246 protein-coding genes, 1 tRNA gene and 3 pseudogenes (2 of these 250 only partly in view) are annotated in these 230686 nt (G+C 40.9%); 72 read left to right on the top strand and 178 right to left on the bottom strand.

The genetic code is table 11. The annotated features are described in order from the left end of the window. Positions 1–440: the 5' end (the start) of a dTDP-4-dehydrorhamnose reductase gene (gene rfbD, locus QMN06_RS01540; RefSeq protein ID WP_281970743.1), read on the bottom strand. Its footprint begins 469 nt before the window's first position; 440 of the gene's 909 nt are visible here — the first part of the coding sequence; it begins with the start codon at positions 438–440; its stop codon lies off the left edge, out of view. Between the two features lie 30 nt (positions 441–470). After that, complete coding sequence (gene rfbB, locus QMN06_RS01535; RefSeq protein ID WP_281970742.1) at positions 471–1532, bottom strand: dTDP-glucose 4,6-dehydratase; 1062 nt, start codon at positions 1530–1532, stop codon at positions 471–473. A 212-nt stretch (positions 1533–1744) separates the two neighbouring features. On the opposite strand from rfbB, the gene QMN06_RS01530 reads away from it, so the two are divergent. After that, positions 1745–2734, top strand: coding sequence for a glycosyltransferase (locus QMN06_RS01530; protein ID WP_281970741.1), 990 nt, complete (start codon positions 1745–1747; stop codon positions 2732–2734). Here QMN06_RS01530 and QMN06_RS01525 read toward each other — a convergent pair whose 3' ends face one another. The 26 genes from QMN06_RS01525 to QMN06_RS01400 all read right to left on the bottom strand — a co-directional run bounded on the left by QMN06_RS01525 (position 2735) and on the right by QMN06_RS01400 (position 27350). Beyond that, positions 2735–3838 carry a glycosyltransferase family 4 protein gene (locus QMN06_RS01525; protein ID WP_281970740.1) on the bottom strand — a complete coding sequence of 368 codons (1104 nt, stop codon included), beginning with the start codon at positions 3836–3838 and terminating at the stop codon, positions 2735–2737. A 2-nt stretch (positions 3839–3840) separates the two neighbouring features. Then, complete coding sequence (locus QMN06_RS01520) at positions 3841–5007, bottom strand: glycosyltransferase family 1 protein (RefSeq protein ID WP_281970739.1); 1167 nt, start codon at positions 5005–5007, stop codon at positions 3841–3843. Continuing rightward, complete coding sequence (locus QMN06_RS01515) at positions 4980–5831, bottom strand: GDP-mannose 4,6-dehydratase (protein WP_281970738.1); 852 nt, start codon at positions 5829–5831, stop codon at positions 4980–4982. The genes QMN06_RS01520 and QMN06_RS01515 overlap by 28 nt, the downstream gene beginning before the upstream one ends. Beyond that, on the bottom strand, positions 5831–6865 hold the full coding sequence (gene gmd / locus QMN06_RS01510) for a GDP-mannose 4,6-dehydratase (protein ID WP_281970737.1): 1035 nt from the start codon (positions 6863–6865) through the stop codon (positions 5831–5833). Before gmd ends, QMN06_RS01515 begins: the two co-directional genes overlap by 1 nt. Positions 6866–7096: 231 nt before the next feature. Further along, entirely contained in the window at positions 7097–7753 is a 657-nt protein-coding gene (locus QMN06_RS01505) for an FkbM family methyltransferase (protein ID WP_281970735.1), read from the bottom strand. A gap of 27 nt (positions 7754–7780) precedes the next feature. Then, positions 7781–8899 (bottom strand): DegT/DnrJ/EryC1/StrS aminotransferase family protein, encoded by a 1119-nt coding sequence (locus QMN06_RS01500; protein ID WP_281970734.1) that lies wholly within the window; start codon positions 8897–8899, stop codon positions 7781–7783. Further along, positions 8886–10535 (bottom strand): glycosyltransferase, encoded by a 1650-nt coding sequence (locus QMN06_RS01495; protein ID WP_281970733.1) that lies wholly within the window; start codon positions 10533–10535, stop codon positions 8886–8888. The genes QMN06_RS01500 and QMN06_RS01495 overlap by 14 nt, the downstream gene beginning before the upstream one ends. Then, complete coding sequence (locus QMN06_RS01490; protein WP_281970732.1) at positions 10525–11814, bottom strand: hypothetical protein; 1290 nt, start codon at positions 11812–11814, stop codon at positions 10525–10527. The genes QMN06_RS01495 and QMN06_RS01490 overlap by 11 nt, the downstream gene beginning before the upstream one ends. 16 nt (positions 11815–11830) lie before the next feature. Further along, a complete protein-coding gene (locus QMN06_RS01485) occupies positions 11831–13036 on the bottom strand; it encodes an acyl-CoA reductase (RefSeq protein ID WP_281970731.1) in 1206 nt (401 codons plus the stop codon). A 21-nt stretch (positions 13037–13057) separates the two neighbouring features. Beyond that, positions 13058–14140 carry an acyl-protein synthetase gene (locus QMN06_RS01480; RefSeq protein WP_281970730.1) on the bottom strand — a complete coding sequence of 361 codons (1083 nt, stop codon included), beginning with the start codon at positions 14138–14140 and terminating at the stop codon, positions 13058–13060. Next, positions 14130–15530 carry an AMP-binding protein gene (locus QMN06_RS01475; RefSeq protein ID WP_281970729.1) on the bottom strand — a complete coding sequence of 467 codons (1401 nt, stop codon included), beginning with the start codon at positions 15528–15530 and terminating at the stop codon, positions 14130–14132. Before QMN06_RS01475 ends, QMN06_RS01480 begins: the two co-directional genes overlap by 11 nt. A 2-nt stretch (positions 15531–15532) precedes the next feature. Beyond that, positions 15533–16288, bottom strand: a complete 756-nt coding sequence (locus QMN06_RS01470) for an SDR family NAD(P)-dependent oxidoreductase (protein WP_281970728.1) — start codon at positions 16286–16288, stop codon at positions 15533–15535. Beyond that, complete coding sequence (locus tag QMN06_RS01465) at positions 16285–16527, bottom strand: acyl carrier protein (protein WP_281970727.1); 243 nt, start codon at positions 16525–16527, stop codon at positions 16285–16287. Before QMN06_RS01465 ends, QMN06_RS01470 begins: the two co-directional genes overlap by 4 nt. 3 nt (positions 16528–16530) lie before the next feature. Next, complete coding sequence (locus tag QMN06_RS01460; RefSeq protein WP_281970726.1) at positions 16531–17181, bottom strand: acetyltransferase; 651 nt, start codon at positions 17179–17181, stop codon at positions 16531–16533. Further along, positions 17178–17921 carry an ABC transporter ATP-binding protein gene (locus QMN06_RS01455; RefSeq protein WP_281970725.1) on the bottom strand — a complete coding sequence of 248 codons (744 nt, stop codon included), beginning with the start codon at positions 17919–17921 and terminating at the stop codon, positions 17178–17180. The genes QMN06_RS01460 and QMN06_RS01455 overlap by 4 nt, the downstream gene beginning before the upstream one ends. A 3-nt stretch (positions 17922–17924) precedes the next feature. Beyond that, a complete protein-coding gene (locus QMN06_RS01450; RefSeq protein WP_281970724.1) occupies positions 17925–18719 on the bottom strand; it encodes an ABC transporter permease in 795 nt (264 codons plus the stop codon). 5 nt (positions 18720–18724) lie between these two features. Continuing rightward, entirely contained in the window at positions 18725–20167 is a 1443-nt protein-coding gene (locus QMN06_RS01445) for a mannose-1-phosphate guanylyltransferase/mannose-6-phosphate isomerase (protein ID WP_281971703.1), read from the bottom strand. Positions 20168–20216: 49 nt separating this feature from the next. Continuing rightward, complete coding sequence (locus QMN06_RS01440; RefSeq protein ID WP_281970723.1) at positions 20217–21227, bottom strand: ionic transporter y4hA; 1011 nt, start codon at positions 21225–21227, stop codon at positions 20217–20219. A 60-nt stretch (positions 21228–21287) separates the two neighbouring features. Further along, the gene (locus tag QMN06_RS01435; protein ID WP_281970722.1) at positions 21288–22253 is read right to left on the bottom strand and encodes an aspartate carbamoyltransferase catalytic subunit; all 966 of its coding nucleotides are present in this window, start codon (positions 22251–22253) and stop codon (positions 21288–21290) included. Positions 22254–22345: 92 nt separating this feature from the next. After that, a complete protein-coding gene (locus QMN06_RS01430) occupies positions 22346–23482 on the bottom strand; it encodes a Fic family protein (protein ID WP_281970721.1) in 1137 nt (378 codons plus the stop codon). 160 nt (positions 23483–23642) lie between these two features. After that, positions 23643–24203: a bifunctional pyr operon transcriptional regulator/uracil phosphoribosyltransferase PyrR gene (pyrR, locus tag QMN06_RS01425; protein WP_281970720.1), complete on the bottom strand. Its 561-nt coding sequence runs from the start codon at positions 24201–24203 to the stop codon at positions 23643–23645. Positions 24204–24330: 127 nt separating this feature from the next. Continuing rightward, positions 24331–24549, bottom strand: coding sequence for a hypothetical protein (locus QMN06_RS01420; RefSeq protein WP_281970719.1), 219 nt, complete (start codon positions 24547–24549; stop codon positions 24331–24333). A gap of 13 nt (positions 24550–24562) precedes the next feature. Then, entirely contained in the window at positions 24563–25810 is a 1248-nt protein-coding gene (locus QMN06_RS01415) for a type II toxin-antitoxin system HipA family toxin (protein ID WP_281970718.1), read from the bottom strand. Further along, complete coding sequence (locus QMN06_RS01410) at positions 25807–26115, bottom strand: hypothetical protein (RefSeq protein WP_281970717.1); 309 nt, start codon at positions 26113–26115, stop codon at positions 25807–25809. The genes QMN06_RS01415 and QMN06_RS01410 overlap by 4 nt, the downstream gene beginning before the upstream one ends. A 219-nt stretch (positions 26116–26334) precedes the next feature. Next, positions 26335–26718 (bottom strand): Holliday junction resolvase RuvX, encoded by a 384-nt coding sequence (ruvX, locus tag QMN06_RS01405; RefSeq protein ID WP_281970716.1) that lies wholly within the window; start codon positions 26716–26718, stop codon positions 26335–26337. Between the two features lie 38 nt (positions 26719–26756). After that, positions 26757–27350, bottom strand: coding sequence for a YqgE/AlgH family protein (locus QMN06_RS01400; protein WP_281970715.1), 594 nt, complete (start codon positions 27348–27350; stop codon positions 26757–26759). A 121-nt stretch (positions 27351–27471) separates the two neighbouring features. Between QMN06_RS01400 and QMN06_RS01395 the strand changes: the two genes are divergently transcribed. The 5 genes and pseudogenes from QMN06_RS01395 (at position 27472) to QMN06_RS01375 (ending at position 31904) form a co-directional block, all read left to right on the top strand. After that, on the top strand, positions 27472–28953 hold the full coding sequence (locus QMN06_RS01395; RefSeq protein ID WP_281970714.1) for a deoxyribodipyrimidine photo-lyase: 1482 nt from the start codon (positions 27472–27474) through the stop codon (positions 28951–28953). A 314-nt stretch (positions 28954–29267) separates the two neighbouring features. After that, on the top strand, positions 29268–30329 hold the full coding sequence (locus tag QMN06_RS01390) for a transposase (protein WP_281970712.1): 1062 nt from the start codon (positions 29268–29270) through the stop codon (positions 30327–30329). A 15-nt stretch (positions 30330–30344) separates the two neighbouring features. After that, positions 30345–30467, top strand: a pseudogene (locus QMN06_RS01385) (type II toxin-antitoxin system HigB family toxin); the annotation flags it as partial. Positions 30468–30472: 5 nt separating this feature from the next. After that, positions 30473–30835: a transcriptional regulator gene (locus QMN06_RS01380; protein WP_281971702.1), complete on the top strand. Its 363-nt coding sequence runs from the start codon at positions 30473–30475 to the stop codon at positions 30833–30835. 247 nt (positions 30836–31082) lie between these two features. Beyond that, the gene (locus QMN06_RS01375) at positions 31083–31904 is read left to right on the top strand and encodes a symmetrical bis(5'-nucleosyl)-tetraphosphatase (RefSeq protein WP_281970711.1); all 822 of its coding nucleotides are present in this window, start codon (positions 31083–31085) and stop codon (positions 31902–31904) included. Here QMN06_RS01375 and hemL read toward each other — a convergent pair. The 6 genes from hemL to QMN06_RS01345 form a co-directional block, all read right to left on the bottom strand. Further along, positions 31901–33205, bottom strand: coding sequence for a glutamate-1-semialdehyde 2,1-aminomutase (gene hemL, locus QMN06_RS01370; protein ID WP_281970710.1), 1305 nt, complete (start codon positions 33203–33205; stop codon positions 31901–31903). The two genes, QMN06_RS01375 and hemL, sit on opposite strands and share 4 nt — an antisense overlap. 29 nt (positions 33206–33234) lie before the next feature. After that, positions 33235–33405, bottom strand: a complete 171-nt coding sequence (locus QMN06_RS01365) for a rubredoxin (RefSeq protein WP_281970709.1) — start codon at positions 33403–33405, stop codon at positions 33235–33237. Positions 33406–33452: 47 nt separating this feature from the next. Beyond that, entirely contained in the window at positions 33453–35081 is a 1629-nt protein-coding gene (locus QMN06_RS01360; RefSeq protein WP_281970708.1) for a THUMP domain-containing protein, read from the bottom strand. After that, positions 35078–35515, bottom strand: coding sequence for a CopD family protein (locus QMN06_RS01355; protein ID WP_281970706.1), 438 nt, complete (start codon positions 35513–35515; stop codon positions 35078–35080). The genes QMN06_RS01360 and QMN06_RS01355 overlap by 4 nt, the downstream gene beginning before the upstream one ends. A 50-nt stretch (positions 35516–35565) precedes the next feature. Beyond that, the gene (locus QMN06_RS01350) at positions 35566–36882 is read right to left on the bottom strand and encodes a glutamate-5-semialdehyde dehydrogenase (RefSeq protein ID WP_281970705.1); all 1317 of its coding nucleotides are present in this window, start codon (positions 36880–36882) and stop codon (positions 35566–35568) included. Positions 36883–36961: 79 nt separating this feature from the next. Next, positions 36962–37222 carry a prevent-host-death protein gene (locus tag QMN06_RS01345; RefSeq protein WP_281970704.1) on the bottom strand — a complete coding sequence of 87 codons (261 nt, stop codon included), beginning with the start codon at positions 37220–37222 and terminating at the stop codon, positions 36962–36964. Positions 37223–37335: 113 nt separating this feature from the next. Between QMN06_RS01345 and QMN06_RS01340 the strand changes: the two genes are divergently transcribed. Both QMN06_RS01340 and QMN06_RS01335 read left to right on the top strand, forming a co-directional pair. Continuing rightward, positions 37336–37638 (top strand): helix-turn-helix domain-containing protein, encoded by a 303-nt coding sequence (locus QMN06_RS01340; RefSeq protein ID WP_281970703.1) that lies wholly within the window; start codon positions 37336–37338, stop codon positions 37636–37638. Further along, a complete protein-coding gene (locus QMN06_RS01335; protein ID WP_281970702.1) occupies positions 37635–38873 on the top strand; it encodes a HipA domain-containing protein in 1239 nt (412 codons plus the stop codon). The genes QMN06_RS01340 and QMN06_RS01335 overlap by 4 nt, the downstream gene beginning before the upstream one ends. On the opposite strand, the gene holA is transcribed toward QMN06_RS01335, so the two are convergent. From holA to QMN06_RS01310, 5 genes are read right to left on the bottom strand one after another with little or no spacing between them, the layout of a single operon-like run. Next, positions 38860–39924, bottom strand: coding sequence for a DNA polymerase III subunit delta (gene holA, locus QMN06_RS01330; RefSeq protein ID WP_281970701.1), 1065 nt, complete (start codon positions 39922–39924; stop codon positions 38860–38862). The two genes, QMN06_RS01335 and holA, sit on opposite strands and share 14 nt — an antisense overlap. 11 nt (positions 39925–39935) lie before the next feature. Further along, positions 39936–40439, bottom strand: a complete 504-nt coding sequence (gene lptE, locus QMN06_RS01325) for an LPS assembly lipoprotein LptE (protein WP_281970700.1) — start codon at positions 40437–40439, stop codon at positions 39936–39938. Positions 40440–40449: 10 nt separating this feature from the next. Further along, positions 40450–43074 carry a leucine--tRNA ligase gene (gene leuS / locus QMN06_RS01320; RefSeq protein WP_281970699.1) on the bottom strand — a complete coding sequence of 875 codons (2625 nt, stop codon included), beginning with the start codon at positions 43072–43074 and terminating at the stop codon, positions 40450–40452. A gap of 30 nt (positions 43075–43104) precedes the next feature. Then, a complete protein-coding gene (dapB, locus tag QMN06_RS01315) occupies positions 43105–43920 on the bottom strand; it encodes a 4-hydroxy-tetrahydrodipicolinate reductase (protein WP_281970698.1) in 816 nt (271 codons plus the stop codon). 16 nt (positions 43921–43936) lie between these two features. Further along, a complete protein-coding gene (locus tag QMN06_RS01310) occupies positions 43937–44521 on the bottom strand; it encodes an outer membrane protein assembly factor BamE (protein WP_281970697.1) in 585 nt (194 codons plus the stop codon). 108 nt (positions 44522–44629) lie between these two features. Here QMN06_RS01310 and fur point away from each other — a divergent pair, with 108 nt between their 5' ends. Further along, positions 44630–45076, top strand: a complete 447-nt coding sequence (gene fur / locus QMN06_RS01305) for a ferric iron uptake transcriptional regulator (RefSeq protein ID WP_281970696.1) — start codon at positions 44630–44632, stop codon at positions 45074–45076. A gap of 64 nt (positions 45077–45140) precedes the next feature. Here the strand turns inward: fur and QMN06_RS01300 are convergent, their stop codons facing one another. The 4 genes from QMN06_RS01300 to QMN06_RS01285 form a co-directional block, all read right to left on the bottom strand. Beyond that, positions 45141–45467, bottom strand: a complete 327-nt coding sequence (locus QMN06_RS01300) for a type II toxin-antitoxin system PemK/MazF family toxin (RefSeq protein ID WP_281970695.1) — start codon at positions 45465–45467, stop codon at positions 45141–45143. After that, positions 45467–45721, bottom strand: coding sequence for an antitoxin (locus tag QMN06_RS01295; protein WP_281970694.1), 255 nt, complete (start codon positions 45719–45721; stop codon positions 45467–45469). The genes QMN06_RS01300 and QMN06_RS01295 overlap by 1 nt, the downstream gene beginning before the upstream one ends. Before the next feature lie 279 nt (positions 45722–46000). Continuing rightward, a complete protein-coding gene (locus QMN06_RS01290; protein WP_281970693.1) occupies positions 46001–46387 on the bottom strand; it encodes a hypothetical protein in 387 nt (128 codons plus the stop codon). A gap of 378 nt (positions 46388–46765) precedes the next feature. Next, positions 46766–46966 (bottom strand): CopG family transcriptional regulator, encoded by a 201-nt coding sequence (locus tag QMN06_RS01285; RefSeq protein ID WP_281970692.1) that lies wholly within the window; start codon positions 46964–46966, stop codon positions 46766–46768. A 203-nt stretch (positions 46967–47169) separates the two neighbouring features. On the opposite strand from QMN06_RS01285, the gene QMN06_RS01280 reads away from it, so the two are divergent. Continuing rightward, positions 47170–47367 (top strand): type II toxin-antitoxin system VapB family antitoxin, encoded by a 198-nt coding sequence (locus tag QMN06_RS01280; RefSeq protein ID WP_281970691.1) that lies wholly within the window; start codon positions 47170–47172, stop codon positions 47365–47367. A 143-nt stretch (positions 47368–47510) separates the two neighbouring features. On the opposite strand, the gene gap is transcribed toward QMN06_RS01280, so the two are convergent. After that, positions 47511–48521 (bottom strand): type I glyceraldehyde-3-phosphate dehydrogenase, encoded by a 1011-nt coding sequence (gene gap, locus QMN06_RS01275; protein WP_281970690.1) that lies wholly within the window; start codon positions 48519–48521, stop codon positions 47511–47513. A 57-nt stretch (positions 48522–48578) separates the two neighbouring features. Then, positions 48579–50582, bottom strand: a complete 2004-nt coding sequence (gene tkt / locus QMN06_RS01270; protein ID WP_281970689.1) for a transketolase — start codon at positions 50580–50582, stop codon at positions 48579–48581. Between the two features lie 59 nt (positions 50583–50641). On the opposite strand from tkt, the gene QMN06_RS01265 reads away from it, so the two are divergent. Further along, positions 50642–51379 (top strand): 16S rRNA (uracil(1498)-N(3))-methyltransferase, encoded by a 738-nt coding sequence (locus QMN06_RS01265; protein WP_281970688.1) that lies wholly within the window; start codon positions 50642–50644, stop codon positions 51377–51379. Here QMN06_RS01265 and QMN06_RS01260 read toward each other — a convergent pair whose 3' ends face one another. Together QMN06_RS01260 and QMN06_RS01255 are read right to left on the bottom strand one after the other, a co-directional pair. Further along, a complete protein-coding gene (locus tag QMN06_RS01260) occupies positions 51380–52036 on the bottom strand; it encodes a barstar family protein (RefSeq protein ID WP_281970687.1) in 657 nt (218 codons plus the stop codon). A 227-nt stretch (positions 52037–52263) separates the two neighbouring features. Beyond that, positions 52264–54579, bottom strand: coding sequence for an NADP-dependent malic enzyme (locus tag QMN06_RS01255; RefSeq protein WP_281970686.1), 2316 nt, complete (start codon positions 54577–54579; stop codon positions 52264–52266). A 65-nt stretch (positions 54580–54644) separates the two neighbouring features. Between QMN06_RS01255 and thiL the strand changes: the two genes are divergently transcribed. From thiL to QMN06_RS01240, 3 genes are read left to right on the top strand one after another with little or no spacing between them, the layout of a single operon-like run. After that, positions 54645–55676, top strand: coding sequence for a thiamine-phosphate kinase (gene thiL, locus QMN06_RS01250; protein ID WP_281970685.1), 1032 nt, complete (start codon positions 54645–54647; stop codon positions 55674–55676). Positions 55677–55679: 3 nt separating this feature from the next. Continuing rightward, positions 55680–56240, top strand: a complete 561-nt coding sequence (locus QMN06_RS01245; RefSeq protein ID WP_281970684.1) for a phosphatidylglycerophosphatase A — start codon at positions 55680–55682, stop codon at positions 56238–56240. After that, positions 56240–56773, top strand: a complete 534-nt coding sequence (locus tag QMN06_RS01240) for a CinA family protein (RefSeq protein WP_281970683.1) — start codon at positions 56240–56242, stop codon at positions 56771–56773. Before QMN06_RS01245 ends, QMN06_RS01240 begins: the two co-directional genes overlap by 1 nt. 4 nt (positions 56774–56777) lie before the next feature. Here QMN06_RS01240 and pyrF read toward each other — a convergent pair whose 3' ends face one another. Continuing rightward, positions 56778–57632 (bottom strand): orotidine-5'-phosphate decarboxylase, encoded by an 855-nt coding sequence (gene pyrF / locus QMN06_RS01235; protein WP_281970682.1) that lies wholly within the window; start codon positions 57630–57632, stop codon positions 56778–56780. A 77-nt stretch (positions 57633–57709) separates the two neighbouring features. On the opposite strand from pyrF, the gene corA reads away from it, so the two are divergent. Beyond that, positions 57710–58675 carry a magnesium/cobalt transporter CorA gene (gene corA / locus QMN06_RS01230; protein ID WP_281970680.1) on the top strand — a complete coding sequence of 322 codons (966 nt, stop codon included), beginning with the start codon at positions 57710–57712 and terminating at the stop codon, positions 58673–58675. Between the two features lie 59 nt (positions 58676–58734). Here the strand turns inward: corA and aroE are convergent, their stop codons facing one another. From aroE to mpl, 5 genes are all read right to left on the bottom strand, one after another. Then, positions 58735–59646, bottom strand: coding sequence for a shikimate dehydrogenase (aroE, locus tag QMN06_RS01225; protein WP_281970679.1), 912 nt, complete (start codon positions 59644–59646; stop codon positions 58735–58737). Continuing rightward, a complete protein-coding gene (gene iscB / locus QMN06_RS01220) occupies positions 59643–61022 on the bottom strand; it encodes an RNA-guided endonuclease IscB (RefSeq protein ID WP_281970678.1) in 1380 nt (459 codons plus the stop codon). The genes aroE and iscB overlap by 4 nt, the downstream gene beginning before the upstream one ends. Positions 61023–61344: 322 nt before the next feature. Next, complete coding sequence (locus QMN06_RS01215; protein WP_281970677.1) at positions 61345–62223, bottom strand: energy transducer TonB; 879 nt, start codon at positions 62221–62223, stop codon at positions 61345–61347. After that, positions 62204–64318, bottom strand: a complete 2115-nt coding sequence (locus QMN06_RS01210; RefSeq protein ID WP_281970675.1) for an RNB domain-containing ribonuclease — start codon at positions 64316–64318, stop codon at positions 62204–62206. Before QMN06_RS01210 ends, QMN06_RS01215 begins: the two co-directional genes overlap by 20 nt. Before the next feature lie 2 nt (positions 64319–64320). Continuing rightward, entirely contained in the window at positions 64321–65709 is a 1389-nt protein-coding gene (gene mpl, locus QMN06_RS01205) for a UDP-N-acetylmuramate:L-alanyl-gamma-D-glutamyl-meso-diaminopimelate ligase (RefSeq protein WP_281970673.1), read from the bottom strand. A 26-nt stretch (positions 65710–65735) separates the two neighbouring features. Here mpl and QMN06_RS01200 point away from each other — a divergent pair, with 26 nt between their 5' ends. From QMN06_RS01200 to QMN06_RS01170, 7 genes are all read left to right on the top strand, one after another. Beyond that, positions 65736–66308, top strand: coding sequence for a TlpA disulfide reductase family protein (locus QMN06_RS01200; protein ID WP_281970672.1), 573 nt, complete (start codon positions 65736–65738; stop codon positions 66306–66308). A 139-nt stretch (positions 66309–66447) separates the two neighbouring features. Then, a complete protein-coding gene (gene aroQ / locus QMN06_RS01195) occupies positions 66448–66909 on the top strand; it encodes a type II 3-dehydroquinate dehydratase (protein ID WP_281970671.1) in 462 nt (153 codons plus the stop codon). 38 nt (positions 66910–66947) lie between these two features. After that, positions 66948–67424, top strand: coding sequence for an acetyl-CoA carboxylase biotin carboxyl carrier protein (gene accB, locus QMN06_RS01190; protein ID WP_281970670.1), 477 nt, complete (start codon positions 66948–66950; stop codon positions 67422–67424). Positions 67425–67434: 10 nt separating this feature from the next. After that, positions 67435–68799, top strand: a complete 1365-nt coding sequence (accC, locus tag QMN06_RS01185) for an acetyl-CoA carboxylase biotin carboxylase subunit (RefSeq protein ID WP_281970669.1) — start codon at positions 67435–67437, stop codon at positions 68797–68799. Positions 68800–68808: 9 nt separating this feature from the next. After that, positions 68809–69735: a 50S ribosomal protein L11 methyltransferase gene (gene prmA / locus QMN06_RS01180; RefSeq protein WP_281970668.1), complete on the top strand. Its 927-nt coding sequence runs from the start codon at positions 68809–68811 to the stop codon at positions 69733–69735. 35 nt (positions 69736–69770) lie between these two features. After that, positions 69771–70172, top strand: coding sequence for a DUF3426 domain-containing protein (locus QMN06_RS01175; RefSeq protein ID WP_281970667.1), 402 nt, complete (start codon positions 69771–69773; stop codon positions 70170–70172). 36 nt (positions 70173–70208) lie between these two features. Then, positions 70209–71168, top strand: a complete 960-nt coding sequence (locus QMN06_RS01170; protein ID WP_281970666.1) for a carbohydrate kinase family protein — start codon at positions 70209–70211, stop codon at positions 71166–71168. 83 nt (positions 71169–71251) lie between these two features. Here the strand turns inward: QMN06_RS01170 and QMN06_RS01165 are convergent. The 6 genes and pseudogenes from QMN06_RS01165 to ccsA all read right to left on the bottom strand — a co-directional run. Continuing rightward, positions 71252–71644: pseudogene (locus QMN06_RS01165) on the bottom strand (histone H1-like repetitive region-containing protein); the annotation flags it as partial. Positions 71645–71648: 4 nt separating this feature from the next. After that, positions 71649–71975 (bottom strand): hypothetical protein, encoded by a 327-nt coding sequence (locus QMN06_RS01160; RefSeq protein WP_281970665.1) that lies wholly within the window; start codon positions 71973–71975, stop codon positions 71649–71651. 39 nt (positions 71976–72014) lie between these two features. Further along, entirely contained in the window at positions 72015–73199 is a 1185-nt protein-coding gene (locus QMN06_RS01155) for a ribonucleotide-diphosphate reductase subunit beta (protein ID WP_281970664.1), read from the bottom strand. Positions 73200–73238: 39 nt separating this feature from the next. Further along, positions 73239–76217: a ribonucleoside-diphosphate reductase subunit alpha gene (locus QMN06_RS01150; protein ID WP_281970662.1), complete on the bottom strand. Its 2979-nt coding sequence runs from the start codon at positions 76215–76217 to the stop codon at positions 73239–73241. Positions 76218–76591: 374 nt separating this feature from the next. Then, positions 76592–77395 carry a 1,6-anhydro-N-acetylmuramyl-L-alanine amidase AmpD gene (ampD, locus tag QMN06_RS01145; RefSeq protein ID WP_281970661.1) on the bottom strand — a complete coding sequence of 268 codons (804 nt, stop codon included), beginning with the start codon at positions 77393–77395 and terminating at the stop codon, positions 76592–76594. Between the two features lie 9 nt (positions 77396–77404). Beyond that, positions 77405–78298, bottom strand: coding sequence for a cytochrome c biogenesis protein CcsA (gene ccsA / locus QMN06_RS01140; protein ID WP_281970660.1), 894 nt, complete (start codon positions 78296–78298; stop codon positions 77405–77407). Positions 78299–78318: 20 nt separating this feature from the next. Here ccsA and ffh point away from each other — a divergent pair, with 20 nt between their 5' ends. Beyond that, a complete protein-coding gene (gene ffh, locus QMN06_RS01135) occupies positions 78319–79713 on the top strand; it encodes a signal recognition particle protein (protein ID WP_281970659.1) in 1395 nt (464 codons plus the stop codon). Between the two features lie 12 nt (positions 79714–79725). Here the strand turns inward: ffh and QMN06_RS01130 are convergent, their stop codons facing one another. Beyond that, the gene (locus QMN06_RS01130; protein WP_281970658.1) at positions 79726–81474 is read right to left on the bottom strand and encodes a proline--tRNA ligase; all 1749 of its coding nucleotides are present in this window, start codon (positions 81472–81474) and stop codon (positions 79726–79728) included. 54 nt (positions 81475–81528) lie between these two features. On the opposite strand from QMN06_RS01130, the gene QMN06_RS01125 reads away from it, so the two are divergent. Together QMN06_RS01125 and QMN06_RS01120 are read left to right on the top strand one after the other, a co-directional pair. After that, positions 81529–82113: an RNA pyrophosphohydrolase gene (locus tag QMN06_RS01125; protein ID WP_281970657.1), complete on the top strand. Its 585-nt coding sequence runs from the start codon at positions 81529–81531 to the stop codon at positions 82111–82113. Positions 82114–82125: 12 nt separating this feature from the next. Then, positions 82126–82659, top strand: coding sequence for a CNP1-like family protein (locus tag QMN06_RS01120; protein WP_281970656.1), 534 nt, complete (start codon positions 82126–82128; stop codon positions 82657–82659). Positions 82660–82670: 11 nt separating this feature from the next. Here the strand turns inward: QMN06_RS01120 and proB are convergent. From proB to rplU, 4 genes and pseudogenes are all read right to left on the bottom strand, one after another. Next, positions 82671–83456: pseudogene (gene proB, locus QMN06_RS01115) on the bottom strand (glutamate 5-kinase); the annotation flags it as partial. Beyond that, positions 83453–84544, bottom strand: coding sequence for a GTPase ObgE (gene obgE / locus QMN06_RS01110; protein ID WP_281970655.1), 1092 nt, complete (start codon positions 84542–84544; stop codon positions 83453–83455). The gene obgE and the pseudogene proB, both read right to left, overlap by 4 nt. Positions 84545–84618: 74 nt before the next feature. After that, on the bottom strand, positions 84619–84879 hold the full coding sequence (gene rpmA / locus QMN06_RS01105) for a 50S ribosomal protein L27 (RefSeq protein ID WP_281970654.1): 261 nt from the start codon (positions 84877–84879) through the stop codon (positions 84619–84621). Between the two features lie 24 nt (positions 84880–84903). After that, entirely contained in the window at positions 84904–85215 is a 312-nt protein-coding gene (rplU, locus tag QMN06_RS01100; protein WP_281970653.1) for a 50S ribosomal protein L21, read from the bottom strand. A 197-nt stretch (positions 85216–85412) separates the two neighbouring features. On the opposite strand from rplU, the gene QMN06_RS01095 reads away from it, so the two are divergent. Continuing rightward, positions 85413–86429 carry a polyprenyl synthetase family protein gene (locus tag QMN06_RS01095; protein WP_281970652.1) on the top strand — a complete coding sequence of 339 codons (1017 nt, stop codon included), beginning with the start codon at positions 85413–85415 and terminating at the stop codon, positions 86427–86429. Here the strand turns inward: QMN06_RS01095 and QMN06_RS01090 are convergent. Both QMN06_RS01090 and QMN06_RS01085 read right to left on the bottom strand, forming a co-directional pair. Next, the gene (locus QMN06_RS01090) at positions 86426–86842 is read right to left on the bottom strand and encodes a YbaY family lipoprotein (protein WP_281970651.1); all 417 of its coding nucleotides are present in this window, start codon (positions 86840–86842) and stop codon (positions 86426–86428) included. The two genes, QMN06_RS01095 and QMN06_RS01090, sit on opposite strands and share 4 nt — an antisense overlap. Further along, positions 86839–88428: a mechanosensitive ion channel domain-containing protein gene (locus QMN06_RS01085; RefSeq protein ID WP_281970650.1), complete on the bottom strand. Its 1590-nt coding sequence runs from the start codon at positions 88426–88428 to the stop codon at positions 86839–86841. The genes QMN06_RS01090 and QMN06_RS01085 overlap by 4 nt, the downstream gene beginning before the upstream one ends. Positions 88429–88489: 61 nt before the next feature. Here QMN06_RS01085 and QMN06_RS01080 point away from each other — a divergent pair, with 61 nt between their 5' ends. Next, the gene (locus QMN06_RS01080; RefSeq protein WP_281970649.1) at positions 88490–90439 is read left to right on the top strand and encodes an acyltransferase family protein; all 1950 of its coding nucleotides are present in this window, start codon (positions 88490–88492) and stop codon (positions 90437–90439) included. Positions 90440–90497: 58 nt separating this feature from the next. Continuing rightward, positions 90498–91469, top strand: coding sequence for a biotin synthase BioB (bioB, locus tag QMN06_RS01075; protein WP_281970648.1), 972 nt, complete (start codon positions 90498–90500; stop codon positions 91467–91469). A 3-nt stretch (positions 91470–91472) separates the two neighbouring features. On the opposite strand, the gene QMN06_RS01070 is transcribed toward bioB, so the two are convergent. Together QMN06_RS01070 and QMN06_RS01065 are read right to left on the bottom strand one after the other, a co-directional pair. After that, complete coding sequence (locus tag QMN06_RS01070; protein ID WP_281970647.1) at positions 91473–92465, bottom strand: NAD(P)H-quinone oxidoreductase; 993 nt, start codon at positions 92463–92465, stop codon at positions 91473–91475. A 19-nt stretch (positions 92466–92484) separates the two neighbouring features. Beyond that, a complete protein-coding gene (locus QMN06_RS01065; protein ID WP_281970646.1) occupies positions 92485–93672 on the bottom strand; it encodes a methionine aminotransferase in 1188 nt (395 codons plus the stop codon). A 139-nt stretch (positions 93673–93811) separates the two neighbouring features. Here QMN06_RS01065 and QMN06_RS01060 point away from each other — a divergent pair, with 139 nt between their 5' ends. Continuing rightward, positions 93812–95101, top strand: coding sequence for an MFS transporter (locus tag QMN06_RS01060; protein ID WP_281970645.1), 1290 nt, complete (start codon positions 93812–93814; stop codon positions 95099–95101). 38 nt (positions 95102–95139) lie between these two features. On the opposite strand, the gene QMN06_RS01055 is transcribed toward QMN06_RS01060, so the two are convergent. Next, positions 95140–95667, bottom strand: coding sequence for a methylated-DNA--[protein]-cysteine S-methyltransferase (locus tag QMN06_RS01055; RefSeq protein WP_281970644.1), 528 nt, complete (start codon positions 95665–95667; stop codon positions 95140–95142). A 47-nt stretch (positions 95668–95714) separates the two neighbouring features. On the opposite strand from QMN06_RS01055, the gene QMN06_RS01050 reads away from it, so the two are divergent. The 5 genes from QMN06_RS01050 (at position 95715) to zapD (ending at position 99744) form a co-directional block, all read left to right on the top strand. Continuing rightward, complete coding sequence (locus QMN06_RS01050; RefSeq protein ID WP_281970643.1) at positions 95715–96395, top strand: dienelactone hydrolase family protein; 681 nt, start codon at positions 95715–95717, stop codon at positions 96393–96395. Between the two features lie 109 nt (positions 96396–96504). Further along, positions 96505–97791 carry an HlyC/CorC family transporter gene (locus tag QMN06_RS01045; RefSeq protein ID WP_281971701.1) on the top strand — a complete coding sequence of 429 codons (1287 nt, stop codon included), beginning with the start codon at positions 96505–96507 and terminating at the stop codon, positions 97789–97791. Further along, positions 97788–98270 carry an A24 family peptidase gene (locus tag QMN06_RS01040; RefSeq protein ID WP_281970642.1) on the top strand — a complete coding sequence of 161 codons (483 nt, stop codon included), beginning with the start codon at positions 97788–97790 and terminating at the stop codon, positions 98268–98270. The genes QMN06_RS01045 and QMN06_RS01040 overlap by 4 nt, the downstream gene beginning before the upstream one ends. Beyond that, positions 98267–98899: a dephospho-CoA kinase gene (coaE, locus tag QMN06_RS01035; RefSeq protein WP_281970641.1), complete on the top strand. Its 633-nt coding sequence runs from the start codon at positions 98267–98269 to the stop codon at positions 98897–98899. Before QMN06_RS01040 ends, coaE begins: the two co-directional genes overlap by 4 nt. A 92-nt stretch (positions 98900–98991) precedes the next feature. After that, a complete protein-coding gene (gene zapD / locus QMN06_RS01030) occupies positions 98992–99744 on the top strand; it encodes a cell division protein ZapD (RefSeq protein WP_281970640.1) in 753 nt (250 codons plus the stop codon). On the opposite strand, the gene mutT is transcribed toward zapD, so the two are convergent. From mutT to secA, 4 genes are all read right to left on the bottom strand, one after another. Further along, positions 99745–100170 carry an 8-oxo-dGTP diphosphatase MutT gene (mutT, locus tag QMN06_RS01025; RefSeq protein ID WP_281970639.1) on the bottom strand — a complete coding sequence of 142 codons (426 nt, stop codon included), beginning with the start codon at positions 100168–100170 and terminating at the stop codon, positions 99745–99747. Continuing rightward, the gene (locus tag QMN06_RS01020) at positions 100171–101025 is read right to left on the bottom strand and encodes an ATP-binding protein (protein ID WP_281970638.1); all 855 of its coding nucleotides are present in this window, start codon (positions 101023–101025) and stop codon (positions 100171–100173) included. It abuts the gene before it with no gap. A gap of 30 nt (positions 101026–101055) precedes the next feature. Beyond that, entirely contained in the window at positions 101056–102282 is a 1227-nt protein-coding gene (argJ, locus tag QMN06_RS01015; RefSeq protein WP_281970637.1) for a bifunctional glutamate N-acetyltransferase/amino-acid acetyltransferase ArgJ, read from the bottom strand. Positions 102283–102358: 76 nt separating this feature from the next. Then, the gene (gene secA / locus QMN06_RS01010; protein WP_281970636.1) at positions 102359–105121 is read right to left on the bottom strand and encodes a preprotein translocase subunit SecA; all 2763 of its coding nucleotides are present in this window, start codon (positions 105119–105121) and stop codon (positions 102359–102361) included. Positions 105122–105227: 106 nt separating this feature from the next. Here secA and QMN06_RS01005 point away from each other — a divergent pair, with 106 nt between their 5' ends. Then, positions 105228–105722, top strand: a complete 495-nt coding sequence (locus QMN06_RS01005; RefSeq protein WP_281970635.1) for a hypothetical protein — start codon at positions 105228–105230, stop codon at positions 105720–105722. Here the strand turns inward: QMN06_RS01005 and lpxC are convergent. The 19 genes from lpxC to QMN06_RS00910 all read right to left on the bottom strand — a co-directional run bounded on the left by lpxC (position 105715) and on the right by QMN06_RS00910 (position 126752). After that, on the bottom strand, positions 105715–106629 hold the full coding sequence (gene lpxC, locus QMN06_RS01000) for a UDP-3-O-acyl-N-acetylglucosamine deacetylase (RefSeq protein WP_281970634.1): 915 nt from the start codon (positions 106627–106629) through the stop codon (positions 105715–105717). The two genes, QMN06_RS01005 and lpxC, sit on opposite strands and share 8 nt — an antisense overlap. Positions 106630–106655: 26 nt before the next feature. After that, positions 106656–107156 carry a peroxiredoxin gene (locus tag QMN06_RS00995; RefSeq protein WP_281970633.1) on the bottom strand — a complete coding sequence of 167 codons (501 nt, stop codon included), beginning with the start codon at positions 107154–107156 and terminating at the stop codon, positions 106656–106658. A gap of 117 nt (positions 107157–107273) precedes the next feature. Continuing rightward, entirely contained in the window at positions 107274–108587 is a 1314-nt protein-coding gene (gene ftsZ, locus QMN06_RS00990) for a cell division protein FtsZ (protein ID WP_281970632.1), read from the bottom strand. Positions 108588–108639: 52 nt separating this feature from the next. After that, positions 108640–109869 (bottom strand): cell division protein FtsA, encoded by a 1230-nt coding sequence (gene ftsA / locus QMN06_RS00985; protein ID WP_281970631.1) that lies wholly within the window; start codon positions 109867–109869, stop codon positions 108640–108642. Next, entirely contained in the window at positions 109866–110933 is a 1068-nt protein-coding gene (locus QMN06_RS00980) for a cell division protein FtsQ/DivIB (RefSeq protein ID WP_281970630.1), read from the bottom strand. The genes ftsA and QMN06_RS00980 overlap by 4 nt, the downstream gene beginning before the upstream one ends. Beyond that, on the bottom strand, positions 110930–111940 hold the full coding sequence (locus tag QMN06_RS00975; RefSeq protein WP_281970629.1) for a D-alanine--D-alanine ligase: 1011 nt from the start codon (positions 111938–111940) through the stop codon (positions 110930–110932). The genes QMN06_RS00980 and QMN06_RS00975 overlap by 4 nt, the downstream gene beginning before the upstream one ends. Further along, on the bottom strand, positions 111933–113372 hold the full coding sequence (gene murC, locus QMN06_RS00970) for a UDP-N-acetylmuramate--L-alanine ligase (protein WP_281970628.1): 1440 nt from the start codon (positions 113370–113372) through the stop codon (positions 111933–111935). The genes QMN06_RS00975 and murC overlap by 8 nt, the downstream gene beginning before the upstream one ends. Then, positions 113369–114451, bottom strand: coding sequence for an undecaprenyldiphospho-muramoylpentapeptide beta-N-acetylglucosaminyltransferase (murG, locus tag QMN06_RS00965; protein ID WP_281970627.1), 1083 nt, complete (start codon positions 114449–114451; stop codon positions 113369–113371). Before murG ends, murC begins: the two co-directional genes overlap by 4 nt. Continuing rightward, entirely contained in the window at positions 114448–115737 is a 1290-nt protein-coding gene (ftsW, locus tag QMN06_RS00960; protein WP_281970626.1) for a putative lipid II flippase FtsW, read from the bottom strand. Before ftsW ends, murG begins: the two co-directional genes overlap by 4 nt. After that, positions 115734–117251 carry a UDP-N-acetylmuramoyl-L-alanine--D-glutamate ligase gene (murD, locus tag QMN06_RS00955; RefSeq protein WP_281971700.1) on the bottom strand — a complete coding sequence of 506 codons (1518 nt, stop codon included), beginning with the start codon at positions 117249–117251 and terminating at the stop codon, positions 115734–115736. Before murD ends, ftsW begins: the two co-directional genes overlap by 4 nt. 77 nt (positions 117252–117328) lie before the next feature. Then, positions 117329–118498, bottom strand: a complete 1170-nt coding sequence (mraY, locus tag QMN06_RS00950; protein WP_281970625.1) for a phospho-N-acetylmuramoyl-pentapeptide-transferase — start codon at positions 118496–118498, stop codon at positions 117329–117331. Then, a complete protein-coding gene (gene murF, locus QMN06_RS00945; RefSeq protein ID WP_281970624.1) occupies positions 118489–119970 on the bottom strand; it encodes a UDP-N-acetylmuramoyl-tripeptide--D-alanyl-D-alanine ligase in 1482 nt (493 codons plus the stop codon). The genes mraY and murF overlap by 10 nt, the downstream gene beginning before the upstream one ends. Continuing rightward, on the bottom strand, positions 119970–121532 hold the full coding sequence (locus QMN06_RS00940; RefSeq protein WP_281970623.1) for a UDP-N-acetylmuramoyl-L-alanyl-D-glutamate--2,6-diaminopimelate ligase: 1563 nt from the start codon (positions 121530–121532) through the stop codon (positions 119970–119972). Before QMN06_RS00940 ends, murF begins: the two co-directional genes overlap by 1 nt. Continuing rightward, a complete protein-coding gene (locus QMN06_RS00935) occupies positions 121529–123274 on the bottom strand; it encodes a penicillin-binding protein 2 (RefSeq protein WP_281970622.1) in 1746 nt (581 codons plus the stop codon). Before QMN06_RS00935 ends, QMN06_RS00940 begins: the two co-directional genes overlap by 4 nt. Then, entirely contained in the window at positions 123271–123540 is a 270-nt protein-coding gene (gene ftsL, locus QMN06_RS00930) for a cell division protein FtsL (protein WP_281970621.1), read from the bottom strand. Before ftsL ends, QMN06_RS00935 begins: the two co-directional genes overlap by 4 nt. Then, on the bottom strand, positions 123540–124463 hold the full coding sequence (gene rsmH, locus QMN06_RS00925; protein ID WP_281970620.1) for a 16S rRNA (cytosine(1402)-N(4))-methyltransferase RsmH: 924 nt from the start codon (positions 124461–124463) through the stop codon (positions 123540–123542). Before rsmH ends, ftsL begins: the two co-directional genes overlap by 1 nt. A 12-nt stretch (positions 124464–124475) precedes the next feature. Then, complete coding sequence (mraZ, locus tag QMN06_RS00920) at positions 124476–124904, bottom strand: division/cell wall cluster transcriptional repressor MraZ (protein WP_281970619.1); 429 nt, start codon at positions 124902–124904, stop codon at positions 124476–124478. Positions 124905–125140: 236 nt separating this feature from the next. Then, positions 125141–125767 carry a 2-polyprenyl-3-methyl-6-methoxy-1,4-benzoquinone monooxygenase gene (gene coq7, locus QMN06_RS00915; protein ID WP_281970618.1) on the bottom strand — a complete coding sequence of 209 codons (627 nt, stop codon included), beginning with the start codon at positions 125765–125767 and terminating at the stop codon, positions 125141–125143. A 61-nt stretch (positions 125768–125828) separates the two neighbouring features. After that, entirely contained in the window at positions 125829–126752 is a 924-nt protein-coding gene (locus QMN06_RS00910; RefSeq protein WP_281970617.1) for an NAD(P)-dependent oxidoreductase, read from the bottom strand. Positions 126753–126974: 222 nt separating this feature from the next. Between QMN06_RS00910 and QMN06_RS00905 the strand changes: the two genes are divergently transcribed. Together QMN06_RS00905 and QMN06_RS00900 are read left to right on the top strand one after the other, a co-directional pair. Then, the gene (locus tag QMN06_RS00905) at positions 126975–128000 is read left to right on the top strand and encodes a porin (RefSeq protein WP_281970616.1); all 1026 of its coding nucleotides are present in this window, start codon (positions 126975–126977) and stop codon (positions 127998–128000) included. Positions 128001–128137: 137 nt separating this feature from the next. Beyond that, a complete protein-coding gene (locus tag QMN06_RS00900; protein ID WP_281970615.1) occupies positions 128138–129328 on the top strand; it encodes a M20 aminoacylase family protein in 1191 nt (396 codons plus the stop codon). Here the strand turns inward: QMN06_RS00900 and QMN06_RS00895 are convergent. From QMN06_RS00895 to apaG, 3 genes are all read right to left on the bottom strand, one after another. Beyond that, positions 129288–130133, bottom strand: coding sequence for a DUF3047 domain-containing protein (locus QMN06_RS00895; protein ID WP_281970614.1), 846 nt, complete (start codon positions 130131–130133; stop codon positions 129288–129290). The genes QMN06_RS00900 and QMN06_RS00895 overlap by 41 nt on opposite strands. Next, on the bottom strand, positions 130100–131218 hold the full coding sequence (locus QMN06_RS00890) for an MltA domain-containing protein (RefSeq protein WP_281970613.1): 1119 nt from the start codon (positions 131216–131218) through the stop codon (positions 130100–130102). The genes QMN06_RS00895 and QMN06_RS00890 overlap by 34 nt, the downstream gene beginning before the upstream one ends. Before the next feature lie 199 nt (positions 131219–131417). After that, positions 131418–131792 (bottom strand): Co2+/Mg2+ efflux protein ApaG, encoded by a 375-nt coding sequence (apaG, locus tag QMN06_RS00885; protein ID WP_281970612.1) that lies wholly within the window; start codon positions 131790–131792, stop codon positions 131418–131420. A gap of 70 nt (positions 131793–131862) precedes the next feature. Here apaG and rpe point away from each other — a divergent pair, with 70 nt between their 5' ends. The 5 genes from rpe to trpC are packed head-to-tail and all read left to right on the top strand — an operon-like array spanning position 131863 to position 136491. Next, positions 131863–132567, top strand: a complete 705-nt coding sequence (gene rpe / locus QMN06_RS00880; RefSeq protein ID WP_281970611.1) for a ribulose-phosphate 3-epimerase — start codon at positions 131863–131865, stop codon at positions 132565–132567. Further along, complete coding sequence (gene trpE, locus QMN06_RS00875; RefSeq protein ID WP_281970610.1) at positions 132564–134087, top strand: anthranilate synthase component I; 1524 nt, start codon at positions 132564–132566, stop codon at positions 134085–134087. The genes rpe and trpE overlap by 4 nt, the downstream gene beginning before the upstream one ends. Continuing rightward, the gene (locus QMN06_RS00870) at positions 134071–134640 is read left to right on the top strand and encodes an aminodeoxychorismate/anthranilate synthase component II (protein ID WP_281970609.1); all 570 of its coding nucleotides are present in this window, start codon (positions 134071–134073) and stop codon (positions 134638–134640) included. Before trpE ends, QMN06_RS00870 begins: the two co-directional genes overlap by 17 nt. Positions 134641–134652: 12 nt before the next feature. Continuing rightward, positions 134653–135684: an anthranilate phosphoribosyltransferase gene (gene trpD / locus QMN06_RS00865; protein ID WP_281970608.1), complete on the top strand. Its 1032-nt coding sequence runs from the start codon at positions 134653–134655 to the stop codon at positions 135682–135684. Between the two features lie 3 nt (positions 135685–135687). After that, positions 135688–136491, top strand: coding sequence for an indole-3-glycerol phosphate synthase TrpC (gene trpC, locus QMN06_RS00860; RefSeq protein ID WP_281970607.1), 804 nt, complete (start codon positions 135688–135690; stop codon positions 136489–136491). Here trpC and QMN06_RS00855 read toward each other — a convergent pair. Both QMN06_RS00855 and ychF read right to left on the bottom strand, forming a co-directional pair. Next, on the bottom strand, positions 136480–137616 hold the full coding sequence (locus QMN06_RS00855) for an NAD(P)/FAD-dependent oxidoreductase (RefSeq protein WP_281970606.1): 1137 nt from the start codon (positions 137614–137616) through the stop codon (positions 136480–136482). The genes trpC and QMN06_RS00855 overlap by 12 nt on opposite strands. 11 nt (positions 137617–137627) lie before the next feature. Further along, positions 137628–138722: a redox-regulated ATPase YchF gene (ychF, locus tag QMN06_RS00850; RefSeq protein ID WP_281970605.1), complete on the bottom strand. Its 1095-nt coding sequence runs from the start codon at positions 138720–138722 to the stop codon at positions 137628–137630. Positions 138723–138745: 23 nt separating this feature from the next. Between ychF and QMN06_RS00845 the strand changes: the two genes are divergently transcribed. The 11 genes from QMN06_RS00845 to rmuC all read left to right on the top strand — a co-directional run bounded on the left by QMN06_RS00845 (position 138746) and on the right by rmuC (position 149999). Further along, positions 138746–139972, top strand: a complete 1227-nt coding sequence (locus QMN06_RS00845) for an FAD-dependent monooxygenase (protein WP_281970604.1) — start codon at positions 138746–138748, stop codon at positions 139970–139972. Positions 139973–140002: 30 nt separating this feature from the next. Further along, the gene (locus QMN06_RS00840; RefSeq protein ID WP_281970603.1) at positions 140003–140728 is read left to right on the top strand and encodes a DsbC family protein; all 726 of its coding nucleotides are present in this window, start codon (positions 140003–140005) and stop codon (positions 140726–140728) included. 5 nt (positions 140729–140733) lie between these two features. Then, positions 140734–142506 carry a M61 family peptidase gene (locus QMN06_RS00835; RefSeq protein WP_281970602.1) on the top strand — a complete coding sequence of 591 codons (1773 nt, stop codon included), beginning with the start codon at positions 140734–140736 and terminating at the stop codon, positions 142504–142506. Positions 142507–142509: 3 nt separating this feature from the next. Beyond that, the gene (locus tag QMN06_RS00830; protein WP_281970601.1) at positions 142510–143268 is read left to right on the top strand and encodes a uracil-DNA glycosylase; all 759 of its coding nucleotides are present in this window, start codon (positions 142510–142512) and stop codon (positions 143266–143268) included. Between the two features lie 22 nt (positions 143269–143290). Then, a complete protein-coding gene (gene hemA / locus QMN06_RS00825) occupies positions 143291–144601 on the top strand; it encodes a glutamyl-tRNA reductase (protein WP_281970600.1) in 1311 nt (436 codons plus the stop codon). Then, positions 144602–145681: a peptide chain release factor 1 gene (gene prfA, locus QMN06_RS00820; protein ID WP_281970599.1), complete on the top strand. Its 1080-nt coding sequence runs from the start codon at positions 144602–144604 to the stop codon at positions 145679–145681. Between the two features lie 11 nt (positions 145682–145692). Then, complete coding sequence (prmC, locus tag QMN06_RS00815; protein WP_281970598.1) at positions 145693–146568, top strand: peptide chain release factor N(5)-glutamine methyltransferase; 876 nt, start codon at positions 145693–145695, stop codon at positions 146566–146568. A gap of 56 nt (positions 146569–146624) precedes the next feature. After that, a complete protein-coding gene (grxD, locus tag QMN06_RS00810) occupies positions 146625–146933 on the top strand; it encodes a Grx4 family monothiol glutaredoxin (RefSeq protein ID WP_281970597.1) in 309 nt (102 codons plus the stop codon). A 266-nt stretch (positions 146934–147199) separates the two neighbouring features. Beyond that, positions 147200–147745: a hypothetical protein gene (locus tag QMN06_RS00805; protein ID WP_281970596.1), complete on the top strand. Its 546-nt coding sequence runs from the start codon at positions 147200–147202 to the stop codon at positions 147743–147745. Further along, a complete protein-coding gene (locus QMN06_RS00800; RefSeq protein WP_281970595.1) occupies positions 147742–148653 on the top strand; it encodes a nucleotidyl transferase AbiEii/AbiGii toxin family protein in 912 nt (303 codons plus the stop codon). Before QMN06_RS00805 ends, QMN06_RS00800 begins: the two co-directional genes overlap by 4 nt. Positions 148654–148745: 92 nt before the next feature. After that, positions 148746–149999: a DNA recombination protein RmuC gene (gene rmuC, locus QMN06_RS00795; protein WP_281970594.1), complete on the top strand. Its 1254-nt coding sequence runs from the start codon at positions 148746–148748 to the stop codon at positions 149997–149999. 46 nt (positions 150000–150045) lie between these two features. Here rmuC and QMN06_RS00790 read toward each other — a convergent pair whose 3' ends face one another. Further along, positions 150046–150633, bottom strand: a complete 588-nt coding sequence (locus QMN06_RS00790) for a phasin family protein (RefSeq protein ID WP_281970593.1) — start codon at positions 150631–150633, stop codon at positions 150046–150048. 211 nt (positions 150634–150844) lie between these two features. Then, complete coding sequence (locus QMN06_RS00785; RefSeq protein ID WP_281970592.1) at positions 150845–151714, bottom strand: 3-keto-5-aminohexanoate cleavage protein; 870 nt, start codon at positions 151712–151714, stop codon at positions 150845–150847. 48 nt (positions 151715–151762) lie between these two features. On the opposite strand from QMN06_RS00785, the gene QMN06_RS00780 reads away from it, so the two are divergent. Further along, a complete protein-coding gene (locus tag QMN06_RS00780; protein ID WP_281971699.1) occupies positions 151763–152437 on the top strand; it encodes a TetR/AcrR family transcriptional regulator in 675 nt (224 codons plus the stop codon). Positions 152438–152442: 5 nt separating this feature from the next. Here the strand turns inward: QMN06_RS00780 and QMN06_RS00775 are convergent, their stop codons facing one another. The 9 genes from QMN06_RS00775 to petA all read right to left on the bottom strand — a co-directional run bounded on the left by QMN06_RS00775 (position 152443) and on the right by petA (position 161004). Further along, positions 152443–153426 (bottom strand): tripartite tricarboxylate transporter substrate binding protein, encoded by a 984-nt coding sequence (locus QMN06_RS00775; protein ID WP_281970591.1) that lies wholly within the window; start codon positions 153424–153426, stop codon positions 152443–152445. 56 nt (positions 153427–153482) lie between these two features. After that, positions 153483–154451 (bottom strand): cyclase family protein, encoded by a 969-nt coding sequence (locus QMN06_RS00770; protein ID WP_281970590.1) that lies wholly within the window; start codon positions 154449–154451, stop codon positions 153483–153485. 116 nt (positions 154452–154567) lie between these two features. After that, positions 154568–156415 carry a tetratricopeptide repeat protein gene (locus QMN06_RS00765; RefSeq protein ID WP_281970589.1) on the bottom strand — a complete coding sequence of 616 codons (1848 nt, stop codon included), beginning with the start codon at positions 156413–156415 and terminating at the stop codon, positions 154568–154570. Between the two features lie 544 nt (positions 156416–156959). Continuing rightward, positions 156960–157035: transfer RNA gene (locus tag QMN06_RS00760), tRNA-Thr, on the bottom strand. Between the two features lie 28 nt (positions 157036–157063). Next, complete coding sequence (locus QMN06_RS00755) at positions 157064–157495, bottom strand: ClpXP protease specificity-enhancing factor (protein ID WP_281970588.1); 432 nt, start codon at positions 157493–157495, stop codon at positions 157064–157066. Then, complete coding sequence (locus tag QMN06_RS00750) at positions 157495–158106, bottom strand: glutathione S-transferase N-terminal domain-containing protein (RefSeq protein WP_281970587.1); 612 nt, start codon at positions 158104–158106, stop codon at positions 157495–157497. Before QMN06_RS00750 ends, QMN06_RS00755 begins: the two co-directional genes overlap by 1 nt. A 76-nt stretch (positions 158107–158182) precedes the next feature. Then, positions 158183–158953, bottom strand: coding sequence for a cytochrome c1 (locus QMN06_RS00745; RefSeq protein WP_281970586.1), 771 nt, complete (start codon positions 158951–158953; stop codon positions 158183–158185). Between the two features lie 10 nt (positions 158954–158963). Further along, positions 158964–160361, bottom strand: a complete 1398-nt coding sequence (locus tag QMN06_RS00740) for a cytochrome bc complex cytochrome b subunit (RefSeq protein WP_281970585.1) — start codon at positions 160359–160361, stop codon at positions 158964–158966. A gap of 13 nt (positions 160362–160374) precedes the next feature. Next, complete coding sequence (gene petA / locus QMN06_RS00735) at positions 160375–161004, bottom strand: ubiquinol-cytochrome c reductase iron-sulfur subunit (RefSeq protein WP_281970584.1); 630 nt, start codon at positions 161002–161004, stop codon at positions 160375–160377. Positions 161005–161141: 137 nt separating this feature from the next. Here petA and mscL point away from each other — a divergent pair, with 137 nt between their 5' ends. After that, entirely contained in the window at positions 161142–161567 is a 426-nt protein-coding gene (gene mscL, locus QMN06_RS00730; protein ID WP_281970583.1) for a large conductance mechanosensitive channel protein MscL, read from the top strand. Positions 161568–161569: 2 nt separating this feature from the next. Here mscL and QMN06_RS00725 read toward each other — a convergent pair whose 3' ends face one another. Next, positions 161570–162340, bottom strand: a complete 771-nt coding sequence (locus QMN06_RS00725; RefSeq protein WP_281970582.1) for a Nif3-like dinuclear metal center hexameric protein — start codon at positions 162338–162340, stop codon at positions 161570–161572. Between the two features lie 37 nt (positions 162341–162377). On the opposite strand from QMN06_RS00725, the gene QMN06_RS00720 reads away from it, so the two are divergent. The 5 genes from QMN06_RS00720 to QMN06_RS00700 all read left to right on the top strand — a co-directional run bounded on the left by QMN06_RS00720 (position 162378) and on the right by QMN06_RS00700 (position 168319). Continuing rightward, entirely contained in the window at positions 162378–163595 is a 1218-nt protein-coding gene (locus QMN06_RS00720) for a trypsin-like peptidase domain-containing protein (RefSeq protein ID WP_281971698.1), read from the top strand. Positions 163596–163634: 39 nt separating this feature from the next. Beyond that, the gene (gene bioA / locus QMN06_RS00715) at positions 163635–164960 is read left to right on the top strand and encodes an adenosylmethionine--8-amino-7-oxononanoate transaminase (protein WP_281970581.1); all 1326 of its coding nucleotides are present in this window, start codon (positions 163635–163637) and stop codon (positions 164958–164960) included. Continuing rightward, positions 164957–166156 (top strand): 8-amino-7-oxononanoate synthase, encoded by a 1200-nt coding sequence (locus QMN06_RS00710; protein WP_281970580.1) that lies wholly within the window; start codon positions 164957–164959, stop codon positions 166154–166156. The genes bioA and QMN06_RS00710 overlap by 4 nt, the downstream gene beginning before the upstream one ends. 2 nt (positions 166157–166158) lie before the next feature. Further along, entirely contained in the window at positions 166159–166878 is a 720-nt protein-coding gene (bioD, locus tag QMN06_RS00705; RefSeq protein ID WP_281970579.1) for a dethiobiotin synthase, read from the top strand. Positions 166879–167071: 193 nt separating this feature from the next. After that, positions 167072–168319: a porin gene (locus QMN06_RS00700; protein WP_281970578.1), complete on the top strand. Its 1248-nt coding sequence runs from the start codon at positions 167072–167074 to the stop codon at positions 168317–168319. A 201-nt stretch (positions 168320–168520) separates the two neighbouring features. On the opposite strand, the gene QMN06_RS00695 is transcribed toward QMN06_RS00700, so the two are convergent. The 13 genes from QMN06_RS00695 to hisB form a co-directional block, all read right to left on the bottom strand. After that, positions 168521–169438, bottom strand: coding sequence for a phage integrase SAM-like domain-containing protein (locus QMN06_RS00695; protein ID WP_281971697.1), 918 nt, complete (start codon positions 169436–169438; stop codon positions 168521–168523). Between the two features lie 12 nt (positions 169439–169450). Next, the gene (locus QMN06_RS00690; protein ID WP_281970577.1) at positions 169451–169636 is read right to left on the bottom strand and encodes a hypothetical protein; all 186 of its coding nucleotides are present in this window, start codon (positions 169634–169636) and stop codon (positions 169451–169453) included. Positions 169637–169819: 183 nt separating this feature from the next. Continuing rightward, positions 169820–171175, bottom strand: coding sequence for a porin (locus tag QMN06_RS00685; protein WP_281970576.1), 1356 nt, complete (start codon positions 171173–171175; stop codon positions 169820–169822). A gap of 258 nt (positions 171176–171433) precedes the next feature. Then, positions 171434–172213, bottom strand: coding sequence for a twin-arginine translocase subunit TatC (gene tatC / locus QMN06_RS00680; protein WP_281970575.1), 780 nt, complete (start codon positions 172211–172213; stop codon positions 171434–171436). Between the two features lie 9 nt (positions 172214–172222). Next, positions 172223–172771 (bottom strand): Sec-independent protein translocase protein TatB, encoded by a 549-nt coding sequence (gene tatB / locus QMN06_RS00675; protein ID WP_281970574.1) that lies wholly within the window; start codon positions 172769–172771, stop codon positions 172223–172225. A 42-nt stretch (positions 172772–172813) separates the two neighbouring features. After that, entirely contained in the window at positions 172814–173065 is a 252-nt protein-coding gene (gene tatA, locus QMN06_RS00670) for a Sec-independent protein translocase subunit TatA (protein ID WP_281970573.1), read from the bottom strand. Between the two features lie 30 nt (positions 173066–173095). Beyond that, a complete protein-coding gene (locus tag QMN06_RS00665) occupies positions 173096–173464 on the bottom strand; it encodes a histidine triad nucleotide-binding protein (protein WP_281970572.1) in 369 nt (122 codons plus the stop codon). 24 nt (positions 173465–173488) lie between these two features. Then, entirely contained in the window at positions 173489–173851 is a 363-nt protein-coding gene (locus QMN06_RS00660) for a phosphoribosyl-ATP diphosphatase (RefSeq protein WP_281971696.1), read from the bottom strand. A gap of 13 nt (positions 173852–173864) precedes the next feature. Continuing rightward, positions 173865–174257 (bottom strand): phosphoribosyl-AMP cyclohydrolase, encoded by a 393-nt coding sequence (gene hisI, locus QMN06_RS00655; protein WP_281970571.1) that lies wholly within the window; start codon positions 174255–174257, stop codon positions 173865–173867. 32 nt (positions 174258–174289) lie between these two features. Continuing rightward, on the bottom strand, positions 174290–175045 hold the full coding sequence (gene hisF / locus QMN06_RS00650; protein WP_281970570.1) for an imidazole glycerol phosphate synthase subunit HisF: 756 nt from the start codon (positions 175043–175045) through the stop codon (positions 174290–174292). Between the two features lie 5 nt (positions 175046–175050). Next, entirely contained in the window at positions 175051–175803 is a 753-nt protein-coding gene (hisA, locus tag QMN06_RS00645; RefSeq protein WP_281970569.1) for a 1-(5-phosphoribosyl)-5-[(5-phosphoribosylamino)methylideneamino]imidazole-4-carboxamide isomerase, read from the bottom strand. Next, positions 175804–176454 carry an imidazole glycerol phosphate synthase subunit HisH gene (gene hisH, locus QMN06_RS00640; RefSeq protein ID WP_281970568.1) on the bottom strand — a complete coding sequence of 217 codons (651 nt, stop codon included), beginning with the start codon at positions 176452–176454 and terminating at the stop codon, positions 175804–175806. It abuts the gene before it with no gap. Positions 176455–176479: 25 nt separating this feature from the next. Beyond that, positions 176480–177067: an imidazoleglycerol-phosphate dehydratase HisB gene (hisB, locus tag QMN06_RS00635; protein ID WP_281970567.1), complete on the bottom strand. Its 588-nt coding sequence runs from the start codon at positions 177065–177067 to the stop codon at positions 176480–176482. Between the two features lie 52 nt (positions 177068–177119). Here hisB and hisC point away from each other — a divergent pair, with 52 nt between their 5' ends. Continuing rightward, on the top strand, positions 177120–178187 hold the full coding sequence (gene hisC / locus QMN06_RS00630; protein ID WP_281970565.1) for a histidinol-phosphate transaminase: 1068 nt from the start codon (positions 177120–177122) through the stop codon (positions 178185–178187). A 30-nt stretch (positions 178188–178217) separates the two neighbouring features. Here the strand turns inward: hisC and QMN06_RS00625 are convergent, their stop codons facing one another. The 14 genes from QMN06_RS00625 to QMN06_RS00560 form a co-directional block, all read right to left on the bottom strand. Further along, positions 178218–178502: a hypothetical protein gene (locus tag QMN06_RS00625; protein ID WP_281970563.1), complete on the bottom strand. Its 285-nt coding sequence runs from the start codon at positions 178500–178502 to the stop codon at positions 178218–178220. Between the two features lie 28 nt (positions 178503–178530). Further along, complete coding sequence (gene hisD, locus QMN06_RS00620; RefSeq protein WP_281970561.1) at positions 178531–179838, bottom strand: histidinol dehydrogenase; 1308 nt, start codon at positions 179836–179838, stop codon at positions 178531–178533. A gap of 5 nt (positions 179839–179843) precedes the next feature. Further along, positions 179844–180482 carry an ATP phosphoribosyltransferase gene (hisG, locus tag QMN06_RS00615; RefSeq protein WP_281970560.1) on the bottom strand — a complete coding sequence of 213 codons (639 nt, stop codon included), beginning with the start codon at positions 180480–180482 and terminating at the stop codon, positions 179844–179846. 41 nt (positions 180483–180523) lie between these two features. Then, positions 180524–181798 (bottom strand): UDP-N-acetylglucosamine 1-carboxyvinyltransferase, encoded by a 1275-nt coding sequence (gene murA, locus QMN06_RS00610; protein ID WP_281970559.1) that lies wholly within the window; start codon positions 181796–181798, stop codon positions 180524–180526. Between the two features lie 78 nt (positions 181799–181876). After that, on the bottom strand, positions 181877–182119 hold the full coding sequence (locus QMN06_RS00605; protein WP_281971695.1) for a BolA family protein: 243 nt from the start codon (positions 182117–182119) through the stop codon (positions 181877–181879). Positions 182120–182137: 18 nt separating this feature from the next. Next, positions 182138–182944 (bottom strand): ABC transporter permease, encoded by an 807-nt coding sequence (locus QMN06_RS00600; protein WP_281970557.1) that lies wholly within the window; start codon positions 182942–182944, stop codon positions 182138–182140. Further along, the gene (locus tag QMN06_RS00595; protein ID WP_281970556.1) at positions 182945–183706 is read right to left on the bottom strand and encodes an ABC transporter ATP-binding protein; all 762 of its coding nucleotides are present in this window, start codon (positions 183704–183706) and stop codon (positions 182945–182947) included. Next, positions 183706–183969 (bottom strand): STAS domain-containing protein, encoded by a 264-nt coding sequence (locus tag QMN06_RS00590; RefSeq protein ID WP_281970555.1) that lies wholly within the window; start codon positions 183967–183969, stop codon positions 183706–183708. The genes QMN06_RS00595 and QMN06_RS00590 overlap by 1 nt, the downstream gene beginning before the upstream one ends. Continuing rightward, positions 183969–184568, bottom strand: a complete 600-nt coding sequence (locus QMN06_RS00585) for an ABC transporter substrate-binding protein (protein ID WP_281971694.1) — start codon at positions 184566–184568, stop codon at positions 183969–183971. The genes QMN06_RS00590 and QMN06_RS00585 overlap by 1 nt, the downstream gene beginning before the upstream one ends. 124 nt (positions 184569–184692) lie before the next feature. Beyond that, entirely contained in the window at positions 184693–185478 is a 786-nt protein-coding gene (locus QMN06_RS00580) for a VacJ family lipoprotein (RefSeq protein WP_281970554.1), read from the bottom strand. 2 nt (positions 185479–185480) lie between these two features. Then, positions 185481–185954 (bottom strand): outer membrane lipid asymmetry maintenance protein MlaD, encoded by a 474-nt coding sequence (gene mlaD, locus QMN06_RS00575; RefSeq protein ID WP_281970552.1) that lies wholly within the window; start codon positions 185952–185954, stop codon positions 185481–185483. 27 nt (positions 185955–185981) lie between these two features. Beyond that, complete coding sequence (mlaE, locus tag QMN06_RS00570) at positions 185982–186770, bottom strand: lipid asymmetry maintenance ABC transporter permease subunit MlaE (protein ID WP_281971693.1); 789 nt, start codon at positions 186768–186770, stop codon at positions 185982–185984. Further along, positions 186770–187597: an ABC transporter ATP-binding protein gene (locus tag QMN06_RS00565; protein WP_281970550.1), complete on the bottom strand. Its 828-nt coding sequence runs from the start codon at positions 187595–187597 to the stop codon at positions 186770–186772. The genes mlaE and QMN06_RS00565 overlap by 1 nt, the downstream gene beginning before the upstream one ends. Positions 187598–187646: 49 nt before the next feature. Then, entirely contained in the window at positions 187647–188456 is an 810-nt protein-coding gene (locus QMN06_RS00560) for a cyclase family protein (protein WP_281970549.1), read from the bottom strand. Between the two features lie 182 nt (positions 188457–188638). Between QMN06_RS00560 and QMN06_RS00555 the strand changes: the two genes are divergently transcribed. Continuing rightward, positions 188639–188878 (top strand): helix-turn-helix transcriptional regulator, encoded by a 240-nt coding sequence (locus tag QMN06_RS00555; RefSeq protein ID WP_281970548.1) that lies wholly within the window; start codon positions 188639–188641, stop codon positions 188876–188878. Then, positions 188868–190154, top strand: coding sequence for a type II toxin-antitoxin system HipA family toxin (locus QMN06_RS00550; RefSeq protein WP_281970547.1), 1287 nt, complete (start codon positions 188868–188870; stop codon positions 190152–190154). The genes QMN06_RS00555 and QMN06_RS00550 overlap by 11 nt, the downstream gene beginning before the upstream one ends. A gap of 23 nt (positions 190155–190177) precedes the next feature. Here the strand turns inward: QMN06_RS00550 and QMN06_RS00545 are convergent, their stop codons facing one another. The 4 genes from QMN06_RS00545 to QMN06_RS00530 form a co-directional block, all read right to left on the bottom strand. Beyond that, entirely contained in the window at positions 190178–191641 is a 1464-nt protein-coding gene (locus QMN06_RS00545) for a glutamate synthase subunit beta (protein ID WP_281970546.1), read from the bottom strand. 35 nt (positions 191642–191676) lie between these two features. Further along, positions 191677–196428 (bottom strand): glutamate synthase-related protein, encoded by a 4752-nt coding sequence (locus tag QMN06_RS00540; RefSeq protein WP_281970545.1) that lies wholly within the window; start codon positions 196426–196428, stop codon positions 191677–191679. Positions 196429–196619: 191 nt separating this feature from the next. Then, positions 196620–197177: a transposase gene (locus QMN06_RS00535; RefSeq protein WP_281970544.1), complete on the bottom strand. Its 558-nt coding sequence runs from the start codon at positions 197175–197177 to the stop codon at positions 196620–196622. Positions 197178–197179: 2 nt separating this feature from the next. Continuing rightward, on the bottom strand, positions 197180–199423 hold the full coding sequence (locus QMN06_RS00530; protein WP_281970543.1) for a penicillin-binding protein 1A: 2244 nt from the start codon (positions 199421–199423) through the stop codon (positions 197180–197182). A 192-nt stretch (positions 199424–199615) separates the two neighbouring features. Here QMN06_RS00530 and QMN06_RS00525 point away from each other — a divergent pair, with 192 nt between their 5' ends. Genes QMN06_RS00525 through QMN06_RS00505 form a run of 5 tightly spaced genes read left to right on the top strand, consistent with a single transcriptional unit; the run spans position 199616 to position 204048 of the window. Next, the gene (locus QMN06_RS00525; RefSeq protein ID WP_281970542.1) at positions 199616–200200 is read left to right on the top strand and encodes a hypothetical protein; all 585 of its coding nucleotides are present in this window, start codon (positions 199616–199618) and stop codon (positions 200198–200200) included. Continuing rightward, positions 200200–201264: a type II and III secretion system protein gene (locus tag QMN06_RS00520; protein ID WP_281970541.1), complete on the top strand. Its 1065-nt coding sequence runs from the start codon at positions 200200–200202 to the stop codon at positions 201262–201264. The genes QMN06_RS00525 and QMN06_RS00520 overlap by 1 nt, the downstream gene beginning before the upstream one ends. Before the next feature lie 50 nt (positions 201265–201314). Continuing rightward, a complete protein-coding gene (locus QMN06_RS00515) occupies positions 201315–201839 on the top strand; it encodes a shikimate kinase (protein WP_281970540.1) in 525 nt (174 codons plus the stop codon). After that, positions 201836–202918 carry a 3-dehydroquinate synthase gene (gene aroB, locus QMN06_RS00510; protein WP_281970539.1) on the top strand — a complete coding sequence of 361 codons (1083 nt, stop codon included), beginning with the start codon at positions 201836–201838 and terminating at the stop codon, positions 202916–202918. The genes QMN06_RS00515 and aroB overlap by 4 nt, the downstream gene beginning before the upstream one ends. Then, on the top strand, positions 202915–204048 hold the full coding sequence (locus QMN06_RS00505) for a deoxyguanosinetriphosphate triphosphohydrolase (protein ID WP_281970538.1): 1134 nt from the start codon (positions 202915–202917) through the stop codon (positions 204046–204048). Before aroB ends, QMN06_RS00505 begins: the two co-directional genes overlap by 4 nt. Here QMN06_RS00505 and cyaY read toward each other — a convergent pair. Beyond that, positions 204045–204410, bottom strand: coding sequence for an iron donor protein CyaY (gene cyaY, locus QMN06_RS00500; protein ID WP_281970537.1), 366 nt, complete (start codon positions 204408–204410; stop codon positions 204045–204047). The genes QMN06_RS00505 and cyaY overlap by 4 nt on opposite strands. Positions 204411–204461: 51 nt before the next feature. Between cyaY and QMN06_RS00495 the strand changes: the two genes are divergently transcribed. Further along, complete coding sequence (locus QMN06_RS00495) at positions 204462–204668, top strand: lipoprotein (protein WP_281970536.1); 207 nt, start codon at positions 204462–204464, stop codon at positions 204666–204668. 5 nt (positions 204669–204673) lie between these two features. Continuing rightward, on the top strand, positions 204674–205972 hold the full coding sequence (gene lysA, locus QMN06_RS00490) for a diaminopimelate decarboxylase (RefSeq protein WP_281970535.1): 1299 nt from the start codon (positions 204674–204676) through the stop codon (positions 205970–205972). Positions 205973–205999: 27 nt separating this feature from the next. Here the strand turns inward: lysA and QMN06_RS00485 are convergent, their stop codons facing one another. Continuing rightward, positions 206000–206677 carry a c-type cytochrome gene (locus QMN06_RS00485; protein WP_281970534.1) on the bottom strand — a complete coding sequence of 226 codons (678 nt, stop codon included), beginning with the start codon at positions 206675–206677 and terminating at the stop codon, positions 206000–206002. 68 nt (positions 206678–206745) lie between these two features. Here QMN06_RS00485 and yihA point away from each other — a divergent pair, with 68 nt between their 5' ends. Together yihA and hemB are read left to right on the top strand one after the other, a co-directional pair. Then, positions 206746–207369, top strand: coding sequence for a ribosome biogenesis GTP-binding protein YihA/YsxC (yihA, locus tag QMN06_RS00480; protein ID WP_281970533.1), 624 nt, complete (start codon positions 206746–206748; stop codon positions 207367–207369). Positions 207370–207379: 10 nt separating this feature from the next. Then, positions 207380–208399 carry a porphobilinogen synthase gene (gene hemB, locus QMN06_RS00475; RefSeq protein WP_281970532.1) on the top strand — a complete coding sequence of 340 codons (1020 nt, stop codon included), beginning with the start codon at positions 207380–207382 and terminating at the stop codon, positions 208397–208399. On the opposite strand, the gene dsbD is transcribed toward hemB, so the two are convergent. From dsbD to rpoC, 36 genes are all read right to left on the bottom strand, one after another. Then, complete coding sequence (gene dsbD, locus QMN06_RS00470) at positions 208382–210019, bottom strand: protein-disulfide reductase DsbD (RefSeq protein ID WP_281970531.1); 1638 nt, start codon at positions 210017–210019, stop codon at positions 208382–208384. The two genes, hemB and dsbD, sit on opposite strands and share 18 nt — an antisense overlap. After that, entirely contained in the window at positions 210012–210356 is a 345-nt protein-coding gene (cutA, locus tag QMN06_RS00465; protein ID WP_281970530.1) for a divalent-cation tolerance protein CutA, read from the bottom strand. Before cutA ends, dsbD begins: the two co-directional genes overlap by 8 nt. 102 nt (positions 210357–210458) lie before the next feature. Then, positions 210459–210851: a 50S ribosomal protein L17 gene (gene rplQ, locus QMN06_RS00460; RefSeq protein ID WP_281970529.1), complete on the bottom strand. Its 393-nt coding sequence runs from the start codon at positions 210849–210851 to the stop codon at positions 210459–210461. Positions 210852–210866: 15 nt separating this feature from the next. Next, positions 210867–211847, bottom strand: coding sequence for a DNA-directed RNA polymerase subunit alpha (gene rpoA, locus QMN06_RS00455; RefSeq protein WP_281970528.1), 981 nt, complete (start codon positions 211845–211847; stop codon positions 210867–210869). A 24-nt stretch (positions 211848–211871) separates the two neighbouring features. Continuing rightward, a complete protein-coding gene (gene rpsD / locus QMN06_RS00450; protein WP_281970527.1) occupies positions 211872–212495 on the bottom strand; it encodes a 30S ribosomal protein S4 in 624 nt (207 codons plus the stop codon). Positions 212496–212591: 96 nt separating this feature from the next. Beyond that, positions 212592–212993 (bottom strand): 30S ribosomal protein S11, encoded by a 402-nt coding sequence (rpsK, locus tag QMN06_RS00445; RefSeq protein ID WP_281970526.1) that lies wholly within the window; start codon positions 212991–212993, stop codon positions 212592–212594. 18 nt (positions 212994–213011) lie between these two features. Continuing rightward, complete coding sequence (rpsM, locus tag QMN06_RS00440; RefSeq protein ID WP_281970525.1) at positions 213012–213377, bottom strand: 30S ribosomal protein S13; 366 nt, start codon at positions 213375–213377, stop codon at positions 213012–213014. Between the two features lie 24 nt (positions 213378–213401). After that, positions 213402–213518: a 50S ribosomal protein L36 gene (gene rpmJ, locus QMN06_RS00435; protein ID WP_281970524.1), complete on the bottom strand. Its 117-nt coding sequence runs from the start codon at positions 213516–213518 to the stop codon at positions 213402–213404. 23 nt (positions 213519–213541) lie between these two features. Further along, positions 213542–213760, bottom strand: a complete 219-nt coding sequence (gene infA / locus QMN06_RS00430; RefSeq protein ID WP_084285861.1) for a translation initiation factor IF-1 — start codon at positions 213758–213760, stop codon at positions 213542–213544. 2 nt (positions 213761–213762) lie between these two features. Continuing rightward, complete coding sequence (gene secY, locus QMN06_RS00425; RefSeq protein ID WP_281970523.1) at positions 213763–215106, bottom strand: preprotein translocase subunit SecY; 1344 nt, start codon at positions 215104–215106, stop codon at positions 213763–213765. Between the two features lie 3 nt (positions 215107–215109). Continuing rightward, positions 215110–215550 carry a 50S ribosomal protein L15 gene (gene rplO, locus QMN06_RS00420; RefSeq protein ID WP_281971692.1) on the bottom strand — a complete coding sequence of 147 codons (441 nt, stop codon included), beginning with the start codon at positions 215548–215550 and terminating at the stop codon, positions 215110–215112. 23 nt (positions 215551–215573) lie between these two features. Next, complete coding sequence (gene rpmD, locus QMN06_RS00415) at positions 215574–215759, bottom strand: 50S ribosomal protein L30 (protein ID WP_281970522.1); 186 nt, start codon at positions 215757–215759, stop codon at positions 215574–215576. 17 nt (positions 215760–215776) lie between these two features. After that, entirely contained in the window at positions 215777–216295 is a 519-nt protein-coding gene (gene rpsE, locus QMN06_RS00410) for a 30S ribosomal protein S5 (RefSeq protein ID WP_281970521.1), read from the bottom strand. A gap of 32 nt (positions 216296–216327) precedes the next feature. Beyond that, on the bottom strand, positions 216328–216681 hold the full coding sequence (gene rplR / locus QMN06_RS00405) for a 50S ribosomal protein L18 (protein ID WP_281971691.1): 354 nt from the start codon (positions 216679–216681) through the stop codon (positions 216328–216330). Positions 216682–216696: 15 nt separating this feature from the next. After that, on the bottom strand, positions 216697–217230 hold the full coding sequence (rplF, locus tag QMN06_RS00400; RefSeq protein ID WP_281970520.1) for a 50S ribosomal protein L6: 534 nt from the start codon (positions 217228–217230) through the stop codon (positions 216697–216699). Between the two features lie 11 nt (positions 217231–217241). After that, positions 217242–217637 carry a 30S ribosomal protein S8 gene (rpsH, locus tag QMN06_RS00395; protein WP_281970519.1) on the bottom strand — a complete coding sequence of 132 codons (396 nt, stop codon included), beginning with the start codon at positions 217635–217637 and terminating at the stop codon, positions 217242–217244. A gap of 21 nt (positions 217638–217658) precedes the next feature. After that, on the bottom strand, positions 217659–217964 hold the full coding sequence (rpsN, locus tag QMN06_RS00390; RefSeq protein ID WP_281970518.1) for a 30S ribosomal protein S14: 306 nt from the start codon (positions 217962–217964) through the stop codon (positions 217659–217661). Between the two features lie 9 nt (positions 217965–217973). Next, complete coding sequence (gene rplE, locus QMN06_RS00385; RefSeq protein ID WP_281970517.1) at positions 217974–218516, bottom strand: 50S ribosomal protein L5; 543 nt, start codon at positions 218514–218516, stop codon at positions 217974–217976. Between the two features lie 11 nt (positions 218517–218527). After that, complete coding sequence (rplX, locus tag QMN06_RS00380) at positions 218528–218836, bottom strand: 50S ribosomal protein L24 (RefSeq protein ID WP_281970516.1); 309 nt, start codon at positions 218834–218836, stop codon at positions 218528–218530. Positions 218837–218845: 9 nt separating this feature from the next. Next, complete coding sequence (gene rplN, locus QMN06_RS00375) at positions 218846–219214, bottom strand: 50S ribosomal protein L14 (protein WP_281970515.1); 369 nt, start codon at positions 219212–219214, stop codon at positions 218846–218848. A gap of 199 nt (positions 219215–219413) precedes the next feature. Then, a complete protein-coding gene (gene rpsQ, locus QMN06_RS00370) occupies positions 219414–219683 on the bottom strand; it encodes a 30S ribosomal protein S17 (RefSeq protein ID WP_281970514.1) in 270 nt (89 codons plus the stop codon). Continuing rightward, positions 219680–219874 (bottom strand): 50S ribosomal protein L29, encoded by a 195-nt coding sequence (gene rpmC / locus QMN06_RS00365; protein WP_281970513.1) that lies wholly within the window; start codon positions 219872–219874, stop codon positions 219680–219682. The genes rpsQ and rpmC overlap by 4 nt, the downstream gene beginning before the upstream one ends. A 14-nt stretch (positions 219875–219888) precedes the next feature. After that, positions 219889–220305: a 50S ribosomal protein L16 gene (gene rplP / locus QMN06_RS00360; protein WP_281970512.1), complete on the bottom strand. Its 417-nt coding sequence runs from the start codon at positions 220303–220305 to the stop codon at positions 219889–219891. A 2-nt stretch (positions 220306–220307) separates the two neighbouring features. Further along, complete coding sequence (gene rpsC, locus QMN06_RS00355; protein WP_281970511.1) at positions 220308–221120, bottom strand: 30S ribosomal protein S3; 813 nt, start codon at positions 221118–221120, stop codon at positions 220308–220310. 9 nt (positions 221121–221129) lie between these two features. Further along, the gene (rplV, locus tag QMN06_RS00350) at positions 221130–221459 is read right to left on the bottom strand and encodes a 50S ribosomal protein L22 (protein ID WP_281971690.1); all 330 of its coding nucleotides are present in this window, start codon (positions 221457–221459) and stop codon (positions 221130–221132) included. A gap of 9 nt (positions 221460–221468) precedes the next feature. Further along, the gene (rpsS, locus tag QMN06_RS00345) at positions 221469–221744 is read right to left on the bottom strand and encodes a 30S ribosomal protein S19 (RefSeq protein ID WP_281970510.1); all 276 of its coding nucleotides are present in this window, start codon (positions 221742–221744) and stop codon (positions 221469–221471) included. Positions 221745–221762: 18 nt separating this feature from the next. After that, entirely contained in the window at positions 221763–222593 is an 831-nt protein-coding gene (gene rplB / locus QMN06_RS00340) for a 50S ribosomal protein L2 (RefSeq protein WP_281970509.1), read from the bottom strand. Beyond that, complete coding sequence (rplW, locus tag QMN06_RS00335) at positions 222593–222907, bottom strand: 50S ribosomal protein L23 (RefSeq protein WP_281970508.1); 315 nt, start codon at positions 222905–222907, stop codon at positions 222593–222595. Before rplW ends, rplB begins: the two co-directional genes overlap by 1 nt. Continuing rightward, positions 222904–223524 carry a 50S ribosomal protein L4 gene (rplD, locus tag QMN06_RS00330; RefSeq protein ID WP_281970507.1) on the bottom strand — a complete coding sequence of 207 codons (621 nt, stop codon included), beginning with the start codon at positions 223522–223524 and terminating at the stop codon, positions 222904–222906. The genes rplW and rplD overlap by 4 nt, the downstream gene beginning before the upstream one ends. Before the next feature lie 11 nt (positions 223525–223535). Continuing rightward, complete coding sequence (gene rplC, locus QMN06_RS00325; protein WP_281970506.1) at positions 223536–224189, bottom strand: 50S ribosomal protein L3; 654 nt, start codon at positions 224187–224189, stop codon at positions 223536–223538. Between the two features lie 173 nt (positions 224190–224362). Next, positions 224363–224674: a 30S ribosomal protein S10 gene (gene rpsJ, locus QMN06_RS00320; protein WP_084285796.1), complete on the bottom strand. Its 312-nt coding sequence runs from the start codon at positions 224672–224674 to the stop codon at positions 224363–224365. A gap of 93 nt (positions 224675–224767) precedes the next feature. Then, positions 224768–225958 carry an elongation factor Tu gene (tuf, locus tag QMN06_RS00315; RefSeq protein WP_281970495.1) on the bottom strand — a complete coding sequence of 397 codons (1191 nt, stop codon included), beginning with the start codon at positions 225956–225958 and terminating at the stop codon, positions 224768–224770. A 38-nt stretch (positions 225959–225996) separates the two neighbouring features. Then, positions 225997–228102: an elongation factor G gene (gene fusA / locus QMN06_RS00310; protein WP_281970505.1), complete on the bottom strand. Its 2106-nt coding sequence runs from the start codon at positions 228100–228102 to the stop codon at positions 225997–225999. Positions 228103–228126: 24 nt separating this feature from the next. After that, entirely contained in the window at positions 228127–228597 is a 471-nt protein-coding gene (rpsG, locus tag QMN06_RS00305) for a 30S ribosomal protein S7 (protein WP_281970504.1), read from the bottom strand. Positions 228598–228712: 115 nt separating this feature from the next. Next, positions 228713–229090 carry a 30S ribosomal protein S12 gene (gene rpsL, locus QMN06_RS00300; RefSeq protein ID WP_281970503.1) on the bottom strand — a complete coding sequence of 126 codons (378 nt, stop codon included), beginning with the start codon at positions 229088–229090 and terminating at the stop codon, positions 228713–228715. A 156-nt stretch (positions 229091–229246) separates the two neighbouring features. Continuing rightward, a protein-coding gene (rpoC, locus tag QMN06_RS00295; RefSeq protein ID WP_281970502.1) for a DNA-directed RNA polymerase subunit beta' crosses the window boundary here: on the bottom strand, positions 229247–230686 show its end. The gene runs 2796 nt beyond the window's last position; only the last 1440 of its 4236 coding nucleotides appear in the window; the start codon falls outside the window, past its right edge; its stop codon occupies positions 229247–229249.

Here is a 230686-nt window from a genome sequence, read left to right as displayed (position 1 = left end):
GTTGAATTTGGATTTGATTTAAAAATTTCTTGTATTTTATTTTCACCTGCAAGTTTACTTTTGCCATATTGACTTAAAGGGTTTGGGGTATCCGTTTCTTGATAAAGAGATTGCTTTAATCCGTCAAACACATAATCGGTTGAATAATGAATGAAGACTCCACCGTGAACATTAGAAATATACTCAGCCATGATACTAGGTGCGATTCCATTGATAGCATGTGCTAGATCCGGCTCTTTCTCAGCTTGATCTACTGCTGTATATGCTGAAGCATTAATAATAATTTGTGGTTGATATTGATTTAAAGTTGCTTGGATTTGCTCACTTTTTGAAAGATCGCATTCTGATCGACCAACATAAGATGTGTGAGGTGTATTAATCAATTGGTTTTGTAAAGCTTTGCCAACTTGTCCATCTTTACCAAATACCAATATATTCATATCTTGTATTAATTTATCGATTAGAAATTATTAATTAGTGTATTGTTTATCAATCCACTGACGGTATGACCCGCTGACAACACCTTCAACCCATTTTGGATTATCCAAATACCATTGGACAGTTTTTCGGATACCTGTCTCAAATGTTTCGGCGGGTTTCCATCCGAGCTCTCGTTCAATTTTTGATGCATCAATGGCATACCGGCGATCATGACCTGGGCGATCTTTCACAAACGTGATTTGCTCTGCATACGACTTACCATCTGATCTTGGTTGTAGCTCATCCAAAATGATACAAATTTGCTTGACTACGTCAATATTAGCTTTTTCGTTCCAGCCCCCAATGTTATAGGTCTCACCTAAAGTTCCCTTTTCTAACACTGTTCGAATAGCAGCACAATGATCTTTTACATAGAGCCAATCCCTAATTTGTTGCCCATCGCCATAAATTGGAAGGGGTTTGCCATTTAAGGCATTCAGAATGCATAGAGGAATGAGCTTTTCCGGGAAATGGTAAGGGCCATAATTATTTGAGCAGTTAGTGGTTAAAACAGGGAATCCATAAGTATGGAACCAAGCTCGTACTAAATGATCTGATGCGGCTTTAGATGCTGAATACGGACTATTAGGTTCATATGGATGTTTTTCAGTGAATGGTGGATCATTAGGGCCTAAAGAACCATAAACTTCATCTGTTGATACATGTAAGAATCTAAATGAGGATTTCTCAGATTGAGGCAAATCACTCCAATACGCTCTTGCGCACTCTAAAAGGTTGAAAGTTCCTACAATGTTAGTTTGAATGAACTTCCCTGGACCATGGATGGATCGATCCACGTGGCTTTCAGCTGCAAAATTAACAATTGCTTGCGGCTGATGTTCTTTAAATAAATTGGAAACTAATGCTTTATCACCGATATTTCCATGAAAAAAACGATAATTTTTATTTTGCCTAACCGAATTTAGGGTAGTTAGATTTCCAGCGTAAGTTAAACAATCAAGGTTGCTCACTGAATCAGCGTTTGGTTGATCTAACCAGTCTATTATGAAGTTGCCACCAATAAATCCAGCACCACCGGTAATTAAAATCATTTTTTAAATATTAGGTATATATTATTGATTACAATAGATTTATTAATAATTTTTTTATTTTACTTATCATTAAACTATTATAAGTTTATTATTTTTATTAAGCCAACTCTAAATACAATTTGAATACCTTAGCAATATCTTTTTTAATTAGCTTTTTAATAACCACTCTATTAGTGCGTTACACCCATTTGCATAACCGCTTCACTGGAGATATGGACTTTAATTCTCCTCAAAAGTTTCATAACACTAACATTTCTCGAGTTGGGGGCTTGGCTCTTTTCCTATCCATCTTAACTGCTGGCGTTGCTAGATTTTTTTTAGAAGACCTTGGCGGAACAGAATTATTACTTTTAACCATAGCTAGTATTCCAGCTTTTTTTGTTGGAATAGCTGAAGACGTTACTAAGCGCGCTGGAATATTGATACGACTCATTGGGACTGCATGTTCCGCTCTAATAGCGGGCTACTTATTTGATGGTTGGATTACACATACTGGCTTTAGTTTCTTGGATCACATTTTCCAAATTACACTCATATCTATTCTGTTTACAGCATTCGCCATTTGTGGAATATCAAATGCCTATAACATCATTGATGGTTTTAATGGACTTGCGAGCGTTGTGGCTTTGTTAAGTTTCATTACTATATCTTATGTTGGCTTTAAGGCGAATGATCCAATCATCTTTGTCTTGGGTTTAGCAATGATTGGAGCGGTTTTAGGCTTCTTTTTTTGGAACTATCCAAAAGGGCAGATATTTTTAGGCGATGGGGGAGCATACCTTTTAGGTTTTTGGGTAGCTTTTTTATCTGTCTTACTAGTTGCAAGAAATGATTCTGTATCACCAATATTTGCTTTATTAGTTAATGCTTATCCCACTGTAGAAACATTATTTACAATTTGGCGTCGTGTTTTTCATCAACAAAAAAGTCCAAGTATTGCCGATAATATGCACCTGCACTCACTTATTTACCGCAGAGTTGTCCGCTGGGAAGATCAAGAAAAAGGGGATATTGTTTCTACGTCCGCAAATGCAAGAACCTCCCCCTACCTTTGGTGTTTGCATGCTTTTGCAGTTATACCCGCCTGTCTTTTTTGGAACTCTACTTTATTAATGACTAGTATGCTGCTAGTTTTTATTTTCTTTTATATTTATATTTTTAAAACAATCATTTGTTTTAAAGTGCCTACTTGGCTTAAATAACTAGTCAATGAGTTTTTTATACAAGTCTAAGTATCTTTGACACATCGTCTCTTTTGTAAATATATTTAAATATCTCTGTCGTGCAGCTGTACCCATGCGCTCAGCATCAACTGGGTTACTCCACATACAAGACATTGCTTCCTGTAAAGCAGGGGCACTTTCTGGTGGAACAACGATACCCGTTTCATTGTTGAGATTGATAAAGCTTGTCCCAGTACCAATGTCGCAGGAAATCATCGGCTTGCCGTACATCGCTGCCTCAAGAAGAGATAAGCCAAATGACTCAGAACGCAAATGAGAGGGAAAAACAAATGCATAACTTAACTGAAAAATAGCATCCTTATCTTCATCTGATATTTCACCAATAAATTGAATCTTTTTAAGATTATTTTTTTGGGCAAGTTCGATTAACTCCTTTGTTTGAGGCCCGTCTCCAGCAATCACAATCGGAAACTCCTCGATTGCCAAGGCATCCATCAAATAATGAAGTCCTTTGTAGTATCGATGCACACCCAAGAATAAAAAAAAGCGATCTCCAAGAAGATTTTTCCAGTAGGCGTGCTTATCATTTTGTGAGTTGATTTTTTTATCAGATATTCCAAAAGGAATAACTTCAACTTTACTTTTATATTTTTGAAGTATTGCACTTGAATTTAAGTAATTTGGAGAAGATACGGTAATGGCATCCACATCATTTAAAAAAAAATTCATTAACGGTCGATAAAGCAACAGTAAGTTTTTCTGACGAATAATATCCGAATGATAGGTCACAACACTAGGTTTTTTGACTTGGCTTGCAAAATGAACCAAGTCCATAAATGGCCAAGGAAAATGATAATGAATTATATCTGCCTGATTTGATAAACGTTTAAATTCTTTAAATGCAGATATAGAAAAATCCGTTGAGGCAATTTTAAAGTTTGTTTTAACTCTGTATTTTTCATTTCCGGAGTCTTCAACATTGGTTTGTATATTCGAACTTAAGGAAAGAACATTGGAGGCTACATCATTTGCTGAAAGTCCATTTGATAATTCAAAAATAAATTGTTCTACCCCACCAAAAGTATCCGGAAAATATGTCTTGTAAAAATGAAGGACCTTCATAGTTAAATTGAATTGATTTTACTTTTACGAATTTCTAGCGCTTCTTCAAATATTTCGATAGCACTATTTGCTGCTTTTTTCCAAGAGAACTTGGTGGATTCTATTTTTGCATTATTTCCCAACTGAGTTCTTAGATCGTTATTAAGAATAAGTGTTTCAATTGCTCCAGTCATTTCATTCACTGATAAAGGATTAACAACTATGCCACCACTTCCTAAAACCTCAGGCATTGATGAAACGTTAGATGTTAGAACCGGCGTGCCAAAAGACATAGCTTCTAAAATTGGCAAACCAAAGCCCTCATACAAAGAAGGCATTGCCAAAAATAATGCTTCAGAATATAAAGTTGATAATTGATTATCTTCTACAAATCCGAGAACTTTAACTGATTGACCTAGATTACATCTCTTAATTTCTTCATCAAGATTGATATTCCCCCATCCCTTACCACCAACTATCACTAGACTTACACTTTTTTTTATCTCATCAGAAGTGTTTGAAAAAGACTCTAGAAGTCTAGCTAAATTTTTTCTAGGCTCTAATGTTCCAACAAATAAAATATAGGGCTTAGTAATTCCTAACTTCAACATACTATCTAATCCATTTGATTTTGGCATTTCAGAAACTCCCAAATGAACAACCCGAACTTTGTCCTTAAAGTTTGGAAAAGTCTCTCTAATTCCTTCGGCGGTACTTTCAGAATCCGCAATAATTAGATCGGCTTGAGAAATTGCACTTGGCATTAAATGCTTCTCTACACTTAAACTTAATTTACGCATCGTTTCCGGAGTATATTTCCATACTAAGTCATGGACTGTTACTACTCTGGCAATTTTAGAAGATAAGAAATTCGGCAATCGATGAGTAGGCCCCCAAAAAAGATCTACTTGATCATTATTTGCCCAATATGGAAGTTTTGTTTGAGACCAAATCATTCTCTCAACTCGCGAGTTTGCACTAGATGTTTTAAAACGAAAATCGCTCAGTCGATTTGAAATAGTGATTGGAACTTTTTTTGATGCATAAAAAATAAATTGGTGGTCTTTTTCGAACTCGTCGACAAACTGTTTTGACATCTCAAAGGTGTACCTGCCAATACCTGTTAAAGATTCTCCAAGAAGCCTAGCGTCAACACCTATTTTCATTGAGATTGGTTTTCCAACATCCATGATAGGGTCTCATCAAGTTCAAATTCTTGATACTGACCTAAAGTACTTTTAATTTTAACTGGTGCACCAGATAGTATCTTTACTTCATTAGCTCTCACAAATTTGGGATTAACTATCACTTCTATTTTATGATTTGCAAGCTTTTCTAATCGATCGATGACATACCTGAGTGAATACGTTTTACCTGTGCATAGATTGTACGTTTGACCACTCACTCCTTTCTCAAGCAAATGAATATACATATTACTCATCATCCTGACGTCGTTATATTCTCGATCAACGTCTAAATTACCAAGTTCAATAAAGGGTTCTTTTTTTTGAAAATGATCTACTAATTTAGGAATGACAAATCTCAAGTCATGCCCTACCCCGGTATAGTTGAAAGGGCGAGTTATAACTATGGGTAATTTATCCAAATAATTCTTTGCCATCAACTCCATGGACAACTTACTCATTGCATAATGGTTCACTGGTTGAGGTAGTTGGTTCTCTTCTATAGATTCATTTGATATATTACCGTAAACATTTGCGCTACTAGCAAGAATGATTTTTTTGGGAGCGTTTTCTAAAAGAGTGTCTAATAAATTAAGTGCCCCAAAGAGATTTACTTTGTAAAAATCATCTTGATTAGAGTGTGTCACTGAACTAATTCCAGCAAGATGAATCAGATATTGAGGGGAGACTTCTTTCACCTCACTAAGAATAGATTTTGAATCTGTAAGGTCGGCTCGTAAATGGTGAACAAGGAACCCCATTTTTTTGGCCTGAGCAGATACATATTTACCCGTAAAACCATCAGCTCCTGTTAGTAACAGGGTTTCCATTAAAAAGAAAAGCCTATTTCATTTCTGCGAATATCCTCATTGACCATCATCTGACAAAGTTCTTCTAAGCTTGTTTTAGGCTCCCAACCTAATTTATCTTTGGCATGGGTTGGATCTCCAATTAAAAGATCTACCTCTGCTGGACGGTAAAATTTAGGATTAACTCGCATAACTGTCTTACCATTTGAAGCATCAATTGCAACTTCGTTTTCAGCTGTTCCTTTAAACTCTAATGAAATTCCAGCCCCCTTAAAGGCCATTGAAACAAAATCACGGACTGTTTCTGTTCGATTCGTTGCTAAAACATAAGTATCTGGAGTATCAACCTGCAACATTCTCCACATACCTTCAACATATTCCTTGGCAAATCCCCAATCCCTTTTTGCGTCAATATTTCCTAGCTCTAAAATATCTAACTTACCAAGCTTGATTTTCGCAACTGAATCTGAGATTTTTCGGGTTACAAACTCCTGTCCACGTAATGGGCTTTCATGGTTGAAGAGTATTCCACTACATCCAAATATATCATAACTCTCACGATAGTTGATAGTCATCCAATGGGCATATAACTTAGCAACTCCATATGGACTTCTTGGATAGAAAGGAGTAGATTCTTTTTGAGGGATTTCTTGGACTTTACCAAACATTTCTGAGGTGGATGCTTGATAAAAACGTATTTTGGGATTAATTAAGCGAATTGCTTCTAATAAATTCAATGGGCCAATACCTGTTATCTGCGCTGTTGTTGTTGGTTGCTCAAAAGATACCCCTACAAAACTTTGAGCTGCAAGATTATAAATTTCATCTGGCTGAATTTTTTGAACCAATGAAATAGTTGATCCCAAATCGGTTAAATCATACTCAACCAAATGCAGTCTAGGATTATCATTTACCTTTAATTCTTCTAAGCGCCAAAAGTTTACCGAACTTGTCCTTCTAAATGTTCCATACACTTCATAACCTTTATTTAACAAGAGTTCTGTAAGGTATGCTCCATCTTGTCCGGTTATTCCGGTAATGATAACTTTTTTCATATATTCCTTTTTGTAACTAATCAAAATAGTTTTTTAAATAATTTTTTATTTTCCAAGGCATAGTAAACATTTTCAAGCCTTCTTTCTAAAACCTCTATTTGTTGATTCAATTTATGGATATTAGCGTCAATTAAAAGTAAATTTTCATTTATGGGTGAAAGGTTGTCCTGTAGTTTATTAACCATATATTCAACGTACATTTTGTTATCGAAATTAAAAAACTCCATTTTTCTAAGAAGAAAAATCTGAAACTTCTTTTTTTACAAAAAAGGCGTTTGTATGAGAAATAAAATCAAAAACATATCCATAATCATCTAGTTTTTTTCTGATAACACTGAAGTTTTGGTGTCCGACCTCAATACAAATTATGTCAGGAAATACTTTAGAGTTTTCCATTCCATCTAAAACGGCTAACTCATGTCCTTCTACATCTAAAACAAAAATATCCACATACTCAATTTCTAATCGTGATATTAATGTTTTCCATGTTATGACTTCAATTTCATACTCTTTGAAGGTGCACCCCATATCAGACAGCTGTTGAAAATGTTGGGAATTATGTTGAATTGATCCATTACCAAATTCTTGCTCAGGGTTTGGATGGATGGCATGTAAAAATTTAGATTTACCATCGAAATTAGACAGCCCAACTTGTAAATTTATACTTTCAGGTCTATTTTGTATTAAGTTTGCAAAGTTTGGGGGGGATGGCTCAATGTTAACTCCCTGCCAGCCAAGTGTTTCCTCAAAGAATAAACAACTACTCTCTGACTTTCCTCCACAAGCTCCACATTCCATAAAAACTCCTTTTGTTACATTTTGTGGAAAATATCTTTTATGCAATAGCTCATCAACTGGTGGTTGGAATTGACCATAATATTTATTCACGATTATTCTTTTTTAAATAGAGACAAATTAATCATATTTAAAATAATTTTTAATATGATTAGTAAGGTATTCAACGTCATCATCAGTAAGTGCTGGGGAGCTGGGCAAATTAATCCCCCTCAATGACAATGAGCTGGCAATAGGAAACTGTTCCGCATTTTTATCTAAATACATTGGCATTGTATGGGCTGGATAAAAAGAAGGTCTAGTTTCAATGCCTCTTTCTTTCAAAAAAGTTCTGAGGGGATCCCTATCTTTTGGATCCTTAGTTGCAATCGTAATCATCCAAAATGAATTAATCATTTCATGTTTTTCCCACAACATTTCCAATGGCAGATCGTGAATTTCGCTTTTAACTTGAGTAGCAATCTCTCTTTTTCTTCTCAGAAATTCATCAGCCAATTCCAGTTGACCTAATCCAATTGCTGCGCAAATATTTGTCATTCTATAGTTATAACCCACAATATCATGCCAATATTCCCTTGTATCAGCCAAACCTTGACCCTTGAGCTTCTTTACCTTCCGGCAGAGTATAGGATCATTAGTTGTTACCATACCCCCCTCGCCCGTAGTAATTGTTTTATTTCCAAAAAAGCTATAAGTTGAAATATGCCCTTTATTTCCTACATGCTCATTAAAAATATAGGATCCGAATGCTTCTGCACAATCCTCTATAACTTTGAGATTATTTTTATTTGCAATATCAACTATAGTGTGAGTATCTGAGGGGTGGCCATATAAATGAACTACTATAATTGCTTTTGTTTTATTCGTGATTTTAGATTTAACATCTTCTGGGCTTACTTGCCAGGTATCTGATAACGAATCTACAAAAACGGGGGTTGCACCAACATATTTAATTACATTTACTGAAGCAATATATGTTAAGGTTGGAACAATTACCTCGTCCCCAGGTCCAATGTCTAGCGCCAATAAAGCTAAATGGAGGGCAACAGTGCCATTAGAGACAGTTAAAGCGTATTTACTACCCACTTTTTTAGAAAATGCATCTTCAAATTTTTCAATAAATTCGCCTCTTGAAGATATCCAATTAGTGTCTAAGCATTTAATAACATTTTCCTTCGAAGAAGATCCCAATACGGGTTCATAAACAGGTAATTTTTTAATCATCTCATATACTTTCATAAAGTTTCAAATATCTTCTAGCCATATCATCAAAACTATATCTTGATAACTTCTTAGAATAAAAATATTGTTTTTCAATAACTTCCTCAGGATTTAGAAGAATTTTTTTAATTTTTTGGAAAAGTGAATCCATATCTACCGGATCGAAAACCCAATCATCGTAATCACATTTTGATAGTCCCTCTCTTTCAAACATTTCTCTAACTACCTGAACATCCGCCAATAGTGCTGGGGTTTTAGTTGAGGCTGCTCGAGAAAAGTTGAAGACATCTCCTCCCTCAGCAAGACTTGGATGAACGACCAAAGATGATTTCTCACAAAGCAAATCTAATGTCTCTAAATCTACCGATGGCATAAAGATAACATCATATTGAAGTCGTTGTTCAAGTATAAATTGTTCTACATCTTTTGAGGGGTGGGGGGTTGTTAAAATTAATTTGATATTGAAATTACATTCTCTTAGTAGTTTACTAAAAGCTTTTACTAAAATTAAGGTGTTTTTATGAGGTCTATCAATCGTTGGGTACAAAAGAAAGTTAAATTGAGTGAAGTCCACTACTGGTGGAGCTAATAGAAGAGACTTAAAAGGATTGATTATGAAAGATCTTTTTTCATTTAACTTTTTTCCGGCTTCTTCTTTTTTCTGATGACTTGTTTCCAAGGTCGGAAAATATCCCTGAGGTATTACTTCGACTCTTTGATTCTCAACTTCTTTCGGAAAAAATTTATGTAGTTGCTCTGTTTTTACAAACTCTGAATAACAAATCACTGCCTTAGCACTTTTTATAGAAAGTCTCATTCCCTCAAGAGTATCTTTATTATGAGCAGCAATAAAACGAAGTGGATAAACTAGCGTAATAAAGTCTGGTAATGTAACTAATGAAGAGCCCTTGAAATGAGATACAACGAATCCATCAAAAGCCGTAAAGAAAAATAATTTCTTAATATCTTTATTTGTATTAATTTTTTTTGCAAATCTTATTTGCTCCTTAGTATATACTTGCCACTGTAAATATTGTATAAGTCTATTTTTCGCATTGTATATTTTTTTCAATAGCCCCAAAAGATCTTTTGGCATACTTTTTCTATTTACAAATTTAAAACCTTGTATTTTATTTATTAAACGTAATCCAAGTTTAATAAATAAAAGTAGTAATAAAAAAATTAAACCCACAAAAAAAACAATACAAATTAAAATTATTATTACACCCAAATTCAAGGGCACTTTAAACCAAATATTAAACGGACTTAAGTCAAGACTCCAAGTAAAAATACTCGGTATTACAATCTTGAAAGCACCTGTTAATTTATTTTTTATATGTTTTAGAATTCCACTTTGTTGGTCATAGACTTTTGAACGTCCTCTATGCATCAGGAAGTGGATAAGGATTAAGGTAATTGCTTCAACTTTATAAACCGCAAACTTTACTTTCTGAATATCTACATTGTTTCCACTTAAGACTCTTTTTATAGATTTAATATGTCGGCCAGTTGTATGTATTCGCACCAAAATACCCTGTTTCTGAAGTGCATTTATATTGTCCGACAATAAAACAATCAAACCTTCACTTTTATGCTCCACGGGATTGAGACCTAAAAAAACAATTTCAAAAAATGCAGGCAAATTATTTTTCATTATTTTTATCTCGTGTTACTTGATAAGCTGTCATAAAAGAATCCCAATATTTATCAGCCATTTTTGAAAAAGTTCTTTCAATGAGTATCTCTTGATGCGGCAATGAAGCACGTATTTGAGAATAGTTTTTTTCAAACTCCTGAAGAGATTTAGCTAAATCTTTAGGATTTCTTGGATTAAATAAAACTGGTTTTAATGAAAAATTTTCGCATGACTCCCTTATTGCAGGATAGTCACTTGAAATAGAAGGAACACCAAACCATGCTCCTTCTACTATTGAGTATGTGCCATTATCATAAAGAGCCCCATGAAGTATTCCATATGCATTTGTTAATTTTTCTAAATATATTTCGTCGCTTAAATTACCCCAGATTTTTAATCTTTTTTTAACCTGTGGACAACTTGCAATTGTCTGCCGAACTCTTCTAGGATATTCATCAAAATAATGTTTATCTAAGTCTTCTTTAGTTGTAAATAAATTAGTATAAATTCCTGTCATATATATATTAAGTTTTGATTCAGGATAATTTTTAAAATAGTACTCTAATCCAAGTATGACGTTAATATGGTTTTTATGTTGAGTTGAATTTGTTGTCCATAAGAGATAAGGTGGCAACTCAATGTCTTTAACTAATGGTTTAGATTGAACATTTAATGAATCGAACTCCATTGGAAATTTAAAAACTCTTTCATGATTAACGCCCGCATAATTAATACAATCCAAACGAGTTTGATTAGTTGTGCAAATTACAAATTGAGCCCCTCGAGTGGCTTTTGCATAGGCATCATATTGCATCCAATTTCCATCAGTATTAGGGGTTAATCCAAATATTTCAGGTACATACCGTTGAATATAATCATAAACAATTACTGCAAAAGGCCTATGAGGGGGAATAGAATGTTGTAATCTATCAGACACAATAATCCAAAAATCACAATCCTCGAAATTACTTATGCCATCGTTAAAACTCCAGTAGGTGTCTGCCTTTTTTCCTTGTGATGTTTTTTTTAAGTAATCAAATACTATATCTATATGGGTACTCGAAATGACTTCCCTCTTGAACGGTCTGATTTTTATACCTAATTCTTTTAAATCCTCAAAGTCTGCATCTTGGTAAAGGGAGGAATCATCTAGGTGGCCAAAACTTAATTCTAATTTAACTCCTGCAGTTATAGATCCTAGCATCAACATTCTGGCAATATTTTTTGCTCCACGTAAGGTCCCCCCACTATATAATTCAGGAAGAATCAAGGCAAGTTTTATGCTCCCATGAACCATATGTCAGTTTCTTTCATTATTTAAAGTCAATTTGTCTTAAAAAAGATCTGAACAAATCTAAGCCATCCCAGATGCTGCCAAAATCTAATGCATGCCCGACCTCACAAAACCTGTCAATACCAACTGGTAAATGTTCTTTGACATAATGAAAGACTTCTTCACGACTTAATCCAAAATAACTAACAGTTTGGATTGATCTACTTAATAGTGAAGATAAATCACTTAAATGAGTAATTTTACTTTCATGAAATAGTCCTAGCCCACAATGATCGTTGATATAGACCTCAGGTTTATCAAGCCAAATTTTTGTTAGTCGATTATCTTTTGAACTGATTTTTACTTTTTGCTTGAATGCTAAGGAATCGACTGATATTTCTTTATTAACGAAGTCAGCAGTATCAAAGAAATTTCTCTTTTTATTAAGCACCTCTTCAAAAACTCTCCAAAATTTTTCGCGCGCAATATCTAAATTTTCGCCACGCCCTCTCCACAATATTAATCTTGGAGATGAGCATGCCATTTGCCCAAACCAATATGAATCGTTGTAGAATCCTTTTGATAACTTCAACAACTGCTCCTGTGATAACTGATTTAATTTATCCGAGTCAATGATACATAGGGAGAATTTATTCGAAAAGCATAACTCTGTCCCATGAGGTGGTATTTGAAAGCTTCTAAAATGGTTAATAGTGCTATCTCCCCCCCAAACAACTCTGACATCAGTTTTTAAAGACAAATCCTTGCTTATGTCATCATCATGACCATAGCTTATTATCTGAATGGAGTTGGCAATTTCTTTAAACTCTGGTTTTAAAAGAGTCTTGACAATGATATCTAATAATAAATTGTTTTGAGGATTAACCTTCTCCGAAATCCTTATTAAATTTCTATTGCCACAAAGTAGAGATATGAACCATGAATATACAAATATAGTATCGACATTAGATGGTGCAATATGAAATACTAATCCTCGAGGTACAAAGAGATTTACATCTAAATTTAAATTATGCTTTCCAATAATTTTTTTTAAATTAGCTGGTCTAAGCCAAAAACCTAATGCAGCAAGTTCAGGAAATTTTCTCGCAACTAAAGGTGAAGTCAATTCTCGAGATAAAAATTGAGCAAATAAAAACTGTACGTCTCCGAAAGGTCTTAAATTCTTTTGGTCAAGAATCACTTCTTCAGTAGATGTTATAAATATACTTAATGAATTGTTGCTCATGACTAAATTAACTTTATCCTCTTATTTTGTCGGGCTGACTTGAGTGTCACTACATCCTCTAAGCTCTGCTCGAGGAATTCTTCCATGAATTTCAAAATATTTACCTAATCGCCCACATTCACAATTATCTTCTCCATGAATTGTTCCTAAATCTTCAGTTAAAAGACTGTGCCCCGGATAACTTTTAGGTATGCAAGATAAAACTTGAACAACTCCCATCTCTCCGTTAGGTTTAATGGACCAATCTAAAGGATCTCTAATTAAAATATCAGCAAAGGCAGGTGTGTGCAAATAGCCCTGATTACACTCAACAAAAATAGATCCAACTTGCTCTACCATTCCATAAAAATTATGAATCTTTTTAACTCCACAAACCTTATTTAACCTTTCCTTAAAAGTCAAATTATCAACAGCTATATCTTGGAGTTTTTTCCATCCACCACTGTGAAGAAAAATAGAGTTTTGGAGGTTTAATCTTAAGTTGAGTCGCTCTAGTTCCAAAAGAAAGTTTTGCCATATTATGAAAGTAAAGCCAAACACAAAAGTATTTGTATTTTTATGTCTTTCACAAAAATCATTAACTTCATCAATATTTAAAGACATATCCTCTTTTAATGCATATACATGCTCTCTGCCAAAATTGGATAGCCCAAGAATTCCAGCACCTCTTGCAGAAAAATTATTTCTGTCCTTAATGACATTTGGGTGGTCAATAATAAGCATTGGGAGTCGATTTTTACCCAAAAACTCTTGAACAATTTTTACTAGAGCATGCGTCTGAAAATTGGAAGTTTCTTTATCTAAAAAAATCTTGGAGGGGACTTGGCCCGTTGTGCCGGAAGAAGTTAAAACCTTAAAAACATCTTTAGAGTTAATACTTTGGATATGAAATAGCTTAAATAATCTTACTGGAAAGAAAGGAACGTTTTCTAGTGAAAATTTATTTTCAATTTTTATATCACGAGCTATTAACAAGTTTTTGTATAAATCACAGGACATATTGTGATGAATTGTTAAAGAATGTAATAGCTCCTCCAGCCTTGTCCTTTTCTCTTCCTTTAAAAAGGAATAAATTGGCCAATTTAGGAACTCATCAGTCAGCATTGCCAGATTCTTTCATAATTATTTTTTTAATTTTATTCTTTAAATCTAAATATAAAATCTTACCGGACTCATTTCTAGGGATCTCACTTACTACTACCTTGATAGCACTTTTATGAACTTTATATCTTGTAGATAGTTGCAACTCTAAATCATTAGCATCTTTTTGAGATCCAGCAATTGCAACCATTAAACAATCATCATCCCCCGTGACAGCTGACTCAATACCTAACGTATTAATATATCTTTCTACATCATCGAGTGCAAATCGATTGCCAAACAATTTAATAAACCTACTAAGCCTACCCGTAATCCAGAAAAATCCATCTTCGTCACATTTAGCTAAATCACCAGTTTTTAGCATAAATACATTCTTACCTAGCATAAGATCATTTTTATCAAATGCATATCCAAGCATGACATTTGGTCCCTCATATACCAACTCCCCCTCAACTCCAGGAAGAAGCACTGATCCCTTATCATCTTGTATAGAAAGGGAGCCTCCAGGTATTGCCCTACCAATACTTCCTAATTTTTTTTCTATGTATTCGATAGGAAGGTACGAGATTCTAGCAGTTGCTTCTGTTTGACCATACATCACAAACACATTTCTGGAAATCGGCTTACTTATCTCATTGAGCCAACTTATTTCTTCAGCTTCCAATCTCCCCCCAGCCTGAGTAATTGTTTTTAAAGAAGGTAATAACATTTTTTCGAATCGCATCTTACGCAAAATTCTCCAAGTTGCTGGTACTCCAGATAGGCTAGTGACGCCAAATTTCTTAAATAACTCCCAAAATAGGGGTGATGTAACACCATTTTCAGTTAGAACAATTTTGCCACCAACTAATAAATGACTATTAAGTATTGATAATCCATAGGAATAGCTTAAAGGCAAAGAGGTTATACATACTTCTTTATTATCAAGATACAGATACGAAGCAATACTTATCGCATTTGAACTCAAATTTTCAAGGCTTAGTCTTACTAACTTTGGGGACCCAGTACTTCCTGAAGTAGTTAACAATAATCCTAGACTTAAGTGAGGTTTAAATATTACATTTATTTTAGGTTTTTTTTCAATCCAAATGTCATTTAAAGAGTCATAAATATCCTCTATCTCAAAATGTTCATATAACTCATTTAATATATTTTTATCTGTTGATGAATTCACCATCAATGGAATTGCGCCCTTTCGCAAAGCCCCTAGATATACAAGTACCGTATTTAAGTTATTCGAACACTCTAGAACAAATAGTTTTCCTTTGCTGAGATTTACAGTTCGACTATCCGCCATAATAGCTAAATTCGAATAATTAATAGGCGAATAATCATGGCTAAATATTGCTATTTGCTCTCCATGCTTTTCAAGATCCCAAAAATTATTATTCATTATTAAATTAGCATTCCACCATCAACACCGATAGTTTGACCAGTAATATAGTTGGATAGATTGCTGGCTAAAAATAATACTACGCCAGCAACATCCTCCGGAGTACCTACTCTTCCCATAGATATGCTAGATAAACGCTCTTCATATTTCTCCAATGGAATTGAACGAGTCATATCTGTGTCTATAAAACCTGGGGCTATAGCATTTACTCGAATATTTTGGTTAGCCAACTCTTTTGCTAAAGATTTTGTGATACCCAGAACAGCAGCCTTACTTCCTCCATAAACTGTTTGTCCAGCATTTCCGTTTGTCGCAATAATGGAAGAAATGTTAATAATACTTCCAAACTTATTGCGACTCATAAGCCTACAGGCATATTGGGCGCAATATATAAGCCCAAAAGTATTAACTGCAAATACTCTCTCTATTTGCTCCTTAGTTGTCATGCCAATTAAGGAATCTTCAAGAATGCCAGCATTGGCAACCAAAACATCTAACCTCTTAAAGGTTTTAAATACCCATTGAAAGAGAACTTTAACCTCGTGTTCACTTGTAATGTCGCAAGGGTATGACATTGCAATACAAGAGTTAATTTCATTGTTAATCGCATTTACATTTGATTCAAGTAAATCTTTGTTTCTGCCAACTAAAATAACGCTTGCCCCATGAAGTGCTAGAATTTTAGCCGAGGAAAAACCAATTCCTTTTGACGCACCAGTAATTAAGCACACTTTTCCTTGCAGTTGAAGAATACTCATTCAAATTCAACACCATATTTTTGGATTATTTTTTTTGCTTCAGCAAAAGAACTCATTCCTAGAATATCATCCGTGTCTAACATAATGTCGTACACTTTTTCTAACTCACTAACTAAGGACATGTGAGCAATCGAATCCCATTCAGGTAGGGCATTATATGCCAAGTCTTCTGTAATTTTGGACTCCGGAAGTCCTAGTGCGGCACTAAATGCCTCAATTAATTTTTTTTTATTTTTCATTTTTTATTCCAATCTATTTTTAACAATACAATACCGGCCACGAACCGAAATAAACATTCTATCTTCAACATCTAACTTAACAAATGAGTGACTGTCAACGGTGCATTGATTTCCAATTTTTACCTTAGGAAATATGGTTGCTCTCGTTCCAAGAAAACACTTGGCCCCAATCTTTGACCAACCATTTAGTGCTGAATAAGGGGAAATTACTGAGAAATCTCCCACAAAAGCACCGTGTCCAATAGTTGTGTGAACATTAAGCGAAACACCTCGCCCAACAATAGCACCACTGTTTACAATAGAAAAAGGACAAACTATTGATCCTTCTTTAATAACAGCATCCGTTGCAATTACTGCCGTATGATGAATATAAGAAGTTAGTCTTCCACCATATTTTTCTATCATTTGTATGGATTCTTCTCTAAACCTAGGAGTCCCACTTGTTACAATGAATCCCAATTCTGGATCAGGCGCAATATCTTTTAATTTTCCTAAATAAGGAAGGTTATTTAGCTCAGGATTTTGGGTAAAATCCTCAGTAAATCCTAAAATTTCAGGTCCACCTCTTAATTTATAATCTTTAAACAGGTAATCTGCTACTTCAGTAGCATATCCACCACCGCCCACCAACACTATTTTTTTAACCTTTATCATGTCGTAGTCTTTAAATATTTACTGATAACCTCATCAGAAGGGCCTAATTCTCTGACCTTACCTTCTTGCAACCACATCACCTGATTACAATAACGCCTAACTAAATCAAGGTCATGTGAAGAAATAATCATAATCTTTGTTTTATCTAAAAATTCATCAGTTCTATTTTTTGCTTTTTCTATAAAATGTGCATCACCTGCACCAATCATTTCATCTAAGATCAAAATATCAGGGATTATTGATGTAGCGATTGCAAATGCTAATCTCAAATACATGCCTGTTGAATAAGTTCTCATTGGCAAAGAAAGATAGTCGCCTAACTCAGAAAAATCCTCAATTTCTTGGATTTTAGCTCTTGCTTCTTCGAATCCAAGCCCCATTAAAACCAACTTATTTACAATATTGCTGTAGCCTGTTAACTCAGCATCTAATCCCATATTAATATCAGTGAGTGCAGACCTAAATCCATTGACCTCAATCTTGCCAGAAGTTGGAAAATATCCTCCAGAAAACACTCTCAGTAATGTCGTTTTACCTGCGCCATTGTGCCCAATAAGACCAAACCTATCTCCTTCATTTAATTCTATTGAAATATTATCTAAGGCCTTAACAATAACTATTTTGTTATGGGCTGCAACAGTGCCTCCTACTGTTTTAAATAGAGTATGCCTAAGTGATCTTGCCACGCTGTTATAAACAGGAAATTCGACACTAACATTTTGAAGTTTGAGATATGCCATTTTTTACAACCAATATGATAAACGACGACTTGAATGCTTAAAAAGATAAACTGCAAATATGTAACCCATGATTGTCCAGATTGCGACAACAAAATATTGCAGTGTGGAAGGTTGTATCCCAATAAACGGGTCTCTAACAATTGCCAAAAGACTAGCGAACGGGTTTAATTCCGTAAGAAGCATTTTTAAATGTGGGTTGCGAATTCTTTCCCCTTCCCACATAACAGGAGTGACAAAATATAGAATTTGCATTATGGAGGAAATCACATTTGGTAAATCCCTAAACCGCGCGCATAAAAATCCAACCGCCAAAGCCATCCAATAACAATTTATAACTACTAGAAAAAACCCAGGAATAGCTAGAAGAATCCACCAAGTAACTCTATCCGGAAATAGAATAAGTAATGGAATCAAAACTACAAAATTATGCAAAAAGTATGTAAGTTGTCTTGCCAAAAGACTAAATACAAACATACTCCTTGGATAATATTCAGTTTTTACTAAAGACTGTGAATCTATGAACACACTACAACCTTCCAATACAGATCCAGAGATTACCGTCCAAAATACATGGCTGATGGATAAATATGGTAAAAATTTTCTGATTGGTTCATTCCATAGGTAAGCATACACAAGTCCCAAACTTAATACTGTTACGAAGTAAGAAAGCGAAGGCCAGAATTGCCCTAGCTTAGATCTTGCATACCTCGATCTGATCGATTGGGTACCTAAAATATACCATTTCTTCCAAGCACTAAACCCATCAAAAAGATCGTTAAAAAAAATGTTATTAAGCATCTTTCTTAAACTCTTCCATATGTATCTTCAAACCTTACGATATCGTCTTCGCCAAGATAGGAGCCAAACTGAACTTCAATCATTACCAGGTCTTCTTCTACTCGATTTTCTAAACGATGTTTATGGCCGGCTGGAATATATGTGGATTGATTAGCTAATAAAGTTATATTAGTTTCTCCATTAACAATATGAGCCTCACCCTTAACAACTATCCAATGCTCGCTACGATGATAGTGCATTTGTAAACTCAACTTTCCCCCAGGTCTTACCTCAATGCGTTTAATTTTAAATCCAGGATGATCCTCTAATACTGTATAAGTGCCCCACGGTCTAGAAACTGTGCTATGCAGCTTGTAAGAATCATGGTTTCTTTGTTTTAAAATGTTAACTACCGTCTTAACCTCTTGGGTATGCTCTGTATTTGCAACTAAAAGTGCATCCTTAGTGTCAATAATCATTAGATTTTGAACGCCAACCGTTGCTACTATTCGATCTTCAGACTGCACAAAAGTATTAGCTGATTTAACAAATATTGCATCTCCTGAAGCTCGGTTATTATCTTCGTTGGGATGAAAAAGATCCCGAATAGCACCCCAAGAACCAATATCACTCCAGCCAAAATCACCGGGAACAACCGCAACTTCAGAAGACTTTTCCATTACAGCGTAATCCACAGAAATATCTGGAACTTCCTTAAATAAGACCTCTGGTATTTCAATCATAGTCATTTCTTTGATGCCGTCAATGGACATGGCATCCCAACAAACCTGGGTAGGTTTAGCAACTTCAGGAGCGCATAACACTAATTGTTTTAAGAACTGTCCTGCACTAAAGCAAAACATTCCTGAGTTCCAGAAATAATTGCCCGCATCAAGATAAGTCCCCGCTGTTTTTGAATCTGGCTTTTCAATAAATGCCTTAACCCTAAGTCCATTTGCTATTTTTTCAGCCGATTCAACATATCCAAACCGTGTTTCAGGACCAGTGGGTAATATGCCGAATGTTACTAATAAATGATGTGGCGCACTAGCCAATTCTGTGGCTTGATGAACGGCCTTCCCAAATGCAACATCATCCAAAATCAAATGATCAGCAGCTAAAACCAACATTAATGCCTCAGGTCCAAACTTAGCTTGAATTTTATGAGCAGCTAAAGCAATAGCAGGTGCTGTGTTTCTTCCAAAAGGCTCCAATAAAAAAGTACCCGTTGCATTAGCTTTTTCTAGCTCATCACGACTCATAAAATAGTAATCTCGATTCGTCACAGTTAACAGCTTAGCTTTGCCATTCTCGGTATATACATTTGGAATGGAAGCTGCACGACGATAGGTTTTCTCTAACAAAGTTTGACCATCGGCTAGTTTCATAAAGGGCTTAGGATGACCCTCGCGTGAAACAGGCCATAACCGACTGCCAGCACCACCAGAAAGTATTACAGGTATTAATATAGACATAAATTTTAGATTATATATTTTTTTAAATAATTAGAATAACGTACTATGGAACTAGGGTTAGGAACAAATAACTAAAGAATATAACCAATTGGACGATGCCGGCTAACAAACTAGCTCTGCCGGTAGCTAAGTTCATGATACCAACAATCATTGTCAGAAGAAGTAAAACCTGACTGACTGAACTGATGCCTAAGCTCAATGGCAAGTTAAACCAAATAGAAATAACCGCTACAGCTGGAATAGTAAGTCCAATACTAGCAATCGCTGATCCCAAAGTTAAATTCAGGCTGATTTGAAGTTTATTTTGTAGGGCTAATTTAATTGCAGTAATGCCTTCTGGCAAAAGTACTAATGCCGCAATCACAATCCCTAATAAAGTTTTAGGAGCACCAATTGCTTCGATTCCAGCTTCAAGACTTGGGCTGAGGAGCTTGGCTAAACCAACTACAGCAATCAGAGAAATCACCAAAAACAATACAGTCAACCAAATATTGATGGACTTTTGAGATTCATGATGATGAACTTCTTCAATTGCTTCTTGTTTAAGGGGCTCAATGGGTAAAAAGTAATCAGTATGTCGAACTGTTTGTACAAATACAAAGATGCCATACAGCACTAATGAAGCAATTCCGACAAAAATTAACTGGCTTTGAGAGTAATCTATTCCTGGTGTAGTAGTCGTATATACAGGCAATACCATCGTTAAGGTTGCTAATGCACAAATGACAGTTAATGCTGGATTAGCACCCTCAACTCTAAAAGAGAGTTCATGATGTTTTAAACACCCTAAAAAGATGGATACACCTACTAAGCCGTTCATCACAATCATGACCGCAGAAAACACCGTATCTCTTGCCACCAAATCACTTCCTGGTTTACCTGTCAACATCATGGAAATAATTAAGGCAACTTCGATAATCGTCACACTCACAGCCAAAACTAGAGCGCCAAAAGGCTCTCCTAAATGGTGAGCAATTTTTTCTGCTTGATGGACACTCGTCAAAACAGAAAAAATGAGTAATGCCGTCAAGGCAATTGGTATCAAATACTCCACAATTAAATCTTTTTTAGATTTACATGTTTTGAGTATAACTTATTTTTTTTACAATCGAATTTAGTTGCCGGCAACGATCGACATCACTGCCATACGCACGGCAATACCGAAGGTCACTTGTTTAAGAATCACTGATTGTGGTCCGTCTGCCACCTCACTTGCAATCTCAATTCCTCGATTCATGGGGCCTGGATGCATCACAATCGCTTTTTTATCGGCTAAAGCTAATCTCTCAGGGGTAAGTCCCCATTCTTTAAAGAATGCTTCACCTTCTGGTACTTGTCCTTGCTCCATGCGCTCTTTTTGGATTCGAAGCGTCATTACTACGTCCGCCCCTTCAATTCCTTTAGCAATGTTATGAAACACTCTCACACCCTGCATATCTAAATTGCTGGGGAGAAGACTTTCTGGTCCGATGACACGGATATCTTTACAACCGAGGGTTGCTAGACCATAGATGTTGGATTTTGCGACTCGACTATGGATGACATCACCAATAATCGCGACTTTGAGGTTTACAAAGTCTTTCTTAAAGTGGCGCATCGTAAAGAGATCTAAAAGCCCTTGGGTGGGGTGTTGGTTGGTGCCATCTCCAGCATTGATCACGTGAACATATTCGGGTAAATGTGCGGCAATCTCTGCTGGGGCTCCTGTCGTCTTATGTCTGACCACAAAGATATCAGCCTGCATCGCGACCAGATTATCAATGGTGTCTAAAAGGCTTTCGCCTTTCGAGGTGGAAGATGTTTGGATATCTAAGTTAATGACGTCTGCTGAGAGTCGATTCGCAGCAATTTCAAAAGTGGTTCTTGTTCTAGTGGAGTTTTCAAAAAAGAGGTTAAAAACGCTTTTACCTCTAAGTAATGGTACTTTTTTTACTTCTCGGTCTGGATTAGTGACACTCACAAACTGCTTTGCAGTGTCTAAAATCTGGAGGAGGGTATCTTTGGGTAAACCTTCTAATGAGAGTAAATGCCGTAATTGTTGGTCTGAGTTGAGTTGCAGCTCACAGGAGAATATGGGCATTGAAGCGTTTGACCTTTAGTGGATGTTAATCTCAATTATTGTTATATTTTACGACTTATTTGAATCAATCTCGTTTTTTTAAACAACACTTGTTAGTTCATCATCTTGTTCAAGTTCAACTGCAGTTCATAACTTGTACTTCGTCCTCCAGAGTCTGATTTGACCAGTACTCCATGCTCCAGAAGTTCACTGATATCTCGTAAAGCGGTATCAGGTGAGCACTTGGCAATAATGGCCCATTTACTACTGGTAAGTTTTCCTTCAAATCCATCGAGCATTTTATTTAGCAATTTGATTTGCCGCTCGTTCATTGGTGTACCAGACCAGCGTTGCCAGAAATTCGCCTTGACTAGTGTACAAGCGAGTGCTGCTTCTGCGGCCTGGATAGCAGATAACATGCTACTTAAAAACCAACTGAGCCACTTTGTCACCTCGAGTGTTCCCTTTTGTGTTTGCTCAAGTAGCTCGTAATAATTTTTACGATCACGTCCAATTTGTGCGGATAAGCTATAAAAACGCTGCGATGATCCGTCAGATCTTGCTAATGCCATATCGCCAATCGCTCGAGCAATACGTCCATTACCATCATCAAATGGATGTAGTGTCACAAACCAGAGGTGGGCTAAGCCTGCTTTAATGATCGGATCATCCTGCTGATCCACATTGAACCAAAGGAGAAATTGCTCCATTTCTGGTGGTAACTGTTGCGCTGGCGGCGCTTCAAAATGAACTTTTTGTCGATTGATAGGACCCGAAACAACTTGCATAGGTCCTAAAGCATCATCGCGCCAAGTTCCAACTAATATTTTGGATAAGCCGCTATAGCCTGTTGGAAAAAGAGCTGCATGCCATGCAAAGAGTCGCTCCTGAGTCAAATTTACCTGATGGTGTTGGGTGGCTTCTAGCACCATATCCACTACGCCATCAATGTGTCGGTCAGATGGTGCTAAGGCTCCAATATCGATGCCCAATCTTCTGGCAACAGATGAGCGAACAGAGTCTGGATCCAATTTTTCACCCTCAATCTCACTCGTTTTGAGTACATCCTCAGTGAATACTCGTAAGGACTCTTGATCGCGTAAATGAACTCCCACATGATGTAAGCTCCCGATTAGTCGACCCTGGGCTTGGTAAACCTGGGTCAATAAACTGGTGAGTTGTTTGAGGTCGTATTCCCAATGGGGCCATTGGGGATTTTGCCAAATATAATTTTTATCTCCGCTATTCATGCGGAGATTATATTAGGAATACGCCGTAAAGTCCACTATTCTCCGCACTTTTTGCGGATTAAATAGAATTAATCTCCGCAATGCCGTCATGTTTACTCGTCAATTTTCTCAAAATGACTGAGTTGTCTTTAGTTAACTCTCTTCTACCATGAGGTTCTTTTTAAACCACACTACTGGGGTGATGTTTGTTCTCTGTGTTGAAATCAAATCTTCCGTCAGGAAGTTGCTCGAGCACTAAGATTTGATTTTGGGCTAAATCTACCCTTGCCCCCCTAAAAGAGGCTTCTACCGGGAGCTCTCTTCTATAACGATCTGCAAGTACGGCAAGCTCAACTTTGGCAGGTCTGCCGTAATCAAAGATCTCGTTCAGGGCTGCTCGGACTGTTCTTCCTGTATCTAGAACATCATCAATTAGGATGATATGGGCCCCATCAACGTCAAATGGAAGGCTTGTAGATAATCCTTCTTCTGTGTTTAAGGCCTTGGTGCCTTTTTCCGCATAATCATCTCGGTGAAAGCTTACATTAATAACGCCAAAAGTTTCTAGATTCAGGTCTTTGGCGATACGTTTGGCAATCCAGGCTCCGCCACTGGCAAGTCCAACAACTTGTAGACTAGGTTTTCTGACTTTGGCTGAGCGCACCTGCTCTAAGAGGTTCGCGTAGAGTTTTTCAGCATCGGGCAGCGATGAGGGGATTTCGTCAGGAATATTTGCAGTCATTTGTCGACAAATCTTTGTTGGTGATGTAATTACAATAACATAGCATTTTTTCTGATGCTGGCTTTGCATTGCTTTTTGATATTTAGCGGGTGAGGACTTTAACCCAGCTTAGATTTGTTGCTCGATATCATTTCTCTTGGAGACTCCATCCATGAGCAATCATCTCGTTTAGTTCTTCAATACTTACAGACTGTGTGGTTTTCGTTGACAAAATACTGATAAAGTCATCAATACTTTCTTTTTGCTTGGTATCTTTGTTTGGACTCGTGCTACTAGCCAATTGTTTTAGAGTGATTTTTTCTTCAGTCATTTCAACTAAGTGACAGCTTTTTTTATCTCTTGTCATTCAATGACAGTCCTTATATTAAGTCTTTTGCAATTTTTTTTAATTGTGTCGACCATTTCTTTACACTTCTTTTGCTAGCTCCAAAGTTGATCGCAGTTACCTCAAATTCATGAGACGCCGCAAGTGCTTTATCAATTGCATCTTTGGCAATTACTTCTGATAATTGTATTTCCTTTGCAAAGTGCAACAAATGCTCTTTAGTGATACGTTGGCCTTCGCCAGCCACAGTCATTGTGTGCCAACCATTCGGTCCTTGATTCGGTGATATGTCAAATGCTGGCGATAGTTGCCACACTCCAGAGGAATCCATACAAAATGCAAAATTTTTAGCATGATCATCTCGGTTACACAGTGCGACATTCATGCATGCTAGTCTAAAAATAAGTTCCTTTTGAGGCGCACCAGATAACTTGGCCGAAAGCTTGACGAGGTCTAAGTAATCCAGTGATGGCACACGAAAATTGATCTGTAATAACGCCGCGACACTTTGCATATGTATTCTTCTTCCGTTGGGTAAACGGTCGAATCGATGAACAGCTAATGCCACACAATCACTTTGTGTTATTAATTGTGCCGTTGCAGCTGGCACGCCATACTTAGAGACTAATGATAAACAAGCTGCTTCATAAAATGGTTCGTTTTGATCGCCTTGGCGGGGAGCAAACTTTAATAAGACAGGACTAAACCCCTGTGGAGTTGCACCACGATCCCCGAGAATCATTTGTTTACCATCACTCGATACCTGAGCCCAAAATTTCGGCCGCGCTCCTAAAGCTGAACCGCCTGACTGAATCATGGACCTAGGGATGTCCTCAAGAATCTCTGTTTGTGCCAATTTTGCATAATGAGAAATTTCAGAAAGTTGCGCAAGTTCCCTATAGTCATGGTTATCGATGACCGGTGAATAGCAAAATGCTCCAATTCCATGTTGTCCGACCCAGGCAAGTCGGTGAAGGGGATTGACTTCGCTTGGTGATAGACCATATCGTACTAGACCTTGATTCATTAGACGTAACCCAAAACCATCAGGTATGGAATCTGAAAATAGCCCATGTAAACCATCAAAAGGCTCAAATGGAGCTTTTGATGCTAAAGCTTTTTTGGGTAAAACAATAGGAGAAAGCTCATACCTAGAATTAAGGAATGCGGGATCCCATTCAAAAGCAACTCGTTTCTCACTCGGTATCCAAAGACACTCACCAATCAATATAGGCGCAGTAGACTCACTAAATCTTAAGCTTACTTGAAGTTTTGAGCTCATTTTGAGGATCTGATCCTAGAGGAATTAGTGCGAGCAATTTCGATTCGTTCAATTTCTGCAAGTGTTTGTGGTTTAGGTTGACAAGCTTCCCAAATACCTAGATCAAGTCCTAATGCTTTAGATACCCGGATAAATGTCATGAGTTCGACATTACCCCCACCCTCCAAATTTTTAATCGCTTGTAGACTTGCTCCACTCATTGTGACAAGGTCTTCTTGTCGAATGTTTTGAGCAATACGGGTAAGACGTAAGTTCTTGCCAATTTGGGAGACTATTTCAGTGGGGGATAGTAGATCGTAAACCATAGATTTTATAAGATCTCTTATGTGATAATTTTATTATAACAGATTTTATAAAATCTTTTATGCACTTATATGCATTGTCAATTGATGTGCTTTAAGTTCGCAGGCAACTATGATTTATCGGTACTTTGTCTCTCAAAACTCATTAAGCCCAGCGTAACCTTAACAAATGATTTACCTTGTAAATTAGTATTATCAATACTAATTTACAAGGATAATTGACTAATCAGGAGTTTCTTGAAAATACTGCTCAAGTATCAATACCGCCGCCTGACTATCAATATCACCCAGGTGATTCTCCGCTACCGCCGATGTATATCTCTCATCAACCCATTGCACAGGTAGGTTTAGTCTACCGTTTAACTGATTGCCAAAACGCTTTGCGCGATGGGTCATCTCATGTTCTGCACCATCTGGATGGGTTGGCAAACCAACGACAAAATGTGTGACTTCCCACTCTTTCACCAACTTTTGAATGACCTGAAATACGACATCTACATTTTTATGTTGAATGGTTTTTAAAGGCTGTGCTTGACGCATGATGGAGTTGCCCACGGCAACTCCAATATTTTTTGTACCAAAATCAAAAGCTAGAAATGTGTGCATCTAAAATAATCAGTAATTATGGCGCTAAATTGGTAGGCTTAAGCGTGCCCGACATCACCGCTGAGGTGACTTGGATCAATACCCATCAAGCTCATGACACGTTGATATCGATCTGCATAGGGTGTATCAAAAACAATACTCTTAATCTCCTCAATGTGGGTCGATACGTTTAACCAGCCGTTTTTCGAGATCTCATCCTCAAGCTGACCAGCTGACCAACCTGCATACCCAAGGGTCATTAAAAATTTATCTGGTCCATTGCCGGTTGAAACTGCCTCTAGAACATCTTTAGAGGTTGTCATTGCCAAACCACCTGGCACGGTTAATGAAGAGCTATAACGAATATCATCTGCTTGGGGATGCAAAACAAAACCACGCTCAGTTTGAACTGGACCACCTAAATACACAGGTTGATTTTCTAAAGGAGCAGTCTCAAGCTTGAGCTCGATTCTGTCGAATAAGTCTTTTAAATCAATATTGGTGGGACGATTGACGACCAGACCCATTGCGCCTTGACTATTGTGCTCACAGATATAGACAACCGTTCCAGCAAATTGGTCATCCAACATGCCGGGCATGGCGATCAATAACTGATTCGCTAAATGAGAAACATCTTCTGTAAAAAAATCCATAGAGTAATTCTATCTCTAATTTCACTATTTCTGAAGGAACATCATTAGAAAATAAATCTTTAGGTCCCATAGGGTTATTTTTCGTAGCACAATATATAACTCAACTTTTTCGGAAATATCTATGAAACTTGGTTTAGTTTGGCTACGTCGTGATTTACGTCTGTTCGACTCACAAGCAATCTTTCAGGCACTTAAAGCTTGTGATCAGGTATTTCTATGTTTTGTTTACGATACGACTATTTTGACGCCCCTTCTCGATAAGGGATTTACACATGATCGTCGAGTCGACTTTATCTGGCAGTCTGTGCAAGAGCTTCACTCAGAGCTATTGAAAATGAATCCCAGTGCTGGGATGATTCAGCTTCATGGCGACCCTCAAGTCCTTATTCCAGAGCTTGCCAAAACATTACAAGTGAGTGAGGTTTATACCAACCATGACTATGAACCCGTCGCTCAGGTTCGAGATCATACTGTCGCAGCTTCTCTGCAAAAATTGGGTATTGAATTTTCCTCTTATAAAGATCAAGTCATCTTTGAAAAACATGAGGTACTTTCTAAAGAGGGTAATGTCTATTCAGTTTTTACCCCCTACAAGAATGCTTGGCTCAAAAAACTCAGTGACGCTGATCTTGCGCCTTTTTCCTGTTTTTTAGATCAAAAATCTTTTGGGCAATTAGCCCCTATTCCCGCAAAGCTCTTAGCGCAAGTGACTCTCTCGCAAATGGGCTTTAGTCCTTCTGGTATTGAATCCTTTATTCAACCGGGTATGACTGGAGCATCTATCGCTTTTGAAAACTTCGTCGAACGGATGCATCAATATCACATCAGCCGCGACTTCCCATCTATCAAAGGCCCCAGTTATCTCTCAACCCATCTTCGCTTTGGCACGATCTCGATTCGGGCATTAGTCAGAGACGCTCATCTGCAAATGCTAGCGGGAAGTATGGGGGCAACGATTTGGTTATCTGAACTCATTTGGCGGGATTTTTATTTTATGATTTTGGCTAACCACCCAAGACTTGCGAGTGGCGCTTCATTTAAACCGGATTATGACAAGATTGTCTGGGATAAAGATGCTACGGCTGAAAAACACTTTCAGGCATGGTGCTCCGGTAAGACGGGTTACCCAATTGTCGATGCAGCTATGCGCCAACTGAACTCTACGGGTTATATGCATAATCGCTTACGGATGGTTGCTGCTTGTTTTTTGATTAAAGATTTGGGTATTGACTGGCGCAGGGGTGAGGCCTATTTTGCCGATACGCTCAATGACTTTGATTTTTCTGCGAATAATGGTGGCTGGCAATGGGCAGCTTCGAGTGGTTGTGATGCTCAGCCATATTTCCGGATTTTTAATCCGATTACTCAATCGCAAAAATTTGATACTGAAGGTAAATTTATTAGACGCTATTGCCCTGAGTTATCCGCCTTATCAAATAAGTCGATTCATGCACCATGGCAAGCCGGAGCAATTGAACTGGAAGCTGCGAATATTCGCTTAGGAAGTGATTATCCACTTCCTATTGTTGATCATGGAGAAGCAAGACTTGCGACATTGCTACGTTACGGTGTCGTTAAATCGTCCCCTGTTAAAGAAACTTAATCCAATTGCAATAGTCCCAAAATGGGACTATATTTTAATTAGAGTAATTTCCAAGAAAACCTTAATTGCCTTTTGGCATAAGCATAGGGATTGTGAACAAGCTTTAAAAGCTTGATAGGACGAAGCATTAAAAGCAAATTGGCAAACGCCAAATGAAATTAAACTGCAATATAAGAATGCAAGTGTAATTGGAAATAATCGAGTAATTTTTAACAAAAATCCGAAAGAAATCTCCTTCCTTCAGGTGGAGGATGAATTTCGTAAAGCTTATATATCTATTGCTTCAACGGTACAGTACTGTTAAAATATACAGTATGGCATCTATCAAAACAATCCGAGTTCGCATCAAAGATAAGCACGCAAAAGCACTGCGTAAGCTGGCGAACGAGGTGAATTTTGTTTGGAACTACTGCAACGAGTTGTCATTAAAGCATGCCCAAAGGACAGGTAAATTCATGTCTGGTTATGATTTGCAAAAATATACTGCTGGGGCTGGTAAAGAAGGATTACATCTCAACTCTGCAAGTGTGCAAATGGTTGGTCACGAATTTGCAACTAGACGTAAGCAGTTCAAGAAACTCAAACTACGTTGGAGAAAATCAAAAGGTTCACATCGTTCACTTGGCTGGATACCCTTTCGTAGTGATTGCATTTCCTGCAAAGGTGGTCAATTACGATTTTCTGGTCTCAAGCTCAATGTTTGGGATAGTTATGGGTTATCAGATTACGAGTTTGGCACAGGCACATTTTCTGAGGACTCTCGTGGCCGTTGGTATTTCAACGCCACGGTGAAAGTCGAAACAAAATCAAATACAGCAACAAAATCAGTCGGTATCGACCTTGGGCTCAAAGAATGTGCTGTAACGAGCGATAACCAACGCTTGGTTGGCAGAGAATATCGTAAGCTGGAACAACGATTAGGCATTGCGCAACGAGCGAATAAGAAATTAGAAGTAAAAAATATGCATGCGAAGATTAAAAATCGACGCAAGGATGCGATGCACAAGTTCTCAACCATGCTCACACAAGAATATGGTGCGATCTTTGTTGGGAACGTCAGTAGCAAGGGCCTCATTCAAACCAAGATGGCTAAATCTACGCTGGATGCTGGATGGTCATCACTCAAAACGATGTTGGAATATAAAAGCGCTTACGCTGGCGTGGTTTTTGAGGAAGTGAATGAAGCTTATACAACCCAGACTTGTTCGTGTTGCGGAAGTATCAACAGCAACAGTCCGAAAGGTAGAGCAGGTTTGCGAATAAGAGAGTGGATTTGTTCAGATTGTGGTTCGGTCAATGACCGCGACCTCAATGCTGCCAGAAACATTCTCGCGCTCGGACATGAGCGTCTAGCAGTAGGAATCCCCGTCCTTTAGGGCGGGGAGGATGTCAATATCTGTGGAAATAAATATAGATTAGTTGTCGCTATTGCATATCAGTTTGGGGCTATTTACATCAAGTTTATAGGTACACATAAAGAATATGATGGCATAGATGTCTTAAACATTAAATAGAGAAAATAATGCGTGATTTAAAACCTATACGAAACGAAGAAGAATATGAGTTAGCCCTTCAAGAGGCCTCGTTTTATTTTGATTTGGAGCCAACACCAGGCACAAAAAAAGGGGATCGTTTCGAAATCCTCTTAATGCTCATTGAATCTTATGAATCTAAATTTCATAAGATTCAAGCGCCGGATCCCATTGAGGCCATTAAATTTCGTATGGAACAAGCCAATCTGAAACCGAAAGATCTCACGCCAATGATTGGTGAACTCAACCGAGTATATGAAGTCCTCAATAAAAAAAGGCGTCTAACATTACCAATGATTCGTCGTTTACATATTGCATTAGGAATACCTGCTGAAAGTTTAATTATGTAATGAATTAAATAATTCGTTTTTTAAAGATCGTTTTATAGTGGTAATTAACTTCTAATGCGATTTTTCAAAGACACTCATGGATATCAAAGTGAAATTGTCATCCTGTCTCCCGTATCACACCCTTTTCAATACTTAGTTTTTCTCTTTGAAACTTGACTCAGCTAAAATTATCCTTATAAAACTTATACAGATTAATAGACTTGGGGTTTTTGTTAAGCCTTGAGTGCGCATTACTTTAAAATAACGCATGGATCATATTTACGCAATTGGTGATATTCAAGGGTGCTCGGCGCAGCTCGATGCTTTGGTGCGAGAACTGCCTAAAGGATCAAGAATTATTTGTGTCGGCGATCTCGTTAATCGTGGTCCAGATTCACTGGGAACCTTGCGTCGTCTGAAGGCATGGCAAGAGCGTGGTGATTGCGAGTGTATTCTGGGTAACCATGATTTGCATCTACTCGCGCGTGATGCAAACATTCGGGGTTCCAAATCTTTAGATACACTCGATGATATTTTGCGCGCACCAGATCGTCGTGAACTCATTGACTGGTTACGTAACCGTCCCTTAGCTTTATTTGATGGGGATAATCTCTTTGTACATGCTGGTGTTTTGCCGCAATGGAGCATCAATCAAACCATGGAACTGGCGGATGAGGTTCAAAAAGCACTGCGTAAAAAAAACTATGTCAGCTTCTTAGAAAACATGTACGGCAATACGCCAACGAAGTGGGCGAATAATCTAAAAGGGGCTGATCGTCTCAGAATCATTATTAATGCTTTTACGCGGATGCGTTTTTGCTCCGCTAAAGGAGAAATGGATTTTTTAATTAAGGAAGGGATGGGCTCTGCCCCTAAAAGCCTCTTTCCTTGGTTTGATGTTCCATCACGAAAAACGGAAGATTACAAAGTATTCTTTGGTCACTGGTCAACAATGGGTCTCATCCAACGCGACAATGTGATTGGTCTAGATACAGGATGTGTGTGGGGTGGTAATCTCACCGCCATGTCCATCGGCCCTGAAGGCAAAATGATTCAGGTGCCAGGACTTGTGAGACACGTTGCGTTTTAAATCTTCGCGAAGGCTTTCTTGGTGGCGGCAAGCATGGTTTCAATAATGCTGGCGTCATGCTGAATCGATAAAAATCCCGCCTCATAAGCTGATGGTGCAAGGTACACACCTTCATCTAACATCGCATGAAAAAATCGTTTAAATTTCTCCACATCCGATTTAGTAATGTCATCTAATGACTTCGGCTTATTTTTAGCAAAGTAAATACCAAACATGCCACCGACATGATCTGTTGCAAAGTCATGACCCGCCTCTTTTGCTAACTGTTCCATACCTGTGAGTAGTGAGCCAATTTGTGCGGAAAGGGTGTCATAAAAACCTGGGACACTGACTAAATTGAGGGTTGTGAGTCCTGCAGCGACTGCTAACGGATTACCTGATAAAGTTCCTGCTTGATATACATTACCAATTGGGGCTAACTTTTGCATGATATCTTTGCGACCACCAAAGGCTGCCATCGGCATACCACCGCCCATGACTTTACCTAAACAAGTGAGGTCAGGTGTGATTCCATGCAGACTTTGTGCGCCGCCGAGTGCCACCCGAAAGCCAGTCATCACTTCATCATAAATCAGTACTGAGCCATATTGTTGAGTGAGCTCTCTCATCGCTTGAATGAACTCAGGGGTCATTTGTACCAAGTTCATATTGCCGGCAATCGGCTCCACAATGAGAGCGGCTACTTGTGGTCCAAACTGTTTGAAGGCATTTTGTAGTGCTTCAAGATCATTGAATGGGAGTACGAGTGTGTGTTTAACTAAGTCTTGGGGAACACCTCCGGATGAAGGCGCATTGGTTGCTAAATCCAAGGTTTGGTCCGCAAAGGTCAGTAAGCCTGAACCCGCTTTAACCAATAGACTATCTGCATGACCATGATAACAACCTTCAAATTTAATGATGAGATCTCGCCCTGTAAATCCTCTGGCTAACCGAAGTGCACTCATGGTCGCCTCAGTACCACTCGATACCAATCGCACTTGTTCAATGCTCGGCACTAACTGCGTAATCTTTTCTGCCATGAGTATTTCTGCTTCGGTAGGCGCGCCATAACTAAAACTATGCTCAGCAGCAACTTTCACAGCTTTGACAACTTCAGGATGGGCATGCCCTAAAATCATCGGTCCCCAAGATCCGATGCAGTCAATGTATTGTTTGCCCTCTACATCCCATATATGAGGCCCCTTCGCCTTGGCGATAAATCTTGGAGTTCCACCTACGGATCGAAATGCTCGAACAGGAGAATTAACGCCACCTGGGGTCGTTATTTGGGCACGTTCAAATAGGGATTGATTTGTCTTCATTGTTCTATTTTTAATGGATTAGTTTTGTTTTAAATCGCCATCATCTCAAAATCCTCTTTACGCGCTCCACATTCTGGACATGCCCAGTTTGGCGGCACGTCAGCCCACAAAGTTCCGGGAGCAATCCCTTCTTCTGGTAAGCCCGCTTCTTCGTCATAAACCCAGCCACAGATGAGGCACATATAAGTCTTAAATTCCATAATTTCTCGCTTTGATTAGTTCAATAATAATTGCTATGAATATTGTATTAGTCTTCTGAAGCAGATGCTTCATTTGTGGTTTTGATGAACGATTTTCTGATATCAAACCGAAACAATCGACACTCAATCGCACCGTTAAATAATGGCGTGCGTTTGATTTCTTTCATGCGTAATTGTCCCGGAAGTCCCATATCGGCAGTAAGTACATCCATCTGCCAACCATCAAAATGATCTTTGATGTGGCGTCCGAAGTTAGCTAAAAACTCTACAAACTGAGGATCAGAAATGTTTTTCGGCAAAGGATCTCTTGCCCCTCGTGATTTTTTTTCATCTTCACGGTCGCCTCGACCACCTTTGAGCTCTAATCGCTCGCCATAAGGAGGGTTAAAAACTACAATACCTGTTTTTTTCATTTCACCAAAGGGTGATTTGGCGGCTAATGCATCAATCTGTCGCACAATAGGTAATCCTGGTAAACCAGCCTTTTGCCAATTACGCTGTGTCATCGCAACCATTTGCTCATTAATATCAGATCCAGCAATCCGTAATGTTTGATTGTCTGCTGCTTGCATTTGTAACTTGGCAAGATGTTTAATCAGTTCCCAAAATTCTGTTACTTGCTTATCCGCAAATGGCTTGAGTCGTAAAAACCCAAATCCTTGCGTGACGCCAACTAAATCGACGCGACTCACCTGATAAGGTAATGGGCTCGACCGAGTAGGTTTTTTTTCAGGCAGGGTAGGCTGAGTGATGGCTAACGGCTTATTTTTTGGAGACGCAATCACCTTACCAGTATCTACTGCGACTGGCGCTACCCAACCGGTATTGACTTGAGGAGCCTTGGGTACTTCTTCAACCATTTTTGGCTCAGTAGTCTTTGGAGGAATTGGCTCTGGTATCGCTTGGGTCGGTGCAATTAAACCTGCACGAATCGCACCTGGTGGGATCTGCTTGGCTATTTGCGCTGCTTCAATTAAAAAGGTGCCACTACCGCACATGGGATCAAATAATGGGGTATCGGCTTGCCAACCTGTCAAGGCTAGGATACCGGCAGCGAGATTTTCTTTAAGTGGTGCCGCGCCTTTTTCATCACGCCACCCTCTTTTAAATAAGGCTTCTCCAGAGGTGTCCAAATAAATCGTCATATGCGTGGGATCTAAAAAAGCCATTACACGCACATCCGGAACAGCGGTTTCAATACTGGGTCGCTTGCCTTTAATTTCTCGAAAACGATCACAAATAGCATCTTTAATGCGCAGGGTAATAAAGTTAATACTATTAAGATTCGACTTTTGCGCAGTAACATCCACTCTGAGTGTTTGATCGGTAGTGAACCAATCTTCCCAGCTGATTTTGTTGGCTGCGGTGTAAATATCTTCTTCTTTTTTATAGGGGCCATGCATCAGTTGCAATAACACGCGACTTGCAATCCGTGAATGCAAATTAATTGCCATGGCCAGTTCAAGTCCGCCAATGACTTCTAATCCGCCTGTCGGTTTGACGGGCATTTCTCCAACTTGGGCACTTTTAAAGATGCGTTCGAGATGTTTACTTTGTGCAGGAACAATTCCTAATTGCGTGTGCAATTGGGAATCTTGATGAGTGGCTATGATGCGCCGCAACTCATCATGCAAGGGGGCTTCTAAGCCCCGTGGGCATACGACAAAGAATTTCAAAAGGGTTTCAGAATCACGAGAAGGGTTATCAAGGTTAAGAGTAATACTGGGATCTCATTAAACCAACGAAACCAAATATGGGACTTGGTATTTGTACCTTTTACAAACTTTTTAATCATTGCTCCACACATATGGTGATAACCAATCAGAATGATGACAAGCAATAACTTGGCATGCATCCAGCCGGTTCCTGGACTTCTTCCTACACCAAAATATAGCCACAGAATCAAGCCGAAAATGAGTGCGCCAATCATCAGAATGTTCATGAATCGATAGAGCTTTTGACTCATCTGAATCAATCTCGTCTGAACGGCTGGATTGTTATCCATGGCAAGGTTGACCAAAATACGGGGTAAGTAAAATAGCCCTGCAAACCATGAGGTGATCAAAATGATGTGAATCACTTTGACATATTGATAACTGAGCATTTCCATTTAAAGCCTTTTCAATTGTTTGTTTTAAAAATAAAACTCTTATTCTTTGATTACGTTCTGATAGAACCGTTACCTTTAACTAGATATTTCAGGGAGGTTAAACCTTCAAGTCCAACAGGTCCGCGTGCATGAAGCTTGTCATTCGAGATCCCAATCTCTGCTCCTAACCCGTATTCAAATCCATCAGCAAATCGGGTACTGGCATTGTGCATCACGCTTGCACTATCCACTTCTCGCATAAAACGTGCAGCTTTTTCTGCATTTTCAGTCATGATGGCATCGGTATGATGACTGCCATAGGTGTTGATATGGTCAATGGCTTCATCCATCGATTCGACGGTCTTAATCGATAAAATCGGTGCTAAATATTCGGTTGTCCAGTCCTCTTCAGTCGCATCTTTCAGAGCACTCATGCCATCAAAGCCATGTTGCGCAAGAATACCTTTGGTTTTTCGGCAAACGCGTAACTCCACACCTTTGTCTTGGTAAATCTTACCTAATGGTAGTAACAATTGTGCGGCGACTTTGGAATGAACCAACAGGGTTTCCATCGCATTACATGGTGAGTAACGCTGGGTTTTGGCATTATCACAGACGGTGATGGATTTGGTGATATCTGCTTCATCATCTACATAGGTATGACAAATACCATCTAGATGTTTAATCATCGGGACTCGTCCATCTGCCATTAATCTTGCAATTAAACTCTTACCACCTCTTGGCACAATCACATCAACAAATTCTGTCATGGTGATCAGTACGCCAACTGCCGCACGGTCGGTCGTTTCAATCACCTGAACTCCATCTTTCGGTAAGCCTGATTTTTCTAGAGCAGACTGAATAATCTTTGCAAGTGCGGTATTGGATTCAATCGCTTCTGAACCACCACGTAAAATCGTGGCATTACCTGATTTAATACATAAAGCTGCCGCATCAATGGTTACATTGGGACGAGATTCGTAAATGATGCCAATCACTCCCAAAGGCACACGCATTTGGTGAATCTCAATTCCGGTAGGCCTTTGAATAGATGGTGTCGTCTGACCAATTGGATCGGTTAAGGTGACAATCTGCTCTAATCCCTGCGCTATGGATTCAATGACTTTGTCAGTCAGTGCTAAGCGGTCAATGAATGCCGCGTCATGGCCGGCTTCTTTGGCACGGTGTAAATCTTTGGCATTGGCTTGTTTGAGTGACTCCGTTTGACCACGGATTATTTTTGCCATTTCTAGCAGGGCTTGGTTTTTTTGCTCAGAACTGGCTTTTGCCATTGCCCGCGATGCAATACGAGCTCTACGACCAATACCCTCGACTAACTCCTTGATATCGGCAGTTGCATTTTGAGTGAGAACATTGGTTAGTGACATAAAACAAATACCCTAATTAGTTAATCTTCCAATTTTCCACTATTTATAGTGCTTTGACTAATTTTTAAAATAGTTAGGCTTAAATGAAATGGATATTTCGTCGAGTACGACATCTGCCACGCTTGGGTATCACTAATTCACCTCGATTATCGTCAGAGAGTAAAAGCTCTTTAAGTGATGGTTGCTGAGTATTCAATAACTTCTGCCAATGCTCAAAAGGAACCAATGTTGCTTTTGGTAAGCTACTTCTAATGATCATTTGTGGTCCTTTGGCGATGCAATGATCTATCCACTCATGCAGATGAGTACTTGCCTTTTTTTTAAATCTTTTATGTTTCATATTTAAACCCCTTATTAGCAATAATTTAGTATAGATTTTATAATTAAACTATATCAATCTAAAAAGTGTTAACCATTGTATACAATTAATTGATTTTTAGGCTATAATGGGATATGCCAAGTAAAAGCCAACCTATTTTTCCCCATGAAAAACGCATCCTTCTAGACCTTGGAGAAAGGATCCGTTTAGCGCGCCTTAGACGTGAGATGTCTGCAAGTACGCTTGCAGAAAGATCATCTATTTCCCGGGTCACTTTGCATAGGGCTGAAAAAGGAGCACCTAATATAACGATTGGTGTTTATCTTAGAATTCTTGCGGCACTGCAACTGGTTGATGACTTTAATTTACTTGCCAAGGATGATATTTTAGGTAGGAAATTGCAAGACCTTGAACTCAGGCAAAGACGAGTGCCATGATTGAAGACCGTCTTGAAGTGTGGATTGATTCTGCATTGATGGGATCAGAGCCCAAGCTTGTAGGGACCTTGCACAATAGCAGAGGTAACATTCGTTTTCAATATGCAGATCAGTGGTTAGAACATCCATTGAAATTTACGATTGACCCATCGCTTTCTTTAAGTGATTTACCATTTCATCCGAACCCAACTCAGGGTAATTTTGGTATTTTCTTAGATTCATCTCCTGACCGTTGGGGGCAAACTCTTATGAAAAGAAGAGAATCATTAGAGGCTCAAGAAAATAATCGCCCCCCTAAGACACTATATGCTTGGGATTTTTTAATTGGTGTTCAAGATCAGACGAGGCAAGGTGCTTTAAGATTTAAATATCCCAACACGGAAATCTTTCTTTCTGACCATCCTCTCTCGGCTCCACCTATCGCTCAATTAAGAGAGCTGGAGTCTGTTGCCAAAGAACTTTCTGGCAAAAACATTCAAAATCTTGACCGCTTAAAATCATGGTTAAGCGTCTTAGTTGCTCCAGGAGCATCTTTAGGTGGTGCTCGTCCAAAAGCAAACTTTACTGATCAAGATGGTTCATTATGGATTGCAAAATTTCCGGCAAAAGATGATGAGATTGATATTGCAGCCTGGGAAATGTTGGCTTATCAACTTGCTCACGCTAGTGGCATTAGCTTGCCTGCGGGAAGACTATTTTTATTAAATGCCCATCATCATACTTTTGCCGTCAAGCGCTTTGATCGTAAAGACGGGCAACGTATCCATTACGCGTCAGCGATGACTCTCTTAAATAAAATGGATAGCGAAAATGCCTATTACATTGATATTGCCTACTTTATCAATACGAAGGGTGCTACAAATAAAATTAAGGAAGATTTAACACAACTCTATCACCGCGTTATTTTTAATTGGCTCATTAGTAACCATGACGACCATTTTAGAAACCATGGCTTTTTATTAACTAAAAATGGCTGGGAACTATCACCAGCCTTTGATGTAAACCCCAATATTGATAAACAGGATCATGTTTTAAAGCTTCTTGAGGATGAAGCTCCTCCAAACCTCGATGGGGTTTTAGCGACTTCTATTTATTACGACTTATCAAAAGATGAAGCCTATCAAATCTATTTAAAGATTCAAGCGGTTGTTAACTCATGGGAACAATATGCAAGGAAATTAAAAATTTCAAGGGCCGATATTGAAATCATGCGTCCTGCTTTTATTTCCAACTAAATAAACCGCCGATGCGCCTCAATCCATCCCATGGATCTTGTGGCATCTCTTTGGCCATCATGCCTTTGGATTGTTTATCAATGTTGGCAATCATCTCTAACGCGCGATCAATCATGGGCATACCCATGCGTTGAACTACTCCGGGCAAGAGTTGCTCTCTTTTGCCCCAGATTCTTCGTGCTTTGAGTATCGACGGAACATGCTCACCTTGCATTGCCCCTTCTTTTAAGCTTTTAATCAGTCTGATCTCTTCAGACAGGGTCCAAACGACTAAGACTAGAGCTTCACCTTCACCTTTTAAGCCATCCAACATCCGATTAATGCGAGCCATATCTCCCGTTAAAAAGGCTTCGCTTAAATGAAACACGTCATACCGGGCAACATGTAAAACTGCATCTCTAATCTGCTCTTCGGTTAAAACTCCCTCTGGATACAATAATCCCAGTTTCTGAATCTCTTGATAAGCGGCAATCAAATTACCTTCAAATTGATCCACCATAAAAGCAATGGCTCGTTGTCCGGCTTCACCAGATTCAATCTGTTGATTTTGTGACTTTAGTCGCTCTTTAATCCAGTGCGGCAGTGCTGTGCGGTCAAGCTCATCAATTCGGACAGCCATTCCAGCATTTTCTAAGGCACTAAACCACGCTGATTTTTGGGTTTGAGTATCTAATTTAGGTAAATAAATACTGGTAATACTTTCTGGTTCTTGAGAAGCTTGATCTAGTATGTGCTTAGCAAATTGCTTCAAGACTTCTGCGCCTTCTCGGCCTGGCTTGCCAGTGGGCATCGTGAGTTCAATGAGTTTTTTCTCACCGAAGAGGGACATATTCTGATTGCTACTTTGCAAACTGCTCCAGTCAAACTGCCCATCTTGCATGAGGGTTTCACGTTCAGTAAAACCTTTTTCTTTCACCATTTTACGCAAGCGATCTTTGGCTTGCATCAGGAGCAAGGGCTCATCTGTTGAAAACAAATACAGGTGCTCTAAGGGCTTTTGGTTTTTTTCAACTTGCCCGATATGGGTTAAAAAAGCATCTATTTTGATCATGTGATCAAGGCTTATGGGGTTACGGGCTTTTTATTGGCGAGTGATCCAAGACGTCGTAATATTTGCGAGCTAACGTCCTGGCGCATATCCTGAAAGAGCAAGATTTCTAATTGCTCTGCTGCTGTCGGAGCACTAATCGAGAAATCCATATCTCTGGTGAGATAAATATCCGATTGCGGAATAAGCTCGTCACCATCTTTATGGTTCACAGAAAACTTCACCTGCTCAACTAAACGATAGGCTGTAATTTGCCCAGCTTGGTTATAAGTCAAAATTTGTTTGGCGGGCATTTCTGTGAGATTTAAAAATATCTCTGCTTCATCCGGCTTGGTAACGACGACAGTATTAAGGCCTGTCTTGAGTAATCTCGTTAGATAAAGCTTCAAGTCTTGGGTCATCCCACCGCTAATATAAATCGTTTTATATGGGAGAGTAACTGGTCCACGCATTTTAAATCCACAGCCTGTCATCAGCAGCGCCGTGCTGATGAGCATACTTCTGCGGAGTGGATTCATATTCATTTGCTTAAATTACCACATTGACAAGACGTCCAGGGACAACAATCACTTTTTTCGGTGATTGACCCGCGAGAAGACGTTGTGCAACTTCACTTTGCAGAGCAATGGTTTCTACTTCTTCTTTAGTGGCATTTACTGGCACTACAAACTCACCTTTGAGTTTGCCATTGACTTGCAACATCAAGGTTAACTCATCTTGCAGAAGTGCAGATTCATCAACTTCTGGCCATGGCGCATCGAGCAATGGGGCTATTTCTTGTTCATATTGCAAATGCTGCCAAAGATACTGGGTGATGTGTGGCACGATGGGATACAGCACGCGAAGGAGAATACCTAAACACTCGCGCATGATAGCTGGTTGGATCTCTTTGGCTTGCTCGAGCGTGTTCAGCATTTTCATACAAGCTGACACAACGGTGTTGTACTGTATCCGCGCATAATCAAAATTAGCTTGTTTGAGAACGGTGTGGATTTCACGTCGACAGTTTTGGTCTTCTTTTGATAAAGCGGTTAAAGGACTTGCCTTTGACTCTTGTGTGATCGACAAGTTCCATAAACGACGTAAATATCTTGCGGCTCCCTCTACTCCAGAATCCGACCACTCCAATTGCTGTTCTGGTGGAGCTGCAAACATGGTAGATAGGCGAGAAGTGTCCGCCCCATATTGATCAATTAAGCTTTGTGGATCAATGCCATTATTTTTACTTTTGGACATTTTTTCAATGCCGCCAATGACCACTGCTTCACCATTGGATTTGAGGCTAGCGCCAACAGGTCGTCCTTTATCGTCAAACTGGACATCGACATCTGCTGGGTTGATCCAGATTTTTTTACCATCAGGTGCATCTTGGTAGTACGTCTCGTTGAGTACCATGCCCTGTGTGAGTAAATTCTTAAATGGCTCTGAATACTGAACCAAACCTAAATCACGCATCACTTTGGTCCAAAAACGGGCGTATAAGAGGTGCAAAATCGCATGTTCAATACCACCAATGTATTGATCCATCGGCATCCAATAATCATTGCGTGCATCGACCATGGTGCTTGCATCTGGTCCTGTATACCTCATGAAATACCAAGATGAATCAACAAAGGTATCCATCGTGTCGGTTTCTCGACGAGCAGGCTTGCCACAACTCGGACAATCGACGTTTAAAAATGCTGCATGTTTATTGAGAGGATTGCCTGTTCCATCGGGCACACACTCCTCTGGCAATATCACGGGCAAATCTTTTTCTGGAACGGCTACTTCGCCACACGTCCCGCAATGAATGATCGGGATCGGTGTGCCCCATGATCTCTGTCGAGAGATTCCCCAATCACGTAGTCGATAGGTGGTTTTCTTCTCACCAACACCTAAGGCTTGTAAATCTTGTGCGACTGCATCAACCGCGTCTTTAACCGATAAGCCATCATACTTACCGCTATTGATCACAAGGGTTTTTTCTTTATCGGCATACCACTCTTGCCAACGGGTTGTGTCAAAGGGCTCACCAATTGATGGATCTTTTCTGGCAATCACATCTTTGATGGGTAATTGATATTGCAGGGCAAAGGCAAAGTCGCGCTCATCATGCGCTGGCACGCCCATCACGGCTCCATCACCATAACTCATCAAAACATAATTACCAACCCATAACGGAATATCTTCATTGGTCAAAGGATGTTTGATGGTCATGCCCAGTGGCATACCTTCTTTTTCTTGTGTGGCTAAGTCCGCCTCGATGACACTACCTTGCTTACATTTTTCAATAAACGCGGCTAACTTAGGATTTGACTTGGCTGCCTGCGTTGCTAATGGATGCTCTGCTGCAACGGCGGCAAAGGTGACGCCCATAATGGTGTCGGCTCGAGTCGTAAAAACATATAACTTCCCATCCTGAATCAACTCTCCTGCCTCATCTTTGATGTCGTGAGCAAAAGCAAATCTCACACCAAAACTTTTTCCTATCCAGTTCTGTTGCATGATCTTCACGCGCTCTGGCCAACCTAAACCTTCTAAATCGGTGAGTAATTCTTCTGCATAGTCTGTAATCTTGAAGTAATAACCGGGAATCTCACGCTTCTCAACTAATGCACCTGAGCGCCAGCCTCTGCCATCAATCACTTGTTCATTAGCGAGTACGGTTTGATCCACAGGATCCCAATTAACTAATTGGGTTTTACGATACGCAATCCCTTGTTCACGCATCTTTAAAAACAACCATTGATTCCAACGGTAATATGCGGGATCACAGGTGGCAACTTCTCTTGACCAATCAATGGCAAGGCCCATCGATTGCATCTGTTTTTTCATATACGCAATATTGGAATAGGTCCACTGTGCTGGGGGAACTTGATTGGTAATCGCTGCATTTTCAGCAGGCATGCCATAAGCATCCCACCCCATTGGCATGAGGACGTTATAGCCCTTCATCCGCAAATGTCTGGTCATGACATCGTTAATGGTGTAATTACGAACATGACCCATATGTAACTTACCAGATGGGTAAGGCAACATCGAACAGGCGTAAAACTTGGGCTTTATTTGCCCTTGTGCATTTTTGGCATATTCAACTACGCGGTAAACATCTTGGGTATTCCACTGCTCTTGTACTTGAGATTCAATCAAGCGATGATCATAAACTTGCATCAGACTTCCATCATTCAAAAAATAGTTGGTTTATAACTGATGTAAGCCAAGTACATCATACATATCAAAAAATCCGCTCTGTTTGTCTTTCAGAAAACGTGCGGCTCGCACTGCTCCTTGAGCATAAGACATACGTGTGGCTGATTTATGGGTGATTTCAATACGCTCACCATCACCAGCAAACAGCACGGTGTGATCACCAACAATATCTCCACCACGTATCGTTGCAAATCCAATGGTTCCTTCTTTACGCTCTCCAGTATGGCCTTCACGTGATAAAACGGACCAATCTTTGAGGTTCTTATTTTGCGCTTTGGCAATGACTTGCCCCATTTTGAGAGCAGTTCCGGATGGAGCGTCTACTTTATGTTTATGGTGGGCTTCAATGATTTCTATGTCATAGCCTTCATTCAGAATCTTTGCGGCAAGCTCGAGTAACTTTAAAGTGGCATTGACACCCACACTCATATTGGGGGCAAAGACAATCGCAATTTTTTCGCTGTAACTCGCGAGTTCCTGTTGCTGCTCTTCCGTCAACCCTGTGGTTCCAATAATCATGTGTATGCCATGATTGGCACAATAACGCGCATGATTGAGTGTTCCCTCTGGCCTTGTGAAGTCAATTAAGTATTTGGCGCTAACAAGGCCTTTTTCAAACTGGTCTGTAATTTGTATGCCAGTGTTGATTCCCCATGAAGTTCCTGGATCAGTTCCAATGGATGGGCTTCCTGTGACATCTAAGGCGCCAACAAGTTCAGCATCATCTGCCGCTAGAACGGTTTCGATCAACATCTTTCCCATCCGTCCGGAAGCTCCTGCGACTGCAATACGTAAAGATTCGCTCATAAAAACTCCTTAGGATTTAAGGTGTAACGCGGGTTCCACCAGGAGGTATGCCTGCGCCACCGGTAGGGTTCGGAAAAGCAGGTACTGGATTAGCTGGTGGTGTGCCGTCAAGGGCACGTAAGTTCACTTTGTTATCTACTTTACGACGGTTTTTTCTTAAATCATCTACTTCATCAATAAAGCCTTGTTCAGTCAGTAAGATGTCAGCATCTATTTTGGCAAGTTGAACGCCATTAAAGGTTAGCGTAACCTTACGAATCTCGGTTTCTTGTGTCTGACCACTCAAATAAGAAAATACGTAATCCCAACGATTAGGGTGATACATATCGATGACTAAAGGAGTTCCTAAAATTTGCTTCACCTGCTCTTTATTCATTCCAGGACGAATCGACTCTAACTGCTCTTTTGAAACAAAATTACCCTGCACAATATCTGGACGGTAAGGATTAAATAATTTACTAATAATAGGACGATCAATCTTGTCAGTGATTGGTTTATTATCCAAACTCGTACAAGCTGAAAGTAAAGTAAGCATACACAGACTTAGCGCAAGCAGGCCTTGAAAATGTGTACCTAAAATGGATGATGAAGGTTTTTGCATATGAAATCGTATTATGATGTAACTTGATTTTAACGCTTAACTGCTTCACTACCTATTTATTTGTAAATACACCTATTTTTAATGTTTTTTTGAATTGAATTCCTTCTAATGAATAAATCTTCTTCTAATAATTTACGTGATATTGGACTCAAAGTTACTGGTCCTAGAATCAAAATTTTAGAGTTTTTTCATCAAAATCCTGGTGCTCACTACAGCGCGGATGATCTCTATATGGCACTATCTAAGGAGGGTCTAGATATTGGCTTAGCTACTGTATACCGTGTTTTGACGCAATTTGAGCAGGCAGGAATCTTACTCAGAAATCATTTTGAATCCGGCAAGGCTGAAGGTAAGGCGATTTTTGAACTTAATGAGGGTGTTCATCACGATCACTTAGTTTGCTTAGATTGTGGGCACGTAGAAGAATTTGTGGACCCAGCAATTGAAACGCGTCAACGAGAAATTGCGGAAAAACTAGGCTTTGAACTTCAAGAACATGCCTTAGCCATGTATGGCAGTTGCCTGAAGAAAAACTGCAAATATAGAGTGAAATAATTATTAGAAGATTTAGTTAAATATTATTAACAATCATATTTGCTTCTTAACAGTACAAGAATCATTATGAAATCAATGTAGCCAATTTAGCCAATACCTCATCTATTACATCCGCCTGAACACTCTCTAACTTCTTTGCTTTGCGCGCAGCCAAGTCTAACACTCTAGGCTGATCACATCGGACAACACCTACTGTTTTTGAACCAACTAAATCGACTGTAAATCCAGCAACTCGGGCAAAGTTTCCACCTGTTGTGATTGGTACCACAATCGGTGCCTTAGTTAGTTTATTAAATGGCCCTGAAGAAACCACTAGCACTGGTCGAACCCCTCTTTGCTCATGTCCAGAGGTCGGATCCAATGATACCAAATAAATATCGCCACGATTCATTACAAGATCTCATTGCCAACTGGAGTAAGCTCAAGCCACTCCTTATCCTCTTTGGGCATTTTTGCTTTCGGATCACACTTTGCTAATAAATCCTCTAATTTATATTTTGGTTTGGTTATAGGCTTTACCACTAAGCGTCCCTCAAGTAAGGCAACCTCAACCGTCGATCCTGAATTAATTTTCAACTCTTCTAAAAATACTGGCGATACTGCCAGCATGACGGAACCGCCGACTTTCCTTAAATTTGTTTGCATTACACACCTCAATAAGTTATATTTAAGTATAACATTTTCTTGACCGATGTACGCAATATTTAACACATATATAACTAATAAAAATATCAGAAAGCTCATCCTAATAACTTCAGGTTCCTGTTCAATATTTTCTGATAATTTTTTGTAACAAATTGTCGGTATATAAATTTAAATACCGACAATTTGTATTGCTTAATATTCGAAAGATAAATCGCCAAAAAATAAGGCACTGAAACTCAAGAAAACTAGATACTCAAGATGAAATAAGCTTTAGAAGATCTAATTAGTGATGGACACAACACGCTTGAGATCTAAATGATGTTTAATAACTAAAGCCACCATATCATTTGGAGACAATTTACCTGAGCGTGTCAAAGCAACTAATAAGTCATCGGTTGAGTCACTTTTAACTTCATCACCAGCTAATTTCGCTACTGATAAGGCCCATTGATCTGCGAAAATAGGATTAAAGCTAATACCTTCCGTTTTTGCCAAATCTCTGACATATCTTGCCGTTGGTGTTAATAGCATCTGCTCTCCACGAAAAACATATTGATTGCATAACTTTTTTATTTTTAAAGAAGCTTTTTCCAATAAAGCTTCCCTACCCAATTGCGCCACTTTGGATGGCTTAGCATAAATACCGCGATCAAGTAAGGCCACCATCCATTAGAGAACGAGGAGCTGCAGAAACTTGGCTAGTCCTACCGGGTATTTGTGATTGTTTTTGGTTCTGGATATTAGTCACTTTTTCCAGCAAAATAAAACCCAACCACCGTGCCAAAAATCACAAACATTGGTGACAAAAGAAATGAGGATAGCTCTTTTGCATCCACAAGAGATAACCCAAAGAACAATACTCCCAATAATAGGCCAATTGAGATCAGCGCTATATACAAAAAAATAATCCAACCATAAATGTTTTATGCGGATTAAAAGAATTTGTGTTGAATTTAGAAGTTTTACCTTCTACCACTTCAACTTCGGCTTGGATGTTATCAATCACCTTAACTGTTTCAATTAAATCAACCTCGTGATGCTCCATTATCTTAAAACTACCTCGCGCATCTTATCCGAATTCTTGTTTTTCAGTATGACGGTATTGCCCTCAGAAAGCTCTTCTTCAAAAAAGTTATCCAAGGAAATTGCACGTCTTACAACATCTGAGACGCTTGTATTGCGTTTTTTTGCCAAACTTCTTACGGTTTCGGCGAGCTCGTCGGATAGTTCAATATTCATTCTCATCTTACACTCCTTTTATACGCATTTAAGGTGTATAATATACACATTCTTAACGCTTCTACTAAATACTTTTTACAGGTTTTACTTGTTTTTTAGACCCGCGTAATTTATCGCTGAGAGCAAGCTCTTTTTATGATTTAAGAGAAAAAAGTACCGTCCTAATGATGTCATAATTGATCCCTAAATTGATGCAAAAGGGGGTTCAAATGAGAACAACTGTAACTATTGAAGACTCTTTATATGAGAGGGCTTTGGAGCTTGCCGACCCAACCATGGATAAGGCAGACTTACTCAGAGAGGCTATTAAGACTTATATTAGAGTGCGAGCATCAAAGCGCTTAATTGCTTTAGGAGCAACAAGGCCAGAAATGAATAACATTACTCGCAAAGGTAACGATATCTGATGTCTTTAGTTCTCGTTGTTACCTTGGGGTGATTGAATCGTTTTTCATTAAGATGACAAGAATCGAGAGATTAGGATACTAATTAAAAATAAGATCCAACGATTATTGGATCGAATAATTAACTTTATTAATTATTTTTACTTTTATTTAGCACCCATCAAAGCTTCAGTAGCATTGAGCATTTGAACGCTATAGCCCCACTCATTGTCATACCAAGACAACACTTTGACTAATTTGCCATCTTTAGAAACACGAGTTTGCGTACTGTCAAAAATACTCGGTGTAGGGTTATGATTAAAGTCGATAGAAACAAGTGGCAATGTATTAAAAGCCAATATACCTTTTAGTTCACCTTCGCTAGCTGTTTTCAGAATTTGATTTACTTCTTCCACAGTCGTTGATCGTGAGGCTGTAAATGTTAAATCGACTACCGAGACATTGATGGTCGGAACGCGCATCGCAAAGCCATCAAATTTTCCAACTAGAGCAGGTAATACAAGGCCAACGGCTTTAGCCGCACCAGTCTTGGTTGGAATTAGACTCATGGTTGCTGAGCGGGCACGACGCATATCTTTGTGATACACATCCGTTAATACTTGATCATTGGTATATGCATGAATCGTTGTCATGAGTCCAGCATCGATACCAATCTTCTCAAGAAGTGGTTTTACTAATGGGGCTAAACAGTTGGTTGTACAACTCGCATTCGATACGACTTGATCAGTGGCTTTGAGTACTTCATGATTCACCCCATACACAATCGTTGCGTCAACATCATCTCCACCTGGTGCAGAGATCAATACTTTCTTAGCGCCTTGCTGAATATGCACCATGGCTTTTTCTTTGGTAGTAAAAGCTCCCGAACATTCTAGTACGACATCAACCTGATGCTCTCCCCAAGGGGTTTCTAGAGGGTTACGCGTGGAATACATTTTGATGCGATCACCATTAATGATGAGGTAATCACCATCAACGCTCACTTCGGCATTAAAACGACCATGTGCAGAATCATATTGCGTTAAATGAGCGTTGATATCAATACCACCTAAACCATTAATAGCGACCACTTTAATGTCACGTTTTTCTTCGTAGATGGCACGTAGTACCATACGCCCAATTCGGCCATATCCATTAATTGCTACACGAATCGTCATCTTTGTTCCTTCATCCATTCACACACAACAAGTACATATTCTTAAAGCGCTATTTTATTACTCCAGCACATTGAGAGCCGTTTTTTCAATATTCTCTGCGGTTAAACCAAAGTGTTGATATAAAACACCTGCGGGAGCAGACTCACCAAAGGTATCGATACCATGCACCGCGGCACAACCGTATTTCCACCAGAAATCTGTCACACCTGCTTCGATCGCAATGCGTGGTACTCCAGTTGGTAATACTTCTGATTTATAAGCTTGGCTTTGTTGATCAAACGTCGTGGTCGATGGCATAGAAACTACATTAACTTGCTTACCTAATGCCGCCAAACGCTTCGCAACTTCCATTGCAAGACCAACTTCAGAACCGGTTGCCATCAAAACAAGCTCAGGGTTCTTAACCGCATGAATCACATAGCCACCTTTAGCAATATTGTTGATTTGCTTTTGATCTTTTGGGAGATAAGGGCAGTTTTGGCGACTAAAAATTAAACTACTAGGGCCATGACGACGCTCAATTGCATGCGCCCATGCAACGGCGGCTTCGGTTGTATCTGCTGGACGCCAAACATCCATGTTCGGAATCAAACGTAAACTTGCCACATGCTCCACTGCTTGATGCGTTGGCCCATCTTCTCCAAGGCCAATCGAATCATGGGTAAACACAAAAATACTACGTATCTTCATGAGGGCAGCCATCCGCAAAGCGTTACGGCTATAGTCAGAAAAGGTTAAGAAGGTGGCGCCAAAGGGAATATATCCGCCATGCAAAGCAATACCATTCATGATGGCACTCATCCCGAATTCACGTACACCATAGTTGATGTGATTGCCCCACTGATTTTTACGCAGGGCAATACACGTACTCCAATTGGTGAGATTCGATCCAGTTAAATCAGCAGAACCGCCCATAAACTCGGGCATTGCTTTGGATAAACCTTCAATCGCATTTTGGCTGGCTTTACGTGTGGCAATCGTTTCTGCTTTATCTACGGTTGATTGAATCAGGTCCTTCGCTACTTGTGCAAATTGATCTGATAAATCACCAGCAGTCCGTCTTAAAAATTCTTTTGCTAGGTCCGGATAGGCTGCTTGATAGGCTTTAAAATCAAGTGTCCAAATTTGCTCTGTTGCCGCTCCCATTTCTTTTGCATCCCACAAGTCGTACACTTCTTGTGGAATCACAAATGGGGCATGCTCCCAACCTAATGCTGCTCTTGTTGCAGCAATTTCATTTGCGCCCAGTGGTGCGCCATGCACTTTATCGGAATCCGCCATATTAGGCGATCCTTGACCAATTCTTGTTTTGCATGCGATCAAAGTTGGTTTGCCATTGTTCATGGATTTGGCATATGCAATCGCATTTGATACTTCTTCAGCATCATGTCCATTAATATCTCGAATCACGTTCCATCCATACGCTTCGAAACGTTTTGGTGTGTCATCATTAAACCAAGATACCACTCTGCCGTCGATTGAAATACCGTTATCGTCCCACAACGCGATGAGTTTATTGAGTCCTAAAGTACCAGCCAATGAACAGGCTTCATGGCTAATCCCCTCCATCAAACAACCATCACCTAAAAATGCATAGGTGTAGTGATTCACAATACAATGTCCAGGGCGATTGAACTCTTCGGCAAGTAGTCGCTCTGCTAGTGCCATACCAACGGCGTTCGTGATACCTTGCCCGAGTGGCCCTGTCGTTGTTTCAACTCCAGGTGTGACTTTATATTCTGGATGCCCTGCCGTCTTGCTATGTAATTGACGGAAATTTTCGATTTCTGTCATCGGTAAATCATAGCCCGTCAAATGGAGTACGGAATATAACAACATGGAGCCATGTCCATTAGATAAAACAAATCGATCACGATCAGGCCACAAGGGATTCTTTGGATTGTGTTTGAGGTGATGTGCCCAAAGCGCTACAGCAATGTCTGCCATGCCCATGGGCATACCGGGATGACCAGAATTGGCTTTTTGAACTGCGTCCATGGATAAAACACGGATGGCACTTGCCATGATTTGTTGATTTTCGGGAGTGTATTGGGCTGGCATTTTTGGATCTTAATAAGAAATAGAAGACGAAAAGGATTATTTATTTTAACATTCGAGGTATGTCACATTTTTATCTTCCTGGAAATTGGTCTGAAAATCCTATTATTGCCCCGACTGAACTTCGGCACCATCTGCGTGTCAGAAGAATTCGGGTAGATCAAGAGTTTCAGGTATTTAATGGTCACGGCAAAATTGCTCAGGCGCGGATTATTCATGAACCCACAGATAAACAAACCCTTTTATCTTTATCGGATATTCATGAAGACACTGTATTAGAGTCCCCCTACCCCATTGTCTTACTGCAAGGTCTTGCTGCTAATGAAAAAATGGATTGGATTATAGAAAAGGCTGTCGAGTTAGGCGTGCATCACATCATTCCTTTGCAAATGGAACGCAGTATTGTGCGCTTGGATGATAAAAAAGCTGAAAAAAAACTAACTCACTGGCAACAAATTGTGATTTCTAGTTGTGAGCAGTGCGGGCGTAGCGTTTTACCAAGTATCGAGGCCGCTCAAACCTTACAACATTATCTTCAGAATATGGGCTCACTCGAGAATCAACTTGCTCTGTATTTATCACCTACCGCTGATTTAAAGCTAGTGAGTGTTTTAAAAAGAGCGCCTGGTCAAAATCTCATGTTCATGATTGGACCTGAAGGCGGTTTTAGTCCTGAAGAAAATTCTGCGATTGCCGCGAAGGGCTTTACTGGAGTGAGTCTAGGAAAACGGGTTCTTAGAACTGAAACAGCTGGCATCGTTGCGATGTCAGCTGTTCATAGTGTTTGGGGACAGTTCTAATTAATTCGCGAACGAGTAAAACACGCGATAAGGTACGCGACGCTCTGCCCAATATTCAACAGCATCTCTAAAAACATCTAATAATGTTTCACGAGCATCTTTATCAAATTTAAGCGTACTTGGTAAACCTTCAAGAACCACAACAAAACCAGGTTGTGGGCCAGATTTATCAATTAATGTTGTCAGAGCATCGAGCAATGGGTCATAGTTTTTTGCCTGTTGCTTGGTAAAGTGATACGCCTTAGCAATCGAATCTAAAACTTCACTTTTTGTATACGCGTTAGCTGCATTTGCGAAGACAAAGTGCTGCCCTAGTTCACTAGCGGCTTCCATTAATTCTTCTGTACGAAATGCACGAATCGATTGCACAATATTTGTTCTGACACTACGTAGCATCGCTGCTGGACCACCGTCACGAACTGCTAACGCTGCTCTCCAAGATGGCGGCTGTTTTTTTGGAGGAATTGCGCTTAAATCACGCAAAACACTACCTGTTGGATATAAATGATTGCTATATTGATATGTAGAAGGCGTACTTGGCATAATCATACCTGCGTAATGACCGGAATGGTCTGGGGTTGAACTATGGCTGTGATCAGAAATCTGATCTTCTTCCCAGCCAGCGATTGAAGCGTTTTCTGGAATGTTTGTAATCATAATCACTCAAGATTACACTTTTCTTGTAATTTTGACAAGTAGTCACTGCGAAAATATTTTATAAGTCATTGATTTTAATACTTATAAATTTTTGTTAGTTAACACCAACTACCAAATCAATACGTCCTAAAAAATCAAGAGTGTTTTAAATTCAAACACTTAGTAAACAAAAGTTTACTTTTTAAGTGAACAATTGATCACTAATTCCCGAAGAAATATGGCCTCTTCTAACGATGTGTTTGAACTCCCATCACAGCTAAAGTTGCTAAATTGACAATTCGACGCACGGTCGATGATGGAGTCAAAATATGCACTGATTTTGCTGCGCCCAACAAGATCGGACCAATCGCAATACCTTCTCCAGCAGATTGTTTGAGTAAGTTATACGAAATATTCGCAGCATCTAAATTTGGCATCACCAATAAATTGGCTTCACTGCGCAATGTTGAATCTTTAAGGATGCTCAAACGAATTTTGTCACTTAACGCACTATCGCCGTGCATCTCTCCGTCGACTTCTAAGTCTGGAGCAGTTTCACGCAAGATCGCTAAAACCTTGCGCATCTTGACTGCAGACTCTTGATTTGATGAACCAAAATTTGAATGTGACAAAAGGGCAACTTTAGCTGTGATGTTAAAAGACTTCATCTCAGCCGCAGCAAGTAAAGTGATCTGTGCAAGTTCTTCTGCGCTTGGATCATAGTTAATGTGTGTATCAACAATAAATAGTTGGCGTGTTGGCAACACTAAAGCATTCATGGCCGCATACACCGTTGCACCAACTTCATGTCCAATCACTTCGTCGATGTAGTGCAAATGTGCTGATGAATTTCCAACAATGCCACAAATCATGCCATCGGCTTGATTCTTCTTGACCATCAACGAACCAATAAGAGAACTACGTCTTCGTACTTCTAATTTAGCATATTGTTCTGTGACACCTTTGCGCTTAGTTAACTCATAAAAGGTTTCCCAATAATCTTTAAAACGATCATCTTGGGCTGGATCAGTGATGGTGTAATCCACATCACGGACTAGACGTAAACCTAGTCGCTCAATGCGGCTCACAATAATCGATGGTCTACCAATTAAAATCGGTACTAAAATCCCCTCATCCACCAATACTTGAGCTGCACGTAAGATTCTTTCATCTTCACCTTCACAAAATACAATTCTCTTTTGTGTTTCATGAATTTTTTTAGCCGCTGAGAACAGGGGCTTCATGATCGTGCCAGAGTGGTAAACAAATTGTTCAAGTTGTTCTTGATAAGCCGTAAAGTCAGTAATCGGACGTGTCGCTACTCCTGAATCCATCGCTGCTTTTGCCACCGCTGGGGAAATAATCGTAATCAGTCTTGGATCAAATGGCTTAGGTATTAAATACTCTGGCCCAAATGTTAAATCGGCTGTGCCGTATGCCGTGGCAACCACATCACTTTGCTCTGCACGTGCAAGCTCAGCTAATGCGTTCACAGCGGCAATTTCCATTTCACGAGTAATGGTCGTTGCGCCAACATCTAAGGCTCCTCTAAAAACAAAAGGGAAACATAAAACGTTATTGACTTGATTGGGGTAGTCCGTTCTGCCTGTCGCAATAATCGCGTCTGGTCTAACTTCTTTAACATCAGCTGGGTGTATTTCTGGGGTAGGGTTTGCAAGAACAAAAACGAGTGGATTAGGAGCCATTTTTTTTACCATCTCTTGGCTCACTACCCCTCCTGCAGATAATCCTAAAAGAATATCCGCATCACCCATCACATCAATTAGCTTCCGGGCATCAGTGTCTTTGGCAAATACGTCTTTATCAGGATCCATTAACTCTTTACGGCCACGATACACAACGCCAGCTAAATCTGTTACCCAGATATTTTCGACGCGCATCCCAAGATCAACGAGTAATTTAAGGCAGGCAAGCGCTGCTGCACCCGCCCCAGAAGCCACTAATTTGACATCTTTAATATCTTTATTGACAATCTTTAAGCCATTGGTGATGGCGGCTCCAACGACGATCGCTGTACCATGCTGATCATCATGAAAGACTGGAATCTTTAAACGTTCACGTAATTTACGCTCCACATAAAAACAGTCTGGAGCTTTAATGTCTTCTAAATTAATTCCACCAAAGGTGGGCTCGAGTGCTGCAATAGCCTCAACTAACTTATCAGGATCATTTTGATTGAGTTCAATATCAAATACATCGATTCCGGCAAATTTTTTGAATAATACAGCCTTGCCTTCCATGACAGGTTTACTTGCTAATGCGCCAATATTGCCAAGTCCAAGGACTGCTGTGCCGTTGGTAATAACGCCAACTAAGTTGCCTCTTGATGTATATTTGAATGCATTGGCTGGATCGCTGACGATTTCAAGGCATGCTGCAGCAACGCCTGGAGTGTATGCTAAAGCCAAGTCGCGTTGGTTCGTTAACTGCTTCGTTGGTGCTATGGCAATTTTTCCTGGAGTGGGAAATTGATGATATTCAAGAGCGGCTTGCTTTAAAGCGGCGGCCTGATCGTTTTGTGCTTTACTAGACTCTTTGCTCATATTTTTCCTATTACAATTTTTTAATTACTTTACGCTATTTATTTTGACAACTGCTAGAAACTATCATGGCTTTTGAAGATTCTGACCCAATAGGCGAATTTGACGTGATTCGACGTTTCTTTACCCCTTCGGAGTTTAGTCCTTCTCAAGGGTCTTTATCTGAGTCTCCTATCATTTTAGGAATTGGTGATGATTGTGCTCTCATCAATTCTCCGCCATCTGGGGAAGTGTATGCAATTACTAGCGATATGCTCGTTGAGGGTCGCCATTTTTTTAAAGATGCCAATCCCACCTTATTAGGTCATAAGTGTTTAGCAGTTAATTTGTCAGATTTAGCCGCAATGGGTGCAAAGCCTGTTGCTTATAACTTAAGTATTGCTCTTCCAGGTATCGATATTCCTTGGTTAGAACAGTTTTCTCAAGGTCTTCATACGATCGCTGACTTCCATAACTGTGGGTTAATTGGTGGTGATACGACGGCTGGTCCTTTAACTATCTCGATTACTGCCTTTGGTAAGGTTAATCCACAACAAGCTTTAAGGCGCAGTGGGGCTCAAATTGGAGATGATATTTGGCTCTCAAATACGGTTGGTGATGCAAGACTTGTTTTGGGTTTTCGTCGCGGGGAATGGAATATGGAATTACCTTGGCACGAACTCGCTCATCGAATGGATGCGCCCACTCCGCGGATTGATCTTGGTCTGGGCTTAAGAGGTATCGCCAGTAGTGCGATTGATGTTTCTGATGGCTTACTCGGGGATTTAGGGCACATATTACATGCATCAAAAGTGCATGCAAACATCTGGATTGATGAGATTCCTTGTTCGCCTCAATTGCGTGAGGTTTCTTTAGAACTGAGACGTTTATGTACGCTTAAAGGCGGAGATGATTATGAGTTGTGCTTTACTGCACCCCAAAAACATCGTGATCTTATAAAAACCTTAAGTGAACATCTGCACCTGCCATTAACCCGTATTGGTGAGGTTACCGAAACAATGCCTGATCAAGCAAATATGACTCTTTTAGATGATGATGGTGCTGCCTTGCCTGCCGATTTAGCAAAACAATACATGCGTTCTTTTGATCACTTTAAATAAAACATGCAAACGCCTTCGTCCTTAACTCTACCCAATCGACGTTGGATGTTTGAACGTCCATGGCGCTCAATCGCCTTTGGCTTTGGGAGTGGTCTGAGTAAATTAGGGCCTGGTACGGTGGGGACCTTATGGGCCTGGGCTTTTGCACTGATATTCCAGTATTTTTTTTCAGGTTTTTCTTTGACGGACATGAGTATTTTGCTGATATTCGGTTTTGGTGTGGGTTGTTGGGCTTGCGGTAAATCTGGGGCAGAACTTCAGATATTTGACCACTCGGGTATGGTTTGGGATGAAATCATCGCATTTTGGATGATCTTATTGTTCGTTTTACCAGCTTCATGGAAAATACAGCTTCTTGCTTTTGTTTTGTTTCGTTTCTTTGATATTGCTAAACCTGGCCCTATCCGTTGGGTTGATACCTACTTTAAAAATTGGCAAGGTGATGGTTTTTTTGGCAAGTGGCAACAACTGTTTCGTGGCTTTGGAGTTATGATTGACGATCTTTTAGCTGCATTTTTTACTTTAATTGTTTTATCTGTTTTTATTAAGTTAGGTTTTATTTAATGAATCAAGTTCCTCTTGAGCAACATGTTGCGAAATTAGCCCAGTTATTACTGTCCAACCATCTATCTATTTGTACGGCTGAGTCGTGTACTGGCGGTATGGTAGCTGCTGCTTTAACTGACCTTTCAGGGTCTAGTAGTTGGTTTGAACGTGGGTTTGTGACTTATAGCAATGAATCAAAACACCAAGAACTAGGTGTTTCGATGGATCTCATCCAAACCCACGGGGCAGTGAGTGTCTCTGTTGCAGAAGAAATGGCTAAAGGTGCTATCAGCTCGAGTGGCGCGCAAGTTTCTTTAGCAATTACGGGTGTAGCTGGTCCAACTGGTGGAAGTCTTGAAAAGCCAGTGGGCTTTGTATGCTTTTCTTGGGCAATTCAGAATAAGGACTCTCTCATGGTTGAAAGCGAAGGTGTCGCTTTACTAAGTCCGCAAGATATGATTAATGACCAAACTCGTCTTCATGTACGCACTCTTGCGCGTGACTATGCGATTCTTGGGATGATTACTCGCCTTGAAAAAATCTTGAAATAATTTCCTAAACCGCTCGGATAGCGTCGCGGGTTTGCATCGCTACTTTTCTTGCTGCTTGAGCAAAATCTTGATCACTACTGGCGTATAAGATGGCGCGCGATGAGTTAATGAGTAAATTGGTATTGTGCCCGGCTTTAACTGTGGCAATGGTATCCCCACCCTGAGCGCCGATTCCTGGGATCAAGAGGGGCATTGCGTCGCCCACAATGTTTCTGACAGTCTCAATCTCCGCCGGAAAGGTTGCCCCAACAACTAATCCAATTTGACCTGACTGATTCCACTCATTTGCTGCTAATTGAGCTACTTTTTCAAATAACTTTTGGGGTGCTTGCCCATGGTTTAACTCTAGAAACTGTAAATCCGAACCACCTGGATTAGATGTTCTGCACAAAATAAAAACACCACGATCTTGATATGCGAGATAGGGTTCTATAGAGTCAAAGCCCATATAGGGGTTTGCTGTGACTGCATCCGCCTGATATCTGTCAAAAGCTTCTGCCGCATAATGATTCGCGGTTGAACCTATATCCCCACGTTTGGCATCTAAAATAACTGGAATATCCGGATAATTTTGATGAATATAGTCGATTAATTGCTCTAACTGGTCTTCAGCCCTTGCAGAGGCAAAATACGCAATTTGTGGCTTATACGCACAAACGAGGTCAGCTGTAGCATCAACAATCTCTCGACAAAATGAATAAATCGCTCCACCCTGTCCGCCAATGGTGGCTGGTAATTTGGAGATATCAGGGTCTAGCCCCACACAGAGCATGGTATTGTGAGACTCTACCCGTCGTTGATACTTTTGCACAAAGCCATTAACACTACTTTTGGCAGGGTAATTTGCTTGGTCATTCATAAAATTGTTCCTAGTTCTTTTTAATAATATAAACTCTCTTATGATTCTAGTTGAGAAGTATTTTTTGGGCCCCTCAGATGATTAACTTATTCACCCTCCAAAACGGCCGTTTAGCTCAAGAACAAGTAGAAGATCGTAATGAACTTCTCAAATATCATGACCCTATCTGGATCGATGCCATTGAGCCTGATGACGAAGAACTAAGCTGGATTAAAGAGGCGTTTGGGGTTACTTTGCCTGAACTTGAAGAATTAGGTGATTTAGAGGCTTCTGCCAGGTATTTTGAGGGCGAAGATGGTTATTTACATATTCGTACGGATTTTTTACTCGATGAAGATGATGTGTCACGTAACGTTCGAGTCGCTTTTATTCTGACCAACAACACTTTATTCTCAATCCATGATGAAGATCTTCCAGTGTTCCGCCTTGTTCGGATGCGCGCACGTTTACGTCCTGGCTCAGTGAATGACGCAAAAGATGTTCTGTTAGATTTGTATTCAACAGATGCTGAGTATTCAGCAGACTCTTTGGAAGAGGTATACGAAAGTCTTGAAGAAGCCGGGAAAGTCGTTCTGGCTGATACGGTGACGGATCAAATTGCAGCGACTGTCCTTGAAACGATTGCCAAAGAGGAAGACGTGAACGGTCGTATTCGACGCAATGTGATGGATACGCGTCGCGCCCTTTCCTATTTAATGCGCAGTAAGCTGTTGTCCGATTTACAACAGGAAGAGGCACGTCTCATTTTGCGTGATATCGATTCTCTTGAAAACCATACGGCTTTCTTATTCGATAAGATTAACTTCTTAATGGATGCTACTGTCGGTTTTATTAATATTAATCAAAATAAGATTATTAAAATCTTTGCGGTTGTGTCCGTCGGTCTTATGCCACCAACGCTTCTCGCCAGTATTTGGGGCATGAATTTTGAGTTTATGCCTGAATTAAAGCTTACTCTTGGATACCCTGGAGCTCTCATCCTCATGGTCATTTCTACGATCGCACCGCTTTGGTACTTCAAACGCAAAGGTTGGATGGATTAGTTTTGTACTGTGACAATGTGTCTGCATCTCGTCGCCATCTCAATAACGAGATGTATTTATTAAACAATAGACTTGCGAAGCATTTGAAGAACTGTGACGGTATCTAAACTTCCTTGTGGGAGCTTGCGCCAAACTTCAAATGCCTCAGCAGCCTGCTCCACCAACATACCTAATCCGTCTTTCACCTGAAAGTCACAAGTTTTCATTTGGGCCATAAAGTCGGTCTCTTTGCCATAGACCATGTCGTAAGCTAAGCCTGGCTCTGCCCTTTGCAAGACAGACTGTAAATGTTGCGCTTGGGAGAATATGAGTGGTGATGAGCCCTGCAAGCCTGAAGATGTGCCATTGATAATGATGGAATAGGCTTCTTGAAGCTGCATGATGTGATCAAGCGCTATGGCATTTAGCTGTATTCCATATTCTTGCGCTTGAGGTAAAAAACGCTCCACAATTGCTTGTGCTTTTTCTAATGTGCGATTGGTAATCGTGATTTGGCTTGGCTTTTTTTCCATGAGAGGTAAAATTACTCCCTGTACAGCACCTCCTGCACCAATCATCAACACCCTCTTCCCAGCAATCTGAAATGGGTGTTTTTCAATATCTCTGACGAGTCCAACTCCATCAGAATTATCGCCAACATATTGGCCATTTTCTTGCCAAAGAATATTCACGACACCTGCAGCTTGAGCTCGCTTCGTCAACTGTTGACATAGCTGAAATGCTTCTGATTTGAATGGAACTGTCACGTTTAAACCTTGACCACCTCTGGCAAAAAAGGTATCGACTGTTTGTGAGAATTGTCCTAAATCTGCATAAAGCTTGCCATAGTAGATAGGGTGCTTCACTTGTAAGGCAAATTGTGCATGAATCAAAGGCGATAAGCTATGTGCAACAGGATTGCCAATCACGCCATAAACAGCCTGCTCTGGGTGCATTCTCGGATCAAGTTGGGTATCGGGTGTATTCATCATAATGCGCGAGAAACCTCGGCATTCATGCCGGGGAGGGATAGCGCGGATTGCAAAGCAATCCTCTTGACTCGACTTTGTTTGCTATCTTGGTTAAACAAATATCCATAGCCATCTGCACGTTGAATTACCTTGCAGTATTTATGCGATACACCTTGAATGACACCAGCGTTGGTGCTGATGTTAAAACTACCTGATTCCCGAATGGCGACCTTGCCAAAATAAGAGCCGATCTTCTTACCTTTAGTGACTTCGGCTCGGACGATATCTCCCGTTGCAAAACCATGTACTTGCTTTTGACGCAGGCAATAGCCGCGCGGGAAACCGTAAGAATCTAATTTGGTTCTTGCGTAGGTTCCATGACCAGAGCTTTTGATGGAGAGCGTAGGCTTTTGCCAATCGGAAATGAACTCAACATGACCAGTACAAGCAGCGTCCAGGGCATGGGTTTTGGGTATCTTGTTTTGTAAACGATTAAATTTTGTTTGACCACCGGTGCCTGTTTTCACAACAATACCCATCGTCTTTAGTTCGTTAAACAGCCTCCAGCGCGTGGAGTTCACTGCCGCCGCGTCTTTGAGAGGTGCTTTTGCTTGCGCCAGAATTTTCGCCAAGCGTGTTGGATCGCTTGCTAAAAACTCCCGTATGTCTCGATTGTCCTTCTTCTCGTTGCAAGTTCTACAGGCTAAAGTAAGGTTTGATACTCGATTTGAGCCACCTTTTGATTTTGGGTGAATATGCTCAACCTCAAAAGGCACATTCTGAGCATCGCAATAAACACAAGCACGATGCCACTTGTTGAGGAGATACTCACGCACCTCGTAGCCGAGCAGTGTGCCTTGCTGATATTCGACACCAGATATCTCTGGATTTTCGAGCTTTTGTGTATCGAAGCGGACTAACTCTTGCGTGATAAGAGGCACTGGAGACCAGCGCACGATCCGATCAACCCATGCAGTTGTGGTATTGACGCGGTGCATCAGCGATGGCGCTAACCAGCCTCTTTGCTTGTTGCCACGATTTAAAAAGCGAGCCTGCCGATACCTCGTATGACGATTTCTACGAGTTCTTCGCAGCGCTCGTCTTTGTTCTAACTTCTTACTAATGAAAGCACCACGATGTATGAGTTCGAACAGATTTAAAACTGCTTCAGTCGAACCATCTACGCGGTTTAATGCCACACCAGTTGTTTTACTGCCTGGATCGAGCTTGAGATTTAACTCTTGGAACTCACAATCCTCTGCAAAGCGGTCCACGAGTCGGATAACCATCGGATACAGGCGATGAACACGTGCACGACCTCGTTCGAGCAAGATTCTTGCTCGGCGCTCCGTGCATGGCATTAAAGGCTTGCCGCGTTTATCTAAAACAAAGACCAACTAAAACTCCTTTTAATAAAAAAATACTGCTACTGCTATTACTGCACTGTTACTACGTATCCCTTACGGGATCTTGTTACGACGCCTAACGGCGTTCTCCCTTCGACAATGTTAGCAGTCAGCTCGTAGCGATGTTTTGCTACCGAAGTAATCGTTGGCAGTTTTACCTTGCTGCTTCTTCGACTACTTCTTGCAGAGCTTGGAACTAAGGAAGCATTCCAAGGTGAGTCTTGACGACTTACTGCTAACGTAGTAGCGGTGTTCTGCTACTGAGTCTGGTCAACCTGGCTCTTAAGGCTTTTGACCCTTCAAGCCCCTTCCTTTAGGGAGGGGTAGTTGACGGTTTAGGGCTCGTCATTTTTAATTCTAATTGAGTTGGTCCACTGCCCTTTACAAATGTAAAGGTGGCAATCCAATCAATGACATCAAGCTGAGCTTTCATACTCGCTGGAAATTTTTCAAAAGGAGCGCAAGCCTGAATAATGGCTAAGGTTTGTCGATCTAATTCTGCATTACCTGAGGATTTTTCTACTTTAGGTTTAGTAAGCATTTTTCCTTCGCGATCAATACTTACCATCACAATTAAACTGCCGTATAGGGGCTGGCCACTGACTCTTGGAAAAAATTTAGTGCCATAAGCCTCTACTTTATTACGCATACTGTTGTAGTACTCTGCATACACGACGGATTTTGCACTTGTTGATGTCAATGTGGCTTTGCGTGGGCGTTGACTTTCTAATTCCACACGCTTAGCGAGCTCTGCCTCTAATGGGTCAGTGACTTCTTTTTCTATAGCGGTTTTACCTTGAGTCGTTTTTTTTTGCTGACTACCGTCTTCTCGCATACTACTTAATAAGCGATTTTGTTCTTCTTGTAGCGTATTTAATTTTTCTGCAAGGCCAGGAATCATCGGTGAGATGGCGCTGGCATTGACCTGCGCCTCCTGTTGTCCTCCACCATTTAAGTTGTGCTGTGCAAGTCGCTTTGGATTGACAGGGGCATTTTGACTTTGGCTATTGACGAGCACAACGGCAAGGGGTGCTTTTAAATGTTTAGGCTCAATCACTGGATCATTTTTTTTCATGAGCAGTACCGTCAAATGAATCAAGCAAGAAACCACGAGTGCAATCACGATCGATCGCTTATACCATTGCCGATTGACGACCAAATGTGTGGTTTCGTTAAGTACTAGCGCTGTCATTACTTTCACTTGCAGCAGGTTCTTGGGTCAGATCTACTATCGGAGCAGGCACTTCTTCCTCTACTTCGGCTTCTAGCGTTGCAGATTGGTTTTCTAGAATCTGTATGACTCTTACAGAAGCCGTGAGCATCAGTAAATCAACCTCGAGGATTTCTACTTCAACCCGCGCTCCCCGAGGTGCATTCTGTAATTCAGGAACAAATAAACGTAAGGGAATCGGCTCTACCCTGACCATGCCTTCTTTTTGAACTCTCACATAACCACTCCAAGGCAAGCCCTTTGATTGCATCCAGCGTAATGACCAGTATTTTTCTGCAATTTGTTGATACGCGTTATAAGCGGTATAGGTCGCATCAAATTCTGCACAAAGGCTCATGATTTTTGTATCTTTTGGAGCAAATGGTGCGGCTAATTTTGCCATGACACCTTGTTGTACATAGGCAATTAATTGCCATTGATTGACCAAATCCGCATATCTACGCAGCGGTGATGTACACCATGCATAGTTTTCAACGCCTAAGCCTTCGTGTCGGCAAGGTGTAGTTTGCATTCTGGTGCGTTGCGCTCCCCATCCTTGCTGTGCTCGGTAAATTGCCGGCAGATCATGCGCTGCGAGAATTGATCCCCAAGTCTGATTACTAAAAATCATCCATTCAGCAACGATGGAGTCTATGACTGAACCTCGTTGGCGAGAGCTAATGATGGGTATCCAATCTTGATCTTGAATCGGACTCTTAAGTAAAGTTTCTGCAGTGAGTACTTGTTCATTGCTGGTCTGGATTTCAAAATGAAAATCTCTTGGCAAACTCCCAGGCTCTGGTGGACCTAGTTTTTCTTCTCGTTGTCCATGCTCGATGCGTATCTTTTGTCGCTGCGCATGTAGCTGCTTGGCGGCGCGCCATAAAACACTGAGCTCTTGACGATAAACAATATCGCTACGTGTAGAATCATCTATCGATGTTTCATTGACGAGGTGTTCAATTTCGCCTAATCGAACATTATCAGCGATGAATGTTTTTTCGAGAACGGTTTTTGGTGGTGCACTAAGGTCGATGGTGCCATCTTCATTGGTTGTGACGTATAAAGAAATCGTGGGTCTCGCTGCATGTTCATTTAATGAAAAGATCTCAATCACTGATTGGGGCAACATGGTAATTTTGCCGCCGGGAAAATAGACGGTAGACATGCGCTTCTGAGCCACTTGATCTAAGGTGTCTCCCGGAACAATCGCGAGACCTGGAACTGCAATATGGATACCGATTTGATATTTTCCATCCGCCAGTGGTGTTACTGAAAATGCATCATCAATCTCGGTTGTAGCAGCGTCATCAATCGAAAATGCTTGCACGGTTGCGAGTGGCAAATCCTTGGCTATTTTCTGCCACAAATCTTCTGAAAGTACTGCATCAGCTGCAAATTGAGGGCCTTTGGGAAAGTATTCTTTTAAAAATTTACCTTGATGAATCTCAAGTGGCGAGTGAATCGCCCCTAACTGGAGTAATAATTGCGCTGGATTGATGCTGAGTTGCTGGCTGACATTGCTCAGGGCTTTATACACAATACCGTTCTTGTCTGGGCTCCACAAAAGTTGCTGTGTGGCTTGGGCAATCATGTCTGGTAAATTACCTGCCAACATTTGCTCTTCCCACTCTTTTTGCAACTGCGCCTCTTTACGCTTACGTTCCACAGATGCAAGAGCTGCTTTTAATTGCTCTTCGGGAGCTCTTAAAAATTGACCTCGTCCTTTTCTGCGGAAATAAATGGGGGCACTTTGTAGTGCTGTAGCTAACGCAATCATTTGTGCTGGCTGAATGCCTGCGCCAAAATAATCTTTTGCGACCTGTTCGAACTGAAATTCTTCTTCAGGGGCACATTCCCACAAAAAATCCATATCAATTTGCGTTGCCAATTCTTGTGCTTCAAGAATTGCTTTATCCAAGTCTTGATTTGACCATTGGTACCAAACATCTTTTGCTTTTAGTTTGATCCGCTTGCCAAATTGAGTTTGCGCAGCATAATGGTCTGCCCCAGGAACAAAAGTCCCAATCGTTGTGGCACCTTTAATCTCGCCACCTTCTTCGAAAATAAAGTGCATAGTTAAGCGAATGCCTTGAGTAATTGTTGATGGACGCCACCAAATCCACCATTACTCATCACCAAGATGTGGTCACCTGGCTTTGCAACTGACTTAACTGCTTGTACCAAAGTATCTAATTGATCAAACGTTGTTGCCTTTTGTCCCATGGGAGACATAGCCTCTTGTAAATCCCAACCTAAGGCAGATTTACCTTCTTTAGCACCATAGGCAAAGACGAGATCGGCTTGGGCTAAGCTATCCGGCAGTTGCTGCTTCATGACGCCTAGCTTCATGGTGTTGGAGCGTGGCTCTAGTACGGCAAGTAAACGTTCTCCGCCAATCCGCCTGCGCAGCCCATCAATCGTCGTCGCAATCGCGGTAGGATGGTGTGCAAAATCATCATAAACGCTGATTTGATTGACTTGGCCTACGAGCTCTAAACGTCGCTTCACATTTTTAAATGTACCTAATGCCTTTGCGCTATCCTGTGGAGAAATCCCAACATGCTCAGCAGCAGCAATCGCCGCTAGGGCGTTCATTTGATTATGTCGACCCGCCACATTGGCTAAAATATCCCAAACCACCTGAGCAACCACTTGTCCTTTTTTCTTGACCAAAAAGCCGTCATGTTCCAAGCTTTCAAATGACCATGTCGCTTCTAGATGTTGATTGCCAAAATACTCCACTGGGCTCCACGTCCCTTTTTGTATAACGTCTTGTAGTGCTACTTCGTCACCGTTCACAATTAAACGACCATTTCCTGGTACTGTTCTAACTAAATGATGGAATTGCGTCTGAATGGCAGCTAAATCTGCAAAGATATCAGCGTGATCAAATTCTAGATTATTCAAAATGGCAGTACTAGACCTGTAATGCACAAACTTACTACGTTTATCAAAAAACGCCGTATCGTACTCGTCTGCCTCGATCACAAAGAGTGGTCTTGATCCTTGGCCTTTGCCAATTCTTGCCGATACATCAAAATTATTGGGCACACCGCCCACTAAATAACTGGGATTCTTACCGTTGGCCTCCAAAATCCACGTTAACATCGCGGTTGTGGTGGTTTTACCGTGGGTGCCTGCGACTGAGAGGACATGATGCTGTTGTAAGATCTGCTCGCCCAACCACTGTGGACCTGAAACATAAGGTAAACCAGCGTTTAAAATCGCTTCCATGAGCGGATTACCCCTAGAAACAACATTTCCTATAACAAATAAATCTGGTTTGAGAGACAATTGGTCTGCAGCAAAACCTTCTATTAAGGAAATGCCCTGAGCCTCCAACTGGGTACTCATCGGTGGATAAACATTGGCATCGCAACCAGTGACCTGATGACCCGCTTGGCGAGCAATAGCGGCTATACCTCCCATGAAGGTGCCGCAAATACCGAGAATATGTAAGTGCATGTTGTAATTTTATCCAAGGAATAGGAATGACTGAAGAATTAAATCGAAAAGAATCTTTAAAAAAGCAATTCCCGCTTCTATTGATGCTCGGAATTATTGGTTTAGTGAGTCTATTCATTGGGCTTGGAGCCTCATTCCTGAAAAATAAAGAGGATATAAGTTCCTTACCCCAAGGAGTCTATCAAGAGTTTCTGGCTGCCGATTGGAACGACCCTCAGGGTCAAAGCATCGATACTGGCTCATGGAAAAATAAAATCATTGTGATTAATTTTTGGGCTTCTTGGTGTCCGCCCTGCGTTGAAGAAATGCCCCTACTTGCCAAATTAAGTCAGGGGGCTGATCCACAAAAAGTGGTATTTATCGGGATTGGTATTGATTCTCCAAGCAATATCCGTGAATTTTTAGCCAAAACATCCGTGCCTTATCAGATTGTCGTTGGTGGCATCAGTGGGAGTGAATGGGGTAAACGACTCGGCAATGCTCAGGGTGCTCTGCCCTATACGATCATCATTGACCCTAAGGGCAATAAAGTATTTTCTAAATTAGGGAAAATAACGGAAGATGATGTAAGTAACTCCATTTTAAAGTTAATTAAATAACTTTTAATAACAAATAATGTATTTTTAAAATAGAAAAATACATTATTTTGGATAACTTCAGAATTTTGGGTTTTTTTAGGGATTGCTTAAGCTATACTACGTTTATTCAATTTGACCCTTTTCATGAAAATCACCGAAGATGAGCGCAGATAAACACCAAATCGGTTCAGTACTTGTTTTACAAGGTCCCAATCTTAATTTACTGGGGACTCGCGAACCCACTATTTATGGTCGTGAAACTTTAGATGAGATACATCAACAACTTCAAGCTCAAGCTGCAGCATCTTCTGTACATTTAGTGACCTATCAAAGTAATCATGAGGGTGAGATCATTGATCGCATTCAATTCGCAAAGTCTGAAGGTGTGGACTTTATTATTCTGAACCCGGGTGGCTACTCTCATACGAGCGTAGCGATTCGTGATGCTCTAATAGGGGTTGATATTCCATTTATCGAAGTACATTTGTCGAATATTCATCAACGCGAAGCATTTAGGCATCATTCTTATTTTTCTGATGTGGCTTTAGGTGTCATTTGTGGACTTGGCTCGATTGGCTACCGCTTAGCCCTTGATGCAGTCATCGCAAAATTACAAAAATAAAGTATTGATTTATTAATTCTCTCTATTAAGGATGTTTCATGGATTTGAGAAAACTCAAAACGCTGATTGACCTAGTTGCCGAATCAGGTATTTCTGAATTAGAAATTTCTGAAGGCGAAGAAAAAGTAAAAATTGTCAATCATCGTCCTGGTCAACATCAAACTGTCCAACAAGTCTACATCCCGCCATCGATGCCGACACAAGTGGCAATTGATCAAGATGGCGGTGCCGCACAGCAGAAGGTATCCCCCGCTTCGACTCCTGTTGCAGAGGTACCTGAAGGTAACTTGATGAAGTCGCCAATGGTCGGTACTTTTTACCGCGCACCAAACCCTGAGTCACCAGATTTTGTGAAGGTCGGTGATACCGTGAAAGTTGGTCAAACACTTTGTATTATTGAAGCGATGAAACTCCTCAATGAGATCGAAGCCGAGTTCAATGGCGTGGTCAAACAAATCTTAGTCGAAAACGCCCAAGGTGTTGAGTTTGATCAACCCTTGTTCGTGATTGCCTAAGGGGGACTTTATGTTTGACAAAATCTTAATCGCCAATCGTGGTGAAATAGCACTTCGCATCCAACGCGCTTGTCGTGAGCTTGGCGTCAAAAATGTGGTGGTGTATTCTACGGTGGATAAAGATGCCAAATACGTAAAATTGGCTGATGAGGCGGTTTGTATTGGACCTCCGCCATCGCCTCTAAGCTACCTCAATATGCCTGCCATTATTTCAGCGGCGGAAGTAACTGAAGCTCAAGCAATTCATCCTGGTTATGGCTTTCTTTCAGAAAATGCCGATTTTGCTGATCGAGTAGAAAAGTCAGGCTTTGTCTTTATTGGACCTACTGCTGAATCTATTCGCTTGATGGGTGATAAGGTTTCTGCTAAACAAGCGATGATTGCCGCTGGTGTTCCTTGCGTACCAGGTTCCGATGGCGCTCTTCCAGACAACCCAAAAGAAATCTTAGCAATCGCTAAAAAAGTTGGTTATCCCGTGATTATTAAAGCTGCCGGTGGTGGTGGTGGACGAGGTATGCGCGTAGTTCATATCGAGTCACAACTCATTAATGCGGTCAAAATGACGAAGGAAGAGGCTGGTCGGGCCTTTGGTAATCCGGAAGTGTATATGGAAAAGTTTTTAACTAATCCACGTCATATCGAAATTCAGATTCTGGCAGATACTTATAAAAATGCAGTATGGCTTGGTGAGAGAGATTGCTCGATGCAACGTCGCCACCAAAAAGTCATTGAAGAAGCGCCTGCTCCCGGTATTGATCGTCGTCTCATTGCAAAAATTGGTGAGCGTTGTGCGCTTGCTTGTCGCAAAATGGGTTATCGCGGCGCAGGTACTTTTGAGTTTTTATTCGAGAATAATGAATTTTTCTTTATCGAAATGAATACGCGTGTGCAGGTCGAACATCCTGTGACGGAATTAATCACCGGTATCGACATCGTCCAAGAGCAAATTAAAATTGCTGCTGGCGAACGATTATCTTTCCGTCAACGCGATATCGAGTTTCGTGGTCATGCGATCGAATGCCGAATTAATGCGGAAGATCCTTTTAAGTTCACCCCAAGTCCTGGAAAAATTACTGCTTGGCATACGCCTGGTGGTCCTGGTATTCGTGTGGATTCACATGTCTATGCGGGTTACACCATTCCCCCCAACTACGATTCAATGATCGGCAAACTTATTGCTTATGGTGCTACGCGTGAGCAAGCCATTAAACGTATGCGGATCGCTCTTTCCGAAATGGTGGTTGAGGGCATCAAAACAAATATTCCTCTGCACCGCGAGTTAATGGTCGATCCGAAATTTTATTTAGGCGGTACAAGTATTCACTACCTTGAACATCGCCTCGAAGAACAAGCGGCTTCTCGTAACGAAAAATAATCCTCATTTATGTCTTTTCGCCAACTTCAATTTACTGTCGATGCACAAACTGCCGAGGAACTCGGCGATGCGTTAATGGATCTCGGAGCACTCTCGATCAGTGTCGAAGATGCGCAAGCCAATACGCCTGATGAAAGTCCTCTATACGGTGAACCTGGGATGATTCCAACGCAGGAAGCTTGGAACGAATCCGTAGTGCAAGCATTGTTTGACAATCTTCTTTGGCAGCAATTTCCACAACATACAGAAGCAATCTTGGCTGAACTTGCTCAATCAGGTTTAGCTGTTGATGTCTATACCGAAACAATCATTGAAGATCAAAATTGGGTTCAACTTACCCAATCACAGTTTGAGCCGATTTCTATCACGCCAAACTTATGGGTGGTGCCTTCATGGCATTCCATTCCTGAAGGCCTTCCAAAAGGCGCCATATGCCTCGCTGTTGATCCAGGGCTTGCGTTTGGCACAGGTAGTCATCCAACAACTAAACTCTGCTTACAGTGGCTAGAAAAGCTCTCTCATGATCAGATACTCCAAGGTAAGCGTGTATTAGATTATGGTTGTGGTTCTGGCATCTTAGCGATCGCTGCACAAAAATTAGGCAGTGATAAAACAATCGGTATCGATATTGATCCACAAGCTATGGTTGCTGGTGCACAAAATGCGCAAAACAATCATGTTGATGTTTCATTTTATTTACCAGATCATGCGCTTGATTTACCAAAGTTTGATGTTGTGGTGGCAAATATCTTAGCCAATCCACTGCAGGTGTTAGCGCCTGCGATTGCATCTCATTTAGCGCCCCACTCAGCCCTGGCATTATCTGGAATACTTGAACGTCAAGCACAAGATGTCATTGCTTGCTACGCACCTTGGATTGAATTAAAAGTGATTGATACTCATGAGGGATGGGTTTTGCTTGCAGGTCAGCGATAAAGCCCCTCATGTATTTACGTAACTATAAGCTGTTCATGTTGGTCATATTGCTGTTGCTAGCAGTGGCTCAGGGGTCTTATCTCTTTCATCAATGGGCCACCATACCCCGGGCAGATATTTCTCAATGGCGTGTCGAATACGCGTCTTTAAACTTTGATGAGGATGTCTCTCACCAGTTACAAATACAACTCCGCAGTGAATCATCCATGGTTTTTAAAAAATCAGCTGTGCCGCATATTGAAGTTGTTCTGACCAATATTGCGGGTGAGCCCTTAGCTTATCGTCACTTCACTCCTCAAGAATGGCTCTCTCCTGAACTTCCAAGAAAAAATGAGTGGCTGATTTATGGGGTTGCTTCACAAACAGAAATTACAATAGCAATACCGATAGAAGTACCAAAGGATGCCAGTGGCTTTCAAGTCCATTTGCTCTACTAATACAATATCCATACTTCAAATGATAAAAAGGAATTTATGGCCAGCCTAATTTGCGGTTCAATCGCATATGACACAATTATGTCTTTCGAGGGACGCTTTGCCGAGCAAATATTGCCCGAGCAAATTCATATTTTAAATGTGGCTTTCTTAGTGCCCAGCATGCGCCGAGAATTTGGTGGCTGTGCAGGTAATATTGCCTATAACCTAAAGTTACTTCGTGGCGAACCCATTATCATGGCGACCGTGGGCGGTGATGCTGGTCCCTATTTTGATCAGCTCAGTAAATACGATATCAAGGTGGACTTTGTCCGTGAAATCCCTGAGGCGTTTACAGCTCAAGCCATGATTACAACCGATCGCGATAATAATCAAATTACGGCGTTTCATCCTGGCGCCATGTCAGAGTCCCATCTCAACAATGTCCACACCGCTGCGCTTGCCCTTGAATCAACGCCCAGCTCAATTCAGTTAGGCATTGTTGCTCCCGATGGTCGAGATGGAATGTTAATCCACGCGCAGCAATTTGTGGACGCTAAAATCCCTTTTATTTTTGATCCGGGTCAAGGTTTGCCGATGTTTGATAGTAAAGATTTAAATACGTTTATTGAACAAGCAACTTATATTGCTGTGAATGACTATGAAGGCGAAATGCTTTCTCACAAAACAGGTTTACCACTCCTAGAAATCGCCAAGCGTGTCAAAGCTTTAATTGTTACCAAAGGTATTGAGGGATCCGAAATCTATGTAGATGGTCAGGTCATTCATATTCCAGTAGTGAGTGTTGAAAAACCAATTGATCCTACAGGTTGTGGCGACGCCTTTCGTGCAGGCCTTCTGTATGGTATCGAAAATCAATTAGATATGGAAACTACCGGTAGGCTTGGCTCGTTGATGGGTGCGATGAAGATTGCCTGTCAGGGACCTCAAAACCATACGCCTAGCTTTGAGTTGATCCAAGAGCTCTATCGTCAGGCTTTTGCAAGCGATTTCGCATAAGAAAAACCCACCAAGATTTTCACCATGGTGGGTTGCTTACATCTTTTACTTCTACAGCTGTTGCCTTTCGGAAACCGTCTAAATTAAGGACGGCTACCGGTAGGAAAAGGCCATGCAGCAGTTGGATTTAAAGCCGTTTTTGTTGATGCTTTTGCTTCTGGCTTTTTAACTGCAGGCTTTGCAGCGGCCTTTTTAGCTGGCTTTGCTGCTGGTTTAACTACTTTTTTTTTTGCAGCAGGTTTAGCGGCAGGCTTTTTTGCAGCAGCTGGTTTAGCAGCAGCTTTTTTAGCAACAGGCTTCTTAGCAGCTACTTTTTTAGCAGCAGGCTTCTTAGCAGCTACTTTTTTAGCAGCAGGCTTCTTAGCAGCTACTTTTTTAGCAGCAGGCTTCTTAACAGCTACTTTTTTAGCAGCAGGCTTCTTAGCTACAACTTTTTTTGCTGCAGGTTTCTTAGCAGCAGGTTTTTTGGCAGTTGCCATATCAAGCTCCTTCACGTGAGAAGTAATACATACTACAGTTTAAGAAGACCCTAGCGTTCCGAACCGACTCTCTGGGTAGAAAATCGGCACAAACGCGTGAGCCATTCATGTTTCTATTTCCTTCACTGCAAAATAGTCCCATGAACTTCGTAAAAAAAGCTGTTCCAATTTCTTGGAACAGCTTTTTTAATTCTGCTTGCGCAAATTTGCGCATCATCGATGCTTGAAAACTGTTTTGTAGGATCTCAACATTTTGAAGGGAAACTTGCCCTGTCCGAATTTTCGAACTTTTATTTTTACAAGTTAACTTCCAACGTCTAATGTTCAATCCGTACATCTCCAGTTTTTGGGAGACAACTTCGAGTGGTTAATCCCAACTCAACGCGCCTCCAGTTTGATACTCAATCACTCTAGTTTCAAAAAAGTTTCTTTCTTTTTTCAAATCTATCATTTCTGACATCCATGGAAAAGGATTCTCTTCATTTGGGAACAATGCGTCAAGTCCTATTTGCATACAACGACGATTACAGATGTATCTTAGGTAGCTTTTGAACATCGGTGCATTGAGTCCAAGCACTCCACGAGGCATCGTATCTTCAGCATATTTGTACTCTAATTCCACTGCTTCAGCGAACAATATTTTTAACTCGTCTTTGAACGCAGAGGTCCATAAATGGGGGTTCTCGAGCTTGATCTGATTAATCATATCGATACCAAAATTGCAGTGTAAAGATTCATCACGCAAGATGTATTGATACTGCTCTGCAGCGCCCGTCATTTTATTTTGACGACCCATTGCAAGTATTTGCGTAAAACCAACATAAAAGAACAATCCTTCCATGATGCATGAAAAAACGATCAATGATTTTAATAATTTTTGATCATTTTCAGGAGTGCCAGTTTTAAATGATGGGTCAGTTAATGCATCAATATACGGCAATAGAAATTCATCTTTCGCACGAATCGAAGGTACTTCGTGATACGCATTAAAAATTTCTGCTTGATCTAAGCCTAATGATTCAACAATATATTGATACGCATGTGTATGAATCGCTTCTTCAAATGCTTGACGCAATAAATATTGACGACACTCAGGCGCAGTGATCTGACGATACGTTCCAAGAACGATATTATTTGCCGCTAGTGAATCTGCCGTTACAAAAAAACCAAGGTTTCTTTTAATGATGCGACGCTCATCTTCAGTCAAGCCATTCGGATCTTTCCATGTCGCAATATCGCGTGTCATGTTCACTTCTTGCGGCATCCAGTGATTTGCGCAACCCGCTAAATACTTCTCCCAGGCCCATTTATATTTAAAAGGAACTAGTTGATTAACATCGGTTTGACCATTGATGATGCGTTTATCCGCAACATTCACACGGCGATCCTCTGGTGCTTTTAATGTAGCTTCCTGAATCGGCGCAATCGCTTCGTTTGGTAATGGCGTATTTAAAGCCATCGGTGTAGCTAAAGTAGCAATCTTCACCTCAGGTACTGGTGTTGGCATTACTTTTGCTACGGCTACTGGTGCATCATCTTCCCAATTCAACATCTTATTTCTCCATTAATTACTTCGTATGTATTTCTTAAGTTACTGACAAGCTTCACATTCTTCAAATCCATCATCGCCTGGACGTAATGTACAAACTGCCCCATCTGCCTCGGCTAATGCTTGATCATGAAGTGCTGCTGCACTTGCTGCTTGTTGTTCTGCTGATTGGTTGGATACTGAATTTAATGTTCCCTTATCTACCGTCGATTTTTCAACTTGAGTTGCAGAAGTTGTCCGTAGGTAATAAGTAGTCTTTAAACCAAGTGTCCAAGCCAACTTATACGTCTCATCTAATGTCTTACCTGAAGCACCAGCCATGTAAATATTCAAAGACTGTGCCTGATCAATCCACTTCTGACGACGCGCCGCTGCTTCTACAATCCATTTTGGCGCTACTTCAAATGCTGTAGCATAGATATCTCTTAAATCTTGCGGTATACGATCAATCTTGGCTAAAGATCCATCAAAATACTTGAGATCTGCAATCATAACCTCATCCCACAAACCGCGTGCTTTCAGATCACGAACCAAATATTCATTCACTACCGTAAACTCGCCTGATAAATTAGATTTAACATATAAATTTTGGAATGTCGGTTCGATACAGGCTGAAACACCAATAATGTTCGAGATCGTTGCTGTTGGAGCGATTGCAACACAGTTGGAGTTACGCATACCGTATTGCTTAATGCTTGCGCGCAATGAAGTCCAGTCCATTTTGCTCGCATTGTTCACCGTTAAATAACCGCCACGTTCTTGGGCCAATAATTCAACAGAGTCTTGCGGCAAAATACCACGATCCCATAATGACCCTTTAAAGGTACTATAAGTTCCACGTTCTTTTGCGAGCTCATTCGATGCTTGGTAAGCGTAATAACAAACCGCTTCCATAGATGTATCAGCAAACTCAACAGCCGCATCACTCGCGTATGGGATACGTAACATGTGTAAGCAATCTTGGAAGCCCATAATGCCTAAACCAACAGGACGGTGTTTGACATTTGAGTTTTTAGCTTTAGCAACAGCGTAATAGTTGATATCAATCACGTTATCTAGCATACGCATTGCTGTGCTGATCGTTCTTTGTAACTTGGCATGATCTAAAACCAATTGACCATTGGCATCCGTCATCATGTGTGCAGTTAAGTTCACAGAACCTAAATTACAAACAGCGATTTCTTCTTCATTGGTATTCAGAGTAATCTCAGTACATAAGTTCGAAGAGTGAACAACGCCAATATGTTGTTGTGGGCTACGAATATTACATGGATCTTTAAATGTAATCCATGGGTGGCCTGTTTCGAACAGCATACCAATCATTTTGCGCCAGAGTTGCGCAGCTGGAATACGCTTAAATGGCTTGAGCTCTCCTGCATCTGCTTTTTTCTCATAAGCGACATACGCTTCTTCAAATGCACGACCAAATTTATCATGTAAGTCAGGTGTACTCGACGGAGAAAACAATGTCCATTCACCGTTTTCCATAACGCGCTTCATAAATAAGTCTGGAATCCAGTTGGCTGTATTCATATCATGCGTACGGCGACGGTCATCACCTGTGTTTTTACGCAGTTCCAAGAATTCTTCAATATCTAAATGCCAAGTTTCTAAATAGGCGCATACGGCACCCTTACGCTTACCACCTTGATTAACAGCAACTGCAGTGTCGTTCACTACTTTAAGGAACGGCACAACACCTTGTGATTTACCATTAGTGCCTTTAATGTGACTTCCAAGTGCACGAACGTTAGTCCAATCGTTACCTAATCCACCTGCAAACTTAGATAACAAGGCGTTTTCTTTGAGCGCCTCGTAAATACCATCTAAGTCATCGGCAACTGTAGTTAAGTAGCAGCTGGATAACTGTGAACGTAAACTTGCTGAATTAAACAATGTCGGTGTACTGGACATGAAGTCAAAGGTAGACAGAATTTCGTAGAATTCAATTGCGCGGTCGGTTGGCTGCTTCTCATCTAAAGATAAGCCCATTGCAACACGCATAAAGAATGCCTGCGGCATTTCAATACGCTGTTCTTCCACATGCAAGAAATAACGGTCATAGAGTGTTTGCAACCCTAGGTAATTGAATTGCAAATCGCGCTCAGCATTTAAAGCCTTGCCTAAGCGGTCAATATCAAATATTTCTAAAACACGTTTATCCAACAACTCTTCTTTTACACCACGGCGTAAAAACTTACCAAAGTATTGTGGGTACACTTGCTGCATTTCACCTTGAGCAACTTCCACGCCCAAAATATCACGGCGGATAACGTGCATCAAAATGCGGGCAGTAACTAAGCTATAGGCTGGATCTTTTTCAATTAATGTTCTTGATGAAAGAATTGCTGAATCAAACACTTGCTCGATTGGAACACCTTCATACAAATTCTTGATTGTTTCAGTCAAAATCGTTGTTGGCACAATATGGTTGCCCAAACCTTGACATGCGGCTTCTAAAATAGATTGCAAGTTGGCCATATCCAGTGGCTTAACAACACCTTTGTCAGTGACATTAATGCCTGGATGAGGAACATCAGAAACTTTAGGGGTTTGAAGTTGCGCTTGGTGACGTTCTTGATTTCTTTTATCACGGTAAAGGACGTAAGCACGAGCGACGTTATGCTCACCGCTTCTCATCAAAGCCAACTCTACTTGGTCTTGAACATCTTCAATATGAAAAGTTCCACCATTCGGACGACTACGCAACAACCCACGAACAACTACCTGCGTCAGCTGTTCAACTTGCTCACGAATTCTGGCCGAAGCCGCGCCCTGACCACCATTGACTGCTAAAAATGCCTTTGTTACGGCAATGGCGATTTTGGATGGCTCAAAGGAAACAACAATACCATTTCTACGGATAATCTTGTAGTCCGAAAGCTGTACTGGATTTGACGCTCCGACTCCTCCAGCGATAAATCCTGCTGAAGGTGCTTGGTTCGTCGCTGCATTTGGGTTGTTACTGGCTGGATAAGTGTTTACACCTACTAAATTGCCGTGGGGGTTAGCGAATGTCATAAAAGCTCCTAAATTCTCTATACTTGCAAATTGATCAATAATGCGATTTCATATTCTGTTTTGGCACTGCTTTAACTGCTTTAAATCCCCACGCTACAACTCTCGCAGGCTCATAAATAGTATGTTTTAGAGCCGCAAATTGTTTCTTGATTACACATCAGAAATCAGGAAATTATTTCCCTTAAAACACTATCTATTGTGTTTTTGCTTGCTCTAAGTACTAAGTATAGGGAATTTTTAAACTTTTTGTATATATATTTTTAGTTTTTTTATCAGGAATTCCCTAATAAATGCACACTAACCAACTAATCTCAATTTTGTCATCAAGATGACATTTTTTTGATGTTTGCGCTTACTATGAATAAAGTGCAAATTTAACGTGATTGCAATCCAAAAGGTAATTGACTCTCGGAAATTTTGGCAATTTGACTGACATATTCCCAATCAAAACTTTTTCCAGGATCCATTTTTCTGCCCGGAGAAATGTCACTATGTCCTACAAAATATTGGATGTTATATTGATTTTGTATAGCTGCAATTAGTTGACTCAACTTTAGGTATTGCTCTGACTCAAATGGCAACTCTCCAGTTCCTTCAAGTTCAATGCCGATTGAAAAATCATTGACTCTTTGACGGTCAAATAATTGCGATGCACCCGCATGCCAGGCCCGCTGGTTAGTCGAGACAAACTGTATTAACTGACCATCACGCAGAATGAGAAAATGAGACGATACTTGTAAATGCGCAATAGTTTCAAAATAAGGGTCATCATTTGGGTGAAGGCGATTGGTGAAAAAAGCTTCAATTGCACCCGTACCAAACTTACCCTCTGGTAATGAGATATGGTGGATTACCACGGTGTCAATCGGTCCACATGCTTCTGGTCGCTCATCAAAATTGGGTGATGGGACATGCTTTGCACAACCAAGCCAACCTTTGGGACTAATTTCGTTGTAATGAGGAAGGCTGCAGTAATGTCTTCTTTGATACTCAAATGACTCATGTAAAGGTAATCGAACCTTACAAAAAGAACACTCAACCATTCTAAGCATTTGAGGCTTTGGCGGGGGTGAAGATTTCTCCGAACTCTGTCTTTTAAGTTTATTTTTTTTAGGAAAGAATTTAATTGCCCAATAAACAAGGGCAAATAATAGTAAAAATTCAATAATTTTGATCATGCATTGACTTTAGAGTCGGTGAAGAATGACTTCAAGAACAAACCGGCTGCCAATATACGCCAGCAATAAAACAGAAAAGGACCCTAAAACCCATTTAGATGCTTCAGCACCTCTTAGGCCCACTCGCCAATGAGCGTGCAATAAGCCCCCAAACATAGCCCAAGATAACAAAGCAAATATGGTCTTATGGTCAATAATTAATGGTCTACCAAATAAAATTTGGCTAAAGAAAACTCCTGAAAAAACGGCAACCGTCAGCAAGCAAAACCCCATGCCGATGACATTAAACATGACTCGTTCCATAATTAATAAGGGAGGTAATTGTTCTAACAAACGAGAACCACTGCCCAAAACCAATATGCCCATCCAAGAGGACGTATCTTTTCTTTGCTTAGAACGCAAACTTCGATCTTGCATGGTCATCAATATTGCTTGAAGAGCTGCAAAAAACATGATTCCGTAGGCAATATTTGCAGTAATGAAGTGCAATTTAAAACCTGGCGAATGTACTGCCTTGGTAGAAATAATTGCCCCAGGAAATACAACGGGTAAAAAACTAAAGATGATTGCCAGACCAAGAATCAGTGGTAGCATGCCGTGCAACGTAAAAAACCATCCTTCGATCCAAAATAAAGTGATGCAGACCCATGCCATCAAAGATAAGGCTTGAGCAAAGCCAAAGACGAGTCCTTCAGGCGTAAATATATCCTGATAACACGCAACACCATGTAAGACGAGTAAAATAAGGATAAATAGCTGTATCCATAGTTGATGCTTCTTACTAGTAAGTGTGATTTCACGCTCAGCACCTTGTTGATCGTGATGAGCGACCATACGACGATTGTGAATCACAATCATCATTAAAGTAAGAAGGTATGCAATTGTTGGGTATATTAATAACATATGCTTAGTTTAATACTCTCATGCTAGAAAATCTAACAGACCGTTTAAGTCGTGTGGTAAAAACCATTCGTGGCCAAGCACGACTGACCGAAGAAAATACAGCAGAAATGCTCCGTGAAATCCGCCTAGCCCTTTTGGAGGCTGATGTTTCATTACCGGTCATTAAAGAGTTATTAGCCAATATCAAAGAAAAAGCTCTTGGTGAAGAAGTTGTTTCTAGCTTAACACCTGGACAGGCATTAGTGGGTATTGTTCGTGATGAATTGGTAAAAATCATGAATGGCGGTGCATCCAGTGATGCAATCTCCGCCGGGAAACTTAATCTAGCGACCCAACCACCTGCAGTCATTTTGATGGCAGGTCTACAAGGTGCTGGTAAAACAACTACTGTCGCGAAATTAGCCAAATGGTTAATTCGCACGCAAAAGAAAAAAGTGCTGACGGTTTCTTGTGACGTATATCGACCCGCGGCGATTGAACAGCTCAAAACAGTTACAGCCCAAGCGGGCGCAGACTGGTTTGAGAGCAATGTGAATCAAAAGCCCGTTGATATTGCATTTGCTGCTATCGATTGGGCAAAAAGACATTACTATGATGTTCTCCTTGTAGATACGGCTGGTCGTCTTGGTATCGATGCTGAAATGATGGCAGAAATCGCCGCTCTGCATGCTGCAGTCAAACCGATTGAAACTCTTTTTGTGGTTGACGCGATGCTCGGTCAAGATGCTGTCAATACCGCTAAGGCTTTCCACGCCACTTTGCCACTCACGGGTGTTGTTCTGACAAAGTTAGATGGTGACTCTAGAGGTGGTGCAGCCCTTTCAGTAAGGCAAGTCACAGGTGTGCCACTGAAGTTTGTGGGTGTTTCAGAAAAAATTGATGGTTTAGATGCCTTCGATGCTGAACGGATGGCAGGTCGCATCTTAGGTATGGGAGATATCCTTGCGTTAGTCGAAGAGGCGCAAAAAAATGTCGATCATAAAGAAGCTGAAAAGTTAGTCGCCAAAATTAAAAAAGGTGGCTTTGACTTATCTGACTTTAGAAGTCAGATAAGTCAAATGCGAAACATGGGTGGTCTGGCCAACATGATGGATAAACTTCCTGCGCAAATGGCTCAAGCCGCTGCAAAAACGGATATGAATGCCGCTGAGAAAAATATCAAACGAATGCAAGGCATCATTGACAGTATGACTCCTCAGGAGCGCGCAAAACCTGAATTATTAAAAGCGAGTCGTAAGCGCCGTATTGCCCAAGGGGCAGGTGTCCAGGTCCAAGAAGTAAATCGTATGCTCAACCAGTTTGAACAAATGCAAACTATGATGAAACAGTTTAGTGGCGGCAAAATGGCACGCATGATGGGCCAAATGGCCGCAAAAGGTATGGGTAAAGGTTTAGGTAAGGGCCTTTTTAAGTGAGGCCCCTTGTTACTAGACTCCTTTAAGCAAAGCTTGCAAACGTTCTAAAGCTTCACTGACTGGAACTTGGGTTGCAGTTGCATCTGTTCTAGCTTGCAACTCAATAAACCCTTCTTTTAAACTTCGTTCACCAACCACTACCCTAAATGGGACTCCAATGAGCTCCCAATCAGCAAACATAGCGCCAGGTCTTTCACCTCGATCGTCAATCACCACTTCAATTCCAGCTAGGCTCATTTGTTGATAGAGATCATCCGCAGTATTTTTAACGAGTTCAGACTTGTCATAGGAAACTGGACAAATCACTACTTGGAAAGGTGCTATCGATAATGGCCATACAATCCCTTTTTCATCATGGCATTGTTCAATGGCTGCGCCCAGAAGACGAGTCACGCCAATTCCATAACACCCCATAACTAGTGGTTTTGACTTACCTTGCACATCTAAAAAATTTGCCTTCATCGACTCTGAGTATTTTGTGCCCAACATAAATACATGGCCAACTTCAATACCTCGACAAATTTCTAGTATGCCTTTGCCGTCTGGTGAGATATCCCCCACGACCACATTCCGAATATCTGCAGTTTGTGCAATCGGTAAATCCCTCTCCCAATTGACACCTTTGAGGTGATATCCGGTTTCATTTGCACCGCACACCCAATCGCTCATCTGCGCAACCGTTAAATCAGCAATAATTGTTACTTGCTTCTGGACTCCAATAGGACCTAAAGAACCTGGAGCCGCTCCAAAGCCTTGCAGTATTTCTGCTTCGGTCGCCATTCTAAAATCTTGTAAACCCGCAATTTTGTTGACTTTGACCTCATTCAACTCATGGTCACCTCGCAACAATAAACAATACAACTTTGCAGCCCCAGCAATCAAAGCACCCTTATCATCGTATTGATCTGCCGCAATTGCAATTGTTTTAACAGTGTGGGTTAAGGGTAACTGCAACAGTTTTGCAACTTCTTCACATTTAGTGATATTTGGAGTCGCTACTTTTTCAAGGGCTTGCACTGGTGGTTGACGATACTCAATCACACTTAAAGCTTGCGCAGCTTCTAAATTGGCGGCGTAATCTGAAGTTGGACAATACACAATCGCATCTTCACCCGTATCTGCAATCACGTGGAACTCTTGACTACCACTACCCCCAATGGCTCCATTATCAGCTGCTACAGCTCTGTAATTGAGTCCTAGGCGCTGAAAAATTCGGTGATAGGCGTCAAACATCTTGCCATAAGACTCGCGCATCCCTGCCTCGTCCTTATCAAAGGAGTAAGCATCTTTCATAATAAATTCACGGCCACGCATCACGCCAAAGCGTGGTCTTCTTTCATCTCTAAATTTACTTTGTATTTGATATAAATTAATTGGTAATTGTTTATAACTTCTAATTTCATTACGAGCCACATCCGTGACAACTTCTTCTGAAGTTGGTTGCAAAACAAAATCACGGTCATGGCGATCTTTGATTCTTAATAACTCAGGGCCCATTTTTTGCAATCGTCCAGTCTCTCCCCATAACTCGCCAGGCTGCACAAATGGCATGAGCATTTCAATTGCACCAGCACGAGTCATTTCTTCACGAATAATCGCCTCTACTTTACGAATCACCCGTAAACCAATCGGCATGTAGTTGTAGATGCCCGCACCTATTTTACGAATCATCCCTGCACGCGTCATGAGTTGATGTGAAACAATCTCAGCGTCGGCAGGAGCCTCTTTGAGGGTCAATATAAATGTTTGTGTGGCTTTCATGGGTTCTTTATAGATATAATCAATTCATTGATTTTAAAGGATTCAAAAATTATCATGCTCGATAAAGAGGGCTATAGACCTAATGTCGGGATAATTCTTCTAAATCAGCGAAACGAAGTATTCTGGGGCAAGAGGATTGGCCAGCATTCGTGGCAGTTCCCACAAGGTGGGATTCATCATGGAGAAAACCCCAAACAAGCCATGTTTCGTGAGCTGCAGGAAGAGGTAGGATTATTACCCGAACACGTTCAAGTGATTGGACGCACGAAAGATTGGATACGTTATGACGTGCCAGAAGAATTCTTGCGTCGTCAATCTGTACAAAAATCCAGAAGAACTACCTATAAAGGCCAAAAACAAATTTGGTTTTTATTGCGAATGGTAGGAAGGGATAGCGATATTTCCTTACGTGCAACGGATCACCCTGAATTTGATGCGTGGCGCTGGAGTGCCTACTGGATCCCTCTTGATGCTGTGATCGAATTCAAGCGCGAGGTCTATTCCAAAGCCCTTTCAGAACTTGCTCGCTATTTAAGCCGAAAATCACACTTGCTGTCTTTACCTTGGGGATCTACTTTAGATTGTTATCCTCATACAATTCAAGCTTCTCCAACCATAGAAAATCACGATTTAACTTGATAAAAGCCTTTTATGACTAAAAAATGGATTCCGGTAATTTTTCTCATTGGAGGATTGCTATGCAATTCTCTGTCAATGGCGCAATCACGCATCTTTGGGGACTTAGAAGATTTAGACAAAAATAAAGGGGCTCAAGAGGGGAAGCTTGTGATGCCGATAGGTCCACCTCAAAAAAATAATCTATTTCCATTTACTCCTTCAGCAAACAGTAAGACATTGCAATTTTATGTGGATAAAAAAAATATCACAATTTTTAAGGATGAAGTTCGTTATACGGTGGTGATTCAAAGCCCCGAGGGTGCCGAACAAATATTATTTTCTGGCATTGATTGCAAACAATTTCTCAAGATAACCTATGCAAGATATGACAACAATACTTGGGTTGAAGCCAAAGACCAAGAATGGAAGCCAATTCCCAATTTAGGATATAACAATTACCAAGCTTATTTGGGTCGCAGGGCTCTTTGTGCTGGTGATTCAGCTAACTCTAGTATTGCTGATATTAATCGCAGACTTCAAGACGTTAGTATCGACACTCTTTTTTAGACTAAGGCTGTCGCGATAAGTTGAGTGCCAATCATTTCACCTTGAGCCAAGCGTAGAAGAACATTTGGCTCATGCCCAGAGGCAATAATCGTATGACAATGCTGCCTAGCGACCATTTTCGCAGCCAATACTTTTGTCAACATGCCGCCTTTACCTAAGGAACTTCCTGCTCCTCCAGCAATTAATTCCAACTCTGGCTCGCCCGCTTTTGTTTCTTTTATCAATGTTGCAGCTTCATTTTTACGTGGATCATCGGTATACAAACCATCTTGATCGGTCAAAATAATTAATAAATCTGCATGAAGTAAATTACATACTAATGCGGCTAATGTATCGTTATCGCCAAATTTGATTTCATCTGTAACAACCGTATCATTCTCATTAATAATCGCCACAACACCTAACTTCAAGAGGTTATCTAAGGTTGCTTTCGCATTATCGTACCGCTCTTGATTGGCCAAATCTGCATTGGTTAATAACACCTGAGCAGTATGTATATTGTGTTCCATGAACGCTGTCTCATACACTTGCACAAGGCCCATTTGTCCCACTGCTGCTGCTGCTTGAAGGTCATGGATTTCTTCTGGACGAACTTTCCAACCTAAGCGTTGCATGCCTTCTGCAATGGCTCCTGAACTCACCATCAATACTTCTTTACCCGCTTCTTGAAGCTTTGCTACTTGTGCTGCCCAACGATGAATTGCGGCTTTATCTAAGCCTTCCCCATGGTTGGTCACTAATGTGGAACCAACCTTAATCACAATTCGTTTAGCATCTTTACATACGGATACAGTCATGTTGATTCTTTTCCTTGCTGATCATCAAGTTTAAAACGTACATCTGCGTCATATTCTTCTTGAGCATCTACTCTCGCTTTTTGCTCATCTAAATACGTTTGAATGGCAAAGCATAATTCTTTACACCCCTGCCCAGTAAGCCCTGAAATCTCAAAGACAGGGCCTTTCCATTTAAATTTCTTAATAAATTCTTTGACGCGCTTGACCCGAACAGGCTCTTCAAGCATATCCACTTTATTTAAAACCAACCAACGTGGTTTATCGTAAAGCGCTTGGTCGTATTTGAGAAGTTCTTGCACAATTCCTTTTGCTTGACCAACGATGTCAATCTCATCGTCAAATGGTGCTAGATCTACCAAATGCAAAATAATCCCAGTACGTTGCAAGTGTCTTAAAAACCGATGGCCAAGTCCTGCACCTTCGGCAGCACCCTCAATCAATCCTGGAATATCAGCGATAACAAAACTTTTTTCTGGTCCAACACGTACTACCCCTAAATTTGGGTGTAAGGTTGTAAATGGATAATCTGCTATTTTGGGTCTTGCATTAGAGACCGCGGTGATAAAGGTTGATTTCCCAGCATTAGGTAATCCTAATAAACCTATATCTGCTAATACTTTTAACTCAAGCTTTAATTTATGACGATCACCAGGCTTACCACTGGTCTTCTGTCTTGGCGCTCGATTCGTACTACTTTTAAAGTGGATATTACCCCATCCACCCTCGCCACCTTTGGCAAGTAATATGCGTTCGCCATGCATGGTCAAATCTGCGATGCGCTCACCCGTGTCCATATCATCAATAATGGTTCCTACCGGAAAACGTAATTCAATATCATCGCCTGCTTTACCATAACAATCAGCACCTCTTCCTGCTTCACCATTTTTAGCTAAATGGGTTTTAGCATAGCGATAGTCAATCAAGGTATTAATGTTTCTGTCAGCAACGGCCCATACTGAGCCACCTCGACCTCCATCACCGCCATCAGGGCCGCCAAACTCAATGAATTTTTCACGGCGCATCGACGCACTTCCAGAACCGCCATTGCCGGCGATGACTTCAATACGGGCTTCGTCTATAAATTTCATTTAAGGTCCCAATAAAAAAGGCCTCGCAAAGAGGCGAGGCCTTGATCTGAATTGCTTTGTTCAGTCAGGCTATATTACGCTTGCGGGAGAACAGAAACAACTGATTTCTTTAAAATACCTTTAATTGTGAACTCAACATGTCCATCAACTAAAGCATATAAAGTATGGTCCTTACCCAAACCTACGTTTGCACCTGGATGCACACGTGTACCGCGCTGGCGAATAATAATGCCACCAGCGTTAATGGCTTGACCACCATACACTTTTACGCCTAAACGTTTTGATTCTGAATCACGGCCGTTTCTTGTTGAACCGCCGCCTTTTTTCTGTGCCATAAGTGACTCCTGTTATGCCTTCAATTAAGCCAAAATGTTGTTAATCAAGATTTCTGTGAAATTTTGGCGATGCCCTTGACGCTTTTGATAATGCTTACGTCTGCGCATTTTAAAAATCTTCACTTTGTCATGACGACCCTGGGCGATAACAGTGGCAGTTACAGAAGCACCAACAACCAAAGGCTCACCAAACTTGAGTGAGTCACCAGCCCCAACGGCTAGTACTTGGTCGATCGTGATTTCACTACCAATATCCGCAGGTATCTGTTCTATTTTCAATTTTTCACCAGAAGCAACTTTGTATTGCTTGCCACCGGTTTTTATGACCGCGTACATATAAATCCTCTCGAAAGGGTTAATTCCCTAATAAATTGGGAAGCCTCAAATTATATCCCGACTAAACCCAATGTGTCAAAGGCTAAAATGTCATTCAAACTGTTTGATTTACTCAGAATTTTTAAAATTCACTTAAAATAGTCATATAGACTGAATAAAAAATTGTAAGTTGTTAATTTTTAAGAAAAATTTTATAAATGAGCTTAAGTGCTGACGCAGTACAACCCGTTGTAAGTCTCTCTTCAATTCTGCATCCTATTGATGCCGATATGAAAGAACTTGACCGAGTTATTAAAACTAGCCTCAGCTCAGATGTTGCTCTAATTAATCAAATCTCTCAATATTTAATTGAAGCTGGTGGAAAACGTATTCGTCCAGCCTTGTTATTTTTAATCTCAAATGCGCTGAGTAATCAAAAAACTGTTGCGCATCGGCATGAAATTGCCGCTGTTTTAGAGTTCATTCATACAGCAACATTGCTGCATGATGACGTGGTAGATGAATCGGATTTACGACGCGGTCGCAAAACTGCAAATGCGGTTTTTGGTAATGCCGCTAGTGTCTTAGTGGGCGATTTCCTTTATTCAAGGGCTTTTCAAATGATGGTTGTGCATGGTGAGCTCAAGATTATGGAGATTTTAGCGAATGCGACCAATGTCATTGCTGAAGGTGAAGTGCTTCAACTACTCAACTTAAATGACCCTTTAGTCACTGAAGATCGTTATTACAAAGTCATTCTTTATAAAACAGCCAAGTTATTTGAAGCATCTGCAGAGCTTGGTGCAGTATTAGCCAAGGCCAATGTCTCGCAAACTTCTGCGGCAGCTGAGTTTGGTCAACACATTGGGGTTGTTTTTCAGTTGGTCGATGACTGGTTGGATTATGCTGCTCAATCCGCAGTTCTTGGAAAAAATGCTGGAGATGATTTACGTGAAGGTAAACCAACGCTACCACTCATTTATCTTCTCAATGAAGGTACAACCTCCCAAAAAGAAATGGCTGCAAGAGCGATTGAACAAATCGAAGACTGTGATGATGATTTTTTTAATGATGTGCTTCAAGCAGTCAAAGCAAGTGGCGCTTTAGAGTACACCATATCTCAGGCACATGTAAAAGCTGAGCAAGCTAAAGCTTGTCTTACGCACTTCCCAGATAATGCCAATACACAAGCTTTGTATCAAATCTGTGACTATTCATTATTACGCTCTTTTTAGCGCGCATTCACTTTTTTTAACACCATCTCAACTGTATTCGGTCGTCCTCGTGTGATGACTTGATACGATTGATCATTGATAAACAATAACTGACCGTCATTCGTGATACGTGCCATCACAGCAAAGGTATGGTTAGTCATGATTTTTTTTGGGTCATAGTTCAATTCAAATTGAATGGGCACCTGTCCCGCAGGGTTAATTCTTTTCTCCGCAATGGCTTGGTAAGGTGCGTCCGCAAGGGATACATCTGCTAAAACAATTTCTAGTTGCGATCCTGGTGGCAACGCAATACGCTCTAGGTAGGTTACAGATCCTTGAATTTTATCTTGCTGATTCATGGCTCCACAGCCGAGGATGTTAAAAATGGCAAAAACCCCAACGATCCAAATTGGGTGACGATATTTTATGATCATGATGATTTCGTTGGGGCAAGAACCGGGTGATTAGGCTGTGACATAAAGTGAGGTGACATAATTTGTATACCCGCTTGATTAAATTCGTCTTGAATTTTTTGATGTAACTCAGACAAAATTTTAATTTGAATTTGTGGAAACTCTGTGTGAAAAAATAATTGATATTCCACATAAAAATCACTAAGTGCTCTTTGGAAAACATATGGAGATGGCGTAGTTTGGATTTGATTGGTCGACAAAGCTGCCCTAATCAGCATTTCATGTACAGTTCTCCAGGGCGCATCATACCCAATGGTGACTGTTGTAGAAATTAATGAGCCCGTAGCGTCATTTAATCGCGTAAAGTTCTCAATCGAGTTAGAAATAATGACGGAATTGGGTATCGTGGTTTCTATCTTATTTTGTGTCTGAATTTTAGTTGCCAATCCACCGATTTCAGTAACGACGCCTTTAACTCCATTCACTTGAATGAAATCTCCTACTCTTAAAGCTCTTGAATAAACCACAACTAAACCACTCATCAGCTGTGTAACGAGTCCAGTCGAGCCTAATGAAATAATGACGCCCAATAAAACGGAAAGGCCCTTAAATGCTTCGCTATTAGATCCTGGTATAAAGGGATAAATAATTGCGATACAAAGCCCCCAAACAATAACCGTAGTAATTCTTTGTGTTGCGCTTACTGTTTCAAAATGTAAAAAAGGGATTTTTAATTGCCCAGATTGAACTCTTCGAAAAAATACTTTTAATAAATCTAATAAAGATCGAGTAATAAATACCACGATAAAAATCGTTATTAAATTTGGTATAGCAGTTAACATCGAATCTACGATCCATCGCAAAGTATCACCCACGTGCATACCCAACTTATGTCCGAGTGGGTAGGTCAGTGGAAAGCGACTAAGGCAAAAGGTAATCCAAACATATAAAAATAGTAATATGAGTAACCAACTAATGACTTGAGTCAGTCTTGCGCCAAACAGGAAAAAATACTCACTCCAATGAGTACCATCATTGCGAGTAGAAATTTCTCGACATTTAACCAATAAATAATGCCCTAACCAATTAAGCGCTCTTTTAAGAATAACGATGGCAGCAATTAATGCAATCGTTGCCAATAAGGCCATGAGGGATTCATGGATTAAAAATGAAATTTTGCCTTGTTGATATCTGGCATTTTTTAGCTCATCTAAAATTTGAGTGGTTTCTTTGACTAATTCAGCCATTTGTTGATTGGACTCGGGATCTAGATCTTTTTCAATCAAGGAAAAAAGGTGCCGATTCCCCAATTGAAACTGAAAGCCCTTTTCTCCCGCCAGCGTAAAAGGTACCGCACGAATATCTTCGCTGAGCTCAACTGTCTCAATTTGACGAATCCTCTTGAGGGCATTTTCTACTCGAATAGCCGGTGTTGCGCCGTTTAAATTGGCGCGGAAAATGGCCAGGTCGCGGTTCATCACGGTTAGGATTTCTGGGCGTACCTCCTCATTCACTTTTGTTGCAGCAACAACTCCTTGTTGAGCAAAGATGTTCGTAACAAAGATGAACGCAAGAAATAACCACTGGACTCGGCGTTGAATGTACATTTTTTTATCTCTTTTAATTTTTAATGAGAAAATTCAATTTACTTCATTTTGCCTAATTTTGATGACGAATCCTAAATACCGACCAGAAATTGACGGCTTAAGAGCAATTGCGGTTATTTCTGTACTGGTTTTCCATAGCTTTGCTGATATCTTGCCAGGTGGATTTGTTGGGGTAGATATCTTCTTTGTTATTTCAGGATATTTAATCACACAAATTATTTTTCAAGAATTACAGATAGGTAATTTTTCTCTTTGGAGTTTTTATCAACGGCGTATCCGTCGAATTTTTCCCGCTCTTTTACTTGTTTTTTTGACTTGTACGATTCTTGGATGGGTCATTCTCACACCATTTGAATATGAGTTATATGGCACACACATGTTGGCTGGGGCGGGATTTGTGCCTAATATCATTTTTTGGAGAGAAGCTGGTTACTTTGATAAAGAAGCCATTACCAAACCACTCCTTCATTTATGGTCGCTGGGAGTTGAGGAACAATTCTATTTCGCTTGGCCACTCATCTTGGGTATTGCATGGAAATTTTGTAAGCCCCATCGTCAGTCTGTTTTTAACATTGTGGTGGTTTTAGTTTTCATTTCCTTGGTTTGGAGTGGTTACCAAATTGGCCATCATCCCGTTGCTAACTTTTACTCACCACTCTCTCGTTTTTGGGAGTTGGCTTTAGGTGGCTCTATCGCTATTTGGATCTCACGTCCTGAATATGTGAAACTTGAATCTCAATGGTTGGGGCTCATGGGCTTTGGCCTAATCGCCTTTGCACTATTTGGCTTCGATTCAAATACGCCATTTCCTGGCTTATGGGCTCTGATACCTTGTCTTGGAGCAGGGCTTATTCTCTTGGCAAATATCAAGTCTAGTCCCTTGAACTTGGTATTAAATCATCCTGCGATGGTTTTTATCGGCTTGATCAGTTACCCACTTTACTTATGGCATTGGCCTTTACTTTCTTTTGCCAGAATTTTAGAAGGTCAAACGATATCCGATATGCAAAAGCTGGTTTTATTGGGCTTGTCCGGAGTGCTCGCTTGGCTTACTTTTCAAATCGTTGAAAAACCCATTCGTGCTTCTCGTTCACCTAAAACCGCTGTTGTTTTATTGCTTTGTATGTTACTAGCGCTGAGTTTTGGTGTCGTTCTACGTAAAAAAGATGGTTTTAAACATCGACACGAACATGTTTTAAGCGCTAATCCAAATACGATGGTGGTGGGCGAGTTCAGAAACGAGATGCTTCGTCCTTGTGAACTATCTCTGCCCATATCCCCAGATCTAGATTGTTTTGCTGATAAACGAGAGCCTATCAAATTTGCCATATTAGGAGATAGTAAAGCTGAGGCGCTATATTACGGCCTCACTAGTGTTTCTTCTGAAAAGGGACACTGGTTGTTAGTGGACGGGATTCATCCAACACCTATTGGTGCTGGGGCTGATCCCCGTATTCAACAAGTATTTGAATCGGTAAGTAAAACACCTCATATTGAAGTGGTTGCTATTGCAAATACCGTCTCCAGCCTGTTCCCTCTGGATAAACATACTGGCCTCATTACCTCTGAATCTCCTGATCCATTTTCGCAACTGGATATTTGGAGTAAACAAATAACCGCCCTAGAAAATGCGGGCAAAAAAGTCATCGTCATTATTGATAACCCCACCTTCCCTGATCCCACAAGCTGTATTGAGGGAGGTTTAACATCTTCTTCTTTTTTCAATCAAGTGTTCACCCGAAGAGCAAACCCTTATTGCTCGATTGCTTATGATCAATTTTTAAATGGCATGCAACCTTATAAGGAATGGTTAAAATCTCTTCAAAAGCTTCACCCTAACTTAATTATTTTTGATACAAGTCCCTATTTATGCGATGTCAAAAATAATATGTGTACGATTACAGAAGGGTCTAACTTTATCTATAGCTATAGCAATCATATTTCTGATTACGCGGCAAAAAAAATCGGAGTTGCATTAACCCCGATTGTCGATAATCTTCTAAAAAAATAAATCTTAGCCACATGCATCATCTTTCGTAAAATTGAATAAAATTGTTTACACTGTACCTATGACTACTACTTCTACACCTTGGTCGATTGCGCAAGTCGAAGCTTTATATGATTTACCTTTTCAGGTATTAATGACTAAAGCCGCAGATGTGCATCGAACATACTTTCCTGATGGCGATGTTGAACTTGCAACGCTTCTATCTATCAAAACAGGTGGTTGTCCTGAAGACTGCTCCTATTGCCCACAAGCAGCCCGATATCACACCGGTGTTGAAGCTACCAAGTTAATGGATATTGATGAGGTATTAGAGGCTGCAAGAGCTGCCAAAGCAGCTGGTTCTAATCGTTTCTGCATGGGCGCAGCTTGGCGCGAACCAAAGGACCGAGATATTGAAAAAGTTGCGGTCATGATTCGGGAGGTAAAAGCACTTGGTTTAGAAACATGTGCAACGCTTGGAATGTTAGAGGCAACTCAAGCTCATGCCCTCAAAGAAGCTGGCTTGGATTTTTATAACCATAATCTTGATACTAGTGAAGATTTTTATGGCAGCGTAATACAAACTCGTGAATATCAAGATCGTATCAATACCTTAGGTCATGTGCGAGAAAGTGGCATGTCGGTTTGTTGTGGGGGTATTATTGGCATGGGCGAATCTCGTCGTCAACGCGCCTCACTAATTGCGCGACTGGCGAATCTTTCCCCCTATCCAGAGTCTGTGCCCATTAATCACTTAGTTCCGATGCCAGGCACTCCTCTGGAAAATCAACCGCCACTTGACCCACTTGAATTTGTTAGGACAATTGCCGTTGCCCGTATCACGATGCCAACAGCACGAGTACGTCTTTCTGCAGGGCGACAAGAACTTGGTAAAGCCGTTCAAGCCATGTGTTTTATGGCTGGAGCTAATTCAATTTTTTATGGCGATAAACTCCTGACAACCAATAATCCTGAAGCTGCTGCGGATCGCGCTCTTTTACAAGAGCTTGGACTAAAAACTAAAGTGAATCAAACGGCTGAAATCGCTGTCTAAAGTCTAGATTACCTGCAGCATGATTTTGCCAATATGTGCACTGCTTTCCATACGTTCGTGTGCTTTAACCACTTCATCCAAGGGATGAACGGAATCTATGACTGGTAAGCACTTTCCATTTTCGAGTAGGGGCCACACATTTTTTTGCAAAGCTTGGGCAATGTGCGCTTTTTGTAAATCACTTCTTGGTCGTAATGTGGCACCTGTATAAGTGAGCCTTTTGCGCATAATGGCTTGAACATCAAGAGATGCTTTACTTCCTTCAAGAAAAGCTACTTGTAATAGCCTCCCATCGATTGCCAAGGAATTGAGATTCCGTTGAATATAAGACCCACCAACCATATCTAAGATGACATTCACGCCCTTTTTGTTCGTCAACTCAAGGACCCGTTCAACAAAATCCTCTTCTTTGTAATTAAACACTGCATCAGCGCCTAATTGTTTGCAGGCTTTCATTTTTTCTGCATTACCTACGGTCGCATAAACGCTTGCACCAAACTGCTTGGCCAATTGAATAGCGGTAATTCCAATACCACTAGAACCTCCATGAATCAGAATACTTTCGCCTGCTTGAAGGTGCCCCATGTCGAATAAGTTAGACCAAACAGTAAAATAATTTTCTGGGATGGCTGCTGCTTGCAGCATGGACAACCCTTTGGGTATAGGTAAACAACTCCCCGCATCTGTGACGCAGAACTCTGCATAGGATCCGCCAGGTGTTAAAGCACAGACTTGATCACCTACTTTCAAATGAGTAACGTCTTTACCAACAGAGACAACTTCTCCAGCAACTTCTAGGCCTAAGTATGGGGAGGCACCTGGAGGAGGTGGGTATGACCCAGAGCGTTGAAACACATCCGGACGATTGATTCCAACTACGTGCGACTTAATTAAAATTTGGTGATCACTTGGATGAGGAATCTCTAATTCCTCAATCCTCATGACTTGAGCTGGTCCACCACTTCCATGAGTTACTACACGCATTGTTTTATTCATTCGTATTCTCAGTTATTTTCTAAAGTCTTTGAAGTTGTTTAATCGCTGCTTGAAGGGTTGGTTCATTTTTAGCAAAACAAAAACGAATCATCTTCTCATCATGCGATTTACCATAAAAAGCGGATACAGGAATTGCGGCGACTTTCATCTCTGTTGTTAGCCATTTGCAAAAATCTGTTTCATTAAGCTTCGCTTCAGGCACCTTTAACTGTGAATAATCAACGCACTGAAAATAGGTGCCTTGTGATGGCAATAAAGCAAAATCAGTGTTTTTTAATCCCGCCCGAAAATAATCTCTTTTGTTTTGATAGAACTCGGGTAAATCTAAATATGGTTGAGGATTTTCCATATATGCGGCTATGCCATATTGCATTGGCGTGTTTACTGTAAAAACATTAAATTGATGCACTTTTCTGAATTCAGTCATTAAATCATGTGGGGCGCACACATATCCCACCTTCCATCCGGTTACATGAAATGTTTTACCAAAACTAGAAATTAAAAAGCTACGCTTTGCCAGTTCAGGATGTCTAGCAACGCTTTGATGCAAGGCTCCATCAAAGACCATATGTTCATATACTTCATCACTACAAATTAAAGCATCGGTGGGTCTTACCAAATCGGCTAAGCGATCCAAGTCTTTTGCTTGCCAAACCATCCCAGTAGGATTATGTGGTGAGTTGATCATGATTAAACGCGTCTTCGAACTAATCGATTGAGCGAGTTCATCCCAGGGTAATGCATAAGACTCTATGATGCCTTGATCATTTCTGATGGGTTTCATCTGGAGTGCAATGGTTTTACCGCCCGCCATATCAATCGACGGTACATATGAATCGTAAACCGGCTCGATCACAATCACTTCCTCATTGGGGCGAACAACTGCAAGGATGACGGTCAAAATAGCTTGAGTAGCGCCAGCGGTAATTGTGATTTCTTGTAAGGGGTCGTATTTTTTGCCGTATAAACTCTCTACCTTTTCTGACACTTTTTGTCGAAGTGGCACAATACCTGCCATTGGAGGGTATTGATTCTGATCCTTTTTCATGGCTTGATGAACCGCATCAATAAGTTGTGGGTCACAAGAAAAGTCTGGAAACCCTTGTCCTAAATTAATGGCCTGATGCTCCGTTGCTAAGGCAGACATCACCGTAAAAATAGTCGTGCCTATTTGAGGAAATTTTGTATTCAATCGTGTTTGAGACATAACTAATTTAAAAATGAAATTTTTCAAAAATTGATAAAAACATTATGCTCGATTTAGCGTCGTTATAATGATTATTAACTCATAAGGTGCAATATATTAAGAAAACAGAACACGCCTATCCATCCAATATTCTATATTCATGAACCTACCATCGCCGAACCATTCACTATATCCGCTTCAAGGTAGGATTGCACTGCGTGTGTTTTTTTGTTTTGCTTTTGCTTACCTCTTATCTTATGGTCTGCGTACGATTAATGCGGTAATCGCACCTAGTTTAATTGCAGATTTAGGGATTAGTAACTCAACCCTTGGCGCCTTATCTGCAGCCTACTTTATTGGCTTTTTTGTGATGCAAATACCTCTTGGTCATTGGCTTGACCAATACGGCTCAAGAAAGTCTGAAAGTTTCATGATGCTGTTTGGTGTACTGGGTGCATCTTGCTTTGCAATGGCTGACAATGTGGCTTATTTGACGATTGGCAGAGGCCTCATTGGTGTGGGTGTTTCAGCTTGTTTAATGAGTGCTCTTACTTTTTACAAGCGCTGGTTTAAACCTGAACAACAAGCAACTTTAGCGTCGGCTATGCTTATGTTTGGCACCGCGGGAGCCATATTAATGACTATTCCAGTCGAAATGGCTTTACCCGTAATTGGTTGGCGTGGTGTTTTTTGGGTCATGGTAGGCTTTCTTATACTGGCTATATTATGTATCCGCTATGGCATACCAAAATCTACAGATCCTCTTCCAGTTACCAAGAATCATAACGAAAAGGGTACTTTTGGATGGATTAAAGGATATGTCCCTATTCTGAAAAGTGGTTATTTTTTACAAGTACTGCCGATGGGTCTTTTTAACCAAGGTGGATTTCATGCGATTCAAACCTTATGGTTAGGAGCTTGGTTTAAAGACATCGTGATGCTCCCTAGTCATGAAGTAGCAAATCATCTTTTTATATTTAATCTGGTGATTCTTGCTAGTTATGCGGCTAACTTATTTATTCCACGTCTACTCAATAAAAAAGGCATTTCTACCTTTCGCTACGCCAGTGTTGTGAGTGGTTTTGCCATCATTAGCCAAATACTATCCTTATATCTTCCACCTCATTATTCAAGTATCTGTTTATTTCTATTTGGACTATGCTCCACATCTTTTATTTTGGCTCAATCACAATTTAATCAATTTTTCCCCAATTCAATTAGTGGTAAAGCAAGCACTTCATTTAATATGCTGATTTTTGCTGGGGCTTTTATTATTCAATGGGGTATCGGTCTTCTGATGGATTACTTCATTGGTCTTGGAATTCTTCCGCCTGCAGCACTTAAATTCTCTTTGCTAATTTTATTGGCCATCCAAATCGCCTCATACATCTGGTTGTGGGTAGCCCCATATGTTTTAGATAAGTCACGATTCCAAGTTACTTCTCACTAGTTAACTCAATGATGTCTTGTAATTACGATCATTTATTTTTAACTGCGACAAACACCTTCGTGCTGTAACAACCATGTTTTGATATTACGGTGATATCCCTCTTCATCATGTTGTGCAAATCCCCCAATGCCAGTAGCCGATATGACACGATGACATGGTACGAGAAGTGGGTAAGGGTTTGCGCCACAAGCCCCACCAACTGCGCGCGGGGCAGAGCTTATTTTTTTGGCTAATTCTCCATAGGTAGTCACTTTACCCAAAGGGATTTTTGTGATTTGTTGCCATACCTTATTCTGATAAGGGCTTCCTTTAGGGATCATAGGTAAATCAAATTCAAATGCGGGATCAGTAAGATATTGATTGATTTGTTGGATGGCATTTTCTGCTAACTCATTTTGGGCAGATATGAGAGGGGTACTTTTTGCTACATAAAATACTTCACTCAACATGAGACTGCATTCAAACATCCCTGTCTTAATACCTAGCTTGCCAAAAGGAGCTGGAATAATTGCCGCCCAATTTTCTTCTTGGTCTTTTGCTTTTTTTAATAGGGTTAATTTTTTCATTACTTTAAGTTACACTAATTTTTTCAAATTGAATATAGGACATTGCCATGGGACTAGCTCTACACCTAACATCTTCTGATGGACACACTTTTGATGCCTATGAAACGATACCTACGGGCAAGACGATTGGCGCCCTAGTTTTGGTTCAAGAAATATTTGGAGTTAACACTCACATTCAAGCAACGGCTGATTTATATGCTTCACTTGGCTTTCGAGTAGTGGCAGTGCCAACCATGGACCGCGTTCAAAAAAATGTCAATTTAGGCTATACGCCTGACGATATGCAAGCAGGATCTGCATTAAAAGCTGCTGTCGAAGCCCTTCCAAATCATCCTGTGATGTTTGACTTACAAGCAGCTATTGATCATTTAAAGCCCTTTGGTAAGGTGGGTATTTTCGGTTTTTGCTATGGTGGTCTTCTTACTTGGCGCAGCGCTTGCCAACTCTCCGGTCTATCTGCCGCAGTTCCTTACTATGGTGGCGGTGTGCAAAATGAATCGAGCTCAATCCCGCAATGTCCTGTCATGGCTCATTTTGCAGAGGAGGATTCTTATATTCCGTTAGATACCGTTGAAGCTTTAAAAAAGGCTAGACCTGAAATTGAAGTGCATATCTATCCTGGTCATCATGGCTTTAATTGTGATCATCGCGCATCTTATTTCGGTCAGTCAGCTCAATTGGCAAGAACTCGTACTTTAGATTTCTTCCAAAAGCATTTGGCTAGCTAAATCTTGTTGAGGGCTTTCATTGATTTTCAGTAAAGTTTCCATTCATCCTTAGGTTTGATATAGTTTGTACTCATTTACTCTGAAACACGATTAATCTATGGATACTTTGCTGGAAGATTGGCCATGGTGGGCAAAACTGGCGGCCGTTCTCCTCTTGTTAGCAACCTCTGCTTTTTTCTCAATCACTGAAACCAGCATGATGGCGGCAAATCGCCATCGCCTGAAGCATAAGGCCAATCAAGGTCATCAAGGAGCCAAACTGGCCAATGGTCTCTTAGGTAGAACTGAGGAACTTTTATCGGTCATTCTGATTGGCAATAATGTAATTAATACGTTTGTTCCAGTGCTGATTGCCGGGATTGCACTGCATGCATTTGGTAATAGTGGTTCCGTTTTATCCCTCACAACGGCCTTAGTCGCTTTTTTAATTATTATTTTTTGTGAAATCACACCAAAGGTCATTGGTGCAGCATTTCCAGACCAAATCGCATCTGCCGTAAGTTGGGTCATCCGTCCATTAGTTTGGGTGATGACACCACTGGTTATGTTTGTTAATATTTTTGTCTCGGCGTTACTCAAAATCATGCGCCTAAACACAAAAAACTCCGCAGAAAATCGTCTAAGTCCTGAAGAGCTGAGAAGCTTGGTCCTAGAAACTAGTCACTTTATTCCTTCGCAACACCGAAATATTTTGGTCAATTTATTTAATCTTGAACATATCACGGTGGATGATATGATGACGCCCCGTGCACGAATGGAAACGCTCGATTTATCACGGCCCATCGATGAAGTTCTGCATCAAATGGAAACTTGTTACCACCATAACTTACCCACTACAGACCAAGATCCTGACCGTGTCATCGGCATCTTATCTGTGCGTAAAGTGGTTTCTTTGATAGGTGATAAAGATCTTAATCATGATCAATTTAAAGCCCTTTTAAATGAACCTTACTTTATTCCTAGTGGCACCCAGGTGCTGCAACAAATACGCTTTTTCCAAGAGCTTCAACAAAGAATTGGTCTAGTTGTCGATGAATATGGTGTAGTGCTTGGTTTGGTGACGATTGAAGATATTGTGGAAGAGTTAATCGGAGAATTTACAACCTCTTTACCAAGTCTTGCCAATAAAACACAGTGGCTCAAAGATAATACGTATATTGCTTCGGGTAGCTCCAATTTGCGAGACCTCAACCGACTTTTAGGTCTACATTTACCAACTGATGGCCCTCGGACCCTCAATGGTCTCTTAATTGATATCTTAGAAGAGATTCCGGATAACGATATCAGCCTTAAAGTGGCGGATTGTGTCATGGAAATTATTCAGTTCGATCAACAATCAATTAAAACCGTTCGTATCCACAGACCTCCCAAATCATCCATGCCCAAGCTCGTATGATCGTGCTACTGCTTTATGTTCTTGCTCAACTGCTTTATGTTCTTGCTTTGAGCGGTATTTTGATCATACTCTGTGTGATTGATCTTAAAACATTTTTACTACCCAATCGACTGACTTTAGGCTTACTAGCTTTAGGTCTTGTAATGAATCTCACGCCATTTGGTTTTTGTTCATTTTTGGATGGGCTACTTGGAGCGACTCTTGGTATCAGTCTCATTTATATCCTCAACCTGATCTATAAGAGGCTTCGAAAGACATATGGCATTGGTATGGGGGATGCAAAATTATTAGGCGCGTTAGGTGCCGTTTTTGGCTATGCCCATGTTATACCTATTCTATTTATAGCTTCTCTGGGTTGTTTGGTCTTTCAACTCATCCCTTATTCAAGTAAGAAGCCATCTTCTATAATTGCTTTTGGGCCTTATCTGTGTCTAACAGGTATCGGTTTTTCAATTTATCAATGGCGCTTGAACCTATGAATTTAAGCCTTGAATCATCATACAAACTGGCTTTGACGGGTGGTATCGGCAGTGGTAAAAGCGCCGCGGGGATTGCTTTTGAGAAATTGGGAATACCTGTGATTGACAGTGATGCTATTGCTCATCAAATTACCGCCCCTCATGGTGCAGCTATCAATGAAATCAAATCTATCTTTGGTTCTGAATACTTATCTCCAGAAGGTGCTTTAGATCGAGCAAAAATGCGCTCTTTAGTATTTAATGATCCTCAAGCACTTAAAAAATTAGAGGCAATTACCCATCCACTGATTCGTGAACTGAGTGAGCGTGCGGCTCTTCAAGCTCTTGAAAAAAATCCTCCATATATTATTTTTATGATTCCTTTGCTATTCGAGTCTGCTGGCTGGCAGGGTCGGTTTAACAAAATCGTCGTGGTTGATTGTTCGGTTGATTTACAAATCAAAAGGGTCACTCTGCGAAATCAATTACAACACGAAATGATTGAAAAAATCATTGCCACTCAAACACCTCGGGCGATGAGATTGCAGTACGCAGATTACGTGATCGAGAATAACGGTACTCTTAAGGAACTAGAGGAACAGATTTCTCATACGCATCTCCAGATTTTAAAAAATATAGAGGTATCATAGGATTTTTAGATACTTTTCATATATGATTTAAAAAGTATCGAAAATCAGAAATTAATCTTAGAATAACTGAATATATAAATACAATTAATTCAATGCTTACTTACGAATATCCCTTTAACGAAACTGTTCGCAGCTTATTGCGATTGGAATATCTATTCGAAAGATTAAGCGTTTTTCTAAATTCAGATCACCCAGAACATCATTTAACGGCGATTAGTTTGATTTTTGATATTGGTGAAGTTACTTCGCGTGCTGACTTAAAATCTAGCTTATTAAAAGAACTTGAACGCCAACGTGTCTTATTAAGCTCTTTCCGATCAGAGGCCTCTGTGAATACGCAGGCCCTTGAGTCAACGATTACAGAAATTGAAACTTGTCTTGTCACCCTCAATAATCTGGTCGGTAAGCCCAGTACCATCATGAATGAAAGTGAATGGTTGAGTATGATCCGAACACGTCTGAGTGTTCCTGGTGGCACAAGCCCCATCGACTTACCTAGCTTTTACAGCTGGCAACAGCGGCCAGCTCAGGATCGTCGCGCACAACTGATGACCTATACGCCCGCATTTGCGGATTGGAAATTGACGTGTGATCTCTACTTGAAGTTGCTTCGCCAATCCTCAGAGTTCCATGAAGTAAACTCTGAAAATGGGTCATTTCAACAAATGTTATCTGGCAAAGTCTATCAATTGATTCGTGTACGGATTCAAGAAAACGATCTAATTCCAGAAATTAGTGCCAATAAGCACATGCTTTGGATTCGTTTTCTGCAAAACTCCACAACGGGTAAACCTCATGCTGTGACGCAAAACGTTACTTTTGCCTTAAATCTTTGTAATCTTTGATCAAAGTGGCTGATAAGCCATCTTTTCCATAATAGTAATTGTTGCTGGAAGTAATGGACTGACATCAGCGTCTTGATTGCTTTTCAATGCTTGCCAATGTAATTCTTGTCCTTCAAGTCCTTGAGCTTGGCCCGTCCATTGTCTTACAACCCTTAAGTAGAGTCGCACGTAAGCATGTGGATAATCATGCTCAATCACATCCCACGCTTGACTATCTTGAATCAAAATCCCAAGCTCTTCAAATAATTCCCTTACTAATGCTTGGTGGACTGATTCGCCCTCTTCTAACTTTCCGCCAGGAAACTCCCAATAGTTTTCGTATGGTTTACCTATGGGCCGCTTGGCTAATAAGAACTTCCCCTCCGGTTGAAGAATAATACCTACTGCAACTTCGGTCACTTTTCTTGACTGCAGGGGATGATTCAATTAGTGCGCTCCAGCGTAATGCCTTGCAAATTGCCAAGCAACACGGCCGGACCGTGAACCTCGTTCTAAAGCCCATACCAAAGCTTCAGGCTTGGCGGCTTCAATCGCCTCTTGAGGAACACCAAAATCAGCTAACCAATGCGCCACAATTTCTAGATACTCATCTTGCTTGGGTGGATAAAATGAAACCCATAATCCAAAACGCTCTGATAATGAAATTTTTTCCTCAACTACTTCTCCAGGATGAATCTCTCCATCTGACATATGTCGATAGGACTCGTTATCAGTCATATATTCCGGGAGTAAATGACGTCGATTGGAGGTTGCATAAATTAAGACGTTATCTACTTGAGCAGATAAAGAGCCGTCGAGCGCTGATTTAAGGGCCTTATATCCTGCCTCACCCTCTTCGAAAGATAAGTCATCGCAATACACAATAAAACGCTCTGGACGTGTTGCCAATAGTTCAGTTAAATCTTGGAGATCGGATAAGTGCTCTTTATCCACCTCGACAAGCCTTAACCCATCTTTTTCAAAATAGTTCAAACAAGCTTTAATCAGGGAAGACTTTCCAGTTCCACGAGCACCGGTTAACAAAACATTATTAGCTGGTTTACCAGCCACAAAATGACCGGTATTGTTCATGATGGATTCTTTTTGACGTTCAATACCTTGCAAATCGTCAAAGGATATTGCAGACAAATGTTTGATTGGCTTAAGAAAACCTACACTACCTAAAATACTTTGACGATGCTGCCATTTAAAAGCTTTTGCAGTTCGCCAATCTTCTTGCGTCAGTGGCTTCGGAAAAAAAGCTTCCAAATGCCCTAATAATCTTTCCAAATTGTCAGACATAAATTTACTAGGTTGGTGGACTAGTGATTCCTAAGAACGATAGTCCGCGTTAATCGAAACATACTCATGTGAAAAGTCACATGTCCACATTGTACGTTCAAATGCTCCACGACCTAAATCTACGGTAATCAAAATCTCAGATTCTTGCATGACGCGCTGTCCGTCAGCTTCTACATAGTCAGGATTACGACAACCGTTTTTAGCTACCCAAACATCGCCCAACCAAAGTTGTACACCACTCACATCGAGGTCTAAAATCCCAGCATAACCAATTGCGGCCAAAATGCGGCCTAAGTTGGGGTCGCTTGCAAAGAAAGCTGTTTTTACTAATGGTGAATGAGAAATTGCCTCTCCGACCAATTTGCATTCTTCTAAGCTGTTGCCACCTTTGACATGCACAGTCATGAACTTCGTGGCTCCTTCACCATCCCGCACAATTTGCTGCGCTAATTGCTGGGAAGTCTCTAAAAGCATGGCTCTAAACTCTGAATAGCTAGGACTTTCTTTACTTTCAATCACGAGTCCACTTTTACCTGTAGCCATGATCATGAAAGAATCATTCGTGGAGGTATCGCCATCAATGGAAATGGCATTAAACGATAAATCTGCGATTTCTTGGGTAAGCTCTTGTAATAATGCCTGAGGGACCTGAGCATCTGTGCCAATAAAGCCGAGCATAGTCGCCATATTCGGATGAATCATGCCGGCACCTTTACTGATACCGGTCATTGTTACGGTCTTACCCTCGATGTCTTTTTGCAGCGAGTAAGCTTTGGGTAGTGTATCGGTGGTCATAATTGCATTTGCCGCATCAAACCAAGCATTCGCTTTTAAATCCATTTGCGCTTGCGGTAATACCGTTAAGATTTTTTGTAATGGCAATGGCTCTAAAATCACGCCTGTTGAAAATGGCAGAATTTGATTTTCCTGTAGACCAAGATTCTGCGCAACGGCTTGACAGGTGGCTCGAGCATCTTTTAGGCCAGTCTCACCTGTGCCAGCATTGGCATTACCGGTATTAATAATCAATGCACGGATACCGTTGGCAGTACTCAGATGTTCTTTACAAACTTGTACAGGAGCAGCACAAAAGCGATTGAGTGTAAATACGCCTGCAACGGAAGTATTCTCAGACAAAGTAATTAATAAAACATCTTTACGACCTGGCTTTTTAATACCAGCCATTGCATACCCTAACTGAATACCGGGAACTTCGTGAAGTGAAGATGCTTGTAATTGAGGAAGATTAACTGCCATGTGCTCACCTTAAAAAGAGTTACAGAGTTTACCTAAATTATAGGCATGCTTTAGTGAAACTCTGATGAAGAGCAGGTTAGCTGAGAGCTCCATGACATTGCTTGAACTTTTTACCACTTCCGCAAGGACATGGTTCATTTCTGCCAACCTTAGGTACGGTATTGATGATTGGCTTCATTTTTTGTTCGCTCACTGCACCATCCTCAGGTTCATGGTTGGAGCTAGAAGCATCAGCATGCTGATACTTAACATCACCTAATTTCTCTAAATCGTCCTGAATCGCATCCGTGGCTTGATTTAACTCATCCGCTGAGGCAATACGCACATTCATAATCGTTCTGGTAATGTCTTTTTTTATGGCCTCTAATAACCCTGCATATAACTCAAATGCCTCACGACGATACTCTTGCTTAGGATCTTTTTGTGCATATCCTCGTAAGTGTATCCCTTGTCGCAAATAATCCAGTGCGGCTAGATGTTCGCGCCAATGGGTGTCAAGGCTATACAAAAATACTGAACGCTCAAACGCGGTAAAGGAAGTTCGATCAGCCTGATCAATCTTTTTCAAATACGCCTCTTGAACAGCCTCTTGAACCCAAGCTTGTACATCTTCAACTTCGACCTGGTCTTGATCATTGACTTTTTGAGCTAATTGAACAGAAATACTCCATTCGCTTTCAAGCTCACGCTCCAAGCCAGCGATATCCCACTGCTCCGGCAATGTTTCTTCATCAACATATTGTTGAACAACCTCATTGAAAACATCGACTCGTAAGTTTTCGCTTAATATACTGACGTCCTGCGCCTCCAACACTTGGTTTCTGAGGTTATAGGTTTCACGACGTTGATCATTGGCGACATCATCGTATTCAAGTAATTGTTTGCGAATATCAAAGTTTCGTCCTTCAACTTTACGCTGCGCAGATTCAATTGCTCGAGAAACCATATTGGCTTCAATAGGCTCTCCCTCAGGCATTTTTAGACGATCCATAATCCCTCTTAATCGATCGCCTGCAAAAATACGCAATAAATCATCATCTAAAGATAGATAAAAACGTGATGATCCAGGGTCACCTTGACGACCTGATCGTCCGCGTAACTGGTTATCAATACGGCGACTTTCATGTCGTTCTGTACCAATAATATGTAGTCCACCTGCGGCTACTACTTGCTCATGTAAGCTTTGCCACTCATCTTCAAGTTGTTGAACTTTGCTCTGCTTTTGTGACTCAGTCAAAGTCGTATCTAATTGAATAAAACCAGCTTGTTTTTCAACATTTCCGCCAAGCACAATATCCGTCCCGCGACCCGCCATATTGGTGGCAATCGTAATCATCTTTGGTCGTCCTGCTTGGGCAATAATTTCTGCCTCGCGCGCATGCTGTTTAGCATTTAATACTTGATGATTTAATTTCTCTTTATTCAGTATCGCTGAAATTAATTCAGAATTCTCAATCGAAGTGGTGCCAACAAGAACTGGCTGGCCTCGCTCAAAACAATCTTTGATATCTGCAACGACTGCGTTATATCGTTCCTGAGAAGATTTATATATTTGGTCGTGCTTATCCGCTCTTTTACTGAGTCGATTAGGGGGTATAACAACCGTTTCAAGGCCATAAATTTCTTGGAACTCATACGCTTCTGTATCGGCGGTCCCTGTCATACCTGATAACTTGGCATACATCCTAAAATAATTTTGGAAGGTTATCGTTGCCATGGTCTGATTTTCATTCTGAATCGACACACCTTCTTTTGCCTCAACTGCTTGATGCAATCCTTCTGACCATCTTCTGCCGGTCATTAAACGACCTGTAAACTCATCAACGATCACTACTTCGCCATCTTGAACCACATAATGCTGATCACGATTAAATAAAGTATGAGCCCGCAACGTAGCGAGCAAGTGGTGCATTAATGCAATATTTTGCGGGGCATACAAAGAGTCCCCATCTTTAAGTAAGCCAATTTGTACTAATATATTTTCGGCTTTTTCATGGCCACTTTCGGTCAAAAACACTTGTTGTGATTTTTCATCAATTACATAGTCACCAGGTTTCTCTACTCCAGTTCCATCGGCTTTTTCTTCACCAATTTGTCGGTCCAAATATCCTGGAATGACATTCATTTTGATATACACATCTGTATGATCATCTGCTTGTCCGGATATGATCAAGGGGGTTCTGGCTTCATCAATCAGAATCGAATCTACTTCATCGACGATGGCAAAATTGAGGCCACGTTGTACCCGCTGCCCAATATCGTGCACCATGTTATCGCGCAAATAATCAAAACCAAACTCATTATTCGTGCCGTAGGTAATGTCTGAGCTGTAGGCTTGCTGCTTTTCTTCATGCGACATTTGGGATAAATTGATACCAACACTTAAACCCAAAAATCGATAAATAGTTGCCATCCACTCAGCATCACGCTTTGCTAAATAGTCATTCACTGTAATCACGTGAACGCCTTTGCCACTTAAGGCATTTAAAAATACTGGGAGAGTTCCTGTGAGTGTTTTTCCTTCACCGGTTCGCATTTCTGCGATTTTTCCCTGATGAAGTGCCATGCCGCCAATCAATTGAACATCGAAATGGCGCATTTTTAAGGTTCTTTTACTGGCCTCTCGGACTAAAGCAAATGCCGGAACTAAAATTTCGTCTAATGTCTTACCTTCACCCAGCATCGCTTTGAGTTCTAAGGTTTTGGCCTGCAATTGCTCATCCGTTAAACCCTGAAACTGATCTTCTAAGGCATTAATTTCGTTGACCGTTTTACGATATTGCTTGAGCAGACGATCGTTACGGCTGCCAATGATTTTCTTTAAAAGTCCTGATACCATAATTTTCTTAGATTAAATTTAACTTATGAGTTTATCATTCATAGAAATGCTTCTAAAGAATGTACTTAAAACCCTATTACTCCATTGTATTGCTTGCAAATGACTTATGCCATATTTCAAAAAAAACACTGAAGCACTCGAAATAGCTAAATTATTTGATCCAAGTGCGAGTGAGGGGCCTATCACTCATATTTTTGATGAAATTCAAAAGCGTTATGAACTTCAGTTGGTTTTAGTACAAGCTCTTGGAAAAATGGACTTAGTCCAATATGCCCCTGAAATCTCTTTAGGTGAAATCACCATCGCGGGCGAAATTAAGTTAATGACTCAAAAAGCGGTCTTGGTGAGTAAACTAAAAAATAAATTACCTAGCTTATTAAATTATTTCCGAGAATCTGGTTTTCCCCTCAAGGCAATTCACTTAAAAGTGTCCCCAAAACTGACTCCCATATCAACCTCAAAGGATGATGCGTATCTTCACCACGAACCTTTAGAAGTGAGTCCTGCGAGTAAAGAGGCTTGGCAAAAGTTACTAAAGGAAATGGATGAGGAATCGCCAGTCTATAAAGAAGTAAAAAAACTATTAAAAAGAATTAATTAATCTCTTCGTGTTGTACCTGATAAGCCATTGGAGCATTTGCCATCTGGCTAAAACTAACGATTTCATAGGCATCTGGCTCTTTAAATAGTTGGCGAAGTAACAAATTATTCAAAGCATGACCGGACTTTTCAGCGACATATGCTCCAATAATCGGATAACCTGCCAAATATAAATCTCCAATAGCATCTAATATTTTATGACGCACGAATTCGTCTTCGTAACGTAATTCTTCATTATTTAAAATTCGGTGCTCGTCTAGCACAATTGCATTGTCTAAACTTCCGCCGCGCGCTAAACCAATTTCCCTTAAAGCCTCGACCTCATGAGCAAAACCAAAGGTTCTTGCCCTACCAATTTCCTTGGAATAGCTGGTTTCATTAAAGTCGATAATGCATCTCTGACCTGTCTTATCTAAAGCAGGGTGTTTGAAATCAATCGTGAAATCTAATTTAAAGCCAAAAAAAGGCTCTAACCTTGCAAGCTTGTCACCTTCGACCACTTCAACTATTTTTTTGATTTTGATAAATTTCTTGGGAGCGTTTTGAACAGCAATTCCTGCCGATTGAATCAAGAATAAAAATGAAGCGGCACTGCCATCCATAATCGGAATCTCCTCACCATCAATTTCTACGAGTAAATTATCAATCCCAAGCCCAGCACATGCTGAAAGGAGATGTTCAACTGTAGAAATTCGGCTATCACCGATCTGCAAAACACTCGCCAAACGAGTGTCTGTAATAAATTCTGCCTTCGCTGGAATAGTGATTGGCTCTGCCAAATCAAGACGAACAAAGGTAATCCCTGAATCAATGGGTGCGGGCTTTAAATATAAATTAGAGCGATTACCAGAATGTAAACCAATACCTACTGTTTTGATTGGTTCAGCAATCGTTTGTTGTTTCAACATATATTCTTAGCCCACACCTTTTTTAATTACACATGCGCCATCACAGCTTGCGCACTACTTACTTCAAATTTACCAGGCGCTTCTACTGCGAGATGCTTGACAACACCATTATCTAAAACCATGACATAGCGTTGTGAACGCACGCCTAAACCTTTGGCAACTAAGTCAAACTCTAATCCCAAAGCTTTTGTCCATTCGCCACTACCATCCGCCATCATCCGTACAGTGCTGCCGACCTTCAGGTTATCTCCCCATGCACCCATTACAAAGGCATCATTCACTGAGACACACCAAACTTCATCAACACCTTTTGCTTTTAAAGCTGCAAAATGTTCTACATATCCAGGAACATGTTGTGCTGAACATGTCGGTGTGAAAGCTCCTGGCAAGCCAAAAACAATAATTTTTTTTCCTTTTGTAATTTCAGATACCTGAAATGCATTAGGTCCAATCGTGCACCCAGGAGTCTCCTGGGATATGAATTCATATAGCGTTGCATTTGGTACGGCTTGATTTACAGCAATCATCACTCTCTCCTTTTTAAAAAAATAAACCTCTCACGAACCATGATAGTAGCGCAGTCGTCGTCATTTGGAGGAACACTACCACCAAAAATTCGTAAGAGATTGATCTAAAAGAGTTATTTAATCAGCTTGCTTCCTTAAAAAGGCAGGTATGTCATAAAAATCCGTACCCTTTTCAAGCAAAGTTCTTGCTTGCGGTGAACTAGATGCACCCAAACTTGGTGTCGGTCCTCGATTCGGTGATGGCTTAAATACTGCTGGTATTCCAGATGCAGTTTCTATTGCACTAGTTTCTGGCATTGCTTGACCTAAAGTCGGCATATTAGAAGCGTATCCTGAAGTCACTTGACTTAATGCTTGTGTAGCAATCGGACTAGTTGGTTGAAACGTCTTCAAATCAGCCATCGCAGGTGTTGCATTGTAAGTACCTGTTGCCTGTTCACGCCAAAATACTTCCTCTGGACGCTGTTGATTCTTTTTACCACCGTTTAAGCCAGTTGCCACTACAGTAACGCGGATTGCATCGGCTAAAGACTCATCATAAACAGTTCCAAAAATAATGGTTGCATCTTCGGCAGCATAGCCACGAATCGCTGCCATCACTTCTCTTGTTTCTGAAAGTTTGAGTGAGCGGCTTGCTGTGATATTGACCAACACGCCTCTTGCCCCAGATAAATCTACACCTTCTAATAATGGTGATGCAACTGCTGCTTCAGCGGCTAAACGAGCACGATCAACACCAGAAACAGTAGCGGTTCCCATCATCGCCTTACCTTGCTCACCCATCACTGTTTTGACATCTTCAAAGTCCACGTTAATTAAACCATGTTCATTGATGATTTCTGCGATACCAGCAACCGCATTATGTAAAACATCATCAGCTGCGCTAAAGGCCGTATGCATCTCTGCATCTTCGCCCATTACTTCAAACAGTTTTTCATTCAAAACAACAATTAAAGAGTCCACATATTTCTCTAATTCAGCGGCACCGTTTTCAGCAACTTTTGATCGTTTCGCACCCTCGAAGTCAAATGGCTTACTCACAACTCCAACAGTCAGAATACCCATTTCTTTCGCAATTTGCGCAACAACCGGAGCAGCTCCTGTACCAGTTCCACCACCCATACCCGCTGTAATAAATACCATGTGAGCACCTTGCAATGCATCTGCAATTCTTGCTTTTGCTTCTTGAGCTGCCTGTTCACCTACTTCAGGTTTGGCGCCCGCACCAAGTCCTTTATCACCTAGCTGTAAGTTCAGCTCAGCTTTTGAACGCTGTAATGCTCCAGCATCTGTATTCATACAAATAAACTCAACGCCTTGTACACCACGACGAATCATGTGTTGTACTGCATTGCCGCCCGCGCCACCGACTCCGACCACACGAATGTTGGTCTTGCCAGCAACAGATTCATCTACTATCTCAAATTCCATACTTCCTCCAAGGTTAATTGCTGCTATTGACGACTACATATAAAACAACTTCTTAAAAATTTCCAGTGAACCAATCTCTGAAGCGCCTCATGACGCCACCCAGTGGCTTTGACCTATTTGCCTCTTGACCTTGCATAATTTGCGCACGACCTTCTCTTAACAAGCCAATGCTTGCAGAGTATTTAGGTGTTCGTAAAACATCTTTTAAATGTCCGTTGTAATCAGGTATTCCGATGCGTGCGGGTTTATTAAATATTTCTTCTGCTAATTCAACAATGCCAGGCATACTCGCCGCGCCACCTGTCAATACAACTCCAGAAGGAATCATGTGGGTATATCCGGAATGCTCTAATGCATCCACCACAAATTTAAATAATTCTTCAACCCTGGGCTCAATAACCGCAGCTAAAGACTGTCTTGAAATTGGCTTAGATTCTCTCTCTCCAATACCAGGCACATCTAACATTCCTTGTGGATCAGCAAGGGATTGTTTAGCGCAACCATATTGAATTTTCAAATCCTCGGCATCAACCGTTGGGGTTCTTAAAGCCATGGCAATATCATTGGTAATTTGATCACCTCCGAGTGGAATAACTTCGGTATACCGAATAGAACCTTGTGAAAATACTGCAATATCCGTTGTTCCGCCCCCAATGTCCACCATCACAACGCCTAATTCTTTTTCATCTTCAGTCAGAACCGCTAAGCTTGATGAAAGTGGCTGTACAACTAACTCATTTACTTCTAGTCCACAACGACGTATACATTTAATAATGTTCTGTACGGCACTTTCAGCACCCGTCACAATATGTGTTCTTACTTCTAACTTTTGACCACTCATGCCAATCGGATCACGCACATCTTCTTGGCTATCAATTAAATATTCCTGAATTAACATGTGCAATACTTTTTGATCAGTGGGTACATTCACTGGCTTTGCATTTTCGATCACGCGCTCTACATCTTGCGCCGAAACCTCTTTATCTCGAATTGCATACATTCCCGTACTATTAAAACTCTGTACATGATTCCCAGAAATAATGGCGAATACATGATCAACACGACATTGCGCCATCACTTCAGCTTCTTCTAAAGCTTTTTGAATGGATTTGACGGTATCTTCAATATTAACTACGACACCTTTTTTGATGCCTTTTGAAGCGGTATTGCCAATACCTATGACATCAAAATCACCGTTTTCATGAACATCTGCAACCAAGGCAACAACCTTGGAAGTTCCAATATCAAGACCAACTAATAAGTTACGATTATCTTTACTCATTCACTTTTCCGCCCACCAACAAACTTTGATTTTTTCAAATCCTGTGTATTCTTTTTATTTGAGATATCTGTGACTTCACCACTCATTTCACTATTGGGTATGTTTGAAAATAAGCTTGCGCTTGTATATATTTCCGCGGTTGTTAGGGAATCCTTTTTACTCAGTTCAGACTTATTGGTAGATCTCACTGCAAAACCATTGGCATATCGCAAGTCGATGTAATCCACTTTGTTTGGAAGTTTTTCTTTTACTTCTGGCCAAACTTTAAAAAATCGATCTAATCGATTTTTAATTTGACTTCTATCTTTTTGATCCAGATCTCTTCCAAGTTCAAAAACCATGCCGTTATCCAAACGAGTAGTCCAGGAATATCTCGAACTTAAGGACAAACTGACTACTTTTGTATCTAAAGGTTTAAACCAATTACCTAATTGTTGATAGAGCTCTACAGCTTCTTTATTGCCGTTTGTTGGTCCAGAGAATTCAACTAATCCTTTATCTAATTCAGCTTCTGCCAAATTAACAGTAAATAACTCTCCATAAGAGTTGAGTAATTTAGGGCCATCTTTGGTGCTCCAAATACCGATGGGTTGTTGCTCTTCCAAGGTAATACTTAATCCATTTGGCCATACTCTTCTTACACTGGCTGACCTAACCCATGGCAATTCCTCAAATGCTTTTCGAGCAAGATCTAATCTCACGCTAAAGAAATTTCCACCTAATTGATTTAATACCTGAGTTCTTATAAGTGCTGGACTAACATGATTCAGACTCTGGCCACCTTCTCCTTGAATCTGTATCTGCGCAATCGTAAATACTGGCCTTTGACCAATCCAGAAAAATGCCCATAACAAAACTAATCCTATTAATGAGAACATCAAGAAATGCGTCAGATGCTTCATTCTCTCTTTTGAGTTCCATACTGGTGCGAACATAAAAATGACGATTGCCAAAAGCCCAGAAAATACACTTTTGGCTGTATTCATCAACCACGGCAACAAAACCTCTCCCAAAGAAGGGCTTGGCGTTTTATTTTTAACAGCATTTAAAGAGGAAGCTCTCATATTTTTTCCTCCACAGATTGATTGAGCGTTTGATGAAGTATCCACAACACTAACTTTTCATATGAAACACCTGCTTGCTTAGCTGCCATCGGCACTAGTGAATGCGAGGTCATACCAGGAGAGGTATTCATTTCAAGTAAATATGGTTGGTTGGTATTTTGATCAATCATCACATCAGCCCTTCCCCATCCTGAACACCCTAAAGTTTGATAGGAGCGTATTGCTAAATCTTCAATGGCTTGTTCAAGTTTTGGATCAAGGCTCGGTGGGCAGATGTATTGAGTGTCATTAGAAACATATTTATGGTGATAATCGTAATTAGCATCTGGCGCTTTAATTTTGATCATTGGCAATGTTTGAACTTGCTTACCTTGCCCAACCATAGGACAAGTCAGTTCTTCTCCGATAATGCATTGCTCTGCCATTACATCCCGGTCTAACTTGGCGGCTAACTGATATGCCGCGGGTAATTCTGATGCGTGTTTGACTTTAGTTAACCCAAGTGAAGAACCTTCTCTGGCAGGTTTAACGATTAATGGCAATCCAAGATAATCAATTACCTCATCCCATGTTGAATGCTCATCTAACATCATAAATTTCGGTGTCGCTAATCCTTGGCTTAACCAGATATTTTTAGTCACTTGTTTATCAATTGCCATCGCAGAAGCAAGTACGCCACTACCTGTGTAGGGAATGGATAATTGTTCTAAAAATCCCTGCATCGTCCCATCCTCTCCATAGCGACCATGCAAAGAGATAAATACCCGATCAAATTGTTCTTGAGTCATCGACTCAACTGGTCTGACCCCAGGATCAAATGGGTGTGCATCAATATCTAGATGTTTTAAGGCTTCTAATACGCCACCGCCAGACTGTAATGAAACGTCCCTCTCTCCAGATCGGCCGCCCAATAAAACACCAACACGCCCATAGTCAGATGGATTGAAGCTTGTATATACTTGCTCCACATTCGCGACCCATTGCTGAAGTGTGTTTTGCTTACTCATAACGTCCCTCCACTAATCGGGTAGGAATAGCTGAGATTGAACCCGCACCCATCGTAATCACGACATCGCCATCTTGCACATGACTCATAATACTTTTTGGAACTTGCCTGACATCAGATGTGTAAACCAAATGTTCCGCATGTAATGCTTGCACAGGTTTGGACTTAAGATTGTGATGAATCGCATCAATTAAGCTCGGACTATCTGCACCCTTAATGATTGGCTCACCAGCTGGATACACATCCGTCAAAATAACTGAATCAAAATTTTGCAGTATATGGACAAAATCACCAAAACAATCTCTAGTTCTCGTGAAGCGATGTGGTTGGAATGCCAACACTAATCTTCGACTTTTAAATGCTCCTCTTGCAGCAGCCAAGGTCGCAGCCATTTCTACTGGATGGTGCCCATAATCATCGATTAAAGTAAAGCTTCCACCTGATGGAATATTAATTTCTCCATGACGAGTAAATCTTCGCCCTACTCCTTTGAACTCTTTTAAGGCATGAATAATATCTTTGTCACTAACACCCAGTTCTGTTGCTACGGCAATCGCTGCTAAAGCATTTCTGACATTGTGCACACCGGGCAAATTAAGCTCAATATCAATTGGTCCTGGAACTTGTCCATGCCGTCTAACTGTTTTACGCTCTACCCTGAAGTGCATCATCGCATCTACTGGTCGAACATCTAGAGCCCTTACATCTGCATCCTCAGATAGTCCATATTTCAATATAGACTGTGAAACAAAGGGCAACATATCCCTGACATTGTTGTCATCTACACATAAGATTGCAACGCCATAAAATGGCATTTTTTGAGTAAATTGAACAAATGCTTGTTTTAACTTAGCCATGGAATGTTGATAGGTTTCCATGTGATCAGCATCAATATTGGTGACGACCTCCATCACCGGCAATAGATTTAAAAATGATGCATCAGATTCGTCTGCCTCAGCAACAATAAATTCTCCAGTACCTAAGCGTGCGTTTGCGCCAGCGGATGTTAATTTACCGCCTATCACAAATGTTGGATCTAATTGACCCTCAGCGAGGATCGATGCAACCAAGCTCGTCGTCGTTGTTTTGCCATGCGTACCAGCAATGGCAATGCCTTGCTTGAGGCGCATTAATTCACCTAACATCACAGCACGTTGAATGACGGGTATATGCGCAGCTCTTGCCGCTAAAATTTCTGGGTTATCTCCCGTAACTGCTGTTGATATAACAACCGCCTCGGCACTACCTATATGATCTGCATGATGGCCGATAAAAATATCCGCCCCAAAACCTTTTAATCGCTCAGTACTAGCACTAGCTGCCAAATCTGAACCGCTCACGCGATAGCCTAAATTTAATAAAACTTCAGCGATGCCGCTCATTCCCGCGCCGCCAATACCCACAAAATGAATATGTTGAACAATATGCTTCATGCGAGGCTGACCTCCTTACAAACCTCTGCGACCCTTGCAGTTGCAAATGGCTTCGCCATGTTCAATGCTTGATTTGACATCTCTAATAAGGTGTCACGATTGATCGATTGCAACCACTGAGCTAAGCGGGCTGGAGATAGTTCTGATTGCGGCATCAAAACTGCTGCTTTCGCACGCGATAAAAATTGTGCATTGGATGTCTGATGATCATCCACAGCATGCGGAAATGGCACTAAATAAGAGGCAACGCCACACGCTGCTAATTCAGCAACAGTCATCGCACCTGAACGACAGATGACTAAGTCAGCCTCACCATATGCTTGAGCCATATCATCGATAAATGGTTTAACCTCAGCTTCTACGCCAGCCGCTTGATAGTTTGACACTAAGGTATCTACATTTTTTTGCCCAGATTGATGGGTGATCAAAGGGCGCTCAGCTTGCGGAATCATACTGATTGCCTGCGGCACGATTTCATTTAATGCTTGAGCCCCAAGACTGCCACCAACGACTAGTACTTTTAACGGACCAGTTCGATTGGCAAAACGTACTTCAGGAACTGGTAATTGCAATAAATTTGCTCTTAATGGATTACCAACCCATTCTGCATTCGCTATCGCTTCTGGAAATGCGCATAAGCTTCTTGATGCGAATTTAGATAGCACTTTATTTGCAAGTCCAGCAATTGAATTTTGCTCATGTAAGACAAGTGGATAGCCAACGATAGATGCAACTAATCCAGCAGGGAAGGTAATATATCCGCCCATTCCGAGTAAAACATGAGGCTTTACTTTTCTGATGATGTGTAAGCTTTGTAAAGATGCCTTCAGGAGATGAAAGGGTAATTTCAATTTCGTCATTAACCCCTTACCTCTTAAACCTCCAAACTCGACAGCTTCAAATGAAATGCCTTGTTTGGTAATAATGTTAAACTCCATGCCTTTAGGATTGCCTAACCAATACACTCTCCAACCTTCTAAGCGCAGATACTCGGCCACAGCTAATCCTGGGAAAATATGCCCCCCAGTTCCACCTGCCATGATTAAGATCGCTTTTGAAGATGGTGTAAGCAGTGTCATAGCTTTCCACCTCGCATTAAGACCCGGTTCTCTGCATCAATTTTGAGTAGTACTGCAATGGCAATCATATTGAGCAATAAGGCAGATCCGCCATAACTAACTAATGGCAAGGTTAAACCTTTTGTTGGCAATAGCCCAAGGTTCACACCCATATTGATAAAGGTCTGCCACCCAATCCAAATACCAATCCCTTTTGCCACTAATCCAGCAAAACTTCGATCTAACTGTAAGCATGTCCGGCCAATCATAAATGACCGACGGACGATGTAGTAAAAACCTAAAATAACAATCAATACTCCAACAAAGCCTAACTCTTCACCAATCACCGCAAGAATGAAATCAGTATGTGCCTCTGGAAGATAATGTAGTTTCTCAACACTTCCTCCCAGCCCAGCTCCAAACCATTCTCCTCGACCAAAGGCCATGAGCGAATGGGTCAATTGATATGCTTTTCCTTGTGCTTGCTCGGGATCCCAAGGATCTAAAAATGCCATGATGCGAGCTTTTCTAAAAGGCGATAGGGCAACAATCGTGCTAAACGCCAAGATACCAATACAGATTAAATAACCAAATAGTTTTGCGCTAATTCCACCCAAAAATAAAATACCCATCGCAATCCCTGCGACAACCAAAAATGCTCCCATATCAGGCTCTAAAAGCAATAAGACGCCTACAAATCCAACAATAAATCCCATAGGTAAGAAGCCTTTTACAAATGAATGTAAAAACTCTTGTCGACGCACGGTGTAATGGGCAACAAATAATACACATGCGAGTTTCATTAATTCGGATGGCTGAAAATTCATGAGTCCTAATGGAATCCATCTTCTTGATCCTTTGACTGCATGACCAACCCCAGGAATCAATACAACGATCAATAAAACAATCGTTACAGCAAAAATTAAAGGTGATATGCGATCCCATACTTTAAGTGGTACTTGATAAGCCAATAACCCTGCCACAATCGCGACGCAAATTGAAATCACATGTCTGATTAAATAACTGACACTAGTTTGACTGCCGACACTTCCGCTTCCGTTTGCAATAGATATAGATGCCGAGTAAACCATCACAACACCAAGCAATACGAGCAAGGTCGTTGTCCATAGCAATGGTTGATCCCACTGTGTCATACCGGAGCGGGAATATTTTTTGGTCTTGGTGGCGTCCCTTAATTCTGAACGGAAATCATTAAATCCTTCGCGAATTCCGCCACTAATCCCGTTGCGAGATTTTGACCAGATTCTTGAGAACCCACCCCAACCTTGAGAAACTACATTTTTCATAAGCCCACTCCAATCGCGTGAGTTTGATAGGAAATATTGTCTACAGCACTACTGAAAACCTCCGCACGATGTACATAATCTTTAAACATATCTAAACTTGCACATGCCGGTGAAAGTAATATTTTGTCGCCCGCACGTCCAATTTTGGAGGCTAGATCTACAGCTTCTTCAATCGTTGCCACATGTGAAATAGAAACTAAATTCTCATTCAGTACTGCTTCAATTTGTTGAGCATCTTTACCCAATAAATAGATATGTTTTACAAAACGATGAATAGCATCACTTAACGGTGAAAAGTTTTGCCCCTTACCATCACCTCCAGCAATCAGGATAATTTTCTTTTCACCTAAAGTTGCACCTAGACCATTTAATGCGGCAAGAGTAGCGCCCACATTTGTACCTTTACTGTCGTCGATGTACTCAACATCGTCAATCACGGCAATACTCTGAACTCGGTGCGGCTCGCCGCGATAATCTCTAAGTCCATGCAGTAAAGAGGCCATACTTAAATCAATTGCCTGCCCTAATCCAAGAGCAGCCAAGGTATTGGTGGCATTATGACGCCCCTTAATGAGTAATGCCTCTGTAGGAATCAATCTCTTAATTTGTATTGGTTGCTCATACTCATGAGCAACTTCTTTGGCTCGTCTACGTTTTCTTTGCCCAGATTCTTCATCAGGCATGATCCACGCCAACCAATCAATACCTCCATTCATATCACCTACAATGCCAAATTGATCTGGTTCTTGTGGGGTATCTATGCCAAATGAAATCGTTCTCAAACGATCTCTCGCATCTATATCAACCATCGACATAACTTTTAAATCATCACGATTCAGAATTGGAATAGTAGTTGGGCCAAATATTTTTTTCTTCGAGGCACAGTAGTGATCAAAATCCCCATGCCAATCTAAATGATCTTCCGTAATATTCAAGACGGTCGCAGCGTCAGGGTTAAAGTTCTGGCTATAAAACAACTGATAGCTAGAAAGCTCTAATACCCATATATCTGGTAACTGATGATCTACAAGACATTGGGTCAATTTATCTAAAAGTGATGGGCTAATATTTCCTGCTACGGCAACTGACTTACCGGTTTTGCTAAAAATAACACCACATAACGCAGTGGTTGTGGTTTTACCGTTAGTGCCAGTAATTGCAACCACTTTAGGTTGATAGGCTTGAGTTTCCTTCAGTGCATTAATGGCCTGTGTGAAAAAATCTAATTCACCCCAAATGACGATACCCTGTTCTTTTGCTTGATTCAATAGATTTTCTATCCAACTGTCTAATGGAGAAATACCAGGGCTCAGGGCAATCATCTGAATACCCTGCAAACTGAAGGCACCCTGTTTACCATAGGTAATCTTGATGCCTAAGTCTTGGAACTCTTGTAATTGTTCTTGGATTTTTGATGAAACTACACTTTGTTCTCTCGTATCGTGCATGGCAACTTGTGCACCTTGAGCATGCGCCCATTTAGCCATCGCTTGCCCAGATTCTCCAATTCCCATTACTAGGATAGAAAAAGTCTCGGAGCTTTTCAGCGGAAGAGCTCCAGGAATGAGGAAAGTGGTTTGATTAGAATTCGTCATCTTAGCTTCAAACTCGATAATCCAACTAAAACTAAAATAATCGTAATAATCCAAAAGCGGACAACGACTTGGGTCTCTTTCCAACCGCCTAATTCAAAATGATGATGCAGCGGCGCCATTCGAAAAACTCGTCTACCTTCACCATATTTACGTTTTGTATATTTGAACCATGTCACTTGAATCATGACCGATAGGGTTTCTACAACAAAAATTCCACCCATAATGAACAACACAATTTCTTGACGAACTATGACGGCTACCGTGCCGAGTGCGCCGCCTAATGCAAGTGCGCCAACATCACCCATGAAGACCTGTGCTGGATGTGTGTTAAACCATAAAAACGCCAAGCCTGCACCGCCAATAGCGCCGCAAAAAATCAGTAACTCGCCGGTACCAGGAATATATGGAAATATTAAATATTTGGCATAAATAGCATTACCAGTCACATATGCAAATACTCCCAATGCAGATCCAACAAGAATGACCGGCATGATCACTAGGCCATCTAAACCATCAGTTAGATTGACGGCATTGCTACTGCCAACAATGACTAAATACGTCAAAATAACAAATCCCAAAACACCCAGAGGATAATTAACCGTTTTAAAGAATGGCACAACCAAATTCAGGTTATCGGCAAAGTGAAAATTAAACTCATTGTTTTTCCATTGCATGATATTTTTAACAATACCTAAATTACTACTATCAGTAATAGCAAATACCAAATATACGCCTGCCAATATCCCGATTAATGATTGCCAAAAATATTTTTCTTTGGAGCTCATCCCCTTGGGATTTTTATAAACTACTTTTCGGTAATCATCGACCCAACCAACAATGCCAAAGCCGAGGGTCACCCATAAAACAGCCCAAATAAACCGATTACTTAGATCACTCCACAACAAGGTTGATACCGCAATAGAGATCAAAATGAGTACACCCCCCATCGTGGGTGTACCACTTTTAATTAAGTGTGTTTTAGGACCATCTGTTCTGACAGCTTGCCCCACCTTCATAGCTGTCAAACGGCGTATAACCCAGGGACCGAAAATTAAGCCAATACCAAGTGCTGTTAATGTCGCCATCACGGCTCGAAATGTGATGTAGTTAAAGACACGAAAAAATCCAATGTCTGCTTGCAACCATTGGGCTAGAGCTAGAAACATAAGCTCTCCTCTTTCAATAAGCAGTTAACGATTCTTTCCATCTTGGTAAAGCGTGAGCCTTTTACTAAAATCGCAACATGCCCCGTTGAAAAATGGTGTTGAAATGTTTGTAAATCAGCTTTTAATTGCTTGAGCAATGCCTTAGGTTCATGAAAATGAATTCCTTGCGCTTCTTTCGCTAGCGGCTGTGCCTGTATTTGTGTCTTGAAACCCTCAATTGCATAAGTTGATAATTCACCGGTAGCGTATAGATGTTCAATGCCTTTATCCTTGGCATATTTACCAATTTCATGATGAAACTGCTGACCTTGATTACCAACCTCGCCCATATCTCCAAGCACTAACCAACGGGTTCCCGGCAATTGAGCAAGAACATCAATCGCAGCAATTACTGAATCTGGATTTGCATTGTAGGTATCGTCGACCAGTTGCCCAAGTTCGCCAAAACTCGGTAATGAATGACTACGCATTCTGCCAGCTACTGGCATAAATTTTTCTAATCCACGACAGATAGCTTCATGATTGATATTTGCCGCAAATGCTACTGTAGCGGCTGCAATAGCATTCTTTGCATTATGGTCACCTAGCGTCGCTAGTTTGACTTCAATCCCTGTTTTTGGATGTTGCTTATTTTCTGGTAACTCAATACGTAAATGACTTTGACTCTTCCAACATCCTACAACTTGTCCCAATGACTCTTTCAAGTTTTCACTTAAAGAAAAATCTAAATAGGTATATCCGTTAGATTTACTTTTCCATATCTCTGTATATTCAGAATCCGCCGGAAATATAGCAACACCGTTTTCCTGTAATTGCGATATGGCATCTGCGTGCTCTAAAGCTACAGCTTCAACCGTATGCATAAATTCTTGATGCTCTCGTTGAGCATTATTAATCAACACAATATTAGGTTGCGCAATACTTGCTAAAAACTGTGTTTCGCCAGGGTGATTCATGCCTAGTTCAATCACGGCAATTTGATGATGTGCTCGAAGTCCTAACAGAGTCAGGGGCAAACCAATATCGTTGTTTAAATTGCCAGGAGTTGCTAAGACGTGCTTTTCGCCTAGGGCTTCCTTTAAGATACTGGCAATCATCTCTTTCACGGTGGTTTTACCATTACTACCCGTTACTAATATTAATTGAGGATTTAACTCTTTTCGCCAAGCTGTTGCTATCATTTGCAAAGCTTTTAAAGTATCTTCGACTAGTAGGACTGGAAAATTCTCAGGAACACATTCTTCTTTACTCGCTAATGCGGCTAGTGAACCTTTTTTACATACTTCTTTTAAAAATTGATTACCATCAAATTTTTCGCCAGCAATCGCTATGAAAAAATCTCCAGACTGAATTTTTCGACTGTCTGTTGATAAGTTATCAATAGGCGAGTGCATCATGGCAGAGCTCACATTGAGTAAGCGTGATCCGGGCACCATCTGCGACATTTTCTCAAGGGTCAAATAATGACTCATTACACTACCCCTCGAATCGCTAAACAGATATGGTCTTGATCAGAAAATATAAATTGATTGCCGGCAATTTCCTGAACTCTTTCATGTCCTTTGCCAGCAACCAGAACGACATCTTTAGGCTGGGCTTGTTTTACTGAAGACAAGATAGCAAAGGCCCGATCAACCACGATGCTTACTTTTGATAACTGATCAGGATCAATTCCTTGCATGATTTGATCAATGATGTCCTCAGGCTTTTCTCCTCGTGGATTATCACTTGTCAAAATCACTCGATCAGATAGATTGGCCGCTAATTTACCCATCAGTGGTCGTTTACTGGAATCACGATTACCACCACATCCAAATACACAGACCAACTCACCGCCTCTAGCTTGGGCAATTGGCTTTAATGCAACCAATACTTTTTCTAAAGCATCAGGTGTATGTGCAAAATCCACGACCATTAATGGATGCTTAGAGTCGTTAAGGTTCATCATCTCTAATCGACCTTCAACAGACTTCAGTTGTTTTAATTGCGCGATTGCACTTTCTAGCGGCACTTCATTAGCTAGTAAGGTAGCTAATACAGCCATCATATTATCTACATTAAATCTTCCAATAATGTCTAGATGTAGTGGGAAGTTTTGACCATTGACAACACAATTAAACTTCACGCCGTTATTGGTTATCTCGTAATTCTCTATAAGTACAGTGTTTAATTGATCTGAATGATTTAATTTTGCAAGCGATTCTTGAGTACCATAAACCCACAATTTAGCTTTAGATTTTTTAGCCAATTGCTCAATCCATTCTCGGCCAATAGGATCATCCATGTTCATGATGATTTGCTCAAGACTCGAGTAACGAAACAACTCAAATTTTGCTCGTGCATACTCTTGCATATCACCGTGATAATCCAAGTGATCTTGGCTTAAATTGGTAAAAATGGCCGTTTTAAATTTCACATGACCAACTCTTCCCTGCTCCAAAGCATGCGAGGATACTTCCATCGCCACCTGCTCAAATGAATCTGCTTTTAATTCTGCTAATACACGCTGTACCCGAGCAGCGTCCGGAGTGGTAAACCCTGTCGTCTTTAAAGTGCCCACTTGGCCATAACCTAAGGTGCCAAATACAGCTGTCTTTTTAAACTTATTCATGGACTGCGCTATCCACTGAGTCACAGTCGTTTTACCATTGGTCCCTGTTACGCCAATGATTGACATTTCTTTGGAGGGGTAGCCATACCACCAGTCAGCAATTTCACTAGCCATCGCCGCCAAACCCGGTACAGCAAAACATCTTGAGTCGCCTAATTTTTCTCTAGCCTGAATGAGCTCATCCTCAAGCCAGCTATTATTTTCATAAAGTACTAAACTCGCACCCAATTCCAATGCTTTGGGGATATGTATTCGGTTATCACTAAACCCATTACCACTACCTACTGGATAAGCCAAAAAAACGTCTCCAGATTTTAATAATCTTGTATCTGAAGATAAATGTGCCACACGCTCCACCTCACTCAACATTAGATGTTGAATATCATTCATTTGAAGAGAGGCTTTGGACTCAGTCTTCATCATCTCTTTAATACCACTTTTTGTGTAAGTGATGGGTCTAATGTTTGTACGAGTTCTTTCATTGCGGCATCTGGTGGCACTCCCAGGCTACGGAGTGCTGTGCCTGTAATAGCTGAAAATACTGGTGCGGCAACATCACCACCATAATGTGATCCGGCACTTGGCTCATCAATCACTACAGCAACTACGATTCTTGGATTACTAATCGGGGCAATACCTACAAAAAACCCATCATATTTATTACTGGCATATCCAGCCTTACCCATTGATTTGTGTGCAGTTCCTGTTTTTCCACCGACACGATAGCCTGTGACCTGCGCTTTAATCGCAGTCCCTCCCTCTTGGGTAACCAGCTCTAACATGTTTCGCATGTCAATTGCTGTCTTGGGGTTGAGCACCCTTGTTCCGACAGGAGGCTTATCAACTTTCAACATCGAAATTGGGACTAACTCACCATCTCTTGCAAAAATGGTGTAAGCCTTGGCCAATTGAAATAATGATGTTGAAATTCCATACCCAAATGACATGGTTGCCTGGTCTAACTTACCCCATTTTGCATACGGTTTTACTGTTCCAGCAACCGCCCCTTCGAAACCAATTTTTGGTGCCTGTCCAAATCCTACGGATTGGAACATCGTCCACATATCCTCTGGCTCCATTTGAAGTGCGATACGAGTTGTTCCAATATTGCTTGATTTTTGAATAATTTGCGATACAGATAAGACCGAATAAGAGTGGGTATCAGTAATGACCTTCTTACCAATTTGTAAATGACCAATAGGGAACTGGGTCGTCGGTTTAATTAAGCCCTTTTCTAAAGATAAGGATATGGTGATTGGCTTCATCGTTGAGCCGGGCTCAAAAGTATCTGTCAGTACTCGATTGCGTAACTGATCACCCGTCATGCTAATGCGGTTATTAGGATCGTATGATGGGTAATTCGCCATGGCCAATACTTCACCTGTATATGAATCTAAAACGATGGCTGAACCAGATTTTGCACGATTATCTTTCACAGCTTTTTTAATCGCTTCATAAGAAATCGATTGGATTTTGCTATCTACCGACAATTGCAAATCCTTACCATTTCTTGGTGGCTGAATATCTCCAAGGTTATCAACCACTCGTCCAAGCCGATCAATCACAACATGCTTTTGCCCATCTTTACCTGATAAAAATTCATCATTCGAATACTCCATGCCATCTTGGCCTTTATCCTGAATATTGGTAAAGCCAACAATGTGAGCCATCGCTTCTCCCTCAGGATAATAACGACGATACTCACTCGTAATGACGATTCCAGGAATCGCTAATTCTTTAATTTTTGCCGCCACCTCTGGCTCAACCTGACGACGAAGATAAAGTTGATTTTTTGAATCTGTTAATTTCTTTCTCAATTCAGATTCATTCATCTTTAATAATTTCGCAAAGGCTGCTACTTTTGCCGCAGGCAAATCATCTGGAATTGTATCGGGGTAAGCAATGATTGTTTTTGCTTCTAAGCTGGTTGCTAATATTTCACCATTTCTATCCAGTATTTTTCCTCTGACAGATGGCAAGGCAATGACTCGCTCTACCCTCTTACCTTTTTGCGCATAAAAATCGTTCCCCGGTCCCTGAATCCAAAATGCACGACTGAGTAGTGCAAAAAATCCAATAAACATAATGAACAAGACAAGGCGTGAACGCCACATTGGAAGTCTCAAAACAACTGTATTAGACGGGCTTGTATGATGAACTCTCATTTAGCCATTTCCTTTACGTAGATGGTTTTATCCTGCTTTGCTTCTTTCATATGTAATTGCTTCGTTGCAATATCAACAATTCTTGAAGATTTTGATAACTCTCTTTGCTCATATTCAAGTCGACTCCATTCTTGATTGAGCTTATTCTCCTTAATCTCTAAACGATTTTTCTCCGCATACAACATCCTGGATCTTTGCTGTGAATAAACCAACATTAATGAACAAGTCATTAATGCCAATATCAAAATCACAACAGATCGGTTCATCAAAGACCTACCTTTTCTGCGATACGCATCACCGCTGATCTTGCCCTTGGATTCTGTTTTATCTCTACAGCAGTTGGCTTAACTCTTCCTAAGATTTTTAAGGGAGATTTCGGTATTTCTGACTCACGAAGCGGCATACCTCTTGGCACATCAACTTTGCTGTTTTGCTGCATAAATTGTTTCACCATACGGTCTTCCAGTGAGTGAAAACTAATCACCACTAATCGTCCTTCTGGTTTTAACAATTGAATCGACATTTTTAAACCTTCTTCCAAATCGCGGAGTTCTTGGTTGATGAAAATCCGTATAGCTTGAAAGGTGCGTGTGGCCGGGTCTTGATCGTACTCACGCGTGCGGACGACACTAGCCACGAGCGTCGCGAGTTGTCTTGTGGTCCCAATGTGGATGCCTTGCTCCCGGCTAGCAACAATCGCCTTTGCAATCTGTACAGCAAACCGTTCTTCCCCATAGTCTTTAATTACCTTTGCAATATTTTTTTCATCTGCAGTTGCCAACCATTCCTGCGCACTGAGCCCTTCTTGAGAATTCATGCGCATATCGAGTGGACCATCCATTCGAAACGAAAATCCCCGCTCTGCTTGATCGATTTGTGGAGAACTGATCCCTAAATCGAGCAATATTCCATCCAACGTGTTTGCCGATGTAAGTGAGGACATATTGGCAAAAGAGGTATGAACTATTTGAAAACGCTGATCCTGTATTTGCTTCGCCTCTGCAATTGCTTGGGGATCTTTGTCGCACGCAATTAACTGACTGTCTAAGGTCATTTTTTCTAAAATTAATCTGGAATGCCCGCCCCGACCAAACGTTCCATCGAGATAGAACGCGTGCTGTTTCGGCACTTCTCCAAGTAAGGCGGAGACTGCCTCGTCCAGTAATACCGGGCGATGACTGGTGGTCATAGGTCCCTAACATCAGAAGGTAAATTGTCGTAAAGCTTCTGGCATTCCTTGAGAAATTGCTATTTGTTCTTTTTGTGCATAAGTCTTCGCATCCCAAACTTCAAGATGACTACCCATGCCCAATAAAATAACTTCTCTCTCGATACCAGATGCGGCTCTTAACTCTGGACTAATCAAAATACGGCCTGATCCATCCATTTCTAATTCAGATGCATTTCCGAGAAAAATACGACGCCACCAATTCGCCTCTAAAGGCAATTTAGCAACCCGCTCACGAAAACTTTCCCACTCTAATTGAGGAAATAAAAGTAGACATCCTTCGGGATGTTTGGTGAGGGTAACCCTCCCAACCCCTTCTACTTGCAGGGCGTCACGATGCCGGGCAGGGATTGACATCCGCCCTTTGACATCCAAATTGATCGCTGAAGCACCCTGAAACATGCAATTTTCCCCACTTTTTCACACTTCCTCCCACTTTAAAGCACATATAGTGGATGGTCAAGCGTTTTGAGGGGAAATTAATATCATTTTTCTTGTATTAACAAGAACTTAGAAACACACATTGAAGTACTCAGTTATAAAAATTGAATATAAAACATAGTCTTATAAGCAATACCTAATGAATTAAATGAAATAAACTGGTAAGAACCCTTATTTTGTTAAGAATTCGTGAAAATCTAAATATGGTATGCGGTCTTTGTCATGACTTTTGACGTCATTGCCATCGTTTTTTTGATAAATTCAGGCAATTCTTTTGCGCCAGCATCGTGCGCCATCTTGCCATGGGCAATTTCTTCGATACGCATTTGATCAACAATTGCTCTAGATGCCAAATCATGCTGTGGAAGAGTTTCTAAGTGGTCATCTAAGTGATGTTCAACCTGTTTTTCTGTCTCAGCAACAAAGCCCAAGCTCCAAGCATCCCCGGCTAAACCCGCCATCACCCCTAGGGCAAATGCCCCTGTATACCAAACAGGATTTAAAAGGCTTGGGCGGGAATTTAATTCTTGCAGACGTTGTGAGCACCAATGTAAATGATCTTCTTCTTCAATTGCTGCATGGGTTAATTGTTTTTTTATCTCCGTGGATGAGCTTGTCAATCGCTGTGCTTGATATAAGGCCTGAGCACAAACCTCCCCAACATGATTGACGCGCATTAAACCCGCCGCATGTTTGCGCTCTTTGTCTGTCAAAACCTCTTCTGGAAGAGCTTGTGGCTGAGGTGTTGGCCTTGATTGGGAAACCACCCCATGCAAGGTTCTTACTGCCTTATCAAACTCAATAATAAATTGATCTAATTGCAAATTAATACCGTTCTTGAAGAATTATCTGTTGTTCAATTTTAGATCAATCTCTTACGTTGCATCAGGAGTGCTTCTTATCCGTATATAAGCCGGCCATTTGACCAATGACTTCAGCGGTCGATGCGGTATCTGACTTGGCTAAACCTTGTGCCATCGCTGCGGTATAAATAGGGGCTGTAGCATTAAAGATTGGTAATGGGCAACCGACAGATTTTGCTAAATCACCAATGACTTGCATATCTTTTTGCCAAACTTCCACTTTCATGGTTGGCGGTGTGTACTGACGATCAATCATAAAGGGCATCCGCAGGCGCATGACTCCAGTGCCGATGACTGGACTTGGGCCAAATATATCCAAAACGTCCTGTGGGTCTAATCCGATTTTTTTTGCAAAGATAGTAGATTCAGCACAAGCCACGTTATAGATAGCAACTAAATGATTCGCAATCATTTTCATTTTTAAACCATTTCCATAGTCACCGACATACGGGAAGTTATCTGAAAGACATTCAAAAATAGGCTTCATTTTTTTACTTATTTTTTCATTGCCACTCACAAAGATGGTCCACGCACGATCTTTCATTCTTGCAGCTGTGCCACTAATTGGGCAATCTAATAACTCCACACCGTCTATCTTTAAATCCTGCGCAATAAATTCTTTATCACTCATGGATAAAGTACTCGTTTCAATAAGGATTATTTTTTTCGGATGCTCAATTAAGGTTTGTTTGATTTGTGCAAAGACTTCTAGCAATGCTTGACTAGTAGCCAATGAAGTTATAACAACATCTGATTTAAGAATCACCTCACGAACAGATTTTAAGGGTTGTCCTTTTGCTTTTTTTAGACGCTTGATGGCATCTGGAACAATGTCATATCCACAAACAGTGAAATCATTCATGAGAAGCGTTTCAGCCATGATGCCACCCATAATTCCTAATCCAATAATTCCGATTGTTTGTGGTGAATTTTTAGTTTTTTTCATGAGAGTAGAGTTCGTTAAAGTTAATCGTTTAATTGTTTTCAGTATAAACACCATCTTTCACAAAAAAAATATTCTGTTTTATTAGATATCCACAATCATCAAAAGACTATTAAGTTTTAGGTCTATTTTTAATTTGTTACTGTATCTCCTCGAATCAATCATTCGTTCATGTCGGTCAACACAATTGACCGACGTGACTAATCTTTTATCAAAGGAAAATAGATGTACAAAAAGAGTTTATGTTTTTTGTTAGGTATGGGTTTTACAAATATAAGTCACGCTGATTCGGTCAAGCTATATGGATTAATTGATCAAGGAATTCAAATCAATTTAAATAGCATTCATTCAACACCTGATGATTTGAAAATCAAACAAGGAAATAAAATGGCTTCTCGATTTGGCATCCAAGGGCGTGAGGAAATTGCTCCATCACACGTTGTCTTTTTTAATCTAGAAGGAGAAACAAATCCCTCTTCGCCAGCCATTCTTTTTAAAAGACGCAACTACATTGGTTATGAAAATCGTCAAGTGGGGCAGTTCACATTAGGGCTTCAATCTTCAGTCAGCTTCGATATTGCAAGGATGATTGATCCAAGTGGACTAATTCGTCAAAAGTATGTGATCGATGATTTGAGTGGAACCTTTAATGGCAGGTACGGTAATAAATGGGTCGATAATGCGTTGAAATATTCTTTTAGGACTCCTCGTTTTAACTTCGTCACTAGTTATCAATTAGGAAGTGCTGATAGCGCTCATCAACCTAACTTTGCAGCAGGTGCTAGTTATCAAATGGGTGATACGCTCATTGCTGGATCTTATTCTATGACAGAAAATAGTCGCTTAACGCATCACAACCAATCTGCTCACATTGTTAATGCTGGTATTTCTCAAAAAATGGGTAACGTCAATTTGAAATTAGGTTTCTCCCAATCGGAATTGACTAGTGGACTTCCTAGTCCATCTGTTCGACATCACCCTACACCGATCCAATCTGTAAAAAATATTGGTGTTGGATTTAAATATCAGGCTAGCCCGCAAGTTGACTTTTTTGCGGCTGCCTATCGGCAAAAAACCCATCTTCAAACAAATTCATCTATGTATGGCAATAAATTGGTGGTCGGCGCTAACTATCACTTATCTAAACAGACTCATCTGTATGCTTTTGTAAATCATGCAAATGGTTCTGATTCTGGAAAGGTAATAAAAGACCTAACTTCAGGAACCATTGGTATGGTTCATCGCTTTTAATTTTTCTCTCGTTGATTGAATAATCAATAGACTGATATTTCATTCTTTTATTAAAATTCATGTAAGTGAAATATTAATTCATTTCATCTTTTATAAGATTTAAGATAAGATGAGTTATTCAAACTTAATATGTGATTATGAAAATCTTTCCGGAATTTATTGATCAGCTCGAATTGATTAAAGCTATTCGCAGGGATATTCATGCTCATCCAGAATTAAAGTTTACCGAGTTTAGAACTTCTGAATTAATTGCCAAGCAATTAAAAAGTTGGGGTATTCAAACACACGTGGGACTCGGCAAAACTGGAGTAGTCGGAACCATACAAGGTAATTTGGGTCCAGGTAAATCCATTGGTCTTCGTGCAGATATCGATGCCTTACCTTTACAAGAACATAATGCTTTTGCTCATGCTTCTCAACATGAGGGTAAGATGCATGCGTGTGGTCACGATGGACATACCGCCATGCTCTTAAGTGCGGCACAATTCTTTGCTTCTCATAGAGAATTTAAGGGTACTGTTCATTTCATCTTCCAACCTGCGGAAGAAGGAGGCGGTGGTGCTCGCGAGATGATGGCGGATGGTTTATTTACCTTATTTCCATGTGATGCGGTTTTTGGTATGCATAATTGGCCAGGGATGCCAGAAGGTAGTTTTGGTGTTATTCCAGGCCCAATGATGGCCTCTAGTAATGAATTCACGATCACGATTAAAGGTAAAGGTGCTCACGCAGCTCTTCCGCATAATGGTGCAGATCCTGTTTTTGCTATTGCACAATTAGCCTCCTCTTTGCAAAGCATCATTACTCGCAATAAAAAACCGGTGGATACGGCTGTTTTATCAATTACTCAAATTCATGCAGGATTTGCAAGTAATGTCATCCCGAATGATGGCTGGCTGGGTGGTACGATTAGAACCTTTACCAATCCCGTTTTAGATCTTTTGGAGCAAAGACTTCGAGATATCGCTCATGGCACTTCCCTCGCGTTTAACTGTACGGCTGAAGTTGAATTTGAACGTAATTATCCCCCGCTGATTAATCATCTTCAAGAGACTGCTTTTGCTCAGTCGGTTATCAAGAACAGTTTTGGCGATGCGCAGTTTATTGAGGGCATAGAGCCAACGATGGGCTCTGAAGACTTTGCTTTTATGCTAGAAAAAGTCCCGGGTTGTTATGTTTTTATTGGCAATGGTGATGGTGATCATCGAGCAGTTGGACACGGTATGGGCCCTTGCCATTTACATAATCCTTGCTATGATTTTAATGATCATCTGCTACCTGTTGGAGCTAGTTATTGGGTACATTTAACTCAAGCTTATTTGACGTAATTTCTTTTCTTTTAATTTCTATATCGCCGTAAATCGCTTTGACTAAGCTTTTTGTATTATCCGTATCCGTCATTATGCCAACAGCGATTAATTTACCTGGTGGTTCTTGAAAGGCTTCTCGATAGTCTTTTTCAATATTTCTTTGGTGTTTTCGCCATTGGCCGACATGCTCCTCACCTGAGTCGACAATAATCATTTTTAAGCGTGAGGTGTATTTATTGGTGATGATTGGAGTCTCATGCGCTTGACTTGACCAAATGTACATCAGCGTTGCGTATGGCATCTCTTGTCCACTGATTAAATGCGCCAGCTCAAATGCCATCTGATCTTTTAATGAAAGTTTACTTTTGTCACCATCAAAGGCCAACATAATGCGAAGCGGCGCATCATCCGTGTGCCCCTGAGAATTGTCCGCTTGTGCAATATGTCCGAGAGCCTTCCACTCCCAGATAAGTTCTTTACCTTCAACAGTTCTTGGCTTTAATGGCACCATAAGGCCAGAAGCACTGGCATCTGCATCAGCATGAATGACTGTTCTACCTTGGTATTTTTGTAAGGTATAACTTGTTTTATTTTTACTGGGGGTTAAAGCCCATGGGAACCATCCCGGTAAAGAATGATCTTCGTTCACAACAACCTCTTTACCCTGTGTATCTATCAATGAGAATTTATTAACATCCTCTTGATTTTTTGAATTATTAGAAGTTGAGTAATTGGTGGCACATGCACTGATCAATAAAGAGAATGCAAGTACTGAAATGTTTGCTAATTTCATGGGTACATACTCTTCGGAAGAATTACCCATAAACGACCAGCTTGTTTCATTTTTCCTGCTTTATCTCCGGCAGCATCTCCAGAGCCCCAATAATAGTCGGCTCTCACGCCACCAACAATAGCTGAGCCGGTATCTTGTGCAAATACCAATCGTTGTAATGCTTGTGTTGTTTGTGGATCAGTGGTTGATATATACACTGGTGCCCCGCGTGGTATCGATTGCCAATCGACTGCAATACTCCGTCCGGCGGTCAAGGGTACGCCAATACTTCCAATAGGGCCATCAAGTGGTGATGTCGAGCTTTCTAAAACTTTAAAAAATACAAACCGAGGATTTGCATTGAGCATCTCATTGACGCGCTGTGGATTTTTTTTAGCCCAATCAGAAATCCCCTGCATACTTGCTTGGGCATAGGTTAATTGTTTTTGATTAATTAACCACTGGGCAAAAGATACAAATGTTTGGTTGTTCGTGCCGGCATAACCAAGTCTTAATATTTTCTTGTTTTCTAATACTATTTTTCCAGATCCTTGGATTTGCATAAATGCTACAGCTACAGGATCTTCTACCCAAGCGATTTCCATTCCTTTTAACACTCCAGACTGCATCAGTTCTGCCCGAGGGGGCCTGACTTTACTGGGTGAAGCACTCCAACCAGTCGGGAGTTTATAAATAGCGGTTTGATATACCCCTTGGCGAGATAATGAGCCCTTGATAATCGGCTCATAATAGCCGGTAATTAAACCTTGATTACTTCCTTTAGGATAGGTGTTTTGATCTTTTGCTTGGCGAATTTCCCAAACCTGAAAATATTTTTCAAAAAAATCTTTCGCTATTTTTTTATCGCCTGCATTGATTTTTTGTGACTCTTTACAGAGTTGTTGCCATTCCGCTTGATTGGCTTTGCTCCAGTACTGACAACTTTTTTGCCAAGCATTCCATGCATCATCAAATGGATCACTCTCCCAACCGGGTAAATTCTTCCAACTACTCAAAAAATAATGGGCTGCTGTATATTGTTTAAATTGGCTGCTTGGTGTCGTTGCTACTGGCTCCAATTCCGATACATCTTTTTGTATTGAAACGGAACTACAGGCTGATAGTAAAATAGTCATGCCTGTTGAGCAAACTAATGAAAAAAATATTGAAAAAAATTGCTTGTTTTTTTTCATACAAAAAGGATGTAATCGATGTCAGAACTTTTAGATGAGTACCCCATGCTATTACTAGTCGCAGAAGCAGGAGTGGCTCTTTGCATTTTAATTTTTATTATTGTCTGGACAATGATGGGAAGAAAAAAATGATCTTGTGGTTTTAATGCAATATTCTTGGCATGGTGAGAGAAAACTCTGGAATCGGCACTTCAAACATCTCGGCTTCCTCTGAAATGCAAAAATAAGTTCCCCTCATAGACCCTAGCGGGGTAGGAATCGTCGCCCAACTGGTATATTCAAAAGCCTGTCCACCTTTTAGTAAAGGTTGTTGTCCAACAACTCCTAAGCCCTTGATTTGTTGAGTATTTCCATCAGAATCTGTAATCAGCCACTCTCTGGCGATTAATTGAAATGGAACTTCTCCATCATTTTTAATACTCAATGTATAAGCAAAATGATACTGCCCTTGCTCAGCACTCGATTGCTCTTCTAAAAATTGAACTTGAACTGATATTTGCGCGGAAAATTGTGTCATAGGGCTATTTTCGTAGAACTACTCATGAAATGCAATGATTCAATGTGAATCATCAAGTTAAAATAAACATATGACCGATAAATTACAAGCTATCATAGCCCCATCTATCCTTGCCGCTGATTTTGCCCGACTAGGGGAAGAAGTCAAACACGTTTTACAAGCTGGGGCCGATTGGATTCATTTTGATGTAATGGATAACCATTACGTCCCCAATCTCACGATCGGTCCTCTCGTATGTGATGCGATTCGTCCTTTCGCTGAGAAAAATGGTCAATCTGTCTGTATCGATGTTCACTTAATGGTTGAACCTGTTGATCGTATCATTCCGGATTTTGCAAAAGCAGGTGCAAACCTGATTAGTTTTCACCCTGAGGCAAGCTCTCATATAGATCGAACCTTAGGTCTGATCAAAGAAGTGGGCTGTCAAAGCGGTTTGGTTTTAAATCCAGCTACTCCTTTGCAATATTTAGATTTTATCCTTGATAAGATTGATTTAGTTTTGTTGATGTCGGTCAATCCAGGATTTGGTGGTCAACAGTTTATTCCTTCCACGATCGATAAAATCAGACAAACAAGACAACTACTAGATTCATACGCCCAGAAAAGTGGCAGACAAATTCGTTTAGAAGTTGATGGCGGAATTAATACACAAAATATTGCGCAGATTGCTGCGGCTGGAGCTGATACTTTTGTTGCTGGCTCTGCTATTTTTGGCAAGCCTGATTACGCACATGTCATCTCAGAAATGAGACGGGAACTGGCAACTGCTCAATGAATTTAGATGAATTTAACAACCTTGCCAAGCAAGGATTTAACCGTATTCCGCTAGTTTCAGAAACCTTGGCAGATCTTGAAACGCCTCTATCGCTTTACATGAAATTAACTCAAGCAGTAGGTGCGAAAAACACTTTCTTGTTGGAGTCGGTCGTAGGTGGTGAGCGCTTTGGTAGATATTCGATTATTGGTTTACCCGCTTCGACATTGATACGCTCTGTAGGAACTCCAAGCGCACCGATCAATCAAGTCATCACCAATGATGAACTTGTCGAAACGAATCATGATCATCCGCTAGATTTTATTGAGCAATTTCAAGCACGATTTAAAGCAGCGCTCTTGCCAGGATTGCCGCGTTTTTGCGGGGGGTTAGCAGGCTACTTTGGTTATGACACAGTTCGTTATATTGAGCATAAATTGGCTAATTCCTCGCCAAAAGATGATTTACATTTGCCTGATATTCAATTACTGCTAACTGAAGAACTTGCTGTGATCGATAATCTGGCGGGCAAACTATACTTGATTGTCTATGCCAATACCGATCATACAGATGCTTATCAAAGAGCCCAACAACGTTTACAACTTCTGTTAGATTGTCTAGATCAACCAATCAAAGCTCAAAAATCATTTGCTACCGCAAAAACAGAGCCTGTACGTCATTTTGGTAAAGATGAATTCATTAAAAAAGTCAATTTAACCAAAGAATATATTTTGGCGGGTGATTGTATGCAGGTTGTTTTTGGTCAACGAATCAGTCAAGCGTATGAAGAATCTCCACTCACCTTGTACCGTGCTCTGCGTTCTTTAAATCCATCACCCTACCTTTATTTTTATGATTTTGGTGATCATCAATTAGTTGGTTCATCTCCAGAAATTTTAGTCAGGCAAGAACAAGTTGTCTCTGCGGAACACTCTGCTACAAAAAGAAAAGTTACCGTGCGGCCATTAGCTGGAACTAGGCCTAGGGGTAAAACACCTGAGCTTGATGCTGAACTAGCCCGAGAACTATTAGCTGATCCGAAGGAAATTGCTGAACATGTGATGCTCATCGATTTAGCAAGAAACGACATCGGCCGTATTGCAAAAATTGGTAGCGTCAAAGTGACGGAAAAAATGACGATTGAAAAATATTCCCATGTACAGCATATTGTCAGCTCCGTCGAGGGTGAGCTGCGTGACGATGTGAGCAATATGGATGTATTAAGGGCTACTTTCCCAGCTGGTACTTTATCGGGAGCACCCAAAATACGCGCCATGGAAATCATCGATGAAATGGAAATTACCAAGCGCGGCCCTTATGGTGGTGCTGCGGGTTATTTATCCTTTTCTGGCGATATGGATGTGGCGATTATTATCCGTACTGGCGTGATTCAAAATGGGTGGGTTCATTCGCAAGCAGGTGCTGGTATCGTCGCTGATTCCAATCCCGAATCTGAATATTTAGAAACCGAAGCAAAAGCAAGAGCTGTTTTACGCGCCGTTGAACTTGTTCAAGGAGGACTCCATGCTCCTCATGATTGATAATTACGACTCTTTTACCTATAACTTAGTTCAGTATTTTGGAGAGTTGGGTGCAGACATACAGGTTTATCGTAATGATGAAATTACCATCAATCAAATGGAAGCTCTAAGTCCCTCTCATATTTGTATCTCACCAGGACCGTGTAGTCCCGCCCAAGCAGGAATTTCTATTGCAGCGATTCAACACTTTGCTGGAAAAGTTCCCCTCCTTGGGGTTTGTCTTGGACATCAAGCCATTGGTGAAGCTTTTGGTGGTGATGTGATTCGTGCGAAGAAAGTGATGCATGGTAAGGTCGACACGGTGCACTCAAAACGTCGCGGTGTTTTCCAAGGCCTACCAGCTGAATTTCAGGTGACAAGATATCACTCTCTCGCGATCTCTCGTGAAACCTTACCATCTTGCCTTGAGGTGACTGCGGTGACGGATGATGATGAAATCATGGGTGTGAGACATAAGACCTTGGCGGTGGAGGGGGTACAATTTCATCCCGAGTCGATATTGTCGGAATATGGGCACGAGTTATTAAACAATTTCCTTAAAATGAAGAATTAAACTAGGTACCCTATGGCGATTACCCCCCAAGAAGCTTTATTGCGTTGCATTGAACATCGTGAAATCTTCCATGATGAAATGCTTGAACTCATGCGCTCCATCATGCGGGGTGAGCTTTCTAGTAATTTAACTTCAGCACTACTGGTGGGTCTGCGAACTAAAAAAGAAACAATTGGCGAAATTACTGCCGCTGCGATGGTCATGCGTGAATTTGCTAATCAAGTTCAGATTGCTGATCAAACGCATTTTGTCGATATTGTGGGTACTGGAGGGGATGGCTCGCATAGCTTTAATATTTCTACTACGGCAATGTTTGTGGTTGCTGCCGCGGGTGCTAAGGTTGCAAAACACGGCAATCGTGGGGTTAGTAGTAAATCAGGAAGCGCTGATGTCTTGGAATCTTTAGGTGCCAAGATTCAGATTCAAGCGAGTCAAGTTGCCCAGTGTCTTGAAACAACAGGTATTGGCTTTATGTTTGCGCCAAATCACCATCCCGCCATGAAAAATGTTGCAGCGGTTCGAAAAGAATTAGGGATTCGGACCATCTTTAATATTTTAGGGCCTCTGACGAATCCTGCAAATGCACCTCACATGTTGATGGGGGTGTTTCATCCGGATTTAGTGGGTATTCAAGTTCGAGTGCTGCAGCGTTTGGGCTTAAAACACGCCTTAGTGGTCTATGGCAAGGATGGTCTAGACGAAATCTCCTTGGGTGCCTCCACTTTGGTGGGTGAATTAAAAAATAATGAAATTATTGAATACGAAATTCATCCGGAAGACTTTGGTCTATCGATGGTCGGTACTCGCGCATTTAAAGTTGCAAGTCCTGAAGAATCAAAAGCCATGTTATTGAATGTTTTAAATAACGGTGAAGGTCCGGCACTCGATATCGTCTGTCTCAATGCTGGTGCTGCACTCTACGCTGCTGATGTTTCCACTTCTATTGAAGCAGGTATTGAACTTGCTCGAAAAGTCATTGCCGATGGCAGTGCCAAGAAAAAATTAGATGCTTTTGTTCAAACGACTCAATTACTCTCCCAATAATCTATGTCTGATATCTTGCAACGTATTTTAGAAACAAAACAGCAAGAGGTTTCTTTTGCAAAGTCACAAAAGCCTTTTGTTGATGTTGAACACTCGGCTCTCGATAGTATTCTTGACGAACAGCTAAAGCCTAGAGGTTTTTATCAGGCGATAGAAAATAAAATTACTCAAGGATATGCTGGTGTGATTGCGGAGATCAAACAGGCAAGTCCTAGTCGTGGAATCTTACGCTCCCCTTTTCATCCGGCAGAAATTGCAATGAGTTATGCCAAGCACGGCGCTGCTTGTCTATCGGTTCTTACTGACATTGAATATTTCAAAGGCTGTACCGAATTTTTAATTGAAGCTAGGGCTGCTTGCGAGTTACCTGTGATTCGTAAAGATTTTATGATTGATCCCTATCAAATTTTTGAAGCACGGGCCATGGGGGCAGATGCTATTTTACTCATCGTGGCAGCTTTGTCAGATCCTCAGTTAAAAGAATTTGAAGACATCGCAATGCGACTTGGTATGGATGTTTTAGTCGAGGTGCATGATGCGGAAGAACTCGAGCGTGCCTTACAACTGAACTCACCTCTTTTAGGTATCAATAACCGTAATTTAAAAACATTTGAAGTATCTATTCAAAACACGGTGCAATTACTTACTAATATTCCAAAACATAAACGTGTTGTTACAGAGAGTGGTATTTTGCAACAATCTGATGTGGATTTTTTACGCCAACATCAGGTACATGCTTTCTTGGTTGGAGAAGCATTTATGCGAGCACCATCGCCTGGTCAAGCTCTAGAACAATTATTCTTTTGAGAGTTTTTGTACTTCTTGAGCAATTGCTAATGATGCGGTAAGTCCTGGTGATTCAATCCCAAATAAGTTGATTAAACCTGGTAGGCCATGTTGCTCAGTGGTATCGATTCGAAAATCAGCCCCTACGATGCCATTCATTTTTATTTTAGGACGCACCCCGGAATAATCTGGCGTTAGTGAGCCAGATGGAAGTCCTGGCCAATATTGACGTATTTGATTTTCAAAATGGCCAACTCTTGAGGGGTCGACTGCATAGTCAATGGTTTGCTCATCGGTCGCATCAATATGCTCGACATCAGGCCCAAATTTTGCCCTGCCATTTAAGTCTAAGGTGAGATGAACGCCAAGTCCTGCTTGCTCTGGAACTGGGTAAATTAAGTGACGAAAGGGTGTTTTGCCCGATAAAGAAAAATAATTGCCTTTGACAAAATAAGCCTCAGGAATATATTGTGGCGATAATCCACTGACTCTTTTTGCCACTTCAACTGCACCTAGCCCTGCACAATTAATTAAATGATCACAACTCATTTCAAAGACATCTTCATTGTCTTGTCCACTCTTGAGGGTGATTACAAATCTTCCACATTGATTCAACAATTGAGCATGTTCAAATGTGGTGCGGTAACTAATGACACCCTCGGCATTTTCAAAATCACCAAGTAATGAGAGCATATAAGAATGGCTATCAATAATCCCTGTTGTCGGAGAATAAATCCCTTCAAGGGCATTTAATTCAGGTTCTAGATGATGAATCGTCGACTGCGTCATGCGCTCAAGTCCACTCACTCCATTTTCTTGTGCACGATGCCAAATCTGCTCTAAAGATGCCTGTTCAGCTTGGGTACAAGCGACAATGAGTTTGCCGTAGTTCTTGAATGGCACGCCTCGTTCTTTGGCGTAGTTGTATAACAGGCGATTACCCTGCACACATAACTTTGCTTTTAAAGAATCCTTCGGGTAATAAATTCCTGCATGAATGACTTCGCTATTTCGCGAACTAGTTGACATGCCAAAGCTAGGTTCTTTTTCAACTAGCAAAACGGATTGGCCTTGGAGCGCAAGCTCCCTAGCAATGGCTAAGCCAACGACTCCTGCTCCAACGACCACAACTTCAATGTGATCCATAGAATTACAAATTAGACGTTAAATAAGAAGTTCAGTACATCACCATCTTTAACAATGTACTCTTTACCTTCAGCCCGCATCTTGCCAGCCTCTTTTGCCCCTTGCTCACCTTTAAATTGAATAAAGTCATCAAAAGCAATTGTCTGAGCGCGGATGAAGCCTTTTTCAAAATCGGTATGAATCACGCCAGCTGCTTGAGGTCCGGTATCGCCAACATGTATTGTCCATGCACGCACTTCTTTTACTCCAGCCGTAAAGTAGGTTTGTAATCCTAGCAAATTAAAACCGGCACGAATGACGCGATCAAGACCAGGCTCTGTCATCCCCATATCTTTTAAAAACTCTTCTTTATCGGCGTCGTCTAAGTCAGCGATTTCTGCTTCGATCGCCGCACATACTGCAACAACAGGTGCGCCTTCTTTTACAGCATGCTGCTTCACAGCATCTAAATGCGGATTATTTTCAAAGCCACCTTCAATGACATTCGCGACATACATGACGGGTTTTGCGGTGATCAAGCAAAACGGCTTTAATAGAAGTAAATCTTCTTTAGAAAGACCTAGCGAACGAACGGGTTGAGCCTCATTTAAGTGAGCGGACACTTTCAATAAAATGGCCAATAATTGTGAAGCCTCTTTATCATTACCCGATTTTGCTGCTTTCGTATACTTCGCTACGGCTTTATCAACCGTTGCTAAATCGGATAGGGCTAATTCCGTGTCGATGACTTGAATATCATCAAGCGGGTTTACTCTTCCAGCGACGTGAATCACATTATCGTCATCAAAACAACGCACGACATGAGTGATTGCATCGGTTTCACGAATATTGGCTAAAAATTGATTTCCAAGGCCTTCGCCTTTAGAAGCTCCCGCAACTAATCCAGCAATATCCACAAACTCGACAATTGCTGAGACAATACGTTCAGGATGAACAATTTGAGCAAGTTGGGCCAAACGTGGGTCAGGTACTTCTACCACCCCAACATTAGGCTCAATCGTGCAAAATGGATAGTTCTCCGCTGCTATACCTGCTTTAGTAAGCGCGTTAAAGAGAGTAGATTTGCCGACGTTAGGCAGGCCGACGATGCCGCATTTTAATGACATAGTGAGTATTGTAATAACTTCGTATGATGAATGAACAAGATTTGATCGTTTTGGGTGGTGGCATAGTAGGTAAAACTACTGCGCTAGCCCTTGCCCAGCAAGGCTTAAAGGTGCTTCACATAGCCCCTTTTTTAGAGTCAAAAAATACCCCAAAAAATATTTCTTTTGCAGAAAATGAGTGGCCAAGTCGGGTTTTTGCGATTTCTTCAAGCTCCCAAGAACTGTTACAACAGCTCCAAGTTTGGGATGCAATACCACAAGATCGTATTCAACCCATCCGAGAAATGCAGATTTCTGGTGATAGTGGTCTTGATAAGGATTGTCTGAATTTTTCTGCTTTTGAGGGCGCTGTTCCACAATTAGCTTGGATGGTTGAGGCGCAACAAATAGAACATGCGATTGATATGGCTTCTCGATTTGCACAACCTCTGCAGCGTTTACAAGCTGAGGTCATCGATATTCAGATTGATCAAGAGCATGTCATAGTAAAAACTACTGAAGGTAATTGCACAGCCAAATTAATTGTTGCAGCAGATGGGGCTAACTCACCGACTCGAAGTCTTTTTAATTTTGAAATTGAGGAAGAAGACTATTCTCATAGTGCGGTAGTCGCTAACTTCTCATGCTCTTTACCCCATTTACAAACCGCATATCAATGGTTTTTGCCGGGTGGCGATGTTCTTGCATTATTACCTCTTCCTGGCAAAAGGGTCTCGCTCGTGTGGTCGACTCATCACGATCATGCCCAAACTCTTCTTGAAAGTGCAAAGCATACACCCGAAGATTTTTGCTTACGCATTTCTCAAGCGGCACATGGACGTGTTCAAAAACAATTAGGTGAGCTCACCCTCCTCAATGAGGCGATGTCTTATCCCTTGAAGAAATTACAGGCTAAGCATCTCATTGGTCCTGAGCTTGATCCAAAAATCATTCTGGTGGGTGATGCGGCTCATGTCATACACCCATTAGCGGGTCAAGGACTCAATTTAGGTCTCAGGGATGTGATTGATTTACGAACTGTCTTTGCTGAAAAAGAAAGTTTTAGAAAAATAAATGATGCCATCGTCTTAAGACGTTACGAGCGCCGGCGTGCTGGAGATATTGAGGCTTTATTAAAGGTCACCCATCATTTACACCAGTTGTTTCTTCACCAATCACCGCCGCTGCGTTGGCTCAGAAATACTGGCTTAAGAATACTGAATCAACAAGATTTTCTGAAACAACAACTCATTGCTAGAGCATTGGGTTAAATTGTAAGATGTGTTTAAAAAGGACTTTGAATGAAATTAATCAATCGATATATGATGCTGCTAAGCCTTGGTCTTTGCAGCCTCTCATTTGCCCAATCAACCGATAAAATCAAAACTGAGTTGCAAAAACAATTTGGCTCAAAAATACAGATTAAAAGTATTAATCCAAGTCCAATTCCTGGCATCTATGAAGTTGTCGCCAACTCCAGCATTATCTACGTTGATGCTCAAGCAAAGTTTTTAATTCAAGGTAGTATCACTGATCTAAAAACAGGCGTAAACCTCACAGACGCTCGTGAAGATGAAATGAATCGTATCCAGTTTAGTGAGCTTCCTCTGCAAGATACGGTGAAATTGGTGCGTGGTGATGGCTCAAGAAAAATGGCTGTATTTGCAGATCCAAATTGTGGCTATTGCAAAACTCTCGAGAAGTCATTTCAAACGATGGATAACATCACTGTGTATACCTTCTTAATTCCGATTCTTTCTGCAGACTCAACGACTAAATCAAAAGCCGTTTGGTGCGCAAGTGATCCTTCTAAGGTTTGGGTCAACTGGATGACAGCGCATATGCCGCTTCCGAGCAAAACAGATTGTCCAAACCCGCTAGATAAAAACTTAGCACTTGCCAAAAAATTAGGGATTACAGGCACACCGGCTATTTTCTTTGTGGATGGTAGCCGTATTCCCGGAGCAGCATCTAAGGATGATATTGAAAAGAAATTAGCCTCCATCAACAAATCGAATGTTAAATAATTATCATGGCACCAACTGAATATGTCATTCGCCCGATTGATCCTTTAGGTCATTATTTTGAAGTTGATTTAATCATTTGGCGACCTCAAGCAATGCAAGAGGTACAAATGCCAGCTTGGATTCCTGGCAGTTATATGATTCGGGATTTTAGTAGGCAAGTGGTGAGTATTCATGCCTATGAAATCAATGAAAAGCATCATTTGATCTCACCACTTGTCGTCGATGCTGTGGATAGCAATTCCTGGAAAATTCATACGACACAAAAACCAATCTTAATACGTAGCAAAATCTATGCTTTTGACACATCAGTTAGGGCTGCCTATTTAGATCAATATCGTGGTTTTTTTAACCATACAAGCCTGTGTTTACAGGCGATAGGATGGACAGATTCGCCATCCTTGGTTCATATTGAAAAACAGGATTGGATGAATACCTGGTCGCTCATCACTTCCATGAATCCAAAACGTGTTTCAAAAAATGGCTTTGGTACTTACTTCGTCAATGATTATGATGAACTCATCGATCATCCTGTAAGTCTTGGGCATTTTCAAATCATCCACTGGAAATCTTTTGGCATCCATCACCACATGGTGATTCAAGGTGCGACTGAACTCATCGATACTGCAAAGTTAGAAAAAGATTTGAAGGCAATTACCCAAGCTCATATTGCTTTTTTTGAGCCAGATACGCAACAAGCGCCTTTTAAACAATATATCTTTCATGTCAATGCCAGCGCCAATGGTTATGGTGGACTAGAGCATCGCAGTTCCACAGCGCTCTTATGTAAGCGCTCCGATTTGCCTTATAAAAACCTCGTCACTCAACAAAATGCTTATGAGGATTTTTTAGGTCTTTGTAGCCATGAATATTTTCATGCATGGAATGTCAAAAATATTCAACCAGCGGCATTCCAGCCCTATGATTTACAAAACCGTAACCATACCCAATTGCTTTGGTTATTTGAGGGATTCACGAGCTACTATGATGATTTACAACTGATACGTTCTGGAGTAATTTCTTTAGATGTGTATTTGGAACGGTTGAGTAAAACCATCAATCTCGTTCTCTCCACATCTGGAAGATTGAAACAATCTGTTGCGCAAAGCTCCTTTGATGCTTGGACAAAATATTATATTGTTGATGAAAATACACCAAATACGGTGGTGAGTTATTACGCAAAAGGATCGTTAATTGCCCTTGCTTTAGATCTACTCATTCGCCAATTTACTAAATATCAAAAGTCACTTGATGATGTCATGGTCGGCTTATGGAATAAACATGGCAATCTAAAAGATATTGGCTCAGGAATTACCGAGAATGGTTTTAGAGATGTCGTCCTAGAAGTGATTGGGAAGGACTTTAAATCTTCTTGGAATCAATTTGAAAAAAAATATATTACGGGTACAGATGACTTGCCATTAAAAGAGTTGTTTGAAGCTAACCAATGGTCTTTGGTTGAAAGCCCATTTTCTGGAAGTGAATTAGCTCTGCAACGATTTGGCATTCGAACAATTGCTCAGGATGCCTGGGTCAAAGTTACCCATGTTTTAGATCATGGCAGTGCTCATCTTGCAGGTCTTGCGGCTGGCGACCTCCTGGTGAGCATGAATCGTGAACGCATCACCCCATCGAATCTGAATGCTTTATTGGAAAGATTTTCAGGTAAGTCTATTCAAGTGATGTTGTTCCGTCAGGATGTGTTGCATAACTGCGTCATTGAAAAGGATGAGCGTCATTTTTCAAAATGGACTGTTCGATCGCCCCAACCAACTACGTAAGTGATGTTCAGTTCATCTGTCGAAGCATTTTTAGGTCGAATTCCGCAGGATTACTGTGATTTACTTCATGATTTTTTATCTAATGAGAAAAATCTTCCTTATTTAGAACAATTGGTGCTTCAAGAAAATGAAGCTAGGCTTCATTTTCCTGATCAAATTTTTCCGAAAAAAGAATCCGTTTTTAAAGCACTTCATCAAACTCCTGCTAAGGAGGTTAAGGTAGTACTTCTTGGTCAGGATCCCTACCATAGCCCTGGTCTAGCTCAGGGACTTGCTTTTTCTATTCCAGAGCATATTCCGACAAACTCTAGAACTTATCCCAGTTCATTACGAAATATCAGTAAAGCTCTTTTTTTGGATGGCTTTGAAACCTTACCTCATGGCAATTTATCCTCATGGGCCGACCAAGGGGTGTTACTTTTAAATACCTGCCTTACGGTTCGTCAAGGTGAGGCGCACAGCCATCAGCACTGGGGTTGGGATATGCTAACCAATGCCATCATTCAAGAACTGAGTAAGGATCGCCCTCTGATTTGGATGCTTTGGGGAAAAGTAGCCCAGAAAAAAGCTGAACTGATTGCTCCCATCCAAGAACATCTTATTTTGCAAGCTTCTCACCCCTCTGGGCTGGGAGCCTATCAAACCAGTGAGCCATTTCTTCTCAAAGGTGACGTGGGATCTTGTGGTCATTTTAAACAAGCAAACCAATGGCTGATTCAACACTCCTACCCCCCAATTGTTTGGTCTTCCAGTGTTTTTTAAATGAGTCTTTATAATCGAGGATATGCAATTACTTACCCTAGGTATTAATCACCATACCGCTCCGATTGAGGTAAGGGAACGTGTTGCCTTTGGTCCAGAAATCTTAAGTTCTGCATTGCATGATTTTCGATCATTTATAGGCAGCAAAGCCCCTATGCACTTTACAGAGGCGACCATTTTGTCGACTTGTAATCGCACGGAAATTTATTGTGCTTGTAATGAAAATCCGCAGATTGATGTTCTTCAACATGCATCAATTCAATGGCTTTCAGGCACTCAAGGGGTGGCGCAAGAGGATTTAGAACCGCATATTTACTCCTTACCCCAATCTCAGGCGGTCAGACATGCTTTTCGGGTAGCAAGTGGCTTAGATTCCATGGTTTTAGGTGAAACTCAAATACTGGGTCAAATGAAAGATGCTGTTCGTCATGCTGACGAAGTGGGTGCTTTAGGTACTTACTTAAATCAACTCTTTCAGAAATCATTTGCTGTTGCCAAAGAAGTCAGAGGCACTACTGCAATCGGTGCAAGCTCGATTTCCATGGCAGCTGCTGCGGTGCGTCTAGCAGAGCGTGTTTTTGGTGATATCAGTTCGCAAAAGATTCTCTTTATTGGCGCTGGAGAAATGATCCAACTCTGTAGTGTCCACTTTGCGGCAAAGCACCCCAAACATGTGGGTGTGGCTAATCGTACCCTAGAGCGCGGTCAAGACCTTGCTGATACTTTATCGATTCAAGGTTTAGACACGGAATCGATTCGTCTTTCTGAACTACCTTCTCACCTCGCTGATTTTGATATCGTCGTCTCTTGCACTGCGAGCTCATTACCGATTATTGGTCTTGGGATGGTTGAAAATGCCGTCAAGAAAAGACGACGTAAGCCGATTGTGATGATTGATTTAGCAGTCCCCCGTGATATTGAATCTGAAGTTGGGCGACTCAATGATGTGTATTTATATACCGTTGATGATCTCGGGGAAATTGTTCAGTCTGGACTTGGCAATCGACAAGCAGCAGTAGGTCAAGCTGAAGCGATTATTGAAACAAGAGTAGCCCATTTTATGCACTGGTTAGAAACAAGAGATCAAGTTCCTCTAATCCAAGAGTTACGCCAAAAAGGCAACCAATTGCAACAAATTGAACTTGAGCGTGCCAAGAAAAGATTATTAAAAGGTGAAAATCCTCAAGAAGTTCTGGATGCTTTAGCCCAAGGTCTTACGAATAAGTTTTTACATGGATCTCTGCATGCTTTGCAACATCTTCAGGGACCAGAGCGAGAAACTTTAATCAAATTATTACCAGAGCTTTTTCGCTCGAATCATATCGAAAAATAAATGAAACAAAGCATGCAATCCAAGCTGGAGCATTTACAAATCCGGCTCCTTGAATTGAACTCTCTTTTATCGCGTGAGGATGTCACGCAGAATATGGAGCAGTTTCGTAAATATACGCGTGAACATTCAGAAATTGATCCCGTAGTGACGAAGTTTGCTGAGTATCAATCTGCACAGGAAGATGAATTAGCGGCAATCGATATGCGCAGTGATCCTGAATCCAGAAGTTTTGCTGAAGAAGAAATCAAAACGGCAAGACTTCGTATGGAAACCTTAGAAAGTGAATTACAAAAGCTTTTATTACCGAAAGATCCGAATGATGAGAAAAACGTTTTTTTAGAGATTCGGGCGGGTACCGGGGGTGATGAAAGTGCCTTATTTGCAGGCGATTTATTGCGTATGTATTCTCGGTTTGCTGAACGGCAAGGTTGGAAAACAGAAGTAATTAGTGCCAGTGAATCAGATCTTGGTGGTTATAAAGAGGTCATTCTGCGTCTCGAAGGCGATAAGGTATATTCGCAACTCAAGTTCGAATCAGGTGGTCATCGTGTACAACGCGTTCCGCAAACAGAAACCCAAGGTCGTATCCATACTTCAGCATGTACCGTAGCCGTTTTACCTGAGGCAGATGAAGTAGAGGCTGTGCAAATCAACCCAAGCGAATTACGTATTGATACCTTTAGAGCTTCTGGAGCTGGCGGTCAACATATTAATAAAACAGACTCTGCTGTTCGAATCACACACTTACCAACAGGTATCGTGGTGGAATGCCAAGATGATCGCAGTCAACACCGTAATAAAGACCAGGCAATGAAGGTTCTTGTTTCGCGCATTATGGATGGACGGATGCGTGAACAACACAATAAAGAAGCCTCTGAGAGAAAAAGCTTAATTGGTTCTGGTGATCGAAGTGACCGTATTCGGACATATAACTTCCCGCAAGGTCGTATCTCTGACCACCGAATTAATCTGACGCTTTATAAAATCGATGCCATGATGGATGGGGATATTCATGATTTGATCAACGCCCTCACATCAGAACACCAGGCAGAACTTTTAGCGACACTCGGCGAAGCATAAGAGTTGTCATCGTGGAAACTGTTCTAAGTCTTTTACAAAAAACCAATCTTGATCGTGTAGATGCCCGAATCCTTCTCCATCATGTTTGTCATCAACATTTAGCTTGGTCGCGAGAAATGCTGATTGCCCACGATCAAGACCCACTTCCAGATGAATTGGTTCAGGATTGGTTGTTGCTTGAGAAAGAACGAATAAATGGCTGGCCAATTGCTTATTTAATCAAGAAGAAATCATTTCATCAAATTGAACTGTATGTGAATGAGCATGTTTTGATCCCCCGCCCAGATACAGAGATTCTTGTAGATGCGGCCATTGCGATCATTGCCAATCGTCTGCGCACTTCTTCTTATTCGAATGAGAACCCATTAAAAGTGATTGACCTGGGTACAGGTAGTGGAGCCATTATTCTATCGATAGCCAAACACTTCAAAAGCTATGGACTTGAGGGTTCTCTTGAATTGACAGGTTCGGATATCTGCCAGAATGCATTACAGGTGGCAATGCATAACCGCCAACAACTGGAGTTACCTTTTGTGCAGTTGATCCAAAGCGATTGGTTTTCTGTAACTTTATCTGATCAATTTGATCTGATATTAAGTAATCCACCTTATATTGCATCTAATGACCATCACCTTCTTGAAGGCGATTTAAGGTTTGAACCTTCACTAGCATTAAGCGATGGTGCTGATGGGCTCACTGCCTATCGTCGTATTTTTGCGGATGGTATCCGTTTTTTACGTCCTGATGGCTTTGTCATGGTGGAGCATGGATTTGAACAAGGTCAACAGGTCCGAAACCTATTTTCAGAGCAGGGTTATTCCCATATTGAAACAAAAGAAGATTTAAGCGGTAATGAGCGAATAACCATGGGTCAGTTTCTGGTCTAGCCCTGTAGTTTGAAACAAGTTAAAATAAATCATTATTAGTTTTTTGGAGATACTTAATGGATTCACAAGCACGTATTAAAGAAATCGTTACATCAAACCCTGTTGTTCTATTCATGAAAGGAAATGCACAATTTCCTCAATGTGGCTTCTCTGGAAGAGCGATTCAAATTCTGAATGCTTGTGGCATCAAGCAGCCCTTTACTGTAGATGTTTTATCTGATGATGAAATTCGTCAAGGTATCAAGTCATTTACCAATTGGCCAACAATTCCACAACTGTATGTCAATGGCGAATTTGTCGGTGGCTCTGACATCATGATGGAAATGTATGAAAGCGGCGAATTACAGAATTTGTTTAAAGCTTAATTTTTAAATAAATCAACTTGAGACAAGCCCAACCATTCGGGCTTTCTCTGCAAGAGTAATAAAATCGAATGGTATCAATAGCTTGTAATACTAAATTCTAGAAATTCTATCTGAGCTTATTTTTAAGCTTTATATTAAATGCAGTTAAGTATACTATAACCCTATATAAAAGTAGGGTTATAGTATACTTATACTGGACATTAATTTCTAACTTGATATAATAAGTATACAAATATCCCACTAATAATTAGGGTTAAAGTATACTTATGACCAAAATTGAATTGATTCGTAGACTAGCAGAGCTTGATCGACGTGGCATTTATGTACTTGCCAAACGCGATATCGAGAAGCTTTTTCCCGACGAAGGTGATAAGGCTATGGAAAAATCATTGCAGCGCATGGTCTGCGATGGTCTTTTACAAAGAGTTGCAAAGGGTCTTTATGTGAACCCTGCTGCATCGAGCAAGAATCGTTGGATTGCGGAGGAAATAGCAAAGTCGCTAAGGCCTGGATGTCTCTCCTACGTAAGCCTTGAGTCTATTCTTTCAGAATATGGGTCTATTTCACAAATCCCTATTAACCGTTTGACCGTCATGACAACTGGTCGCAGCGGTCTACACAAGACGCCTTATGGAACAATTGAATTTACTCATACTAAGCGGCCACGATCCGAAATACTTAAGCATACGCTAACCTCCAAAGGCCGGCCGTTGCGCATTGCAGCCCAATCAGCGGCGGTAAGAGATCTCGTGCGCTCTGGTCGTAACTCAAATATGATTGTTGAAGACGACTTGGAACTGGATGAAGTATGACTGAGCGGGAGGACTTCGAAAAGCTTGTTGACAGGGCCATGGACAATCCGACATTGACTGCGATGCGTCCAGTAGTGGAGAAAGAACTTCTGCATTACGAAATATTTCAGGCACTAGATAGGGAAGGTCTTCTCAAAGATTTGGTATTTCAAGGTGGTACAGCTTTGCGCCTATGTCGTGGATCGGATAGGTTCAGCGAAGATTTAGATTTTGCCGGTGACATCGATTTTTCAGCCGAGAAAATGGAGAAAATAAAGGACTGTGTAGAAAAGCGAATTGGCGATCGTTTCGGGTTGAATGTAGCAGTTAGTCCGAAGCCAGCCAAGGCAAGTGTTGGGAGTGTAAAGGTCGACAAGTGGTGGATTTCAATTGAGACCACGCCAGAAAACCGCAGTATGCCACAGCAAAAGATCAAAATCGAAATAGCCAACATCCCAGCTCACACTAAAGAGCTTCTCCCCTTGCTCGCCAACTACGATTCAGTAAGAGCGTTACCAACTGTCTTGGTTAATACTGAGTCTCTTGATGAAATTATGGCAGATAAAATCTTAGCTTTTCCTACCTCACTGATAAACAACGAGGGTAACTCGGTCATTATTAGTGATTCAAAGATTCGCCACCGCGACATTTGGGACCTGGCTTGGCTAGCTAGGCAAGGAGCAAAACTTAACCCTAATCTTGTCGTAGTCAAAATTGGTGATTACGGCATACGGGACTTCGATCGCCTACTAGGCATTGCCATTGAACTAATCCCCGCGATCGTTAAAGACCGGCAATTTAAAGCACAAATGTCTCGCTTCATTGACTCGGCCATAGTAGACAAAATGCTATCTACCGATGCTCACTTAGAATACTTATCAAACACAACTAAGGAGATGTTTTTATCGATACGATCTGAGTTAACTTAATGAGCCTGCACTATTCATGACTTAGTCAAAGGTGGCCACGCTCTTTTGGTTTTGTTCGCTTTCTTCAATATCAGTTACTATTTCTTATGGAAATGACAAATATATCTTGGGTTTTATTAATAGTTGCGTGCATCACTTTTTCTGTCGCTCTCTTTTTTGGGCTTTCGTATCGAAAAAGTCTTTCTCAAGCAGATGCTTTTGAAATAAAGTCATCAGAACTTCAGGTAGAGGTTCAGTCTTTATCCAATCAACTCACAAAAGTGAGTGCAGAACTCGATTCCGAAAAAAGAATTTCTCAAGAAAAATTAGAGCAATTTAACGAAAGCAAAAAACAATTAACGGATCATTTCAGAAATCTTGCCCAAGATATCTTAGAAGAAAAATCGCAACGATTTGCTACTCAAAATCAACAAAATCTCGACTTAATACTCAAGCCACTTCAAGAAAAGATTTCTGATTTTCGCAAGCGAGTCGATGATGTCTACTCAGAAGAAGTCAAAGAGCGTGCCTCTTTACAAGCTGAGATTCATAATTTGACTGCTTTAAATTTACAGATGAGCCAAGATGCCAATGCTTTAACAAAAGCTCTGCGAGGTGATTCAAAAGCGCAAGGTAATTGGGGTGAGCTTGTTTTAGAAACCATATTAGAAAACTGTGGTTTACGCAAAGGGCACGAGTTTGATGTCCAAGATACGCAACGAACCGAAGAAGGTAATGTTGTTTATCCCGACGTTGTGATTCACTTACCAGAGAGTAAACATGTCGTGATTGATAGTAAAGTATCCATCGCTGCCTATACACGATCTGTACAAACGGATGATCCTGATTTACAAAAAGTTGAACTCACTGCCCACGTCAACTCCATTCGTGCGCATATGAATGGTCTTTCTGCCAAAAATTATCAAAGTTTATATGGCTTGGGTTCAATTGATTTTGTGCTCATGTTTATACCCATAGAGCCTGCCTTTTTGGCAGCTATCGGTCATCAATCGAGTCTCTTTCAAGATGCTCTTGCTAAAAATATTGTTTTAGTTTGTCCGAGTACCTTACATGCAACAGTGAGAACGATTGCGCATGTCTGGCGTCAGGAGCATCAAAATCGTAATGCTCTAGAAATTGCCCGACTGTGTGGCGCAATGTACGATAAGTTCGTCGGTTTTGTTGATGATCTTGATGGTGTTGGTAAGAGTATTTCTCAAACACAAAAAAACTATGATGAGGCGTATAAGAAGCTGACGACGGGTAATGGTAATTTGGTTCGCTCAGCACAGCGTGTGAAAGAACTTGGTGTGAAACCCAATAAATCCTTACCTAATGCCCTCATCGAAAAATTAGAAGAAGAATAAAAAAACCCTTTAGATTACTCTAAAGGGTTTTAGGGAAAACTAAAAATTACTTGCGTGCAGCAGCGCGTGTTGTCTTTGCAGCTACTGTCTTTTTAGCAGTTGCTACTTGACCTTGAAATGCCTTAACAGCTTGTTCAGTCGTTTGCTCTACATTGCTTGCAACTTCTTTAGCTGCAGCTTGCATTTGGCCTACGCCTTGCAATGTTGACTCTAAAGATGTTTTCATGGCGCTAACAATTGACTCTGAACCAGCAGGTGCGTTTGCTGCTAAAGCGTCCATCCAGTCCTTTAAACTTACTTTGATCTGCTCAACACCAGCTTCTGTCATTTGAGCAATTTCTTCGCCAGCATCACGAACTACTTTAGAAACAGCTTGTTGATGAGCAAGTAATTTACCTGCATATTGATCCAATGAACCGTCTTGTGTCATTGAAAAAAATGCTTGTGGATCTTTTGCTGACATCACTTGTGCAACAGTACCATTCACTTCATCAAGTAATGATTTAGTTGTTTCGAAATTGATTTCAGATAACTTGTGTGAACGCTCAACTGATTTCTCAGTTAAAGCAATCATGCTTTGAATATTTTTTGTGTTGAATTCGTTTAATTTTGATGCCATTAGTTCGTAGTTCATATAAAAGCCCCTTAAAAAGAAAAGTAAATTGTTGCACTGCAATAAATTTATTCCTTTTTATATGAATTTGCAAGCATTTTGTTGCGTTGCATCAAAATATTTTTAATTTAGTTGTTTTATTTTTTTATTTTCAACAAATTCAATAACTTAGATTGATAAAAATCTTTTGTGTAAGTAAGGGTGTGTGTTGTAACACACCCTTTTCTTCACATTACTTCAAGCCAAGAATTTCACGGCCTTCTTTGGATGAGGCAATTTGTCCACCAAGTTCTTGAACGATGAGTCTTGCTCTTGCTACTAGTTCGGCATTGCTTTTTGCCAATACGCCTTTTTCCATATAGATGTTATCTTCCATACCGACACGCACATGGCCACCAAATAAATACGCAGCACCAACGATGGGGAACTCAGCACGTGAGATACCAAAGGCTGCCCATTTAGCTCCAGCGGGTAATTGATCACGCATAAACAATAATGTTGCTGGGTCCGTATTAAAGCCATATTTAACACCCATCACAAAGGTATACAAACCTGGGCCTTCTAAGCTTCCATCGGCAATCATATCTTTTGCTAAATTTAAATCACCTGTGTCAAAGATTTCGAGTTCAGGCATCACTCCTGCATCACGAATCACCTTTGCCATTTTGCGTGCGTTTGATGGCGTGTTCATCACGACATCAGGACCTGAGTTCATCGTGTTTAAATCTAAAGAGCAGATGTCTGGTTTTAAAGCTGTTATATGTGAAACTCGATTTAAAGGATGCGTTAGCGTTGTGCCTGGTGCATAAATTTTTGGATCATCTTCACTAGGAACAAATCTTCCACCAGGACCTGTCGTTAAATTAATAATTAATTCTTTATTATGTTTTTTAATCAGGTTGATGGTCTCAGCGTAATGCTCGAGTTCCATAGAAGGCTTGCCATCTGGATGACGCACGTGAATATGCGCAACAGCTGCTCCAGCTTCTGCGGCTTCCAGTGCAGAGTTAGCAATTTGCTCTGGCGTGATGGGTAAATAGGGTGTCATCTCTGGTTTAGTTAAATTACCAGTGATAGCGCATGTGATAATAGTTTTACTCATGGTGTTTCCTTTCTGTTGAAATCTGTGATTTTGAGTTATTGTGTGAACATGATAAAAAGCATTACTAATAAAAAATTAGATAATTTGTCGAATACGTCGAAAGAAACTGTGAACAGTTTGCTCGATGTGGCGGAGATCCTCTTTGCAGAGTATGGCTTTGCTGGCACGACTGTAAGAGATATTTCTGAGAGAGCGAATATCAATAAAGCGTTGATCAACTATCACTTTAAAAGTAAGCAAGGCTTGTTTAAAGCCATTTTTGAGCGGCGTGCTAAAACTTTGGTAGAAGAACGCCTGAGTCTGCTGGAAAAAGCTAGAGCGTTGGCTAGTGGCGCAGCAATTCCGCTGAAGGATTTGATTTATGCCTTCGTCTATCCTCCCTTGCGGATTGCAAGTGAGAGCCCTGGTGGTCGCGCCTTTGTTAAATTGCAAGCAAGGCTGCATAATGAACCAAAAGAACTCGCCCAAGAACTGCGTAGCGAGTACTACGATGCGGTGAGTCTGGCCTTTGTCGATGAGTTTCATAAAACCTTACCTCATCTTCCTATTGAATCCATCTCTTGGCGATTAATTTTTGTCATGGGTTTGTATATTTATGTGGCTTCTAATACAGGTCGCTTGGAGGTCATTTCACGTAATCGCTGTGCTGGTGAGCGCCTTGATCAGGCACTCCCAGAGATTTTAGCTTTTTGTGAAAGTGGCTTCTTAGCTCCTGTTTATTAACTGAATTATTCTGCTTTTGCTTTTGTCTCAATGACTACTTTGCTCCAATGCTTGAGCTCATCATTAATGTACATATTTGTCTTTTGCGCAGATCCTCCGACTGGAATTAAACCAGCTTGTTGAAGCTTCTCTTTTGTGTCTGGCTCATCAATCACTTTTTGTATAGCAAGATTCATTTGATTGACGATTTCTGGGGGAGTTCCAACTGGAGCTAATACGGCAACCCAAGTGTAATCTTTAATTTGTGGAAACCCAAGTTCAGCCATCGTCGGAATATCTGGTAAATCTGCAAGACGTTCTGTACTTGATACTGCCAATATTCGTACTTTTCCTTGTTTATGAAATTGGAATACTCCAGCGACTGCAGTACAGCCAATCGGAGTTTCACCACCAACCACGGCTACTGATGCTGGACCAGCCCCACGATAAGGAATATGGGTAGAATCATTTTTCCAAATAATATGGAATAAGTTTTCACAAGTTAAATGCGGTGTTGTGCCACTTCCTGGTGATGAAAACGCCATTTTTTCTTTGGTTGCCAAAGAACGTAATTCTGCTAATGTTCTAACAGGTACTTTTTCATTAACAGAAACAACGTTAGGTTGTGTGGCAATAACAATGACAGGTGCAAATTCTTTTGGTGAATAACCTGCTTTATCACCATATAAGGATGGATTCACTGCATAGGATGAAGAGGTTACAAGAAATGTATAACCATCATTAGGTGATTTTGCAACTTGCTGTGTTCCAACATTACCTGCAGCGCCTGTTTTGTTATCGACAAAAACGGACTGCTTTAAAACGTCAGTGAGGCGCGCGCCAACAATGCGTGCAGCTATATCAACAGGACCACCTGGTGGGAAGGAAACAATTAATTTAATTGGCTTATCTGGATATGCTGCTACAGATTGTCCAGCAATCCCCAGAAACCCACATAACAAACTGACTGCTACAAAACCTCTTTTTAAGAAGTCATTTTTCTTTTTCATTTTGTCTCCTCCAATGTAGTTGCATCACTTATTTAAAAGTGATGCTAACTCATTTTTTATTTAATTGCTAAAGGATTGGTTGGTGATCCTACGGCTCCAGTAATTGGAATCGCTGGTGCTACAAACATAAACTCATAAACACCATCACTTGCACAATCATCAGCAATATCTTTGAGATAAAAAATTTCGCCCATGGTCATACCCATAATTGGTATCGTAATCCAATGCCACGGTTGATTAATTCCCTCTACTGATTCATTTGGACGTACTTCACAACCCCATGTATCTGAGGCTAGTGCAGCGAGTTCTGTTCGTTGAATCCATTCTAAAGTCTCGAATGCAAAACCTGGTGCATCACCACCTGGATAACCATCCCAACTGCCCGCTTTTAATTTTGCTTCCATTTGTCCTGTGCGAACAATAATAAAATCACCACGCTTGATTTCAATACCTTGTTTCTTGGCGGTTTCATCTAAGTCAGCGCAGGTAATGCCGTAACCATCTGGCAATGTATCTAAACCCTTATAACGAGCTACGTCTAATAGAATTCCGCGGCCGACCATTTTGCTTTTAGTTTTTTCGATACCGCATTTAGCAGCTCCAGCAGATGATACTTCTCTGCAATCAAAACCGTTATACATATAGTTATCAAAGAATACGTGCCCTAAGCCGTCCCATTGTGTGCCACATTGAAGTGGCATAACGACCATATCATCTGCAGCACGAATGCCGCGTTTATCCAATACACCTGAATAGGCATCAGTACCAGTTCTAAGCATGGTATGAACAGGGTTGATACGTCCCATAGAAGGATATTTTGTTTTGGCGCCTTGGGGACCACTACTATCAAAGTTGAGTGCTAAAGAGATCACTTTACCTTTTTTAACCAGTCCCGCTGCTTGGACAATATCTTCAGGCTGCGTGAAATTTAAAGTACCAATCTCATCTGCCGCACCCCACTTACCCCAATTTTTATATTTTTCTGCGGCTGCATCTAAATCAGCACGATCAATTTTTTTAGTCAAAACGTCTCCTCCAAAGCATTTTTTAAACAGGTGTTTAAATTAACATTGATTTTAGGGATTGTCAATCCTGATTTTCGAGAGGTACAACTTTTATAAGGACTTTATCTTTTTAAAGTTCATATTTTTATATGGTCTGGTGACTGGCCATCCATATATCTCTGATAAATCATTTGATAAGCTTTTTCGATATTTCTAGTTGTGGCCTCAGAATCAAATAATTTACAGGTGCTAATGAGTGAAGCTACTTTATTTTTGATTTGTAAGTACTCTGATTCATTTTGAGCTAACCTTATTGCAGTTAACTTATATTCTTCTATAGAGTGAACGATTAACTCTGGCATACCAAAACTGGTTAATACACTACTTGCAATTCTAGAAGGAAAAGATTTACCCAATATAGTCAAAACTGGAACGCCCATCCATAATGCATCACTAGCCGTTGTGCCTGCTCCATAAATTGGAGTATCCAAGAAAAGATCAATCAACTTTAATCTTGTTAAATATTCTTCCCTTACAACTCTTTCTGAAAAAATAATACGATTGGTATCAATTGAGTATTTTTCTGCTTCTTTTAAGAGATTTGCTTTTACCTGCCCTTGAGGTGCTGACAACATCAATACACTCTGAGGCAACTCATTTAAGAGTTCCATCCACACCTTAAAGATTTGAGGTGTAATCTTATAACTATTGTTTAATGAACCAAAGACAAATGCATCATTTGGAATTCCGAGATCTTCTTTTGAAAACTTTTTGTTAGATGCCTCTTTTTTTCTATCATTGATTTGATAGGAAGGAAGATAAATAACCTTCTCAGAAAAGTATGGCAGGTTTTCTTCGGGTATTAAAACTTCATCAGCAATGATGTAATCCATCAAATGACACATTGATCCTAAATATCCTAAATAACTTACTTGAATTGGGGCAACTCGTCTTTCAAAAATTTGAAATCGATTCTCAGCTGTAAATCCACATAAATCAACTGCAATATCAATGTTTAAGTCTCTTGCAATTTGAACAATTTCATCATCTGATTTTGAGGATACATCAATCAAGTGATCAAACCCCTCCACTATTCTTTGTTTGAAATTATCATGCTTTCTATTTAGTAGTGAAAAACCATAAACTTCAAATTGATCACGGTTATGTAATTCAAATAACTCAATCGCTAAATAGGAAACCGCATGTTGTCCGAAGTCGGGGGAGAAATAACCAATTTTTATTTTTTTATTTTTTTGCTTGGATTCCGGCACATAATTATTGATCTGTTTTTTTTCTTTAAAATATTCAATATATGCGTTAGCAACTTGACGAAGAATGGAGGTATCATCAAAAATAGAAAGGGCCATAAAAGGACTTGCGGCCGGTATCTTGGCAACTATCAAATCTTCTAATACGTTTTTCTCAGAATCTATTCTTTCCCAAATGCATAAAGTCTGTAACTCATGCACTAAAAAACCTTGCGCCAAAGGCCACTTGGGGTCTTTTCTAATTACCTCCTTAAAACATTCAATTGCCTCTTCAATTTTATTAAGCTCTAAATAATTAGATGCCTTCCACATCCACGCATGTGGATCATTTTTTTTATTTTGTAAGTATTTATCTAAATAGGTAATTCCTGATAAATGATTTTTTGTATGATAAGAAATAACTCCCAAAGATTTTAAAACATCAATATCACCAAGCTCTTCAGCTTTTTTCAAATGAAAGAGTGATTCATCATATCTACTTAATTGCATAAGCAATCTTGCCTTTAGATGCAAGATTTCTGCGAGCTGAAATTGATGTTGAATAAGCACATCATAATCCGCGAGAACTTCCCCTCCACGATTGAAATAAAGCTTTGCTTTGGTTTGCAAAAATAGGTTATGTAAATCTTGAGGCAGGATTTGAAGAGCGGATTGATAATAATGTTCTACTAACTCGCTCTGATTTAATACCTGATAATTTTCAGCAAACTCAATCATGACCTCAATCACATTGGGTTGACGTTGATTATAGAAATCAAGCTCTTGTATCGCCTCAGGATGTTTTCCAAGATGTCTTAAGCATATGGCACGAATTAAATAGATACTAAGATCATTTTTTGCATATTGCATTGCTTTAGTTGAATGCTCAAATGAAACATCGTATTGATTCAGTTTCATATGGATTTCTACTAAAGAGATCCATCCCTCATAGGACTCTGGTTGTTTCTTTAATAAGAGTTCAATCCACTTTTTTGCTTCTAAATAATGTTGACTTTGTCTTTCAAGATAAGCTAAGTTGTAAATAACTTCTTCATCCGCCTGATTGAGCTGATGTGCTTTTTTGTTCATTTGTATAGCGTTTTTAAAATCCCCGATCAGGCCATACATTTTTCCTAAAAGTTTAATTAGCTCAATATCTTTTGGAGACTTTTTTAGAAGTTGATGACAGGAATCAATTGCTGCTTGTTGATTGCCTTTCCGAAACTGGTCCTTGATATCTTGGATAGTCAATTTCAATTCCAGATTTTAGTTTGCTTATTGATGGTGCCCCATGTCCGACTCGAACAGACCACCTACTGATTACAAATCAGTTGCTCTACCAGATGAGCTAATGGGGCATTTTTAAATTGAAGAATGTATTTTAAACTATTTCACAAGCTTTATATGAGATTTTGTTGTCTCTTTTAAATTTGCTTCACTATCATTGGTTTCATTTGATTCTTCACTCGGTGAAATATTGACTGGGAAGCTCATTCCTTGGCTATTTTCACGTGAATAAATGGCCATCACATGCGTAATCGGAATATAGATTTCTTTTGGAATACCGTTAAACCTTGCCTTAAATTGAATGGAATAATTATCAATTTCTATCGATTGACAAGCAGTTGGTCCAATATTAAGAACAATCTCATCTTTATTCACATACTCGCGAGGCACATCCACTGAGCGATCCACAAATACCGAGACATAGGGCGTAAATGCATTATCAATACACCATTGGTACAAAGCCCTAATTAAATAGGGCTTTGTACTTGGAACCTTATTGGAGCTTGCATCTTCACCAAATGGATTGCTCATTATCGACGCATGACCTTCTCTGACGGAGTCAACGCTTCAATATATGCTGGGCGACTAAAAATACGTTCCGCATACTTGAGTAAAGGTGCTGCATTTCTAGAAAGATCAATACCGTAATGCTCTAAACGCCACAGGAGTGGAGCAATTGCAACATCAAGCATTGAGAACTCTTCACCAAGCATGTATTTGTTTTTAACAAATACAGGAGCTAATTGAGTTAATCGATCACGAATTGCTAAGCGAGCTTTATCAAGCACCGCTGTTGCATTTTTACCTTTTTCGTTTTCAAGAGTCGAAACGTGAACAAAAAGTTCTTTTTCAAAATTAAACAAGAATAAGCGTGCACGGGCTCTAGCGACTGGATCGGGCGGCATTAATTGCGGATGTGGAAAGCGCTCATCAATGTATTCGTTAATGATGTTTGATTCATACAAAATAAGATCACGCTCAACCAAAATAGGCACTTGTCCATAAGGATTCATGACGGAAATATCTTCTGGCTTATTGAATAAATCAACGTCACGGATCTCAAAATCCATCCCTTTTTCAAATAAAACAAGACGACAACGTTGTGAAAATGGGCAATTTGTTCCCGAGTACAAAACCATCATAGGTAAATTTCCTTATTCTCTATAAAGTAAAAGGCAGACGACCTTCGCCATCTGCCTGTAGCACTACAAAACAATATTAATGAATACTCTTCCAATATGTTCTATTTAAGCGCGAAGCAACTAATGTGAAGACAGCCAAAAATAGTAACACAATAACGCCAATACGCTTTCTTTCCAACTGCGCAGGCTCGGCCATCCAAGACATATAAGCAACTAAGTCAGCCATATTGTCATCATATTCTTGTGGCTTCATAAGGCCTGGAGTTAACTGCTCAAAACCAGCAAACTTATGCTCTTCTGCTCCACCATGACCTTTAACTTCTTCAAATTTGGCCTCACGATAACCTTGTAATTCCCACAAAACGTGGGGCATGCCAACGTTTTTATAAACAAGATTATTCCAACCAGTTGGTCTTGAGTCATCACGATAAAAAGTACGCAAATAGGTATATACCCAATCAGCACCTCTAGAACGAATTTCAACAGACAAATCAGGTGGGGCTTTACCAAACCACTCTTTAGACTCTGCAGGAGCCATGCTCACCTTCATCAAGTCACCAACTTTCCCACCAGTAAAAAGAAGGTTTTCTTTGATTTGCTCATCAGTCAAGCCAATATCGCGTAAACGATTGTAGCGAACGCTATGGGCACCATGACAGTTTAAACAATAGTTAGTAAAGATCTTTGCGCCATTCTGTAAAGCCGCCATATTGTTTAAGCGGTTTGGTGCTTTATCTAATGGAAAGGTGTCTTCGTTTGCTAATGCATTAAAAGAAGTCGCAAAGCCAATTACAACAGCAACATTGGCAATCCAACGGAGAATTTGAGGTAATGTATTTTTATTCATTGAAGGTACCTTAGTGCGCTGCAAACGTGACACGGTCTGGAACTTGTTTAAACTCACCCAACTTGCTCCAATAAGGCATAGCCAAGAAGAAGCCAAAATATAAAATCGTGCAAAGTTGAGCTAATTTTTCAGCGATTGGTGATGGTGGCATGATTCCTAAGTAACCCAAAATCACGAAACAGATCACAAAAACTCCGTAAATATATTTGTGGAATCCTGGACGGTAACGAATGGACTTCACAGGTGATTTATCTAACCATGGGAGGAAGAAGAAAATCACGACTGAGCCACCCATCACGAGCACTCCCCAAAACTTAGCATCTAAAAAGTAGAATCCTACAGCCAAGACTAATAAGATCGCGCCAAAGATTGCTTTAGTTTTCATGGCAGCGCCACGGGATGCCAGCCAAAACAATACTGCTGCAAAAATCCACATTGGCAGTAAAAACTCAGAGGTAGTCGCACGTAGCATGGAGTAAAACGGTGTGAAATACCATACTGGAGCAATGTGTGCGGGCGTTTGTAACGGATTTGCTGGGATAAAGTTATTGGCTTCCAAGAAATAACCATTCATCTCAGGAGCAAAGAACACGATAAAGGCAAAAATCATTGCAAATACGCCAAGGCCCATTACGTCATGCACTGTATAGAATGGGTGGAAAGGAATGCCATCCAAAGGAATACCTTTTTCATCAACAGTTTCTTTGATTTCTACACCGTCAGGATTATTTGATCCGACTTCATGAAGTGCCACAATATGCGCGGCTACAAGTCCAACTAACACCAAAGGAATTGCAATCACGTGGAATGAGAAAAAGCGATTAAGAGTTGCATCACCCACCACATAATCACCACGAATCCATAAAGATAGATCTGGTCCAATCACCGGAATTGCCGAGAAGAGGTTCACAATCACTTGAGCACCCCAATAAGACATCTGTCCCCATGGAAGCAAGTAGCCAAAGAAGGCTTCTGCCATTAAACACAAGAAGATTGCGCAACCAAAAATCCAAACTAATTCGCGAGGCTTTCTATAAGAGCCGTAGATCATGCCACGGAACATGTGCATATAGACCACGATAAAGAACATGGAAGCACCAGTGGAATGCATATAACGAACTAACCAACCCCAGGGAACTTCACGCATGATGTACTCAACAGACTCAAACGCTTTTTCAGCATCTGGCTTGTAGTGCATGACCAAGAAAATACCAGTAATGATCTGTAAAGCTAAAACCACAATTGCTAAGGCACCAAAGTAATACCAAAAATTAAGGTTTTTTGGTGCGTAATATTCGGTTAAATGTCCCTTAATCGTCGCACTTAAGGGAAAGCGGGAATCAACCCAAGCCATTAACTTTTGGCCGGAAGTTGCGTTCGGAGGAACTTCTTTTTCGTGGAATGCCATGTTCTATTTCTCCTTAAGCTTTCTTGTCTTCACCAATAACAATCTTGGTGTCGCTTAAATACATGTGTGGGGGAACTTCAAGATTATCTGGCGCAGGTTTATTTTTAAACACGCGTCCTGCTAGGTCGAAAGTAGAACCATGGCAAGGGCATAAAAAGCCGCCTAACCAGTCTGCCGGTAAAGAAGGTTGTGCACCCATATCAAACTTAGCTGACGGCGAGCATCCCAAATGAGAACAAATACCAACAACAACTAAATATTCAGGCTTAATTGATCTTGCTTCATTACGTGCATATGCAGGCGTTAAAGCATCTGGCGTTCTCTGCGAGTTAGGATCGGCTAAATTTGAATCATTCTTGGTTAAATCAGCAACTTGCTCTGGTGTGCGACGGACCACCCAAACTGGTTTGCCACGCCATTCAATGGTTCTCATCTCACCAGGTTGCATTCCAGTGATATCCATTTCAACTGGCGCACCAGCGGCTTTCGCTTTCTCTGATGGTGCGAATGTATTAACTAGTGGGAGCGCAATTGCTGCTCCACCAATACCGCCCATCACAGATGTTGCAATGATCCATGTACGTCTTTCTTTATTCAGCTCTGCAGGAACAGGCTGTAAACTTGAATTTTCTTCAGCGCTCATTAGGTTCTCGTTTAAATTAGTGTTTTCCCTGACATATTATAGCCATTTTGTTGATTATAAGATTCTTATGTGAAGATTCATAAAGTTTAAAAGAGTTCATTTAAACTTATAGAAATTTTATCAAAAAAGGGGTTTATATGAGTATCCTAAGTGAATTTAAAGAATTTGCCATGAAAGGCAATGTAGTAGACCTGGCCGTTGGTGTCATCATCGGTGGTGCTTTCGGTAAGATTGTTGACTCTCTTGTCGGCGATATCATCATGCCATTAATTGCCGCACTGACTGGCGGTGGTTTAGATTTCCATAATTTATTTGTAGTTTTAGGAAGCATTCCTGACGGCGTACCTAGAACTTTAGATGCTCTCAAAAAAGCAGGCGTTCCTTTATTTGCCTACGGTAGCTTTATTACCGTTGCTTTGAACTTTATTATCTTGGCATTTGTGATTTTTCAACTCGTTAAAATCATGAATCGCATTAAGGGTGATGAGCCGGCTCCGGCAGCTCCAGCAACACCTGAAGATATTATTCTTCTTCGCGAAATTCGTGACAATCTTAAAAAATAAAATTAAACCGGGTTGGGTATATCCACATGGATATGCCTAACCCCAAATGTTTTGGCAATATGTGTGCCCAAAGCCAGTACACCATATTTCTCGGTTGCATGATGACCGGCGCTGATATAAGCAATACCTAGTTCTCTCGCAGCATGGGTCGTCTGCTCAGAAATCTCACCACTGATATACACATCTGCCCCTAAATTAGCAGCTATGTCGATATAACCTTGTGCGCCACCTGTACACCAAGCCACCTTTTTAATCGATTGACTTTCATCACCAATAACCAATGGCGTTCTATTAAGTTTTTTCTCAATCAGCGAACTTATATCTTGTAAGGTTTTTTTCCGTGATCCTTGGTTTGGTTTGCCATACCAAACCAAATCATTTTCTTTACTTTGTCCCTGGATCTCAAATCCCAAGACGTGAGCTAACTGTGTATTATTACCAAATTCTGGGTGTTGATCCAGTGGCAAATGGTATGCAAATAAATTGATGTCATGTGCCATCAATAATTTAAGTCTTGTATGTAATTGACGCACGATTCTAGGATCATCATTTTTCCAGAACCAACCATGGTGAACCAAAATAGCGTCTGCCTTGGCTTCTACAGCCTTTTCTATTAATGCCAAAGAAGCTGTAACCCCAGTTACTAGGGTCTTGATATCGAATTTTCCTTGAACCTGCAACCCATTTGGACAATAGTCTTTAAAATGAGAAATTCGTAATAAATCATTAAGATATGATTCAATAGACTCACGTGTTGCGATTTTGGTTTTCATTGATGAAGTTTAATACAGACTAAAGAGAAATAATATGATGGCAAAGCGTTTATGGCTTATTTTTGCACAAGCAGTCACCGTTTTTTTAGCTGGTTATTTTGTTATTTCCACGTTAAAACCGGGTTGGTTAGGCAACTCTGCTCGGCCTGTTCAATCTGTAACCGTTGCCGAGTCTTCTCCGAATCAGGACGTATCGCCAGGTTCTTATCATGAGGCCGTAAAAAAGTCGATGCCTGCAGTGGTCAATGTTTTCAGTAGTAAAAATGAAAAACTCACTCCAAGTAAGCCAAACACAAACCCTCACCAGCGGCCAAAGCCAAAAGGAAAGCCAACCCCTGAAAATCAAGAAGAGTGGTTTAATTTTTTCTTCGGTGATCCTCAAGGTGGACCTACTCAGGACGAGCCAGAGTTTAATACTGGGTCGGGTGTTCTCATTAGTAAAGAAGGTCTCATACTCACCAATCATCACGTGATTGAGGGTGCGGACAAAATTGAAATTGCTTTAGGTGATGGTCGAAAAACCATCGCAAAACTTATCGGTAGTGATCCAGAAACTGATATCGCTGTTCTTAAAATCGATTTACCAGATTTACCAGAACCTATCGTTCTTGGTAATTTGTCTAACGTTAACGTAGGTGATGTGGTTCTTGCGATCGGCAATCCTTTCGGGGTTGGGCAGACCGTCACTGCTGGGATTGTTTCGGCGCTTGGTCGTGATCATCTTGGAATCAACACTTTCGAGAACTTTATTCAAACGGATGCGGCTATTAATCCTGGTAATTCAGGTGGGGGGCTCGTCGATACGAAAGGTCAATTGATTGGCATCAACACCGCCATATTTTCTAAGAGTGGAGGCTCAATGGGTATCGGCTTTGCCATACCCGTCAACCTTGCTAAGCAAGTCATGGAATCTATTGTCACCAACGGTGCTGTAACTAGGGGCTGGATGGGTGTTGAGCCGCGCGATCTATCTCCAGAAATTATTGAGGCGTTTAAATTACCCAAAGATGCAAAAGGTGTTTTAATTTCTGGAATCCTCAAAAATGGCCCTGCAGAACTTGGGGGAATCAAACCTGGAGATATTCTTAAGGAAGTGAATGATGAACCGATTAAAGATGTTAGAAGTTTATTAAATACGGTTGCAGCTTTAACGCCAGGTAGTAATACGAAAGTTGTGGTCGATCGCAAAGGTCAAAGTGTTGTTTTATCTGTAGCCATTGGCAAGCGACCATCTCAAAAGGAAGCACGTAAGTAGTATTTACCTGAATCAGGAACTGGAACTTATAATCATTCCATGATAAGTGATGATTGGGCACAAAGAAGTTTAAACGCAGTTTGGCACCCTTGTACGCAAATGAAAAGCCATGAGGATTTTCCTCTCTTGGCTATTCAGCGCGGATCAGGTGCTTATCTTTATGACCATCAAGGTAAAAGCTATTTAGATTCCATCAGTTCTTGGTGGACGAATTTATTTGGGCATACAAACCCAAGCATTAATCAAGCCATCAAAAACCAACTCGATCAGCTAGAACATGCCATGCTAGCTGGTATCACGCACGAGCCGGTAGTTCTTTTATCGGAAAAACTATCAGCGTTAACTAGTCACCAGTTAGGTCACGCCTTTTACGCCTCTGACGGTGCATCTGCTGTTGAAATCGCCTTAAAGATGAGTTTTCATTATTGGCGTAATCTTGGCAAAAGCGATAAAAATCGATTTATTTGTTTAAAGAATAGTTATCACGGTGAAACATTGGGGGCGCTCTCTGTTACGGATATTCCGATTTTTACAGATGCCTATAGTGTACTAACGCGTCAACCAATCATTGTCACTTCACCAGATGCGCGTTTAGCCCCAGAAGGAGTCTCTCCACAGGATTTTGCTAAGTCATGTCTAGGGGAATTAGAGAAACTTTTGCAATCAAGCCACACTCAAATCGCGGCCATCATCATTGAACCCATGGTTCAATGTGCAGCTGGCATGGGTATGTATTCTGCTTATTATCTAAAAGGTCTTAGGTTGTTGTGTGATCAATACCAAGTACATTTAATCGCTGATGAAATTGCAGTTGGTTGTGGTCGTACAGGGAAATTTTTTGCCTGTGAGCATGCTGATATTTGGCCAGATTTAATGACACTCTCTAAAGGTATCTCTGGAGGGTATTTGCCGCTATCCGTTGTTTTATCGACTGATACAATTTATGCGGCTTTTTATGGCGATAGCGCCTCACAGGGATTTTTACACTCCCATTCTTATACAGGCAATCCTCTAGCTTGTGCAGCTGCTTTAGCAACTTTAAAGATTTTTGAAGATGAAAATTATTTGGTCAAGAATCAAGCTTTATCACAACAACTCCATGAGTCATTTGCCTGGGTCGAAGACGATATTCGTATTCAAGATGTTCGCCAATTAGGCACAATATTCGCTTTTGATATCAAACCACACTTTGCGCCCGCTCAATTTTCTAAAACCTTTTATGCCAAAGCGCTAGAGCATGGACTACTTATTCGTCCGATTGGTCATACTGTATATGTGATGCCCCCATATATTTTGACTAAGGAACAAATTGATTTTTTATCCTCTGCTATTCAATCATCTCTCAATGATGTCTGCCCAATATGATTGATTCTTGGTTAGAGGCTCTCGATCAAGCCAATCATCATTTACATAGTCAAGGCTTAATCCGGAACTTAAAGCTCCGCTCTTCCCCGAATGGTCCATTTGTTGATATCAACGGTTCGCACTTATTGTCGTTTGCTAGTAATGATTATTTAGGTTTGAGTAATCATCCTGTATTAAAGCAAGCGATGGCGGAAGGTGCTGATATTTATGGGACTGGAAGTGGTGCCAGCGCTCTTATCAGTGGGCACTCCACTGCCCATCAACTCCTTGAAGAGAAATTAGCGCAAACGCAAGCTCTGCACATTCCCAATGTTGTAACCTGTTTTATCAACACAGGTTTCATGGCAAATATGGCGATGATTACCGCTCTTGCCAGTCTTGGGAATATCTCTATTTATTCGGATGCGCTCAATCATGCTTCTATTATTGATGGTATCCGGATGGCTAAAGCCCAATCTCAAGCAAAAGTGTTTGTATATCCGCACAATGACATAGAAGCACTTCAAGCTTTACTCAACCAAGACTCTTGTCCATATAAACTCATCATCACGGATAGTGTCTTTAGTATGGATGGGGATTTTGCACCGATTCAAGAGTTGGTTAAGATTGCAGAGCAACATCATGCCCTCTTATACCTCGATGATGCTCATGGCTTTGGAATATTTGGTAAAAATGGACATGGCTGTCTTGAACACTTTGATATTTTCTCGCCAAACATCATTTATATGGGCACCTTAGGTAAGGCGGTGGGTGTATCTGGAGCATTTATTGCAGCTCAGAAATGTTGGATTGAATGGTTGATACAAAAATCACGTCCCGTCATTTACTCTACCTCTACGTCTCCTGCAATCGCTCATACCGTCTTAAAAAGTATTGAATTAATTCAGTCCGAAAAAGGTCTTAAAAAAAGGGCCCACTTATTTGAATTGATTTCTTATTGGAATAAAAAATTAAACTTTACGAAATGGCACGTTTTGCCCTCATCGTCAGCAATACAAGCTCTCATTATTGGTGATAATAATGAAGTAATGGAAGTCTCAAAATCATTAAATCATTTAAGTATCTGGGTTCCAGCTATTCGCCCTCCTACAGTTCCAGAAGGTACTTCAAGACTTAGAATTACCTTTAATGCTGATCATTCTTTTGCACATATCGATTTATTAATTGAAGCCCTCTCCAAAATGGAAAGTAATTGAGCATGAAACCCAATAGTTTTTTTATTACTGGCACAGATACTGAGGTTGGTAAAACCTTAATTGCGAGTGCCTTGATTCTGAAACTTCAAGAGTCCGGTTTAAAAACTGTCGGATATAAACCAGTTGCTGCGGGTATGTATCAAAACAACAGAAATTGGATCAATGATGATGTCGAAAACCTGCTAAAAGTAAGTCAGCGAGTTGCACCTGAACTTCAAACCAAAGATATTTGTCCATATATATTAAAACAACCAGCAGCCCCTCATTTAGTTGCCAAACATGAAGGTATACATCTTGATATGCAGGTAATGATCGATCGGTATCATGCACTTCAAAACAAGTTTGACTTTATAGTTGTTGAAGGTGCTGGTGGCTTTTTAGTGCCGATTGGTGAACATCAAAACTTAGGTGATTTTGCTCAAGCAATTCATTTACCTGTCATATTGGTCGTCAATATCAAACTTGGATGTATCAACCATGCTTTATTAACGGCTGAATCAATTGTGAGCAGGGGGTTAAAATTATTTGCCTGGGTAGCCAACTCTACTCAACCTGAAAACGAATATACCCTGAGTAATATTGAAACGCTACAAACTCAATTATTTAAAAAATTTAATGCTCACTTTATGGGTCATATTCCTTTTAATCCAGCAATATCTTCCCCAGAAGGCTATGCATTAGATCACTTGATTTCAAGCGCAAAACTACTTCTTTTGAAGTAATAAATACCCATTTCAAATAATAGGTTTTTTATATCTTGGTTTTTTAATCAAGAATTGTTTAAGGCCTACGTTTTATTAGAAGCCCTTAATTTAATCATCAAAAAAATCTATTTAATTTAAGCATTTGTAGATTCAAAAAGTTTATCAACAACATTTTTAATGATTGTTATTCGTAAACTATGGAGATTTACGAATGAAAAAATCGCTATTCGCACTCGCCGCTTTAGGCGCATTTGCAGGCGCAGCACAAGCACAATCTAGTGTTACATTGTTTGGTACCTTAGACTCAAGTATTCAGTACATCCAAAACGGTGGTGTTGTAGGTTCCACAACTGCCCCTGGAAAAGACTCTGATGCAACTAAAGCAGCAGGTCTTTCTACTGGCACTCCAGCTACAGGTAGTAACTTTACATATTACGATAGCGCGATTGCTTCGTCACAATGGGGTATGAAGGGTACTGAAGATTTAGGCGGTGGTATGAAAGCTAACTTCTACCTTGCTGGTGATGCAAACACCAACAATGGCGGTACACATAATGATGGTTTATTCCGTCGTGGCGCATGGGTAGGTCTACAGGGTGGTTTCGGTGAAGTTCGTTTAGGTACACAAGCGAACCCAATCGTTACTTCATCAGCAAATGCATTGCCACTGATGGGTAATACAGCACATGGTTTCCGTGGAATTTACTCTCGCGGTAAGGACTATAACCGTAATGCGATTGGTTACTTTACACCTGTATTCAGTGGCTTTGGTGCAGAATTACAATACGCAGCCAACAACACTATTGATGGTGGCTTATCTGATGGCACTGTAGCTTCCTTACGTGCTTTCTACAACGCTGGTAACTTAAATTTCGATGCTGCTTACATGAAGGCAACATCTATGTCTGCAACTGGTAATGGCGCAGCTGGTACTTGCTTGTCATTGGTAGATAATGCTGTTAATTGCGCTGCCGCTAACTACAATGGTGATGTAACAGGTTACGTTGTTGGTGGTAAGTATAAAGTAACTCCAGCAATTCAATTAGGTATGGGTTGGGCACATGGTGAAAACGACACGACTAACTTTGTAAAGGGTAGTGCATCTGGCACAGCTGCAAAATCTAATGCAAACGTATTTATGACTGGTATTGGATACCAAGCAACTCCATCGGTTTCGTTAGGTTTGAACTACCTCGTGACTACTGCTGATTCAAGCATGTATAACTTCCAAACTCGTTATGCTTTAAGTAAGCGTACTACAGCCTATTTCCAAGCAAACATGGTCAAAAACGGTTCTGGCTCTAATAATGGATCAACAACACCTTTTGGTAATGCTCTCCCATTAGGTGGTCAAACAAATACATCACCTTCAGTTCAAGTTCAAGGTATGGGGTCAAAAGACGCTTTACCGAATACAACACAATCAGCATTCGGTGTTGGTATCATTCACAATTTCTAATTTCTCGTAGGACTTGATCCTGCTTGATTCAGAAAAAGTTGTAACGTAAACCCACTGTGCAAACAGTGGGTTTTTTATTACTTTAAATTAATGGCGGTATTAAAGATTTCCCTCGCTTGGTCAATAATCACAAAAGAACTACTCCAGGCATTCCCCAAAGAAAAATTCATGGTCATTTAATTGGAACTGTGCCAAAACCAACTATCTTCTGCTTTGAAGCATCGCAATATTCATTTCTGGAGTTAAGGCGCTCGCATAAAAACGCTCAATCATTTCTACCGAAGTTCTGGCATTTCGAGCTAAAGTAAGTAAATCGATACCATTTCCATAGAGTAGTCGGTATGTTATGGCCGTATGTCGAAGACTGTAAAGTGACCTATTTTGACCTAAAGAGCCTTTTCGTAAATTAGTAGCTTCCAATAAGTGTCTAAAATGTTTACCTATAACAAATATTGCAGCCTCGCGATCTTGATAGTCATTTTTAGCCCCAAAACCTCTTGAACTCTTAAATTTTAAGAGGTTCTCATAGATTATTACAGCTGCGCTTAAAGTAACAATTTTTGCAGTGTGCTTTTTCGTCTCAGGTAAAGAAATTCTAAGGTAGGTATTATCCCCTCGAACTAATTGGATATGTTGATGTTGAATTAATTTGATATCAACAGGACGTAAAAAACTATTCACCATAAAACGTATAAGCCAGGCAAACTCATGGGGTAACTTTTGACTTGAAGTATAAATTCCAGATCGTGTATTTCTGTGAGTAGTTTTTTTACACTCTAAAGGTGCATAAGAAAGCTCTTTTGCTTTTCGCACTAACAAAACATACTCTTGTATAGAAAAGCCACCTCGAGGAATACTAGAGAGTTTAATTTTAGGAAAAGCTGGGACTTTCTGTATATATTCTCTTGATAAGGAATAACGTAAAACCTTACGAAGAGCAATGATATATTGGGATATTGTGATTGTAGAGAGATTGAGTTTATTTAAAAAACTTACAAATTCACAAATCATTTTATTAGTGATTGTTGATATTTCCAAACTTCCAAAATATGGAAATACATGTTTGTTTAATCTACTTAACAACATGGTGTATGAATGTTTATTAAAGTCCCCACGTATGACTTTAGTTTGCTACTCTAAAAGCATTTCTTGAGCAGCTTGATGAAAAGTAACATTTCCTTTATTAATTAAGATTAATTTTTTATGGAATTTATGTACTTTTTGGTACTTAAATTGTACTTTTGACTCTTCAGGTGTAGAGTTTATACCTAAATTTAATTTAAATTCTTCGTGATAATTTTTATCTAAAGAGTGCATTTTGATCCCTATTTAAAATACTAAAATAGTATTTTTTAAGGATACTTTCAATTGCGCATTTACAACCAAAATTGAAATCTAATAAATCATATTAAAAAGTTTGAATGAAAAAACCCACTGTTTGCACAGTGGGTTTACGTTACAACTTTTTCTGAATCAAGCAGGATCAAGTCCTACGAGAAATTAGAAATTATGGATGATACCAACACCGTATGCAGATTGTGTTGTATTAGGTAATGCAGTCATCGTTTGAACTTGAACTGAAGGTGATGTATTTGTTTGACCACCTAAAGGCAAGAAGTTACCATAAGGACTTGTCGAACCATTCATAGAACCTGCACCGTTCTTCATCATTGAAGCTTGGAAATAAGCTGTAGTACGCTTACTTAAAGCATAACGTGTTTGGAAGTTATACATGCTTGAATCAGCAGTAGTGACGATGTAGTTCAAACCTAACAATACTGATGGAGTTGCTTGATAGCCAACACCAGCCATAAATGCGTTTGAATTGTAGATTGAAGGGGTTGTTGCTGTAACTGGTTTACCAGCACTTGTCAAAGTAGCATTAGTAGTTGCTGAGTTTGCTGTGTCAAGACCTTTAACATAGTTAGTGTTATCACCTTCGCCATGTGCCCAACCAAAACCTAACTGTATTGCTGGAGTTACTTTGTACTTGATACCAGCCAAGTAACCAGTTACATCACCACCATAGTTAGCTGCTGCACATGTCACAGAAGTTGAACCTGTACCAACGGCTGGAGCTGCGCCAGCAATTTGAGTTTTAGATGTGTAATCATAAGGAACTGTTCCAGCGCATTGTGCAGCGTTACCTGTAGCAGACATTGAAGTTCTCTTCTGATAAGCAGCGTTAATATCCAATGCGCCAGCAGAGTAGAAAGCACGAACGTTCATTGCTGTGCCATCTGCTAAACCTGCATCCATTGTGTTGTTTGCAGCATATTGTAATTCAGCACCAAATCCACCGAAATCAGGTGTCAAGTAACCAATTGCGTTACGGTTGAAGTCTTTGATAGAGTAACCAACAGCTGTACGAACACCATTAACTGTATTTCCCATAACTGGTAATAAAGCAGCAGATGAAGTTACGATTGGGTTTGCTTGAGTACCTAAACGTACTTCACCGAAACCACCCTGTAAACCTACCCAAGCGCCGCGACGGAATAAACCTTCAGTATTAGTACCGCCATTGTTTGTATTTGCATCACCAGCAAGGTAGAAGTTAGCTTTTAAACCACCGCCTAAATCTTCAGTACCCTTCATACCCCACTGTGAAGAAGCGATCGCGCTGTCATAATATGCGAAATTGCTACCTGTTGCTGGGGCAGCAGCGATAGCTGACTTAGCCGCAGCAGCAGCTGTAGCATCTGTTCCAGCAGTAGTTGTACTTCCTGCTAAACCACCGTTTGAAATGTACTGTACACCAGCGTCGATAGTACCAAACAATGTAACGCTAGATTGAGCTTGTGCTGCGCCTGCAAATGCGCCTAAAGCGGCGAGTGCGAATAGCGATTTTTTCATTCGTAAATCTCCATATAAAAAAAGAAAACTATTTAAGAAACTTCTTCCCTGACATCAAGGAATATCCTAATCATCCACTAAACTTGTTCTTATTTCATTAAACTTTAGTCATAAGTGTTGTTTTTTGTAGATTTTGCACAAACTTTGTGGTTTACGTTGCTAAAAGACAACGATTTTTGTTGTTTTTACACCCAAAAAACGCTCCAAAATACAACGGCCCCGAAACTTCTACACTTATATAGAATAAGCCTCTTGGGTTTAAACCGCCTCTTTTGACAACTCTTCTTCGTCTTCTTTTGGCTTGGGTTGGTAGAACCTGGCAATCAGAAGCCCTAATTCGAACAAAACACACAAAGGAATCGCCAATAAAAGCTGTGACATGACGTCTGGAGGGGTGGCTACTGCCGCAATCACAAATGCCCCAACGATGACATACGGACGCATTTCTTTCAATTTGGCTAAGGTGACGATGCCCATTCTTACTAGGACAACGACAACTACGGGAACCTCGAAGGTAAACCCAAAGGCCAAAAAGGTGGTCATGGCAAAACTGAGGTATTTATCAATATCGGTACTCATGTCGGCGCCTAATGGTGCGTTGTACTGGACCATAAAGCCAAACACCGTCGGAAATACTAAAAAATATGCAAATGCCATACCTATTAAGAATAGGGTGTAAGTGCTAATCACAATGGGTAAGGCAAGATTCTTCTCATGCTGATAAAGGCCTGGAGCTACAAAAGCCCAAATTTGATAAATCACGATGGGCAAAGCTAAGACAAAAGCCGCCATAAATGTCACCTTGATAGGCACAAAAAAGGACCCTGTGACATCCGTCACGATCATGTGGGAACCTGCGGGTAAAGCTTTCAGCATAGGGTCTGCTAGTAAATGAAAGATATCTGGCGCCCAATACACCATACTTAAAAAAACAATCAGGACAGCCAAAGAGGCTTTAATGATGCGGTCTCTTAACTCTACAAGATGACTAAAAAAGGTCTCTTCTTGTTGGTTAGCGTCCTGTGGTGTGTCACTCATCTAGTTCGATTACCCAAAAAAAGATTTAGCAGAAGTACTGTTACTGGCTACACGTCGAAACCGCTTGACTCTTGCAGCTCCAGACTGAACCCGAACTTTAATGCCATTCGAGTGCTTGAACCACATCGGCACTGCGCCTTTTTTGTTGCGCCAGGATTTACGACCTTGGCGTTGCCCCGCCTCAAAGGTATCAATTCTGGGGGTATAAATTCGGTTGTCATTTTCTGACCAAGTACTATCTGTATTCATAGTGACGGATGAAGAGATCTCATTCATCGTGGAATTAACCTCTGCTACTTGTGATGAAATCACTTGATCCAGGTCTTTAAAGTCGTTTCTTGCACTATTAAAGGCCTCAGTAGCTGCATCTTTCATTTTTTTGAGCTCTTCTTGCTCCATTTGTCGGCTAACTTCTTGTTTGACTTCCGACATATATCGCTGAGCTCGCCCAAAAAGATTTCCTGCAGTTCTTGCAACACGTGGCAAGCGCTCTGGCCCTAATACGACCAAAGCAACTACAGAGATTAATGCAATCTTAGAAAGGCCAATATCAAACATATCAGACGACTCGCAAGACGCTTGGGTACAACTTAGCCAACATTAACGTACTTCTTTAGAGCTAACGTCAACAGTATTTGGATCTTTAGCTGTTTGAGTTTGTGTTGATTGCGCGACTTGTTGCGTTACCTCTTGAGCTTCAGCTTTAGCAGCTTCCTCATTTTTCATACCATCTTTAAAGCCTTTGACTGCAGCTCCCATATCAGAACCAATGTTTCTTAATTTTTTGGTTCCAAAAATTAATAGCACGACAGCTAATACGATTAGCCAATGCACTGGACTCATTCCACCCATAACAACTCCCTATATATAAGATAAGTTTAATTAACCTGGTAATTCATGTTTCCAGGGCCGTGGCCCTGCCAACACATGTAAATGCAAATGGTATACCTCTTGGCCACCATCTGCACCGTTATTCACTAAAACTTTAAAACCTCCTGATTGCCCAGGACGTGCACCAGCCTCGAATGCTAATTTTGGTGCCAACACCATCATTTTACCTAGTATTTGTTGATTTTCGTCAGTGGCATCTGCAAGCATGGGTAAATGCAACTTCGGAATGATCAAAAAATGGATGGGGGCAGCAGGATTGATGTCATGAAAAGCTAAGACATCTTCATCTTCATACACCTTTTTACTTGGTATTTTGCCTTCAATAATTTTACAAAATATGCAATTTGGATCGTGCTTCAATCAATTCTCCATCATCATTTGGTTTTATTTTGGTCGCGCTGCTTTTTCAGCGATTCCGCTAACACCCTCACGTCTATGCAGTTCTTGTAATACATCCTCTGGACGTAAGTTAAATTGTGCCAAAAGAACAATGCAATGAAACCACAAGTCAGCAACTTCGTTCACTAGAGCTTGAGGGCAATCTGTTGATCCTTGAGTCATCGCATAACGCGCATCTTTTGCCGCCATGATCGTCTCCGAAGCTTCTTCCCCAATTTTTTTTAAAATAGCGTCATCACCCTTTTTAAATAGCGATGCCACATAAGAATCTTCTGTATTGGAGCCGTCTTGAACTTGTTTTTTTCTTGATGCAATCACATCAGCTAGATTTTTAAGAACTTCATTCAAGTCTTCTTGGGTATTACTCACTTTTTTCTCCCAATGGGTTTTGCCAGTGCCATGCATTATTTTCTTTGACTAGAGGTTGGAAAAAACAGTTCGGTGCGCCCGTATGGCAAGCAATCCCGCCAACCTGCTCGACGATAAGCAAAATCGTATCGCCATCACAATCTAATAGGACTTGTTGAACGTTCTGAAAATGTCCTGACTCTTCACCTTTATGCCAGCGACGCCCTCTTGATCTTGACCAATAGACGGCCTGACCTAGTTCGATCGTTTCTTGTAAAGATGATGCATTCATCCATGCCATCATCAGCACTTCTTTACTCGTAGAATCTTGTGCAATCACTGGTATGAGACCCTGCTCATTGAACCTGACTTGCTCTACCCAGTTTTTATCATTTATTGGCTTCATGCGAACATTCTATTGCATGCGCTCAAGAAACTCTAGCGAACGGTGATTCCTTGTTGTGCTAAAAAGTGTTTTGCTTCTTGCACAGTATATTCACCATAATGAAAAATACTTGCGGCAAGAACAGCGTCAGCATGTCCTTGAAGGATACCATCGGCTAAATCTTGCAGATTACCAACACCGCCTGAGGCGATGACCGGAATCGATACCGTGTCACTAACTAAACGAACAAGTTCTAAATCAAAACCATTCTTAGTGCCGTCACGGTCCATGCTAGTCAGCAAGATTTCCCCAGCACCACGATCACAGACTTCTTTTGCCCAAGCAATCGCATCGATACCTGTATTATTGCGTCCGCCATGAGTAAAGACTTCCCAACGCTGTGGGCCTGTTTGTTTTGCGTCAATAGCAACCACGATACATTGAGAGCCGTACTTCGCACTTGCTTCTGAGACCAAGTCAGGTCTTGCCACTGCCGAAGAGTTCATGCTCACTTTATCCGCACCAGCATTTAAAAGTCTTCTCACATCTGCGACTTCACGAACGCCACCACCCACGGTTAGTGGAATAAATACTTGTGAGGCAACTTCTTCAATAATGTGCAGGATTAAATCACGACCATCTGATGTGGCGGTTATATCTAAAAAGGTGATTTCATCAGCGCCCTGATCGTCATAGCGTTTGGCAATCTCCACAGGATCGCCAGCATCTTTGAGTTCAAGAAAGTTAATTCCTTTAACAACCCTACCTGCTGTGACATCGAGGCAAGGAATAATCCTTTTAGCAAGCATAGGACTTAGTCGTATTCTGGCGGATTTTTTTCGTCCGCATATTTTTGCGCTTCCGCTAGATTGATATTGCCGTTATAAATAGCTCGTCCAGCGATGACGCCAATCACACCATCTTCCTCAATTGCACATAAAGCATCAATATCTTGCATATTGGTCAAGCCACCACTCGCTATGATCGGAATCGATACGGCTTGGGCTAACCTTAAAGTGGCTTCAATATTAATTCCTTGCAACATGCCATCTCGTCCAATATCGGTGTACACAATGGCCTCGACTCCATAATCTTCATATTTTTTTGCGAGGTCGATCACTTCATGGCCAGTTAATTTACTCCAGCCATCTGTTGCAACCTTACCGTCTCTCGCATCTAAGCCCACCATAATGTGGCCGCCAAAAGCGATGCATGCTTCTTGTAAAAATCCAGGGTTTTTTACCGCAGCTGTTCCAATAATGATGGTTTCTAGGCCATCATCGAGTAATCGTTCGATGGTTTCAAGATCACGAATACCGCCGCCTAGTTGTACTGGAATCTCGTCACCGACTTCTTTCAAAATCGACAAAATGGCAGACTCATTTTTTGGTCTTCCAGCAAATGCCCCATTTAAGTCGACTAAATGTAATCTTCTCGCCCCTTGTTTTACCCAATGTCTGGCCATCGCAGCAGGATCTTCAGAAAACACGGTTGCTTTATTCATGTCACCTTGTTCTAAACGAACACAGTGGCCGTCTTTTAAGTCAATTGCAGGTATTAACAACATTTAAGGATTCCAACGTGTAAAGTTTTGATAAATTCGTAGTCCGTCTTTGGCACTTTTCTCAGGATGAAATTGTGTAGCAAAGATATTATCTTTTGCAATCGCACTGGTAAACAAACCGCCATAGTTGGTCGTTCCGAATTCATGATTTTTATTGTCAGGAACTACATAATAACTGTGAACAAAGTAAAAACGTGCATGATTTGGCACTCCATCCCAAAGAGGATGCATTTGTTGCTGAAAAACCTCATTCCATCCCATATGGGGAACTTTAAGATGGCTGCCATCTTCTTGGATGAGATTGGGTTTAAAACGTATCACTTTTCCTGGAAAAACACCAAGACAGGGAGTTGTTTGGTTAGTTGTGTGTGACTCATCACTTTGCTCAAACAGCATTTGCTCACCGACACAAACGCCAAGAAGTGGTTTGTTTTTTATGGCATCGAGCAAGGCTTCATAAAGTCCTGAGTTTTTTAAATTCTGCATGCAGTCCGGCATGGCGCCCTGACCTGGCAAAATAATGCGATCGGCTTGTTGAATCTGTTCGGGTTGATGGGCGATGACGACTTGGCACTCGGGAGCAACTTTTATAACAGCTTGGGCTACTGAGCGAATATTGCCCATCCCATAATCAACGATCGCGATATTAGACAAAACTCATACCTTATGAATGGTCGATTTAAAGACTTCCCTTGGTGGATGGAATACTTCCTAGAGCTCGTTCATCGATTGTCACAGCCATACGAAGAGCACGACCAAACGCTTTAAATATTGTCTCAATTTGATGGTGAGCGTTTACTCCACGAATATTATCGATATGTAGCGTAACGCCAGCATTATTCACAAAGCCTCTGAAGAACTCAATACTTAAGTCGACATCAAACGTGCCGACCCGAGCTCTTGTAAAAGGAACGTGAAACTCGAGTTCTGGTCTGCCAGAAAAATCAATCACGACTCTCGATAAGGTTTCATCTAAAGGTACATAAGAATGTCCATAACGCGTGAGTCCTGCTTTATCGCCAACCGCTTTTGCGAACGCTTGTCCAAGGGTAATACCAATATCTTCTACGGTGTGGTGATCATCAATATGGGTATCGCCTGTGGCTGTAACCGATAAATCCATCATCCCATGACGCGCAATTTGATCGAGCATGTGGTCGAGAAATGGCACACCTGTGTTTAATTCAGCGCGACCGGTTCCATCCAAGTTGATTTTCAATTGGATTTGCGTTTCCGAGGTGTTACGATTAACTTCTACTTGTCTCATTCCGTCATAATATCATTCGTTGATCAATTTTCGTTAATTAGAAAGTCTTTTTATGTCGCGTTTTTGGAGCAAAACCGTTCAGCAGCTCACTCCTTACACTCCTGGAGAGCAATTACAAATTGCTGATTTAATTAAATTAAACACCAACGAAAACCCTTACGGACCCTCTCCTAAAGCCATTGCAGCGATGCAAAATAACTGCAACGATACATTGCGTCTTTATCCCCCGCCAGACTCAGGCGCTTTAAAAGAGACCATCGCTAAAGTCTATGGCTTAAACCATGATCAAGTTTTTGTTGGTAATGGCTCTGATGAGGTTTTAGCTCATATTTTTTTAGGCTTATTTAAACAGGAAGCGCCCTTATTGTTTCCGGATATTAGCTATAGCTTTTATCCAGTCTACGCTGATCTATATGAAATCAACACGATTCGTGTGCCTCTCAATGATCAACTGCAAATCCAAATCGATGACTATATTGCCCACCCCATCAATGGTGGCATTATTTTCCCGAATCCAAATGCGCCAACTGGACAAGGTATTCCTCTTGATGAAATCGAACGTTTACTTAAAGCCAACCGCAATAGCGTGGTGGTGATTGATGAGGCTTATGTTGATTTTGGAGCACAGTCCTCTGTTGCTCTGATCAATCAATATGATAATTTACTGGTGACACATAGCTTATCCAAATCACGCTCCTTAGCAGGCTTACGTGTGGGATATGCGATGGGACACCCGCAATTAATTGAGGGTCTTGAGCGTGTGAAAAATAGTTTTAATTCATATCCTCTAGATCGTCTTGCTCAAGCGGGAGCTCAAGCAGCAGTATCTGATCAAGTTCATTTAAAGAACACGAGTCAAAAAGTGATTGATAGTAGAAATAAGCTAGTTCCTGAATTAGAAGCCTTAGGTTTTAAGACACTGCCTTCTGTGGCTAACTTTGTGTTTACCTCCCATCCCAAATTAACAGGGCAAGAGATTTACCAAGGTTTACGTGATCAAAAAATCCTTGTACGTCACTTTAATGCGCCACGGATTGATCAATATGTTCGTATCACAATTGGAACTGAACGTGAATGTGCTGACTTGCTTCGTGCTTTAAAACAACTTTTGCAGGCTTAGTTTTTTAAGGCACTCTATGTAGGGAACACCTCAGGTCATGCAAATAAGTCTCTGCGTGATATCAGATTCCCTTTTGGTAACTGTTTTTTCAGCATCATCACGCAACATTTTTATTTGTTTGGTGGTTAAGGGTCCATCATCTGCCTCATAAGCTGAAAAGATATCTGCGGCAAATTTAGATAAAGCTAAGTGAATCGCTTGAGTTTCATTGATATCTAATTCTTTTGCTATAGCTTTAACCGTGGCACGTGTAACCCCAAATGAGGTATCTTTTGAATGGAATTTAAACAATATACTTCCATCTGAATTGCTCATTGAACACCCTAATTTTGTAAAACTCGGTTTATTTTTTTAGGCGCATTTGCGCTGCCATCGCGTGCGCTTGTAAACCTTCACCTAATGCTAAGGTATTAGCAATTTTCCCTAAGGTATTTGCACCTTCTTCGCTGACCTCGATCAAACTCGATCGTTTGACAAAGTCATACACGCCAAGTGGTGATGAAAACCTTGCTGTGCGTGATGTGGGTAGTACGTGATTGGGTCCTGCACAATAATCCCCCAATGACTCACTCGTATATTTACCCAGAAAAATGGCTCCTGCATGACGAATCAATGGCAATAATGCGCGTGGATTTGTGGATGATATTTCCATATGCTCGGGTGCGATGTAATTCGATATCTCACATGCTTCTTGCATATCTTTCACAAGAATCATGATGCCTCGTGTTGATAAAGAGGTTTTGATAACTTCTTTACGTGGCATGTGTGGGAGTAGTTTGTCGATACTTTTTGCAACGGCTTCAATAAATGACACATCAGGACAAAGCAATATCGATTGGGCTAACTCATCATGCTCTGCTTGGGAAAACAAGTCCATGGCTACCCAATCAGGATCTGTTGTGCCATCACAAATCACTAAAATTTCTGATGGGCCTGCAATCATATCGATGCCAACCGTACCAAATACACGTTTTTTAGCACAAGCTACATAAGCGTTTCCGGGGCCAACAATCTTATCCACTGCGGGGATTGTGGCTGTGCCATATGCTAGTGCGCCAATTGCCTGTGCTCCACCAATAGTAAAAGCACGATCAACGCCAGCAACATAAGCGGCGGCTAATACTAAAGAGTTCTGCGTGCCATCTGGAGTTGGGACCACCATAATCACTTCTTTAACTCCTGCCACTTTTGCAGGAATCGCATTCATTAGGACTGATGAGGGATAGGCTGCCTTTCCGCCAGGAACATATAAACCCACTCGGTCTAGCGGTGTTACCTGTTGTCCAAGTTTGGTGCCATCTTCTTCGGTGTATTCCCAAGAATGACAACCGGATTCAATCATTTGACGCTCATGGTAAATCTTTACGCGATGCGCTGCGGCTTCTAAAGCACTTTTTTGCTCTTGGGGTAACTGCTCAAAAGCATTTTTCATTTGTTCTTTGGTCAACTCTAAATCGCTCATTGAAGACGCACTAAGTCGATCAAATTGTTTGGTCAGGTTGAGAACAGCCTCATCACCGGTACTCTGCACTTCACGCAAAATATTCACCACGGTTTGCTCGATCGAACTTGAGTCCTCTTCAGAAATATGCAGAAGGTTTTTTAGCTGTGCATCAAAATCTGCACTTTGAGTGGTGAGTCGTTGCATCATGATGTTTAATTTCTTGTGGCTTGGGCAAACGCATCTAAAAACTCTTGCATCTCGGAACGGTGTCTTTTATGTGCCGCTTGATTGACAATCAACTGAGCGCTGATTTGCATAATGGTTTCAACCTCAACGAGGTGATTGGCTTTTAAGGTACTTCCCGTTGAGACCAAGTCCACAATGGCATCCGCCAAACCAACCAGTGGGGCTAGTTCCATAGAGCCATAAAGCTTAATCATGTCAACATGGACGCCCTTGTTCGCAAAATGCTCTCGAGCACATTGCACATATTTTGATGCAATTTTTAATCGCGCACCTTGTTTAACCGCCGAGTTGTAATCAAACCCTTCTTTGGTCGCAACCGACATTCTGCATTTAGCAATGCCTAAATCAATGGGCACATACAAACCTTCAACGCCGTTTTCAAGCAAGACATCTTTACCCGCCACCCCAATATCAGCGGCGCCAAACTGTACATAAGTTGGTACATCTGAGGCCCGCACAATAATGATTTGGAGATTGGTGTGCGAAGTTTTGATAATTAACTTGCGCGTTGTGTCTGGATTTTCTGCAATAGAAATACCCGCCCGTTCAAGCATGGGCATGGTTTCTTCAAAGATTCTTCCTTTTGATAGGGCGAGTGTCAACATATCTTTATTATCCTACAGGCTAAGCAATTTTGGAAAATCGCTTATTGAACCCTTGTAATATCGGCTCCTAGAGCACTTAACTTGCGCTCCATGCGGTCATAACCACGATCTAAATGATAGATTCGTTCAATGAGTGTCTCGCCACTTGCAACTAAACCAGCAATGACTAAACTAGCAGAAGCTCTTAAATCGGTTGCCATGACATTCGCTCCAGAGAGGTATTCAACTCCCTCAATCATAGCCGTGTTACCTTCAATACCAATTTGCGCACCCAATCGATTCATCTCTTGAACATGCATAAAACGATTCTCAAAAATAGTTTCCGTGACACGCGAACTACCCAAAGCAATTGTGTTCAAGGCCATAAACTGCGCTTGCATATCTGTCGGAAATGCTGGGTATTCTGAGGTTCTAAAGCTGACGGGCTTGGGACGATTCTTCATGGTTGCTTTGATCGTATCGCTACCCACGTCCATATGTAAACCAGCTTCCGTTAACTTGGTCAGGACAGCATCAAGTGTGTCTGGCCGACAATGATGGATAGTGATTTCTCCACCGGTAGCGGCAACAGCGCACAAAAATGTGCCCGTCTCAATTCGGTCGGCAATGATCTGATAATCCGTTCCGTGTAATGTTTTAACCCCTTCAATCTTGAGGTGATCGGTACCAATACCTGTAATTTTGGCGCCCATTTGATTGAGTAATAAGGCTAAATCTGTAACCTCTGGCTCACGAGCTGCGTTTTCTAAATACGTAATGCCATTGGCCAAAACAGCTGCCATCATTAAGTTTTCCGTACCTGTTACGGTAATCATATCGGTCAAGATATGCGCACCATGCAGTTGATTATTTGGCTTGGGTGCATCCGCCTGTATGTAACCATGTTGTATTTGCATAGTGGCGCCCATCTTTTGCATACCCTTGATGTGCTGATCAACCGGGCGGGCTCCAATCGCGCATCCTCCAGGCAAGGAAACTCGTGCATTACCGAATCTTGCTAACAGTGGTCCTAACACCAAAATGGAAGCTCGCATCGTTTTGACCATCTCATAGGTCGCTTCGGCTTTTTCAATATGCTTTGCCTGCAACTCAACCACTGAACGATCATCTGGGTTGGGGAACTGAACTTCGACACCCATCTGCGTGAGCAATTTGAGCATGGTTCTAACATCTTGTAAATCTGGCAGATTACGTAAAGTTAATTTTTCAGCCGTTAATAATGCGGCGCATAAGATCGGTAGGGCCGCATTCTTAGCCCCGGCAATTTTTACATCTCCGTAGAGGGCATGACCACCTCTAATTAATAACTTATCCATACCAATTCTCTAAAAAAATAAAAAGGTGATTCTGCTTGATGCTCATTTTTATATGGCAAATAAAACACCTATAAAAAACTAGGCTTTTTTCTCAAACTCTTCAGGAGTGAGTGTTTTAAACGAAAGTGCATGAATCTCCTCTTTCATTCGTTCACCCAATGCTGCATATACTTTTTGATGGCGTGCAATCGGTCGAAGTCCTTCGAACTCTGGACTGACGATGGTAGCAAAAAAATGCTGTCCATCTCCCTCAAGGGAGATATGAGTGCAATTGAGTCCTTCAAGAATATACGCTTTAATTTGTTCTGGTGTTGGATACATCATGACTTCTCTCTTCTATTAATGCCTTAATTTATAACCTTTTTTAAGCATGCTCAGCGCTAGCCAAGTGACTAGCAACATACAAATAAGCAATACTAGCAAGCTATGATACGGTGAAACGTCAGAATCCCCAAAAAAACCATACCTAAATCCATCAATCATATAAAAGAATGGGTTGAAATGAGATACGGTTAGCCAGAACGCTGGTAATGAATGAATCGAGTAAAAAACTCCTGAAAGCATGGTGGCGGGCATGATGATAAAGTTTTGTGAGGCCGCTAGCTGATCAAATTTATCAGCCCAAATACCGGCAATTAATCCCATCGAACCCAATAAAGCAGAACCTAATAAGGCAAATATGAGTATCCAAATAGGTGCTTCAAAAGGAATCTTTGTAAACCAAATCGTGACCATAAAAACACCGCAACCAACAGATAACCCTCGAATCATGGCCGCCCCCACATAAGCGGCAAAAAACTCGATATGAGATAAGGGAGCTAACAAGACAAATACTAAATTACCGGTAATCTTGGATTGAATCAATGAAGACGATGTATTTGCAAATGCATTTTGCAAAATACTCATCATCACTAGGCCTGGGATCAGAAATGCGGCGTATTCATAACCGTAAATTTTGGGGCTATTTGCCAAAATATGCCCAAAAATCAATAAATACAATACAGCCGTTAATATGGGCGCTCCCACTGTCTGAAATGCCACACTATAAAATCGTCTTACCTCTTTACGAAATAAAGCCGGAAAGCCACTTTGGATGCTTGCTTCAGGTAAGACACTTACCGGAATGAGGGGTTTTACTTGTTCCATTTATTTTGACTCCGCCATGATTTTTACAAAGACAGCCTCTAAATCGGCGGCGCCATCATCACCCAAAATCTTCGCTGGCATTCCAGGTGGGCGATGTTTAGCAAGTAAATTTTGTGTTGTATCGAGTGCAACAACACGACCTTGCTTGAGCATCGCAATCCGCCCACAGAGGGATTCTGCTTCTTCAAGATAATGCGTAGTAAGAACAATGGTATGTCCTGCTTGATTGAGTCGGCTAATAAACTGCCACAAAGATTGCCTTAACTCCACATCTACACCGGCTGTAGGTTCATCCAAAATAATGACGGGAGGGCGATGCACTAGGGCTTGAGCTACTAAGACGCGACGCTTCATTCCACCAGACAAAGAACGCATATTGGCATTTGCTTTATTGGTTAAGTCGAGATTGGCCATGATCTCGTCGATCCAATCGTCATTTTTACTCAGGCCAAAATAGCCCGACTGAAAGGTCAAGGTTTCACGAACGGTAAAAAAGGGATCAAATACTAATTCTTGTGGCACAACACCTAACTTTCGACGCGCTAGACGAAAATCTTTTTGCACATCATGCCCCATGACTTCAATAGTGCCTGAATCAGGGGTACATAAGCCAGCCATACTCGAAATTAAAGTGGTTTTACCTGCGCCATTTGGCCCGAGCAAACCAAAGAACTCACCTTGTTCTACTTCAAGGGAAACACCATCTAAGGCAACTAAGTCTCCATAACTTTTTTTTACCGCACGAATTGATAATGCAGACATTAGATACCCACGGGTCCTTTTAATTGAAGTATGTCATCCAAACCATAGACTTTTGATAAGACTTGAAGCTTATCGGGGGCACTCACAATTTGTAGATTTGGGTTGATGCGTAGCCATGCTAAAAAAACTGCAATGATCGATGAATCAAATTCAAGCAAAGCCGACGCGTCAATTTGACCCTCTTGCGCCTGAAGTTGCTTCAAACCATTCTGACGAACTTCTATCGCATTTTGATGATTCACCACATTGGGTAAAAGAATCATTACTTGGCTTTCGCTAAAGCAGCATTACGGTCTTGTAAAAACTTGAGTAAGCCGTCAATGCCATTGGCACTAATTTGGTTGTTAAATTGGCCACGATACGCCTCAATTAACCAAGCTCCTAAAACATTCAAGTCATAGAGCCTCCAGGTTTCACCGACTTTTTCTAGGCGATAATCAATCTGGATGGCATCGCCCTTATTCATAACCTGAGTTTTCACCACGACTTCAGTGTCGGTTGGGTCCATGCGAAAAGGTTTATAGGTCACGGTTTGATCTTTTACTTGGGTCAGAGCACCCGCATACGTGCGCATCAATAAAGTCTTGAACTCGGTAGTAATTTGCTTTTGTTGTTCAGGTGTCGCACGACTCCAATTTTTTCCCATCGCGAGTTGTGTTGTTTTTTGAAAATTCGTGTAAGGCACAATTTTTGCATCAACGAGTGCCATCACTTTATTCACATTCCCTGCTTGAATATCTTTGTCTAATTTAATGCTATTCATCACATCAGAAACCAAGGTTTTAACGAGGCCATCTGGAGTTGCATCAATCGGCTGTGCAAACGGCGCTTTAGTTACAAGCATGGTGGCTATCAACATCATTGCGAGTATCCAATAGCGGAGTTTTAGCAACAACGTTGGCATAGTCATTAATTTGGCAGAAGTATGTTTCATCGTTAACCTTTTTTATAGACCTTTCATTTTAAATCTTTTTTGATGTTATCTATTAACGAATGCGACTTTCTTCTTTCTCCAACATTTCCTCTGGAATATCGTCATCTTCTTCAATCAGTGGAGGATTGCCGTCATAAATACGATTTCTTCTTCTTTGAATATAGGCATCACGCACAAAGGTGTATTTATCAAATGCAGCTTCCTCAAGCAAGTTGGAAGAGTTTAAATATTTAGAGCGTTGGTCAATCACCCTTACCCCAGTAATGGTATTTCTGAGGGGGATATCGTTGATATAGTTAATTAAGATATCCGTTTGTAAATCAGCAAACCAACCAACTGTATCTCTGACGTTGCTAGGACCGAGTAAGGGTAAGACCATATAAGGTCCATCTCCAATGCCCCAGACACCAAATGTTTGTCCAAAATCTTCATTGTGTTTTTCTAGACCAGCGTCGGTTGCCACATCAAAAATACCACCAATACCCATCGTAGTATTAATAATCACCCTAGTTAAATCATCAAAAGCTGTCTTGGGTTTACCTTGAAGTAATTGATTCACGGCTGTATAGACATCACCAATGTTTGCAAATACATTAGAGAGTCGATTACGTATAAATTCTGGAACTATAAACTCATAAGTTTGCGTTAACGGTTTGACCAAATACTTATCTAAACTCTCGTTGAACGAGAAAACATTACGGTTCACTAGCTCCCAAGGATCTTTTTTTGATCTAGGTTGCCCTTCAGGAATGGATGCACAACCAACAAATACGGTAGTCATTACTCCTAACAGAAGAATCTGGAGATATTTTTTCCAGTGACTGGGTAATATTTTCATTATTAATCTTTTTCTTTTCCAGCATCTGCGGCTTTGTTATACAAAAATTGGCTGATTAAATTTTCTAGCACAATCGCTGACTGAGTTTGTGTGATTTTACTTCCCTGAGCCAACATCTGGTCATCGCCACCTGCCTCGATTCCAATATATTGCTCTCCCAACAAACCTGAAGTCAATATTTTGGCAGAAGAATCTTTCGGAAAATGAAAGTTTTCTTCTAAATTTAAGATTACAGTGGCTTGATAAGTTTTATCGTCAAACTGAATAGCGGCAACTCTGCCCACGACAACGCCAGCACTTTTTACTGGAGCACGTGGCTTTAAGCCACCAATATTGTCAAATTTTGCCGTGACGCTGTAATTTTTTGCAAAGCTAAATGAGCTCATGTTGCCAGCCTTGAGCGCTAAAAATAAGAGCGCTACAAAGCCTGTAACGACAAATAAACCAACCCAAAAATCTAAAGAATTTTTTTTCATAATCCAATCACTTTGATTTAAACCATCTTAAGTAGAAAACATGACAGCAGTTAATAAAAAATCCAAAGCTAAAACGGCTAAAGATGAAATCACTACGGTTCTGGTTGTCGCAAGGGATACTCCTTCAGGTGTTGGCTTAGATTCATAGCCTTGATATAGGGCGATGAAAGTTACTGCAATGCCAAAAACCACACTTTTAATTACCCCATTTCCAACATCTTTAAGAACATCAACCCCGCCCTGCATTTGTGACCAAAAAGCCCCGGAATCAACTCCTATGAGAGGCACGCCAACTAAATAACCGCCAACAATCCCTACTGCACTAAAAATAGCCGCCAAAATTGGCATGGCTATAACCCCAGCCCAAAAACGTGGTGCAATCACTCTTGCAACTGGATCAACAGCCATCATTTCCATGGCAGATAACTGTTCACCGGCTTTCATTAAACCTATTTCAGCGGTGAGTGAGGTTCCAGCTCGACCCGCAAATAATAGTGCTGTGACCACTGGACCTAGTTCTCTAGTTAATGAAAGTGCAACAAGCAGACCTAAAGCTTGCTCAGACCCATATCGATTGAGTGTGTAATAACCTTGTAGCCCCAAAACAAAACCAACAAATAGGCCTGACACAGCAATAATGACAAAGGAATAATTTCCAAGAAAAAATACCTGATCACTCACTAAACGAAAACGTTTAAGAAGGCCTGTCGATCTGCTAATAACAGTGGTGAACATCTTTGTCGCATGACCAATTCCTGCAATATTCGAGCGCACAAAACTACCCAAACGGGTAATCCGGTTAACCAATTCACCCATCATGATGCGGCTCCCTTTATACCAAAATCGTCTTGCAAGGTTTTCCCTGGGTAATGAAAAGGTACAGGTCCATCTGGCTGAGCGTCTATAAATTGCCTGACGAATAAGTCCTCGGACTTCATTAATTCAGCAGGTGTGCCTTCGGCAGCTATTTTGCCATTCGCTATAAAGTAAACATAATCGGCGATGCCAAAGGTCTCTGGTACGTCATGAGTCACCAAAATACTCGTCGCCCCCAAGGCGTTATTCATTTCTTTAATGAGTCTGGCGGTAACCCCAAGTGCAATGGGATCTAAACCAGCAAAGGGCTCATCGTACATAATCAGTGGTGGATCGAGTGCCACTGCTCTCGCAAATGCAACTCTTCTTGCCATCCCCCCAGAAATTTGCGAGGGCATTAAATCTCTTGCATTACGCAGCCCAACGGCATTGAGCTTGAGCATCACGAGATCAGTTATCGTCTGCTCATCTAGGGGTGTATGTTCGCGTAAAGGAAAAGCTACGTTTTCAAAAACACTCATATCTGTGAATAGTGCGCCAAACTGAAACAACATACCCATTTTGCGTCTTATTTGTATTAAGCCTTCATTATTCAGTAAGCCAATATCTTCGTTTTCAAAAAGTACTTTGCCCGAGTTTGCTCTAACCTGACCGCCCAGTAGGCGCAATACTGTTGTCTTACCGCAACCTGACCCACCCATGACTGCGGTTAATTTACCCTTGGCAAAAGACATGTTTAACCCTTCAAGAATATTTCTTTCTTGAGGTGCATATGAAAATGTCACATTTTCAAGGGTAGCGATAGTTGTGCTATTCAATGATTGCATAACTTAATTATCATGCAATCTTCATGAAAACCCTAAATTACTTGATTATTTACGGCTGACTTGCTTGTAAAACATCGTCAAAAATGGCTACTGCGCGTGTCCAGCCTGCGGATGCTCCTCGTATTTTGTGAGGAAAACAACTGATATAAAAACCATCTGCAGGTAATGCTTCAAGATTGTGTAGTTTTTCTAGATGACAGTAACCAATATCCCTCCCTGCTTTATGGCCTTCCCAGATCAAACTGGAATCTTGTGTGCTTTCGAATTTTTTTTGTGTATGCACAAACGGCGCATCCCAACTCCAGCCATCAATACCGGTTAATCGTATGCCGCGTTCAAGTAAATACATCGTTGCCTCGTAACCCATACCACATCCTGAACTCACATAATCATCTTGCCCATATCTCGAACCAGCGCGCGTATTCACAACAACGATTTCTAATGGCTTTAATTCATGATGGATTCGTTTGAGCTCTTCTTCAACATCTTTTGCTGTCACCACATAGCCATCTGCAAAATGACGAAAATCTAATTTCACACCAGGTTGGAAACACCACTCCAGTGGAACTTCATCAATCGTTTTGGATTTTTTCTGCTCACCTAAAGCTTTATCCATGGTGCTATGAAAATGATAAGGGGCATCTAAATGCGTGCCGTTATGCGTTGAAATCGTTGCCACTTCAACCGCCCATCCCTCACCATCTGGTAAATCATTTTTTTGTAAGCCGGGAAAAAAGGTAGCAATTCGCTCGACCGTATCTTGATGAGTGAAGTATTCAATCTTCGGCTTGAAGGATGGGGGATCGCTCAGTACATCATTTTCTAAAAAAATAGAAATATCAACAAACTTTCTAGGCATGTCAGTCTCCGAAGTATTTTTGGAATTAGTTTATATATTACTTCGAAATCTACATCGCAATTAATTTACCGAACGGGTAATTTTTGATGATTTTAACCTTTTAAATACTACAATTTCCCGATAGGGTAATTTATGTAGATAATACCGTTTTACATGCTATAATTTCCCGAAAGGGAATTTTTATGGCAATGGTAAAAATGGAGTCCTCCTCACAAATCGGAAACGCAGTGCGATTGGCGCGCAAGAAACTCGCTTTGACTCAACCCCAGTTAGCTTTAGCAGCTGGTGTAGGTGTCCGGTTTATTGTTGATTTAGAGGCTGGGAAACCGACGATACAACTCGAACGTATGCTTCAAGTATTACACGCTTTAGGTGGCGACATTCATATCGGTGGCCTTAAAGGTTTAAACGATGGAGAGTAATACATTAGCCGTTTGGTTGTTTAATCACCTAGTTGGTTACTTATCTTTGGATAAAGGAAAACTCAGTTTTTGTTATACGTCTGATTGGTTAAGTGACATTCATGCTCAACCTCTGTCCCACTCACTGCCATTGCAAGAGAAGGTTTTCGACGATAACTTAGCTCGCCCTTTTTTTTCTGGTTTACTTCCAGAAGGACGCCCACGTCGACTTATTGCGAAAGAATTCCATATTTCGCTTCAAAACGATTTTTCTTTACTAGACATCATTGGTGGTGAGTGTGCAGGTGCAGTGAGCTTTATCAGGCCCCAAGAAAAATTACTGTCACCTCATTTAAATGATGCTTCGAAAAATATTAAATGGCTAAGCGAATCAGAACTACTTCACACCTTAGAAGAGTTACCCCTTCGACCCATGCTTGCGGGTGATGGAGAAGGCTATCGACTTTCACTTGCTGGAGCTCAAGACAAACTACCGGTAGTTTATGATGGCCATCGAATCGGTTTGCCTCTGCATGGCATGCCGAGTTCTCATATTTTGAAACCAACCATTCTTGCGGTAAATGATAGTGTTACCAATGAAGGGTTTTGCATGGCTTTAGCAAAATTGATGCAACTTCAACCCGCAAACGCCATCATTGAGCAAGTTCAAGGAGTTCGATTTTTGCTGGTTGAGCGTTACGATCGTGTCAAGAATTCTGATGGCATCTTACATCGCTTACATCAAGAAGATTTTTGTCAAGCATTGGGCTGCGTTCCTGAAATGAAATATCAAAATGAAGGTGGCCCAAGCCTGGGACAATGTTTTGATTTTTTACGAAACACTACAAACCCTCATGCGCCTCAATTACTGCGATTTTTTGACTATGTTGTCTTTAATACACTTATTGGCAATCATGATGCTCATGGGAAAAATTTCTCGCTTCTTTACGATGGTAAAGTAGCTACTTTGGCGCCACTCTATGATGCTCTATGCACAGCGGTTTATCCAAAACTTACCTCAAAAATGGCCATGAAAATCGGTAGTAAATATAAATTTAGCGAGATTCATATGAGGCATTGGGATGAATTATTAGACAGCGCTAAGCTCAATAAGTCACAAGGTAAAAAACACATTATTAGTATTGCAAAAAGGCTCGTCATTCAAGCTAAAGATTTGCAATCAAATCCCCATGCAGGATTTTCTAATAATGACATTGTGAATCAAATTGTTAACTTAATCGAACAAAGATGCTCATTAACTATTAAGCGTCTGAGCATTCATGCGCCACAAGAATAATGGTTCGTTGCCGAACCATTATTTTATCTCGGTAGTACGCTTGCGCCCATTAAATACTCATCGACAGCCTTAGCGCATTGACGTCCTTCACGAATCGCCCAGACAACGAGTGATTGTCCACGACGCATATCGCCAGCTGCAAATACTTTCGGGTGATTGGTTTTATAAGCTTGATCACCTTCAGTCGATGCCTTAGCATTGCCACGTTGATCTTTTTCAATACCAAACCCACTCAAAATCTGCTGAGCAGGGGAAACAAATCCCATGGCTAAAAAGACTAAATCCGCTTTCATCTCAAATTCAGAGTTAGGCACTTCCGTCATCTTGCCGTCTTTCCACTCTAGACGCACACCTATCAGTTTCTCTAACTTACCGTTTTTACCTTCAAAACGTTTCGTCGCTACTGACCAGTCACGTGAACAGCCTTCTTCATGTGATGAAGAAGTTCTTAACTTCGTTGGCCAATACGGCCAGACCAAAGGCTTATTTTCTTCTTCTGGTGGCTGTGGCAGTAACTCAAATTGACTGACTGATTTAGCACCATGGCGGTTGGATGTTCCTACGCAATCGGAACCTGTATCACCACCACCAATCACAATCACATCTTTTCCACCTGCATGTATTTGGTTTTTGTCATCTCCAGCAACTTCTTTATTTTGCGGAATCAAAAACTCTAATGCAAAATGAACGCCCTCTAGTTCGCGGCCTGGAATCGGTAAATCTCTTGGTTGCTCTGCTCCACCGCTAATAATGACGGCATCAAAATCTTGCAAAATTTGGTCTGGATCAATTCGTTGCTGTGAGTAATCTTTAATCGACGGATCAAGCTGTTCTTTACCAACAAAAACACCTGTCTTAAACGTGACGCCCTCAGCTTGCATTTGTTCGACGCGACGATCGATCAGCCATTTTTCCATCTTAAAGTCAGGAATACCATATCTGAGCAAACCACCAACACGATCATTTTTTTCAAAAACCGTCACGTCATGACCGACGCGAGCGAGTTGTTGCGCTGCGGCCATGCCAGCAGGCCCAGAACCAACAATTGCAATTTTTTTACCAGTTTTATGCATTGGTACTTGCGGTTTAACCCAAGACTTTTCCCAAGCACGATCAATAATGGCATGCTCAATCGATTTAATACCTACCGCTAAATCATTAATCCCTAATGTACATGCTGCTTCACATGGTGCCGGGCAAATACGGCCAGTAAACTCTGGGAAATTATTTGTTGAATGCAAAACTTCAATTGCTTGCTGCCAATCATTGTCATACACCAAATTGTTAAAGTCCGGGATGATGTTGTTGACTGGACAACCATTATTACAAAATGGAATACCACAATCCATGCAACGTGCACTTTGTGTTTTGGCTTCATCATCTGTGAGCGCTGCAACAAATTCTTTATAGTGTTTGACTCGCTGAACAGGCACTTCATAATGTTCAGATAATCTTTCGAACTCCATAAAACCAGTAATTTTTCCCATACGACTCCTCTATTCTTTCTATTCGCTGACCAGTATTAAACCGCAGTTACTTGTTGTTGATTACTTTGTGCTTTAGCCCATAACTCGCCAAGTGCACGCTTGTATTCTGTTGGGAATACTTTGACAAATTGTTGACGTGCAGTATCCCAGTCACGCAAAATTGCCTTAGCTTGTTCTGAACCAGTGTGTTTAAAGTGACGCTCAATTAAATCCTTTAAGATGACTTCGTCAGTTAAACGTTCACCGCCATCTTTTACATCAAGTGGCGCATGCCATTGCTCTTTCGGAATCAATTGTTCTTGCTCACTTGACGGTAAGACTTTCTCTAGGAGAGCCATTGTCGTATTACAACGCTTCGCAAACAAGCCATCTTGGTCATACACATACGCTATTCCACCACTCATACCAGCAGCAAAATTACGGCCAGTATCGCCAAGAACAACAATCGTTCCTCCGGTCATATATTCCGCGCCATGGTCACCAGTGCCTTCAACAACTGCAATGGCACCCGAGTTTCTAACTGCAAAACGCTCGCCAGCCACTCCGTTGAAATACGCCTCACCACCAATTGCGCCATACAACACAGTATTACCAACAATGATGTTGTCCGCGGAGTTTTCTTTAAACTCATTGGGTGTTCTAACAATCACGCGGCCGCCGGATAGTCCTTTACCGACGTAATCGTTTGCATCACCTACGAGATCAAATGTCACGCCATGCGCTAAGAATGCGGCAAAGCTTTGTCCAGCTGTGCCGTTAAACTGCACATGAATTGTGTCATCTGGTAGGCCGCCATGGCCGTATCGTTTTGCAACTTCACCAGACATCATGGCGCCAACCGTTCTGTTGACGTTACGGACGGGGTGAATAAATGAAACTTTTTGACCAGTTTCAATTGCAAGATGCGCTTTATCAATTAATTCATTATCTAAAGCATTACCTAAATTATGGTCTTGAGTTGATACTTGTCGACGCTCATTACTCATCACATGAACTGGCTGGGCAAAAATTTTCTTAAAATCAAGTCCTTTGGCTTTCCAATGTTCAATGCCTTTTTTGGTGTCTAATAAATCAACGCGCCCAACTAACTCATCAAAAGTTTTTATTCCTAGTTGAGCCATGATTTCTCTGACTTCTTCAGCAATGTAGAAGAAGAAATTAACAACATACTCTGGCTTTCCTGAAAACTTTGCACGGAGCACTGGATCTTGGGTTGCCACACCTACTGGGCAAGTGTTGAGATGACATTTGCGCATCATAATACAGCCTTCAACAACGAGTGGTGCTGTTGCGAAACCAAATTCATCGGCACCGAGTAATGCACCAATCACAACATCACGACCTGTTTTCATTTGACCGTCAGCTTGAACACGAATACGTCCGCGTAGTCCATTAAGTACTAATGTCTGTTGCGTTTCAGCTAAGCCTAATTCCCATGGTGATCCTGCATGTTTAATGGAGGATAAAGGTGAAGCACCTGTGCCGCCATCATGACCAGAAATCACAACATGATCTGCCTTAGCTTTCGCAACACCAGCAGCAACTGTCCCGACACCTACCTCAGATACCAACTTCACTGAGACATCGGCTTTTGGATTAACATTTTTTAAGTCATGAATCAGTTGCGCCAAATCTTCAATAGAGTAAATATCGTGATGTGGGGGTGGTGAAATTAATCCTACTCCTGGGACGGAATAGCGTAACTTTCCAATATAGTCAGATACTTTACTGCCGGGCAATTGACCGCCTTCACCAGGTTTTGCTCCTTGAGCCATCTTAATTTGTATTTGATCGGCTGATGATAAGTACTCTGCCGTTACACCAAATCGTCCTGATGCCACTTGCTTAATTTTTGAGCGTAATGAATCTCCCGCTTGTAATTGAATATCTGCCTCAATCACATCTTTACCTAATTGACTTGCAAGGGTTTCACCTGCAGCAATAGGAATACCTTTTAATTCATTTCGATAACGATTCTGATCTTCGCCACCTTCACCGGTGTTTGATTTACCACCAATTCGATTCATGGCAACTGCTAACGTAGCATGTGCCTCTGTTGAAATTGAACCTAAAGACATTGCGCCAGTAGCAAAACGTTTCACAATCTCTTTTGCGGGTTCAACTTCTGCTACATCAATGGCTTTACTTGGGTCTAACTTAAATTCAAATAAGCCACGCAAAGTCATATGTCGACGACTTTGATCGTTAATTAAGTTGGCATATTCTTTAAATGTTTGATAACCACCTTTTTCTGGTCCAACACGTGTTGAATGTTGCAGCTTAGCAATAGAGTCAGGTGTCCACATATGATCTTCACCACGAACACGATAGGCATATTCGCCGCCCGCATCCAACATATGTTGCAGTACCGGATCTTCACTAAACGCGAGGCGGTGCATCCTTAGCGCTTCTTCCGCAACATCAAATATACCGATACCACCAATATTTGAAGCTGTGCCCAAGAAGTATTTATTGACTAATTCTTCTGAAAGTCCAATCGCTTCAAAAATTTGCGAACCTGTATAAGACATGTACGTGGAGATACCCATTTTTGACATCACTTTTTGTAAGCCTTTTCCAACGGCTTTGACAAAGTTTTTGATGGCTTTTTCTGGTGATAAGTCGCCCGTAAATCCTTCTGATAATTGGGCTAAAGTTTCCATCGCCAAGTAAGGATGTACTGCTTCGGCACCATATCCGGCTAACAATGCAAAATGATGTGTTTCTCTTGCAGATCCAGTCTCAACAACAAGTCCAGTACTCGTTCTTAGGCCTTTTTGCACAAGATGCTGATGGATCGTTGATGTTGCTAGTAATGCCGGTATTGCTACATACTCTTGTGAAATCTGACGATCACTCACAATCAAAATATTAAAACCTAACTTAACGGCATCAACAGCTTCTGCGCAAAGAGAAGCTAATCGCGCTTCGATACCATCTTTACCCCATGCTACCGGATAACAAATATCTAATTCGTGCGCTCTAAACTTACCGCCTGTGTAGTGTTCAATATGTCTGATTTTAGTAATATCATCAAAATCTAATATCGGTTGACTTACTTCTAAACGCATTGGTGGATTGATATTATTTGTATCGAGAAGATTTGGCTTAGGGCCAATAAACGATACGAGTGACATCACCATGTTTTCGCGTATAGAGTCAATCGGCGGATTGGTCACTTGCGCAAATAATTGTTTAAAGTAGTGATATAAAACTTTATTTTTATTCGACAATACTGCGAGTGGGCTGTCATTGCCCATCGAGCCGACAGCCTCTTCACCCGTTTGTGCCATTGGCGCCATTAAAAATTTGAGATCTTCTTGTGAATACCCAAATGCTTGTTGACGATCTAATAATTTGGCGGCAGGCCGGATGTGTTGCTGATCATCTAATTGATCTACTTTTTTAACATCAATAATATCGAGCTTGATACGAACGGCTTCAATCCAACTCTTGTAAGGTTTTGCTTTTGCTAATGACTCTTTAAGCTCACCATCTTCAATGATGCGCCCTTGCTCCATATCGATGAGGAACATTTTTCCAGGTTGCAAACGCCATTTTTTGACTATTTTGCTCTCAGGAAAATTTAATACTCCTGCTTCGGATGCCATCACAACTAAATCATCGTCTGTGACATAGTATCTTGCTGGACGTAGTCCATTTCTGTCGAGGGTTGCACCGATTTGACGACCATCTGTAAAGGCAATTGCTGCTGGCCCATCCCATGGCTCCATCATTGCAGCATGGTATTCGTAAAAGGCACGACGATTATCGTCCATGAGCGTATGTTGTTCCCAGGCTTCTGGAATCATCATCATCATCGCATGTGCTAATGGATAACCAGCCATGACTAAAAGCTCTAAACAATTATCAAAGCTTGCTGTGTCTGATTGTCCTGGATAAATTAACGGCCACAGTTTTTCCAAATCACTACCTAAAACGGGTGACTTAATACCACCTGTTCTGGCATTAATCCAGTTCACGTTTCCTTTAACGGTATTGATTTCACCGTTATGTGCAATCATGCGATATGGATGGGCTAATTCCCAGGCAGGGAAGGTATTCGTTGAAAAACGTTGATGAACCAATGCCAAGGCTGAAACAACAGCTTCATTTTGTAAATCCGTATAGTAATCGCCCACTTGGTTGGCTAAGAGCAGCCCTTTATAAACGATGGTTCTAGCTGACATCGAAGTTACAAAATATTCTTTGCCATGTTGTAACTCTAAATTTTGTATCGCATGACTTGCTGATTTACGAATCACATATAACTTGCGCTCTAATGCATCGGTGGTCATGATATCTCTACCACGGCCAATAAAAATTTGACGAATGACCGGTTCAGAAATTCTGACATTTGGCGACATTGGCATTTCAGAATCTACCGGCACATCGCGCCATCCCAAAATCACTTGACCTTCGATACGAACGGTTCTTTCCAATTCTTGCTCACAAGCTAGACGTGACGCACTTTCTTTTGGTAAAAAAACCATCCCGACACCATACTCACCTTCTGGAGGTAGTTTGATCTCTTGCTTAGCCATTTCCGCACGATAAAAAGCGTCAGGTATCTGTATCAAAATCCCAGCGCCATCACCCATTAGGGCATCAGCCCCGACAGCTCCGCGATGGTCTAGGTTTTCTAAGATCTTTAATCCCTGCTGGACAATACTGTGGGCACGAAGCCCCTTAATGTGGGCTACAAAGCCTACACCACAGGCATCGTGTTCATTTCTTGGGTCATATAACCCTTGCTGTTCTGGTCGCAAAAGAGATGGATTTAACATTGTACGGTCCTAAAAAAAGAGAAAGGTATTCATATTCCATATAGGAAAAACCCTAATTACCTTCACACTATAGGGGAATTATTCAATGACATCAAACAATTTAATGACAACTCTGTCCCCATTGATCTAATTATACTTATAAATCAGATTTTTTTAAGGGGACAGAGTTGTAGGTCAATGATTAAAAAGCCTTAGGGTGGGAGGCTTTTTTCTAAGACAATATTTTCCCAGTGTCGTTGACGCTCAAATGGGGTGTTCCCCAATGCCCAAAAATGTAATACATCTTGTAAGCCATAGTTTGGTTCAAGCCCAATATGAATTTTATAGCTTGACCAGACATAATCCTCTAGTTTCTGAACAAGGCGCTCTTTGAGCGGACTTTGTTCAATTTTCTTTTGAAATAACAAAATTTCTGGATCATTTTCAATGGCATAGGAGTAATATCTGCCAGCCCAAATACTGCCTTTGTGTTGGTACATTTGGTTATATAGCTGTGTAAATCTCCTGCATAGTGATTGCATGGTTCTAGCTAAAGAGGCATCAAATAAAGGGGTAACTAAAATTTGAGTTTGGTTTGGCAAAATCACATAGGCATGGAGCGTTAACTTGTAATTTTTTGCAGCATCTCTTAACCAAGCTAAAAACTCGAGTTTTAGATCATCTCTTTCAAATATGGATAACGAAGGGATACCACGCAACACAACGTAATACACTTGCCCAGGAATGATCTGGCGAGCTTTTCTAACCACAACTAGTCCATGAGGGATGTGTAGGATGCCCGATTGGTAAATTCTGGAACTGTCCAATCGCCATCAATACTCACAACTCCTTCAGGTGGGGAGCGCGGGGACTCTGGCACACCTTCTAATGCTTTAGCCATATAGTTAATCCATATTGGCAAAGATAAACCACCGCCAGTTTCATTACTTCCTAAACTTTTTGGTCGATCAAAGCCCATCCAAACGACTGCACATAAGCTGGGGTGATACCCGGCAAACCAAGCATCATGAGCATCATTGGTTGTTCCCGTTTTACCTGCAATATCACTTCTGCCTAATTTTGCTCTAGCAGTCGCAGCAGTTCCCGATCTTGTTACTTCCTGCATCAAACTGTCCATCACAAAGGCGGTTTTTTCATCCAGCACGCGCTTTGATTCATCACCCACCGAACTTGCTGGTGCCTGGAAAATGACCCGGCCCTTTCCATCCACAATCTTACTAATTAAAAAAGGATTCACATCAAATCCACCATTTGCAAAAATACTATAGCCTACGGACATTTGTAATGGCGTCGCAGACCCCGCACCAAGGGCGAGGGTTAAATATGGGGGATTTTTTTCTGGTGGAAAACCAAAGCGTTGAATGTATTTTTGGGTATATTGAGTTCCTACTGATCGCATAATACGAACTGAAACTAAATTCTTTGAACGTGCTAGTGCGCTTCTGACTGTCATCACGCCATCAGTTTTGCCATCATAATTTTTTGGCTCCCAAGCTTTACCGCCGGTCTCAGAACCCCCAATCGATAAGTAAGCATCATTTACCAAAGTTCTCGGCATAATGCCTTTCTCAACCCCAGCGGCATAAATAAATGGTTTAAATGAAGATCCTGGCTGACGTTCGGCTTGGATAGCATGGTTGAATTGAGAAACTTTAAAATCAAAGCCACCCACCATTGCATTAATTGCTCCTGTTTTAGGATCTAATGAAATCAATGCTCCCTGAACTTCAGGCATTTGCACAATTTGCCAAACACCATTGCTGGTTTGTGAAACCCGAATAATGGAACCAGGTTTAATTTGAATTTTAGGTTGTGCCGTATTGACAAGACCCTCTCGACCAATCCGCAATCCATCGGGTTTAATTCGAATCGTTTCACCCGAGGATACAAATACCTGTACTTCTTGAAGACTAGCCTTTAAAACAACCCCAGATTGCATGTCATCACTAGCAGGGTGATCGATTAAAGCTTCATCAAGTACACGTTTACTTTCCTTGCTTTCAAGATTATTTTTGGGCAAATCCACAAAACCTTCTGGTCCACGATATCCATGTTTAAGGTCATAGTCCAAAATGCCTTTTCTTAGGGCTATATATGCCGCTTCTTGTTTGGTTTTATTAATCGTTGTATAAACTTTTAAGCCTTGTATATAAACATTTTCTCCATACATACTGACTAATAAACTTCTTGCATATTCAGCGGCATAATCTGCATGTACGTTGAACTCTTTACCGAGTCCTTTCACTTGTAACTCTTCCAAGATGGCATTGCCATATTCTTCATTTGTAATGTACTTAAGATCACGCATTCTTTGCAAAATATAGTCTTGACGTATCTTTGCTCTGCGAAAATTAACTACTGGGTTGTAGGCTGAAGGTGCCTTTGGTAAACCAGCCAACATGGCCGATTCAGCAATCGATAAATCTTGAACTTCTTTGCCAAAATAAATTCTTGCGGCACTTGCAAAACCATAGGATCGTTGACCTAAATAAATTTGATTCATATAGAGCTCTAAAATTTTATCTTTTGAGAGATTTTTTTCTATTTTTAGAGCTAGCAGAATTTCGTAAACTTTACGATTGAGGGTTTTTTCATTCGTTAGAAAAAAATTACGCGCGACTTGCATTGTTATCGTCGAAGCGCCTTGAGAGTATTTACCACTTAAGTTGACTAATGCCGCCCTAGCAATGCCTTGAAGGTCTACTCCAGGGTGATCATAAAACCGGTCATCTTCAATGGATATCACTGCATTTTTAAGGCTGGTAGGAAATTCATTAATACGAGTAACATTACGTCGCTCCTCTCCATATTCACCAATCATATCGTTGTCAGCTGTATAGATTCTTAACGGGACTTTAGGGCGATAGTCTGTAATAACTTCTAGTGATGGCAAATTAGGGGTCGCCAATATAACAATATAGGCAAGCATGATCGCGGCACTTAGAATGCCCGCAATTGCCAAAATAACAATGCCGAAAATGAATTTTTTCAACATGACACAACCCCAAAAGGAGTATTTCCATGGCGTTGAAAATAAGACTTACCTAGCGCTATATGGGCTGAATTTTGATTCATGCTTCGATTATAAGGAAGGCAAGACAAGTATCGATACTTTCTGACAACAAAATCATCCAATTTGACCCCCCATTGGGCTTTCCTGGCTTTAAATTCTTGTGAACAATAGCGAATGAACCTATTTTCTATCTCATCTTCCACAAAAATCGATCCTGAAACTGGTGAGGTACTTCACCTCAATTCCCAGGAGCCATTACACACCTCTAATAAAGACGTTAAGGGATTTATCCAAAAAAATATAAGTTACGTTTTGTTACTTGTGTCGATTCTTAACGCTTCTACTGTAGGTATTGTTTACTACTATTTGAAAAATGATATTGCATTCATGCATTCACAATTCGACTCCCTTTTCGTAGGGGTTGAAGAAAGTGAAGCGCGGGTTGAGCAAATGATGGAAAACGTGGAAGAAATGAACAATAAAATTTCACAAGTATTGGAAGAGGAAGAGGAATTTGCGAGTAAAAATTTTTGGGGTGATGCACAAACGGCATCCCATCTTCAAAGCATTAAATACATGGGATTTTATGAGGTCAATCGACAACGAATTGCTTATACAAAATCACAATTAGGCGATCGATTTTTAACGCAGAATGAAGCTTTTAATGATCACTGGCGAGTCAAAGAGATTACCGAACTTTATCTCACCCTTGTTGGTGAAAATGATAAAACTTACACGATTCATAAATTGGAGAATTAATGAAAAATTGGATCGTCTGTCTGCTTTATCTTTTCTCAAGTGTGGCATTCTCAAAATATCAATTGCCTGAAAATAAATTAAATCTATCTTTTAAAAATGTTGAGTTAAAGGATGTTTTTGAAATACTAGGACAAGCAGGCAACATTCATTTTATTGGTCATCAACACCTTGAAGGTACTACGGACTTAATTGCTAAAGATGTCACTTGGAAACAAACCTTTGAAATGGTGCTGCGTAGTCACGGGCTTTATTTTGTGCAAAATGGCAATATGATTTGGGTGGCGCCGCCACATGTGATTAAAAACAACTCGCAAGCTCTTTGGGATAGTCTTAATCATGTGGAAGAACATCCTCAACAAGTTGCTATTGAAGCGTTTATCGTTGAAGTAGACCATCGCTTTAGTCAGGAGTTAGGTGTTAAATTAAGTTTGTTAAATAAGCCTAAAAACTCCTCTTCAGACGGAATCCAATCTAGCTTAAATGCAGATCTAAAAGCTGGGGTCAGAAATGGCCTTCATCCGGTTACTGGAAGTATCACGGTTATCTCTAAAGGGGCAAAACAAATTCTTCAAGCTGAGTTAAGTGCTCTAGAAACCAATGGCAAAGGAAAAATTATTTCTAACCCGCGCATCGTTACTACACATCAAGTGAGCGCAGTCATTGAACAAGGTACTGAAATACCTTACACAACGAATTCAAAAGAAGGGTCTAAGGTTCATTTTCGAAAGGTGAATTTGAGGCTTGCGGTCATCCCCGAAATACGCCCAGAATACATCAAGCTTGATGTTGAAATATCCAAAGATTCCCTAGGCAAGCAATTTGGGAATGGGCACTCAGTGAATACAAGGGCTTTAAAGTCTTCGCTGATGGTTGAGGAAGGTGGCACGGTCATGATCGGTGGTGTGTTTATTACTGTCGAACGAGAAGAAACCGTTCAGGTTCCATTTCTTGGTGACTTACCAATCATTGGACGGTTATTTCAGCATACTGAAAAAATAAATGATAAAAATGAATTATTAATATTTTTAACGCCTACATTGATTGATCACAATGGTCAAAATTAGAAAATGAACAAAAATTTTGATTCTGTCTCGACCCTGCGTAAAATTGATGTATGAAATCTGTTCCTAAAAATATATATCTCATTGGCCTCATGGGGGCTGGCAAATCTACCGTTGGCAAAACCTTGGCTAAACGACTCGGAAAAACTTTTTTTGATAGCGATCATGAAATTGAAAAACGCTGTGGTGTAAAAATTCCTACTATTTTTGAAATGGAAGGTGAGGAAGGTTTTCGAAAAAGAGAGGCTGCTGTCATTAAAGACTTAACTCAATTGGAAGATATTGTTTTAGCCACAGGCGGTGGCAGTGTCTTAATGCCTGAAAACCGCTCGTTACTGCATGACAACGGTTATGTTATTTATTTGCGCGCAAACCCTCATGAACTTTGGATTAGGACAAGAAATGACAAAGGTAGGCCCTTACTCAATACTGCTGACCCTCAAAAGCGCTTTAAAGAGCTATTTGAAATACGTGACCCTCTATACTCGTCTATAGCGCATCAAACGATAGAAACCGGTAAGCCGAATGTTACCCAATTAACCAACAAATTAGTGATGCAACTGGAGTTAGATTCATGAACACATTACAGGTTGATCTAGGTAATCGCTCCTATCCAATTTACATTGGTGAAAATCTTATTCAAAATCATGAATTATTTGCTCCACATGTGCGTGGTCATCTAAGCATTATTGTTACCAACCCCACAATTGCCCCTTTATATGCTGATCAAGTTGAAAAGTCCTTAAAGCAAATTGGTCAACAAGTGGTCAGGGTCATCATTCCTGATGGTGAAGCTCATAAAAACTGGGAAACTTTACAACTTATTTTTAATGGCTTAATGGCAGCTGGTGCTGACCGTAAAAGTACCATCATCGCTCTTGGTGGTGGTGTTATTGGTGATATGGCAGGTTTTGCTGCAGCTTCTTTTATGCGAGGTATTGCTTTTATACAAATACCGACAACCCTCCTTTCTCAAGTAGATTCATCAGTAGGTGGTAAGACGGGTATCAATCACCCGTTGGGAAAAAACATGATTGGTGCGTTTCATCAACCTGTAGCCGTCATTGCTGATTTACGCACACTAACCACTCTCCCGCCGAAAGAACTTGCTGCTGGTCTTGCGGAAGTTGTTAAACATGGTGCAATCGCCGATGCTACCTTTTTATCCTGGATTGAATCTCATATCTCGGAACTGAATGCTTGTGACCTATCAGCAATGGAACATGCTGTATTAAGATCTTGTGAAATCAAATCGGCTGTTGTAGCTGCTGATGAAAAAGAAATCGGCATTCGTGCTCATTTAAACTTTGGCCATACCTTTGGACATGCCATCGAAGCAGGAATGGGTTATGGTGACTGGTTACACGGTGAGGCGGTGGGTTGCGGAATGGTTATCGCTACTGAATTATCCAAGGAGCTAGGCTATATTACTGCGCAAGAAGTTGAGAGACTAACGCATATGATTGCCGCTCTTCATTTACCAATATCACCTCCAGTTTGGCCCGTTGGGAAATACTTAGATTTGATGTCTCATGATAAAAAGGCCGAGCTAGGAACTATTAAGTACGTTGTCCTAGAAAAACTCGGGCAAGCCAATGTACAAAAAGTTCCTAATGCAACCATTGAAGCCGTTTTAAAGCGCTTTGGAGCAACATGAGCTTAGAGCTAGCGCCATATAGTGCGCAAGCACAAACCTCTTTGGGTAGAGTTCATACGGAGCCATCGGAACCCACTAAATCAGGTAGAAACCCATTTCAAAGGGATCGGGACCGCATTCTTCATTGCGCTGCATTTCGGCGCTTAGAATACAAAACCCAAGTTTTTTTAAATCATGAGGGTGATGACTTTCGTACACGTCTAACGCATAGCCTAGAAGTGGCCCAGATCGGGCGGGCTATTGCAAGACGCCTACAACTCAATGAGGATTTAGTCGAGGCAATATCTCTTGCGCATGATCTTGGACACACGCCTTTTGGGCACGCTGGTCAAGATGCTTTAAATGCCTGTATGCATCAACATGATGGTTTTGAGCATAACCTTCAAAGTTTATGGGTGGTTGATGAGCTCGAGGAAAGATACCCGACATTTAATGGTCTTAATTTATCTTATGAAACGCGTGAGGGAATCTTAAAACATGTGTCACGGAAAAATATCCGTATCCATGGCGAATGGTTGGGCAATCTCGCTGATCGATTCGAGAATAATCTTCAGCCCAGCCTTGAGGCTCAATTAGCCAATATTGCCGATGAAGTCGCCTACAGTAATCATGATATTGATGATGGGATTCGTTCTGGTTTGTTAGAAATGCCGTCTCTGAATGAGACTGAATTATGGAATACTAGACGACAAATTGTTCTTAAGATGTATCCTAATCTTGAGGGAAGAAGGCTACGACATGAGGTCATCCGACATATGATTCATGTACTGATTGATGACTTGGTCAACAACTCCAAATTACTGATAGAACAGTATCAACCGAAGTCCATCGACGATGTGCGACATTTACCTCCATTGATTTCATTTTCAGACTCGATGAAAAATCAAGTTGTCGAATTGAAAAGCTTTCTATTTAAAAATTTATATCGGCATCCAAGGGTGGTTGATGTAACTCAAGGAGCCGCGGCACAAATTGAATTTATGTTTAGTTTTTTTCTAGAAAATCCTCATGAAATTCCTGCGCACTTTAGAACGCAGGATATCAATCATCCTCATCGACGTATCGCGCACTATATAGCGGGCATGACAGACCGTTTTGCCCGTAGCGAATTTATGCGCTTTAGCTCTTAATCTTTCACTGCAAAACTGATAGCACCCTGAGTTGAGATATATCTGGAGACGGCAGCGTAAAACTCTTCATTCGTTTTTGTGTCAAGCCATAAGGGCTGATATTTTGTTCCAGCCCACTTAAAATGAAATCCACCCTCCTTTGCGGCAACCCATAATTCATGTAAAGGAGTTTGCAGATTTATTACGATCACCGTCTTATTTGGAAAAGAAATATTTAAGACACTCGCTTGCCTTTCCAAATCCACATCAAAATCTGTGCTTTCAAATAGGCGCTCAAGTTCGTTTTCAATTTTATCGAGAGCAATTCCCGCTAAATTTTTAAACTCTGAATCGGTAATTTTTTCAACTTTAGTTGGCAACATATCTCAGTCTTTTTCAATAGTGAACGCATTTGGCTTCATAATATGGGAATCATGAAACAATTTGCAAAATTACATTTTAGTTTTCTTCTTGGCTTAGGTGGCATTCTTTTAATAACCCTTACTGCTTGTGGGGTTAGGGGACCATTGTATTTACCGCCGCCCCCTCCAAAGCCAGAGAAACCCACGAAAGTCGAACCCGTAGGGATTCAGTTTCCTACACCATCAGCACCTCAAACTACCCCTTCGAATAAGCCCTAATTTTTATGGATCAATTACCTAAGCTTCTTGGATTTCAATTAAAAAACCAAGCATGGTTCGCTGAAAATGTTTCTCTGGTCAGTATTGCCCAAGAGTTCGGTACACCTTGCTATGTCTATAGCAAACAAGCGCTGATTGAAGCTTTTGCTGCTTATGAAAAGGCTTGCTTACGGACTGATGGTAGCCGTAGGGCTAGGGTTCATTTTGCAATGAAATCCAATAGTAATTTGGCGATTCTAGATTTATTTGCAGGTCTGGGTGCTGGCTTTGATCTCGTAAGCGGTGGAGAATTAGAGCGTGTCATCGCTGCCGGTGCTTCACCTGCCGTATGTGTTTTTTCTGGGGTGGGTAAATCCGTTTCAGAAATATCTCGAGCTTTACAGGTTGGTGTCAAATGTTTTAATGTGGAATCAATCCCTGAACTCACCCGCATCAATGATATCGCCCAACAGCACAATTTAATTGCACCTATCTCACTTCGTGTTAATCCTGATGTAGATGCAAAAACTCACCCTTATATTTCTACCGGATTAAAAGATAATAAATTTGGGATTGCTTACGAATCTGTCATTGAAACTTACTTGACAGCTAAAAGCATGTCGCATTGCAAAATTATCGGGATTGATTGCCATATAGGATCTCAAATTTTGGACATTGCCCCCTATATCGATGCCCTTGATCGAGTCTTTATGTTGATTGAGGACCTTGGCAAACGCGGTATTGAAATTCATCATCTCGATATTGGTGGTGGTCTTGGAATTGATTATGGTGGGGATGTAGCCCCAAATATTACTGATTTTGCTAATACCTTGTTAAATCATATTGAATCTAAAGGATTTGGTCATTTAGAAATTATTTTTGAACCTGGTCGTTCTCTAGTGGGTAATGCAGGTCTTCTTTTGACTAAGGTTGAGTATTTAAAACCAACTGAAGCCAAAAATTTCTGTATCGTCGATGCCGCAATGAATGACTTAATGCGGCCTGCAATGTATGAAGCTTTTCATCATATCGAACCGATACTACAAAAATCCATTCCCCAAGAGATCTATGATGTTGTTGGTCCTGTTTGTGAAACAGGTGATTGGCTTGGAAAAAATCGGTCACTTGCCGTCGAGCAGGATGATGTCCTCATGATTCTTTCTGCTGGTGCCTATGGCTCTTCCATGTCATCTAATTACAATACAAGGCCAAGAGCTGCTGAGGTAATGGTCAGTGATCAGACGTCCTATCTCATCCGCGAGCGTGAAACAGTTCAAAGCTTGTTTTCAGGTGAGCATCTTTTGCCCAAAAAAAATGAGGGCTAAGCCCTCATTTTGGTAACTCAAATCAGGTTATTGTAGTCCAGCGATATAGTCTGCAACCGCTTGCATTTCTTTATCGTTTAACTTCGCAGCGATGGTATTCATCTGTGCGTTTTTACGCTCACCACTTCTAAAGGTAACTAATTGTGATTGTGTATATTCTGCCCACTGTCCACCTACGCGTGGATATTGAACAGGGATGCCTGAGCCAGAAGGGCCATGACATGAGGCACATGCCGGAACATTTTTCGCAGCAATTCCGCCACGATAAATACTCTTACCAAGTTCGATCGTATCTTTGTTTCTCGCAGTACCTGGTTTATGGGTTTGTTTTTCTAAATATGCTGACACATTTTTCATATCAGCTTCAGTGAGAAGCATAGACATACCCATCATGACTGGATTTGCGCGCTCGCCTGATTTGAAGTGTGCGAGTTGTGTCGCTAAATACGTTGCATTTTGTGCGGAAAGTTTTGGCCAAGTTCCTGAGCCGCTATTGCCATTGGCGCCATGACACCCAACACAAGCCGTAATCCCTCTTGCGCTATCTCCATTGGAATACAAAGCCTCACCAGCAGAAATGTCTGGTTTTGCAGGCTTTGCGGATGGCTCACTTGCTTGAAGTTGTGCAGTTGCACCTAAAAAAGCAATAAAGACAAATACAGTCAAGTTTTGAATAATATTTTTTAACATAAGTGATAAGCGCATAATAGTGTTTAGAGATTTCTTTATTTTATATACGTAATTTTACAATAGCTTCAATTTTTCGATCATTTATGTCAAAGCTTCAACAAGCCAAGTTTTTTGTTACGGTCAATCATCTAGCCGACTTACCCAAGGACCCCCTCCCGGAAATTGCTTTTGCGGGAAGGTCAAACGCTGGAAAATCGACTGCAATTAATGTGCTTTGCTCCCAAAAACGCCTTGCTTTTGCAAGTAAAACCCCCGGTCGAACCCAACATATTAACTTTTTTTGTATACCAGATAAGGAACTTATCTTAGGTCATTTAGTGGATTTACCAGGTTATGGTTATGCAAAAGTTGATCGGAAAGTACAGGCTCATTGGGAAAATTTGCTAAGTAAGTACTTACAAGAAAGAAATCAGCTACGCGGGATGGTGCTGATTGTTGACTCCAGAAGGGGCATCACAGACCTCGATCGAAATATGTTGGAGTGGTTTTGTCCAACGGGTAAACCAGTCCACTTGTTGATTACAAAATGTGACAAATTAAATTTATCAGAAAAATCCCTAGTGATGAAAGCTGTTAAAGATGAATTAAAATCCTTAAATGATTTTCACCCACATTTTGGCGAACTCACTGCACAATTATTTTCAAGCACCAAACGAATTGGTCTCGAACAGGCGGATGAACTTGTCTGTAAATGGTTAATTAATTAAAGGCTTATTTATGTCAAATACTTCTTGCTCTACGTCTTTACAATATCCTTTACACCGCCCCCGCAGGGCTCGCCTAAATCAATGGTCAAGAGCCTTGATTCAAGAAACAGACTTGTCTCCTAGAAATTTTATATATCCTGTTTTTGTGCTTGAGGGCAAAGGACGCCGAGAGGCTGTACCTTCAATGCCTGGGGTCGAAAGACAATCCGTCGATATCTTGTTAGAAACCGCAAAGCAATGTGTAGATTTAGGTATTCCTGTGATGGCCCTATTTCCGGTTATTGATTCATCATTAAAAACACTGGATGGTGCTGAAGCTTTTAATCCAAATGGTCTCGTACCCAATGCTGTAAAAACTCTCAAAGATCACTTCCCTGAATTAGGCATTATGACGGACGTTGCTCTAGATCCATACACCAGTCATGGCCAAGATGGCCTGATTGACGAATCAGGTTATGTGCTCAATGAAGAAACAACGGAAGTCTTGGTGCAACAGGCAATTTGTCAGGCAAGAGCTGGATCTGATATTGTGGCACCCTCCGATATGATGGATGGTCGTATTATCGAAATCCGTGATGGCTTAGAGTCTGAAGGTTTTATTCATACCCAAATCATGGCGTATTCCGCAAAATATGCGTCTGCTTTTTATGGTCCTTTTCGAGATGCCGTCGGCTCTTCAGGCAACTTAGGTAAAGGCAATAAAAAAACCTATCAAATGGACTTTTGTAATTCCGATGAAGCAATTCGTGAAGTCGCTCTTGATATTTCTGAAGGTGCTGATATGGTCATGATTAAGCCAGGTATGCCTTATTTAGATATCGTGCGCCGCGTTAAAGATACCTTTGGATATCCCACCTTCGCCTATCAGGTGAGTGGGGAATATACGATGATCAAAGCTGCGTCACAAAACAATTGGCTGGATCACGATCAAGTCATGATGGAATCTTTAATGGCTTTTCGAAGAGCGGGTGCTGATGGCATCCTCACTTATTTCGCTTTAGATGCTGCAAGATTACTTCTGTCGAAGTAATCTTAATTTTTCTTGCAGTTTTTCCGGTGAAATAATTCCAACTACTCTGAGCTTCTCAACTTCCTGACCTTGCGCGTTAATAAAAATAAATGCTGGTGGGCCAAATAATTGGTACTCATTTAATAGTTCTTTTTCATTGATTCCTGAGGTCGTGACATCTACTTCAATTCTTTTAAAGTTTTGTAATTGGTTTTTTATATCTTGATTACTCAAAACTATTTTGTCTATCTCTTTGCAGCTAACGCACCAATCAGCATAGTAGGTAATAAAAACCCCATCTTGTTCTTTCGTTAATAGGCTGATCGATTGTTTGAGCCCATCTAACGAGGTTACCACTTGATAATCTAGTCCACCAATTTCTTTGGTACCTACTTGCCTAGGTCCGCTGATCAAACTACTCACAGCGGGATACATCATCCACAAGGCAAACCCTATTAATAAAATTGCTAAAACGCGTTGGACTCGCACCATCCAAGAACCAGCTTTGGGTACCAAACTTCTTGCCCCAATCGCAAAGAGTAATAATGGCACCCCCATGCCTAAGGCCATAGCAAATAAAATGAGTCCACCTAATTCTACTTTTCCACTTTGAGCTATAAATGTAAGTACACCCGCTAATGGGGCTGTGACGCAAGGGCTTGCGATTAAGCTCGACAACGCCCCAAGCATAAATACTCCAAATAAACTTCCGCCTTGGTGTTGATCCATCCACTGATGTACCATTTGATTCCAAGCGTGAGGCAACCTGAGTTCATACATCCCCATTAAGCTTGCTGATAATCCAATCATTAGTAATCCAAAGCCGATAACTACAATTGGGTTTTGTAATACGCTAGAAACTCCAGCACCAAACCAGGCAGTTGCCATTCCGGCGAGACTAAAGGCTAAAGCCATTCCAAGTACGTATAGGCTAGCAAGGGTCAATGATTTTTTTCGAGATGGCTGCTGACCCGATGTTGCACCAAAAACAATACTCGATAAAATCGGCAACATCGGCAACATACATGGCGTAAATGCCAACCCAAGTCCCAACATAAAAAATATTCCAAGCAATACTGGCGTAGAGGTACTCCCTAGTAATCTGTTTAAAGCATTTAAATCATCTTTTGCTTCCCACCAAGATGTTGTTGTTTCATTGTTGCTAGGCAATAATTGCTCAGCAGATGCTACCGATTGAACGATAGAATCATATTGAACGATTTGCATATACCGTGTCATTGGGGGATAGCAAATACCTTTTTCTGCACAGCCCTGTACTTGTATTTCTAAGTAAAGGGGTATTTGTTTTGGCAGACTGTTGGCATTAAATCGATAACTAATAATGCCGTCATATGTCCTCACTATTTTCTGAAAATTATCATCAAATTTTTCGTGAGGAACAGGTAATTGTTCGGGTTTTAATAAGGTTAAAAGTCCATCTAATTTAGTATTTACTTGAATTGAATCTTGATAAATGTAATACCCTTTTGAGTTATCAAACGTAATTTCTAAACCCTGTTGAGTTAATTGGCCACGAACTTGAAAAGCTTCCTCAGGTCTCAAGTACTCTTTCCCATGACTAATTAATGTCAAGGTACTTAATACAAAAATGAGCAGGTGTTTCAGATAGTTTTTAAACATACAACTGCTGCCCTGATTGTCCTAACTCCTCTAACATCCAATGTAAATAAGTGGCTTCAATTTCAAGTATTGGAGTTGCGATTATTTCAGGAATCTCATATGGATGAAATTCTTTGACGCAAGCTTGTATTGCAGGCCAATAGGTGTGAATCGATTTGGCATGCATCATCACCTCTTGACTGTTTTCTAGCTGATTCTGCCAGCGATACAAACTTTCGACAGCAGAAAATTGTGCGCAAGCAATTAATTGTTTTTCAATTAACTGTTTGGCTATTTCTAATGCAATTTCTTTGCTTGGAAAACTAACCGTAACAATGATAGGCTGATGTATGTTCATATGATGGTATCTAGTACCTTATTGTGTCAGAGTTTTCTATGGTTTGCAGAACAAAAAAGCCAGGGTCAATTTGAGCCTGGCTTTTTGGTTTACATCGTCAATTTACTCTGCTTCAACTGCCTCAGTTTCATCCATTGCCGGACGATCAACTAACTCAACAAGAGCCATTGGTGCATTGTCACCAACCCTGAATCCAAATTTAAGGATTCGAGTGTAACCACCTGGACGTGCAGCATAACGTGGGCCTAATTCAGTGAAGAGTTTAGTAACCATTTCACGATCACGTAAGCGGTTAAACGCTAAACGACGATTCGCTAAATTATCTTTTTTACCAAGCGTAATTAATGGCTCTACAACACGACGCAACTCTTTAGCTTTTGGTAATGTTGTCTTAATTAACTCATGTTGTAACAATGAATTAGACATATTACGCAACATCGCTAAACGATGGGAAGATGTACGATTGAGCTTACGCAGTCCGTTTCCGTGACGCATGATACTTCCTTTCTATTATTTCTCTAGACCTGTTGGAGGCCAGCTTTCTAACTTCATTCCTAAAGTTAATCCGCGAGCAGCTAAAACGTCTTTAATTTCATTAAGGGATTTACGTCCCAAATTAGGAGTCTTTAACAACTCATTTTCAGAGCGTTGAATTAAATCACCAATGTAATAAATGTTTTCAGCTTTTAAGCAATTCGCTGAACGTACTGTTAACTCTAAATCATCTACAGGACGCAACAACATTGGATCAACCATCGGTGAACGGGCAGACTGAACATCACCCATAACTTGGTTATTTTCTAACGCGGCAAAGACTACGAGTTGATCTACTAAGATTCCAGCTGATTGACGAATGGCTTCTTCAGGAGTAATAACTCCGTTAGTTTCAATTGTCATTACCAGTCTGTCTAGGTCAGTACGTTGTTCTACACGAGCAGACTCAACAGCATAACTAACACGTTTGATTGGACTAAATGATGCATCCAAAACAATACGACCAATTAACTTGGTGTTTTCATCTGAGTAGTGACGTTGGTTACCAGGTACATAACCGCGACCTTTTTCAATCTTAATTTGCATATCTAACTTACCACCTGCAGATAAATTTGCAATCACGTGCTCTGGATTAATTAATGTAATATCATGCGGTAAATCAATATCAGCAGCAGTAACGATGCAAGGTCCTTCTTTACGCAACATGACTGTAACTTCATCACGTGACTCAAGCTTAAATACAATACCTTTTAAATTGAGTAATAAATTAACAACGTCTTCTTGAACGCCGTCTAATGTGGAGTACTCATGTACTACCCCACCTATACTTACTTCAGTTGGTGCATAACCAGCCATTGAAGATAAAAGTACACGACGTAATGCATTACCAAGAGTGTGGCCATAGCCACGTTCAAATGGCTCCATAACGACTTTTGCCTGATTAGGGCCAATTGCTTCTACAGAAATAATTTTGGGCTTCAGCAGTGTTGTTTGCATATATTTTCCTTAGGGATGCCTCAATTAACGTGAATAAAGTTCGACAATCAAGCTTTCGTTGATATCACCACTAAGTTCATCACGGTCAGGAACTTTTTTAAATGTTCCTTCTAATTTAGTGGCGTCAACGCTAACCCAACTTGCAGGTCCAATTTGTTGCGCTAACGTCAAGGCTTCTTGAACACGAGTTTGTTTTTTTGCTTTCTCATGGATGGCAACAATGTCACCTGGCTTCACTTGCATTGAAGGAATGTTCACAACATCACCATTCACTACAATTGCTTTATGAGACACTAATTGTCTTGCCTCAGAACGAGTTGATCCGAACCCCATGCGATAAACCACATTATCTAAACGTGACTCCAATAAGGACAATAATGTTTCACCAGTATTACCTTTGCGGCGATCAGCTTCTGCAAAGTAACGTCTAAATTGACGCTCAAGAATGCCATACATTCTTTTCACTTTTTGCTTTTCGCGCAACTGATTGCCATAATCTGAAGTACGAGCTCCAGATGTACGGCCATGTTGACCTGGCTTGCTATCTAACTTGCATTTATCAGCAAGTGGACGACGAGCGCTTTTTAAAAATAAGTCGGTACCTTCCCGACGTGATAATTTAGCCTTAGGGCCTATATAACGTGCCACGTGTATTTCCTTTCTTTGCCGCTGTTTTCACAGTGGGTAAGTTCAAATGTATATATTTGAACGGTGGGCTTAATTTAAAAAATCGCGTTTAAAGACTTAAATGCGACGACGCTTAGGAGGGCGACAACCATTATGCGGAACTGGTGTCACATCCTGAATCTCAGTAATCTTGATACCTAAACCGTTAAGAGCTCTAACAGCTGACTCACGACCAGGACCAGGACCCTTGATTTGAACTTCTAAATTTTTAATACCACATTCAATGGCTGCTTTACCAGCAACTTCCGCTGCAACCTGAGCAGCAAATGGTGTAGATTTTCTTGAGCCTTTGAAGCCCTGTCCGCCAGAAGTAGCCCAAGAAAGAGCATTTCCTTGACGATCAGTGATCGTAACAATGGTATTGTTGAATGAAGCATGCACGTGTGCAATGCCGTCAGCAATATTCTTTTTAACCTTCTTGCGAACTCTTGTTGCATTCGCTTGTTGTGGTTTTGCCATATAAGTTCCGCTTTCCTATTATTTCTTGAGCGCAATGCCTGCTTTACGCGGACCTTTGCGTGTGCGTGCATTTGTCTTAGTACGCTGACCACGAACCGGAAGACCTTTACGGTGACGAACGCCACGATAACAGCCCAAGTCCATGAGGCGTTTAATATTCATCGTTACTTCTCGACGAAGATCTCCCTCAGTGGCAAATAAACCTACTTGCTCACGAATTTTTTCCAAGTCTGAATCAGTCAAATCTTTGACTTTTTTGGACTCAGGAACACTCGAAGCTTCGCAAATTTGTCTAGCGCGAGTGATGCCAATCCCGAAAATCGAAGTTAATCCGATAACGGTATGTTTATGGTTGGGGATGTTTACCCCGGCGATACGTGCCATATAAATTCCTCTAAATTAATCTACTTAACCTTGACGCTGCTTATGACGTGGATCTGATGAACAAATCACACGTAATACGCCTTTACGCTTAATGATCTTGCAGTTACGGCAAATACATTTAACTGATGCCAATACTTTCATGACTAACCCCTCTCCAATTCGTACTACTTGGCACGAAAAATAATTCGTGCACGCGTTAGGTCGTATGGAGTCATCTCCACAGTAACCTTATCACCAGGAAGAATACGAATATAGTGCATCCGCATCTTTCCGGAAATATGTCCCAAAACTACATGTCCATTTTCCAACTTCACCCGAAACATCGCATTCGGTAAATTCTCTACAATTTCGCCAGCCATCTGTATGACATCATCTTTAGCCATATTTAGACGCCTGGACCCATTTTAAAATTCGCTTTTTTCATTAATGAATCATATTGTTGTTGCATCAGATATGACTGCACTTGCGCCATAAAATCCATTGTTACAACAACAATAATTAGCAATGACGTGCCGCCAAAATAAAAAGGTACTTGCCAATTCAATACTAAAAACTCTGGCAATAAACAAACTAAGGTAATGTAAGCTGCGCCTGCAAGAGTTAATCTAGCTAAAATTTTATCAATGTACTTAGCAGTTTGATCTCCGGGACGTATGCCAGGTACAAATGCTCCGCTTTTTTTCAAGTTATCTGATGTCTCACGGCTATTAAACACTAGAGCTGTGTAGAAAAAACAAAAGAAAATAATCGCAGTTGCGTACAAAATAATATAAACAGGCTGACCAGGTTGTAAGGTGCTTGATAAGTCTTTAATAAAACGTGAGAACATGTTCGTGTTTTCACCAGCAGTAAACCACTGAGCAATCGTTGCAGGGAACAAGATGATTGAAGATGCAAAGATGGGAGGAATTACACCCGCCATGTTCAACTTCAATGGTAAATGGGATGATTGTCCGCCATAAACCTTGTTACCAACTTGACGCTTGGCATAATTAACCAATATACGGCGTTGGCCACGCTCAACAAATACGACAAAATAAGTTACTGCAGCCACAACCAAAACTACTAATATAGATGAAATAATACTCATTGAGCCCGTACGCACCAACTCTAATAATCCGCCTAAAGCGTTTGGTAAACCAGAGGCAATACCAGCAAAGATGATGATTGAAATACCATTACCCAATCCACGCTCCGTGACTTGCTCTCCTAACCACATGAGAAACATCGTTCCAGTAACCAAGGTAACAACTGTAGTCAGGCGGAAAATAGATCCTGGATCGGTGACCAGTCCAGCTTGTGACTCAAGCGCTATTGCAATACCTAATGCCTGAAAAGTAGCTAATCCAAGGGTGGCATATCGCGTATATTGCGTTATTTTTCTTTGCCCTGAACGACCTTCTTTTTTAATCGCCTCAAATGTAGGAATCACCACTGTCAGCAATTGCATAATAATCGACGCAGAAATGTAAGGCATGATACCTAATGCAAAAATGGTAAAACGGGATAATGCTCCACCTGAGAATAAGTTAAACATTCCCAAAATCCCACCTTTAGCGTCATTAAATAGACTTGCTAATTGGTTCGGATCAATTCCAGGTACTGGAATATGTGCGCCTACTCTATAAACCACTAATGCCATGACGAGAAACAACAGACGATTTTTTAAATCGCCAAATTTGTTTCCTGACTTCATCAGGCTAGAAGCGGTTGGAGAAGAGGTTGCCATTAATTACACTTCCTCAACCAATTTACCACCAACAGCTTCAATCGCGGCACGCGCGCCTGCAGTGGCTGTTAAGCCTTTTAATGTTACAGCTTTTGTCAACTCACCAGTTTTAATTACTTTTACTGATTTAATCTGTTCATTTGCTAAGCCATTTTGCTTAAGTACAACTAAGTCAATTTCAGATACATTCAAACGCTCAATATCTGTTAATGTGATTTCACCAACGTGACGGCGTGTCAATGATACAAATCCACGCTTAGGCAAGCGGCGATATAAAGGCATTTGACCGCCCTCAAATCCAACTTTATGAAAGCCACCTGAACGAGACTTTTGTCCCTTGTGTCCACGACCAGCAGTTTTACCAAGGCCAGAACCAATTCCACGCCCAACACGACGTTTTGCATGTTTTGCGCCAGCAGCAGGTTTTAAGTTATTTAATTCCATCATTTCCTCTGTCAATTAATGGCTTAATTTAATTCTTTAATAAGATAAGACACTTTATTCATCATGCCGCGTACAGCTGGCGTGTCCTCTAATTCAGATGTTGTATTAACACGACCAAGACCAAGGCCACGGACTGTTGCACGATGGCTTTCACGTGTGCCGATCAGGCTACGAACTAATTTAATTTTTACGGTTTTCTTTTCAGTCATGTTTATTCTCGATTCACTTAACCTAAAATTTCTTCGATTGACTTGCCACGTTTAGCAGCAATCTCTGAAGGCGTGCTCATCTTGCTTAAGCCATTGATCGTTGCTCTAACCATGTTGTATGGATTTGTTGAACCAATCGACTTTGCAACCACGTTTGTAACGCCCATTACATCAAATATTGCACGCATTGGACCACCTGCAATCACTCCAGTACCTTCTTTTGCAGGAGAAATCAAAACGCGAGACGCGCCGTGTTCACCGATTACAGAATGTTGAAGTGTGCCTTGACGGAGTGGAACCTTGATCATCTTACGACGAGCTTCGTCCATTGCTTTTTGCACGGCAACTGGAACTTCTTTAGATTTTCCTTTGCCCATGCCAATTCGGCCATCACCATCACCAACTACAGTTAAAGCAGCAAAACCTAAAATACGACCACCTTTAACCACTTTAGTTACGCGGTTAACAGCAATCATTTTTTCGCGTAAACCATCATCACGCTCTTCTGCTGCCATCTTTGCTTGCATTTTTGCCATGTTCTTTTCCTTGACCTTTACTTAATCTGCTCTTAGAACTTCAGTCCAGCTTCACGAGCGGCTTCTGCTAAAGCTTTAACGCGTCCGTGATAACGAAAACCTGAACGATCAAAAGCTACTTCTGTAACACCAGCTTTTAATGCACGCTCAGCAATTAGTTTGCCAATTTCTTTTGCAGCATTGCTATTGCCACCATTTGTTAAGCTACTACGTAATTCTTTTTCCATTGTCGAAGCCGCTGCCAAAACTTTTGTTCCACAAGAACTGAAAAGTTGAGCAGTGATATGCAGATTGGTACGCATGATAGCAACTCGAGGTACTGCGAGTTCTGCAATCTTGATACGTGTCTGGCGTGAACGACGGATACGGGATTCTTTTTTGTTCATCATATTCGGCCTCGATTACTTCTTCTTTGTTTCTTTAATGAGAACCACTTCATCGCTATAACGTACGCCCTTACCTTTATAAGGCTCAGGAGTTCTGTAAGAACGAACTTCAGCGGCTACTTGTCCAACTTGTTGCTTGTTGGCGCCCTTAATAATGATTTCAGTTTGAGTAGGAGTCTCTGCTTTTACGCCCTCTGGTAACTCATAAATTACATCATGAGAAAAACCAAGTTGAAGCTTTAAAGACTTACCTTGTGCTGCTGCACGATAACCCACACCAATTAAATTTAATTTGCGCTCAAAACCCTTAGTAACACCAGTAACCATGTTATTCACAAGGGCACGGGTAGTTCCAGATAGAGCATTTGATTCACGAGACTCATCATTGCAAGTAACTTGTAATGATCCTGCTTCCTGCTTCAAAGAAACTAGTGGATGCAAGTTATGGGTCAAGGTGCCAAGTGGGCCCTTTACCGTAAGCAATGCTCCAGCAATTTGAATCTCTGCACCAGTAGGAACTTGAATAGGCGATTTACCAACACGTGACATATTCGTTCTCCTTAGGCGACATAGCAGATAACTTCGCCACCCACGCCATTAGCGCGAGCTTTACGATCAGTCATCAAACCTTGTGGGGTTGAAATAATTGCCACGCCTAAACCATTCATAACTTCAGGTATGTCGTGACGACCTTTGTAAATACGTAAGCTGGGCTTTGAAACGCGCTCAATGCGCTCAATAACTGGACGACCAGCATAGTATTTCAGGGTAATACTTAAAACAGGTTTCGCGGTTTCACCCACGATATCAAAACTATCGATATAACCCTCATCTTTTAAAACATTTGCAATAGCAACTTTTAATTTAGATGATGGCATTGTTACACCTGGCTTTTGCACTGCTTGCGCATTGCGAATCCGGGTTAACATATCTGCGATTGGATCGGTAAAGCTCATAATTTCTCCTAATCTCTACTATTACCAGCTGGCTTTAGTAACGCCCGGAATTTCACCCCTAAAGGCAATCTCACGGATCTTGCCGCGACCCAAACCGAATTTACGGAATGTGCCACGTGGACGTCCAGTCAAAGCACAACGGTTACGTTGGCGAGTGGGGCTAGCGTTACGAGGTAAAGCTTGTAACTTTAAACGCGCGTCATAGCGCTCTTCCTCAGACTTAGAGGTATCTTCAATGATTGCTTTTAACTCTGCGCGTTTTACGGCAAATTTAGCAACAGTCTTTGTACGTTTTTTTTCGCGCTCAATTAATGAAAGTTTAGCCACGTTAACCTCTTAGTTACGGAAAGGAAATTTAAAGGCCGCTAACAAAGCTTTTGCTTCATCATCTGTTTTAGCGGTTGTAGTGATACTGATGTTTAATCCACGCAAAGCATCGATTTTGTCGTATTCAATTTCCGGGAAAATAATCTGCTCTTTAACGCCAATGTTGTAATTTCCACGGCCGTCAAAAGCTTTTCCAGATACACCACGAAAATCACGCACACGAGGTAATGCAACGGTAATAAAACGATCTAAAAACTCATACATTCTTTGACCACGTAAAGTTACCATTGCACCAATTGGATAACCTTGACGAATCTTAAATCCAGCAATCGCTTTTCTAGCAACAGTAACAACAGGCTTTTGACCAGCCACCTTTGTTAAATCGCCCACGGCATGCTCAATTACTTTTTTATCGGCAACAGCTTCGCCTAAACCCATATTAAGGGTAATTTTTGTAATGCGCGGCACTTCCATTACGGACTTATAACCAAACTTTGCGGTTAATTCGCCAACAACAGTTTTTGTATAGTGCTCTTGAAATCTCGTTGTCATATTTCTTCCCCTTAAGCCGCTAAAGTTGCACCTGTGGTCTTCAAGAAACGAACTTTTTTACCGTCCACTTCTTTAATACCTACACGCGATGGCTTACCATTTGCATCGATGTGAGCCACATTCGAAATTTGAATCGGCATCGTTTTATCGATTACACCACCTGTTACACCCGCCGCTGGGTTGGGCTTAACATTTTTTTTGTACTGGTTAATGCCTTCAACCAAAATCTTTTGGTCAAGTATGGCAGTAACAGTTCCTTGCTTACCTTTGTCGCGACCAGTAGTAACAATGACCTGATCACCTTTACGAATCTTTTTCATGGCCTCTCCTTAGATCACTTCAGGCGCTAATGAAACAATCTTCATAAAACGCTCTGTACGCAATTCACGCGTTACAGGGCCAAAGATACGTGTTCCAATTGGCTCTAATTTTGCATTCAGCAAAACCGCCGCATTAGCATCAAATTTAATTAAAGATCCATCAGCGCGACGGACGCCCTTGGCTGTACGTACAACGACAGCGTTGTAAATATCACCTTTTTTCACGCGCCCTCTAGGAGCTGCGGATTTAACGGTTACTTTAATAATGTCGCCAATGCTTGCATAACGGCGCTTGGAACCACCCAAGACCTTAATGCACATTACTTCACTGGCGCCAGTATTATCAGCGACCTGTAGTCTGCTTTCAGTTTGAATCATTTTTTTATCCCCAACTTAAATACCCGAAGGCAATCAGTCTTGGTTCCGTTAAGGGCTTTAATTGTTTATTTAAACAACTTAAGCCCGGATTAATAAATGCTTTTGCAACGCTCTTTATTCCTGCAATTCTGCATAAATTTGCGATAAATTACAGGAAGCCCTCTACTATAGCAAGCTTAAATAAAACTTGCAAGCTTTTTTAAATGCCTTTTGATTCTTCTACTACTCTTGTTACCACCCATGATTTTGTTCTAGACATTGGTCTAGATTCAGAAATTTCAACAGTGTCACCAATCTTGATCTGGTCTGATTCGTCATGAGCATGATATTTCTTCGAAACACCAAAATATTTACCATACAATTCGTGCTTTACTTTTCTCTCTACGAGGACAGTAACCGTCTTTTGCATTTTGTCGCTAACAACGCGACCAACTAATGTTCTTTTTAAAGATTGAGTTTCTTTATTCATTTTTCAGCCGCCTTTTGATTCAAAGCTGTTTTGACACGCGCAATCGCTTTCTTAGTTTTACTAAGCTGACTTGAGTCTTGCAACTGTTGCGTACCTTTTTGCATACGCAATTTAAATTGCGCCTTTAATAACTCTGAGAGTTCGTTGTTGAGGCCTTTAACATCTTTAGCCAATAGTTCTTTCATTTCCATGTCTTTTCTCCAGCTTAAGAGCCAATTTGACGAACAACAAATGCCGTTTGGATCGGTAACTTAGCTGAAGCTAAACGAAAAGCTTCACGCGCCAAGGACTCTTCCACACCGTCCATTTCATACAATACTTTACCTGGCTGAATTTCAGCTACGTAATACTCAGGATTACCTTTACCGTTACCCATACGAACTTCAGCTGGCTTAGTTGAAATTGGCTTATCTGGGAAAATTCGAATCCAAATACGACCGCCACGTTTAATGTGACGAGTCATCGCACGACGCGCAGCTTCAATTTGACGCGCAGTCAATCTTCCACGACCCATAGCTTTTAAACCGAAATCGCCAAAGGCAACAGAACTTCCACGTGTTGCTTTGCCAGTATTACGGCCTTTTTGTTCTTTTCTATATTTACGACGTTTTGGTTGCAACATAATTATTCTCCTGCCTTAGGTGCATCTTCAGGCTTGACAACTTTACGCACACGCTTAACAGCGGCTTTAACTTCTGGCTTGTCTTCAGTAGTTGCGCCATCTGCTTTACGTGGGGCACGTGGTGCACGACGTGGCTTTTTATCTTCTTCCGCTTCAGCAACAGGAGCTGCAGGAATTACTACTCCAGACCCTAATGTGTCGCCTTTATAAACCCAAACTTTTACACCAATAATGCCGTATGTAGTTTCAGCCTCTGATGTTGCATAATCAATATCAGCTTTTAATGTATGAAGTGGAACACGACCTTCGCGATACCATTCACGACGCGCAATCTCAGCGCCGTTTAATCGTCCTGAGCTCATAATTTTGATTCCTTGAGCCCCTAAGCGCATTGCGCTTTGCATAGCACGCTTCATCGCACGACGGAACATAATACGCTTTTCAAGCTGTTGCGTGATAGAGTCTGCAATTAACTGCGCATCAATTTCAGGCTTACGGATTTCTTCGATGTTGACGTGGACGGGCACTCCCATACGCCTTTGTAATTCTTTACGTAAAACTTCAATGTCTTCACCCTTTTTACCAATCACCACGCCTGGACGTGAGCTGAAGATAGTTATTTTTGCATTTTTAGCTGGGCGCTCAATCACAACTTTACTTACGGAAGCATTTTTGAGCTTCTTTTTAAGGTAGTTACGTACATCAATGTCTTCTTGTAGCATGCTTGCAAAATTTGTATTGCCAGCGTACCAACGTGAAGTCCAGTTTTTAGTAACCGCTAAACGGAAACCATTGGGATTAATTTTTTGACCCATGACTCTTCCTTAATTACTCAAAGTCACAGTGATGTGACAAGTTTGTTTTTCAATTTTGTTGCCGCGACCTTTTGCGCGAGCAGTAAAACGCTTGAGAGATGTAGCTTTATCAACGGTGATTGACTTTACTTTTAACTCATCGATATCTGCTCCAGCATTGTGCTCTGCATTTGCAATGGCTGACTCAACTACTTTCTTCACAATAAATGCGGCCTTCTTAGGGCTAAAAGCGAGTATGTTCATTGCTCGTGAGATTGGCAATCCGCGTATTTGGTCCGCAACCAAACGAGTCTTTTGTGCACTAATTCTAGCGCTACGGTGAATGGCTTTAGTTTCCATCATTTCCCCTTACTTCTTAGCTTTCTTATCGGCAGCATGACCCTTAAAAGTACGAGTCAAAGCAAATTCACCGAGTTTATGACCTACCATGTTTTCTGACACATATACCGGTACATGCTGACGGCCGTTATGCACAGCAATCGTCAGCCCGATAAATTCAGGCAGAATCGTGGAACGTCTGGACCATGTTTTAATGGGCTTTTTGTCTTTAATGGCCACTGCAGTCTCAACCTTTTTTACAAGGCTGACGTCACAAAATGGTCCTTTTTTAGCTGATCGTGTCATGTTTATTTCCTCAATCGATTAACGTTTTTGACGACGTTGTACGATCATTGTCGTAGTACGCTTATTACGTCTTGTACGATATCCCTTTGTCGGGGTTCCCCATGGAGATACAGGTACGCGACCCTCACCAGTACGACCTTCACCACCACCATGTGGGTGATCGACCGGATTCATAGCCACACCACGAACAGTTGGGCGAATACCACGCCAACGATTCGCACCTGCTTTACCAATTTGACGCAATGAATGCTCTTCATTACCTACTTCACCAATGGTTGCACGGCATTCAATGTGTACTCGGCGAACTTCGCCTGAGCGCAATCTTACTTGAGCGTAGATACCTTCGCGAGCTAAAAGAACCGCAGAACCACCAGCAGATCTAGCAACTTGAGCACCTTTGCCAGGCATGATTTCAACACAATGAATCGTACTACCCACTGGAATATTTCGGATTGGCAAATTATTACCAGCCTTAATTGGCGCCTCTGAACCATTCATGATTGCCTGGCCAACTGTCATGCCTTTTGCCGCGATAACATAACGTCTTTCACCATCAGCAAACAAAATCAATGCTACGTTAGCGCTTCTGTTCGGATCATACTCTAAACGCTCAACCTTAGCTGGAATACCATCTTTATCATTACGCTTAAAATCAACCATACGATAGTGATGCTTATGTCCACCACCTTTATGACGCGTGGTGATATGACCGTTATTGTTACGGCCGGCATGTTGGAACTGTGGCTCGAGCAACGGAGCAAATGGTTTACCTTTGTGTAAATCTGGATTAACCAGTTTTACCATTGAGCGACGTCCTGGGGACGTCGGCTTAGTTTTCATTAATGGCATTATTTAACCTCCGACTCAAAGTTAATCTCTTGACCCGGCTTCAAAGAAACGTAGGCTTTTTTCACATGATTACGACGCCCTTCAAAACGGCCAAAGCGCTTTGCCTTACCTTTTTGATTGACCACCTGAACCGACTCAACCTCAACCTTGAACAACATTTCAACGGCACCTTTAATTTCCAACTTATTTGCATCACGAGCCACTTCAAAAACAACTTGTTCGTTTTTATCAGCGACCATAGTTGCTTTTTCAGAAATTACAGGGCCAAGCAAAATGCTTAATAGGCGATGTTCATTTTTACGGGTTTGTATCATTTGAGCATCTCCTCAATTTGCGCTATCGCTGTTTTACCAACCAAAATATTTTGATAGTGAACGAGTGATAAAGGATCAGCATGCTTTGGCTCTACGATAGCAACTTTGTGCAAGTTACGCGATGCCAAATGCAAGTTTTCATCTACCTTATCCAAAATAATGAGAACAGATTCAAGACCCATCGCTTTTACCTTAGCTGCCAAGAGCTTAGTTTTTGGAGCATCTAAATTGAAGTCATCAACAACATTTAGGCGACCTTCGCGAGCTAATTGAGACAAAATCGATCTCATACCCGCACGGTACATTTTCTTGTTTACTTTGTGTGAAAAATTCTCATCAGGCGAGTTCGGGAATATCCGTCCACCTCCACGCCATAATGGTGAAGATGACATACCAGCTCTCGCGCGTCCAGTACCTTTTTGATTCCAAGGCTTCTTGGTTGTGTGATGAACCATTTCACGGTCTTTTTGTGCGCGATTACCGCTTCTTGCATTTGCTTGATAAGCAATCACAACCTGGTGCACTAAAGCTTCGTTGTATTCTCTTTCGAATACCTCTGGTGAAGCTGATACAGCCTCACCAATTTTTCCATTTGCTTCTAGGAGCTTGAGTTCCATAATGCCTCCTATTAAGATTTAGCAGCAGGCGCTTTAATCGCCGGCGTAACAATTACTTTTCCACCACGTGATCCAGGTACAGCTCCCTTAACTAACAAGAGTTGTCTTTCTGCATCTACGCGGGCTATTTCTAGGTTTTGTACTGTTCTAGTCACATCACCTAAATGTCCTGTCATACGCTTACCAGGGAATACGCGTCCAGGATCTTGAGCCATACCTATAGATCCCGGTACGTTATGTGATCTTGAATTACCATGACTTGCGCGACCTGAGGCAAAGTGGTAGCGCTTAATAGTACCAGCGTAACCTTTACCAATAGTGACGCCTTGGACGTCTACCTTCTGGCCTACAGTGAAAGAATCAACGCCAACAGTTGAGCCTGCTTGCAGGTCAGCGAGTTTACTTGCGTCAATTCTGAATTCGTTAAGTGCGTTACCAGCCATCACTCCAGCTTTAGCAAAATGACCAGCCATTGCTTTGGTAACACGTGATGCACGGCGTTCGCCGTGAGCTAACTGAACAGCATCATAGCCATCAGTTTCCTGAGTTTTGATTTGTGCGACTCTGTTGTTGCTTACATCGATTACAGTGACTGGAATTGAGTCACCTTCATCTGTAAACAAGCGAGTCATGCCGACCTTCCGGCCGATCAAGCCTAAGCTCATATCTTGCTCCAATGTCGACAACGATTGGTCGACGAAAATTAAATTTAATGGCTCTTAGTGAAGGAATGCTTACTAAAAACCCCATTCTTGGTAATACAACTACAAAACTTTTCAAACAAATTTGGTAGAACTCAGCATTCTATACAGCTTTTATTCGTTTGGCAAGTATTTTTTTACTGCAATTTAATTTCTACATCAACACCAGCGGGCAAATCTAATTTCATCAATGCATCAACTGTTTTTTCTGTGGGATCTACGATATCCATTAAACGTAAATGAGTACGGATTTCTAACTGATCACGTGAAGTTTTATTAACGTGTGGTGAGCGCAAAATATCAAAGCGCTCAATACGTGTTGGCAATGGAACTGGTCCTTTTACAACAGCACCTGTTCTTTTTGCTGTATCTACGATTTCAGCAGCTGACTGATCAATTAATCGATAGTCAAATGCTTTTAAACGAATTCTAATTTTTTGGCTTTGCATGATTATTTCCTAAAGAACATAGCGGCGCTGACGCTAAATTAAATTTTTAGCAGGTTGTGTGCAGCGCACACACAACCTGTCATACAAAATTACTTAAGCAATAATTTTAGAAACAACACCAGCACCAACGGTACGGCCACCTTCACGAATCGCGAAACGTAAACCTTCTTCCATCGCGATCGGCGCAATTAACTTCACGCTAATTTCAACGTTATCACCAGGCATTACCATTTCTTTATCTTTTGGCAACTCAATCGCGCCAGTTACGTCCGTTGTACGGAAGTAAAACTGCGGGCGATAGTTGTTAAAGAATGGTGTATGACGGCCGCCTTCATCTTTCGATAAAACGTATACGCTACCTGTAAATTCTGTATGCGGCAAAATTGAACCTGGCTTACACAACACTTGACCGCGCTCAACGTCTTCACGCTTTGTACCACGCAACAAGATACCAACGTTATCGCCAGCTTGACCTTGATCTAACAACTTACGGAACATCTCAACACCCGTACATGTCGTCTTTTGTGTGGCGCGAATACCAACAATCTCAATCTCTTCACCAACTTTTACAATGCCACGCTCGATACGACCTGTAACCACAGTTCCGCGACCAGAGATCGAGAACACGTCTTCTACAGGCATCAAGAACGCGCCGTCAACAGCACGCTCAGGTGTCGGAATGTATGTATCTAATGCCTCGGCTAAAGCCATAATCGCTTGCTTGCCGAGTGGGCCTTCGTCGCCCTCTAATGCTAATTTTGCTGAACCTTTAATGATTGGTGTGTCATCGCCAGGGAAATCATACTTGGACAACAACTCACGCACTTCCATTTCAACGAGTTCTAATAATTCTTCATCATCCACCATGTCGCATTTATTTAAAAATACAACGATGTACGGAACACCAACCTGACGTGCAAGCAAAATGTGCTCACGTGTTTGTGGCATTGGACCATCAGCTGCTGAACAAACTAAAATCGCGCCGTCCATTTGGGCTGCGCCGGTAATCATGTTCTTTACATAGTCAGCGTGGCCTGGGCAATCAACGTGTGCGTAGTGACGATTCTGCGTCTCATACTCAACGTGCGCTGTATTAATCGTAATACCGCGCGCCTTCTCTTCTGGCGCCGCATCAATTTGGTCATACGCTTTGGCTTCTCCACCAAACGCTTTTGACAACACCGTTGTTATCGCTGCAGTTAATGTTGTCTTACCATGGTCAACGTGACCAATTGTTCCGACGTTTACGTGCGGCTTCGTCCGCTCAAACTTCTCTTTTGCCATTTTTAGCCTCTACTCAGTTAGATATATAAAAAGTTAAATTATTTTGCTTTGGATGCAATAACAGCATCTGCCACATTCTTTGGAGCCTCTGCATAATGCTTGAATTCCATCGTGTATGTTGCACGCCCTTGTGTTAAAGAACGTAAACCCGTTGAATATCCAAACATCTCAGCTAATGGAACTTCAGCACGCACAATCTTGCCGCCACCACCTGCGATATCATCCATACCTTGCAATATTCCGCGGCGTGAAGATAAATCTCCCATGACGTTACCCATGAAATCTTCAGGCGTCTCCACTTCAACAGCCATCATTGGCTCTAAAAGTACAGGACTTGCGCGACGCATACCTTCTTTGAAGGCCATTGAACCAGCCATCTTAAATGCGTTCTCATTTGAGTCAACATCATGGTATGAGCCAAAGAATAATGTTGCTTTAATGTCAACAACCGGATAACCAGCAACTACACCGTTATTCAATGTTTCTTGAATACCCTTATCAACTGCAGGAATGTACTCGCGTGGTACAACACCACCCTTAATTGCGTCAACGAATTCGTAACCCTTGCCTGGCTCTTGTGGCTCCAACTTCAACACAACATGGCCATACTGTCCACGTCCACCAGACTGCTTAACAAATTTACCTTCGATTTCTTCACATACTTTACGAATTGTTTCGCGGTATGCAACCTGTGGCTTACCAACCGTTGCCTCTACACCAAATTCACGCTTCATTCGGTCTACAAGAATTTCTAAGTGCAACTCACCCATACCAGAAATAATCGTTTGGCCAGACTCTTCGTCTGTTTTAACGCGGAATGATGGATCTTCTTGAGCTAGACGATTTAAAGCAATACCCATTTTTTCTTGGTCAACTTTTGTCTTCGGCTCAACAGCTTGAGAAATTACTGGCTCCGGGAACACCATTCTTTCAAGAATAATAATGGATGATGGATCACATAATGTTTCTCCAGTCGTAGCATCTTTTAATCCGACTGCCGCAGCGATATCACCAGCGCGAACTTCTTTAATTTCTTCACGTTGGTTTGCATGCATCTGCAGAATTCGTCCAATACGCTCTTTTTTGCCCTTGATTGGGTTATAAATCGTATCGCCAGAATTAATGACTCCAGAATAAACACGGAAGAAAATGAGCTGCCCAACAAACGGGTCGGTCATAATCTTAAACGCGAGTGCTGAAAACTTTTCATCATCAGTTGCATGACGCTCAGTTTTTTCACCGTTTTCTAATTCTCCTGTAACTGGAGGAATATCTGATGGTGCTGGCATGTAATCAATTACGCCATCCAACATCGCCTGCACACCCTTGTTCTTAAAAGCAGAACCGCACATCATTGGCACAATTTCACCGGCAAGAGTTCGGGCGCGAAGAGCAATCTTTACTTCCTCTTCAGAAAGTGGCTCACCACTCAAATACTTGTCCATTAACTCTTCAGAAGATTCAGCTGCAGCTTCGAGCATTTTTTCGCGCCACTCGTTAGCGGTATCTAATAATTCCGCTGGAATTTCTTCGTAGTTAAATTTAATCCCTTGTGACTCTTCATCCCACAAAATGGCTTTCATTTTGACGAGGTCAACTACGCCCTTGAAGTTTTCTTCAGCGCCAATTGGAATCTGAATTGGAATAGGGTTTGCTTTCAAACGCGCGCGCATCTGATCATGTACTTTGAAAAAGTTTGCGCCAGTGCGGTCCATCTTATTTACAAAGGCCAGACGTGGTACACGATATTTATTAGCCTGACGCCAAACAGTCTCTGACTGTGGTTGTACGCCACCAACTGCACAATAAACCATACATGCACCGTCCAAAACACGCATTGAACGTTCTACTTCGATAGTAAAGTCAACGTGTCCTGGGGTATCAATAATATTGATGCGATGCTCTGGGTAGTTACCACCCATGCCTTTCCAGAAAGCAGTCGTTGCAGCAGAAGTAATAGTAATACCTCGCTCCTGCTCTTGCTCCATCCAGTCCATTGTGGCTGCGCCATCGTGAACTTCACCAATTTTATGGTTTACACCTGTATAAAACAGGATACGTTCAGTTGTTGTCGTTTTACCAGCATCAATATGTGCTGAAATTCCAATATTGCGATAACGCTCGATGGGGGTCTTTCGTGCCACTGTATCCTCGAAGAAGTATAAGGTTTAAAAACGGAAATGTGAGAATGCTTTGTTTGCTTCAGCCATGCGGTGCACTTCATCACGCTTTTTCATTGCGCCGCCACGACCTTCTGAAGCTTCTAATAATTCATTTGCCAAGCGTTGCGCCATTGATTTTTCACTGCGCTTTTTAGCAGCCTCTCTTAACCAACGCATTGCCAGAGCTAAACGACGTGAAGGGCGAACCTCCACTGGAACTTGATAGTTTGCGCCACCTACACGACGACTTTTTACCTCAACCATTGGCTTAACATTTCCCATAGCTACAGAAAAAACGTCCAAGGGTGGTTTATTTGCCTTTTTCTCGATATGCTCAAAAGCGCCATAAACAATACGCTCTGCAACAGATTTTTTGCCGTCCAACATGAGTACGTTCATGAATTTAGCTACTTCGACATTCCCGAATTTTGGGTCTGGGAGAATTTCTCTCTTGGGTACTTCTCTACGACGTGGCATAACAACTCCTTTAATTTTCAGTTGGGAAAATTCCCTTGACTGCTTAACTAGCCTTAGACCGAAGCAGTCACTTACTTACTGCACATCAATTTGATATGCAGTACCTGCCAAGAAATTAAGCTTTCTTGGCTTTCTTCGCACCATACTTGGAGCGAGATTGTTTACGATCCTTAACACCTTGTAAGTCTAATGATCCACGAACAATGTGATAACGAACACCTGGTAAATCCTTTACACGACCGCCACGAATCAGAACCACGGAGTGTTCCTGAAGATTGTGACCTTCACCGCCAATGTATGAAATGACCTCGAAACCATTGGTCAAGCGTACCTTAGCGACTTTACGCAATGCAGAGTTCGGCTTTTTTGGCGTTGTAGTATATACACGCGTGCAAACTCCACGTCTTTGCGGACTATTTTGTAAAGCTGGACTCTTGCTCTTTACCACTAAGTTGGTTCGGGGCTTTTTGAGCAACTGGTTAATTGTTGGCATAACTTACTCTCAATACACTTTTTTCATCAATTCGTTTAGTCAATTCGTATTCAAAAACTGCTTTTGATTACGGGTTTTACAGAACCTAGCATTCTAGACTGAGTTTGATGAACCGTCAAGAACCCCTTGCGGGATTCTTGACAATTTCATACATTTTTACTCAGCGTCGGCTACCGGCGCTTCTTCTACAGGGGTAATAAAAGCCTCTTCAGCTGCAATCGTTTGTGCACGATCACGCTCAAACTGCTCTCTTGCCTTACGTGCTTTACGATATGACAAGCCCGTTCCAGCTGGAATCAAACGGCCAATAATGACGTTTTCTTTCAGTCCACGTAATGTGTCAACTTTGCCCATAATCGCAGCTTCAGTAAGAACACGCGTCGTTTCTTGGAAAGATGCCGCTGAAATAAAGCTATCAGTAGATAAAGACGCTTTTGTAATACCCAACAATACGTTTTCGTATATAGCTGGGCGCTTTCCTTCAGCAATCACTCGGTCATTCTCATCAAACAGTTTGGATCTCTCAACTTGTTCACCGGTAATAAAGTTCGTTTCACCAGCATCAACAACTTGAACACGGCGTAACATTTGACGAACAATGACCTCAATATGCTTGTCATTGATTTTTACGCCTTGTAAACGGTAGACGTCTTGCACCTCGTCCACAATGTACATGGAGAGCTCCTCAATGCCTTTCAGATTCAAAATATCATGCGGATCTGCAGGGCCTTCGACAATCATCTCGCCTTTATTGACAACTTGACCGTCATGAACCAATACTTGTTTCTCTTTTGGAATTAAGAACTCATGTGACTCACCATCCATGTCCGTAATAACCAAACGTTGTTTACCTTTAGTTTCCTTACCAAACGAAACTGTTCCTGTAATCTTCGCAAGAACCGCTGCATCTTTTGGAGAGCGCCCTTCAAACAACTCAGCAACTCTCGGTAAACCACCGGTAATGTCACGTGTTTTCTGTGACTCAATTGGAATACGAGCAAGAACTTCACCAGTCTTAACGGCTTGACCATCCTTAACGGTAATCAAAGCTCCAAATTGAAGTCCGATAGTTACTGGGTGATCTGTACCTGCCAATTTCACTTCAGCACCTGACTCATCAAGAATCTTGATAATTGGACGAATACCTTTAGCAGCGGCACTTCTACGCTTACCATCAATAACAACCAATGTAGAGAGGCCAGTTACATCATCCACTTGTTTCGCAACGGTTACACCCTCTTCTACGTTTTCGAAGTGGATTTGACCAGCAAACTCAGAAATAATTGGACGAGTCAATGGATCCCAAGTAGCCAAGCTTGCACCAGCCTTAACAACGCCGCCATCACTCACTAAAAGTGTTGCGCCGTATGGAACTTTATGACGCTCACGCTCACGTCCATGATCATCAGTAATTAAAGCTTCTCCAGATCGTGAAATAACGATTTGCTCACCTTTTGGATTTGTGATGTATCTCATTGAAGATGAGAAACGTACAATACCGCTTGATTTCGCCTCAACGTTACTTGCAACTAAAGCACGAGACGCCGCACCACCAATGTGGAATGTGCGCATAGTTAACTGCGTTCCTGGCTCACC

Source organism: Polynucleobacter sp. SHI8, from assembly GCF_027944005.1.
Taxonomy (GTDB): domain Bacteria; phylum Pseudomonadota; class Gammaproteobacteria; order Burkholderiales; family Burkholderiaceae; genus Polynucleobacter.
This window is presented reverse-complemented; position numbering and strand designations above follow the sequence as displayed.

Bases quoted from the DNA above. Each gene is read 5' to 3' on its own strand.
- QMN06_RS00505 (WP_281970538.1), top strand. From the start codon at position 202,915: ATGAGCTTAGAGCTAGCGCCATATAGTGCGCAAGCACAAACCTCTTTG.
- rplN (WP_281970515.1), bottom strand. From the start codon at position 219,214: ATGATTCAAACTGAAAGCAGACTACAGGTCGCTGATAATACTGGCGCC.
- QMN06_RS01500 (WP_281970734.1), bottom strand. From the start codon at position 8,899: ATGAAAGTATATGAGATGATTAAAAAATTACCTGTTTATGAACCCGTA.
- petA (WP_281970584.1), bottom strand. From the start codon at position 161,004: ATGAGCGCTGAAGAAAATTCAAGTTTACAGCCTGTTCCTGCAGAGCTG.
- QMN06_RS01345 (WP_281970704.1), bottom strand. From the start codon at position 37,222: ATGAAACATAAAAGATTTAAAAAAAAGGCAAGTACTCATCTGCATGAG.
- QMN06_RS01395 (WP_281970714.1), top strand. From the start codon at position 27,472: ATGAAACTTGGTTTAGTTTGGCTACGTCGTGATTTACGTCTGTTCGAC.
- QMN06_RS00725 (WP_281970582.1), bottom strand. From the start codon at position 162,340: ATGAAAACCAAAATCGCAACACGTGAGTCTATTGAATCATATCTTAAT.
- QMN06_RS00775 (WP_281970591.1), bottom strand. From the start codon at position 153,426: ATGAAAAAGAAAAATGACTTCTTAAAAAGAGGTTTTGTAGCAGTCAGT.
- QMN06_RS00855 (WP_281970606.1), bottom strand. From the start codon at position 137,616: ATGGATCACATTGAAGTTGTGGTCGTTGGAGCAGGAGTCGTTGGCTTA.
- tatB (WP_281970574.1), bottom strand. From the start codon at position 172,771: ATGTTTGATATTGGCCTTTCTAAGATTGCATTAATCTCTGTAGTTGCT.
- dsbD (WP_281970531.1), bottom strand. From the start codon at position 210,019: ATGTTTAAAAACTATCTGAAACACCTGCTCATTTTTGTATTAAGTACC.
- ftsW (WP_281970626.1), bottom strand. From the start codon at position 115,737: ATGAAAAATGTAGTTTCTCAAGGTTGGGGTGGGTTCTCAAGAATCTGG.
- QMN06_RS01515 (WP_281970738.1), bottom strand. From the start codon at position 5,831: ATGGAAACCCTGTTACTAACAGGAGCTGATGGTTTTACGGGTAAATAT.
- argJ (WP_281970637.1), bottom strand. From the start codon at position 102,282: ATGGCAGTTAATCTTCCTCAATTACAAGCATCTTCACTTCACGAAGTT.
- bioB (WP_281970648.1), top strand. From the start codon at position 90,498: ATGACTACTACTTCTACACCTTGGTCGATTGCGCAAGTCGAAGCTTTA.
- tuf (WP_281970495.1), bottom strand. From the start codon at position 225,958: ATGGCAAAAGAGAAGTTTGAGCGGACGAAGCCGCACGTAAACGTCGGA.
- bioA (WP_281970581.1), top strand. From the start codon at position 163,635: ATGATAAGTGATGATTGGGCACAAAGAAGTTTAAACGCAGTTTGGCAC.
- QMN06_RS01490 (WP_281970732.1), bottom strand. From the start codon at position 11,814: ATGGTTCATGGGAGCATAAAACTTGCCTTGATTCTTCCTGAATTATAT.
- QMN06_RS00555 (WP_281970548.1), top strand. From the start codon at position 188,639: ATGGCAATGGTAAAAATGGAGTCCTCCTCACAAATCGGAAACGCAGTG.
- rplP (WP_281970512.1), bottom strand. From the start codon at position 220,305: ATGTTGCAACCAAAACGTCGTAAATATAGAAAAGAACAAAAAGGCCGT.
- QMN06_RS01340 (WP_281970703.1), top strand. From the start codon at position 37,336: ATGCCAAGTAAAAGCCAACCTATTTTTCCCCATGAAAAACGCATCCTT.
- QMN06_RS01470 (WP_281970728.1), bottom strand. From the start codon at position 16,288: ATGAGTATTCTTCAACTGCAAGGAAAAGTGTGCTTAATTACTGGTGCG.
- hisF (WP_281970570.1), bottom strand. From the start codon at position 175,045: ATGCTTGCTAAAAGGATTATTCCTTGCCTCGATGTCACAGCAGGTAGG.
- QMN06_RS01350 (WP_281970705.1), bottom strand. From the start codon at position 36,882: ATGTCACTAACCAATGTTCTCACTCAAAATGCAACTGCCGATATCAAG.
- hisA (WP_281970569.1), bottom strand. From the start codon at position 175,803: ATGTTGTTAATACCTGCAATTGACTTAAAAGACGGCCACTGTGTTCGT.
- ccsA (WP_281970660.1), bottom strand. From the start codon at position 78,298: ATGTTATTAATATACCCAACAATTGCATACCTTCTTACTTTAATGATG.
- QMN06_RS01265 (WP_281970688.1), top strand. From the start codon at position 50,642: ATGTCACATTTTTATCTTCCTGGAAATTGGTCTGAAAATCCTATTATT.
- mlaD (WP_281970552.1), bottom strand. From the start codon at position 185,954: ATGAAAAAAAATTCTTTAGATTTTTGGGTTGGTTTATTTGTCGTTACA.
- QMN06_RS01175 (WP_281970667.1), top strand. From the start codon at position 69,771: ATGTTGGTCATATTGCTGTTGCTAGCAGTGGCTCAGGGGTCTTATCTC.
- aroQ (WP_281970671.1), top strand. From the start codon at position 66,448: ATGAGCGCAGATAAACACCAAATCGGTTCAGTACTTGTTTTACAAGGT.
- rmuC (WP_281970594.1), top strand. From the start codon at position 148,746: ATGACAAATATATCTTGGGTTTTATTAATAGTTGCGTGCATCACTTTT.
- QMN06_RS01005 (WP_281970635.1), top strand. From the start codon at position 105,228: ATGCCATATTTCAAAAAAAACACTGAAGCACTCGAAATAGCTAAATTA.
- rpsK (WP_281970526.1), bottom strand. From the start codon at position 212,993: ATGGCAAAACCACAACAAGCGAATGCAACAAGAGTTCGCAAGAAGGTT.
- QMN06_RS01420 (WP_281970719.1), bottom strand. From the start codon at position 24,549: ATGACAAGAGATAAAAAAAGCTGTCACTTAGTTGAAATGACTGAAGAA.
- trpD (WP_281970608.1), top strand. From the start codon at position 134,653: ATGGCGATTACCCCCCAAGAAGCTTTATTGCGTTGCATTGAACATCGT.
- QMN06_RS00550 (WP_281970547.1), top strand. From the start codon at position 188,868: ATGGAGAGTAATACATTAGCCGTTTGGTTGTTTAATCACCTAGTTGGT.
- rpsQ (WP_281970514.1), bottom strand. From the start codon at position 219,683: ATGAATAAAGAAACTCAATCTTTAAAAAGAACATTAGTTGGTCGCGTT.
- gmd (WP_281970737.1), bottom strand. From the start codon at position 6,865: ATGAAAAAAGTTATCATTACCGGAATAACCGGACAAGATGGAGCATAC.
- rplV (WP_281971690.1), bottom strand. From the start codon at position 221,459: ATGGAAACTAAAGCCATTCACCGTAGCGCTAGAATTAGTGCACAAAAG.
- hemA (WP_281970600.1), top strand. From the start codon at position 143,291: ATGCAATTACTTACCCTAGGTATTAATCACCATACCGCTCCGATTGAG.
- QMN06_RS00710 (WP_281970580.1), top strand. From the start codon at position 164,957: ATGATTGATTCTTGGTTAGAGGCTCTCGATCAAGCCAATCATCATTTA.
- QMN06_RS00995 (WP_281970633.1), bottom strand. From the start codon at position 107,156: ATGATTGCTGTAAATCAAGCCGTACCAAATGCAACGCTATATGAATTC.
- QMN06_RS01455 (WP_281970725.1), bottom strand. From the start codon at position 17,921: ATGGCATATCTCAAACTTCAAAATGTTAGTGTCGAATTTCCTGTTTAT.
- QMN06_RS00905 (WP_281970616.1), top strand. From the start codon at position 126,975: ATGTACAAAAAGAGTTTATGTTTTTTGTTAGGTATGGGTTTTACAAAT.
- rplW (WP_281970508.1), bottom strand. From the start codon at position 222,907: ATGATACAAACCCGTAAAAATGAACATCGCCTATTAAGCATTTTGCTT.
- QMN06_RS00595 (WP_281970556.1), bottom strand. From the start codon at position 183,706: ATGTCTGCATTATCAATTCGTGCGGTAAAAAAAAGTTATGGAGACTTA.
- QMN06_RS00560 (WP_281970549.1), bottom strand. From the start codon at position 188,456: ATGCCTAGAAAGTTTGTTGATATTTCTATTTTTTTAGAAAATGATGTA.
- QMN06_RS00530 (WP_281970543.1), bottom strand. From the start codon at position 199,423: ATGTTGAAAAAATTCATTTTCGGCATTGTTATTTTGGCAATTGCGGGC.
- QMN06_RS01335 (WP_281970702.1), top strand. From the start codon at position 37,635: ATGATTGAAGACCGTCTTGAAGTGTGGATTGATTCTGCATTGATGGGA.
- QMN06_RS00720 (WP_281971698.1), top strand. From the start codon at position 162,378: ATGGCAAAGCGTTTATGGCTTATTTTTGCACAAGCAGTCACCGTTTTT.
- infA (WP_084285861.1), bottom strand. From the start codon at position 213,760: ATGGCTAAAGATGATGTCATACAGATGGCTGGCGAAATTGTAGAGAAT.
- QMN06_RS01170 (WP_281970666.1), top strand. From the start codon at position 70,209: ATGGCCAGCCTAATTTGCGGTTCAATCGCATATGACACAATTATGTCT.
- rpsE (WP_281970521.1), bottom strand. From the start codon at position 216,295: ATGGCAAAAATGCAAGCAAAGATGGCAGCAGAAGAGCGTGATGATGGT.
- rpsH (WP_281970519.1), bottom strand. From the start codon at position 217,637: ATGAGCTTTACCGATCCAATCGCAGATATGTTAACCCGGATTCGCAAT.
- QMN06_RS00800 (WP_281970595.1), top strand. From the start codon at position 147,742: ATGACTGAGCGGGAGGACTTCGAAAAGCTTGTTGACAGGGCCATGGAC.
- QMN06_RS00870 (WP_281970609.1), top strand. From the start codon at position 134,071: ATGCTCCTCATGATTGATAATTACGACTCTTTTACCTATAACTTAGTT.
- QMN06_RS01465 (WP_281970727.1), bottom strand. From the start codon at position 16,527: ATGAAAAATAAAAAAAAATTAATTGAGGCATTTAGTGCCGCACTAGGA.
- QMN06_RS00545 (WP_281970546.1), bottom strand. From the start codon at position 191,641: ATGGGAAAAATTACTGGTTTTATGGAGTTCGAAAGATTATCTGAACAT.
- rplD (WP_281970507.1), bottom strand. From the start codon at position 223,524: ATGGAACTCAAGCTCCTAGAAGCAAATGGAAAAATTGGTGAGGCTGTA.
- QMN06_RS00785 (WP_281970592.1), bottom strand. From the start codon at position 151,714: ATGAGTAAAACTATTATCACATGCGCTATCACTGGTAATTTAACTAAA.
- QMN06_RS01040 (WP_281970642.1), top strand. From the start codon at position 97,788: ATGATCGTGCTACTGCTTTATGTTCTTGCTCAACTGCTTTATGTTCTT.
- QMN06_RS01485 (WP_281970731.1), bottom strand. From the start codon at position 13,036: ATGAGCAACAATTCATTAAGTATATTTATAACATCTACTGAAGAAGTG.
- cutA (WP_281970530.1), bottom strand. From the start codon at position 210,356: ATGAACATACATCAGCCTATCATTGTTACGGTTAGTTTTCCAAGCAAA.
- QMN06_RS00780 (WP_281971699.1), top strand. From the start codon at position 151,763: ATGATAAAAAGCATTACTAATAAAAAATTAGATAATTTGTCGAATACG.
- QMN06_RS01400 (WP_281970715.1), bottom strand. From the start codon at position 27,350: ATGGATTTTTTTACAGAAGATGTTTCTCATTTAGCGAATCAGTTATTG.
- grxD (WP_281970597.1), top strand. From the start codon at position 146,625: ATGGATTCACAAGCACGTATTAAAGAAATCGTTACATCAAACCCTGTT.
- hisG (WP_281970560.1), bottom strand. From the start codon at position 180,482: ATGTTGACACTCGCCCTATCAAAAGGAAGAATCTTTGAAGAAACCATG.
- mraY (WP_281970625.1), bottom strand. From the start codon at position 118,498: ATGTTTCTAGCTCTAGCCCAATGGTTGCAAGCAGACATTGGATTTTTT.
- QMN06_RS01520 (WP_281970739.1), bottom strand. From the start codon at position 5,007: ATGGATGTTGGAAAACCAATCTCAATGAAAATAGGTGTTGACGCTAGG.
- murA (WP_281970559.1), bottom strand. From the start codon at position 181,798: ATGGATAAGTTATTAATTAGAGGTGGTCATGCCCTCTACGGAGATGTA.
- rpmA (WP_281970654.1), bottom strand. From the start codon at position 84,879: ATGGCACAGAAAAAAGGCGGCGGTTCAACAAGAAACGGCCGTGATTCA.
- QMN06_RS01355 (WP_281970706.1), bottom strand. From the start codon at position 35,515: ATGGAAATGCTCAGTTATCAATATGTCAAAGTGATTCACATCATTTTG.
- coaE (WP_281970641.1), top strand. From the start codon at position 98,267: ATGAATTTAAGCCTTGAATCATCATACAAACTGGCTTTGACGGGTGGT.
- mscL (WP_281970583.1), top strand. From the start codon at position 161,142: ATGAGTATCCTAAGTGAATTTAAAGAATTTGCCATGAAAGGCAATGTA.
- QMN06_RS00935 (WP_281970622.1), bottom strand. From the start codon at position 123,274: ATGAGAGTTCATCATACAAGCCCGTCTAATACAGTTGTTTTGAGACTT.
- lptE (WP_281970700.1), bottom strand. From the start codon at position 40,439: ATGAATCCACTCCGCAGAAGTATGCTCATCAGCACGGCGCTGCTGATG.
- rpsM (WP_281970525.1), bottom strand. From the start codon at position 213,377: ATGGCACGTATCGCCGGGGTAAACATCCCCAACCATAAACATACCGTT.
- QMN06_RS01435 (WP_281970722.1), bottom strand. From the start codon at position 22,253: ATGCCCATATTCTCCTGTGAGCTGCAACTCAACTCAGACCAACAATTA.
- gap (WP_281970690.1), bottom strand. From the start codon at position 48,521: ATGACGATTCGTGTAGCAATTAATGGATATGGCCGAATTGGGCGTATG.
- QMN06_RS00485 (WP_281970534.1), bottom strand. From the start codon at position 206,677: ATGCGCTTATCACTTATGTTAAAAAATATTATTCAAAACTTGACTGTA.
- hemL (WP_281970710.1), bottom strand. From the start codon at position 33,205: ATGAAGACAAATCAATCCCTATTTGAACGTGCCCAAATAACGACCCCA.
- rplE (WP_281970517.1), bottom strand. From the start codon at position 218,516: ATGACAACGAGATTTCAAGAGCACTATACAAAAACTGTTGTTGGCGAA.
- QMN06_RS01050 (WP_281970643.1), top strand. From the start codon at position 95,715: ATGGGACTAGCTCTACACCTAACATCTTCTGATGGACACACTTTTGAT.
- QMN06_RS01475 (WP_281970729.1), bottom strand. From the start codon at position 15,530: ATGAATAATAATTTTTGGGATCTTGAAAAGCATGGAGAGCAAATAGCA.
- QMN06_RS01065 (WP_281970646.1), bottom strand. From the start codon at position 93,672: ATGTCTCAAACACGATTGAATACAAAATTTCCTCAAATAGGCACGACT.
- ftsA (WP_281970631.1), bottom strand. From the start codon at position 109,869: ATGAGTAAAGATAATCGTAACTTATTAGTTGGTCTTGATATTGGAACT.
- QMN06_RS01390 (WP_281970712.1), top strand. From the start codon at position 29,268: ATGGCATCTATCAAAACAATCCGAGTTCGCATCAAAGATAAGCACGCA.
- rpmC (WP_281970513.1), bottom strand. From the start codon at position 219,874: ATGGAAATGAAAGAACTATTGGCTAAAGATGTTAAAGGCCTCAACAAC.
- rpmJ (WP_281970524.1), bottom strand. From the start codon at position 213,518: ATGAAAGTATTGGCATCAGTTAAATGTATTTGCCGTAACTGCAAGATC.
- QMN06_RS00590 (WP_281970555.1), bottom strand. From the start codon at position 183,969: ATGATTCTTTTACCCAATGTGGTGAATCATCAAAATGCGATAGAAGTT.
- accC (WP_281970669.1), top strand. From the start codon at position 67,435: ATGTTTGACAAAATCTTAATCGCCAATCGTGGTGAAATAGCACTTCGC.
- hisB (WP_281970567.1), bottom strand. From the start codon at position 177,067: ATGAGACAAGTAGAAGTTAATCGTAACACCTCGGAAACGCAAATCCAA.
- QMN06_RS00625 (WP_281970563.1), bottom strand. From the start codon at position 178,502: ATGAGCAATTCAGATGGAAGTATATTGTTTAAATTCCATTCAAAAGAT.
- rfbB (WP_281970742.1), bottom strand. From the start codon at position 1,532: ATGATTTTAATTACCGGTGGTGCTGGATTTATTGGTGGCAACTTCATA.
- ampD (WP_281970661.1), bottom strand. From the start codon at position 77,395: ATGATCAAAATTATTGAATTTTTACTATTATTTGCCCTTGTTTATTGG.
- QMN06_RS01080 (WP_281970649.1), top strand. From the start codon at position 88,490: ATGACGAATCCTAAATACCGACCAGAAATTGACGGCTTAAGAGCAATT.
- obgE (WP_281970655.1), bottom strand. From the start codon at position 84,544: ATGAAATTTATAGACGAAGCCCGTATTGAAGTCATCGCCGGCAATGGC.
- QMN06_RS00790 (WP_281970593.1), bottom strand. From the start codon at position 150,633: ATGAACTACGAACTAATGGCATCAAAATTAAACGAATTCAACACAAAA.
- QMN06_RS01055 (WP_281970644.1), bottom strand. From the start codon at position 95,667: ATGAAAAAATTAACCCTATTAAAAAAAGCAAAAGACCAAGAAGAAAAT.
- QMN06_RS01095 (WP_281970652.1), top strand. From the start codon at position 85,413: ATGAGCTTAAGTGCTGACGCAGTACAACCCGTTGTAAGTCTCTCTTCA.
- cyaY (WP_281970537.1), bottom strand. From the start codon at position 204,410: ATGTTGCCAACTAAAGTTGAAAAAATTACCGATTCAGAGTTTAAAAAT.
- murG (WP_281970627.1), bottom strand. From the start codon at position 114,451: ATGACACTGCTTACACCATCTTCAAAAGCGATCTTAATCATGGCAGGT.
- QMN06_RS00540 (WP_281970545.1), bottom strand. From the start codon at position 196,428: ATGTTAAATCCATCTCTTTTGCGACCAGAACAGCAAGGGTTATATGAC.
- QMN06_RS01530 (WP_281970741.1), top strand. From the start codon at position 1,745: ATGGACTTTAATTCTCCTCAAAAGTTTCATAACACTAACATTTCTCGA.
- hisD (WP_281970561.1), bottom strand. From the start codon at position 179,838: ATGATGCAACGACTCACCACTCAAAGTGCAGATTTTGATGCACAGCTA.
- ffh (WP_281970659.1), top strand. From the start codon at position 78,319: ATGCTAGAAAATCTAACAGACCGTTTAAGTCGTGTGGTAAAAACCATT.
- murF (WP_281970624.1), bottom strand. From the start codon at position 119,970: ATGAGTCATTATTTGACCCTTGAGAAAATGTCGCAGATGGTGCCCGGA.
- QMN06_RS01130 (WP_281970658.1), bottom strand. From the start codon at position 81,474: ATGAAAGCCACACAAACATTTATATTGACCCTCAAAGAGGCTCCTGCC.
- rpoA (WP_281970528.1), bottom strand. From the start codon at position 211,847: ATGCAAACAACACTGCTGAAGCCCAAAATTATTTCTGTAGAAGCAATT.
- QMN06_RS00580 (WP_281970554.1), bottom strand. From the start codon at position 185,478: ATGAAAATATTACCCAGTCACTGGAAAAAATATCTCCAGATTCTTCTG.
- QMN06_RS00895 (WP_281970614.1), bottom strand. From the start codon at position 130,133: ATGGGTAATTCTTCCGAAGAGTATGTACCCATGAAATTAGCAAACATT.
- QMN06_RS01125 (WP_281970657.1), top strand. From the start codon at position 81,529: ATGCTCGATAAAGAGGGCTATAGACCTAATGTCGGGATAATTCTTCTA.
- rplB (WP_281970509.1), bottom strand. From the start codon at position 222,593: ATGCCATTAATGAAAACTAAGCCGACGTCCCCAGGACGTCGCTCAATG.
- QMN06_RS00845 (WP_281970604.1), top strand. From the start codon at position 138,746: ATGATGAATGAACAAGATTTGATCGTTTTGGGTGGTGGCATAGTAGGT.
- trpC (WP_281970607.1), top strand. From the start codon at position 135,688: ATGTCTGATATCTTGCAACGTATTTTAGAAACAAAACAGCAAGAGGTT.
- QMN06_RS00565 (WP_281970550.1), bottom strand. From the start codon at position 187,597: ATGCAATCATTGAATAGCACAACTATCGCTACCCTTGAAAATGTGACA.
- fur (WP_281970696.1), top strand. From the start codon at position 44,630: ATGAATAAATCTTCTTCTAATAATTTACGTGATATTGGACTCAAAGTT.
- QMN06_RS00980 (WP_281970630.1), bottom strand. From the start codon at position 110,933: ATGAGAGCTTCCTCTTTAAATGCTGTTAAAAATAAAACGCCAAGCCCT.
- QMN06_RS01495 (WP_281970733.1), bottom strand. From the start codon at position 10,535: ATGAAAAATAATTTGCCTGCATTTTTTGAAATTGTTTTTTTAGGTCTC.
- QMN06_RS01020 (WP_281970638.1), bottom strand. From the start codon at position 101,025: ATGTCTGACAATTTGGAAAGATTATTAGGGCATTTGGAAGCTTTTTTT.
- rplF (WP_281970520.1), bottom strand. From the start codon at position 217,230: ATGTCACGTGTTGGTAAATCGCCTATTCAAGTTCCTACTGGTGCAGAG.
- QMN06_RS01410 (WP_281970717.1), bottom strand. From the start codon at position 26,115: ATGGTTTACGATCTACTATCCCCCACTGAAATAGTCTCCCAAATTGGC.
- QMN06_RS00830 (WP_281970601.1), top strand. From the start codon at position 142,510: ATGTTCAGTTCATCTGTCGAAGCATTTTTAGGTCGAATTCCGCAGGAT.
- QMN06_RS00900 (WP_281970615.1), top strand. From the start codon at position 128,138: ATGAAAATCTTTCCGGAATTTATTGATCAGCTCGAATTGATTAAAGCT.
- QMN06_RS01245 (WP_281970684.1), top strand. From the start codon at position 55,680: ATGCAAACGCCTTCGTCCTTAACTCTACCCAATCGACGTTGGATGTTT.
- secY (WP_281970523.1), bottom strand. From the start codon at position 215,106: ATGGCAACCTCTTCTCCAACCGCTTCTAGCCTGATGAAGTCAGGAAAC.
- thiL (WP_281970685.1), top strand. From the start codon at position 54,645: ATGGCTTTTGAAGATTCTGACCCAATAGGCGAATTTGACGTGATTCGA.
- QMN06_RS01300 (WP_281970695.1), bottom strand. From the start codon at position 45,467: ATGAATCGTGGCGATATTTATTTGGTATCATTGGATCCGACCTCTGGA.
- QMN06_RS01060 (WP_281970645.1), top strand. From the start codon at position 93,812: ATGAACCTACCATCGCCGAACCATTCACTATATCCGCTTCAAGGTAGG.
- mraZ (WP_281970619.1), bottom strand. From the start codon at position 124,904: ATGTTTCAGGGTGCTTCAGCGATCAATTTGGATGTCAAAGGGCGGATG.
- QMN06_RS00745 (WP_281970586.1), bottom strand. From the start codon at position 158,953: ATGAATAAAAATACATTACCTCAAATTCTCCGTTGGATTGCCAATGTT.
- ychF (WP_281970605.1), bottom strand. From the start codon at position 138,722: ATGTCATTAAAATGCGGCATCGTCGGCCTGCCTAACGTCGGCAAATCT.
- dapB (WP_281970698.1), bottom strand. From the start codon at position 43,920: ATGAGCGAATCTTTACGTATTGCAGTCGCAGGAGCTTCCGGACGGATG.
- QMN06_RS00840 (WP_281970603.1), top strand. From the start codon at position 140,003: ATGAAATTAATCAATCGATATATGATGCTGCTAAGCCTTGGTCTTTGC.
- QMN06_RS01090 (WP_281970651.1), bottom strand. From the start codon at position 86,842: ATGATCATAAAATATCGTCACCCAATTTGGATCGTTGGGGTTTTTGCC.
- QMN06_RS01240 (WP_281970683.1), top strand. From the start codon at position 56,240: ATGAATCAAGTTCCTCTTGAGCAACATGTTGCGAAATTAGCCCAGTTA.
- QMN06_RS00515 (WP_281970540.1), top strand. From the start codon at position 201,315: ATGAAATCTGTTCCTAAAAATATATATCTCATTGGCCTCATGGGGGCT.
- QMN06_RS01310 (WP_281970697.1), bottom strand. From the start codon at position 44,521: ATGCAAAAACCTTCATCATCCATTTTAGGTACACATTTTCAAGGCCTG.
- rpsJ (WP_084285796.1), bottom strand. From the start codon at position 224,674: ATGCAAAGCCAAAAAATTAGAATTCGTTTAAAAGCATTTGACTATCGA.
- QMN06_RS00805 (WP_281970596.1), top strand. From the start codon at position 147,200: ATGACCAAAATTGAATTGATTCGTAGACTAGCAGAGCTTGATCGACGT.
- QMN06_RS00940 (WP_281970623.1), bottom strand. From the start codon at position 121,532: ATGATGAAGACTGAGTCCAAAGCCTCTCTTCAAATGAATGATATTCAA.
- QMN06_RS01260 (WP_281970687.1), bottom strand. From the start codon at position 52,036: ATGATTACAAACATTCCAGAAAACGCTTCAATCGCTGGCTGGGAAGAA.
- QMN06_RS00600 (WP_281970557.1), bottom strand. From the start codon at position 182,944: ATGGAACAAGTAAAACCCCTCATTCCGGTAAGTGTCTTACCTGAAGCA.
- QMN06_RS01085 (WP_281970650.1), bottom strand. From the start codon at position 88,428: ATGTACATTCAACGCCGAGTCCAGTGGTTATTTCTTGCGTTCATCTTT.
- QMN06_RS01365 (WP_281970709.1), bottom strand. From the start codon at position 33,405: ATGGAATTTAAGACTTATATGTGCCTCATCTGTGGCTGGGTTTATGAC.
- QMN06_RS01155 (WP_281970664.1), bottom strand. From the start codon at position 73,199: ATGTTGAATTGGGAAGATGATGCACCAGTAGCCGTAGCAAAAGTAATG.
- QMN06_RS01430 (WP_281970721.1), bottom strand. From the start codon at position 23,482: ATGAATAGCGGAGATAAAAATTATATTTGGCAAAATCCCCAATGGCCC.
- QMN06_RS01525 (WP_281970740.1), bottom strand. From the start codon at position 3,838: ATGAAGGTCCTTCATTTTTACAAGACATATTTTCCGGATACTTTTGGT.
- zapD (WP_281970640.1), top strand. From the start codon at position 98,992: ATGCTTACTTACGAATATCCCTTTAACGAAACTGTTCGCAGCTTATTG.
- hisI (WP_281970571.1), bottom strand. From the start codon at position 174,257: ATGAAGCCAATAAATGATAAAAACTGGGTAGAGCAAGTCAGGTTCAAT.
- trpE (WP_281970610.1), top strand. From the start codon at position 132,564: ATGAATTTAGATGAATTTAACAACCTTGCCAAGCAAGGATTTAACCGT.
- tatA (WP_281970573.1), bottom strand. From the start codon at position 173,065: ATGGGTGGAATGAGTCCAGTGCATTGGCTAATCGTATTAGCTGTCGTG.
- QMN06_RS00685 (WP_281970576.1), bottom strand. From the start codon at position 171,175: ATGAAAAAATCGCTATTCGCACTCGCCGCTTTAGGCGCATTTGCAGGC.
- rpsG (WP_281970504.1), bottom strand. From the start codon at position 228,597: ATGCCACGTCGTAGAGAAGTACCCAAGAGAGAAATTCTCCCAGACCCA.
- QMN06_RS00765 (WP_281970589.1), bottom strand. From the start codon at position 156,415: ATGATTGAGTTTGCTGAAAATTATCAGGTATTAAATCAGAGCGAGTTA.
- lysA (WP_281970535.1), top strand. From the start codon at position 204,674: ATGGATCAATTACCTAAGCTTCTTGGATTTCAATTAAAAAACCAAGCA.
- QMN06_RS01295 (WP_281970694.1), bottom strand. From the start codon at position 45,721: ATGCAAACAAATTTAAGGAAAGTCGGCGGTTCCGTCATGCTGGCAGTA.
- aroB (WP_281970539.1), top strand. From the start codon at position 201,836: ATGAACACATTACAGGTTGATCTAGGTAATCGCTCCTATCCAATTTAC.
- hisC (WP_281970565.1), top strand. From the start codon at position 177,120: ATGTCGCGTTTTTGGAGCAAAACCGTTCAGCAGCTCACTCCTTACACT.
- rpsL (WP_281970503.1), bottom strand. From the start codon at position 229,090: ATGCCAACAATTAACCAGTTGCTCAAAAAGCCCCGAACCAACTTAGTG.
- hemB (WP_281970532.1), top strand. From the start codon at position 207,380: ATGTCAAATACTTCTTGCTCTACGTCTTTACAATATCCTTTACACCGC.
- QMN06_RS01280 (WP_281970691.1), top strand. From the start codon at position 47,170: ATGAGAACAACTGTAACTATTGAAGACTCTTTATATGAGAGGGCTTTG.
- murC (WP_281970628.1), bottom strand. From the start codon at position 113,372: ATGAAGCATATTGTTCAACATATTCATTTTGTGGGTATTGGCGGCGCG.
- QMN06_RS00755 (WP_281970588.1), bottom strand. From the start codon at position 157,495: ATGAGCAATCCATTTGGTGAAGATGCAAGCTCCAATAAGGTTCCAAGT.
- rplR (WP_281971691.1), bottom strand. From the start codon at position 216,681: ATGAACAAAAAAGAATCCCGTATCCGTCGTTCACGCCAGACACGTATC.
- QMN06_RS01255 (WP_281970686.1), bottom strand. From the start codon at position 54,579: ATGAGCAAAGAGTCTAGTAAAGCACAAAACGATCAGGCCGCCGCTTTA.
- QMN06_RS00835 (WP_281970602.1), top strand. From the start codon at position 140,734: ATGGCACCAACTGAATATGTCATTCGCCCGATTGATCCTTTAGGTCAT.
- prmA (WP_281970668.1), top strand. From the start codon at position 68,809: ATGTCTTTTCGCCAACTTCAATTTACTGTCGATGCACAAACTGCCGAG.
- rpsC (WP_281970511.1), bottom strand. From the start codon at position 221,120: ATGGGTCAAAAAATTAATCCCAATGGTTTCCGTTTAGCGGTTACTAAA.
- QMN06_RS00750 (WP_281970587.1), bottom strand. From the start codon at position 158,106: ATGATGGTTTTGTACTCGGGAACAAATTGCCCATTTTCACAACGTTGT.
- QMN06_RS01150 (WP_281970662.1), bottom strand. From the start codon at position 76,217: ATGACATTCGCTAACCCCCACGGCAATTTAGTAGGTGTAAACACTTAT.
- QMN06_RS01215 (WP_281970677.1), bottom strand. From the start codon at position 62,223: ATGACAGCGCTAGTACTTAACGAAACCACACATTTGGTCGTCAATCGG.
- leuS (WP_281970699.1), bottom strand. From the start codon at position 43,074: ATGCAAGTTTATGATCATCGCTTGATTGAATCTCAAGTACAAGAGCAG.
- pyrR (WP_281970720.1), bottom strand. From the start codon at position 24,203: ATGACTGCAAATATTCCTGACGAAATCCCCTCATCGCTGCCCGATGCT.
- tkt (WP_281970689.1), bottom strand. From the start codon at position 50,582: ATGCCAGCCCAATACACTCCCGAAAATCAACAAATCATGGCAAGTGCC.
- QMN06_RS00690 (WP_281970577.1), bottom strand. From the start codon at position 169,636: ATGCACTCTTTAGATAAAAATTATCACGAAGAATTTAAATTAAATTTA.
- QMN06_RS01450 (WP_281970724.1), bottom strand. From the start codon at position 18,719: ATGCTTAATAACATTTTTTTTAACGATCTTTTTGATGGGTTTAGTGCT.
- corA (WP_281970680.1), top strand. From the start codon at position 57,710: ATGATTAACTTATTCACCCTCCAAAACGGCCGTTTAGCTCAAGAACAA.
- QMN06_RS01460 (WP_281970726.1), bottom strand. From the start codon at position 17,181: ATGATAAAGGTTAAAAAAATAGTGTTGGTGGGCGGTGGTGGATATGCT.
- rsmH (WP_281970620.1), bottom strand. From the start codon at position 124,463: ATGACCACCAGTCATCGCCCGGTATTACTGGACGAGGCAGTCTCCGCC.
- prfA (WP_281970599.1), top strand. From the start codon at position 144,602: ATGAAACAAAGCATGCAATCCAAGCTGGAGCATTTACAAATCCGGCTC.
- QMN06_RS01285 (WP_281970692.1), bottom strand. From the start codon at position 46,966: ATGAGAATGAATATTGAACTATCCGACGAGCTCGCCGAAACCGTAAGA.
- rplC (WP_281970506.1), bottom strand. From the start codon at position 224,189: ATGAGCTTAGGCTTGATCGGCCGGAAGGTCGGCATGACTCGCTTGTTT.
- QMN06_RS00975 (WP_281970629.1), bottom strand. From the start codon at position 111,940: ATGAGTAAGCAAAACACACTTCAGCAATGGGTCGCGAATGTGGAGCAA.
- QMN06_RS00605 (WP_281971695.1), bottom strand. From the start codon at position 182,119: ATGTATCCAACACCAGAACAAATTAAAGCGTATATTCTTGAAGGACTC.
- lpxC (WP_281970634.1), bottom strand. From the start codon at position 106,629: ATGTTGAAACAACAAACGATTGCTGAACCAATCAAAACAGTAGGTATT.
- secA (WP_281970636.1), bottom strand. From the start codon at position 105,121: ATGGTATCAGGACTTTTAAAGAAAATCATTGGCAGCCGTAACGATCGT.
- QMN06_RS00495 (WP_281970536.1), top strand. From the start codon at position 204,462: ATGAAACAATTTGCAAAATTACATTTTAGTTTTCTTCTTGGCTTAGGT.
- QMN06_RS00910 (WP_281970617.1), bottom strand. From the start codon at position 126,752: ATGAAAAAAACTAAAAATTCACCACAAACAATCGGAATTATTGGATTA.
- ftsL (WP_281970621.1), bottom strand. From the start codon at position 123,540: ATGAACCGATCTGTTGTGATTTTGATATTGGCATTAATGACTTGTTCA.
- murD (WP_281971700.1), bottom strand. From the start codon at position 117,251: ATGGGAATTGGAGAATCTGGGCAAGCGATGGCTAAATGGGCGCATGCT.
- QMN06_RS01290 (WP_281970693.1), bottom strand. From the start codon at position 46,387: ATGGTGGCCTTACTTGATCGCGGTATTTATGCTAAGCCATCCAAAGTG.
- tatC (WP_281970575.1), bottom strand. From the start codon at position 172,213: ATGAGTGACACACCACAGGACGCTAACCAACAAGAAGAGACCTTTTTT.
- QMN06_RS00890 (WP_281970613.1), bottom strand. From the start codon at position 131,218: ATGACTATTTTACTATCAGCCTGTAGTTCCGTTTCAATACAAAAAGAT.
- yihA (WP_281970533.1), top strand. From the start codon at position 206,746: ATGTCAAAGCTTCAACAAGCCAAGTTTTTTGTTACGGTCAATCATCTA.
- rpmD (WP_281970522.1), bottom strand. From the start codon at position 215,759: ATGACTGAAAAGAAAACCGTAAAAATTAAATTAGTTCGTAGCCTGATC.
- holA (WP_281970701.1), bottom strand. From the start codon at position 39,924: ATGATCAAAATAGATGCTTTTTTAACCCATATCGGGCAAGTTGAAAAA.
- QMN06_RS01375 (WP_281970711.1), top strand. From the start codon at position 31,083: ATGGATCATATTTACGCAATTGGTGATATTCAAGGGTGCTCGGCGCAG.
- rplU (WP_281970653.1), bottom strand. From the start codon at position 85,215: ATGTACGCGGTCATAAAAACCGGTGGCAAGCAATACAAAGTTGCTTCT.
- QMN06_RS00700 (WP_281970578.1), top strand. From the start codon at position 167,072: ATGAAAAAATCGCTATTCGCACTCGCCGCTTTAGGCGCATTTGCAGGC.
- mpl (WP_281970673.1), bottom strand. From the start codon at position 65,709: ATGCACTTACATATTCTCGGTATTTGCGGCACCTTCATGGGAGGTATA.
- pyrF (WP_281970682.1), bottom strand. From the start codon at position 57,632: ATGAATGACCAAGCAAATTACCCTGCCAAAAGTAGTGTTAATGGCTTT.
- QMN06_RS01200 (WP_281970672.1), top strand. From the start codon at position 65,736: ATGACTGAAGAATTAAATCGAAAAGAATCTTTAAAAAAGCAATTCCCG.
- rplX (WP_281970516.1), bottom strand. From the start codon at position 218,836: ATGAAAAAGATTCGTAAAGGTGATCAGGTCATTGTTACTACTGGTCGC.
- QMN06_RS01120 (WP_281970656.1), top strand. From the start codon at position 82,126: ATGACTAAAAAATGGATTCCGGTAATTTTTCTCATTGGAGGATTGCTA.
- bioD (WP_281970579.1), top strand. From the start codon at position 166,159: ATGAAACCCAATAGTTTTTTTATTACTGGCACAGATACTGAGGTTGGT.
- rpe (WP_281970611.1), top strand. From the start codon at position 131,863: ATGACCGATAAATTACAAGCTATCATAGCCCCATCTATCCTTGCCGCT.
- QMN06_RS01480 (WP_281970730.1), bottom strand. From the start codon at position 14,140: ATGCTGACTGATGAGTTCCTAAATTGGCCAATTTATTCCTTTTTAAAG.
- aroE (WP_281970679.1), bottom strand. From the start codon at position 59,646: ATGATGAATACACCCGATACCCAACTTGATCCGAGAATGCACCCAGAG.
- QMN06_RS00525 (WP_281970542.1), top strand. From the start codon at position 199,616: ATGAACCTATTTTCTATCTCATCTTCCACAAAAATCGATCCTGAAACT.
- apaG (WP_281970612.1), bottom strand. From the start codon at position 131,792: ATGACACAATTTTCCGCGCAAATATCAGTTCAAGTTCAATTTTTAGAA.
- mlaE (WP_281971693.1), bottom strand. From the start codon at position 186,770: ATGGGTGAATTGGTTAACCGGATTACCCGTTTGGGTAGTTTTGTGCGC.
- accB (WP_281970670.1), top strand. From the start codon at position 66,948: ATGGATTTGAGAAAACTCAAAACGCTGATTGACCTAGTTGCCGAATCA.
- QMN06_RS01070 (WP_281970647.1), bottom strand. From the start codon at position 92,465: ATGAATAAAACAATGCGTGTAGTAACTCATGGAAGTGGTGGACCAGCT.
- QMN06_RS01415 (WP_281970718.1), bottom strand. From the start codon at position 25,810: ATGAGCTCAAAACTTCAAGTAAGCTTAAGATTTAGTGAGTCTACTGCG.
- ruvX (WP_281970716.1), bottom strand. From the start codon at position 26,718: ATGCACACATTTCTAGCTTTTGATTTTGGTACAAAAAATATTGGAGTT.
- rpsS (WP_281970510.1), bottom strand. From the start codon at position 221,744: ATGACACGATCAGCTAAAAAAGGACCATTTTGTGACGTCAGCCTTGTA.
- rplQ (WP_281970529.1), bottom strand. From the start codon at position 210,851: ATGCGTCACGGAAACGGACTGCGTAAGCTCAATCGTACATCTTCCCAT.
- rplO (WP_281971692.1), bottom strand. From the start codon at position 215,550: ATGGAATTAAATAACTTAAAACCTGCTGCTGGCGCAAAACATGCAAAA.
- QMN06_RS00520 (WP_281970541.1), top strand. From the start codon at position 200,200: ATGAAAAATTGGATCGTCTGTCTGCTTTATCTTTTCTCAAGTGTGGCA.
- QMN06_RS01210 (WP_281970675.1), bottom strand. From the start codon at position 64,318: ATGCACTTTATTTTCGAAGAAGGTGGCGAGATTAAAGGTGCCACAACG.
- ftsZ (WP_281970632.1), bottom strand. From the start codon at position 108,587: ATGGAATTTGAGATAGTAGATGAATCTGTTGCTGGCAAGACCAACATT.
- QMN06_RS00740 (WP_281970585.1), bottom strand. From the start codon at position 160,361: ATGGCATTCCACGAAAAAGAAGTTCCTCCGAACGCAACTTCCGGCCAA.
- QMN06_RS00585 (WP_281971694.1), bottom strand. From the start codon at position 184,568: ATGATGTTGATAGCCACCATGCTTGTAACTAAAGCGCCGTTTGCACAG.